General features: G+C 56.7%; 186 protein-coding genes and 4 tRNA genes (2 of these 190 only partly in view). 99 read left to right on the plus strand and 91 right to left on the minus strand.

All coding sequences use genetic code 11. The features are described 5' to 3' along the window. The 8 genes from VFX97_11985 to VFX97_12020 form a co-directional block, all read right to left on the minus strand. A protein-coding gene (locus VFX97_11985; GenBank protein ID HEX5703914.1) for a hypothetical protein crosses the window boundary here: on the minus strand, positions 1-313 show its 5' portion. 338 nt of this gene lie to the left of the window's left edge; 313 of the gene's 651 nt are visible here — the first part of the coding sequence; the start codon lies at positions 311-313; its stop codon lies off the left edge, out of view. A 670-nt stretch (positions 314-983) separates the two neighbouring features. Then, positions 984-2,222 carry a PQQ-binding-like beta-propeller repeat protein gene (locus VFX97_11990; protein ID HEX5703915.1) on the minus strand — a complete coding sequence of 413 codons (1,239 nt, stop codon included), beginning with the start codon at positions 2,220-2,222 and terminating at the stop codon, positions 984-986. A 548-nt stretch (positions 2,223-2,770) separates the two neighbouring features. Continuing rightward, entirely contained in the window at positions 2,771-3,061 is a 291-nt protein-coding gene (locus VFX97_11995; protein ID HEX5703916.1) for a hypothetical protein, read from the minus strand. Positions 3,062-3,401: 340 nt separating this feature from the next. Beyond that, positions 3,402-3,563, minus strand: a complete 162-nt coding sequence (locus tag VFX97_12000) for a hypothetical protein (GenBank protein ID HEX5703917.1) — start codon at positions 3,561-3,563, stop codon at positions 3,402-3,404. A 587-nt stretch (positions 3,564-4,150) separates the two neighbouring features. Beyond that, the gene (locus VFX97_12005; protein HEX5703918.1) at positions 4,151-6,685 is read right to left on the minus strand and encodes an ABC transporter ATP-binding protein; all 2,535 of its coding nucleotides are present in this window, start codon (positions 6,683-6,685) and stop codon (positions 4,151-4,153) included. A gap of 558 nt (positions 6,686-7,243) precedes the next feature. Then, positions 7,244-7,513: a hypothetical protein gene (locus VFX97_12010; protein HEX5703919.1), complete on the minus strand. Its 270-nt coding sequence runs from the start codon at positions 7,511-7,513 to the stop codon at positions 7,244-7,246. Positions 7,514-7,687: 174 nt separating this feature from the next. Next, the gene (locus VFX97_12015; GenBank protein ID HEX5703920.1) at positions 7,688-7,960 is read right to left on the minus strand and encodes a hypothetical protein; all 273 of its coding nucleotides are present in this window, start codon (positions 7,958-7,960) and stop codon (positions 7,688-7,690) included. Between the two features lie 424 nt (positions 7,961-8,384). Beyond that, positions 8,385-9,185: a redoxin domain-containing protein gene (locus VFX97_12020; protein ID HEX5703921.1), complete on the minus strand. Its 801-nt coding sequence runs from the start codon at positions 9,183-9,185 to the stop codon at positions 8,385-8,387. Between the two features lie 486 nt (positions 9,186-9,671). Here VFX97_12020 and VFX97_12025 point away from each other — a divergent pair, with 486 nt between their 5' ends. Both VFX97_12025 and VFX97_12030 read left to right on the plus strand, forming a co-directional pair. Continuing rightward, positions 9,672-10,469, plus strand: a complete 798-nt coding sequence (locus VFX97_12025) for a GAF domain-containing protein (GenBank protein ID HEX5703922.1) — start codon at positions 9,672-9,674, stop codon at positions 10,467-10,469. Between the two features lie 146 nt (positions 10,470-10,615). Beyond that, positions 10,616-11,440, plus strand: a complete 825-nt coding sequence (locus VFX97_12030; GenBank protein HEX5703923.1) for a S8 family serine peptidase — start codon at positions 10,616-10,618, stop codon at positions 11,438-11,440. Between the two features lie 74 nt (positions 11,441-11,514). On the opposite strand, the gene VFX97_12035 is transcribed toward VFX97_12030, so the two are convergent. From VFX97_12035 to VFX97_12050, 4 genes are all read right to left on the minus strand, one after another. Beyond that, complete coding sequence (locus tag VFX97_12035) at positions 11,515-11,994, minus strand: DinB family protein (protein ID HEX5703924.1); 480 nt, start codon at positions 11,992-11,994, stop codon at positions 11,515-11,517. A 147-nt stretch (positions 11,995-12,141) separates the two neighbouring features. Beyond that, positions 12,142-15,939: a PD-(D/E)XK nuclease family protein gene (locus VFX97_12040; protein HEX5703925.1), complete on the minus strand. Its 3,798-nt coding sequence runs from the start codon at positions 15,937-15,939 to the stop codon at positions 12,142-12,144. A 95-nt stretch (positions 15,940-16,034) separates the two neighbouring features. Further along, complete coding sequence (gene rmuC, locus VFX97_12045; protein HEX5703926.1) at positions 16,035-17,516, minus strand: DNA recombination protein RmuC; 1,482 nt, start codon at positions 17,514-17,516, stop codon at positions 16,035-16,037. Positions 17,517-17,755: 239 nt separating this feature from the next. Further along, complete coding sequence (locus tag VFX97_12050; protein ID HEX5703927.1) at positions 17,756-18,790, minus strand: ribonuclease H-like domain-containing protein; 1,035 nt, start codon at positions 18,788-18,790, stop codon at positions 17,756-17,758. Between the two features lie 54 nt (positions 18,791-18,844). Here VFX97_12050 and VFX97_12055 point away from each other — a divergent pair, with 54 nt between their 5' ends. The 6 genes from VFX97_12055 to VFX97_12080 all read left to right on the plus strand — a co-directional run bounded on the left by VFX97_12055 (position 18,845) and on the right by VFX97_12080 (position 28,591). Next, positions 18,845-19,228 (plus strand): VOC family protein, encoded by a 384-nt coding sequence (locus VFX97_12055; GenBank protein HEX5703928.1) that lies wholly within the window; start codon positions 18,845-18,847, stop codon positions 19,226-19,228. A 137-nt stretch (positions 19,229-19,365) separates the two neighbouring features. After that, positions 19,366-23,466: a PAS domain S-box protein gene (locus VFX97_12060; GenBank protein HEX5703929.1), complete on the plus strand. Its 4,101-nt coding sequence runs from the start codon at positions 19,366-19,368 to the stop codon at positions 23,464-23,466. Between the two features lie 18 nt (positions 23,467-23,484). Then, a complete protein-coding gene (locus tag VFX97_12065; GenBank protein HEX5703930.1) occupies positions 23,485-24,060 on the plus strand; it encodes a DNA-3-methyladenine glycosylase I in 576 nt (191 codons plus the stop codon). A gap of 1,240 nt (positions 24,061-25,300) precedes the next feature. Then, the gene (locus VFX97_12070) at positions 25,301-26,113 is read left to right on the plus strand and encodes a VOC family protein (protein HEX5703931.1); all 813 of its coding nucleotides are present in this window, start codon (positions 25,301-25,303) and stop codon (positions 26,111-26,113) included. Positions 26,114-26,269: 156 nt separating this feature from the next. Beyond that, positions 26,270-27,190, plus strand: coding sequence for an EamA family transporter (locus VFX97_12075; protein HEX5703932.1), 921 nt, complete (start codon positions 26,270-26,272; stop codon positions 27,188-27,190). Between the two features lie 21 nt (positions 27,191-27,211). Beyond that, positions 27,212-28,591, plus strand: a complete 1,380-nt coding sequence (locus VFX97_12080) for an NAD-dependent succinate-semialdehyde dehydrogenase (GenBank protein ID HEX5703933.1) — start codon at positions 27,212-27,214, stop codon at positions 28,589-28,591. A 196-nt stretch (positions 28,592-28,787) separates the two neighbouring features. On the opposite strand, the gene ada is transcribed toward VFX97_12080, so the two are convergent. The 3 genes from ada to VFX97_12095 form a co-directional block, all read right to left on the minus strand. Further along, positions 28,788-29,855, minus strand: a complete 1,068-nt coding sequence (ada, locus tag VFX97_12085) for a bifunctional DNA-binding transcriptional regulator/O6-methylguanine-DNA methyltransferase Ada (protein HEX5703934.1) — start codon at positions 29,853-29,855, stop codon at positions 28,788-28,790. Positions 29,856-30,192: 337 nt separating this feature from the next. Continuing rightward, on the minus strand, positions 30,193-31,164 hold the full coding sequence (locus tag VFX97_12090) for a universal stress protein (protein HEX5703935.1): 972 nt from the start codon (positions 31,162-31,164) through the stop codon (positions 30,193-30,195). Positions 31,165-31,291: 127 nt separating this feature from the next. Continuing rightward, positions 31,292-32,158 (minus strand): hypothetical protein, encoded by an 867-nt coding sequence (locus VFX97_12095; GenBank protein ID HEX5703936.1) that lies wholly within the window; start codon positions 32,156-32,158, stop codon positions 31,292-31,294. Positions 32,159-32,317: 159 nt separating this feature from the next. Between VFX97_12095 and VFX97_12100 the strand changes: the two genes are divergently transcribed. Next, on the plus strand, positions 32,318-34,063 hold the full coding sequence (locus VFX97_12100) for an amino acid permease (GenBank protein HEX5703937.1): 1,746 nt from the start codon (positions 32,318-32,320) through the stop codon (positions 34,061-34,063). A 193-nt stretch (positions 34,064-34,256) separates the two neighbouring features. Here VFX97_12100 and VFX97_12105 read toward each other — a convergent pair whose 3' ends face one another. Both VFX97_12105 and VFX97_12110 read right to left on the minus strand, forming a co-directional pair. Beyond that, a complete protein-coding gene (locus tag VFX97_12105) occupies positions 34,257-35,876 on the minus strand; it encodes an NAD(P)/FAD-dependent oxidoreductase (protein ID HEX5703938.1) in 1,620 nt (539 codons plus the stop codon). Positions 35,877-36,018: 142 nt separating this feature from the next. Then, the gene (locus tag VFX97_12110; GenBank protein ID HEX5703939.1) at positions 36,019-37,596 is read right to left on the minus strand and encodes an NAD(P)/FAD-dependent oxidoreductase; all 1,578 of its coding nucleotides are present in this window, start codon (positions 37,594-37,596) and stop codon (positions 36,019-36,021) included. 135 nt (positions 37,597-37,731) lie between these two features. Between VFX97_12110 and VFX97_12115 the strand changes: the two genes are divergently transcribed. Continuing rightward, entirely contained in the window at positions 37,732-38,238 is a 507-nt protein-coding gene (locus VFX97_12115) for a DinB family protein (GenBank protein ID HEX5703940.1), read from the plus strand. A 2-nt stretch (positions 38,239-38,240) separates the two neighbouring features. Further along, the gene (locus tag VFX97_12120; GenBank protein ID HEX5703941.1) at positions 38,241-38,606 is read left to right on the plus strand and encodes a VOC family protein; all 366 of its coding nucleotides are present in this window, start codon (positions 38,241-38,243) and stop codon (positions 38,604-38,606) included. A 16-nt stretch (positions 38,607-38,622) separates the two neighbouring features. Here the strand turns inward: VFX97_12120 and folP are convergent, their stop codons facing one another. Then, on the minus strand, positions 38,623-39,477 hold the full coding sequence (gene folP, locus VFX97_12125) for a dihydropteroate synthase (protein ID HEX5703942.1): 855 nt from the start codon (positions 39,475-39,477) through the stop codon (positions 38,623-38,625). A 172-nt stretch (positions 39,478-39,649) separates the two neighbouring features. Here folP and VFX97_12130 point away from each other — a divergent pair. Both VFX97_12130 and VFX97_12135 read left to right on the plus strand, forming a co-directional pair. Continuing rightward, positions 39,650-39,724 (plus strand) — tRNA-Asn (locus VFX97_12130). Between the two features lie 164 nt (positions 39,725-39,888). Further along, a complete protein-coding gene (locus tag VFX97_12135) occupies positions 39,889-40,560 on the plus strand; it encodes an N-acetylmuramoyl-L-alanine amidase (GenBank protein ID HEX5703943.1) in 672 nt (223 codons plus the stop codon). Positions 40,561-40,730: 170 nt separating this feature from the next. Here the strand turns inward: VFX97_12135 and VFX97_12140 are convergent, their stop codons facing one another. The 5 genes from VFX97_12140 to VFX97_12160 all read right to left on the minus strand — a co-directional run bounded on the left by VFX97_12140 (position 40,731) and on the right by VFX97_12160 (position 48,568). After that, a complete protein-coding gene (locus VFX97_12140) occupies positions 40,731-42,695 on the minus strand; it encodes a hypothetical protein (GenBank protein ID HEX5703944.1) in 1,965 nt (654 codons plus the stop codon). Between the two features lie 20 nt (positions 42,696-42,715). Continuing rightward, positions 42,716-43,132 (minus strand): GAF domain-containing protein, encoded by a 417-nt coding sequence (locus VFX97_12145; protein ID HEX5703945.1) that lies wholly within the window; start codon positions 43,130-43,132, stop codon positions 42,716-42,718. Between the two features lie 112 nt (positions 43,133-43,244). Next, complete coding sequence (locus VFX97_12150) at positions 43,245-43,916, minus strand: VTT domain-containing protein (protein HEX5703946.1); 672 nt, start codon at positions 43,914-43,916, stop codon at positions 43,245-43,247. 292 nt (positions 43,917-44,208) lie between these two features. Continuing rightward, positions 44,209-47,115, minus strand: coding sequence for a TonB-dependent receptor (locus VFX97_12155; protein ID HEX5703947.1), 2,907 nt, complete (start codon positions 47,113-47,115; stop codon positions 44,209-44,211). Between the two features lie 184 nt (positions 47,116-47,299). After that, positions 47,300-48,568: a hypothetical protein gene (locus tag VFX97_12160; GenBank protein ID HEX5703948.1), complete on the minus strand. Its 1,269-nt coding sequence runs from the start codon at positions 48,566-48,568 to the stop codon at positions 47,300-47,302. 522 nt (positions 48,569-49,090) lie between these two features. On the opposite strand from VFX97_12160, the gene VFX97_12165 reads away from it, so the two are divergent. From VFX97_12165 to VFX97_12230, 14 genes are all read left to right on the plus strand, one after another. Then, positions 49,091-52,567, plus strand: coding sequence for a TonB-dependent receptor (locus VFX97_12165; GenBank protein HEX5703949.1), 3,477 nt, complete (start codon positions 49,091-49,093; stop codon positions 52,565-52,567). 182 nt (positions 52,568-52,749) lie between these two features. Continuing rightward, positions 52,750-53,166, plus strand: coding sequence for a hypothetical protein (locus VFX97_12170; protein ID HEX5703950.1), 417 nt, complete (start codon positions 52,750-52,752; stop codon positions 53,164-53,166). A gap of 94 nt (positions 53,167-53,260) precedes the next feature. Then, positions 53,261-55,429: a multicopper oxidase domain-containing protein gene (locus tag VFX97_12175; GenBank protein HEX5703951.1), complete on the plus strand. Its 2,169-nt coding sequence runs from the start codon at positions 53,261-53,263 to the stop codon at positions 55,427-55,429. Between the two features lie 94 nt (positions 55,430-55,523). Next, positions 55,524-56,300: a hypothetical protein gene (locus tag VFX97_12180; GenBank protein HEX5703952.1), complete on the plus strand. Its 777-nt coding sequence runs from the start codon at positions 55,524-55,526 to the stop codon at positions 56,298-56,300. A 226-nt stretch (positions 56,301-56,526) separates the two neighbouring features. Beyond that, positions 56,527-56,706, plus strand: coding sequence for a hypothetical protein (locus tag VFX97_12185; GenBank protein ID HEX5703953.1), 180 nt, complete (start codon positions 56,527-56,529; stop codon positions 56,704-56,706). Between the two features lie 242 nt (positions 56,707-56,948). Further along, positions 56,949-58,139, plus strand: coding sequence for a YcaO-like family protein (locus VFX97_12190; GenBank protein HEX5703954.1), 1,191 nt, complete (start codon positions 56,949-56,951; stop codon positions 58,137-58,139). Positions 58,140-58,195: 56 nt separating this feature from the next. Next, a complete protein-coding gene (gene hypF, locus VFX97_12195; GenBank protein HEX5703955.1) occupies positions 58,196-60,595 on the plus strand; it encodes a carbamoyltransferase HypF in 2,400 nt (799 codons plus the stop codon). A gap of 10 nt (positions 60,596-60,605) precedes the next feature. Next, entirely contained in the window at positions 60,606-60,932 is a 327-nt protein-coding gene (gene hypC / locus VFX97_12200; GenBank protein HEX5703956.1) for a HypC/HybG/HupF family hydrogenase formation chaperone, read from the plus strand. A gap of 5 nt (positions 60,933-60,937) precedes the next feature. Continuing rightward, on the plus strand, positions 60,938-61,624 hold the full coding sequence (locus tag VFX97_12205) for an SIS domain-containing protein (protein ID HEX5703957.1): 687 nt from the start codon (positions 60,938-60,940) through the stop codon (positions 61,622-61,624). A 33-nt stretch (positions 61,625-61,657) separates the two neighbouring features. After that, a complete protein-coding gene (hypD, locus tag VFX97_12210) occupies positions 61,658-62,815 on the plus strand; it encodes a hydrogenase formation protein HypD (GenBank protein ID HEX5703958.1) in 1,158 nt (385 codons plus the stop codon). Beyond that, positions 62,812-63,894: a hydrogenase expression/formation protein HypE gene (gene hypE / locus VFX97_12215; GenBank protein ID HEX5703959.1), complete on the plus strand. Its 1,083-nt coding sequence runs from the start codon at positions 62,812-62,814 to the stop codon at positions 63,892-63,894. The genes hypD and hypE overlap by 4 nt, the downstream gene beginning before the upstream one ends. A 69-nt stretch (positions 63,895-63,963) precedes the next feature. Then, complete coding sequence (locus tag VFX97_12220; GenBank protein ID HEX5703960.1) at positions 63,964-64,572, plus strand: hypothetical protein; 609 nt, start codon at positions 63,964-63,966, stop codon at positions 64,570-64,572. Between the two features lie 223 nt (positions 64,573-64,795). Beyond that, positions 64,796-65,503 (plus strand): class I SAM-dependent methyltransferase, encoded by a 708-nt coding sequence (locus VFX97_12225; protein ID HEX5703961.1) that lies wholly within the window; start codon positions 64,796-64,798, stop codon positions 65,501-65,503. A gap of 5 nt (positions 65,504-65,508) precedes the next feature. Beyond that, positions 65,509-66,324, plus strand: coding sequence for a phytanoyl-CoA dioxygenase family protein (locus VFX97_12230; protein HEX5703962.1), 816 nt, complete (start codon positions 65,509-65,511; stop codon positions 66,322-66,324). 18 nt (positions 66,325-66,342) lie between these two features. Here the strand turns inward: VFX97_12230 and VFX97_12235 are convergent, their stop codons facing one another. The 4 genes from VFX97_12235 to VFX97_12250 form a co-directional block, all read right to left on the minus strand. Beyond that, a complete protein-coding gene (locus VFX97_12235) occupies positions 66,343-67,341 on the minus strand; it encodes a hypothetical protein (protein HEX5703963.1) in 999 nt (332 codons plus the stop codon). A gap of 37 nt (positions 67,342-67,378) precedes the next feature. Further along, positions 67,379-68,962, minus strand: a complete 1,584-nt coding sequence (locus VFX97_12240; protein ID HEX5703964.1) for a hypothetical protein — start codon at positions 68,960-68,962, stop codon at positions 67,379-67,381. Positions 68,963-69,092: 130 nt separating this feature from the next. Then, positions 69,093-69,797: a hypothetical protein gene (locus VFX97_12245; protein HEX5703965.1), complete on the minus strand. Its 705-nt coding sequence runs from the start codon at positions 69,795-69,797 to the stop codon at positions 69,093-69,095. A 153-nt stretch (positions 69,798-69,950) separates the two neighbouring features. Continuing rightward, a complete protein-coding gene (locus VFX97_12250; protein HEX5703966.1) occupies positions 69,951-70,832 on the minus strand; it encodes a glycosyltransferase family 2 protein in 882 nt (293 codons plus the stop codon). 411 nt (positions 70,833-71,243) lie between these two features. Here VFX97_12250 and VFX97_12255 point away from each other — a divergent pair, with 411 nt between their 5' ends. The 3 genes from VFX97_12255 to VFX97_12265 all read left to right on the plus strand — a co-directional run bounded on the left by VFX97_12255 (position 71,244) and on the right by VFX97_12265 (position 75,411). Continuing rightward, entirely contained in the window at positions 71,244-72,698 is a 1,455-nt protein-coding gene (locus VFX97_12255; GenBank protein HEX5703967.1) for a glycosyltransferase, read from the plus strand. Positions 72,699-72,716: 18 nt separating this feature from the next. Then, on the plus strand, positions 72,717-74,468 hold the full coding sequence (locus VFX97_12260) for a glycosyltransferase (GenBank protein HEX5703968.1): 1,752 nt from the start codon (positions 72,717-72,719) through the stop codon (positions 74,466-74,468). A 175-nt stretch (positions 74,469-74,643) separates the two neighbouring features. Then, entirely contained in the window at positions 74,644-75,411 is a 768-nt protein-coding gene (locus VFX97_12265) for a glycosyltransferase family A protein (protein HEX5703969.1), read from the plus strand. A gap of 110 nt (positions 75,412-75,521) precedes the next feature. On the opposite strand, the gene VFX97_12270 is transcribed toward VFX97_12265, so the two are convergent. The 5 genes from VFX97_12270 to VFX97_12290 all read right to left on the minus strand — a co-directional run bounded on the left by VFX97_12270 (position 75,522) and on the right by VFX97_12290 (position 82,379). After that, the gene (locus VFX97_12270; GenBank protein ID HEX5703970.1) at positions 75,522-76,421 is read right to left on the minus strand and encodes a Cof-type HAD-IIB family hydrolase; all 900 of its coding nucleotides are present in this window, start codon (positions 76,419-76,421) and stop codon (positions 75,522-75,524) included. 135 nt (positions 76,422-76,556) lie between these two features. Beyond that, on the minus strand, positions 76,557-77,426 hold the full coding sequence (locus VFX97_12275) for a ferric iron reductase (protein HEX5703971.1): 870 nt from the start codon (positions 77,424-77,426) through the stop codon (positions 76,557-76,559). A 606-nt stretch (positions 77,427-78,032) separates the two neighbouring features. Further along, complete coding sequence (locus VFX97_12280; protein HEX5703972.1) at positions 78,033-78,908, minus strand: phosphoribosyltransferase family protein; 876 nt, start codon at positions 78,906-78,908, stop codon at positions 78,033-78,035. Positions 78,909-79,336: 428 nt separating this feature from the next. Next, positions 79,337-81,373 (minus strand): hypothetical protein, encoded by a 2,037-nt coding sequence (locus VFX97_12285; protein HEX5703973.1) that lies wholly within the window; start codon positions 81,371-81,373, stop codon positions 79,337-79,339. Between the two features lie 187 nt (positions 81,374-81,560). Then, positions 81,561-82,379 (minus strand): M15 family metallopeptidase, encoded by an 819-nt coding sequence (locus tag VFX97_12290; GenBank protein ID HEX5703974.1) that lies wholly within the window; start codon positions 82,377-82,379, stop codon positions 81,561-81,563. A gap of 209 nt (positions 82,380-82,588) precedes the next feature. Between VFX97_12290 and VFX97_12295 the strand changes: the two genes are divergently transcribed. Continuing rightward, positions 82,589-83,077: a hypothetical protein gene (locus VFX97_12295; GenBank protein ID HEX5703975.1), complete on the plus strand. Its 489-nt coding sequence runs from the start codon at positions 82,589-82,591 to the stop codon at positions 83,075-83,077. Between the two features lie 212 nt (positions 83,078-83,289). Continuing rightward, complete coding sequence (locus tag VFX97_12300; GenBank protein ID HEX5703976.1) at positions 83,290-85,335, plus strand: prolyl oligopeptidase family serine peptidase; 2,046 nt, start codon at positions 83,290-83,292, stop codon at positions 85,333-85,335. A gap of 83 nt (positions 85,336-85,418) precedes the next feature. On the opposite strand, the gene VFX97_12305 is transcribed toward VFX97_12300, so the two are convergent. Continuing rightward, positions 85,419-86,915 carry a hypothetical protein gene (locus VFX97_12305; GenBank protein HEX5703977.1) on the minus strand — a complete coding sequence of 499 codons (1,497 nt, stop codon included), beginning with the start codon at positions 86,913-86,915 and terminating at the stop codon, positions 85,419-85,421. A 382-nt stretch (positions 86,916-87,297) separates the two neighbouring features. Here VFX97_12305 and VFX97_12310 point away from each other — a divergent pair, with 382 nt between their 5' ends. Together VFX97_12310 and VFX97_12315 are read left to right on the plus strand one after the other, a co-directional pair. Further along, complete coding sequence (locus VFX97_12310; protein HEX5703978.1) at positions 87,298-88,326, plus strand: sigma-70 family RNA polymerase sigma factor; 1,029 nt, start codon at positions 87,298-87,300, stop codon at positions 88,324-88,326. Between the two features lies 1 nt (position 88,327). Continuing rightward, the gene (locus VFX97_12315) at positions 88,328-88,744 is read left to right on the plus strand and encodes a zf-HC2 domain-containing protein (GenBank protein HEX5703979.1); all 417 of its coding nucleotides are present in this window, start codon (positions 88,328-88,330) and stop codon (positions 88,742-88,744) included. Here the strand turns inward: VFX97_12315 and VFX97_12320 are convergent. The 3 genes from VFX97_12320 to rpiB (VFX97_12330) form a co-directional block, all read right to left on the minus strand. Further along, the gene (locus VFX97_12320) at positions 88,741-89,613 is read right to left on the minus strand and encodes a POTRA domain-containing protein (GenBank protein HEX5703980.1); all 873 of its coding nucleotides are present in this window, start codon (positions 89,611-89,613) and stop codon (positions 88,741-88,743) included. The genes VFX97_12315 and VFX97_12320 overlap by 4 nt on opposite strands. Positions 89,614-89,654: 41 nt before the next feature. Beyond that, positions 89,655-90,965, minus strand: coding sequence for a serine hydroxymethyltransferase (glyA, locus tag VFX97_12325; protein ID HEX5703981.1), 1,311 nt, complete (start codon positions 90,963-90,965; stop codon positions 89,655-89,657). Positions 90,966-91,027: 62 nt separating this feature from the next. After that, complete coding sequence (gene rpiB, locus VFX97_12330) at positions 91,028-91,477, minus strand: ribose 5-phosphate isomerase B (GenBank protein HEX5703982.1); 450 nt, start codon at positions 91,475-91,477, stop codon at positions 91,028-91,030. 184 nt (positions 91,478-91,661) lie between these two features. On the opposite strand from rpiB (VFX97_12330), the gene VFX97_12335 reads away from it, so the two are divergent. The 3 genes from VFX97_12335 to VFX97_12345 all read left to right on the plus strand — a co-directional run bounded on the left by VFX97_12335 (position 91,662) and on the right by VFX97_12345 (position 95,602). Then, positions 91,662-93,410, plus strand: a complete 1,749-nt coding sequence (locus VFX97_12335; GenBank protein HEX5703983.1) for a proline--tRNA ligase — start codon at positions 91,662-91,664, stop codon at positions 93,408-93,410. Between the two features lie 163 nt (positions 93,411-93,573). Further along, positions 93,574-94,107 carry a hypothetical protein gene (locus VFX97_12340; GenBank protein HEX5703984.1) on the plus strand — a complete coding sequence of 178 codons (534 nt, stop codon included), beginning with the start codon at positions 93,574-93,576 and terminating at the stop codon, positions 94,105-94,107. Positions 94,108-94,129: 22 nt separating this feature from the next. Next, positions 94,130-95,602 (plus strand): trypsin-like peptidase domain-containing protein, encoded by a 1,473-nt coding sequence (locus VFX97_12345; GenBank protein HEX5703985.1) that lies wholly within the window; start codon positions 94,130-94,132, stop codon positions 95,600-95,602. 255 nt (positions 95,603-95,857) lie between these two features. Here VFX97_12345 and VFX97_12350 read toward each other — a convergent pair whose 3' ends face one another. From VFX97_12350 to VFX97_12395, 10 genes are all read right to left on the minus strand, one after another. Next, positions 95,858-96,241: a hypothetical protein gene (locus tag VFX97_12350; GenBank protein ID HEX5703986.1), complete on the minus strand. Its 384-nt coding sequence runs from the start codon at positions 96,239-96,241 to the stop codon at positions 95,858-95,860. Between the two features lie 184 nt (positions 96,242-96,425). Further along, positions 96,426-97,328 (minus strand): acetylglutamate kinase, encoded by a 903-nt coding sequence (gene argB, locus VFX97_12355; protein HEX5703987.1) that lies wholly within the window; start codon positions 97,326-97,328, stop codon positions 96,426-96,428. A 100-nt stretch (positions 97,329-97,428) separates the two neighbouring features. Beyond that, positions 97,429-98,433, minus strand: coding sequence for an N-acetylornithine carbamoyltransferase (locus VFX97_12360; protein HEX5703988.1), 1,005 nt, complete (start codon positions 98,431-98,433; stop codon positions 97,429-97,431). Between the two features lie 3 nt (positions 98,434-98,436). Then, on the minus strand, positions 98,437-98,814 hold the full coding sequence (locus tag VFX97_12365) for a hypothetical protein (GenBank protein ID HEX5703989.1): 378 nt from the start codon (positions 98,812-98,814) through the stop codon (positions 98,437-98,439). A gap of 47 nt (positions 98,815-98,861) precedes the next feature. Further along, a complete protein-coding gene (locus VFX97_12370) occupies positions 98,862-100,058 on the minus strand; it encodes an aminotransferase class III-fold pyridoxal phosphate-dependent enzyme (protein ID HEX5703990.1) in 1,197 nt (398 codons plus the stop codon). Beyond that, positions 100,055-100,420, minus strand: coding sequence for a hypothetical protein (locus tag VFX97_12375; protein HEX5703991.1), 366 nt, complete (start codon positions 100,418-100,420; stop codon positions 100,055-100,057). Before VFX97_12375 ends, VFX97_12370 begins: the two co-directional genes overlap by 4 nt. Further along, positions 100,417-101,445, minus strand: a complete 1,029-nt coding sequence (argC, locus tag VFX97_12380; protein HEX5703992.1) for an N-acetyl-gamma-glutamyl-phosphate reductase — start codon at positions 101,443-101,445, stop codon at positions 100,417-100,419. The genes VFX97_12375 and argC overlap by 4 nt, the downstream gene beginning before the upstream one ends. A gap of 117 nt (positions 101,446-101,562) precedes the next feature. Beyond that, a complete protein-coding gene (locus tag VFX97_12385) occupies positions 101,563-102,627 on the minus strand; it encodes a hypothetical protein (protein ID HEX5703993.1) in 1,065 nt (354 codons plus the stop codon). Then, positions 102,624-103,823, minus strand: a complete 1,200-nt coding sequence (locus VFX97_12390; GenBank protein HEX5703994.1) for an argininosuccinate synthase — start codon at positions 103,821-103,823, stop codon at positions 102,624-102,626. Before VFX97_12390 ends, VFX97_12385 begins: the two co-directional genes overlap by 4 nt. A gap of 48 nt (positions 103,824-103,871) precedes the next feature. Continuing rightward, positions 103,872-104,285: a hypothetical protein gene (locus tag VFX97_12395; GenBank protein HEX5703995.1), complete on the minus strand. Its 414-nt coding sequence runs from the start codon at positions 104,283-104,285 to the stop codon at positions 103,872-103,874. Between the two features lie 83 nt (positions 104,286-104,368). Here VFX97_12395 and argH point away from each other — a divergent pair, with 83 nt between their 5' ends. The 4 genes from argH to VFX97_12415 all read left to right on the plus strand — a co-directional run bounded on the left by argH (position 104,369) and on the right by VFX97_12415 (position 108,409). Then, positions 104,369-105,757 (plus strand): argininosuccinate lyase, encoded by a 1,389-nt coding sequence (gene argH / locus VFX97_12400; GenBank protein HEX5703996.1) that lies wholly within the window; start codon positions 104,369-104,371, stop codon positions 105,755-105,757. Between the two features lie 107 nt (positions 105,758-105,864). Next, positions 105,865-106,536 carry an MvaI/BcnI family restriction endonuclease gene (locus VFX97_12405; GenBank protein HEX5703997.1) on the plus strand — a complete coding sequence of 224 codons (672 nt, stop codon included), beginning with the start codon at positions 105,865-105,867 and terminating at the stop codon, positions 106,534-106,536. A gap of 87 nt (positions 106,537-106,623) precedes the next feature. Then, positions 106,624-107,970: a S8 family serine peptidase gene (locus VFX97_12410; GenBank protein HEX5703998.1), complete on the plus strand. Its 1,347-nt coding sequence runs from the start codon at positions 106,624-106,626 to the stop codon at positions 107,968-107,970. A 205-nt stretch (positions 107,971-108,175) separates the two neighbouring features. Next, positions 108,176-108,409, plus strand: a complete 234-nt coding sequence (locus VFX97_12415) for a hypothetical protein (protein ID HEX5703999.1) — start codon at positions 108,176-108,178, stop codon at positions 108,407-108,409. Here the strand turns inward: VFX97_12415 and VFX97_12420 are convergent. Beyond that, on the minus strand, positions 108,406-109,353 hold the full coding sequence (locus VFX97_12420; protein ID HEX5704000.1) for a D-2-hydroxyacid dehydrogenase: 948 nt from the start codon (positions 109,351-109,353) through the stop codon (positions 108,406-108,408). The two genes, VFX97_12415 and VFX97_12420, sit on opposite strands and share 4 nt — an antisense overlap. Positions 109,354-109,439: 86 nt before the next feature. Here VFX97_12420 and VFX97_12425 point away from each other — a divergent pair, with 86 nt between their 5' ends. Then, positions 109,440-109,898 (plus strand): GNAT family N-acetyltransferase, encoded by a 459-nt coding sequence (locus tag VFX97_12425; protein ID HEX5704001.1) that lies wholly within the window; start codon positions 109,440-109,442, stop codon positions 109,896-109,898. Positions 109,899-110,003: 105 nt separating this feature from the next. Next, a complete protein-coding gene (locus tag VFX97_12430; protein HEX5704002.1) occupies positions 110,004-110,198 on the plus strand; it encodes a hypothetical protein in 195 nt (64 codons plus the stop codon). A gap of 33 nt (positions 110,199-110,231) precedes the next feature. On the opposite strand, the gene VFX97_12435 is transcribed toward VFX97_12430, so the two are convergent. Beyond that, on the minus strand, positions 110,232-111,227 hold the full coding sequence (locus tag VFX97_12435) for a VWA domain-containing protein (GenBank protein HEX5704003.1): 996 nt from the start codon (positions 111,225-111,227) through the stop codon (positions 110,232-110,234). 37 nt (positions 111,228-111,264) lie between these two features. Then, positions 111,265-111,561: an FmdB family zinc ribbon protein gene (locus VFX97_12440; GenBank protein ID HEX5704004.1), complete on the minus strand. Its 297-nt coding sequence runs from the start codon at positions 111,559-111,561 to the stop codon at positions 111,265-111,267. Between the two features lie 98 nt (positions 111,562-111,659). Here VFX97_12440 and VFX97_12445 point away from each other — a divergent pair, with 98 nt between their 5' ends. From VFX97_12445 to VFX97_12460, 4 genes are read left to right on the plus strand one after another with little or no spacing between them, the layout of a single operon-like run. Beyond that, positions 111,660-113,861 (plus strand): sigma 54-interacting transcriptional regulator, encoded by a 2,202-nt coding sequence (locus VFX97_12445; protein ID HEX5704005.1) that lies wholly within the window; start codon positions 111,660-111,662, stop codon positions 113,859-113,861. 48 nt (positions 113,862-113,909) lie between these two features. Then, a complete protein-coding gene (locus tag VFX97_12450; protein HEX5704006.1) occupies positions 113,910-114,785 on the plus strand; it encodes a CPBP family intramembrane glutamic endopeptidase in 876 nt (291 codons plus the stop codon). Continuing rightward, on the plus strand, positions 114,785-116,149 hold the full coding sequence (locus VFX97_12455) for an FAD-dependent oxidoreductase (GenBank protein HEX5704007.1): 1,365 nt from the start codon (positions 114,785-114,787) through the stop codon (positions 116,147-116,149). The genes VFX97_12450 and VFX97_12455 overlap by 1 nt, the downstream gene beginning before the upstream one ends. Before the next feature lie 46 nt (positions 116,150-116,195). After that, on the plus strand, positions 116,196-116,576 hold the full coding sequence (locus VFX97_12460) for a GntR family transcriptional regulator (protein HEX5704008.1): 381 nt from the start codon (positions 116,196-116,198) through the stop codon (positions 116,574-116,576). Positions 116,577-116,585: 9 nt separating this feature from the next. Here the strand turns inward: VFX97_12460 and VFX97_12465 are convergent, their stop codons facing one another. The 7 genes from VFX97_12465 to VFX97_12495 form a co-directional block, all read right to left on the minus strand. Then, positions 116,586-117,647 (minus strand): FecR domain-containing protein, encoded by a 1,062-nt coding sequence (locus VFX97_12465; protein ID HEX5704009.1) that lies wholly within the window; start codon positions 117,645-117,647, stop codon positions 116,586-116,588. Between the two features lie 94 nt (positions 117,648-117,741). Beyond that, positions 117,742-119,436: a VWA domain-containing protein gene (locus tag VFX97_12470; protein ID HEX5704010.1), complete on the minus strand. Its 1,695-nt coding sequence runs from the start codon at positions 119,434-119,436 to the stop codon at positions 117,742-117,744. 26 nt (positions 119,437-119,462) lie between these two features. Further along, positions 119,463-120,662, minus strand: a complete 1,200-nt coding sequence (locus VFX97_12475; protein ID HEX5704011.1) for a PilT/PilU family type 4a pilus ATPase — start codon at positions 120,660-120,662, stop codon at positions 119,463-119,465. A gap of 18 nt (positions 120,663-120,680) precedes the next feature. Continuing rightward, positions 120,681-121,937, minus strand: coding sequence for a GAF domain-containing SpoIIE family protein phosphatase (locus VFX97_12480; GenBank protein ID HEX5704012.1), 1,257 nt, complete (start codon positions 121,935-121,937; stop codon positions 120,681-120,683). Positions 121,938-122,076: 139 nt separating this feature from the next. After that, entirely contained in the window at positions 122,077-122,703 is a 627-nt protein-coding gene (locus VFX97_12485; protein HEX5704013.1) for an ImmA/IrrE family metallo-endopeptidase, read from the minus strand. Between the two features lie 117 nt (positions 122,704-122,820). Beyond that, entirely contained in the window at positions 122,821-124,065 is a 1,245-nt protein-coding gene (gene ftsY, locus VFX97_12490; protein HEX5704014.1) for a signal recognition particle-docking protein FtsY, read from the minus strand. Positions 124,066-124,272: 207 nt separating this feature from the next. Then, entirely contained in the window at positions 124,273-126,099 is a 1,827-nt protein-coding gene (locus VFX97_12495; GenBank protein ID HEX5704015.1) for an HD domain-containing phosphohydrolase, read from the minus strand. Between the two features lie 314 nt (positions 126,100-126,413). Between VFX97_12495 and VFX97_12500 the strand changes: the two genes are divergently transcribed. The 9 genes from VFX97_12500 (at position 126,414) to VFX97_12540 (ending at position 138,161) form a co-directional block, all read left to right on the plus strand. After that, positions 126,414-126,992, plus strand: coding sequence for a sigma-70 family RNA polymerase sigma factor (locus VFX97_12500; GenBank protein HEX5704016.1), 579 nt, complete (start codon positions 126,414-126,416; stop codon positions 126,990-126,992). 46 nt (positions 126,993-127,038) lie between these two features. Beyond that, complete coding sequence (locus VFX97_12505; GenBank protein HEX5704017.1) at positions 127,039-127,743, plus strand: zf-HC2 domain-containing protein; 705 nt, start codon at positions 127,039-127,041, stop codon at positions 127,741-127,743. Between the two features lie 30 nt (positions 127,744-127,773). After that, on the plus strand, positions 127,774-128,358 hold the full coding sequence (locus tag VFX97_12510; GenBank protein ID HEX5704018.1) for a Spy/CpxP family protein refolding chaperone: 585 nt from the start codon (positions 127,774-127,776) through the stop codon (positions 128,356-128,358). Between the two features lie 463 nt (positions 128,359-128,821). Further along, positions 128,822-129,589 (plus strand): ABC transporter permease, encoded by a 768-nt coding sequence (locus VFX97_12515; GenBank protein HEX5704019.1) that lies wholly within the window; start codon positions 128,822-128,824, stop codon positions 129,587-129,589. Further along, positions 129,586-130,476, plus strand: a complete 891-nt coding sequence (locus tag VFX97_12520; GenBank protein ID HEX5704020.1) for an ATP-binding cassette domain-containing protein — start codon at positions 129,586-129,588, stop codon at positions 130,474-130,476. Before VFX97_12515 ends, VFX97_12520 begins: the two co-directional genes overlap by 4 nt. Positions 130,477-130,634: 158 nt before the next feature. Further along, a complete protein-coding gene (locus VFX97_12525) occupies positions 130,635-131,792 on the plus strand; it encodes an MlaD family protein (GenBank protein HEX5704021.1) in 1,158 nt (385 codons plus the stop codon). Between the two features lie 382 nt (positions 131,793-132,174). Beyond that, entirely contained in the window at positions 132,175-133,407 is a 1,233-nt protein-coding gene (locus VFX97_12530; protein HEX5704022.1) for an MFS transporter, read from the plus strand. Between the two features lie 18 nt (positions 133,408-133,425). Continuing rightward, the gene (locus tag VFX97_12535) at positions 133,426-134,706 is read left to right on the plus strand and encodes an ATP-grasp domain-containing protein (GenBank protein HEX5704023.1); all 1,281 of its coding nucleotides are present in this window, start codon (positions 133,426-133,428) and stop codon (positions 134,704-134,706) included. 320 nt (positions 134,707-135,026) lie between these two features. After that, positions 135,027-138,161 carry a prolyl oligopeptidase family serine peptidase gene (locus VFX97_12540; protein HEX5704024.1) on the plus strand — a complete coding sequence of 1,045 codons (3,135 nt, stop codon included), beginning with the start codon at positions 135,027-135,029 and terminating at the stop codon, positions 138,159-138,161. Positions 138,162-138,184: 23 nt separating this feature from the next. Here the strand turns inward: VFX97_12540 and VFX97_12545 are convergent, their stop codons facing one another. From VFX97_12545 to moaC, 9 genes are all read right to left on the minus strand, one after another. Then, entirely contained in the window at positions 138,185-140,047 is a 1,863-nt protein-coding gene (locus tag VFX97_12545) for a hypothetical protein (GenBank protein HEX5704025.1), read from the minus strand. A 227-nt stretch (positions 140,048-140,274) separates the two neighbouring features. Continuing rightward, positions 140,275-142,842, minus strand: coding sequence for a TonB family protein (locus VFX97_12550; protein HEX5704026.1), 2,568 nt, complete (start codon positions 142,840-142,842; stop codon positions 140,275-140,277). After that, on the minus strand, positions 142,839-143,216 hold the full coding sequence (locus VFX97_12555; protein HEX5704027.1) for a BlaI/MecI/CopY family transcriptional regulator: 378 nt from the start codon (positions 143,214-143,216) through the stop codon (positions 142,839-142,841). Before VFX97_12555 ends, VFX97_12550 begins: the two co-directional genes overlap by 4 nt. A 111-nt stretch (positions 143,217-143,327) precedes the next feature. Further along, positions 143,328-144,428 (minus strand): SAM-dependent methyltransferase, encoded by a 1,101-nt coding sequence (locus tag VFX97_12560; protein HEX5704028.1) that lies wholly within the window; start codon positions 144,426-144,428, stop codon positions 143,328-143,330. Then, entirely contained in the window at positions 144,425-144,943 is a 519-nt protein-coding gene (locus VFX97_12565; protein HEX5704029.1) for a hypothetical protein, read from the minus strand. Before VFX97_12565 ends, VFX97_12560 begins: the two co-directional genes overlap by 4 nt. Before the next feature lie 57 nt (positions 144,944-145,000). Continuing rightward, positions 145,001-145,444 (minus strand): hypothetical protein, encoded by a 444-nt coding sequence (locus tag VFX97_12570; protein ID HEX5704030.1) that lies wholly within the window; start codon positions 145,442-145,444, stop codon positions 145,001-145,003. Between the two features lie 46 nt (positions 145,445-145,490). Then, positions 145,491-145,844, minus strand: a complete 354-nt coding sequence (locus VFX97_12575) for a hypothetical protein (GenBank protein ID HEX5704031.1) — start codon at positions 145,842-145,844, stop codon at positions 145,491-145,493. A 92-nt stretch (positions 145,845-145,936) separates the two neighbouring features. Further along, positions 145,937-146,737 carry a M50 family metallopeptidase gene (locus VFX97_12580; protein HEX5704032.1) on the minus strand — a complete coding sequence of 267 codons (801 nt, stop codon included), beginning with the start codon at positions 146,735-146,737 and terminating at the stop codon, positions 145,937-145,939. 40 nt (positions 146,738-146,777) lie between these two features. Next, a complete protein-coding gene (gene moaC / locus VFX97_12585; GenBank protein ID HEX5704033.1) occupies positions 146,778-147,251 on the minus strand; it encodes a cyclic pyranopterin monophosphate synthase MoaC in 474 nt (157 codons plus the stop codon). 158 nt (positions 147,252-147,409) lie between these two features. On the opposite strand from moaC, the gene VFX97_12590 reads away from it, so the two are divergent. Beyond that, positions 147,410-147,925 (plus strand): hypothetical protein, encoded by a 516-nt coding sequence (locus tag VFX97_12590; protein HEX5704034.1) that lies wholly within the window; start codon positions 147,410-147,412, stop codon positions 147,923-147,925. On the opposite strand, the gene VFX97_12595 is transcribed toward VFX97_12590, so the two are convergent. Both VFX97_12595 and glp read right to left on the minus strand, forming a co-directional pair. After that, on the minus strand, positions 147,885-148,712 hold the full coding sequence (locus VFX97_12595; GenBank protein ID HEX5704035.1) for a fatty acid desaturase CarF family protein: 828 nt from the start codon (positions 148,710-148,712) through the stop codon (positions 147,885-147,887). The genes VFX97_12590 and VFX97_12595 overlap by 41 nt on opposite strands. An 87-nt stretch (positions 148,713-148,799) precedes the next feature. Next, the gene (gene glp / locus VFX97_12600) at positions 148,800-150,005 is read right to left on the minus strand and encodes a gephyrin-like molybdotransferase Glp (GenBank protein HEX5704036.1); all 1,206 of its coding nucleotides are present in this window, start codon (positions 150,003-150,005) and stop codon (positions 148,800-148,802) included. An 818-nt stretch (positions 150,006-150,823) separates the two neighbouring features. On the opposite strand from glp, the gene VFX97_12605 reads away from it, so the two are divergent. The 6 genes from VFX97_12605 to VFX97_12630 all read left to right on the plus strand — a co-directional run bounded on the left by VFX97_12605 (position 150,824) and on the right by VFX97_12630 (position 158,312). Further along, entirely contained in the window at positions 150,824-152,203 is a 1,380-nt protein-coding gene (locus tag VFX97_12605) for an oligosaccharide flippase family protein (protein ID HEX5704037.1), read from the plus strand. A 154-nt stretch (positions 152,204-152,357) separates the two neighbouring features. Beyond that, positions 152,358-153,308, plus strand: coding sequence for a glycosyltransferase (locus VFX97_12610; GenBank protein HEX5704038.1), 951 nt, complete (start codon positions 152,358-152,360; stop codon positions 153,306-153,308). Continuing rightward, positions 153,305-154,264 carry a glycosyltransferase gene (locus VFX97_12615; GenBank protein HEX5704039.1) on the plus strand — a complete coding sequence of 320 codons (960 nt, stop codon included), beginning with the start codon at positions 153,305-153,307 and terminating at the stop codon, positions 154,262-154,264. The genes VFX97_12610 and VFX97_12615 overlap by 4 nt, the downstream gene beginning before the upstream one ends. Then, the gene (locus VFX97_12620; GenBank protein HEX5704040.1) at positions 154,264-155,448 is read left to right on the plus strand and encodes a glycosyltransferase; all 1,185 of its coding nucleotides are present in this window, start codon (positions 154,264-154,266) and stop codon (positions 155,446-155,448) included. The genes VFX97_12615 and VFX97_12620 overlap by 1 nt, the downstream gene beginning before the upstream one ends. Before the next feature lie 64 nt (positions 155,449-155,512). Beyond that, positions 155,513-157,480: an acyltransferase family protein gene (locus tag VFX97_12625; GenBank protein HEX5704041.1), complete on the plus strand. Its 1,968-nt coding sequence runs from the start codon at positions 155,513-155,515 to the stop codon at positions 157,478-157,480. Positions 157,481-157,505: 25 nt separating this feature from the next. Further along, complete coding sequence (locus VFX97_12630; protein ID HEX5704042.1) at positions 157,506-158,312, plus strand: class I SAM-dependent methyltransferase; 807 nt, start codon at positions 157,506-157,508, stop codon at positions 158,310-158,312. Between the two features lie 175 nt (positions 158,313-158,487). Here VFX97_12630 and VFX97_12635 read toward each other — a convergent pair. Both VFX97_12635 and VFX97_12640 read right to left on the minus strand, forming a co-directional pair. Continuing rightward, positions 158,488-158,564, minus strand: a tRNA-Asp gene (locus VFX97_12635). Between the two features lie 90 nt (positions 158,565-158,654). Further along, positions 158,655-158,729, minus strand: a tRNA-Val gene (locus VFX97_12640). 178 nt (positions 158,730-158,907) lie between these two features. Here VFX97_12640 and VFX97_12645 point away from each other — a divergent pair. Continuing rightward, positions 158,908-160,134: a VWA domain-containing protein gene (locus VFX97_12645; protein HEX5704043.1), complete on the plus strand. Its 1,227-nt coding sequence runs from the start codon at positions 158,908-158,910 to the stop codon at positions 160,132-160,134. A 380-nt stretch (positions 160,135-160,514) separates the two neighbouring features. On the opposite strand, the gene VFX97_12650 is transcribed toward VFX97_12645, so the two are convergent. Further along, entirely contained in the window at positions 160,515-160,757 is a 243-nt protein-coding gene (locus tag VFX97_12650; GenBank protein HEX5704044.1) for a type II toxin-antitoxin system HicB family antitoxin, read from the minus strand. A gap of 35 nt (positions 160,758-160,792) precedes the next feature. Between VFX97_12650 and VFX97_12655 the strand changes: the two genes are divergently transcribed. Together VFX97_12655 and VFX97_12660 are read left to right on the plus strand one after the other, a co-directional pair. Next, complete coding sequence (locus tag VFX97_12655; GenBank protein ID HEX5704045.1) at positions 160,793-161,965, plus strand: phosphopentomutase; 1,173 nt, start codon at positions 160,793-160,795, stop codon at positions 161,963-161,965. Between the two features lie 56 nt (positions 161,966-162,021). Continuing rightward, positions 162,022-162,735, plus strand: coding sequence for a hypothetical protein (locus VFX97_12660; GenBank protein HEX5704046.1), 714 nt, complete (start codon positions 162,022-162,024; stop codon positions 162,733-162,735). 122 nt (positions 162,736-162,857) lie between these two features. On the opposite strand, the gene VFX97_12665 is transcribed toward VFX97_12660, so the two are convergent. Next, on the minus strand, positions 162,858-163,748 hold the full coding sequence (locus VFX97_12665; GenBank protein ID HEX5704047.1) for an MBL fold metallo-hydrolase: 891 nt from the start codon (positions 163,746-163,748) through the stop codon (positions 162,858-162,860). 130 nt (positions 163,749-163,878) lie between these two features. Next, positions 163,879-164,421 carry a hypoxanthine phosphoribosyltransferase gene (gene hpt / locus VFX97_12670; GenBank protein ID HEX5704048.1) on the minus strand — a complete coding sequence of 181 codons (543 nt, stop codon included), beginning with the start codon at positions 164,419-164,421 and terminating at the stop codon, positions 163,879-163,881. Positions 164,422-164,806: 385 nt separating this feature from the next. Between hpt and VFX97_12675 the strand changes: the two genes are divergently transcribed. The 6 genes from VFX97_12675 (at position 164,807) to VFX97_12700 (ending at position 173,728) form a co-directional block, all read left to right on the plus strand. Continuing rightward, entirely contained in the window at positions 164,807-165,676 is an 870-nt protein-coding gene (locus VFX97_12675; GenBank protein HEX5704049.1) for a 5'-nucleotidase C-terminal domain-containing protein, read from the plus strand. A gap of 45 nt (positions 165,677-165,721) precedes the next feature. Next, positions 165,722-166,702, plus strand: coding sequence for a metallophosphoesterase (locus tag VFX97_12680; GenBank protein ID HEX5704050.1), 981 nt, complete (start codon positions 165,722-165,724; stop codon positions 166,700-166,702). 195 nt (positions 166,703-166,897) lie between these two features. Further along, a complete protein-coding gene (rpiB, locus tag VFX97_12685) occupies positions 166,898-167,665 on the plus strand; it encodes a ribose 5-phosphate isomerase B (protein ID HEX5704051.1) in 768 nt (255 codons plus the stop codon). A gap of 130 nt (positions 167,666-167,795) precedes the next feature. Beyond that, entirely contained in the window at positions 167,796-171,560 is a 3,765-nt protein-coding gene (locus VFX97_12690; protein ID HEX5704052.1) for a P-loop NTPase fold protein, read from the plus strand. Positions 171,561-171,640: 80 nt separating this feature from the next. Continuing rightward, entirely contained in the window at positions 171,641-172,540 is a 900-nt protein-coding gene (gene deoC, locus VFX97_12695; GenBank protein HEX5704053.1) for a deoxyribose-phosphate aldolase, read from the plus strand. Positions 172,541-172,657: 117 nt separating this feature from the next. Continuing rightward, complete coding sequence (locus VFX97_12700; GenBank protein HEX5704054.1) at positions 172,658-173,728, plus strand: VWA domain-containing protein; 1,071 nt, start codon at positions 172,658-172,660, stop codon at positions 173,726-173,728. 22 nt (positions 173,729-173,750) lie between these two features. Here the strand turns inward: VFX97_12700 and VFX97_12705 are convergent, their stop codons facing one another. Further along, on the minus strand, positions 173,751-174,101 hold the full coding sequence (locus VFX97_12705; protein HEX5704055.1) for a hypothetical protein: 351 nt from the start codon (positions 174,099-174,101) through the stop codon (positions 173,751-173,753). A gap of 302 nt (positions 174,102-174,403) precedes the next feature. On the opposite strand from VFX97_12705, the gene VFX97_12710 reads away from it, so the two are divergent. Continuing rightward, positions 174,404-175,699, plus strand: a complete 1,296-nt coding sequence (locus tag VFX97_12710) for a glucose-1-phosphate adenylyltransferase (protein HEX5704056.1) — start codon at positions 174,404-174,406, stop codon at positions 175,697-175,699. A gap of 46 nt (positions 175,700-175,745) precedes the next feature. Here the strand turns inward: VFX97_12710 and VFX97_12715 are convergent, their stop codons facing one another. Together VFX97_12715 and VFX97_12720 are read right to left on the minus strand one after the other, a co-directional pair. Next, entirely contained in the window at positions 175,746-177,077 is a 1,332-nt protein-coding gene (locus VFX97_12715) for a VWA domain-containing protein (protein ID HEX5704057.1), read from the minus strand. Between the two features lie 228 nt (positions 177,078-177,305). Further along, entirely contained in the window at positions 177,306-179,957 is a 2,652-nt protein-coding gene (locus VFX97_12720; protein HEX5704058.1) for a M14 family metallopeptidase, read from the minus strand. Positions 179,958-180,029: 72 nt separating this feature from the next. Between VFX97_12720 and VFX97_12725 the strand changes: the two genes are divergently transcribed. Beyond that, positions 180,030-180,764, plus strand: a complete 735-nt coding sequence (locus tag VFX97_12725; GenBank protein HEX5704059.1) for a lysophospholipid acyltransferase family protein — start codon at positions 180,030-180,032, stop codon at positions 180,762-180,764. Between the two features lie 71 nt (positions 180,765-180,835). Here VFX97_12725 and VFX97_12730 read toward each other — a convergent pair whose 3' ends face one another. After that, positions 180,836-181,978, minus strand: coding sequence for a TonB family protein (locus VFX97_12730; protein HEX5704060.1), 1,143 nt, complete (start codon positions 181,976-181,978; stop codon positions 180,836-180,838). Positions 181,979-182,196: 218 nt separating this feature from the next. Here VFX97_12730 and uvrA point away from each other — a divergent pair, with 218 nt between their 5' ends. Next, positions 182,197-185,124 (plus strand): excinuclease ABC subunit UvrA, encoded by a 2,928-nt coding sequence (gene uvrA / locus VFX97_12735; GenBank protein ID HEX5704061.1) that lies wholly within the window; start codon positions 182,197-182,199, stop codon positions 185,122-185,124. A gap of 274 nt (positions 185,125-185,398) precedes the next feature. On the opposite strand, the gene VFX97_12740 is transcribed toward uvrA, so the two are convergent. The 4 genes from VFX97_12740 to VFX97_12755 all read right to left on the minus strand — a co-directional run bounded on the left by VFX97_12740 (position 185,399) and on the right by VFX97_12755 (position 190,690). Continuing rightward, on the minus strand, positions 185,399-185,746 hold the full coding sequence (locus tag VFX97_12740; protein HEX5704062.1) for an STAS domain-containing protein: 348 nt from the start codon (positions 185,744-185,746) through the stop codon (positions 185,399-185,401). A gap of 204 nt (positions 185,747-185,950) precedes the next feature. Continuing rightward, a complete protein-coding gene (locus tag VFX97_12745) occupies positions 185,951-187,915 on the minus strand; it encodes a bifunctional serine/threonine-protein kinase/formylglycine-generating enzyme family protein (protein HEX5704063.1) in 1,965 nt (654 codons plus the stop codon). A gap of 379 nt (positions 187,916-188,294) precedes the next feature. Continuing rightward, complete coding sequence (locus VFX97_12750; GenBank protein ID HEX5704064.1) at positions 188,295-190,196, minus strand: SUMF1/EgtB/PvdO family nonheme iron enzyme; 1,902 nt, start codon at positions 190,194-190,196, stop codon at positions 188,295-188,297. A 20-nt stretch (positions 190,197-190,216) separates the two neighbouring features. Further along, a complete protein-coding gene (locus VFX97_12755) occupies positions 190,217-190,690 on the minus strand; it encodes a hypothetical protein (protein HEX5704065.1) in 474 nt (157 codons plus the stop codon). A gap of 41 nt (positions 190,691-190,731) precedes the next feature. Here VFX97_12755 and VFX97_12760 point away from each other — a divergent pair, with 41 nt between their 5' ends. The 13 genes from VFX97_12760 (at position 190,732) to VFX97_12820 (ending at position 206,986) form a co-directional block, all read left to right on the plus strand. Further along, positions 190,732-191,241, plus strand: a complete 510-nt coding sequence (locus tag VFX97_12760; GenBank protein ID HEX5704066.1) for a GatB/YqeY domain-containing protein — start codon at positions 190,732-190,734, stop codon at positions 191,239-191,241. A gap of 527 nt (positions 191,242-191,768) precedes the next feature. Further along, positions 191,769-192,299, plus strand: coding sequence for a ribosome maturation factor RimP (gene rimP / locus VFX97_12765; GenBank protein ID HEX5704067.1), 531 nt, complete (start codon positions 191,769-191,771; stop codon positions 192,297-192,299). Positions 192,300-192,303: 4 nt separating this feature from the next. Beyond that, complete coding sequence (nusA, locus tag VFX97_12770; protein HEX5704068.1) at positions 192,304-194,055, plus strand: transcription termination factor NusA; 1,752 nt, start codon at positions 192,304-192,306, stop codon at positions 194,053-194,055. Positions 194,056-194,218: 163 nt separating this feature from the next. Further along, a complete protein-coding gene (gene infB / locus VFX97_12775) occupies positions 194,219-196,855 on the plus strand; it encodes a translation initiation factor IF-2 (GenBank protein HEX5704069.1) in 2,637 nt (878 codons plus the stop codon). A gap of 79 nt (positions 196,856-196,934) precedes the next feature. Beyond that, positions 196,935-197,291, plus strand: a complete 357-nt coding sequence (gene rbfA / locus VFX97_12780) for a 30S ribosome-binding factor RbfA (protein HEX5704070.1) — start codon at positions 196,935-196,937, stop codon at positions 197,289-197,291. Positions 197,292-197,350: 59 nt separating this feature from the next. Then, entirely contained in the window at positions 197,351-198,325 is a 975-nt protein-coding gene (locus tag VFX97_12785) for a bifunctional oligoribonuclease/PAP phosphatase NrnA (protein ID HEX5704071.1), read from the plus strand. A gap of 85 nt (positions 198,326-198,410) precedes the next feature. Next, complete coding sequence (gene cobO, locus VFX97_12790) at positions 198,411-198,989, plus strand: cob(I)yrinic acid a,c-diamide adenosyltransferase (protein ID HEX5704072.1); 579 nt, start codon at positions 198,411-198,413, stop codon at positions 198,987-198,989. Between the two features lie 88 nt (positions 198,990-199,077). Continuing rightward, positions 199,078-199,989: an acetyl-CoA carboxylase, carboxyltransferase subunit beta gene (accD, locus tag VFX97_12795; GenBank protein HEX5704073.1), complete on the plus strand. Its 912-nt coding sequence runs from the start codon at positions 199,078-199,080 to the stop codon at positions 199,987-199,989. 144 nt (positions 199,990-200,133) lie between these two features. Then, the gene (locus VFX97_12800) at positions 200,134-201,531 is read left to right on the plus strand and encodes a folylpolyglutamate synthase/dihydrofolate synthase family protein (protein ID HEX5704074.1); all 1,398 of its coding nucleotides are present in this window, start codon (positions 200,134-200,136) and stop codon (positions 201,529-201,531) included. Between the two features lie 54 nt (positions 201,532-201,585). Next, entirely contained in the window at positions 201,586-202,149 is a 564-nt protein-coding gene (locus VFX97_12805; protein HEX5704075.1) for an NUDIX hydrolase, read from the plus strand. A 536-nt stretch (positions 202,150-202,685) separates the two neighbouring features. Further along, positions 202,686-204,023, plus strand: a complete 1,338-nt coding sequence (locus VFX97_12810) for an amidohydrolase (protein HEX5704076.1) — start codon at positions 202,686-202,688, stop codon at positions 204,021-204,023. Positions 204,024-204,393: 370 nt separating this feature from the next. Next, positions 204,394-204,879: a YraN family protein gene (locus tag VFX97_12815; GenBank protein ID HEX5704077.1), complete on the plus strand. Its 486-nt coding sequence runs from the start codon at positions 204,394-204,396 to the stop codon at positions 204,877-204,879. A 193-nt stretch (positions 204,880-205,072) separates the two neighbouring features. Then, positions 205,073-206,986 (plus strand): serine/threonine-protein kinase, encoded by a 1,914-nt coding sequence (locus VFX97_12820; protein HEX5704078.1) that lies wholly within the window; start codon positions 205,073-205,075, stop codon positions 206,984-206,986. A gap of 17 nt (positions 206,987-207,003) precedes the next feature. Here VFX97_12820 and VFX97_12825 read toward each other — a convergent pair whose 3' ends face one another. From VFX97_12825 to VFX97_12840, 4 genes are all read right to left on the minus strand, one after another. Next, a complete protein-coding gene (locus tag VFX97_12825) occupies positions 207,004-207,525 on the minus strand; it encodes a hypothetical protein (protein ID HEX5704079.1) in 522 nt (173 codons plus the stop codon). Between the two features lie 137 nt (positions 207,526-207,662). Then, positions 207,663-210,119: a prolyl oligopeptidase family serine peptidase gene (locus VFX97_12830; protein HEX5704080.1), complete on the minus strand. Its 2,457-nt coding sequence runs from the start codon at positions 210,117-210,119 to the stop codon at positions 207,663-207,665. A 173-nt stretch (positions 210,120-210,292) separates the two neighbouring features. After that, positions 210,293-210,961, minus strand: coding sequence for a hypothetical protein (locus tag VFX97_12835; protein HEX5704081.1), 669 nt, complete (start codon positions 210,959-210,961; stop codon positions 210,293-210,295). A 92-nt stretch (positions 210,962-211,053) separates the two neighbouring features. After that, the gene (locus VFX97_12840; GenBank protein ID HEX5704082.1) at positions 211,054-212,037 is read right to left on the minus strand and encodes a KpsF/GutQ family sugar-phosphate isomerase; all 984 of its coding nucleotides are present in this window, start codon (positions 212,035-212,037) and stop codon (positions 211,054-211,056) included. Between the two features lie 358 nt (positions 212,038-212,395). On the opposite strand from VFX97_12840, the gene VFX97_12845 reads away from it, so the two are divergent. From VFX97_12845 to mscL, 4 genes are all read left to right on the plus strand, one after another. Next, positions 212,396-212,472, plus strand: a tRNA-Arg gene (locus VFX97_12845). A 29-nt stretch (positions 212,473-212,501) separates the two neighbouring features. Continuing rightward, positions 212,502-212,903, plus strand: a complete 402-nt coding sequence (locus VFX97_12850; protein HEX5704083.1) for a response regulator — start codon at positions 212,502-212,504, stop codon at positions 212,901-212,903. Between the two features lie 143 nt (positions 212,904-213,046). Continuing rightward, positions 213,047-213,613 carry a hypothetical protein gene (locus VFX97_12855; protein ID HEX5704084.1) on the plus strand — a complete coding sequence of 189 codons (567 nt, stop codon included), beginning with the start codon at positions 213,047-213,049 and terminating at the stop codon, positions 213,611-213,613. 99 nt (positions 213,614-213,712) lie between these two features. Beyond that, positions 213,713-214,144, plus strand: a complete 432-nt coding sequence (gene mscL / locus VFX97_12860) for a large conductance mechanosensitive channel protein MscL (GenBank protein HEX5704085.1) — start codon at positions 213,713-213,715, stop codon at positions 214,142-214,144. A gap of 70 nt (positions 214,145-214,214) precedes the next feature. Here mscL and VFX97_12865 read toward each other — a convergent pair whose 3' ends face one another. Next, complete coding sequence (locus VFX97_12865; GenBank protein HEX5704086.1) at positions 214,215-214,940, minus strand: hypothetical protein; 726 nt, start codon at positions 214,938-214,940, stop codon at positions 214,215-214,217. Between the two features lie 325 nt (positions 214,941-215,265). Here VFX97_12865 and VFX97_12870 point away from each other — a divergent pair, with 325 nt between their 5' ends. Next, a complete protein-coding gene (locus tag VFX97_12870; GenBank protein ID HEX5704087.1) occupies positions 215,266-215,652 on the plus strand; it encodes a hypothetical protein in 387 nt (128 codons plus the stop codon). 171 nt (positions 215,653-215,823) lie between these two features. Further along, positions 215,824-217,248: a pitrilysin family protein gene (locus tag VFX97_12875; protein ID HEX5704088.1), complete on the plus strand. Its 1,425-nt coding sequence runs from the start codon at positions 215,824-215,826 to the stop codon at positions 217,246-217,248. Between the two features lie 10 nt (positions 217,249-217,258). Here VFX97_12875 and VFX97_12880 read toward each other — a convergent pair whose 3' ends face one another. Next, positions 217,259-217,909, minus strand: coding sequence for a Maf family protein (locus VFX97_12880; protein ID HEX5704089.1), 651 nt, complete (start codon positions 217,907-217,909; stop codon positions 217,259-217,261). A gap of 66 nt (positions 217,910-217,975) precedes the next feature. Between VFX97_12880 and VFX97_12885 the strand changes: the two genes are divergently transcribed. Genes VFX97_12885 through gatA form a run of 3 tightly spaced genes read left to right on the plus strand, consistent with a single transcriptional unit; the run spans position 217,976 to position 220,281 of the window. Beyond that, on the plus strand, positions 217,976-218,443 hold the full coding sequence (locus tag VFX97_12885) for a DUF721 domain-containing protein (protein HEX5704090.1): 468 nt from the start codon (positions 217,976-217,978) through the stop codon (positions 218,441-218,443). A gap of 58 nt (positions 218,444-218,501) precedes the next feature. Then, positions 218,502-218,801, plus strand: a complete 300-nt coding sequence (gene gatC, locus VFX97_12890; protein ID HEX5704091.1) for an Asp-tRNA(Asn)/Glu-tRNA(Gln) amidotransferase subunit GatC — start codon at positions 218,502-218,504, stop codon at positions 218,799-218,801. Positions 218,802-218,829: 28 nt separating this feature from the next. Next, entirely contained in the window at positions 218,830-220,281 is a 1,452-nt protein-coding gene (gene gatA, locus VFX97_12895) for an Asp-tRNA(Asn)/Glu-tRNA(Gln) amidotransferase subunit GatA (protein HEX5704092.1), read from the plus strand. Between the two features lie 166 nt (positions 220,282-220,447). On the opposite strand, the gene VFX97_12900 is transcribed toward gatA, so the two are convergent. Beyond that, positions 220,448-221,152 (minus strand): hypothetical protein, encoded by a 705-nt coding sequence (locus VFX97_12900; GenBank protein HEX5704093.1) that lies wholly within the window; start codon positions 221,150-221,152, stop codon positions 220,448-220,450. Here VFX97_12900 and VFX97_12905 point away from each other — a divergent pair. Together VFX97_12905 and VFX97_12910 are read left to right on the plus strand one after the other, a co-directional pair. Then, on the plus strand, positions 221,147-221,971 hold the full coding sequence (locus tag VFX97_12905) for a POTRA domain-containing protein (protein HEX5704094.1): 825 nt from the start codon (positions 221,147-221,149) through the stop codon (positions 221,969-221,971). The genes VFX97_12900 and VFX97_12905 overlap by 6 nt on opposite strands. Beyond that, entirely contained in the window at positions 221,968-223,071 is a 1,104-nt protein-coding gene (locus VFX97_12910) for an alpha/beta fold hydrolase (GenBank protein HEX5704095.1), read from the plus strand. The genes VFX97_12905 and VFX97_12910 overlap by 4 nt, the downstream gene beginning before the upstream one ends. Before the next feature lie 10 nt (positions 223,072-223,081). Here the strand turns inward: VFX97_12910 and VFX97_12915 are convergent, their stop codons facing one another. The 4 genes from VFX97_12915 to VFX97_12930 all read right to left on the minus strand — a co-directional run. Further along, positions 223,082-223,795, minus strand: a complete 714-nt coding sequence (locus tag VFX97_12915) for a hypothetical protein (protein ID HEX5704096.1) — start codon at positions 223,793-223,795, stop codon at positions 223,082-223,084. A 160-nt stretch (positions 223,796-223,955) separates the two neighbouring features. Next, positions 223,956-227,858, minus strand: a complete 3,903-nt coding sequence (gene smc, locus VFX97_12920) for a chromosome segregation protein SMC (protein HEX5704097.1) — start codon at positions 227,856-227,858, stop codon at positions 223,956-223,958. A gap of 184 nt (positions 227,859-228,042) precedes the next feature. After that, positions 228,043-228,753 carry a thioredoxin domain-containing protein gene (locus VFX97_12925; protein HEX5704098.1) on the minus strand — a complete coding sequence of 237 codons (711 nt, stop codon included), beginning with the start codon at positions 228,751-228,753 and terminating at the stop codon, positions 228,043-228,045. 6 nt (positions 228,754-228,759) lie between these two features. Further along, positions 228,760-230,686, minus strand: the 3' portion of a protein-coding gene (locus tag VFX97_12930) for a molybdopterin cofactor-binding domain-containing protein (protein HEX5704099.1). Its footprint extends 575 nt past the window's final position; 1,927 of the gene's 2,502 nt are visible here — the last part of the coding sequence; the start codon falls outside the window, past its right edge; its stop codon occupies positions 228,760-228,762.

The raw sequence follows: 230,686 nt of genomic DNA on the forward strand, positions 1-230,686 counted from the left end.
TACCGTCGTTGTTATAGCCGCCATTGTTATAAGTACCGTTGTTGTACGTGCCGTTGTTATAGGTGCCGTTACGATGGTAGCGATCATTACGCTGGGCCTGTCGTTGGGCCCTACGCTGGGCAATAATCTGGGCTTCACGCTGCCGCAGAGCTTCCCGGCGCGCGCGAATCTGGTCAACGCGATCACGGCGCTGCCATTGACCGTTGCGATCCTGCGCCTGAGCCGTGGAGCTCATCATGATTCCGAATCCAAACATTAAAGAGAAAGCTAATACAGCTCTTCCCAATTTTCCGTTGTAGTTGATAGTTTTCATTCGCTAATTGTCTCCTCGATGAGTAGAGCTACAAGCGGTATGCCGCCGCAGTGGTAAAGCGGAAAGGGTGTTCTAAAGGGGTTACGCTGAGAGCGGGCCGGGCAAGGCGCTCATATCGTGCAGAGAAGGCGCAGATACAGCATCAGTGGGCGGTGAGCTGTGAGCGGTGGGCAGCGACAGAGTGATGCGTTATGAGTGATGAGTGATGAGAGGCTAGAGCGGGCAGAAATAATACTCCGCAGATTGCGCAGATTACTCAGAAAACTAAGCAGGTGGCGGACATCAGAGGTTAGCGATCAGATGTCAGAAGCAGACGTCATCACGCCGAAGGTGTGAAAGAAAGTAGCCAGGGGTCAGTCCGATGGAATCGGACGCCACCCCTGGATCACAGCAGAAGATCCACCGCGCCCTGAAGGGGCGCAAGAAAGAAGGCAGCGAGGCAGGGACAAATTGCGGCTTTGCCGCAGCACATGGCGGAAGGGCTAATGCCCTTCCGGCGTGCGGTCATCAAGATGTTCGAGGCTACACCTCGAGCGGCGGCGGAGCCGCAGATCAATGATAAGCAAGCTCCGGTTAGCCAGAGGCTCACCGCGATGTGCGGCGGCGAAGCCGCTTAGCAGTCAAGCTGTGGGCAGAGACGAAACAACGTTTCGTCTGCTCACCACCCAGCTCACGTACCCGCGGTCAGGAGCATCAGGCCGGTGGCGTCGCGCACTAAAACATCTTTGCCGAGGAGCACCGGGATAGCCCAGGTTTCGGCATCGGCGACGTCGTAACGCTTCTCCACAGTGAACTTGTCAGCAGCGCGTGGCGCGACGATTAAGTCCGCGCCGTTCGTCAGAAACACAACATGACGCGGCGTCAAAAGCACTGAGGCGTGATCGCCTTCACGGCCCTCGGTGGCCCAGCGGACCGCGCCCGTCTTTACATCGAGCGCGAAGAACTGTCCTTTCTTCTTCGACGACATGCCGTAAATCAAACCATCACCGTAAACCGGCGAGCTCATGTACATCGCGACGTCGGCATTCTTCCAAGCCTCAGTCGCTTGCCATTTTCCTCCGGTCTGACTCAGGGAAAACGCGTGCGTGCCCTGACGAATGGCCGACACGATCAAGTGCGTTCCGGTCCAGATGGGAGTCGCAATGTTCTCGTGCCATTCGTCGGGAAAAGGCACCGTCCAAAGTTCCGCTCCGGTCTTCGCATCAAGGCCGACGATGGAACCATTCGTCATCGTTACAATTTGTTGCTTGCCCGCGATCTCAATGATCACCGGCGACGCGTAGCCGGGTCCTGGGCCTTTCCATTCCCAAGCGGTCTTTCCATCCGCCGGATCCAGGGCGACGATTTGGCCGCCGTGAATGTCGCTGCCGATTTGGATGATCACGCGCCCGCCGGACGCGAGCGGGGATGCGGACGTGCCGCAAAACATTTTCGAGGTATCGATAGTTTTCGAATAGTCTTTCGTCCAGAGCAGCTTGCCGGTCGCGGTGTCCCAAGCGTTCAGGATGCCCGTCACGCCGAGCGTGAAGAGACGATTGCCGATTAAGAGTGGAGTCGCGTTTGGCCCTTTCGCCATCTTCACGGCGTACTGATTTTTCTTGAAGTCTGCCGCGTACGTTTGTTGCCAGAGAATTTTGCCGTCGGCGAGATTAATCGCGAAGACGACTTCCGACGGGTCGCGGCGCGCGTGCAGGAAAACTTTGCCCTGCGAAACCACGGGCGAGGAATAGCCTTCACCGATATCAACTCGCCACGCGCGACGCAGTGATGCCGGCCAGGACGCAGGCGTGTTCGCTGCGGACACGACACCGTCGCGGGCCGGTCCGCGCCATTGGGTCCAGTCCTGGGCGGAAGTTGTGTGCGCGATTACGACAACGAGAAAGGCGATGGGTAGAAAACGCTTGATCATGCGGTCATCGTAAATCGTTAATTCGTGAATGGTAAATGGAAGAACTGTGAGCGGTGCGCAGTGAGCGGTGAGCCGTGAGTAGAGAGGGGTGAGCGGGGAGCAGTGGGCGGTGGGTACTTTCATTCGCACCGGGCTTCACCCCGGTGATGAATGACCTGAATCACGAGAACCGTTTCAAGGTATTAACTTACTTGACCCATCAGGTTCCAACCTGAAGGGTTGGAAGAAAGTAGCCGGAGGTCGCTGCGCAGCGACCCCCGGAAACGTGCGTGCAGAATTCGCACCTGAAAGGGTGCCAGACGAGTTCTGTGACCCTTTCAGGGTCAGAAAATCATGGACACTCGATCCGGGGGTATCGCGCTGCGCGCTCAACCCCCGGCTACTCTCTCTCAGCCCTTCGGGCTGACCAATCGGTTCACATAATTCCCTCCTCCGCTTGCCACGGGCTAAAGCCGGTGTTAATGAGCTGTCTCTTCAGACTTAAAAAAACAGCCGGTAAGTCCCTGGGGATGGACTCGCCGGCTGATTGGTGAACCAAGTATGGTTCATTACGCAATGCGGACGCGACTGATCAGAGTCGTTTGAGTACGGCCGTTCGGCAGTGCGCGAACCAGATACGTCTCGCGGTACGTGCGGTATCCGTAACGCACGACACGCGATGTGCGATAAGTGCGCACGCGGCTGCGATTTCTCCGGTAACGCCAATTGCGCTCTTGCCACTGCGGCGCGGCCGAGGAAGTCTCGAATGTCGCGGAACGAGTTGCCGCCGACGTCTGCTCGCTAAATCCCATCACCCCAAAGGAGGCCAACGTTAATGCGATTGCCAATAGTTTCTTCATCTCTTTTACTCCTTGCTCTCTGGACTCCGGGTTCGCTACTGCCCCGAGAAGTCTGTTCTCACTCCGTGATCCAGCAAAATAAATGCCGCAAACCAGATCATTACGAATGCTAAAAAACCGCAGGAGACATGTCATTAAATTGAAACGACCAACGGCGATAGACCGTGGATGTCGAGAGATCGCAGTCTTGGAGCAGGCGAATCAAATAATTGATTACTGACGATATGGAATTTGGATTAACGAATTGGTCAGAGAGCCGGGGCGGCACCAGAGATCTGAGGTCAGAGATCAGAGGTCAGTCATCCTTGTCGGCTCTGCCGAAGCACATAGCGGAATCTAGTTAAGGCTTGGATTTCAAAAGCTGGCCGAGCTTCTCCGCTAGTTCAGGTTTTAGCTTCGCAAGTACCTGCTGTTGCTGCTCAGCTTGTTGCTTCTTTCCCAGGAGCGTCATGGCCACGCCCAGATTAAAGTGCGCTTCAGCATAGTCCGCTTTCAGACGCACAGCAAAGCACGCCGGGGAGTAGGCGACGGCTTGGGCGGCGCCGACGTTTGGGCCAGAGCGATACCCGACTCGGTCAGCGTTAGAGCAATGACACAAAGCCAACGCGACATGTTCATATGCTTTGTCTCAAAAAGTCTGAGAGTCTTACTCTCATTCACACCGGGCTTCAGCCCGGTGATGAAAGACTGTGACAATCATAGGAACCGGTTCAATGGGTACCAACTTACTTGACTCATCAGGTTCATAACCCGAAGGGTTGCTAGAGAGTAGCCGGGCGTCGGAGCAAAGCGTAGACCCCCGGAAACGTCGGCGCAAGATTCGCACCCTGAAAGGGTGCGAGACGATCTCTGTGACCCTTTCAGGGTCAAGAAATCATAGACCCTCGATCCCGGGGGTATCGCGCTGCGCGCTCAACCCCCGGCTACTGTCTTTCAGCGCTTCGGGCTGACCGAAATTTACAATCAGCGTTGAGAGATGAGTCCGGTATCTTATTACCGTTAAAACGGTTCGCTAGTTTCGTACTCTGCTCACACCGGGCTAAAGCCCGGTGTGAATGAGAGCATCGTCGAGAAACGACATAGCGGTTGCTACGCCGGGGCGAATCCTGGTGGTAGTTCGTCCGGCTCACCCGCGGCACCGGCTCCGCCGCCATCGCGCGTGCGCAGCAGATCAGGATTGATGTTCTTCAACTCGTACAGCGTCTTGTAAATGCCGTCCTGTTCCAGCAGCTCTGCGTGGGTACCGCTCTGAACGGCCTGGCCCTTGTCGATCACGATGATGCGATCGGCTACCAGTTGAACGAAATTCATGTCGTGTGAAATGACGATGCAGGTGCGCTTGTTATCGCCCTTCGCGTAGTTGTGAACAAACCGCGCCATCTCAATTCGATTAGTTTCGTTCAGGTTCTCGGTCGGCTCGTCCAGCAGGAGCACTTCCGGCTGCCGAATCAAACACCGCGCGAAAGCAATCAGGCGTTTCTGGCCGCCCGACGGCACTTGATCGCCGACGATGCAATCGTATCCACCGGGGATCTCACGAACGATCGTGTCGTGGATATTCGCCAGACGGCACGCCTGCTCAACTTCGGCATCGGTGGCGCCGACGCGTCCGAGCCTGACGTTCTCACGAATAGTGTCTTTCAGGAAAAACGGAAACTGCGAAAGCTTTGAAACCTGCTCGCGCAGCGAAGCCAGCGTGACCTCGGTGATGTCCTCTCCGCCAATCGTGATCTTGCCCGCGTCCTGTTCAAGAAAACGGAGCAGCAGGTTCATGATCGTGGACTTGCCGCAACCAATCGCCCCGACAAACGCGATGATTTCGCCTTCGCGAATCTCGAAGCTGACGCCATCCAGGATTTTCTTGAAGGGCGTATAGCCAAAGACCACGTTTTCGAATTTGATGTCGCCGTGAATATCGCCCAGCTTCCGCGCATTCGGTTTTTCCACCACGGTCGGCCTGGTGTCGAGCAATTCGTAAGTCGCGACGATGCCGGGCACCAGCGACTTGTACGTGCTGTAGGAAGTGATCACGCGTTGTACGGGCGCGAACATGTTGGGAATGAACAGCGTGAAAGTAACTAAGGCGCCCAGTCCTAATCCAAATCTCGGTCCGTATTGAATACCGACCAGCAGCACGAGCGCGGTACTGAGGGCCACATAGATCAGCGAGTTGCTGTTACTCAGGTGCATCCACATGAACAGCTTCGCCGTTTGATTCGCGGTTTCGTGCGCGAGCGTGGCGAATCGACCGCTGCGCTTCTCCTGCGCATTGAAGATCTGAATGTCGGCCATGCCGGTCAGCGACTCGTTCAACTCAGAGTTGAGGTCGCGCGACACTTCCATCATTTGGTTCGCGGAACTCTGCAACTTATTCATCGTGACGCGGAACAGCCAGAAGGCCAACGGTCCGAGCGCGAACGACACGAGGGTCATTTGCCAACTCATCCCGAACAAATAAAGCAGCGCCACAATCAGAACAAACACGTCGAGGATCGGCGTCAACAGGACCTGGGTGATTAGCTTCTGGACGTTCTGTGATTCGTTCAAGACGCGCTGCATCAAGCCCCCGGTCTTACCGCCAGTGAAAAAATCCAGCGATAGTGTCTGTAGATGGTCGTAAACCCGACCCTGGATCTCGGCGACGATTTTCTGTTCAAGGTTCGACGTCATCCACATCTGCACAAAGCGCAGCGCGGCCGACCCGATCGTGGCCACGGCCCAGATGATAAAGATCGTACTGAAGCTCAGCGGCGTGCCCAGCCACCCGCGGATTCCAGTCAATGGTGGAGCCGGCGGTTGCGCGACTGGCGGAGCTACGGAACTCGACGGCGCCGCAGAACCTTGCGGAGGCACGGGATTCGGCGGCGGCCCGGAACCTGGCGGCGGCAGTGGTTTGTAGAGTGAGCCTTCGAGCGCCCACACATTCGACATTTGTTTATCACGCGCCGCGTTCCCAAGAATCTCAAGTAATGGGCCGAACGAAGCGCTCACGACAAATGGAAGCAACGAGCCGATCAAAGTCAGGACGGTGGTGAGAATGATTGCGTTTTTGTGGTGCGTCAGCAGTTTCAGCGAGCGCTTGATGTAGGGACGCGCGTCCGGCTGCTTCGGCTTGGGCATCATGTTCTCGGGCACCGCGCCGCCCTGCGGCATCGATCCGCCTTCCGGCAGTGAGGCGCCAGCCGGCAAGGAAGCCGGTTTCATCATCCCGCCTTCCGCCGGAACTTCACCTGGCGGCGGCATCGGTCCCGGCGGTGGCATTGCGCCTGGAGGCATCGCACCACCTTCCGGCATTGGTCCTCCCGGGCGCATCGCACCACCTTTCGGCATTGGTCCTCCGGGAGGCATCGCGCCACCTTTCGGCATTGGTCCTCCCGGCGGCATGGGCGCGCCTTTCGGCATTGCAGCCCCGGGTGGTAACGAAGCGGCTTTCATCATTCCGCCTTCCGGAGGCATACCTTCCGGAGGCATGGGCGCGCCGGGCGGGATCGCGCCGGGCGGAAATGGTCCACCGGGAATTTGACCGGGAAAGGGCGCGTCGGAAAGTTCGTCGGGCGCGGGTGAAGCGCCTGCTGCGACAGGCTTCATGCCTGCGGGGAAATCAGGATCAGATTTTTCTGGCATCGTTGTATGACGTTCGCTTGAATGGATTAAGAAGTTCAGTTCCGCGCAAAGTTGCTTGGAATGAACGTGGCCGCGAAAACGGCGAGATTATACAGATACGTGTAATGACTGAGAAGCGGCTTTGCCCAAAAAGCCGGGGTGAGCGAACAGACTCGTCGAGCTGCGTAGCAGCGGTGTTAGATAAGCCCAAGGCGAGGCTTTGCGAGTCTTGGGAAACCATGCCCGTTATTAGATCAGTGGAGCCCGCGAAGCGGGCGACATCTCAGTCCCGAGTTCAGAGTTTTCGAGTCAGAACCAACGCGAGGGTCTCGTTGAGTGGTCCATTTTGAAGAGAAATCTTACTAGCGATCCATCGATAGCTAACTCAAGGCCGCCGCTCCGCGGCTCCACAGATTTTATTAACCATCGTAACCCAAGGCTCGCAAAGCCTCGCCTTGGGCTTAAAATACATCCGCCGCTTCGCAGCGGTGTTAGCCACAAAAACCAAACGGAAGTTCGCGACGACGGGCAACGCTTATCGACGCGAACTTCCGTGGGTTGATTGAATGTAACTGATGCTTACGGGCAGTGCTGCCAGCAGTACTGATAGCGATAATACAGAACGCCGCGCCACCAGAAGTAGCAAATGCAGATGTTGCCGTACGCCTGCACATCTTCTTTGCTCACGTCCATGCTGCCGGCGAGCTGAGTGCCGCCAGTGACATCCTTCTCCGCATCGTAGGGTTCGGATGTCGCTTCGACAGCTTCGTATTTGGAAAGATCGCCTTCCGGAATGTCGTAGACTTTCGGCTCTTCCCCTCCAGTCGGGACGGTGGTTACCAACGCCATAACGTTTTTTCTCCTTGGTTAGTGGTTGAGCGGCGAACGAATCGCCGAATTCTTCAGCGCGTTGCGATTTGCCACAACGGACTGAACCGCTGAATGAAACGGGAAGTCCGCAACTCGGATAAACGTAACGTCGGTGAGCGCGAACTTCCCTTTCGGTTTGAGTTTACTTCGTGGTTACGGACAGCTTTGCCAGCAGTACTGGTACCTGTAATACAGGACGCCGCGCCACCAGAAGTAGCAGATGCAGATGTCGCTATAGGCCTGCACATCTGCTTTATCGAGGTCCACGCCCGCGCCGAGTTCTTTACCACCGGCGATCTTGTCCTTCGCTTCGTCGTAGGTCGCCTTGGTGCCTTCTACGGCTTCATATTTTGCGAGATCGGCATCGGGAATGTCATAGACCTTAGCCTGTCCGCCCTTCTCGGGCATTGTACTTACGAGAGCCATAAACTTCTGTGTTCTCCTTTCAAGATGTGGGGACTTAACCCCTCTGTTGATTCAGTGTCGCTTTTCTTTGCCAAGCCACGTTTGCCCTGGCCGCGAAACGGAGAATCCCAAACGCTGACTTTCTTAGCAGATGCGCTTTCGGTTCTCGATCGCCTAAGACGGAGTGCCGGTACAGTTTTGCGGAAGTGGAAAACAATTCCCGCAAAGGCCGTTGGAACAGCCTGCCCACCGATATGCTTCCGGCCCAACCGCTGGAAAGCTGTCTTCCGGCAGCGACGTATGACACTTTATTAACTGAAGACTGCGGTTTGAGCGCGGGCATCCTACCAACAACGCGCACGATTTACAAACGGATTTCCTGTGATTCGGTCCGCAGGCCGCTGGCCTGCTGAGCACGCCGGAGGCGTGCGTACCTGTACCTCTGCTATGCAAGAGAATCGGCAAGCGCGCGTTTGAAATTTTCTTCGTCAGGAGAAAAAGCGAACGCGCGCACGATGCCGGCGCGATCGATTAATGCGAGCATCGGTAAAGCCGTCGCGCCGTAAGCCGACTGAACGCTTTCGTCTTCCGCAACGCCGACCGGAAATTCAAGACTGTGCTTTTCGGCGAATTCGCGAACCAGGGTCATCTCCTGCGCCTGCGCCTCGGGAGGTCCGCCGTAGGCCATGAAGAATCGCGTGAGCGCCAGCACGCGGAGGTTGTCCGCAGCATGCTGCGCGTGCAGCTCTTTGATGCGTGGAAACATTTGTTCGCAGGGTTTGCACCAGGTGGCCCAGAATTCGAGCACCACGACCTGACCCTTCAACGCTTCGAGCGTCAGCGGATCCGTGTTCAGCCACTCTTTCATGGCAAGTTCAGGAGCGGGCTGTCCCAGTAATCTGAGCCGCGTGTGCAGATCCTTAAGTTGCACAAGCCCGCGAAAAGCAGTTCGCTTCTCATCTTCTGTGCCGGTCGCTTTGATTCGTTGGAAAGCTTCTTTGGCAACTCCAAATCCTTCAGCGAGCCTCTCGATTGCGCCTTCGGAATTGCCGGCGCTGACTGAAAATTCAGCCATGGCCATCGTGAGACTTACGCGATCTTTGAACTGCTCGAATTCGGAACCCGCCGGAATGTCGGCGAGGCCGCGCTCAAGGCGTTGAATGGCCGCGGCGTTATCGCCGTCGCTTTGAAGTTGGGTCGCTTCTTCGATTGCTTGTGTCGCTTCGGGTCGAAGATGCGAAGGCATCGACGGATCAGGTGCTGGTGTCGCTGGTATAGCTGGTGTGGCTGGTGTCGCTGGATTCATTTGAATGTTCGATGATCAAGTTAAGAGAGCATCGCACATCCTACTGAGGCGATCGTTGACAGTCAAAAGCAGATGACGGTAGTGTCCAGATTTGGCTAATAACATACCTGACTGATCTATCAACAAAAGTGACTTCCAGTAGATTGTGGTCAGCCCGAAAGGGCTGAAAGAGAGTAGCCGGGGGTTGAGCGCGCAGCGCGATACCCCCGGATTGAGTGACAATGATTTCTGACCCTGAAAGGGTCACAGAACTCGTCCAGCACCCCTTCAGGGTGCGAATTCTATATCGACGCTCTCCGGGGGGTCTACGCTTCGCTGCGACCCCCGGCTACTCTCTCGCAACCCTTCGGGTGCAGCGACACGAATTGCAGAAAAACTTCTCCTCTGTATAATGCGGCCTTCGCTTTTCACAGGACGAATCTAACGATGCCAGACAATTCAATTCCCGAGACACCTGAAGACGCCAACGCGGCGAAGATTCGTGACTCGCTCGACAAAGTCGACTTGTCCAACTCGTTGTCGAAGCCTATTCGTCAGGCGATTGACGACTTGTTGAGAGTTGCGCAAGAGACAGTCGGTTCAGCCGACGCGTCGGTTTTGGTGCGCGACGGACGCGAGGGCGGGCTGAGATTTCTCGTCGCGGTCAGCGAGCTTGAAGAAGCGTTGTTGAAGATCAGAATTCCGCCGGGCAAAGGCATAGCCGGTCTCGTCTTTTCGAGCGGCCAACCGATGGCGGTCAACGACGTCAGCTCTGAAGGTTCATTCTGGTCAGGCGCCGACGAAGCGGTGGGATTCAAAACGGTGACGCTGCTCGCCACGCCCTTGCGCACGGGCAACGAAACGATTGGCGTGCTGGAATTTGTGAACCGGCCCGGCGAACCGCCGTATCCGCCCTTCACGCCGGAAGAGATGGATGACGCGGCACGCTTTGCCGACGCAATTGCGCGCCTCGTCGATTCGTATGAAATGGCGCTGCTGGTTGAAGCGATGTTCCTGCATTCAATCCAGACCGGTGATGACCAAATGGGCGGCAACGATCAAACTGAATGGCTCAAAGGCCTGGACGCCGCGCCTGAGCACCGCGACCTCCTGTTGCTGGGCGTCAGGTTGCGCGACGTAGTTTCGCAAGGCGACGCGGAACGCGAAATGGTGCGCGACATTCTGGAGACGATTGCGCGCTTCGCTGAGAAACGTTCGTCGGGTTCGGGGTATTTCAATTTTTAGACAATGTTCCGTTTAGCACCTGGACTAATCGAACGTTTAGCGGAGGGCTACCGCCCTCCGACTTGGCGGGCAGTAGCCCGCCTCTAAACGAGGACGAGGCGGACAAGTCCGCCATCTAAACGGTACCTGCAAGGAGAAGGCATCAAATGGCGCAGTCCGAATCTGCTGTCACAGTTGATAACGATCTGATTGACCTGTGGTCGCAGATTGAGCCAGAGGCCCTTTGGAAAGGCCGCACCGGTCGCGGTGTGCGCGTGGGCGTCGTCGACAGTGGGATCGACACCGAACATCCGGAACTTGCCGGCAAGATCAAAGCCTCTTATCAAGCGGTCAATGATGGCGGCCAAATCGTTTTCAAGGAATCAACCTCGGGCGATCAAGCCGGTCACGGCACCGCTTGCGCCGGCATCATCAGCAGCGTCGCGCCCGACGTTGAAATCACAAGTATCAAAGTTCTCGGTCCAACCGGCTCGGGCACTGGCGAAATGTTTCTGATGGGCGTGGACTTTGCCATCAAGCAGAAACTTCAAGTGGTAAATCTCTCGCTCGGCACCACCAAGCGCGACTTCTGGATGCCGATGCGTGAGTTGTTGGACAAGGCGTACCGCGAACGCGTGATGCTCGTGGCGGCCGCGAATAACCTTCCGCAACTCAGTTCGCCTTCTATTTTTTCATCATCGCTGGTGTCGGTGGTCAAACGCGCCGGTGGAGATCCGTTCAACTTCGGATTTCAGTACGGCGAAGTCATCGAGTTGGTGGCGCCGGGCGTGCAGGTCGAGACAACCTGGCCGGGCGGTGGACGACGACAAATGACGGGAAACAGTTTTGCTGCGCCTTACGTTACCGGGGTCATCGCGCTCTTGCTCGAGGCGCGGCCCGACCTAACGCCTTTCCAAATCAAAACAATTCTCTACGCGATTGCCCAAAAGAATCAGGCAAAGACGGCGGCCGCTGAGAGCAGTGGGCAGTGAGCGGTGGGCAGTGAGCAGTGTCCATACCACCTGCTGCCGCGAAGTGGGTTTCCGCGATTATTGGTTTTGAACGTTTATTTCGCGCTCAGAATTCGTCCCATCACCACCAGCGCGCCGAGGTGATATGAGTTGTGATCGGCGACGAGCAGCGCTTCGCGCAGAATTGTTTGACCGGTGCCGTGCGGAATCCTGGCAAGCAGATCCGTTGACGGATCAGCGACGAGATTCTCGATCTCTTTCAGGTCGTTCTGGAACTTCCTGATCGTTTCCTGCCAAAGCTCCGGCGTTCCTACCTCCTGCTTAGGCGGCCAATAACCTTCCGGCCACTTCGGCGAGACGTGTTTCGGATTACGACTGAACTCCAGGATGTCCCATTGCGCGATGCGAATGTGCTCGAGCACTTGGCAAGCCGTGTACGGCAAACCCTCAAACGCTTGGCCGCACAGTTCAGCGGGAAAGCTTGCGACGAAGTCTTCGAATGTGACGTGCGCGCCTTCACCACGAAGGACGTGGAGCACGTGATCGCGCAGCGATTGATCAGAAGTCTTTTCCAAAATCTGTGCGATGCCCCTCCCCGCTTGCGGGGAGGGGGTTAGGGGTGGGGTCAACGCGTCGCACCTCACCCCCCGGCCCCCTCTCCGCAGGCGGAGAAGGGGAGAAGTTTCCGCTTTGCCTAACAGGAATGCGACGTTAGCGGCGTATCAATTCCTCTTCCGGTTGATGCGATACGCATCGTAGCGGCAAATCGCCGAATGATCACAGAACTTACACGTCTTCTTGCCTTCAGATGGCCGAACGCGAAAGTCGCCGGCGCGCATGCCGTCGATGAACTGCCACACGCGTCTTGAAACTTCACTGCGAATACGCTGCCACTCAATATCGTCAACCATCGCAATTCGGCTGGTGACATTCGTACAGTCGCTCAACATTTTGCGGTACAACCCTTCATTCAACCGTTGTCCGCGCCCGCGCAAACGATAGTAACCACCACCCGCGAGCTCGAAACTCGGCAGAAACAACTGCTCCAGCGCCGCGAGGTAAATCGGGATCTGAAGTTGGCGCCCCGCGGACATGTCTCTGTGTTTCGCGCCCACCGACGACTTGTAGTCGTACGCGACCACGCTGCCGCACGATTCGCTCACATCGACGCGATCGATTTGTCCCTGAATCGACGCCGCTTCCGATGATCCGTCTCCTGGCCGCGGTATCTTCAAGTAGTCCGACTTCGAAGATGGATCGCTGGCTTGGGACGGTCGGCCAAAGGCTAACTCAAAATATGTGGGAAGCATTCCCCGGGCCTGCGTGCGCTCTTGCAGGCGCAGGTCATGCAGCAGGACCTGCTCGAGAATCAGCTTGCGAATCTCACAATCGATTTTCCAAATGCGTTCGTTGAGCGGCGGTACCAGCTGCTCGTGTTCCTTGAACACTTCATCGGCGACGGCGTTGATTTCGGCGCGCAAGACTTCGCGATCAAGCGAGGGGAGGTACTGCTTTCGATGCTTTTCGAAAAATCTGCGCAACACGTCGTGCAGCAGCTTGCCCGCATCGATTGCGGTTAGGTCGAGCGCTGCTTCGTTGCGCGGCTCGAGTCGCAACACGCGCGCCCCGAAGAACTTGAACGCGCAGTTGCCGTAAGCGCTCAACCCGCTGGCGCTGTAAACGTATTCAGGACCGAAATGATTCGCGAGCAATGCGCGCAAATCGCTATTGGTTATCTGCCCGTCGTATGGCCCAAACCCGTCTCCGCTGCGCTCTATCTCGATCGCGACGCGGCGCAGCAACGAATCGGACAGGTACATCTCACGTCGCGCACGAGCCGCCAGTTCCGTAGCCACGACCGGTGAGAACTCAGACTCGTGCGAGTCAGTTCGCGTGCGTTGCCCGTGTCCGGCCTTTTGCCGCACGAGCTTCGCCGCTAACTCGGCGCCGCTCGAAATCGATTGCACCTCGTGGCTGTCGATGTCACTGCGAATCTGCCTGCGCTCTAATTGTGCCGGCGCAATCGCGCGGCGTAATTCTTCGATGTAGTAAGACGGCACGGTCTCAATGCCGTCATCGGCCGCCAAAGGGCGCGTCAGGTACAGACGTTCAGTCGCGCGGCAGGCGCACTGATAGAAATAATGCTCTTCTTTCAAAAGCGTCTCAGTCGAAATGTCTTCGAGTACGAGACCATGCTTCTTGAGTCGTTCGCGTTCGTCATGCGGGTACAGCCAGTCACGCGACGCGCGCAAAGGAAAGCTGCCTTCATTCATGCCGGCGATGAACAGCGCGCGAAAGCGCAGGCCGCGAACATCCGTTGCTTCAAGCACGCGCAAGCCGTCACGATCACCAGCAGAGATGGCCAGCGTCTGAGATTTTAAACAGCGTTCGAGTTCATCAATGAATGCTGAGAGAGAGACCTGAGTCGGAAACCCGACTGTCAGGGAGGGCTTTGAGATCTCAGATCTCAAAGTTGAGATCTCATAAGGCACCCTCCCTAACGGTCGGATCTCCGCCACGATTGTGTTTGCGACGTCGAAACTGCGGACCGTAGCCGCGAGCGCGCGCCGCAAAGCTTCTATCCCGCGCACATTTAACATGACCTGCGGAACGTCCGCGGGGCTGTGCAGTCTTGTCAGCGGTCCCTGCACCTCAGGCGCAAACTCGAAAGCTTCCAGTAAAGACATCAACGCGCGTCGTAGCTCATCAGTCGTACCCTGCTCGGGAGTGAGCGCGATCGTGTCTCGCAGATGTTCAATCACGAGCATCGTCCAGGCGATTGCCGCCGGATGGATCGGCGACGGTCGCTTCGTTTTTTCCTTTGGCGCCGGTTCATCAGGAGCGGGCGCTTCGACTTCGAGCGTGACCGCGGCGTCCTCTCCGTTCGGGTCGGTTGCGCCGATAAACGAACGCGCAGCGTCCGGTGACGGCAGAACGCGAATCAACCGCGCGGCGCGATCCAGCCACGCGCGCACCCGTTGTTCGCTGCCGACATACGCGATTACATTTTCGATTACGTCCGGCGCCCAGCGCCCGATGCCCAGCGCAAAACGGCGGCTCGCATTGCGTTCATCTTGATCCGATGCGTCGAGCAACGTCGCGTAACGATCGTCGAAAACCGTCGTCAATTCCAGCAACTGCTCGTCTGAAAGGCGGAAGTAATCAGTTTTGAGTAGATGTGCGAGATCGCTCGCTTTCGGATTCGTGACGTGCTCGCGCTCCGGATCTTTCAGGATCTGAAGTAGCTTCGCCGTAGCGCGAATACAGGGAATGTCATTGGCCGCCACGCGTCTTTCCAGATTGCAGGGCACCGATTCTACGGCGAACACGCGCAAGATAATGTCCGCGTAAGCCGCGCGTTCGCGCACCACCACCGCCATATCGGAAAGCTTGTAATTCTCTTCACCGATCAAACGCTTCATTTCTTTGGCTATCGAGCGCAGCTCAGTTTCGCGATCGCTGCATTCGAACAGTTGGAGCGCCGGCATCTTGCCCGCACTTGCGCCCCGATCATCCTGCGCATTGAACAGCCGTGCGGGCAGGTCGGCACGCGACGGTTCAGCAGCAACTTCCTCAAAGTCGGCAATCGACTTCAGTTGTTCAATCGTCGATTGAAACGTCTGAAAGATCTGTGGGTTACGGTCGTCATAGTTGATATTGACGATCACGTTGGGAATCCGCTGGATGATTAGCCGCAGCATCTCGCCCTGTACCGGAGTGAAATCAAAGAAGCCGTCGAGCACCAGCAGATCGATGTTGTCGAGCCATTCAGACGTTTGATCTCCGCGCAGGATGTGTAAGGCGCTAAGTTGGTCAGCGTCCGCGTCCGTGTACCCGAAACTTTTGAGCGCCTCTTCGTATTTCGAGTAAATCAACGCGACATCTTGATCGAAATCGTTCTGACTCTTCGGGCTTTGGACCTTGGACGTTGGACTTTGGACTAAGTCGTCCGCAGCCCTCGAATCAACGATGCTCGCAAACTCTTCCGCAGTTTTTCCGGCACGTTGCAGTTCGCCGATCAGTGTCGCGATGGTGTTGACGCACCCACCACGGTTCGCCAGACGTTTGATCGCCGGCAGGCGGTCGGCCTCCGCCAGTTGCTTGATGATTTGGGAAATCAGGCTGTGACGCAGCGGCAGTTCTTCGCGATCGATCGGAACGAGCGAAGCGAGCCCGAGCGTGTCAGAACCGCGAGCAGTAGCGACCGGATCAGGAAAGCACTTCGCCGAATCAACGCCCTCAGTTGATCCGGTAGCTACCGCTCGCGGTTCTGACACGATTGCGCTCGACAGCACGCGTCTGACGAATCCACGAAACAGATAAAACGGAAACTCGTCCCAAACTCCATGAACGTTCTTTCCATCCAGGACTGTCTGTGTGGCGAGGTCCAGCAGCGGATGTGAGGCCGCGATGTAAAGCAGCCGATCAGTTTCGCCTTTCGCGACGTACTCAGCACAACGCGCGAGCAGTCGTTCGCGATTCGTCCCGAGGACCGGTCCTAACCAAATTTCTTTCGGCATGAGGTTACTGTCGTGGCACAGACTTTAGTCTGTGATTCCATCGTTGAATTCACAGACTAAAGTCTGTGCCACTTCGCAGATGAATTCTGGCTGAGTCATCCACCAGCGGTCTTTGAACTTCTCAACAGAGGCATCGTTTCGTCATCGTCAGGTTCGGGTTCGGGTTCACCCGCCACCAATTCAGGAAAGAGTCCACCTTCGTCCAGCGTCAGGACGCGTGTTGATTTATCGACTGAGTCGATGATCTCAACTTCTTCACCGGCAATAGCGCCGCGTTCTTTGAACTTGCGCGCCGTCACCATCACGCGCGCTTCGAGCGAACCCACGCCTTTGTTGTACGACTCAAGCGCGCGATCGAGATTGCGGCCGATGTCTGCGAAGTAGTTGACGAAGGTCCGCAGCCGGTCGTAAAGCTCCTTGCCGAGTTTTCCTACTTCGTCGGCATTGGCGGCCCTTTGCTCCTGTTGCCAACCGTATGAGATGGCCTTCAAAAGCGCGATCAATGTCGTGGGCGTGGCAATGATCACCCGCTGATTGATGCCATCTTCAATCAGCTTCGGATCCTGTTCGAGTGCCGCACTATAAAAATTCTCGCCGGGCAGGAAAAGCAAGACGAACTCCGGCGTCGGCTGGCAAGTTTCCCAATATGATTTCTTGCTAAGGTGGCCGATGTGCGTGCGCACCAGGCGTGCGTGCTCCTTTAGTCTTTCCACGCGAATGCCATCGTCGGTGGTTGAGATCGATTCATAGAACGCTTCGAACGGAACCTTTGCATCCACCACAATTGTCCTATTCCCTGGAAGCCGCACAATGACATCCGGTCGAATACGCCCGTCTTCCGTTATCACGTTTGCCTGTTCGTTAAAGTCGCAGTACTGGACCATGCCGGCAAGTTCGACGACGCGCCGCAGCTGGATCTCGCCCCAGCGCCCCCGAATGTGGGGAGTGCGCAACGCCTTCACTAAATTTCCGGTTTCCGCCTGCAGCTGCAACTGCGACGTGGCCAGGCCACGCACTTGTTCACGCAGCTCGGCGTAAGCTCCGGCGCGGGCTTTTTCGATCTCGCCAATCTTCCCGTCAACTTTATCGAGCGACTCTTTCAGGGGCTTAACCAGTTGGTCGATCGCCTGTTGCCGCTGATCCAAATCGCCTTTCGCGGTCGCTTGAAACTTTTCCAGCGTCGCGCGCGCCAGGTTGAGGAATTCCTGGTTGTTGTCTTTCAAAGCGTCACGCGAAAGCGCCTTGAATTTCTCAGCCAGTTCTTCGGTGACGCGCTTGAACGATTCGGTTCGCTCCTGAGCGGCGCGGCGCTCGCCTTCAAGCTGAGCCTGCAAACGAGAATTGTGTTCGCGCAGTCCGTCGCTTTCGCTCACCTCGCCGTCAAGAGCCCGCTGAAGCTTCAGCAACTCGTTGTCTTTTGAGAGCAGCCGCTCATGAAACGTGGCGAGTTGGGTCGCGCTTTCACTCTTTCCGTCTTCGAAGGCGCTGTTCGCCTTGGCGCGGAAGATTAGCCAGGTGACGACTGCACCAAGTGCCACACCGGCCAGCAGTATGAGAACGGGGATTACCTCAGTCATGGAAACTCAGTTTAGCAGAAGTGTTGCAAACGTGAAACAGCGTCGCGGCCGCGGGCAATTTGGAGTGCGGCGGCCTGACGCCGCTTTGGATCGCCGTGAGCTTCGTCCATGGAGGATCCAAGTTCCCCTCTCCGCTTGCGGGATGGGTTAGGGGTGGGGTTGGCGAGCGCGCTACCTCTCCCCCGCCTCCTCTCCGCTTGCGGAGAGTGGAGAGCGCCAGCAAGCCGGCGCTCTCCACATCATCCGCCCAAACACGCGACCAGGCGTTCGTAAACTTTTCGCGTTAAGCGCACGTCGTTCAAATTGTATTCACGAATCTCAGCGAGTTTACCGGCCTGATAGAGCTCGAAAACTTTACTTCCTTCGACTTCGCCGGTCTTGCTCGATTCAAATCCTAACGCCCAGGCAAGATCGTCGAGGCCGACACGACTTCGTCGATCACCGAGCCACCACGCGCGCATCGTGTCGTAAGCGCCGCGCACGTGGAACTCGCCGAGGTCGATGAAGGGCTTGACCGGGATATTGTTCGCGAAACATCGCTGAAAGATGAACGGCAGATCGAAACTTATGATGTTGTGTCCTACCACGAGGTCGCAGTCAGGATCAAAGTCAGACATCAGCAGCAGAAAGCCTTTCAAGGCTTCTGCTTCTTCCTGCAGGTTGCCATCGGCATCGATACCGAACGCGTGCTCACTTTGATTCGGCGTCAGCCCGGGAATCTCAATCCCCGGCACCGGCCCGATGTGAACGGCGATGGAGAGGATTCGCCCCGAGATTGCGTTCAGCGAACCGAGTTGATAGACACGCTCTTCTTCGGCCGCGATGTCTTCCAAATAGCGTTGCTGTTGTTCCAGGCGCATGTAGCCCAGCCGGAAATCGCGCTCGAGCTTGGGACCGACCCGGTCGCGAAATCCCGGCAGCGCCAGCGTCTCAATGTCCAGCGTGAAGGCGCGCGGCATCAACGGATCGCAGCCGACGTACTCGCGATACTGTTCAATTGTGATCGGCTTGTATTCAGAAACGACGAACTGCGTTCGCTCCTGAAATGATTCGAGTTTGCCGGTGACGCCCCACAAACCGGGACGGAGATCCTCGCGGCCTTCCAGCACTTCGCCCCAGATTTTCAGCAGCAGATTGCCGGTCGCATTGCGCGCGTTGGCATCGCGAAACGGTTTCCCTTGTTGCGTGCGACGCTCGCGCACAGAGGTCACCGCCACCATCAACCACACTTCTTCGGCGAATGGGAGTTCGGGGATGGGGATGTTGCCTTTCATTCTCTTGTTCGCTGCGCATTGTAATGTAATATCCGTCGCGTCGTCTCGAAAAGCATGCCAAAACTTTTCAACGCTGCTCCCACCTTCGCGGTCGCCGATGTCGGCGAGACGATTCGCTGGTATCAGGAACAGCTCGGCTTTACGACCTACCCCTTTCCCGAGACACCGCCATACGTCTTTGCGATCGTCAGCCGCGACACGGTGGAAATAATGTTTCAGCACGTGCCGGGCTACGAAAAGCCAGACCTCTACAGCCGGCGCCAAGGTGGCGTATGGGACGCGTACATCAGAATGGAAAGTGTGAAAGAATTTTACGAGTCAATAAAGGACAGAGTCGAAATAGTGTTGCCGTTGCGAAAGCAGCCCTACGGCGATTGGGAGTTCGAAGTTAAGGATCCGAACGGGTACATTCTGGTTTTCAGCGAGTTGATTGATTAGACGCCAACCCGGTCACCTCTCAGGCCAGGTCAAGACGCACGGTCGGCTCGCCCTTTCTGTGGTAAAGTTACACGACCCCAAACGGCTGTTCCCCCAAGAACGCGTCGCAAAGATCCTGACAATTTGGTGGTATTAATATGAGCTTAGCCCGACAATCTTTCGGCGAGTCCCAACCGGCTTCTCTCCTGCGTCGAGCTGTGCCCGACATCAAAAGCAATCCAGTGTTGTACGTGCTGTCGATTGTTTTGCTCGCAGCGGTCTATTTCGCGGCGGGCAAGTTCGGCCTGTCGTTGGCTTCCGTTCACACCAATGTTTCCCCTGTTTGGCCGCCGACCGGGATCGCCCTGGCGGCAGTCCTGATACTCGGCTACCGCGTCTGGCCGGGAATCTTCCTCGGCGCGCTGCTAACTAATCTCTTAACTCCCATCTCGATGGCGAGCGCTTTCGGAATTGCGATCGGAAACACGCTCGAAACCTTAATCGCGGCGCGTGTCCTAATGGCGGTGGGCTTCCGGCCTTCCATGGATCGAGCGCGCGACGTTTTCAAGTTCGTGGTTGTAGCCGCGCTCTGCACGACGATCAGCGCGACGCTCGGAAACATCAGCCTTTATTTAGGCGGTGCGTCAACCTCGGCGAATTTCTGGTCCCTCTGGCTGACCTGGTGGCTCGGAGATCTGACGGGCGCCGTGACAGTGACGCCTCTGATTCTCACCTGGAGTCTGGGTAAAGGTCATTGGCTACCAAAGCATAGATATCTCGAGGCGACACTTCTCATTTTGCTTCTCTCCGTCAGCGCCATTGTGACGTTCGGTGAAAAAGCGCCCACCCCGCTGCCGTATTATCCGCTCAGCCGTTTGATGATTCCCTTTCTGCTTTGGGCGGCGTTCAGACTCGGCCGAAGAGGCGTAACGGTTGCGGTCGCAGTCATCTCCGCATTCGCTATTTGGGGAACGGCGCACGGCTTAGGTCCATTCGTCAGCCCAAGCGATCCCAACCAATCGCTGATGATGTTGCAGCTTTTCATCGCTACCAATGCGGTGACCTTCCTGTTTCTTGTAACGGTCGTTGAAGAGAAGCGACTGGCAGAAACAAAGCGCGGTGAAGATCAAAGAAGGCTCGAAGCAAATCTCGCGGTCACACAGATCCTGGCCGAATCGCCGAAGGTAGGCATTGCGCTCGAACGGATTTTGCCGACCGTCGGCGAATCGTTGGGACTGGAGTTTGGTTGCGTTTGGATGCCCGCCACTAATGGCGAGGAGCTACGCAGCGTCGCCACCTGGCAGAAGACGCCGAAACCGCAATTTGACGCCATCTGTCGTGAACGCACATTCGAACCGGGCGTCGGTCTGCCGGGCCGCGTCTGGGTCAGTCGAGAACCGGCCTGGATTCGCGACGTCGCTCAAGACGAAAATTTTCCGCGCATGCCCATCGCGATCGAAGAGGGCCTGCATGGAGCGTTCGCCTTCCCCATCACGTTCAACGAGAAGTTTCTCGGCGTGATGGAGTTTTTCAGTGCGGAGATACGGCAGCCTGACGAACAACTACTCGCCATGTTTGGCGGTATCGGGAGTCAGATAGGCCAGTTCATCGAACGCAAGCGCGCTGAGGCAAGAGTCGAAGCCGCCAGCCTTTTGCCGCAGGAGAATCCTGCCCCAGTTATTCGTGTGACCACCGAAGGAGTTGTCGCCTTTGCGAATCCGGCCGCCGAAAGATTACTGCACGTGTGGGGCGTTGCCGTTGGCCGCGCGGCGCCGGAGCACATTACTAGCAAAGTACGGGAGGTCTTCAACCGCGGCACCCGCGAAGCGACTGAATATGAGGTCGGCGATCTCACCTATTCAATTGAAATGGCGCCGATCACTTCGGCTGACTATGTGAATCTGTATTTCACCGATATCACGGAGCGCAAACGCGTCGAGCAGTCGCTGGCCGAAAGCGAACAGCGCTATCGCTCGGTGATTGAAGCTTTACCGGCGGCCGTATATACCACCGACGCGGCGGGCCGCATCACCATGTTTAATCAGGCCGCCGTCGATTTCTCCGGACGCACACCAGTGGTGGGCAGTGATTCCTGGTGCGTCACGTGGAAACTCTATCACCCGGACGGCACGCCGATGCCGCACGCAGAATGCCCGATGGCGATCGCTCTGCACAGCGGCGAAGGGATTCGCGGGCACGAAGCTATCGCCGAACGTCCTGACGGAACGCGCGCGAACTTCATTCCCTACCCGACTCCTTTACGCGATGCCCAGGGCAATTTGGTGGGCGCCATCAATATGCTCGTTGACATTACTGACCGAAAGAAAACGGAAGAGACTTTACAGCGCAGCGAGCGAGAGCTTACCGAGTTCTTTGAGAACGCCACCGAAGCCATCCACTGGGTTGGTCCTGACGGCACAATCCTGCGGGCGAACAAAGCGGAGTTGCGCATGCTGGGTTATTCGGCGGACGAATATGTCGGCCGCAATATTGCTGAGTTCTATGTGGATCAAACCCTGATTCAGGACATTCTCGCGCGTCTGAGCAAAGGCGAAACGCTCGAAGAGTATCGTGCCCAACTGCGCTCAAAAGATGGAACGGTCCGTGATGTGGTGATCAATTCGAGTGCCTATTTTGAGAATGGCGAACTCATCCACACGCGCTGCTTCACCCGCGACATAACCCAACAACTGCAGGCTGAGAAGGCTTTACGCCACCTCGCGGCAATTGTGGAAACGACTGATGACGCCGTTATCTCGAAAGACCTGAACGGAATCATCACCAGTTGGAACCCGGCGGCGGAACGGCTCTACGGGTATAAGGCCTCAGAAATGATCGGCAAGCCGGTGGCTGTTTTGATTCCCCCTGAGTGGCCGGACGAGGAGCCGAAGATTCTGGCGCGTATCAGACGCGGTGAACGTATCGATCACTACGAAACGATTCGCGTGGCCAAAGACGGACGGCGCCTGGCCGTGTCACTAACGGTGTCTCCGATCCACGATGCGACCGGCAAGATAGTCGGCGCGTCAAAGATCGCGCGTGACATCACCGAACAGAAGCGCACCCAGGAAGAGATCGCGCGCTTGCTCGCGGCTGAACGCGCCGCCCGTCAGGATGCGGAAGTTGCGAGCCGCACGAAAGATGAATTTCTCGCCACGCTCTCGCATGAGTTGCGCACGCCGCTGACGGCGATGCTGGGCTGGCTCACGATTCTACGCGGACACAAGCTTGATAAGACGACCGCTGACCATGCCATCGAGACGATCGAACGGAATGCGAAAGCCCAGGCGCAGTTAATCGAGGATCTCGTCGATATCTCACGCATCGTCGGCGGCAAACTGAACCTGGAAGTTGTGCCGACCGAATTGATGCCGGTCCTTGACGCTGCCGTTGAAGTTGTGCGGCCGGCGGCCGACGCGAAAGAGATCACGATCGACGTTAACTACGACGCCACGGTGGGACCAGTGGCGGGGGACGCGTCGCGTTTGCAACAGATCATTTGGAACCTTCTTTCGAACGCGGTGAAGTTCACTCCGAAAGGCGGCAAGGTGTCGGTGGACTTCCGGCGTCAGAATGGATTTGCCGAAGTCGTTATCAGCGACACGGGCATTGGTATTTCGGAAGACTTTCTACCGCATGTCTTCGAACGTTTTCGCCAGGCAGAATCAACCGCCACGCGATCTCATCGCGGAATGGGATTGGGCCTCGCGATCGTGCGCCATCTGATTGAACTACATGGCGGCACAGTGACTGCGGCGAGCGACGGCGAGAACCGCGGATCCACCTTCACGATTCACTTACCCCTGGCGTCGGTCGAAAAACGGGGCGCGTCGCGTGCGGAATCACAAAAGACGAACGGGGACCAGGGTCACGAGCTGAAGGGCCTGCGCATTCTGCTGGTTGAAGACGAACCTGATGCGCGCGAGCTAATCGCGATGGTGTTGCAAAGCTCCGGCGCACAGGTTGAGGCCGTTGATACCGCTAAGGGGGCATTCGAAAGTCTGTCCGCAGCCCCTCCTGATGTTCTAGTTAGTGATATCGGTCTACCGCTTGAGAGCGGTTACGACCTGATTCGCAAGGTGCGCGCGATGTCTTCCGACACCAAGAAAGTTCCGGCGATTGCTTTGACCGCGTTCGCGGCCGAAAACGATCGCAAGCTGGCGCTTTCCGCCGGGTTTCAGGCTCATCTTGCGAAACCGGTCGAACCAGGCGACCTGCTGAAAGCGATCAAGGGCGTCATCAACGGTAAACACAAGTAGCACATTCATCGCAACCACTTGAATTCCCCTGTCACCCCAGCCCGCTGTCAGTGGGCAAAGACTCCGCTGTCCATCGAGTATCACGATCGTGAATGGGGCGTCCCTGTGCACGACGATCGGACCCTATTCGAGTTTCTTATTCTGGAAGGCGCGCAAGCCGGCCTGAGCTGGGAAACGATTTTGCGGAAGCGCGAGAATTATCGGCGCGCTTTCGACAATTTCGACGCGCGAAAGGTCGCGAAATACGACCAGCGCAAAGTTGAGAAACTGCTCTCCGACGAAGGTATCATTCGTAATCGCTTAAAGATCGCAGCGGCGATTCAAAACGGCAAAGCTTTTCTCGCAGTACAGAAGGAGTTCGGCAGTTTCGACGCGTATGTCTGGCGATTTGTGAACGGAAGGCCTTTGCGTCGCAAGCGCGGCGCTCCGGTGCCTGTCACGACCGCCGAATCCGAGATGTTGAGCCGCGATCTCTTAAAACGCGGCTTCAAATTCGTTGGCCCAACAATCTGCTACTCGTTTATGCAAGCGGTCGGAATGGTCAATGATCACGACGCGAATTGTTTTCGCTATCGGGAAGTAAGAAATTTGTAGGGCCGCGGAGCGGCGACCTTGAGTTAGGCTATCGGAGGGATCGCTAGCAAGATTTCTCTGCAGTACGAACCACTCAATGAGGCACTGCGGTGGCTCTGACTCGAAAAACTTTGAACGCGGGACTGATATGTCGCCCTGTTCGCGGGCTCCGCTGATCTATAACGGGCATGTTCCCAAGGCTCGCCAAGCCTCGCCTTGGGCTTAGCTAAGACCGCTGCTACGCAACTCGCCGAGTTTGTTCGCTCACAAAGTCTTTCTTGGAGCGGCAGTGGGCCCGATGAAAGAGCACTTAAAAGTTTTGCCAAAAAACTTCCCGTAAACTTTTCCCCCGGTGCTGTTTTATTTTTCCGCTAAAACTTCTCAATAAACTCTGAGTTTTCCACGCGTCAAGCGAAATAAATCAATCTTTGAAAAATAAAACACACGGAACTTTGACCAGAGAATTTGTTTTAGGTATAAACCATCCCGTCACGACGGTCACGGCCATCGAGACCGACGAAAGGACGGCGAACGGAGTCGCGAGACTCTGGGAGAGAGCAAAGGCAGAGCGGTTTGCAGTTGCTATGACGCCTTTCGTTGAGACCGAAAGGTCTGCTAGGGAGAGTCGAAAGATTTTCCTGAGCGCCCGGATAAAAACGGGTAGCAACCACTGGGAAGGACCCGCTAGTGGTGAGCTACGTCGCTCGGAGAAATCCGAGCCTCGTTGCCGGAACGTAACCGGCGGTGGAGGACAGCCACCAAAAAAGACTACCTAACGGCACCACGTTGATACCGACTTGTTCGGCTTTGATGTGAGATTTGCGGAAACAGATTTTGCGGCTCGCAAGGGACGCGAAGTTAACTGAAGCGAATCGCGTGCTGACCGGAAAGCGTCGACCGCCGATTGCTTACCGGTATATAAATGGCGGCTTGCGCCTGACGAGGACAGGCTGCCATCTTACGAATCGCTTCGGTGATTCATAAGACTTCGAGATTGCGCTGCTATGCATCTTCGGGTGAAAGCAGCGCGATTTCGTTTTTAGGGTATGCGCGGCTCAATCCTTCACTCAAACTTCACAACTTTTTACAATCCCTCAGCCGCGCTCAGGTAGAGTTTTTCCAACGCTGCTGGTACAGTCCTGCGCCACGACAAACGCCAATTGTTTAGAGGCGGGCTACTGCCCGCCACGTGAGAAACAGACGGCCGGTAGGCAGCCTCTAAACAAATCGCGACACCAGCAATTTCCAAGGAGAAAAAACCATGAGCGATACCGCAGCAGCACAAACACAAATGGAACACGCCCCCGGAACTTTCTGTTGGATCGAACTGGCAACTACCGACGGGCCGGGAGCTAAAAAGTTTTACACCGACCTGTTCGGCTGGGAAGGCAATGACAACCCTATGGGACCGGACATGGTCTATACCATCTACAAAATCAACGGCAAAGATGTCGCCGCGTCGTACCAAAAAGGCGGCGAAATGGAGCACGTCCCGACGCATTGGGCCTGTTACGTCGCTGTCACCAGCGCCGACGAAACCGCCGCGAAAGCTAAATCACTGGGAGCGGAAGTCGTGCAGGAACCTTTTGATGTAATGGAGCACGGGCGCATGGCGGTTATTGCCGACCCCACCGGCGCGCACTTCTGCATCTGGGAGCCGAAACAGCACAAAGGCGTCGGCATTAAGAACGAGAACAACACTCTGTGTTGGAACGAGCTGATGACGAAGGACGCCGAGAGAGCAAAGGATTTTTACACGAAGCTCTTCGGCTGGAAGTCCAAGACTGATGCCGACAAAGGAATGCCCTATACCGAATGGATTAACGGTGAAGAGCACATTGGCGGCATGATGCAAATCCAACCGGACATGGGCCCGATGCCGCCCAACTGGGGAGTCTATTTCGCGGTTGATGACTGCGATGCGATGGTGGAAAAAGCCACGTCGCTCGGCGCACGCACGTACATGCCACCGACAGACATTCCAAACGTCGGTCGCTTCGCCGTGCTTGCTGATCCCCAGGGCGCCGCGTTCAACATTATCAAGTTGGACATGCAACATCACCAGAACAAGTAAGGTTCGCGCAAATTTGGGGCAGTAGCCGACCGTCGATGAGGGCGTGATGAGATCTCAGAACTGAATTTGAGATCTCAGAGCGCCCTCCCGGACGGTCGGGCTACTGCCCCGCTTGCTGCCTTGCATCGCATCATCACGTCACGTACAACTCACTAAATGAAAGCCCGCATCGTTTGGCTGATCCTCTGCGGCATCTGGGGATCGACCTGGCTATTCATTAAGATCGGCCTGCGCGATCTGCCGCCATTCACTTTTGCCGGGCTGCGTTTCGTCCTCGCCTCAGCAATTCTCGGTTCGCTTATCCTGATTCGGCGCGCGCGCTGGCCACGCACCCGCACCGAATGGTACCTGATTGCCGTCAGCGGGCTCCTGCAATTCACCCTGAACTACGGTCTGGTTTTCTGGGGCGAGCAATACATCTCCTCAGGTCTGGCCGCCGTGCTGCAGTCAACGTTTCCGCTTTTTGGTTTGGTCATCGCGCATTTCTATCTTCCCAACGAACGAATGACTACTTTGAAAGTCGCCGGCGTGCTGCTCGGAGTCTTCGGCGTCGGCGTCATCTTTTCCGATCAACTGACGATTGCCGGTTCGATGGCGCTGCTGGGCAGCATCGCGCTCGTGCTGAGTGCTGTCTTCGGATCGTATTCGAATGTTTTGGTGAAAGCCTATGGAGGCAAAATCGATCCGCAGATTCTGGCCGCCTCGCAAATGGTCTTCGGTTTTGTGCCCTTGCTCATCGCCGGATTCTCGATGGAAGGGAATCCACTGCAGTTTCGTTGGACACTTTCTGCATTTCTCTCTCTGATGTACCTCGTCATCGTCGGATCAGTGATTGCATTCTGGCTTTATTACTGGCTGGTGCGAAACATGGACGTGACCAACACGATGCTGATCGCTTTGGTGACGCCGGTCGTCGCCGTCATTCTGGGAATGTTGGTCCTGCACGAGCAACTCAACTGGCGTCTGATCGCCGGCAGTGCGTGCATCATCCTCGGCTTGGGACTGATTGTATGGCGCCGGCAGCACCGGACTGTGGCGATTCCGGAAGCAGATGCCGGCGCGGTATCAGACTCCTGACGCAGTGGCTATAATCTTCGCATGCCGATCGCATCGATCAATCCTGCTACAGGCGAAGTTCTGCAGACCTTCGATTCGCTTAATCAACCACAAATTGAAGAGAAGTTAAGTCGCGCGGCGGAAACCTTCCGCGACTATCGCCGCACAACGTTTTCGGATCGGGGCGAGAAGATGCTGCGCGCCGCAGAGATACTCGAAAACGAAAAGCAGACGCTCGCGCGGACGATGACGCTCGAGATGGGCAAGCCCATTAACGCCGCAGTGCAGGAAGCCGAGAAATGCGCCTGGGTTTGTCGATACTACGCTGAGAATGCCGAACGCCATCTGGACGACGAAGTCATTCAAACGAATGCGACGAAAAGCTATGTTCGTTTTCAGCCGCTCGGCATCGTGTTGGCGATCATGCCCTGGAATTTCCCTTTCTGGCAGGTGTTTCGTTTCGCCGCGCCCGCTTTGATGGCCGGCAACATCGGCCTGCTGAAACATGCCTCGAATGTGCCGCAGTGCGCGCTGGCAATCGAAGACATTTTCCGCCGCGCAGGATTTCCGCCAGGCGCGTTTCAGACTTTGTTAGTCGGAACAGACGCCGTGCAAGAACTGCTGGAAGATCCGCGCGTCGCGGCGACGACGTTGACTGGCAGCGAATCCGCCGGCCGCAGCGTGGCGAGCATTGCCGGGAAGAACATCAAGAAGGCTGTGCTCGAACTTGGCGGAAGCGATCCTTTCATCGTCATGCCGTCGGCCAACTTCGACGAAGCGGTGAGCACCGCCGTCAAGGCACGGACGATTAACAACGGGCAATCGTGCATCGCGGCCAAGCGATTTATTGTGCACGCGGACATTTACGATCGATTCGAAAGTGAGTTCGTCGCGGCGATGAAAAGTCTGCGCGTCGGTGATCCATTGGATTCAGCGAGCGACATCGGGCCCCTCGCGACGGAACAAATCCTGGCCGATGTGGAAGATCAGGTGAAGGTGAGCGTCGCCGCGGGTGCGAAGATTTTGACTGGCGGGCGGCGAGTGAAATTCGAAGGGAATCTCGGGCGCGGACATTTCTACGAGCCCACGGTGCTGGCGGACATTCCGAAAGACTCACCGGCATTTCGCGACGAGATCTTTGGCCCGGTCGCTTCCCTGTTTCGGGTTAGCTCAATTGACGAAGCGATCGAACTGGCGAATGCCACGACCTTCGGTCTGGGCGCGGCCGCGTGGACAAACGACGATGACGAGCGCGCACGCTTCATCGCGGAGATTGATGCCGGCTCAGTCTTTATCAACGGCATGGTCGCTTCCGATCCGCGTCTACCGTTCGGCGGCGTAAAGAATTCCGGCTACGGCCGCGAGTTGGGTGAGTTCGGAATCCGGGAGTTTGTGAACATTAAGACGGTTTGGGTTAAGTAATGAGGCGAAGCGCCCGCCGGTACTGAAGCTTGGGAGTGTAATCCAGGGTTTTCGTGCCGTTAGGCACGAGATGTTTATAGAACCTCGCGTCATCAATGACAGCGGCTCGGCGAAATGATAAGTCATTTCGCCGAGCCGCTAGTACCAATTAATCTAGTCGGTTTCTATAAACATTCCGCCGCTACGCGGCGAGGACTTATGATTCCGGCGCGGCCTGACGCTCTTTCGCCAACAATTCTTTTTTCCGCTCTATCCCCCACCGGTACCCACCCAAACTCTTGTCCTCCCGGATGACTCGATGGCAAGGGATGACCAGCGCCAGACGATTGCTCGCACACGCGCTTGCCACCGCCCGCACCGCGTTCGGTTTACCAATCGCTTTGGCAATCTCCTGATATGAACGGGTTGAGCCGAACGGAATGCGCCGCAACTCTTCCCACACGCGTCTTTGAAATGCGGTCGCTTGCACGTCCATGGGCAACTCGATCAAACGAGATTCGCCGTTCAGCGAGTCCAGAACTTTTTGCAGCCAAAGATTCAGTGAAGGGCTGATCGAAGTGTCTTTCGAGTCGATCGCAGCATTCGGATACTCGGCGAACAGCGCGCGCATCAATTCCGCATCCGAATCGCCAATCGTCACGGCGCACACGCCGCGTTCAGTCGCTGCGACTAACAAACGGCCGAGTGGTGACTGAGAAATCGTGAAGACGATGCGCATTCCCTTTCCCCCGCGGCCATAAGTCGCCGGCGTCATTCCTAACTGCTCGGAAGATTTTTCATAGAGCGCCCGGCTGGATCCGTATCCGGCATCGTACATCGCGTCGGTCACCGACGCGCCCTTCTTAATCCCGGCTTTGAATCGTTCAAGCTTGCGCGACTCAGCGTACTGTCTCGGCGTAATTCCCATCACCTGCTTGAACGTGCGTTGTAAGTGATGAGCATTGACGCCGGTTGCTGCGCTCAAGCTTTGCAGCGTAGCGGTATCTTCCTCGTGCTCGTCAATCACGTGACACACCTGACGCGCGAGCTCAATTTGCGGATCGTTCGCGTTCGCGCGACGCGGATGGCAACGCTTGCACGCGCGAAAGCCGGCTTGCTCTGCGGCTTCAGGCACGCGAAAGAAACTCACCTGCTCGCGTTTCGGACGGCGCGCCGGACACGATGGCCGGCAGTAAATCCCCGTGGACCGCACGGCGAAAACGAAACTGCCGTCGCGCGAAGCGTCTCGCTCAAGGACTGCATTCCAAAGTTCGGGGTTTGTCATGACCACCGGCGTTGTTGATATCGGCTGCAACATCTTACTTCACCTCTCACGGATCTGATGAGCAGATGATACGCAGTCGGCGAATGCGGTTCTATCCGATGTTTGCGGTCAAACTTTGGAGTAGGTTCGCAACCCGAAGGGTTGCTAGAGAGTAGCCGGGGGTCGCAGCGAAGCGTAGACCCCCGGAAACGTCGGCGCCGTATTCGGCACCCTGAAAGGGTGCCAGACGAACTCTGTGACCCTTTCAGGGTCAAAAATCAAAGACACTCGATACCCGGGGGTATCGCTGCGCTCAACCCCCGGCTACTTTCTTTCAGCCCTTCGGGCTGACCTCACATTACATCTGCGGTTGCGGCACGACCTGGGGGTGAGAAAAGGCGGGAAGCGGCGTGACGACTTTGCCCGAAGGCACACACAGTACCGGGCAGGGTGAGTTCCTTACGACGCGTTCGATCTCGGAACCCAATGCCGGCGCGCCGCCGAAAAGCGACGCGTGCACTGTCATCCCGATGACGATCAAATCCGCATCGATCTCGGCGGCGATCCTCACAATCTCAGCGTACGGCCGGCCCTCGGCAATATGAGTCTTGACGCTGCCATTGCCCTCGCCCTCGAATGATTGCATGCGCTGCTGGACTTCCTGGCGCATGCGCGACAAGGCCGAGGTTCCGCCTTCGGGGAACATGACGGAAAGCTGCTCGAAGTAATCGCCGATGACGTAAACGGCGTGCAGTTCTGCGTGGTGCGTGCGGGCAATTTCACGCGCCATGCTCGTCGCCGGAATCGAGGAGGGGCGGAAGTTTGTCGCCAACAGAATTCTATTGAGACGAATGTCGGTTGAATTTCCGCAGTGCTCGACGAAATCATGTTGCGGTGGACGGATTGTCAGAACGGGACACGGCGCTTCGGCGATAATCTCTTCAGCGGTCGATCCGAACAGGGCGCGCGCCAGACCGCCCCGGCCATGCGTCACTACGGTTACCAAATCGATGTCGTAATCGCCGACGGCTTTGGCAATCTCGGAAGCCGGCTCGCCCTCCACGATGACTGGCTCGACTTCAATTCCGTCGAACAGTGGATCGGCAAGGAGCTGCTGGACTTCGCGGCGCAGTTGCAGCAGCCATTCACTTTCCTGCTCCTTGAGCACGCGCTCAGGCAGGGTCATCAGATTCGCCGGCACTTCGCCGCTTTGCACACTAAAAAGCATGACCCGGCCACCGGCCTCGCGCGCAAACGCCGCCGCATACTTTAACGCCGACCGCGCGTGCGCCGTGAAGTCAGTTGGGAAGAGGATATTTCGGAACGACATCTGTCAGTGGTCAGTTGTCCGTGGTCAGTTGTCAGTTGTCAGTGGCACACCGGTTCAACTGGTCTGTTACTGATCAGCCGCCTGATTAGCTAGCGAACAACTGACAACTGACTACTGACGTTTTTTTCTAGATGACTTTCGTTCCCGCAATCCGGTCGAGTTGCTCACTGAATCCGGATCGCGCCAGCGCTTCGTTGTGCTTTCGCGCCACGCGGGCCAGTTCAAGTGCGATTCGTTCGCGCGTGCGGCGCTCTCGCTCACCAGTCGCGATCTGATCGACCACGCGTCGCAAAGCTTCACTGACGCCGGCGACGTAGCCTTGCGGTTGCGAGTCACGGTTCACCGTCACGGAGGAATTTTCATAACGCAGTTGACCCGTCATCGGATCTAAAAAGGCGTAATCATCCGCCAATGAGATCCGCGTCTCGCGAAACAGCGAATCAAAGTCAGCCCCGAGGGAGGTTGCGGCCCGCTCGAGAGCGGCGATCAATTCACCGCTGACTCGTACAGTCTCGCTCCACTCACCGTCGCTTGCCTGACTGACCACGGTAACTGTGTCTGTAGCCATCACCGTTTCTTCTTCGTCTTTTGCGGCGCTCGAACGCATCGCTTCCGGAGTTGCTGCTTGGAGTTCCGTCACTGGCGCGATTTCATCGGCAGGTGGTGGAGACTCCACTGCTACAGTTTGCGGCGGAATGGATTCTGAAACGCCTTCGTAGACGTTGATCGACCCGGATGACTCGCGCACACGCAGCACCAGCCGATGCAGCGCCGCCTCTTCCACCACGTCCGTGCCGGCGTCGCGATCAATCTCGTGAACCATGGGCGTTTCGCTGCCATTCACGAACACGTCAGCCGAGTAATTCTCGAGCTCTACGTGCACGCGACCGATGAACGAGCGCTGCGACAAATACCGCAGCAACGCCCAAACATTCACAAAACTGGTGTCGAGATTCTCGTAAAGAACCCGCGCCGGCTTGGTTTCAGGAGTCATTTCGAATCACAACGTAATTCAGTCGAAGTCTAGCCTACCTGAGTTTCAAGTTCCAAGTTTCAGGTTTCAAGTTAGAGTCCAGCAGATCCAGCGACGTGCGGGCCTGGTAATTGAATAAAAAACTTGAAACCTTAAACTTGAAACTTTAAACTCCGCCGCATGTTACGCGGAATCTTTCGCACGAAAAATCTGGACGACATTTTGGCGGCCGCCGGCGGGCCACAGTTTTCCTTGAAACGGACGTTGGGTGCTTTCGACGTCACGTTGATCGGTATCGGAGCGATCATCGGCGCCGGAATCTTTGCGACGGTGGGAACCGCGGCGGCCGGCGAGAAAACTCTCGAAGGCCTGCTGGTAAGGCCCGGCGCCGGCGCGTCGTTGACGCTCTCGTTCGTCATTACGGCCCTCGTGTGCGGCTTCACCGCGTTGTGCTACGCCGAACTGGCGTCGATGGTGCCGATCTCGGGTTCGGCTTACACCTACTCGTACGCGACTCTGGGTGAAGTCGTCGCCTGGATTATCGGCTGGGACCTCATCATCGAGTACGCCATCGGTAACGTCGCGGTGGCAATTAGCTGGGCCGGTTACTTCAACGAGTTCCTCAGGACGATCGGTATCTCACTGCCTGAATGGCTGGTCAATAACTATCGCACCGCCACCCCCGAAGTCCTGGCGGCAGCGCCCAACTTATTGGGGTACCCAATCGTTTTTAACGCGCCGGCCTTCGGCATCGTCGCCCTGATCACGGTCGTGCTCGTGTGGGGAATCAAAGAGTCCGCCAACTTTAACGCCGGAATGGTCGCGATCAAGATCATCGTGTTGTTGTTCTTCATCACCTTGATGCTTTATTTCGTCTCGCCCTCGACGATGGTCGAGAACTGGAAGCCTTTCCAGCCGATGGGATGGACCGGAACGTTTACCGGCGCCGCCGTCGTTTTCTTTGCCTATATCGGATTTGACGCGGTTTCGACTGTAGCCGAAGAAACGAAGAACCCCGCGCGGGATTTGCCGATTGGGATCATCGCCAGCTTGATCATCTGCACCGTTCTATACGTTGCGGTCGCCGCGGTGTTCACCGGCGCAGTGCCTTTCGACGCTTTAAGCACGTGGTCCAAGGGTGACCTCGACAAATCACTGTCCGTCGCGCTGACTTCAGTGGCGCCGAACGCTCGTTGGCAGGCCGGTGTGATCGCGTTCGGCTCGGTCGTCGCCCACACGGCTGTTCTGCTCGTGTTTCAGTTGGGCCAGCCGCGCATTTTCTTTTCCATGGCGCGCGATGGCTTGCTGCCTTCCGTGTTCGCCTCAGTTCATCCGCGCTTCAAGACGCCGCACGTCACAACGATTCTTACCGGCGTGTTGGTCGGTGGCATCGCAGCGTTCGCGACCGTCGATGAGATGGTCAGCCTGACAAACATCGGGACACTCTTCGCTTTCATTCTGGTGTGCGTAGGCGTGATCGTTCTGCGTTACAAAGATCCGCATCGCCACCGGCCGTTCCGGGTTCCTTTGGGGCCCTGGTTTCTCCCGGGCCTCGGCGCGGTGACATGCGCGTTCCTGATCTATTACCTGCCCGGAGGATCGTATTGGCGGTTCATCGCGTGGCTGGCGCTGGGCTTCGCAATCTATCTTTCGTACGGCTACTCGCACAGCGAGATTGGCCAGAAGATCGGCCGCGCTCGGATCACGGCTTCGTGGCTGATGCTCATGGCGGTCGGATCTTTCCTGATTGCAACGGGGTTGATGATCGTCCCTCACGACGCCGGACCGGCCGAGTGGATTCGGTTAGTCGGCACCGGATTCGTGGACGGCACGCGCACGATTATCGGCTTCGTTTTCATGGGAGTCGGCTTGTTGTTCGGTGCGATTGGCGCCGTGATTGGAATGTCGAAAGGGAGCGCAGCGTAGGCAACTCATCGCTCCGTGAGGAGCGAAATGTTTATAGAACTCGGGCCACTCAAACTCAGGAGCCTCGCAAGAAGCGACACATCGCTTCTTGCGAGGCTGGATTGTTTCCGGGGTCGTGTGAACTATAAACATTTCGTCCCTAGCGGGACGAAGAACAGTGTGCTCTTAGCTCTTACCTCTTACCTCTTACCTCTTACCTCTTACCTGCTTTCAGGTCCTTTAAAATCTCTCGACTCGCATTGAATCCCGGCGCGCCCGTCACGCCACCGCCGGGATGCGTTCCCGAACCGCACAGGTAAAGTCCTGCAATTGGCGTTCGATATCGCGCGTACCCAATCAAGGGCCGGAACGTGAAGAGCTGATCCAAAGACATCTCGCCGTGGTGAATGTGTCCCCCGCTGAGTCCATACGTTCGTTCAAGATCGAGTGGCGTCAGGACTTGTCGTCCAACAACCAGCTCTTTGAGGTTCGGAGCGTACGCCGACAGCGCATCAACGATCACGTCACCCAGTTCTTCGCGGCGCGAATCCCAGTTATTCGGTACGCGCGCCTCTGGCGCGCCAGCAGGCAGGACGCCCGCGGACCGAAGCTCATAAGGCGCGAACTGCGCATGAATCGACATCACGTGCGCCCCGTTCGGAGCTAAGGACGAATCGGTAAGCGTCGGAATCGTAATATCCATGTACGGCTGCGTTGAGAACTCACCATACTTTGCCGCGTCGAATGCGCGCTCGAGATAGTCGATCTCCGGGCCGATATGAATCCGTCCCGAGAGATTCTCACCTGAAGCACTTAGGAATTTCGGCAGCGCCGTCAGCGCGAGATGTACTTTCGCGACTGTGCCCACCGCGCGGTAGTTCTGAATCTTGTTCCTAAAACCAGGTTCCAGCTCGCCAAGATCCATAAACTCAAGAAAGGTGATTCCCGGATCATGCGAGGATACGCAGATCCAAGCCGGCAATTCTTCGCCGCTCGAGAGCACAACTTTCGACACTCGGCCATCGGCGACTTCGATGCGCGCTACTTCTGCGTTCGTGCGAATCTCAGCGCCAGCTTCGGTAGCCGCTTTCGCGAGCGCCTTCGTCAGGGCGCCCATGCCACCTTTCACGAAAGCGGCCGGTGCGATTGCGCTGCCATCGTTCGCCGCCTGAAGCAAAACTTGTCCGCAAGTTCCTGCGGACCAGGGACCGGCGAAGGCCCCGAAAATTCCCCGCGCGGCGACGATCGCGCGCATTGATTCATTCTCAAACCATTCACCAGCCAGATCGGCAACGGCCATCGGTCCGTAACGAAGCAGCCGATACTCATCCTTCTTTCCGAGCCCGCGAACCGCCCAGCCGAGTTTTCCAAGATTCCACAACTCGCTCTTCGAAGGCGCGTCGATGTTCGGGGGGGTCAGAGTCAGCAAGGGCCTGAGCGCGCGACCGATACGCTCAAATGTCGCAACGAATTCCAAATACTTCGCCGCATCGCGCGGAGCCACCGATGCGAGCTCTTCGCTCGTACGCCCGGCGTCTTGGTAAATGCTGATCGCCGGCCCTTCCAGATTCAACGCGCAGATTTGTACGGCAGGTTTGATGAACTCGACGCCATGCTTTTGTAGTTGGAGGTCATTGACGATCTGCGGCAGAAGAGGCCCGGTGCTGCCGGCCAAAGTCGAACAGCGAAAGCCTGGATGAAACTCTTCAGTGACGCAGGCGCCGCCGATAACTTCGCGGCCTTCCAGCACTAAAGGTTTCAGTCCCGCCTTCGCGAGATAGTACGCGGTGACAAGCGCGTTGTGGCCGGAGCCGAGAATTAAAACAGGTTTCATGTTTCAAGTTCCAAGTCTCAAGTTGGCAATGTTGTCAGTACCACCTGCGTCAGCGGGTGGGTCCCCGATGCAATTTATCTCCGACGCATTGACCCATCCGCTCACGCAGATGGTTCTGACCTCATGACTTCGACACTTGAAACTAAAGATCCTTGAGAATCATCATCGCCGCATTCCGCCCGTTCGCGCCCATGATCCCGCCGCCGGGATGCGTGGCCGAGCCGCACATGTAAAGGTTCTTGATTGGCGAACGATACTGCGCCCAACCCGGAGCGGGTCTCAGGAAGAAAAGTTGCTCCAAAGTCAGCTCACCTTGAAAGATGTTTCCTTCCGACAATCCAAATTCGCGTTCAAGATCGAGCGGCGTTACGACCTGGCGGTGCAGAATGATGTCTTTAATGTTCGGCGCGTGCTCTGCGATGGTGTTGATGACGGTGTCGCCGAACTCTTCGCGCTTCTCGTCCCAGTTCCCTTCCTTCAAATTGTACGGCGCGTATTGAACGAAACATGACATCACGTGCTTTCCGGGCGGCGCCACCGAAGGATCAGTAAGCGAAGGAATTACCATGTCGATGTAGGGCCGTCGCGAGAAGCGGCCGTATTTCGCATCGTCGTAAGCGCGTTCCATGTATTCGACGCTCGGCGAAATTGAGACTGCACCGCGCAGATGCGGACCAGCGCCAGGCATCGCTTTGAAATCCGGCAAAGCATCGAGCGCAAGATTCACTTTGCCGGACGAACCGCGAAACTTATATCGCTTGATGTCATCCACAAAGTCCTCGGGCAGATGCTCTTCGCCAACCATCTTCATGAAGGTCAGCCGCGGATCGACGCTCGATGAAATAACGTCGGCGTAAACCTCGTCACCGTTTTCCAGCACGACGCCTTTCGCTTCGCCGTTTTTCAAGAGAATCTTCGCAATCGGAGTTTCGGTTCGAATCTCGGCGCCGGCTTCTCGCGCGGCCTCAGCAATCGCATTTGAAATCGCGCCGGTACCGCCGCGCGACAGTCCCCACGAGCGAAATGCACCATCAATTTCACCCATGTAGTGATGCAGAAGCACGTACGCGGTTCCCGGGGATCGCACGCCGAGAAACGTGCCGATGATGCCCGACGCGGACATAGTCGCTTTCAGCACGTCGGTCTCGAACCATTGATCGAGAAAATCGACGGCGCTCATCGTCATCAACTGCACCTGATTGTATTTATCGTCCGGCGAGAGTTTCTGAAAACGCCGCCCCATCGTCAGCAGATCCAGCAACCCTTTCGGATTCAGCGAAGCCGGATCGGGTGGTGTCATGTTCATGATCGGCTTGACGAAGTGCGCCATCTCGACCATTGCCTTGCCGTATTCGTCGTATGCTTCGGCGTCGAGCTTCGAATGCCGCGCGATCTCGCGCCGCGTCTTCCCATGATCGTTGACGCGCCACAGATAATCGCCGTTCGGCATCGGTGTGAACGTCCCGTCAAGCGGCAAAATCTCCAGCCCATGACGCGGCAGATCGAGTTCGCGGATAATTTCCGGTCGCAGCAGCGAAACGACGTACGAACAGACCGAGAATTTGAAGCCGGGAAAGACTTCTTCCGTGACCGCCGCGCCGCCAAGCACGTATCGCCGTTCGAGCACGAGCACACGCTTGCCCGCGCGCGCCAGATACGCCGCGTTCACGAGGCCGTTGTGGCCACCGCCAATTACGATGACGTCGTACTTGTTATTCATCTGCTCAGAGTTCAACCTTCAGGTTGCTTATTACGCAGCTAAAGCTTGAACTCTAAACCGACGCACGTGCTTGATGAGGATTGGCAAGCATACTTATAATCCCTCGCCCTGACAAAGTTGGACTGGAGGTTGTTCATGTCAATCAGCAAAACAATTCTGCCGGAGTTTGATCATGAGATGGCGAGCACACGCAAGAGTCTCGAGCGAGTGCCGGACGGCAAGTTCGACTGGAAGCCGCACGAGAAATCGATGACGCTCGGCGCGCTGGCTTCGCATGTGGCGAACATTGCCGGTTGGACCGCGTCAACCTTTGACGGAGACGAATTGGACGTCCAGCCGGAAGGCGCCGAACCATACAGTGAACCAGAAGCCAAGTCGACCAAAGAATTGTTGGAAATGTTCGACAAGAATATTGTTGCCGCGCGGGCAGCCTTGGAAGCCGCTACCGATGAGAGTTGGCAGGGAAAGTGGTCGCTGAAGATGACCGGCAAGACATTCTTTACCCTGCCGCGCACGGCGGTGATCCGCGGTTTCATCTTGAGTCACCTGATCCACCACCGCGCACAACTCGGCGTTTATCTGCGGCTCCTCGACATTCCGGTGCCGGCGATTTACGGACCGTCAGCGGATGAAGCTGGCTAAAGATGATCAAGACCCACGGGCTCACGCATATCAGCCTCGCCGTCAGGGACCCTGATCGTTCGCTGCAGTTCTATCGCAGCTTGTTCGGAGTTAAAGAATACTACCGGGACGAAAACAGTATTCAGGTGCTCGGGCCGGGTCCTCACGATGTGATTGCGTTCGAGCGCGACACCAGAGCCGCCGGGAAACGTGCCGGCATCGATCACTTTGGTTTTCGGCTTACAACTGCAAAGGACATCGACAAGGCAGTGCGTGAAGCCGAGCGCGCCGGCGGAAAGGTCCTCCGACGGGGAGAATTCGCGCCGGGATTTCCGTTTATCCATGTCGAAGACCCAGATGGGTACGAGATTGAGATTTGGTACGAGTGATCTGCGGCAACGCCGGCTACCTAACAGCACGAACCGCATCCAACACCCGCACCGCGTCAGCGGTGGCTTTCACATCGTGAACCCTCACAATGTGCCCACCGTTCATTACTGCGGCGACAACTGATGCGAGTGTTCCATAGAGCCGCTGGTCAGCAGGCGCATCGCCGAGCAACTTTCCAAGAAACGATTTTCGCGACGTGCCGATCATCAACGGAAGGTCGGGAAACGCCTGCGCCAGCTGATCCAGCTTCGCAATCAGTTCAACGTTCTGTCCGGCAGTCTTGCCAAAACCGATTCCGGGATCGATCGCGATGCTTTCGCGTGGAACGCCGCGCTGTTCAGCGATGATAACGCTTTGACGCAAGCCGCTGATGACTTCGGTGATGATGTCAGCGACCGGGGGCATCTGTTGCATGTCTTTCGGCGTGCCGCGTGAGTGCATCAGGACGAGGCCGGCTTTTGCTCTTGCTGCTTCGTCAGCAATCGCCGGATCGAAACGGAGGCCGGAGATGTCGTTAACGATCTCTGCGCCCGCTTCCAAAGCCGCGCGCGCCACCGCAGGCTTCGTTGTGTCAATTGAAATTGGAATGGAAGATGATGACGCGAGGCGCTCGATTACCGGAATCACGCGGCGCAATTCTTCATCTTCAGAAACGAACTCAGAACCCGGGCGTGTCGATTCACCGCCAACGTCAATGATGTCGGCGCCTTGGGCCAACATTTGTTCGGCTTGAGCAACAGCGCGTTCGAACGGAAAGAACTGTCCGCCGTCGCTGAAACTGTCAGGCGTGACGTTGAGCACGCCCATCACGAGCGTGCGTTCACCGTACGGCAATGATCGGCGGGCCAGTTTCCATTCGCGAACGGACACGTGACGAAAGTAGTCGGCAAACGTGGAACAGGCAAGCGGTATCGTTCAGCCGGACAATTTATGTAACGCCTTGCGTCGCAGGGTGTGATCTGACGTCGCCTTGCCTGAAGGGTGACCTTTTGTTATAAAACTGATTCGCGCACGGCTGATTTCGGGCCGTGCGCAACAGTATTCCGCAGTAGCTCAATGGCAGAGCATTCGGCTGTTAACCGAAGGGTTGTAGGTTCGAGTCCTACCTGCGGAGCCAGTTCCCTAAGGTCGCTGGATCAGATCCGGCGACCTTTTGTTTTGCCTAACCGTGTTAGTGATTGCGCACATCAAAAGCCTGGCGAAGCGTCGCACGTCTCGAAACGTTTTGCTCTCGTTCAACATTAAGGTCGGGGGAACATTTAAGAAAAGGAGAAGAAAACCATGTCTCTGGGAACAATAGTTCTCGATCCGGGCCACGGCGGAACCAAGACCGTCGGCGGCAGCAAACCAAACAATGCCACCAGCTTCAGTGGCGTGAAAGAGAAAAAGCTCACCCTCGACTTCTGCACGATCCTCCGAGATTCACTGCAAAAGTTGGCGGAACAGAAGAATGAGCAGATCAAGGTTGTCCTGACCCGCACCAAAGATGAGAATCTCGGCATTGGCCAGCGGTCGAAGTTTGCGGCGACTCACAAGGCGGACCTGTTTCTCGCCCTGCATTTCAATGGACTCGATGATCGATCAGTCCGCGGGGTAGAAACGTTCTTCAAAAAAAACGGGAATGTGAATCTAGCGGATGACAAAGACTTTGCGACCAAGGTGAATAACTCACTCTTCGCTTCACTGCAGTCGATCGACGCTCAGGCGAAAGATCGCGGCGTGAAACCCGACACCGCCTCTGGTCCAGGCAGCCTGCCTCTTTTGCGGGACGATCGGCTGGGAAATGTTAACACTCCCAAGAAGTGCCGGGCGTGTTACGTTGAGCTTGAATTCATAACCAACAAAAGAGTCGATGAGCTTCTGATTTCAGGTCCGAATGCGTCGCAGAACGTCGCTACCGTCATGGGTAACCTGGCCCGTACCCTGATCGATTACCTCGAGACGATTACTTAAGCGAAGCTTGGAATGGCAGACGCAGGGGTTGGTCATTATATGATTCCTGTTGAATCGTAGATCATCAAAGCCCTTGCCGTGCTGAGTTCTTCGAGGGCCGTGCTTTGCCCATTGCCGCGTCGGGCTTCACGGTGGGCTTAACTGTCACGGGGCGAGCGGTAAACCCTTTTCTACTGACAAGTCTTCGCCGTCCCGCCCTTGGTTTGCACCTTCCGACACCAAGCTTGCAAAAGCCTGACACGGCTGGCGGACATATCCCGACTCCGCGGCATGTAGTCAGCAGACATCCAAACAGAAGCATCCGTTGTCCGCAGAATGGCCTGCGCGTTCTTCGCCACATCCGCTTCAGAATTAAGCTTCACAAACGGAATCATAACCGGATAGAGCAAGTAGTAGGTGCGTAGGACCTTCTCGTAAAGAACGTCAAAGGTCAGTGAATCATTTCCCACTGGCTCGGGGGCTTCCGGATCGACATAGTATTGGCTAAAGTCCTCGCTGTTCGGCAAAATGCGGAGGCTGATGGACGGAGCATTCGTAACGTAGGGCGGATTCATGAAGGTGCCATAGCTCGGTGGCGGGAACGTACCGGGGTTGTCGTCATCAGTGATCGAGAACGTGAACAGGAAGTTCCCCGGTTGGCTGGTGTCGACGATGATGGGCCGCCCAGGCGTATGGTTTGTGGAGATCGCGACCGCATTGCCGGGGTCCTCCAAAGGAATTGAACGATACTGCCAGACCGTAATCCCCGGACTCTTGTGGGCCGGAATCTCCAGTCCGTGTCGAAGAAGCAAAACCGTAGCTGGCTCGCGAGTTCCCTGGTTCAGGAACTCCGAGCCGCTGCCAAACTGCTCCGCATAGATTGCCTGTTGGTTCGAGACAAAATAGTAATCTGTCTCGGCAAGGATCACCCCGAGCTTCGGATGGACCAGTTGAAAGCTCGCGTTCGCGTCCTGCAATACTTGCTGAGCGGCAGCGTTCGAGGAGATGTCAAAATCCAGGACCCAGCCCTGCTGGTCGCCGCGAAGTGTATTCGCATAATCGACCGCGCCGATCACTGCACTGTTGGCGCCGGCAGAGACAACCAGCGACACTTCCCCAAAATAGTACTTGTCGTTTAGAGGCACGAAGGACTTTTGATAATAGTCCGGGAACGTGCCGACAAAATCGGCTGACACACTGGTGTTGGCCACCCGCAGCACGGCCGGCGCCAACGCGAGCAAGCCGTTGGGACTATTATTCGTTGACCCCGGCGGCGTGGGAATCTGCGCAGTGTTTGAGACCATCAGCCTTCCCTTCGGCGTGGTAACAATATCCTCGTCAGCATGCAATGGCGCGATCGTGCCGACGATTTCCAGAGTTGCGGGGTTGGCTTGCTTCTGCTGATAAACGGCCTCGATTTGCGCAGGCGTACTGGCAGTCTCCATGGGCCGGAAGAGATAGTAGCGGAGGATAGCGCCGACCACATTCGGATCGTCGAATCCCGGAATGTCGATGATGGTTCCTGCCTGACTCTTCCGCATTACGTGATAGACGTAGCCGCCGGCGCCACCGTCGGCAGTGAGATTCGCGTTCCGGTAAAAATTCAACCACTGGCAGGCGCCTTTTGATGGGCTGCCCTTGATGAAGGTCGTGCCGCCTTTGCTCAGTGTGAGCCCATCGATAAAAAACTGTGTCGCAGGCGGCGAGCCTTCGGAATTGACGTCAGTGATATGTCCGTTTGAAATGGCGAGCTCGGCGCCCAGCAGATTAGTTAGCGGCACACTGCTATTTGCTTCCGAAGAGATTTCGCTGGGGCCGGTTTGTACTCCGATTACCTTCACCGCGATACTACTCATCTCCATCCCGCCGTAATAATTCCACTCAGCGGGAATAACTTGTGCGGTTTGACCTGGAGTGCCGACCACGTCGAAGGTTTGCTGCTGTTGCACCCAGGCGATGAAGTCATCGTCCGACTTTCCATAGGTTCTGGCCTGGACGTTCTTCGAATCAATCAGCGCGAGGGGCATGCCTGCGAAAGGCGGCCCCCACGAAGCGGGCAGCGTGTAATACGGGGCATAATCGTCATTGTTCGCGGTGCCCGGGTTCAACTGGATCGTTCCCTTAAAATTGATGCGCGGATAATCAAAAATACTCATTCTTCACCTTCCCGTTTTGTTTATCGCGGCACCGCCGCCGCCCGTTTCATCATGGCCTGCTCTTCATCAGCCCCGATCTCACCCTCTTTGTTCCACGCGACTCCGACTACTGCGCGCACTTCACCCAGATCATTCAGCACCGGCAGCGCGACCGCTGCCTGCGCGTTGACAGCTTTAGCGCCCGGTTTGATATTGCCTGTTTCATCAGTTTGCAGGTTGCAGGTTTGCACCGGTTGCTTCTTGACCTGGGCCATCCCCGCCATACCTTTGCCGTGCGGCACGTGCGCCACGATTGCGACTACCGGTGGCGGAATGTTGTGCGCGGCGGTGAGATAGAGATCTTCGTCTCGCTGCACATGAACCGTGCCCGCGATTCCGCCTTGTTCTGCGATGAACGATTCCAACCACGCTTGCTGAGCCTCGTTCTGTTCGTACATTGTTTGTCCCCCTTCACTTTCTTGGGTCAGGTCTCGATCACCTCGATCTTTTGCGTCGAGAGAGCGGGTGACAGCCACCCTTGAATTCGCCACTGGCGCGACCGATTCTTCCTCAAGAGTCGGAGCTGACCTGTGGCGATTCGTACTTTTTTCTCGCGTTGAAGTAAGGTTCGAGTAGGCGTCCCATTAGCCAGAACAGACCCGCCACCAACAGGACCAGGCCAAGCATCAATGACGTATTCTGAAAATTAGCGACTGCTGCTCCGGTCAACGCATAGACCAAAGCGGGAGGCAGCGAGCCCGCCAACGACGCGCAGGTAACGCTGCGCCAGCTCATCCCTGATGTACCCGCCGTGATTGCAACGGTCTCCGCGAGCATTGGGACCGGACGCGTAACGATTATGGCGAGCGCGCCCCAGCGGGCCAATAGATTGTCAGCGCGGGCGCGTTCGGCAGGCGTCACCAATCGTTCCAGGACTTTTCCGCCGGAGCGGCCAAGGGCAAAACCAAAAAGGGCCGCCCCCACACTGCCCAGCAACGAAAGGAGTGTTCCAACCACCACACCGAAGAAGGCGCCATGCGCCACCATCACGAGGCTCGATGGCACCGGCAGCAAAACGTCGACCATCAGCAAACCGACGCCCAAAGCTGCGGCTAAAACTCCTCCTTGCTTCATCCAGAGCGTCGGGTCCGACAGCAACGGAACGCCGAGCGCCTCGACGATGAAGAAGAGGATCATAAAGCAGCCGATTAGAGCCGCCATGAACAGGAGATAACGTTTCATCTTCAACGCTTAGTCATGAATGATGAGTGACTAATCATGGGTAATGAGTCATGAGTGATGCGTGATGAGTGATGAGTCAGGAAGTTCAGAGTTCAAGCTCTAGCTTGCTCTTAGTCAGAAAGAGCACCCGAAGGTTGTACTCTCTAAACTTCTTGACGTTGATGACTCAACACTCATTACTCATTACTCATCACTCATTACTCATTACTCATTACTCATCACTCATCACTCATCACTCATCACTCATCACTCATTACTCATCACTCATCACTCATCACTCATCACCCCGTATTCAATGCTTAAGTTCGACCGTCGTCCCAAACACTAGGCTTCTCCCGCGCGCGGGTGCGGTTTGAAAATGCTCGAAGTACAAACGGTTCGTGAGATTTTCCAGACCCAGGGTCAACACGACGCGGTGCTTCTCACCACGAATCGTGTAACCGCCGCGGAGCGTTTGCACCACAAATGAATTCAGACTGCGAAACGTGCCAAACTCAGTTGAGACCGCCGCCGACAGATCCAGGGGATCCGCTCGCTCAACTCGCCCCTGATAGCGCATTTCGTACTCACCAAACCAGCGCGCATTCGAACTATCAAAGCGAACGCCGTTGATCGTTCGCAAGGGCGTGATGCTGGACAACGGCGCGTCATTCGCTGACCCACGCAAAGGCACTGGCGTGTCGGACCGGTTGTAGAACTGCGCGAGCAACTTCAGCGTGTTTTGATCCGGTGTCAGATTCGAACCCTTGAGCCAACCAAGGCTGCCGTATGGTGTGATCACGCCGAGATGGCTCAATCGCAGACTCATTTCATACGTTGCCTCAATGCCCTGGATGCGGGCCCTCGCCGTGTTAGTCCGCTGGACATAGAGCACGCCGTGAAAAGGAAAGAACGGCGAAATCGCATTAATGCCCTGGGCCGGATCCGGCGGCACAAACAATGGCGGCGCGAAGGCGGATGCAATGAAGTCGTTGAGGGAATTCCTAAAATAACCAATTGAAGCGTTCCATTTAGCCCGATGTACCTTTACGCCGACGTCATATTCGCTGCCGCGCTCAGGACTCAATGCGGCGTTCGGGATGACCAGCACGCTGAAGGTAGGATCGCCAAAATCGCGTAACAAATAACGCTCGGTGATCCCAGGTTCACGATAACTGTTACCCCAGCGAAAATATGTATTGATGCCTTGTGGCAAGCGGACCACCGCAGCGGCGTTACCGGTGATCACAGTTCGCGAGGTTGTGATGCCTCTCACACCCTTAACCAGGTCGAGCACACTAGCAGCTCCCGCCATATTGATTGGACCAGGATTGGCACTCAACATCGAGAACGAAAGATCTAAGAGCCTCGATTCAACTCCGAGTGGAAATCCCCGTGTCACCTGCGCCGCCGTTCGCCAGTTATCAACCCGGAGCCCGCCAGTAAGTCGCAACCATTTGCGCGGCTCATGCTCGAGCAGGCCGAACCAACTCCAGTTTCGATAAACCGAGTTCGGATTGCTGGCCCGACCACTGACGACATTAAAGGGCGCGACAAAGTCAGTGCGGGAGAACTCATCGGCAGACGAATCACGCAGGTAGCCGACTCCAGTAGTCAGCAATGTTTCGGGAAAAGGCGCGAACGTCGCTTGTAGATCGAGGCCATACGTCGTCACTGAATTCTTGTTCTGGGAAAGGTTCACCGGTGTAAACGTCGAGCGATTGCCGGTGAGTTGCGGGAGGACGGTCTGAGGCGCGTTCGGGTCGGAGACCAGTGTCCAACTGCTTCCGAGCGCTATTTGCGAGGTGATCGTGTCATCTGGTACGACGTATTTCTGCCCGTAAAACGCTGCCGCAATCCGCGGCAACCAGCTTCTCAACTCGCGGCCTTCATACCGCAGCCCATACTTATCCAGACGCCGAAAGCTGTTAAATTGAGTTCGCGGATCGAATGGTGGCGCGATAAACGAGAAGCCCAGACTCTTGTGCTGGCTATTCAACTGCCGATAGCGAAGGCTGTGATTCAAGCCTGGGAAAAACCACAAATCAACCTGATCATTAAATCCATGCCCCTGACCGTTGGGAACCTGCGCGCGGGCCGGTGCGCTCCAGACCGCGTACGTCCGCGCCACATTATTGCCTACAGCATTTCCCATATCAGTGGCCAACCTGCCCAGTTGGACCACCTCATCGAGGGAGATAGGTTGATTGCCTCCCGCGTAGTTAGCTTCACGAAACATGGAGCCACTGAAACGGACTGCAAAGTTGGACCGGCTCCAATTGACCGTAACTGCCCCGCGCCGGAAAGCGCCGTTAGTCCGCGCGTCTCCATTGAAACGCAGCGCTAAGTGATTGTCGCGCGCCGGCGATGCAGTGATCAGGTTAATAACTCCTGCCATGGCGTCTGAACCGTAGAGACTCGATCCGGCGCCGCTAACAACTTCCGCCGAATCAAGCTGCGTCACATCCACGACGCTGGGCGATACCCCGGAAAGCGGATCGCTGCGCATGTTGTTCAATCGCTCGCCATCGAGAATGATTAGTAGCCGGTTTGAAGCCAAACCTCTCAGTCGCGGACGCTCCAACGCCACATTCGCATTTACCGGCGTGAGGTTTGGAGCGTTCTCGACGGCTCGCAGAGTTGATGCCGGCCGTCGCTCCTCAATTTGCGAGGCGCCGGCCACGGTGACGGTCTGAGCAGTCTCAGCAGCGAGTCGCGCGCTGCCCTTGCCGGCCGTAACTGTGACATCGATCTCAAGTGGACCTGGCGCCAGCAGGAAGTCCAGGCGAAACGAACCGCCCGGCCGCAAAGAAATGCTTTGGCCGGCTGCGGCAAAGCCTTCGCTCCTAACCGAAATCTGATAAGGACCGGGTGATAAGCCGGCGAGTTCGTACTTTCCGGAGGAGTCAGTCTTTGTCGTGAGTTGCCGCCCACTGGCAAGATTCAGCGCTATAACTTCTGCGTTAACGACTGCAGCACCGGTTTGATCCGTGACTGTTCCGGCGACCGATGCACCTGACGACTGTTCGACAGAGGCAGTGGCCGCAGATGCTTGCGCGCCCGCACCGAACATCACGCAGAGGAAGGCGACTTGGAGGCAAAAGCGCGCGGAGCGGGCGACAGCACCCACTTTGCGGTTGAGCACAGCGAAATCGTCGGTCAAAAACACATCCCTTCCGAGCCCGGTAAACGGGCGAAAGACTGAGCGACGTGCGAACATATTAAAGACAGGTTAGACATCGGCACGGGTCTGAGAACGAAAACCGCTGCCGTCACTTTTGTGAGTTAGATTTTCTTGTCCGTGATCTTCCAGGGCTCCTCTGCAACTACACCTCAGAGCAGGGTCCCCCAGCCGAGCATCTCGGCTGGGGGCGAGACTTCGTGCTTTGAGCCACTCCGGCGGGTTAACGCCTTTTCAACTTTTTGGTGACATCCGTTGCCACCGGCAGTTCGATCTGCCGCAACATGGCCAGAGTCTGTGGTTGCAGCGTACCTTCAAACTGTCCACATAATTCGTCGGAGTGGAAGTTCAACAGCGTCCCCGAAAATAGAAAATCCTGAAACGCTTTGAAGTAGGTCATCACTCTCGATGATCCCGGGGTGATTTGAATCGCTGAATTGATCTCGCCGTTATAGGTTTCCTTCCCGGTCCAGCCGCCCGACAGCGTTCCTTGCAGAGCCGGAATGCCATCCGGCGCTGAGCCGCCGAGATGCCCGATGCGCTTTGCGAGATTGCGTCCAACAGCAGTTCCGGTTCGATTCGCCGGTGGAAGGGCCTGATAGTCAGCGAGCAGCACCTGTTTTCGCTGGCTGGCGAATGTGCTTAAGGCAACGACTCCGTATTTGGTCTTTTCCGCCGCGCTCAGTTGGAAAAAGCCGTTGGCCTTGGGCCGATCATTCAGGTCGGCCGGTTTTCCTGAGAACTTCGACCCTATGTGAATTTCGAAATTCTCCATCGGCTCGAAGCCTGGACCGTAGTGCTCGAAAGGTTGAGGCCCGGCCGGGATCGGTTCATTGGACGCGAGATAGGTGTTGGGACCGAGATTGACGAGTTCTCCGATGATTGGATCGCCGACGGTGAACGATACAGGCGTGCTGGTGCCAACCTCACCTTCCACCGCCGTAACCTTAACACCGATGGGGGCCACGTGGGGTCGCGGTCCAACTGCATTTTGAAAACGCACCACTCGGCCCACTGCCATGCCGGGTGCTGTCGGAATATTATTGGCGGCGGGCACAAAGTCGGGTTCACCTTCAAGGGCCCAGGTCCAGCCGTTGCTTGTTCCGCGCTTCTCGTTAAAGAAATCTCCGTCCGTAGCGAAACGCGCCTGGAAGCGCCCACGGAAACGGATTCGCACCTTCTTGATGGACGTCAAGGTGCAACTCGCTTTGACGCTGCCGCCCACTTTAACTTGCAGCTTGATGTCGCCGGCGGTCTTGCTGGGCGTCTTCGCAGTTATCTTGACGCTGGTACCGGTTGGACCAATCGAGACGCTGGTGCTGGATAGCTTAACCGTGACGCCCGCCGGCGCAACCACAACCAGTGTTGCATTGACAGTCGCGAGGTCGGTGCTCTTGAGGGCGACTGCCATCGGAAATTCCTTTCCGCCTACGGGCGCGAGCAGGAATCCCTCGTTTTTCGAATTGCCATTAACTTTAATAGTGATTGCCATCGTGAGTTCTCCTTCTAGGCTAGAGGTAATTCAAAGTTAGAGACTGATTTGGCCTTGAGCATTACCGATGAAGGTAAGCCGAGGGTTTGCCGGCGTGAATGAGACGCCGCCAAACCGAAAGAACTGGGCAGCCCAGGTTTGAGTTTCAGTCAGCGCCTTGGTTTGAGCGCGGAAAGAGTATGCGAACGTTCAGTTTCGAGTCAATACCCAAAGGACGGTTTTTTGTCTTCTTTTGACTGAAGGATGAAATGCGCAAGCTCTTGGAAAGACTGGTTCAATGCCGAACAGCCGAAAAATCGCATAACAAGGGAGCAACGGTGCTACAATGCGCGCCGTTCGTTGGCTGGTCGTTTGGACGACGTCTCGCTTTACTGACGCCTGACTCTTAACGACTGAATTAAACCTGCTCTTGACTGAAACAACCGAAACCAGGTGGCGACTAACGAACCGGCTACCGGTCTTATTAAGATTGGTTGCTCATTAGTAATACGCCACACCTGACACCGACTGTCCGACAAGCAGATGGCGAAAGCTGGCATTGCACTGTTTTGGATTGCTCTTCTTTTGGGCCTACTCCCTTCGTCTGCGCTCGCCCAGGGACAAACCACCGGTCGCATCGCTGGGACAGTTAAAGACCAAAGAGGTGGGCTCATAGTTGGGGCCGGCGTAGAGGTGACGAGCGAAACCACCGCCGAAGTGCGCAAGGTTACGACCGACGATCAGGGAAACTACAACGTCCCACTCCTGGCGCCGGGCGCTTACCGCCTCACGGTGACATCGCCCGGATTCGCCCTGGCTGTATTTGAACCGGTTCAAGTCGTAATCACCGAAACGACTTCAGTCGATGTGGAATTGGCGCCGGCAGGGCCTGACACCCTTCCGGTACGCGTTGATCCTCTTATGCAGATAGACGGACCGCAGCTTGGCCGCGTCGTCAATTCACGGGCGGTATCAGAGCTGCCGCTGGCAACGCGCAACTTCACGCAGATTCTCGCTCTCTCGCCGGGCACATCTGTATCCCTCCCGGACAACACCGGACTGGGTCGCAATTCGCAGAACGTCTCGGTCAATGGCGCCCGCGTCACGCAGAATGATTTCGAGATTAACGGGATTGACGCGAATAACCTGGCCACAAATGCCGCGGCTTTGGTGGCTGTCCCCGCGCCAGAGAGTATTCAGGAATTCAAGGTCCAGACTTCGCTTTACGCTGCAACCTTCGGACGCGGTGGCGGGGGCAATGTTCAGGCATTAACCAAGAGTGGATCTAACAGGTTTCACGGAGCAGCCTACGAATATTTTCGCCATGATGCGCTTAATGCTAACAATCCATTTTTGAAAGCGGCCGGGGTTGCCCGCCCAACGCTGCAGCGTAACGTTTTTGGCGGATTGCTCGGCGGCCCCATCAAGGCGGACAGATTGTTTTTCTTCGGCTCGTACCAGGGCACCCGGGAAGATAGCGGCGCGTCACCAAATAGTCTTACCTCCAGCGTCTTGATCGCGCCGGGTCTCACTGACGATCGATCACAGCAAACCCTGCTCAACACGTTTCGGCCACGATTATCGCCAACCTCACCGCCCGCGACCTCAATCCATCCCTCAGCCCTCGCGCTTTTGAACACCAGGTTACCCGACGGGCAATTCCTCATTCCCACACCGCAGGCTGACGGCCATTATTCAGGCTCGGCCATTTCCACTTACCGTGAGGATCAGTTCAATGCCAACCTTGATTACCGCATCAATGAAAAAAGTCAGTTGGCCCTAAGGGTTTTCTTCTCGAACGCTCCGCAGTTCCTGGCGCTTCCGACTGGTGCGGCCAATGTTCCCGGATTCGGGGCGGATCAAGAACAGAATAACCGGCTGATCTCGGTTCAGAGCATTCACATTTTCAGCCCCCGAACCACCAACGAAGCGCGCATAGGCTACAGTTACATTCGGGGGGACATGACCGGGCAAAACCCGGTAAGAGACTCGGATCTGGGAATCAAGCGAGCTAATGCGAATGTCTATCCCGGACTTGGTTCTATTCGGATCGGCCCGACCGGAACGAACGCGGTGTCTATCGGTAATGCGGGCCAGAATGTCGATACCGGAAATGTTGCGACTGCAACCACGCTGGTGGATGTTCTCTCGATTGTGCGCGGCGCGCACAGCTTCCGGACGGGAGCGCAGATCATTTACTACCGGAATGATCTGGTCGCCAACAACAACCGGCGCGGCACGATAGTATTTCAAAGCTTCAACAACTTCCTGCTGGGCTCAGCCAATAACTCGGTATACGGAGATGGCATCGGCACGCGCAACCTACGCGCGGCAGATTTCAGTTTTTTCGTCCAGGACGATTGGAAGGTTTCGCCAAGGCTCACCCTCAATCTCGGTTTGCGTTACGAGTTGGATCTCCCGCCGTACGAAACGCATGGGGCAATGTCGACTTTCGATCCCGCGCTTTATCGACCCCGAATGGAGGTGGATGCGGCCGGGAACCCAATTGGACCTCCAACCGCTGGATTCGTGCAGGCCGGCAATGTGATTGCTCAATACGATTTGCCTGAGGCGCCGAACGTCGGCAAACGCGTCCTCGCCGGCAATGATCCAAACAACTTTGGCCCACGGTTTGGCTTTGCTTACGCGCCGGGCGATTCGGGACGATTGGTGGTCCGCGGCGGCTACGGGATTTTCTACTCGCGGCCCTCAACGGCTTACATCGGAATTGCGATTAATGCTCCGCCGATGTACACCGTTCGCAGGAGTCCCGCCGGGGCTGCTGTTCCACTAGCTGATCCCTTTTTTCCCTTACCGTCGCAAAATCAATTCCCCGCCTTCGTGAGAGGCGTCTCTCTCGCAGGTCAAATATTCGATCGCGATCTGCGGGCCGCTTATTTCCAGCATTACAATGCGAGTGTCCAGCACATCCTTCGGAAGGACCTGTTGCTCGAGGTGGCTTACGTCGGTACGCGCGGCGTCAATCTGATTCGCGACATCGCTATCAATCAGGCCCGACTCGCCAGCCCGCAACGGCCCATCATCAATGCCGTCACGGGTCAGGTGGTAACCACCAATACGCCCGCCGCCACGAACGTAGCGCTGCGAGCGCCATTTCAGGGCGTCGAGGTTGGAAGTTTTTTGCAGATTCAATCGACCGCACAATCTACTTACAACTCATTACAGATAAGCCTGACGAGGCGCTTCTCGAAAGGGTTGCAATTCCTCGCTTCATATACCTATGCGAAGTCAATAGATAATGCTTCCGGCGGCAGCGACAGTACGGGAGACGTCAGGGACACGGTCAACATTGCTGGTAACCAGCTTGATAACCGCGCGAACCGTGGCGTGTCAGACTTTGACCGTGGGCATCGCTTTGTCTTGAGTGGGCTTTGGGACCTGCCACGTCCGCCTTTTGCACGGTCGACCGCCGGACGGTTTCTATTCTCCAATTGGCAGTTGGCGACAATCGTTACGGCTATGTCTGGCCTGCCCATCGACATTATCGACGGCGGCGCCGGCTCGTTCTATGGGTTGAGTGGCGGGAATAATGCTTTTATGAGGCCGAGTTGGGCGCCAGGCGCAACGACGGCGACTGCCACCAGCAACATACCTCCCGGATATTTTTTCAATCCGCTCGCCTTTGTCCGCCCGGTTGTTTTAGCAGGTCGCGTAATACCAAGCTCAAACGGGACCGCAGTCGCAGGCGCGACCGGGACCGATTTCGGCAATGTCGGTCGCAATGTTCTGCGTGGGCCCGGCCAATATAATGTGGACCTCTCAGTAATCAGACGATTTCCATTTCACGATACGAAGAACCTTGAGTTCCGCGCTGAGGTGTTCAATCTCTTCAATCACGTCAACCTGGCTAATCCGATCAGCAACCTGTCCGCGGTACCGGCAACCTCAGTAGATTCGAACACAGGCAGGATCATCGGAAGTCCAGGCGATTTCGGTCGGATCGTGTCAACCAGCAATAATCCGCGGATGATTCAGTTCGCCGTAAAGCTAAATTTCTGACTTTCAGTGCAGTCCTGTGCACTGATTCTTAAACGCGGTTGTTCCGGCAAAATTTTTTCGATCTATTCTAAGCAAAAGTCTTGCAACTTTTGCGAGCTGTGATAGACTCCCGCCCGCTCTAATCAGGTCACTTTCGTTTTCTAGTAAGAAACCCTTCCATAGGACATAAAGGAGGACCTGCGATGTCCATCTTCAAGATCAAAATCAAACCCGGCACGCCGGCGGTCTTTGACCCCAATCCGTTGCAGGCAGAGCCCAATGACAGCGTCTTTTGGTTTAACGGGGACACGGTTGCCCATTGGCCGGCGCCCGCCCCGAAAAAACCGACAGACCCGATAAACAAGAAGGCCTGGCTTGATTACCAGATTCCGCCCAACGCATCGTCGACGCAAATCGCCTTGAACCCGCCAGCCCCGTACTGCTTGAACTACGTTTGCGCCCTCCACCCAAAAGAAAAGGGCCAAATCAAAGTAGGTAATACCAAGAAGAAAGGCGCGTTCGGTTGCAAGACCAAAAAAGGCGCGTTCGGGGGCAAGACCAAGAAAGGCGCGTTTGGTGGCAAGACCAAAAAAGGCGCGTTTGCTCGAAGAACGAGGTGAGGCGAATTTCCAGACTTGACCGTCGCTGTTAATCGCAGACGGTGGACGCCGCTGCGACTATCCGCGGCGCAACAACCTACCTGAGGAGATTATTATGTTTGAGGAGACGACCATCACGAATCAAGCGGGCGAGCATCGTTCCGAGTCATCCAACATTGAGCGGGACTCTCAAACGAGCCGGCGGACATTCCTCCAACAAGCCATGATGACGGCGTCGGGTGTAACGCTATATTCGCTCATGCCACCACTCGCCACGAAGGTAATGGCCCAGCCTTGCCCTGGGGGTCAGCTACTGCAACAAATAATGGAGATTAAGAGCTCCGGCAAGGTGCTTCAAGCTGTACTCAAGGTCCTCAATGAACAACGGACCACAATGTCTCCGGCGGGCTGTGCCGTTGATAGCGGACAGATGCGTTACATCGCTGGTTACGATCCGGCGACACCGGCCAATGTTTGGCCTAAGCAGAAGGGCGTCCCGAACCCCGCACCGACACTTCGGGCGCGTGTGGGAGACAGAGTTCAAATTACACTCCTAAATCATGTCAACGTCGACGAATTTAACCAAACCCAAGACGTTGCCAACGCTAGTAAACCCCTCGATGTCGCCGAGCGTGGCGAGAATGCTTGTGATACTACCAAGTCCGTCGGACCTAACAGCAGTGTCAACACTTACCCGGGTGACCCGAGCTTTGAAAAGCCGCCGAACTGCTTCCATGGGTCGAGTTCTACAAATTTACACTTTCATGGTAGCCACGTCAGTCCCAGTGGAACCGCCGACAACGTGCTGCTGACGATTCGGCCCTCGCCCCGAGGACGCGACGGCAAACCGACGGTGAACGAGCAGACGGTGAAGCCTATCTTCGATCAGATATTTAAGGCATGCGCGCAGCGCCAGCAACCGATGCAGTGGGGCGACTGGCCGCCAGCGTGGCAAACCTGGCAAAAAAGGCTTCTCATATCTTATGACCAGAGCGCGGTATGGCGTGGCCAGCGCGGATTGCCTCCGAACCAACAGTTGTGGCCGCAAAACATAAAAGCAATGGCAGACAAGACGTTGCCGCAGTATTACATAGGCGCATTCCCCAACTGTTTCAACATTCCCGAATGGAATGGTCAGCCGGACAGCATGGGCCAGGCGCCTGGAACGCACTGGTACCACGGTCACAAGCATGGATCGACCGCACTGAACTTGCTTAATGGAATGGCCGGCGCGCTGATAATTGAGGGCGATTACGACGATAAGCTGAACCCCTTCGTTAAGAAACAACAGGTTCTGGTGCTACAGCAGTACGGAACCGTACTCAATCTTCTGCGCAGCGCCCTCGCAGGGCAAAGTCCCGAGCTGGTTTTCGTCAACGGCCAGTACACTCCGGTCGTGCAGATGAACCCGAACGAAATGCAGCTCTGGCGCATTGTGAATGCTTGTCACCAGGCCGCCGTGCCGATTGACAAACCACCCAGCGGAATCAAGTGGGTGCAGACTGCTCAGGATGGTGTGCAGTTCCATCAGCAGAATTACGATCCATCGGATACCGACGCGTCGTTTCCTGTCCCCGCGAGATCAAAAGCGCCGTTCGGCAGCTTGGCGCCGGGCAACCGCATTGACTTACTGGTGCAGGCGCCCAAGACACCCGGCACTTACAAGGTGACTTTTGGTGGTGGCACACTTCTGCTGACCATCGCGGTCAGGCAGGATCCTGCGGTTCCACCAATCGCGAATCCAATGCCGTTCCCAACCAGGGCGCAGTTTCCGCAGATGCCTGGATTCCTTGCTGACATCAATCCCAGCGCCATCAAGGTCAAACGGGAACTACATTTCAAGTCCACTGCGGATCCGTCAGTTGCGCCAGATATGAAACGGGGCAAGAACCCGCCGTACCCGCCGCCGAAACACACGATCGACGGTAAGCAGTTCGACGAGCACGTGGTCGATCAAACCATGCTCCTTGGCGCGACCGAAGAGTGGACCCTGTATAACGACGGAGGCGCGGCCCATCCTTTCCATATCCACATCAATCCGTTTCAGGTGATCGAAATTAAGGATCCCGCAGTGAACAATGGGAATCCGGTGCATTTACCTCGACCCTGGGTCTGGTGGGATAATTTCGCGATCCCAACGGGTGGCTATGTGAAGATGTGGACCCGGTTCATGGATTTCACAGGCATGTACGTTCTGCATTGCCACATTCTGGGCCACGAAGACCGCGGCATGATGCAACTGGTGCAGGTTATTTCAAACCGAACCACCATGGAACACAGGTAAGTCATTTACCTGAAGAACCAAGCCAGGGGTTGTCCGGTAGCTGACAACCCTTTCGATCCGAACCAGGTGCTTTCTAAAGCAAGGCACGATGCTGATGTCAGCCAACGAAAACCGCTGGGTTGAATGGGCCGGCGAATCACCCTCGCCTCTGCTTAACGAGAGTTTGCGCGCCGGCCTCGTCGTTCTTTGGCGAGCCTACATTGGCGCCCAGTACACGGGGGCGAGCGCATGGGATTTTGCTCAACGAATCAGTCGGCTGCATGAAGCCGGAATGACCAGCAGCGATCTCCGGTGGTTGGTAGCCAAGGGGTTTGCCGAGCACGGTCAGGAAACGACTGGTGACCGCGACTCCCGTCGCTCATTCCGCGAGAGCAATGGATATTTTTTCAACGATCACAGCTGTCTGATTCTCACGGGCAGCGGCGCCGCCCTGGCGGAAGATGTTTTTCGTGGACGCGTGCGGTCGCCTCAGGAAACACCGTCCGCGCTTGCCGTCGTGGCGAGCGAAACTGCGGGCCTCGAAACGGCGTCACCGGCTGCTTACGAAATAGAGAGACCAGAGACGTTCGCCCGAAAACCTCGGTGGCATGCCATTCGGCGAGAATTATCTTTCGCCGGGCGCATCGTCAAGCGATTCCGCGTCCCGGCGCGGAATCAGGAAACGATTCTGAGCGTTTTCGAAGAAGAAGGGTGGGCTGAACACATTCACGATCCCCTACCGGTCAATCACCTTGTTGACGCGCCTACCAGGCTGCATGACGCAATCAATCGACTCAACAGGTGCCAGATTAATCCGCTCATTCGCTTCCACGGCGACGGAAAAGGAACCGGTGTTTTCTGGGAGCTTAACCAGAAGGAGAGCTTGGACTGAATCGCAAGCGCGACTTGCCGCGCGGTTCAGTGGACGCTGAGTAGTGGGCTTTGACAACATATGAATGGTCTGGTGCTTTCGCTCGTTTGTGGATAGCGACACCAGATCGACACCAGATCGACGCTTGTGTCTGTGCTTGTGCTGGAAGATAGTGGCGAAACTTCGCCAGCAGTTCTGTGTGACAACCTGAAGCCTTTCCACTTTGCTTGATTAGAAGGAGACGACTATGACGAAAAATACAGTTTCAATTGAGTTGGATCGGGAATTCCTGGCTCGCTTCGAGCGCCTGCTGGGTAATCATCCGTCAGCGACCGGAGTGCATTGCGGCGATGGCGACGGAGACGTAGACGGCTTCCGCGGAACAATCGCGACGGGAGTCCACTGCGGAGATGACGTCGACGGCTGACGGCCTCTAATCCACGCGACGGTCGCCTTGGGAGTTCGAACTCTGCCAATGGCGACTGGGTGAAAATTACCAGGGCGGCCTACGCGAGGGATAACAAGACCGCGGCTCGGCAGGCGTGTGTGTCCGGTTCACGGATCGGATGTAGATGCGTTCAAGATAGTCGGCGTCCTCAGGATTTTCAGCGGGCGATCGTCTTTCTTCTTGCGGGAAACGAACGCATGGTTTCAAGGGGTACTCGAAGCATGCGCAGTTTAGCGCCCGAGACGACCTTGCGGTATGCCAAACAGTGGGCCGCGACTGCCGGCATAACCGAGGTGACGGACATAACCGATTTGGATGTCCTGGGCGTGCCGGTTTATGCAAGTATGCGACCGCAAGCTCGCGGGGACACTTTCACTTTTGGGAAGGGGCTGTGCCGGATTGATGCCGAAGTCGGCGCCTACATGGAGGCCCTGGAGTTTTTTTTCGCCGAACCGGGGATAGGCAGTGTTTCAACACACTGGGGGTCCGCAAGAGAAGTTGCCGGCCAGGAGCGCGCAGACGATGCGATTCTTGATTTCGTTCCGCTCCTTCAGCGCGAGGTCGACCTCGATGGTCCGCTGTTACTAGCTGCGGCGCGAGACCTGGAGCGCGGCGACGAGTGCGCCATTCCTGCCGAACTCATCTTTTATCCGGCGTCTGATGTTGGGCAGTCCCTCTTTGGGTCATCGACCAACGGCCTGGCATCGGGCAACTCGGTGCTCGAGGCATGCATACAGGCTCTGCTGGAGTTGATCGAACGTGACATCTGGTCATTCGAATTCGTTCGCTGCGCGTCAAAGTTAGTCGAGGCGTCGAGTCTTCCAGGCGAAGTGCGCGACATCATCGACCGCGCTGAAAGAAACGGCCTCCAGTTTAAAGTTCGGAGTGTTCCTAACGAGTACGGGATGCCGTTCTTTGCCGCCTTCGTGTTCGACACGAACAATCCCAGCCGCAAGACGTTCAACGGCGGTTGGGCATGCGATCTTGAACGTGACAGGGCCGTAGTAAGGGCGGTGACCGAGGCTGCGCAAAGCCGGGTGGCTTTTATTCACGGCGGGCGGAAAGTATCCGCGTCTCGGGCGGCAAGCTTCTCACTCGATGCTCAAAGAGAAGCGAAGCTCGTGCAACAACACATGCTCGGCGTGAGCGATCCACGTCAGCAAACTTCGTTCAGTGACACTCCCGACCTCGCGGTTGAAGGCAGCATGGAACAGAGACTTGATGCGGTGATTGAGCGATTGCGGCGTGTCGTGCAGGAACCAATTTATCGGGTCGTGTTTACTCCCGCAGAAGCGCCGCTGCAAGTAATTCGTTTGGTAGTGCCTCTGTTGGAGAATCTCAAGGAGAGCCAAGTCCGAGTGGGCCGGCGCCTAAAGGCGACGATCGATTCCCTCGGGGCTCAAGCCGCGTGAATCGGCCAGTTTTTAGCCAGGAACGTCCACAAGCCGAGGAGGTAAGGTTACGCGCGATGGATATTCGGCAAACAGTCGAAATCCGTGTCCGAGGGACAGTGCAAGGCGTTGGCTTTCGGCCAACCGTCTGGCGCTTGGCGTGTGACGAGGGGCTGGTGGGCGAAGTTCTTAATGACGGCTTTGGAGTATTGATCCGAACCACCGGAAATTCGGGCGCCATCTCGCAGTTCCTTACCCGGTTGCACAGCGAGGCGCCCCCGCTGTCGCAGATCGAAGATGTCGAGACGCAGGTCTTGAACCTGCTGGACTTTGAGGACTTCCGCATTGCGGAAAGTGTAAGTGGCGAGAACTGCACGCGTGTCACTCCCGATGCCGCGATTTGCGCGGCCTGTCGCGCGGAGGTGTTAGATCCGAACGAACGCCGATACGGTTATCCTTTCGCGAACTGCACACACTGCGGGCCGCGCTTTTCGATCGTGAATGAGGTTCCCTACGACCGTGTTAACACGACGATGGCGGACTTCCCGATGTGCGCATCCTGTGCCCGCGAGTATCAACAGCCGGCCGACCGCCGCTTTCATGCACAACCGATCGCTTGCTCCACATGCGGGCCTCAGATCTGGCTGGAGCAGACGGAGACCGGCGCGAGCTCGACACATCTCAGGACGTCCGCGGCCCTGGACGCTGCTATCGAATTGCTAAAGAGAGGCGCGGTGGTAGCAATTCGTGGGTTGGGCGGATTTCATCTGGCTTGCGATGCCACTAATCCAGAAGCCGTCCAGCGCCTGCGCCAGCGAAAGCATCGATACGGCAAACCATTCGCGCTAATGGCCAGAGATGTTGAAACGATTCGCCGCTACTGCTACGTGACGGCAACCGAGGCCGATTTGTTACAGAGTCCCGAAGCCCCCATCGTGTTGCTTGCGGCGAACGGTAACGAAAAGTTGCCGGAGGGCATTGCGCCCGGACTGAATACTGTGGGCTTCATGCTGCCTTATACGCCCCTGCACTTATTGATAACACGGCAGATCGATCGGCCGCTTGTCATGACCAGCGGCAATCTTTCTGACGAACCACAGGTCACGACTCTCGATGTCGCGCGGACCGGCCTGCGCGGCATCGCCGACGGAATGTTGATGCACGATCGCGAGATTGCAAACCGCATCGATGATTCGGTGGTGCGCATCATGGCCGGCAAACCATCGCTGCTTCGTCGTGCCCGCGGTTACGCCCCAAGTGCAGTGCGTTTACCGCCCGGCTTCGAGGATGCTCCCGACTTGCTCGCTTATGGGGGCGAGTTAAAAGCTACATTCTGCGTCTTGAAAGACGGGGCTGCGATTCTTTCACAGCACCAGGGTGATCTGGAGGACATTTCGACGTTCGAGGATTACCAAAAGAACCTGCAACTCTATTCGCGGATTTACGATCATCAGCCCCGCTTGTTAGTCGCGGATATGCATCCGGAATATCTTTCCAACAAACTCGCCAAACAGCGCTCTGCAGCCGATGAACTGCCTCTTCTTGAAATTCAGCATCATCACGCACATATAGCTAGTTGCATGGTAGAAAACGGCGTCGCGTTGGACGCGCCGCCCGTGCTTGGTATTGCACTCGACGGGCTCGGCTTTGGCGATGACGGCACGATCTGGGGTGGGGAGTTTTTGCTGGCGGATTATCGGGGCTATCGACGGGTGGCGACGTTCAAACCAGTTGCCATGCTGGGCGGCGCCCAGGCCATCCGCGAACCCTGGCGCAACACGTACGCGCACCTGATCGCTGGTCCGGGCTGGACGCAGTTTGTCGAAAAGTTTTCCGAGCTCGAACTCTATCGTTACTTGATGACCAAGCCATTGCCGACAATCGATCGCATGCTGGAGACCGGACTAAACGTACCGTTGGCCAGTTCGTGCGGCAGACTTTTCGATGCGGTTGCGGCGGCCCTGGGACTATGCGCCGATCAAGCTCTCTTCGAAGGCCAGGGCGCCATGGAACTGGAAGCCTTAGCCGAGCAGTGGACGTCTTCGGCTTCCGAGCCGCCGTATAAGTTTGCGATCACCGCGCAAGCTACCAGCGGGTTGCTCTGTCTTGAATCGTCACCAATGTGGCAGGAACTGTTAGAGGATCTCAGCCGGCGGACTCCGCTCGCTCAAATGGCTGCGCGTTTTCACTACGGACTTGCGAAGGCGATTCGCGACCTGGTCGCTCGCATTCGTGCCACAAGCGAAGCCGGCGCCTCGCTGAATACAATCGCGCTTAGCGGCGGCTGCTTCCAGAATAAACTCTTGTTAGAAGAACTAGTGCGGTTACTAAACGCAGATGGGCTAAGTTGTCTCTTACACGCCAAAGTCCCCACCAACGACGGAGGGCTGGCGCTGGGACAGGCTGCTATCGCGGCGGCACGTCATATCGAGCGTTCTCATCCGGCGGACTTGCAGTCCGACTCGCAACTAATGTAAGGAGCAAGAAATGTGTCTTGGAATCCCTGGTCAAATAGTGAAGATCACCGACGTTGCGCGGCAAATGGCGCTCGTCGATGTTAGTGGCGTCCAACGAGAAATAAGCCTCGAGTGCGTAGTTGACGACTACCACCCACTCGAAAAGTGCGTCGGCCACTGGACATTGGTGCATGTTGGCTTCGGTATGAGCCTGATCAACGAAGAGGAGGCAGAGGCCACGTTGAAGGTTCTGAGGGAGCTCGGCGAGGTGCAGGCGGAACTTCTTGCCATGAAGGAATCGGCGTCGAGTCCGCCTTCAAACATTCCGGCAACTCAGTTGCCCGAACTTGTGGCCTAAACCTTATGAGTCTGGCGGAAGACCCAAATCTGAAGGGGCTCTACCCTTTCCTGCACGGCAGGAAGCAAGATCCATCGTTGATGAATTCTGCTTTGCTCGAGTCTGTCCGGCAAAAAGCAAACAATCATCACGACGTGATCGATGCCTTTTTCGCCAGGAATGGACAGGAAGTCGTCGCGGCTGCAGGAGCTATTGCCGATGTCTATCGCGGCAACGGCCGGCTCTTTACGATGGGCAATGGCGGCTCAAGCTGCGACGCGGCGCACGTGGCCGTCGAGTTTCTGCACCCGATCACCGCCGGCCGGGTCGCGCTGACGGCAATCGATCTGACCGCCGACCGGACGATGATGACCGCGGTGGCCAATGACGTCGGCTTCCAGCATGTCTTTGTGCGTCAGATGATTGCCCAGGCACGCGCCGGAGACGGCTTGATAGGCATCTCGACGAGCGGAAACTCAGACAATCTGGTGAAGGCTTTTGCGAAAGCAAAAGAGATGGGTGTAACAACCATCGGCTTGGCCGGAATGAGCGGTGGCGAAATGGCAAAGATTGGCTTGGACCACTGCCTGGTTGTCGAAACCGACAGCATTCATCGGGTACAGGAATGTCACGTAATTATCTACCACATTCTTTGGGACCTGGTTCACACACTGCTGGCGGACGATCGCGGTTCATTGGCCGTTATGGGATGACCGCTTAACGCAACTCACAAGAAAAGAGAACATATGAAATACGTCGATGAATTCCGAGATCCCGAGAAGGCGCAGTTCCTGCTGAAGGAAATCCGCGTCCTCGTGCCCCAAATCTTAAAGAGCCGAACTGGAACTGATCCGGTTTACATCATGGAGGTATGCGGAGGCCATACGCACGCCATCTTCCGATACGGCGTCGAGACAATGCTCCCTGATGGCATTGAGTTGATCCATGGTCCAGGTTGTCCGGTATGTGTTTTACCCATGGGACGCGTTGACGACTGCGTGGCTCTGGCCCACATGCCCGGAATGATCTTCACTACGTTTGGTGACGCGATGCGCGTGCCCGGCTCGAAAGAGAGCTTGTTGCAGGCCAAGGCCAATGGGGCCGACGTGCGGATGGTGTACTCGCCGCTTGATTCTCTGCGGATTGCAAAGGAAAACCCGGATCGGCAGGTCGTCTTCTTCGCATTAGGTTTTGAAACAACCATGCCCAGCACGGCACTCACTGTGCTGAGGGCGAAAAAAGAAGGCGTCAAGAATTTCTCGATGTTTTGTAATCACATTACGATCATCCCCACGATCAAGGCGATCCTCGACTCACCTGACCTGCAGTTGGACGGGTTCCTTGGTCCGGGCCATGTCAGCATGGTTATCGGCAATTCGTCATACCGCTTTATCGCCGAGCATTACAAAAAGCCGTTGGTAATTGCGGGTTTTGAACCGCTCGATATCCTGCACGGCCTTTGGATGGTGCTCAAACAGATTGCCGAGGGACGCACCGAGATCGAGAACCAGTACAACCGCGTGGTTCCGGACGGCGGGAACACAGTGGCTCTTGATGCGATCGGCAAAGTCTTCGAATTGAGGGAGTTCTTTGAATGGCGTGGTCTCGGTTCAATTGACCATTCAGGAGTTCGGATGACCGAGGAGTACGCGGACTTTGACGCGGAACGGAGATTCTCAGTCCCGGCCCTTAAGATTGCCGATCCAAAATCGTGCCAATGCGGCGAAGTACTCAAGGGTGTCATCAAGCCGTGGGACTGCAAAGTCTTCGGCAGAGAGTGTACTCCGGAGACACCGCTGGGCGCGCTTATGGTTTCGTCTGAAGGCGCCTGTGCCGCCTATTATCAGTACGGCGACATCGAGAAGATTCATGACACCAGGGCGATGGTCAAGGAGATGGCATGAGTAGCGTTGTAGAGATGGCTAAAAAGAACGGCAAGCCCAGGCACCGCGGCAAGGTGCGGGTTAGCACTATCACACTCGCCCACGGCGGCGGCGGCAAGGCGATGCACGACTTGATCGACGACGTCTTCCTCGAGGCGTTTGATAACGACGGCGAGTCGCCACTTGAAGATCAGGCGCGTCTCTCTCTATCCGACCTGACGGCGCTCGGCGATCGGCTGGCCTTTACCACCGATTCATACGTCGTCCAACCACTCGATTTTCCGGGTGGCAATATCGGCAAGCTGGCAATCTGCGGCACGGTTAACGACTTGGCGGTGGGTGGCGCGATACCACTCTACTTGTCTTGTTCGGTAATTATTGAGGAAGGCCTGCCGGTCGAAACCATGCGTGAAGTGGCCAGGACAATGGCGGCCACTGCGCGGGAGGCCGGCGTGACCGTGGTTACCGGCGATACCAAAGTTGTCGAACGCGGCGCCTGTGACAAGTTGTTTATTAACACTGCCGGTGTTGGTGTCATTCGCGCCGGCGTCAATCTCGGCGTCGACCAGGCTCAACCCGGTGACGTCATCCTGGTCAATGGAGTGTTGGGCGACCACGGTGCGGCGATCCTCAATGCCCGCGGAGACATGAGGTTGACGACGCCGATCGAAAGCGATTGTGCGAGTCTGCACGGTCTGATCGATGCCTTGTTAAAAGCCGTTCCTACGACGCGCTTCCTGCGGGATGCAACCCGCGGCGGAATTGCGACCGTCTTGAACGAAATCGCCGAGGCGTCGCAGGTTGGCATCGAGATCTACGAAGATCGCACGCCGATCCGGAGCGAGGTCAAAGGCTTCTGCGAAATTTTAGGTCTGGATCCGCTCTACCTTGCCAACGAGGGCAAGATCATCTGCGTCGTACCATCGGAAGATGCTGAGGCCGCACTCGCGGCAATGAAGTCTCATCCGCTGGGCACAGAAGCCGCGAATATCGGCGAGGTGAACGACCACCGGCCAGGCCGTGTGGTGATGCAGACCGTCTTTGGCGGACGCCGCATCGTCGACATGCTCGTCGGCGAACAGTTGCCGCGGATTTGTTAAAACGTCCCATCTGTCCCATCGGACGTATGGGACGTAAAGGACATATGGGTTACAAAGGGAGGAACGCTTATGTCAGAAAGCCCAGTTAAGGCGGCCGAGGGCGTCACGATTCGCATCAAGGATCAGGGCGAAGTTTTGCAGTTGGATTATGACGGCGCCATCTGTCAACACCCGGGATCGCTCTGGTGGGGTACTGCGGTTGGCTTCCGGGCTATGCAAGTCGCCGCGCAGGCTCTTTCGAAAGATGATCTGTGGGCGCGCGATAATCTCTACATTGTTAGCGGTCACCCCGGCCCTGGAGTGAAAGATACCATCGACTATGTGACGGGCGCCGCCACTCGCGATCGTTACCAGGTCGTCGTCGCCGAAGGCTGCGGAATGCAGTGCAACAGCAAAATGAAATACGAGTGGTGGGTGAGCGACGGTGAGAAGACCGCGAACATCAATCTGCGCCCGGATTTCGTACCGCGAGAGTTCTACGATCTCACCGACCGCCTGGAAACCAACGAAACAACCAAGGAAGACATTAAAGCCTTTCGCATCTTCAAGGTGAACCTGTCCACGCGTATCTGGAACGCCCCGTTAGAAGAGAGCTTCCGCGTCGAAGTCGTCGACGAGGCTCTGCAACCGGGTGAATTGCCAGAGGCAGCTAAAGCGAAAGACTATTTTGAGCTGTAATGACAATGCGCGAAACGCGGCGCGAGCGAGGCCGCGTTTCATGCTGCTCGGTTAATGAAGCGGTCGCCGCGACTTTGGGACTCGACGTATCGTTGAACATGATCTGCATGACTTCTCCTTGTAACCGGAACCGGTTCGTCATCAAGTTGAAAAGGACCTATTAGCAGACCTGGGCTTACGCATTCCGGGTAGCGCAGCCGCGTCGATTTGGCGTTGGTAATTGATGTCACGGAACCCACCGATGAAGCGTAGCCATTCATTTACCACGGACGCTGACTTTCTAGCCGCTGTGACTAAGGTCTATGACGACGGCTGGTTCGACTACGCTAAGGCCTGGAAAGGACGTGACGACCTGGAAGGTGAGGAATGGCGGCATTTCGCAGCGGCCGTCAAGCCGGGTGGGACAATTCTTGATGTGGGGTGTCATTCAGGACGGGACACGCGGCAGCTGCTCGATCGTGGGTATCGGGTCACCGGGATTGACGTGAGCGAGCAAGCCTTGCGGCTATACCGGGAACAGTGTCCGGAAGCACGGACGATAAAGATGAGCCTGCTGGATCTGCCAACTCTGGGAGAGCAGTTCGATGGCATTTGGTTTTCCTACGTCCTGGTACATATCCCATTCAAACTAGTGCCCGATGCCCTCGCCGCCCTGGATAGCGTACTGCATCCGGAAGGCGCAATGATGATGATGGTGACCGTGGTCGAGGAGTCGCAAGAGAGAATTCATGACAGCCATATGATGTTCGATGAGGACGGTGCGCCGCGCAAGGTTCCGGTTGCCCATTGGGCCCCCGATCCGCTGATCGCGCTTTTCCGATCCCGCTTCGAGATTAGCTGGATGAATCTTAGACCGTTTGTTGATGGGTGGGCTCAGCTTAGTCTTCTTCTCCGGCCGCGGCGTACGCCAGCCAACACTCAGGAGCATTGATCGCAGTGAAGCGTCACGAGGACAGCGTACCGGTGCGGTCTCTGACCCCCCTTGAATTGGAAAAATTCCGGCGCGAGGGCTTGCTCACTGACTTTCAACTCTATCCGGCTGAACGAGCGGGACCGCTCAGGGCCGCCCTGCAGGATGTGCTCTCGCTTCCATCGACGGCGCCCTGCCATCAAGGGTTCCCCCTGAAAGCTCAGCTCGAGTTTGACCGGCATCTCGACCGCCGGCTGATTTACGAACTGTGCACCCTTCCGCAAATCATTCGTCCCATTAAACAAATCCTCGGTGACGACGTGATGTTGTTCAAGTCACAGTTCTTCGCGAAGCCGCCGGGCGGTCTCGAGATCCCTTGGCATCAGGAGTCCTACTTTTGGGAAGTGCAGAGAGGGTGGATCACGATGTGGCTCGCGGTCGACGACGCAACGCCGGAGAACGGTGCGCTGCGCGTGATCAGCGGCAGTCACACGCACACGCGCGAGCATTTTCCCGTGCCGCCCGACAGCAATTATTGGAGCACCTTCAAGCTCGCGGCAATACCAGGCGAATCTGATCCTATCGTCGATTGTTCAATGCCCGCAGGACACTTCATGCTGTTTGACGACCTGCTTCATAATTCTCCTTGCAATCCCACCGCGCTTCCGCGTTTGAGCTTTACGGCTCGCTACGCTCGACCTGACTTCGACGTTCACGATATCGCGGACTATCCGAACCTGATGGTGAGCGGCCATCAAAAAGACTCTGCGTTGCGCTTCGTAGCTCCGCCAGATAGTGGACCCGGCCTCGCCGACGTTTGGCAGGAATGCATTTGTTTCTGATCTTTGTTGCTCGATCTTTCAGGCCAGCGGTGTACGAATCGAAACGGCAGGTTTGCGTTGCGGCGCGTCGGTGATCCCGGACCGCAGGAAGTTAGTCAAAAAGCCATCGTGTGGTCTCGTTCCGGCATAAGGGGTCAGGTTAAGGTCGATGATGTAATGATTGTCCTCGCCGTCATGCACGATGTCGATGCAGCCAAATTCAACCGGCGTGTTTTCGACAAAGGTGGCCACATCCCGCTTTAAGCTCGCACTGATCGATAAACCATCTGTTCCGGCTTTTAGATGATTGAGATCCGACACAAAGTTCGTGTCGCGCGGATCGTGCCTTAGTTTCTTGATGATGCCCGGAGCAAAAGCCTTGACGATGATAACTTGCTGGCCGGAAAAGTAAGCCCGATAGAACGAGTCCTCCTCATTGGCGACGTATTTTTCAACCACAATGGCAGGGTCCTGCCAGGCGCCTTCGTGAAGATTGCCGCGCTTCACCGTTTTGTAGCGGTAGGCTCCGACTTCAGCTGAGACCAGGTCCGTCAATCCGCCGGCGGCGATGCTTTCCGCTGGCAGCCACCTTTCCAATTCGCCGCCGTAGTTAAGGTTGGTCTTAACGAACAGAATTTCGTCAGCGGAACCGGATGGCGCTGCCTTTGGCGAAGGAAGCCCGATGGCTTCAAGGTGCGCGTGGAGCGTCGACTTCCGCACGTCCTGGACCAGTCCATTCACGACATAGACGCCTCGTTCGAGAAAGCGACTAGTTAGTGCGCGCGTTCCCAGCGGCAATCGACTGCGAACGGACAGGTTAATTTGGAAACAGACGGTGGTGACTGAATCGCAAATGCGATCGAATTCCGCGGCGGGAAACTCGTGAAAGGGATCGGTCTCGATCCGCACCGCCTCGGCGCCGAGGACATGCGTAATCAGGAAACCCTTCCACGCTTGCCACTCCAGGACCGCGACCGTACCGCCTGCTGACTTGCGGGGCGACGCAGGCCTGCCGGATGGCTTACGGGCGATAACCATCCGGCAAAATTATCACACAACGGAAGCTAGCGCGGACCTAGAACGCACCTTGGAGCCGGATCATCTGGCTGTCACCGACTTCGCCATCAATACAAATTCGGCAAATGAACAGTCCGGTGCCGACAGGGTTGCCGGCATCATCCTTGCCATCCCAGATGACGGTCTTCCGCCCGCTGGTTTGCGACTGCTCTTTGATCAGCGTTCTAACGTGAAACGCGAACTTGTTCCATAGCCCGATGAACACGTTCGGAGTATCACGGGGCAACGTGTAGCTGATTTCGATTTCCCCTTGCTCAGTTCGCTTCTGGGAAATCTCAAATCCCGGCAGCGAATTCATTGAGAGTCCCGCATCCTGTAGGTGTGCGGCTGGATTATTAATCTGACCACTGTGAGCCGGTTCGATGCGGTCCGGCTTTGTCGCAAACTCCGATAGCGCTCCGAAAGCAGTCTTCTTGCCAAATGCAGACTTCTTCCCGCTAACGCTGAGCTTGAATATCTGTTGCCCGCAGCAATAGCCAGTCGTTACCGGCTGTCCAATGAACCGGTATCGATTAATCCGGTATCTCGGGTCGCCGGCGCCGGGATTAACAGGGTTATAGTCTTGTCGGGTCCAGGTTTCTCCACCATCCTGAGTAAAGCTGTTGTAAAAACCATTAAAGTCGTCACCCCAACCGCCAACCCACCCCGTCTTCTCATCGATGAAGCCGATGCCTTCGATGTCATTGTTGATAGGCGGCATATCTTCCTGAGACGCTGCCACGTGTTTTCGGACCCAGGTTTCGCCGCCATCTGTCGTCTTTAGAATCGCGGCGTCGCGGAAATTCTCCAGTGCGATAAAACCAATTTTTTCGTTGAGAAATTGTATCTTCCATCCCCACTCGCCACATGGAAGACCTTTGGTTTTTGCAGCCGTGTTGGTCCAGGTCTTTCCCCCATCGCGGGTTCTGAGAACCACCGGGACGAGTTGGCCGTATCTGGAAAACCTTGGCGGGGGGTACGCCGGATTGTCGGTTGGACACTTGGCCACGTTCTTACCGCCAACTACGAATCCGTCCTTCTCATTAAAGAAATAAATGTCGATCAGGTTATCGGCATGTTTCTCCATGGGAATGAGTTTCCATGTAGCGCCGCCATCGGTTGTCTTAATAATCCCGGGACCCGGCAAACCAGGGTCATTGGTGCCCGAACCGTAAGCCACACGTTCATTAACTGCGTGGAAACCGCAAATCCCGGCGGGCGATCCCTTCGGAAGATTTAACAAAGGGTTCCAGGTCTCGCCGCCATCGTTGGTTTGATACAACAAGGTCTGTAGATACTGATCCGGCGTCGGCTTTGGATCCACATCCAAACCAGTGACTGAACCGAACCAGCCGACCTTCCGGCTCCCCCAACTCATACAACGCAGATAGGGAAGGCTGGGCAAGCCCGGATAGACAAAGTACTTTTGATGCCAGTATTGCCCGCCATCATCCGTCATGGCGACGTAACCGCTGCTATTGATCAGCCAGCCGACCTTTTCGTCAAAAAACCAAATATCGTCAGTTCTGGAGCTTGCTGCCGGGGAATTTTGTAAGAGCTGCCATTGGTAGTTGGGGACTGGTGCTAAAGCTGGCTTTGCCATGAGTGAACTCCTTTTGAGTTGAGATCTGTTTTCGAGGATCAATGAGCTGAATCAGAGGGAGTGCATTCTCTGCAATTCAGTCGATCACCACAAGCGGCGATCTGGTGGCGATCTGGTGGCGATACGGCGTTCAACTGAATCTGCCGCGAGGGTGGGTAACTGCGAAACGCTCTTCAGGATTCGGAGGCGCCTGTTGCCAGCCGCTGTTTACCTCGTCAAAGGGATATAGCGGAATTCCCAATTCAGTGGCGATCCACGGCACGATCCAGTCAAAACTGGCTAACCCACAGCGCTGGGCGCGGTGCGCCATGCGAAAGAAATAAGGTGAGTCATCGATAAATTTGGCGGGCTCTTTCAAGCGAGGATCTCTCAACATCTGCGATTGCAGGATTTGCTCTATGGCACCTCGAGTGAAGCCCATGCATCCGCCCTGAATGGATGGGCTCTCGTGCTCTAATTGCAGCGTTCCAAACAATCCGTTGCGAACCGGCAAATACTGGAAGCGCCGATGAATGACGGTGTCGGGATCGATCTTGAACAAGTATCGGGTTGGTTTTTCAAGGAATAGATCGAGCATGCGCTCGATGACGGCTCCACCATTCTCGATAGTGAATAATCGTGACTCTGCGCGAAAGTCGACTCCGTTACGCCGGGCCAGGATCGGAAAGCGAGGATCCGCATCCCCGTCTGAGCGTAAGATGACGCGGCTCGCCGGATAATGTCTGCGCAAGTCCTTCAGGCACTCTGCCGTCGCCTCGTAGTTTTGAAAAACCAGCGCGAAGAACGTGAGGTCGTCATCGCCGTAGCTAGTCAATACGTCAGCTGCCTTTGACATAGTGGGACCGTGAAAAGAATTCGAGTTGTAGCCGGCGTCTATTGGGAAATTCTGAACCGGACAGAGTGCTGGAATTCTCAGGCGAGACGTTCTCTGGCCACGCCTACTCAGCCTTCTCAAAAGCGGTGGTCGCGACGGTTCATAACTTCTTTCCTACTGTACGCCAACGCTGAATTTCGGGACAGGCAGGTCTGCTCTTTTATGCAAAAACACTATCTTTTCGCGCAAAAGCCTCTCTTTATCCTGGCTGAGGCCGTACGCCGTAAGGCGTTCGAATGCTTCGTTCAGCTGATGGGCCTGCCTAACGCAACTAGCGCGATCGATTTCGGAAGAAGTCATGATCTCGTACCAGCCCCTGGTCCTGGTCACGCGAGACTGTTGGGTCGAATGTTGCCGGTATTTCAGCAGCGGCCGGTTGATGAAATCGATTTCGCCGACGGCCGCAATGAGTAACACAATCCATCCATCGTGAACCAACGGACCATGGCTGGAAATCGGCAAGACCAGTTCCTTGAGGTTTGCGCGGAATGCCACCGTACAACCGCAAATCAGGTTCTCGCGCAGCTGAACATCAAGCGCCCGGCCGCTTTTCATCAACCTTTGCTTTCGACCGTTGAAATTAAGCCGGTCAAAAAGTGTCTCGTCAAAGATCCTGAGCGTTTCATCGAGGAGCTCGGCGTTCGAGAAGACCAGCGAGAGATGAGGCTTTGCCTCAAAAATTCGCTCAACTGATTCGAGCTTGTCGCTGTGCCAGACGTCATCCTGATCGCTAAGCAGGATCACATCGCCGCGGCAAAGACTTATGGCTTTTTCAAAGTTCTTAGCGGTACCCAGGTTTAATTCGTTGACTGAAAGGCGCACCGGAAAACCGGCGGTGGCCGCAAACTCCTCCACCAGCCTGAGCGTGTCGTCAGTCGACTGATCGTCCGAAATGACCAGCTCGTCCGGCGTCCGTGTCTGGGCAGCAATACTCTCGAGCTGCTCTTTTATATAAGCAGCGCCGTTATAAGTGCACAGGGCTATTGAGAGATTCATTGATCTTTATCGGCGGTGTACTCCAGACATTTCGCCGCAGCACCACGAGTGCGCCGGCCAGAAACGATTTCCGGTCCCGATTCGAAAGCGCCACGCCTGGCGGAGCCAAAGTGAATGATGGCGCCACCGGCGATTACATCCTTGGTCTTATAAGGGATTCTCTGCCAAGACCGTGTATCACTCAAGTTCATAGATGCATTTGAGTAGTAAGCTTGATTCTTCCGCCTCGTCAGACACAGCGATGCATTAGCGGTCTGGTAAACCAAAGTCGACGCGAGCCAAAGATAAGAGGGATCCTGAAAGCTGTCACTCATGGGTGGCAAACTCTCCCCCCCCGATGTAATTCTCCCAGCTAAGAATACTCCAACCAGCAACTACAGATTCAGCCTACTTTCCCGGGGGATGATTGACATGGATCATGCTAAACTTGGACAACTCGATTTCGGAAAAATCGCACGTGAAAAGTCCATCTCACGCCGGACATTGATTCTGCTTCAGGCTACTAGATCGGTTCTTTCGGGTATTCGGCGATCAGGCATCATTGAGGAGCGGATTGTGAAATCGTTGACCATGGTCTCCTGGGAGTTAGATCCGTTTTACACCCAGGGCGGCACCGCGTATGCAATTCGACGGCTGGCTGACCAGTTGACGCAGCTGGGGATTGTCACCAGGGTTCTCTTACCGGATTGTACGGACGCTCGCCCCGGTCAGAACATCACGCCTTTGCTGAAGCCGATGCTCTTGAAAATGCCGCCCGAACTCCTTCGTGCTCCCCGGGGTGTGCAATGCCGAGAGTTTGGTCGTGCTGCGCTGGTGGCTGAGGAGCAGATTAGAAACAACGGCGGATCAGACGCGCTCATTGCTCACAGCCTCGAAGGCGCAGGGTTCATCGTCCTGCGGAACGGGAAGCGTTCGCCCGAGCCGTCAGTCTTTTGGCTTCACAGTCTTTACGACCCGCCAATCTGTGACTTTTTGAAAGATCAACGCGCAGTGCTCCCGTCCCGATCCTTGCTCGCTTCTGCCGTGAAGATGGCCGATATCGTGGTCACGAGCCAGGGTATCTTAAAGGACGCGCAAGAGTTCGAATGGCCTGACCAACTCAAAGAGTTGCAGCAAGCACTCACGGTCGCGACGGCCGAAAATCGAGTGCTCACCGTCGAGTCCCTGGGGTGCCTTCCGGAGGTCGAGAAGAATTCGCAGAACAAAGTGATTCAGAGTTCAAATCTGGAGAAGCTGAAAAACGTTCCGTCACCCTATGTTCTTTTCCCGGCCCGGCCGTCGGTAGACAAAGGTCTTGGCATTTTCGCAGCGATTGCGGAGCGACTGCGCGAGCACAAAATCGCGTGTGTGGCGGTGCGGCGACCCGCGCAGGGAGTTAAGTCGGAAAGCCCGTCTCACAACGCGCCGATTTACTGGTTGCCATGGCTCACGCAGGATGAGTTGGCCGTCGCGATTCGCAACGCGTCATGCACGGTGCTGCCCAGTATTACGGAAGGTTTCGGTTTGGCTGCCGCAGAGTCGATCAGCCAGGGTGTCAGCACTCTTTATCAACAAGTTGGCGGTCACCATTGTTTGCAGTCACTTCCCCACGCACTGCCAGTCCCCCTGACGACCACCGAGCGGGCAAGCCTTTATGGCCTATGGTCAGAATTATTTGGCGCTGACGACTATTGGTCCGTTTGGACCAGGCATGAAGTTTCGTTGAGGCCACTGGTCGATAAATGGGTCGAAGCCATCCGATCGGCCGTGGCTCGTGCGGATGGTACCAGCGGAATAATTGAAAACGGCATTTTTCCTGAAACGCCGGTGGAGGAGCGGTGGGGAAATAAACTTCGTCGGCGGATTGAATTGGGCGCGAACGCTTAAGACTTTTCGGAGCGATCAATGGCACAACAGCTCCCGGAGCATTGGCCGCGAGACGGCCGTCCACGATTGATTCATCTCATGCCGTGGGACCTTACCGTGGGCGGCGCTCAACGCATGCTCGACCTGTGGTGTTCGCACGAAGCCCACCGCTGGGATACGCACATCCTCACGGTCGGCGCGCGCGGGCCGTTTGCATTCGCCGGAGCGACGGTCCATTCCGAGTTGGTGAGGCCGCAGATCCTAAGTCTGATTTCGGCCCTGCAGCCGGACTTGCTGGTGCATCACGAGCCGAATAATGAAAACGGGATCAGCTCACAGTGCCCGCAAGTTTGGATCTTCCATTGCACTAATTCTCTGCGAGAGGCGCCGCCAAAACATGTCACGCCGGCAGCGGTCTTTTCGAATTTTGACTCAAGCGAAATTCATTCGCACTGGCGACAGTTGTCACTCAAAGTGTTACCACTCCAAATCGATACTCGCGAGTTTCACCCCACCAAACGGACGCACGCCAACCTGGTCTGTGGGATAGTCGGACGTCTGCACGAGGACAAGGTTCCACGCTCTTTCATCGATGCCCTGCTCGCATGGCAACCGGGGCCGTGGCGGATCCGCTTCATCGGGCATGGGCTCGACACCGGCTATCAACGATTCGTGAAAGAGAAGCTTGCGAGACTCTCCTGGATCGATTTTGCGGGCGACGTAACGCCCGGCGAGATGCCATCGGCGCTGCGCCAGCTGGACGCAGTGATGATTCCTACTGACGCTGCCCAGGGTGAAACTGGCTCTTATGCCGCACTCGAAGCGATGGCGACGGGCTTGCCTTTGATCGCCCGAGATCTTCCCGGGCTTAGGTACAACTGTGGGGAGGTGCCCTTCTACGCGCGCGAGGATACCGAGTTGCTCGCCCGGCTGCGAGAGTTAGATGACGCAACTGTACGTTCCGAGGCAGGGCACAAGGGGCGCGAATCGGTTCTTAATGGACATGATGGTACTCCACATGCCGCTGCGCACAGTGGGAGTTTCTCGGCAGCTCTCCGCTGCGAAGTTTCGATCTTGATACCGGTTTTCGAAACGCCGGCGGCCTACCTGGCTGAATGTTGGGAGTCGATCCGGGCGCAAACTTTCCGCGAATGGGAACTGGTTCTGGTGGATGATGGATCGCGAGAACCCGAAACAATCGCTGAGATTGATCGCATCGCCAGTGATCCCAGAGTCGTCCTCCTGCGACTCGATGAGAATCAAGGCATCGCTCCGGCTCTTAATTTAGGACTGAGCCGATGCCGGGGAAAGTTGGTGGCCCGGATGGACGCCGATGACAAAATGTTGCCGACGCGGCTACAGCGGCAAATTGACTATTTGCGGACTCACTCGGACGTGACTGTGCTCGGGACTCAAATGCAAGCGATCGATTGGGGAACCAAACAGTTACTCGACCCAATCGAGCATCCGGAGCAGGTCACGGACGAGTACATCAAGCATCAACGGAGCACATCGGAAATCTGGTTTCTAAACCACCCCACCGCTATGTTTCGCCGTCATGAAGTGATGAATCTGGGCGGCTATCCAAGTTATCGCATTGCTCAGGATTTGGGACTATGGTTGAGGGTGGTTAATGCGGGCCTGAAAATTCACAATTTGCCAACCGTGGAGTTGCACTATCGGTTACACCCCAAACAAATCTCAACGGCCAGAGGCCTGGAGCGCGAGGAATACGCTCAGATCGTCGAAGAGTGTTGGAACCAACAGGTGGTACGAGAAGAATCTGCGTGAATCTGCCTGACCTCAAGGTCGGTCGTACGGAATTCGGCTATGCCGCCTGATGTGCGGAAGCGCTCCGCGCTTTCGTCGAGGCACCCACGAATGGGCTGCTCCCAATTACGTAGCCGAAAATCCGATTGTATTTGCGGCCATGAATAGCTGAGTACTCTTGCCGCAGAGAATCTGTATGAACGTCTATCTGTCGCTTACCACCATAAAGCAAAATGAAATCAGAGTCGTTGAAACGTTACAAAGCATCGCCGCTCAAACCGAATTGCCTGACAGTTGTTTTATCTTCCTTTCAGAAACTCCCTATCTATTGGATTCAGGCTTCACAAACGGAACGACTGATTCGCAGCTTTCAGAGTTCGTGAAATCGAATCCGCGGTTCGAACTACGCTGGTGTCCGAACACAGGACCCTTTCGTAAATTGCTACCACTGCTGGAGGAGAAGTTTGATGAGGATTGCCTGATTATCACGATTGATGACGACACGGTATATACCGAGACGCTGGTGGAAAAGCTGGTTGACGATTTCAACAGATACAAATGCTGTGCAAGCAATTGGGCGTTAACGCTTCACGACCCTGGTGATATTCGCGGGCTGAATTATGAGAACTTCGCTTATCCGGTTTCCAACTACCTATACAACTTTCATCTTGGCAAAGGGGGCGTTGCTTACCATCCTTCGTTTTTCAACAAGACCAGAAACATCATGTTCGATGATGATTTGATTAAGGCAACGTGTCCTACGAATGACGATGTCTGGTTCAACTTCATGAGAATTGCGAATGGAGTTAGTTGTCATTCCGACAACAGCTCATTTATGACGAAAGACAATACGACTACAGAGACCGCGCTCTGGTACAACATCAACGCAAGGAATCGAACTAACTCAAAATCTATGCGAGCGACAGTTGACTTGCTGATTGCTGAAGGGCTCTTGAGTCAATAAGAACGCAGTGTGGCACAGATTAGTCTGTGTATTCGTGAGCGTCATCACAGACTGAAGTCTGTGCTACAAATCATGAACGTGTCCGCGAAGAAAGCCGGCTGGTAGCCCGCCTAGGAACTGCGGCTAGCTTGGGTGGGTTGAAGTATCCACTTGTCGATGGCCCGGGCTGCCCCATCTTCTTCGAACGTTGTGGTTACCCAATCAGCAGCGGCCCTGACCTCCAATGGCGCGTGACCCATCGCGACTCCAATTCCGGCATATTGGAGCATTTCAATATCGGCGAAGTCGTCCCCAATGGCCATCACATTTTCCGGTCGAAGAGACATGATTTCTTGAGCGAGATAGCTCACCGCCAGTCGCTTGTTTACGGCCGGATGGAATATTTTAAGGAAGGCCATTGATTTATATTCCTTCACTCGAATTCGGCTGTGCGAATGGTTCATCAGGCCGGCGAGGCGTGCGATCACTTCGAACTCATCGCTCAATACGATCACTTCCGTGATCGCCCGATCCAGCAATTGCCGTAAATCACTCACGACAATTGGGGCAACCTTTGATCCTTGAAAAAACTTAATCGATGCCTCATTCAGATTCGAGATATACAAATCGTGCTGAACATAGAATTGGACGGATACGCGGTCGTTCAGGCTTGGTTGTTCCGTATAGTCCAGCACCTGAGCTACGGCGCGACGTTCCAGGGGCCAGTGACGGTGAACGACTTCAGTCTTAGGTTCCCGGATCAGAGCCCCCTCATTGCAGATTAAAGGCAATGTTGAACCGATGGAATTATGTGCGTGCAGGGAATTCTGATACAAACGGCCTGTGGCAATGGCCACCGCTACTCCGCGGCGTTTGGCTGAAGCGATGGCTTGGGCGACAGAGTCCCGGATGCGATTCGAATCGTCAATAATCGTGCCGTCAATGTCGAGCACGAGCAAGCGAATGTCGGTGGCCGTCTTCGAAGAAATCACCCGGACTGCCGATTCGTCGCTATCCTTGTTTTCTTTCATCTCCAACTTACAAGATTTGCAGATGCGAGCCTCTGCTGGACGGCTAATAAGCTGCGAAGCTCCCAAGATATAAGTGGCCCACAAGCTCCTGAAGATTGTCACCTGGAGCAAGGCTCCCGGTGACAAAGCATTCGTCTAAAGCTTACGGCGAGGTCTCAACGGTCCACTAGCTCGAAGTGCTTCCTCCAGATTTTTCCAACGCCAGGTAAGTATTGGTATCTTGCGCTCTCGATACCGCTCAAAATCTTTTTCGAAATTCCTGGTCGTGCGGATCCCACTTGCGGACAGGATCAGATTTTGAAGCTTGCCTGCTCTGGCGTTAAAGACGCCCGCAAAATCATCCGTGGGGATTTCAAAATAATCTTGCAGTGCGACGCGAACCGCGTACCCCATGGACTCTTGCAAGTACATACGAAGCCATTGGTGAAGTATGTCGCACTGTTTTCCCAGGTCCCCCAAATGAATGTGTTTGGGAAGCGCTTCAAGGCCTTTATTGGCGAGACGACGTAAGTCGTTATCCAGCCGGAATCCCCCCAGGTCGCGGTGCCAGAACCGCTTTGTGGGAATTCCATTCCGCAATTCCATGAGGATGTTCTGCTCGTGCATTTCCCCCACGACCCCTACGGTCATTCCAAGGAAGTAAGCCTGGTAAAGCAGCGGCGTAAAAATAAACGCGTCCACCCAAGCCGTAGGTTCGAGACCACTCGATTCGACCAACTCGACGATGCGCGGGCGTCTAACGTGCTGGGAAGCACAGAGGCTGAATACCGGTACGATTTCTTCGCCGGCGCCAAGTTTCCAGGGTGTCTCTCGCCCCAAAAGCCCGGCATTGGTTTGCTTATGGATCAGGCCCACCGGATCATCAAGTAAAAGAATTCCCTGCCTTTCCAAGTCCGCTTTGCGAATTCCGGTAAATAGCGAGGAGATACCTACGCTTCGCTTTATTTCATCAAGCCTAACGTTTCGATTCCCCCCGCCCACCCACCGGTTGAACGAGGCTTTCACTGCGAACGGCGGGGTTGTCGGCGACCGCGGATTCCAAACCAGGAGAGTGCGGTGCGAAGCCATTGGCGTTGCCAGGAATCTCGGGTTCTTCCACCTCGCGCCCTCCAGATCGCGCTTGAGGAAATACTGCACGCTCAATGGATGTACAAGATGGGAGTAAACATCGGAACTGGATCCCGAAAGATACCAGGGTAAAGGCTGCGATCGACTTTGAAACAAGCGGAACTGATCCCGCGGGGCTTCGAATTCCGGTAGCCAAAACACCGGTTGCCGTTCCGGCCAGAACTCGGGCGGGACTGAAGTAGGTTCGATCGAGTAATCGCGTTCACTTATCGCCCGATCATTGTGCGTTTGTTCCTGATGAATCCATTTCACCGGATCCGGGTAGGTCAGACTAAGTTTCCGCAGCGCAGCTCGACCGGCGGCGCGCGGACGCAAATAGTATTGAGGATTTGGATTGGGTCTGCTGCCGGTCATCTTCTTTGTGCGTGCTCGGTGGGTTTCGGTGTCTCTGTGGTGGCTGTTTTCTTAAAGATAAGTTCACCACAGAGACACGGAGTTCCACAGAGGCCCACAGTGATCCTAAAAGTGGGACACTATCCAACACTAAGTTCCGACGTGAAGGCCATCGGCGCTTTTCGATTCAACGGTTCCTTGTGTGGCGTACGACCTGACCAGTTCCGCCCGCTCCCGGAAGTCATCCAAATTTTGGAAACGATTCAATTCAACTAGTTTCAGCAAGCGTGCTCGGCGCTCCGCATTAAGCGCCCGCAGGATCTGGTCGAGTTCCGCGAGGCTCAAGTGCATCAGCCTGGTTAAGCATTTGCCGGTGAATTGAATTTGTTCGCGGGACACCATTCGCAAAAGATCCTCGAACGGGCTGGAATTAATTTGCCATTCTATTTTCGGATTCGTCCTGCCGATTTCCGGATCGATGACGATCAGGTAGAGCCACCTGACGCAGGCTACTCCGTCACGCTCAAAATACTGCTGCATTGCCTGTTGTTGTGCGCCAGTGACGCAGACGTCGTTGATGAACAGAACCGGGCGGCCGTGAAAATCAGGGTTGCGAACCAGCCGCTGACTTAAGCGTTCGCGTAGTGTCAGGCGGTCTGCAAAGTCCATTTTTGCATAGTCGATAGAGGCCGTTGCCTCGTTGTCGTACTGGATATCGATCAAGGAAAGTTCTTTTGCATTGTTCTTGTCCCGTTCGCGCAGGTACAAATCAAATAACTCCCGACACAACAAGTTGGCGGCCGCCTGTGTCTCGGCAGCGATCGCCGGTCCCGTCAATATCCAATTGGTGTGTTCCGACTCATTCGCAATTACCCGTTTCATCAGCGGAAGCATCAACTGGGCGTAATAGCGAACACTGCTGGTGACGCCGAGCTTGAAGGCGGGATACTGGCGAAAAATCTCCGCGTCCGCGTCAAGCGGCAACTCGCTAATGCGATATAAGAACGTGGTTTCTGAGTCACTCATTTTTTAGCGATTCCGGCGGGCGCGATTCACTTGTATGTTGGATCAGAAAGGATCACGGCAGCAACATTCTGCGCGTGTTTCGAAACTGCCTTCGCGGTGTAAATGTCCGAGTTGGTGTTTTGCCGGCAGGCGCAGGCGCCGGAAGAAAAACTCTGTGCCTTTGTGGTGAGTGTTTGTTTCGATATTTTCACCACAGCGGCACAGAGGACACACAGAGACACCGAGGAAGACGTAGACCAGGACTCGCTGAAGGGTAATACATTGTGAGGCGCATAAGAGCGACCAGCACCGGCCGCTCGCGGGCTGGAACCTGGTCCCACAGAATAAACTTGCGGTCCGAAATTGCTAGCTTGGTGCATTCGCGAGGACATACAGGGCGGCCAGCGCGGGCCGCCCTGTGTGTTGACCTTCGATCGGCGTGTCAAAGGCTATCGGCTGCGAGCGCTGTTCTTGATCAGCATTTTGCGGAATTTCGCCAAGCCTACCGCTGAAGGTACTGCTGCGCTGGTCGGGGCAGTACCTACTTCCGGCGCGAACACGGGGGCGTTCTTAAGGATGAAGCTGAAATCGTACCCGGCCACTTGTGCGTTACCGTGGCAACCCATGCAGCCCCCCATGTTGGCTGCTTTGCCGCTGTTCGGATTAGGCGTAGGACTGGAACCAGGGACGATAGCGGGCAAGTTGTAATACACATTCTTGAACGGCTGGCCGTAGAACGGCGAAGTGGAGTCGGAAACGTAATCAGTAATCAGGTTAAGGATGTTGTCGTTGTTGTTTGGATCGTGCTGGAATTGACCACTGAACACTTGCAGGTTGTAGTTCGTCTCGACCACTTCATTGGCTTGATAATAGGTGGAAGGGTCGGGTCCGTTGGGTGCTCCCGTGTACGTCGTCCCCGCCGGTTTGTCGTAAGGCTGATACTGCACATTGATGAGCTTGTAGTACTGCCAGACCGGGTTGCCGTTGTTGTTCTGCTGTCCGTAGGTCTTGATCGCTGCATGCACAGCCGTGTTCACGTCGATGATGCATTGAGGGATGTTGTGCTTGCGTTGGTTCACCGCGACGATCCCTTGCGTAGTGTTCGGCGTCGCTGTCGGCGTGGGCATCGGCGCCGGGGCCGAGTTGTTATAGAAGAGTCGCTGTCCCGCTGTCTGTACAGTTAAAGAAGAGGTCGCAGGCTGTAGCTGTTGAATAGTCTGCGAGGTCTCAGGCGTGGTTGAAGTGGCTGCTGTCGAGGTGATGTTGGGCTCGAGCGCAGCAGTGGGCGCCGGCGTGGCGGCCGAGGGCGTCGCACAAGGCCCAGTTACGAGTTTACCGTTTACATCCTCGATACAATTCCCATTGCTATCCAAAATATTGTCGGCCTGGCTGAAGGTAGCGTAGATGAAGTAAGGCGCCGACGGAGTCTTCTGGATGATGTGCAACGCCACTAAGCCCCACACCGGGTAACCCTGGCCTGGGTTGTTCTGCGCGTCTATGTAGCCGACCTGCTGCGCGCTGTTTGCGTTGTAGTAGCGAACCGTTGTCGTGTAGAAGCGACCGCTGCTGGCCTCCGCGGCGGTGAGTTGCCGCCAGGCGGCCTTTACTTCGATAGTGTTATTCGGGAAGGCGACATACTGTGAGCTGCCCGGCGACGGCTCCACGTACGATTGCGGGGACGCGAAAGCCTGGGCAATGTAAGCGGCGGTGGCAGGACCGGGCGCACTTCCATCCCACCATTTGTTGGCCGCGACATAAGTGTATTCCGCGCGGTTGGCCTTCGCGAGGAAGAGAATCTGCTGCCCGGGGAACGGCAGGTTGGCGGAGCTTAGTGTTCCTGCGTACATCGTGTCCAGGCCAATCTCGCTCTGCTCGTCCAGATTGATCCAGGGCGCAGGCGAGGGCGACCCCGTCGGCGTAGGCGTCGGCCCGTTCAAAGAAGCGAAGGAAGGGATCGCACCATTCGCGTAGATGTACTGGGGCGCGGCGTCATAGCCGTAATAGGTGCTTGCGGTACTTCCGGGGTAGCCGGGGGGCTGCCCGGTGCCGGGGAAGATTTCGGCCTTGTGCCGGAAGGTATGCCAGACCAGCGGGCCCGTCGAATTGCCGAAGGGAACCGTCGGGTCTGGTTGGTCGCGGGTGTTGGTTGCTCCGGTCTGGGCGACGGCGGGCCAGTTGAGCGCAATGAACTCTTGCCACGCGAAAACACCTGCATCCCGTAAAGTGGCCGTTGCGGCGCCTCCGCCGTTTATATTTACGTCAGTAGGCGGCAGCCACGGACTACTTGCCGGATCGATGGTAAATGAAACTGGGGCACAACCTCCCGGGGCCACGGCTAGCTCAGTACGGGGAGCTTCCGGAGCGGTGCTTCGGCATGCAGCCCCGATCACCAACATAAGACACCACAACACAAGTGAGAGGAGCACGAGAACTTTGTTGCGACTCAGGGTTTTAGCAGCCAGGAGGGAAGTTGGTTTTGTTTTCATCCGCGCATTTTTTCCCAGCCGCAGTAGGAACACAAGTGTCGATCTGGTGTCGATCCGGCGCGGTACTCGCGTCTGACAACTTGCGCTTCATCGAAGTTCTGCCACGCGTCCGCTCGGGTTTTTTTGAGAATCAGGTTGGCTCGGCGGTCAATCGTGATGATTTGTTTTGGCCACGTCGCGCGGCGGTTCATTCACCGGGGGGCGCGATAAAACCGTACCAGGCAGCCTCAGGAGGATTCTTTAGAAATGCGCGACTGGCTCTCACATAGCTTTGGTTTCCCCAGTCATAGTGCCAGAAGACCTTTGCCGTTTCGTTAAGCAGCCCTTCGCGAGTCATGGCCCAATGCAACAGCCGCCGGTTCTGTAGCCTGAGATCATCTTCGTCAATAAGTCCGGCTGCTAACTGTCGCTCAAAATAGTCACCGGCGCTCACGTCCTTATCAGTGTCCTCTTCAAAGTCCGCTCCCATCTCGAGCAGTTCTTTCGTCACGGAATCGCGCAGCGTCAGATCCACTGCGGCCCCGTTTGTGTGCGCCTGCCAGGTACGGGAATCGGTCTCGTCGAACGACGCGGGATCGACGACGAATTGCCGCGCATAGGCCCGGTGTTCCTGCTCGCTCCCGCCGGGATTCTGCCGTTTGGCTTTGGTGAAAAAGAAATTCCACAGGCCTTGCTGGCAGGCGACGGTGCGGTGCCCATCGAGCACGAACAACTCTGCCTCAAACGGCCGGAGTAGCTCGTTTACGCGAGCAAGTTTTTCCGCTACCGATTTTCGCAGCCAGATGTCTGGCCGGCTGCCCTCGATCGCACGGCCGAACGGCGGATTCTTGCCGTCCGTCTTTGCGTAGTAATTCTCAAACGCGACGCCAACCGAACCCAGATGAATTAGGGGCTCGCGACCACGCGGGTCAGTCTTATCAATGGGAATATCCAGATACGAACTGGAAAACATTTCGAGCGAGGTGATCGGGACTTGATGATCGACGCGTATCCTGCTTCGTGTCATGAGGCTCTCCGTCGTTGTCGCGGGATTGTAGGTCTCTCCTGACCGCCACGCAAACTCGGAACCGCGGCGGTGCCCTCTGAATTATTTGCCGGGGTGCGGTTGCCCTCGTTAATTGAAATGAGTATTACCATGGCGCTACAGATCGATTGGTGATATAAGAGCGCCTTGACGTCACTTTCTCACCTTTTAGAAATCTAAGGAGTAACTCAATGTCTGACAGTCACGAGCATTTAGTTGATTTAGACGCCTACTTGAAAGACCTTCATGTGGTCGGTGACGATGACCACAAGGCTGACGTGCTGTTGCTTACTTGTTTGGATTTCCGCTTTTTCGTAAAGATTTCCAACCTGATGAAAGACATAAAATACGATCATGTGGTGCTCGCCGGCGCCGCGTTGGGTGGCGTAGTGCAAGGTAAGGAGCACTGGCACCAGACGTTTTTGGATCATGTCGATCTCGCCGTAAAACTGCACGAAGTCCCGGCTATTCTGGTTATGCAGCACCGAGATTGCGGGGCGTTTGGACCGAAAGGATTCGGCTTGCTGCCGGAGAATCCAACGCGTAAAGAAGAAAGGCAAGCGCATCGCGAGCAGGCGGCCCTATTAGGAGAGAAGGTTCCGCGTTTCCTGGGTTATAAGGCGCTGCTTTTGGACGTGCCAAGGGGGGCAGACGTTGTCACTTGCGATCAGATGATCTGAGAGTCCGGCGCAAAAACCATCTTGATGTGTCCGAGCCGGTTTAAGATCATTCCGGAAGCGAGGACATTATCTATCACTCACCGCGTTGGAATTTGCTCGCGAGACTTACCCTGCCGCGATCCTGATTTGTGGGAACTCTGATTTCAATACATTAGCCGCCAGGTCAACCCCGACGCGCACTGGTTCGCGTTCAATCTAAAGCCACATGTTCAATGTTTGACCTAACTGAGGAGACTATAGCGCCGAGCGATCCTTACCGTTGGATGGAAGAAGATACGCCCGCCTTACGAACGTGGCTACTGGCGCAGCACGAATACGCCATGGCCCAACTTTCTTCCGTGCCGGCTCGCGAAGGTATCCTCCGGCGCCTGCACGAGTTGATGCGCGCCAGCGCCATGGGCTCCATCACCAAAGCGGGAGAACGATGCTTCTTTCGCCAGCGTTTCGAGGACCAGGAACTTTCGGCGCTCTATTGCCGGGACACACCGCAAAGTGAACCACGACTGCTGCTCGATCCGAATGAGCTGATTTCCGACCGTAGTATTACGCTGGCAGACACGCATCCATCTCCCGACGGCTCGCTAATCGCATATCGTCTTTCCACATCCGGAAGCTCCCGCATGTCGCTTCATGTAATGGACGTGACCAGTAAGGAAGTGCTGCCAGACGTGATTCCTGGTGACGTAAATCCAGTCGCGCACGCATGGCACACCAGGAACCGAGTTGCGTGGCTACCTGATAACAGCGGCTTTTACTATACGCGCTGCCCCGGCTCCACACCGGCCGAAGACGCGCGCTTCCACCATAAACTCTACTTTCATCGGCTTGGTGATGATTGGCGCGGGGACACTTTGGTGTTTGGTGAATCTCTTAAACGAGAGCAGGCGCCGTACCCCGTGATTTCATTCGATGGCCGCTATCTTGCGGTCGTGGTGCAGGACATGTCAGGTCTCTTACCGTGCTCTGAGCTGTACCTTCTTGATCGCGAGGATCAGCAACCGAAATTTGTTTCTATTGTTCGCGGTGTCCAGGCCTTTATCGGCGCCGTCGCGTTGCATCGAGACAGTCTCTACATTCAGACAAATCACGAGGCTCCGCTGGGAAAAGTCACGGCGATCAAACTCGCGAACATTGCCGCCGGAAAGCTCGATAGCACCACCGTAATCCCCGAGGGGTCATATCCGCTGCGGGCCTGGGCCACGGTTGGGAATTACCTTTTTGTCGAGACGGTCGAGGACGTGTCCTCACGACTGCGCGTGCATGAGCTGGGGGGAAAGCTGGTCAGGGAAATCGAACTGCCCGGCATCGGCAGTATTGATGCGTTAATTGCCGCGCCCGATTCGGACGAACTGCTAATTTCGTTTTCCTCGTTTCTGATGCCCAGAGTTGTATATCGCATCAACCTCGAAACTCTGACCTACACGTTCCATCATCAAGCCAAGGTGCCTTTTGAGGCGGACGGGTTTGAACTCGAGCAGGTTTGGTTTGAATCGCGCGACAAAACCCGGGTGCCGATGTTTCTGCTTCATAGAAAAGGGATCGAGCGCGACGGCAACAATGCTGCCGTAATCCATGGATATGGCGGCTTTGGAGTTAGCCTCTTGCCGGCGTTTACCCCACAGGTGATTCCCTTCCTTGAGCGCGGCGGAATTTATGCAATCGTCAATGCGCGAGGAGGCGGCGAGTTTGGCGAAGAGTGGCATCGCGCCGGCATGCGCGAAAATAAACAGAACGTCTTCGATGATTTCATCGCCGCCGGCGAGTGGTTGATTGCCGAAGGTTATACCCAAGCCTCAAGACTGGGCTGTTTCGGATGGAGTAATGGAGGTTTATCTGTCCACGCCGTTGCGGTGCAGCGGCCGGATCTCTGGAGGGCTGTGGTCACCGGCGCGCCGGTTACCGACATGGCCCGCTTTCATAAAGCGCACGGCGGCCAACATTGGATCGCCGACTATGGTTCTCCTGAAGACCCGGATGATCTGAACTTCCTGTTGCAATACAGTCCCTATCACACGCTGCCACAGCAGATCGAAGCCCCTGCGATACTTACTGTGGCCCCCGAAAATGACGACCGCGTCGCTCCCTGGCATAGTTACAAAATGCACGCCGCATGGCTGGCCGCAAGCGTGTCTGGGCGACCGATCCTCTTGCGCGGAGAACAGCAGGCGGGACATCGAGGTAGCCCCGCAGTTAGCAAAACGGTGGCGCGCTATGCCGATATCTGGGCGTTCTTTTTTTGGCAACTCGGCCTCGACTGAAGCCACGGATAGGGATTGGGAAGTACCGTGGCGATCGCCTCAAGGTACTTCCCAATGTCGGTCTGCTGGAACGGTGTGCGGTTCTACTGGGCGTTTTGTGGGATGGCCCAGGAGAAGTCCGTGCGTGTAAACCCGGCGAACCTTGGATCGATTGGCTTGCCTCCTTGGCCAAACGAAATCGGCTTCTTGTAATCGGGAGGGTAGGGCAGCGTCGTCGGGTTCGCACTGGGAGGTGGATTTTGATTAGTGATTGGAGGACCCGATACCGTAGCGGTGCCGTGGCAGCTCACGCAGTTGCTCTGCAACCCGTCAGGGATACCGGCGTTGGTGGCAGTTTCCAGGAATGGATTAAAACAGACGACCATCTTGGTTGAGGCGTTACCTTGCGTCTGGTTATATGCCGAACACGAAGCGTAGTTGCGCCAGGGGCCTTTAACATTCGCGGTCATGCCGTCCTTGCTGCCAGGAAATTTGTTCGGAGTATCCGGCCCGGGTTGCCAATAGAAGGTCTGCCAGGTCCAGTTAATGATTTCCTTGCTGTTCACGTGCATGCCGCCGAGCACTCCGTAGTCGCCTGCCGCCGCCGTGCCGCCACTGCCGCCAACACCTTTTTGAACAGCGTTCCACGAGGCGGCTTCGTCAGCGTTCATTTTGAAACTGTAAATCGTTGAGAGCGGCGCGTAGAGGTATTTGGTTTTGTCGCACGCGTAGGGCATCGCGACCGCCTGGGCGATTTGCTGCGGCGTCGCCAGTACCGGAGCCACATCGGGTCCGCCCGTGTTGGCGGGGTCCAACAGTACGCAGGTCGTCCAGGTATTAGGTGTCGGGGCGGTCGGCAACGTGCTGCCTGCCGGACCCTGCCACAGCGGCATCGGTGTAAGCCCGGTTGCCTTAACCAGGAATATGACGGGTTTGGTTTCAATGCCGGCAAAGCCGGGCGCGCTGGAAGTCGACGGCTGGTACGGGGCCTCCTCGACCTTTCGATCCACCGTTGCGGTGCCCGATGGCCAGGCATTATTCAATGCGATCAAACTTGACACCGACGTGTAGTTGTAAGGGCCTCCCGTGCCCGGACCCGCATGTTGCGCGTTAAGGTACTGGGCCATCGACGGGTTGAACTTATTGAAGGATACGACCTGTGTGTCGGGAGCAGGGGCCGACGAGCCCTTCAGTTGTGCGCTATGGGTAAATTGCGAAGGCACTCTGAACGGGCGCGAGGGCCGCGCGACGCCCTTGCCGCAAGTGCCGCCGAAGACGTCCGCGGTGCCGCACCAGGTTTCCCAGTACGGTAGTTTTGAACCGTCAGGATCAGTCTGGCCAGAGTCGGCCGTCATCCCTGCCCACATGTCCCAGGTATGTTGAGTGATCTTCGCAATCTCCCACTGATCGGCCCAGCCCTGGATCTGGGCACGGTCACCCGGGTAACCATAACCTGCCGGAATGTCCGCAGCCGTGATGCCGGCGGCGCGCGTTGCGGCTGGGGTCGGTGTGGATGTTTGAGTGGATGGAGACTGTTGGCAGGACGTAGCGACCAAGGCCAGGGCAAAGACCAAAACAGATGCGAACGAAGATAGTTTCATGGAACTCTCCTGGGTCGTTAGGACATCGTGATCCGTCGAGGCTCGCACTTCTATCACCCGAAAGGAGCATGGGTCTGTGCGCTAAGAGACATAACTTCATTTAACAAAACGAATCGAAACAAAAGACGTCGGTGATCCTGGGCTTACTTTTTCTCCCATCAATTCGAAAGGCGAGTATCCTTTCTATTAATTCGTTACGAGCGAAACGCACGGGCGACCGCGCACGAGGCTCCACCAATAAAACTACAGTTTAGGCAAAAACGCCTCGTTCGTTCCGTCCACCAACTGAACAAAGCTTGCAGTCGCCAGAGCGACGGGCTTGCTTTGCAACAGTTCTTTGCCAATATAATACGCTCATCTTGATTGAGTGCCCCTTCTCCGCGTGACCAATTCGTCTGCTGCACAAGTCCTGGCCGGCTGCGGCGATCAAATCGACGCGATTTATCAGGAGTGCGTTACCGCGAACCCCTCGTTTGGTGTCGCACCAGATGACTTCTCAGCAGCTCTCGCGGGCGCGGTGGAGAAATACGCGGACTGCCTGGGTCCTGGCGGCCGCACCTCAGTGCGCAAGGTTCGACAATTCATCAAGGAGCTTCAACACGCGGATCTCTATCTGGCTCTGGCGTGCGCCCGCGGCAACGAGAGCGCCTGGTGGGAATTCGATCGGCGCTATCGTTCGTTTGTCGAGCGGCTGGCACGGCACTTACTAAACACACGCGCCAACGCGGACGAGGTAATCGATCACATTTATGCGGAATTATTTGGAACGAAGATCGTCGATGGAAACAGGCAGTCGAAATTCAGAACGTACACGGGCCGCGGAACTTTGCAGGGATGGCTGCGCGCGGTCGTTTCGCATGCGGTGATCGATTTTTACCGGCGACGGCAGGACGAGGTCTCGTTGGACAACCTCGAAGAGATCGGCGAGGAACCGAGGATGCGCCATTCGCGCGCGTCGCATGCGCATCGGGCTGAGGAATCAATGTTGGCGAGTGTGGTACGCGAACGTTATCGGACGGCCACGGTGGCTGCGCTGGATCAGGCGCTGGCCACGCTCGACGATCACGAGAAACTCCTGCTGCTGTATTACCACGTAGATGGTTTGAAGCTGCGCGAAATCGCGGGGCTGGTACAGGAACCGATGTCGCCGATCCGCCGCTGGTTTCAGCGACGCGCGCGTTCCGGCCGCGTGCACGAATCGACGGTGATGCGTTGGTTAGAGAAAGCTTATGAGAAGGTCGCGGATCGTTTTGCGGAGGAACTCGCTCACAAGCACCAATTGAGCACCGAGGAGATCGAGATCTGCATGTCAATCGCGACCGAAGATCTGGGTCATGGTCTCAACTTAAAGGCAATGACATCGGGTGAAACGGGTTTTGGCAAAGTAAAAGCCGCCGAAGGAACTTCATAGAGTGACGGCCGAATTAAACAAAAAGGACCGCATGCGGGAGATCGTCGCGCAACGCTTGAAGTCTGTGGCGGTGTTCGAACTGTCGAACCTGCCGGCCGGCGCGCACTTTGATGAAGACTTGATTGCCGCATTCGTCGAAGGCCGTCTGACGGATACCGAATGCAAACCCGTCCTGTCACACCTGGCTGCGTGCGGTTTATGCCGCCGCACTTCGGCGCAGTTTGTTCAGCTCGAAAACCAAATAGATGATGAACCAGTGGAAGCGCCCGAGGAGACCGGCAGACTTGAAGCGCTGTTGTCGCGATTACGCTCGGCGGTTCCATCGGCAAACGATGAGGTTGTGTTTGCGTATAACTCTGAAGAGACGCGCGAGACCGAGGAATCTAATGAAATACCGAACACTCCTAACGGCGACTAATAACCGCGCAAGGTGACATCGCGTCTCGACAGCTTGATGACGACATCAACCAGCTTCTCTTTTTCATCAGTTCGATAATCAACATCTTTGTCTCTGTCGACGCGATTGAACCATCCCGTCTCATTGATTCGCCGGATACTCTCATCAAACGATTTCTGGCTATAGACATCGCCTTCGCGCACCAGCAGTAAATGCCGCACTGCGCTTTCCGGCAAATTGTCACCTTTAAAAGAGATATTCCTCAGCGTGAACTGTTGTCCCTCGTCAACGATGATCTTGAAGTCGACGACACCTTCCGCGTCGCCCGGCTGCGTCCGAAACGTGGGAGCAATTTCGGCGGTGTATTGAATGAAACCTTTGTCGCCATAGATGGCCCTCAGGTCTTCGAATAATGTCTTGGCGATCTTCTCTCCGCTGGGAATGTCGCCGCGCTTCATGCCGAGCATTTTGTGAATCTCGGCTTCGGGCACTTGATTGGCGCCCTCAATTTCCAGATTCCCAACCCGGTAAAGAATGCCCTCGTGAGATTCGATAGTGATAACCACCGCTTGTGCGTCTCGTTGAACTTTTGGTTCGCCAAACCTCGCCTGAAGAAACCCCTGCGATCTTTCGTAATTGGCCACATCACGCAGGCAATATTCAAACACGTCTGAGCGAAAGAGATTGGGGTCGTCCTTTTGGAAACCCGCGATGCATTGCTTGATTTTCGCTGTCAGCAACGATCCGTCGAACAGGCGATTGCCTTCAAATCGTATCTCGGCTATCTCAAGACGAGGGGCTGATGTGGTTGGCGATGTCGATTGCGCGCTAACTCTGGATGCGCCGATCAGAACTAACCCGAAGGCCAAAAGGAAGGTGGCGTTTTTCATCGAAAACTCCTATAGCGGGCAGAATATCGATAATCAGCTTGTTAGAGGGCTGACGCTCCGGAAACGGTTGGCTTCAATCTTTTCGCATACAGCGGAAACTTTGCGGTTAGTTCCGCCACGTCGCGGCGGACTTCATTGCGCACCTGTTCGGATTCCGGTTCGCGAACGATAGCCGCAATCATGCGTCCGATCTCGTGCATCTCCGGTTCTTTCATCCCGCGCGTGGTCACGGCCGGCGTGCCGATACGCAGTCCCGACGCCACGAAAGGCTTGTTCTGATCGAAAGGAATGGTGTTCTTGTTAACGGTGATGTGCGCGTCTTCAAGAGCTTTCTCAGCGACCTTACCGGTAATTCCCTTCCCGTCCATCCACACATCGACAAGCATCAGGTGATTGTCCGTGCCACCTGAGACGATGCGCAGTCCCTGCTCCTGCAATTCCGCCGCCAGCACTTTCGCGTTCGCGAGAATTTGCCGCTGATATTCTTTGAAGTCGTCGCGCAGAGCTTCACCGAAGGCGACGGCCTTCGCCGCGATGATGTGCACTAACGGTCCGCCCTGCACTCCGGGAAACAAACGGCGATCGATCTCTTTCGCGTGTTCGGCTTTGCAGAGAATCAATCCGCCGCGCGGCCCGCGCAGAGTTTTGTGCGTCGTGGTGGTCACATAATCGGCGTGGGGGACGGGTGATGGATGCAGACCGGCGACGACCGGGCCGGCGATGTGCGCAATATCCGCGAACATCCGCGCGCCGACGCTCTTAGCGATCTCGCCAATGCGTTTGAAATCGATAATACGCGGATACGCCGAAGCACCACAGACAAGCAACTTTGGCTTGTGTTCTTCGGCAAGTCGCTGCAATTCGTCGTAGTCAATAGTCTCGGTCTCGCGCGAAACGCCATAGTCGGCGACCTTGTAACTCAAGCCGGAGAAATTCAAAGGATGTCCGTGGGTGAGGTGTCCTCCATGCGACAGATTCATTCCCAAAATTTGATCACCGTACTGGATCGCCGCGAGATAGACAGACATGTTTGCCTGCGCGCCGCTGTGCGGTTGCACATTCGCGTGGTCGGCGCCGAACAATTCCTTGGCGCGATCGATCGCCGCTTGCTCGACAACGTCGGTGTACTCACAGCCTCCGTAGTAACGCTTGCCCGGATAGCCTTCGGCGTACTTATTCGTGAAGACAGAGCCGGCCGCTTCAAGCACTGCTTCACTGACAAAGTTTTCGCTGGCGATTAGTTCCAAGCCATCTGCCTGACGCGCGACTTCATTGTCGATTGCGTTAGCGATCAACGGATCGGTTTCGGCCAGCGGTAGATTAAGAAGATTGGTGTTATTGAATTGACTCATTGAGTCATTGATCCATTGAATCATTGCCAAACCAATGACCAATGAATCAGTGAATCAATGATTCAATGACCCAGTCCCTTTTCGATCTCGCGGATCTTGTCCACCCTTAGTGAGTGCCGGCCGCCGTCGAACTTCGCGGCAAACCACGCGCGAACGATCTTGTCGATTTCGTTGAAAGGCGTGCAGCGAGCGGCCAGCGACAACACGTTGGCATCGTTGTGTTCCCGCGCGAGGCGAGCTACTTCTTCATTCCAGGCGACGGCCGCGCGCACGCCCGGGACTTTGTTCGCCGCAATGGCCATCCCGGTCCCGGAACCACAAACCAGCAGGCCTTGATCGGCCTCACCGCGGGCGACCTTTTCTGCGACTTTGCGGGCGTAGTCGGGATAATCGACGGACTCAGGCGAAACGGTGCCAAGATCCTCAAATTGGATTCCCAGTTCAGTCAGCAGCGGCTTAAGCTGCTCCTTCTCCTGATAACCCGCGTGATCAGCTGCAATCGCGATCTTCATTGTGTTTATCTCAGTTGTTGAAGTTGATGCGATGGTACATCAGCGGTTTCGCGGTCGCAATCAGGCGTTAGAGTACCGACTTCAGTCGGCCTAATTGGCGCGACAAAAAAGCCCGACTAAAGTCGGTACTCTGAACGTCGTCCAAGTTGCGTTGAATGTTTCGCTAAGCGAGAATGCTTCATCTATGCGTTGGTCACAATATTTCATTCCTACTCTGCGTGAAGATCCGGCTGACGCCGAGGTCGTCTCGCACAAGCTTCTCTTGCGCGCCGGTATCATTCGGCAATTATCCGCCGGAATCTATTCGTATCTGCCGCTCGGGCAACGCGTCGTTCTGAAAGTGATGGAGATTCTGCGCGAAGAGATGAATCGCGTTGGCGGGCAGGAGTTCTATCTGCCGGCGCTGCATCCGGCGGAACTTTGGCAGGAATCGGGCCGTTGGAACGCGATTGGTGACGAGATGTTTCGGCTGAAGGATCGCAAGCATGCGGACATGTGCCTCGGCATGACGCATGAAGAAGTGTTCACCTCGATCGCGCGCCACGAAATCCGTTCGTACAAGCAACTGCCGCAAGTTTGGTATCAGATTCAAATCAAGTTTCGCGACGAAGCGCGGCCAAAGTCAGGTCTGATGCGCCTGCGCAGCTTCATCATGAAAGATGCGTACACGTTCGATGTTGATTGGGAAGGGCTCGACAAGTCATTCACAGACCAGCGCGAGGCCTACAAAAGAGTTTTCACGCGCTCTGGAATTCAGTTTTCAATCGTCGAAGCGTCATCAGGTTCAATGGGCGGCAGCGAATCGAACGAGTTCGTCGCGCGCACAGACGCCGGTGAGGATTTGATTGCCAGCTGCTCGAATTGTGATTACGCGGCGAATCTCGAGAAAGCGACATCGCGTTTGGCAACTGTCGCAGACGAACCAGGGCCGGCTGCTCCCGAAGAATTTCCGACGCCGGGCGTGCGCACGATCGAAGACTTGACAACATTTCCCGGTGGCGCGGCGGCGGAGCGGCAGATCAAGACGCTGGTGTACTTCGCGACTCTGAATGACGAACTGACGCCGGTGCTTGCGCTGGTGCGTGGCGATCATCAACTACACGAAGTGAAGTTGAACGATGCGCTTGGATCGACGGCTGCGCGACCGGCGCATCCGGAAGAGATTCGTGAACTGCTTGGCGCGAATGCCGGAAGCCTGGGCGGAGTTCGCGCCAAACAGTTTGCGCGCGGTGGAAACAAGACACTGATAATCATCGCCGACAACGGAATCAAGGGCCGGCGCAACATGACGACCGGCGCCAACAAAGACGAGCATCACCTGCGCGGCGTGGATATTGAGCGCGACATCGAAGTCGACAAGTGGGCCGACTTGCGCGCCGTAAATTCCGGTGAGCCTTGTCCTCGCTGCGAAACCGGCACGCTCGAAGTCTTCAAGGCCATGGAAATCGGCCACATCTTCAAGCTTGGAACAAAGTATTCCGAATCGATGGGCGCGACCGTGCTGACGGCTGATGGTAAGGAAGTTCCCATCGTTATGGGCAGTTACGGCATCGGTGTCGAGCGCATCATCACCGCAGCCATCGAACAAAACCATGACGCGGACGGGATCATCTGGCCGAAGTCACTTACTCCGTTCGACGCGATCGTCACCGTGACGAACATGAAAGACGAGAAACTGCGCGCCGCGGGCGACAAGCTTTATCAAGAGTTGTTCGAGGCCGGCTTGCAGGTTCTGCTAGACGATCGCGACGAGCGCGCGGGCGTGAAATTCAAAGACGCCGACCTAATCGGCATTCCCTATCGCATCACGATTGGCAAGAAGATCGCTGACGGAGCGGTGGAGTTGTTTGACCGTCGCGCGAAGCAGAGTGAAGACGTGAAGCTGGATGAGATCGTGTCACGAGTCCAAAAGCTCGCGTTGTCAGTGTCATAGTGTGGCGTGAGGGAACGCTCCGTAGGAGCGTAATGTTTATAGAACCGCACCACCCACAAGGTTATGAGATGACGCGAAGCGAGTTTCGCTTCGCGTCATCTTAGTTTTGATTTAAATAGCGGCCCTTATATAAATATTTCGTCCCTACGGGACGCTAACACCCATGAACGACGACGCAATTGAAGCAATCGTCGCTCTCATCATAATCATCGGCCTGATACTTGTCGTGGTGACCCCGGTGATCGCGATGTGGATCTACATCTTCTACCAAAACAGCAAGCGCAAAAAGATCGTTCAACGAATCCTTGCCGGCCGAGCCGATGTCATCGGTAATAAACGCTGGTTTCCCGCGCGTTACGCATCACAACAGAAGTTCGATTCCCTCTTGAAATTTTTCCCATGGGACGGGGCGGGCATCGTCATCGTGGTGCCGGGCAGTGTGCTGTTCCTCGGCGAGACCTTTGCGGGCGCTCCCTTAACCCTGCAATTTGCGCCCGGAAATTCGCGCATTAACTGGCTGGGAAAGTGTCCCTGGCCGAACGGTATGATCTCGTGGTTTCGCTTTGACACCGCCGATCAACAGCACTACTTCAGCTCAGAAACCGGCGTAATGATTTTCGGTTCGCACCAGACCACAAAAGCAATCTACGATGAAGCCAACCGCAACTTTGGCGCTCCCGCCGCGCAAAACCTCTGAGTGCGCGATATACTAAGCGCGAATGAAAGCAGTAACCCGCGTGCGTTTTTCCCTTATCGCCATTTTCGTCGTTATCGCCGGCTTGTGTTCGGCAAGTGAAATACGCGCGCAGGACCAACTGCCCGAATTGGTGCGCCGCATCAAGCCCTCCGCGGTAGCCATTGAGACATTCGACGCGCGCGGCGAAAAACTTTCTCGCGGCAGCGGATTCTTCATCGACTATGATCGCGTCGTTACCAATCGGCACCTGATCGACGGCGCTCACCGGGCCGAAGTTCATTTAACCTCCGGTAGCAATTTTCCCGTCCGCAGTGTCCTCGCCGTCGATGCTGAAGGAGACGTCGCGCTGTTGAGAGTCGATGCGCCGCGACAACTCGTGCGGCCGTTGCCGCTCGATCGGACTTCGCCTCAGGAAGGTGAAAGCATCGTTGTCATCGGCAATCCTTTTGGCCTGGAAGGCAGTGTGACAAACGGGATCGTTTCCGCGGTGCGCGACATCCCCGGCTTTGGCCGCATCATTCAAATCACGGCGCCGATTTCTCCGGGCTCAAGCGGCAGTCCGGTCGTCAACATGCATGGACAGGTGATTGGCGTCGCGACTCTGCAAGTCACTGGCGGCCAAAGCGTCAACTTCGCCATTCCTTCGGATCGCATAGCACAGCTGGATCGCTCAGCCAGCTCGCAACCTAACCAGAGTGTGTCGCTCGGTGAATTGGTGGCCGCGACCAGTCGCAACAAACGCGCGCGCGCCGTTGAGTTCTTCCGCAACGGTCTGACGTTTCTATCTAGAGACGATTGCCAGGGCGCGCTGCCCTATTTTCAGAAAGCGACTGAGGCCGACAGTGGCTACGCGGAAGCCTGGGCGCAAACCGGCTTCTGTCACGAGAAGTTACTTCGTCACGCTGAGGCCATCGAAGCGTCGAAAAAAGCCGTCAGCATTCGACCGACGGCTGAGTCTTATTTCAACATCGGTCTCGCTAATTTTTACCTGAAGCAATATCGTGAAGCGGAATCAGCGTATCGTCAGGCGATAAAGCTCGATCCGTACAATGCTGCGGATGCGTACTATGCGCTGGGACTCACGTATCGCGATGCAGGACAGTTCGATGATGAAGTGGGCGCTTACAAAAACGCCATTCGTCTGCGGCCGGATTACGCGAGCGCGTACGATCGCCTCGCCCAACGGTACTTGCAGATGAAGAAGTACACCGAGGCCATCGAAGCGTTCAAACAACTCTCTATGCTGAAGCCGGGTGATGCGAATGCGCAGAACAGCCTGGGGGAAGCCTACGCCGCCGCCGCGAAGAACGAAGAAGCCACCGAAACCTTTCGCCAGGCAATTCGTCTCAAGCCTGACTTTGGCAAGGCTTATTACAATTTAGGCAAGATTCTGTTGGCGAGCGGCGCGCGCGATGCGGCCATCGAGCAATATAACGTTCTGCAAGGTCTGGATGAGGACTGGGCCGAGAAACTCCGCAACTTAATCTATCCCTGACCCTAAAGCGATACGCACGCTTCCAGCTTGCAGCACGCGTGACGCATTGCGTATCCAAAAAAAATCGAGGCCGGATTGCGCTCTCCCCTTCACAACCCGGCCTCAACCCACGGTCATCTTGCGACAACCGAATTCAATTTGTTTTCAACCAGCCTGACTCTTCCTGGTTAAGCGAGGCCGGATTGCGCTCTCCCCTTCACAATCCGGCCTCAACCCACGGTTGTCTCGCGACAACCGAACTCAATCTTCAAGCCGTTAGCGGCGATAACCGCGATTACGAATCTTGTACGTGTACAGAGCCGAACCGCCCGCCCCCAGAAGCGCTCCGATGAGAGCACCCTTTTTGCCGCCGGTCATTGCGCCAATTGCGACGCCGGCGCCCGTCCCCGCGGCCACGGTCAGCTTGTCGCGGTGTCTGCTCCAGACACTTCGGTTCCGGTTGTTGTAATCGTAGTAACTGCGGTTGTCGTAGTAGCCGCTATTGTCGTAATAAGCGCGATTGCTGCGGTATGTCCGCGAGCTGTAGGTTCGTGAATCGCAGCTCTGGCTCTCAACCCGCCGTCTGCGTTGCGCGAATGTCGGCGCTGCCATGGTCGCCAGAATCGCTGTAGTGATAATGAATGCGAATAACTTCTTCATGAAACGCCCTCCGGCTGAAGCGAATGGCAATGGTTGTGCCATGACCGGCTGGCGACGTCCGAAGACGCAAACGGCTGAAATTTAAGGAAAAACTGTGATGTTCAGGCGAGTGAACGACGTGCGAGCGGGAGGACTTACGATATCGTTTCAGGCGCTACCGCAAATGGAATAGAAATGCGGCGGCCTAAGCGACGATCATCGTGCCGGTGCCTTCATTGGTGAAAACTTCGGCCAACAACGCATTACGATAGTTGCCGTTGATAATGTGAGCGCTGCGGACGCCCCGGCGCAGGACGTCGATAATGTTCTGGAGCTTAGGGACCATTCCGCCCGTCGCCGCGCCGTTCCTGATGAGTTCTTCTGCTTCATCGGCGGTCATCCGCGACAGCTTGGTTTTGGCCTCGCCCGCCGGGAGATAGATTCCATCGACGTCTGAGAGCAGAACCAGCTTCTCGGCATCAAGTTGAATGGCGATCTCGGAAGCAATCGTGTCGGCATTGATGTTGAAAACCTTGCCTTCAGCGTCTGCGCCGAGCGAAGAAATCACCGGCAGGTAGTCGTGGTCGAGGAGCACCTTCAGGAGCTTTGAATCGATTTCGAGAATGTCACCGACGTGGCCGAAATCAACGTGGGCGCTTTCACCTGTCGCGCGATCGACAATTTCTTTTGGTGGGCGTCGTTCGGCATGAACGATGTTTCCGTCTACACCGGAAAGCCCGACCGCGTGTGTGCCACGATGCCGTAACGCCGCCAGAATATTCGTATTAATTGTGCCGGCGAAGACCATCTTTGCCATCTCCAGCGTCTCGTCGTCGGTAACGCGACGGCCTTCGATTATCGTCTGCGCGACTCCCATCTTCTCCGCCAGCTGGCTAAGTTGCTTCCCGCCTCCATGAACAACGCAGATGCGAATTCCGACCTGATGGAGCAGTGCGAGCTCTTCCGCCAATGAGAGTAGCTGCTCGCGATCTTCGGTGACTTTGCCTGAGAACTTCACGACAAACGTCTTGCCTTTGAAGCGCTGAATGTACGGCAGTGCTTCGCGCAACAGATCGAGTCTTAATTGGCTGTCAACGAATTGGTTCATTTGTTCAGTGACTTATAGTAATGAAGTCAGTACCACCCGCGTGAGCGGGTGGGTCATTGAGCCTTTATCCCATGTGGTTACGCAGATGGTACTGACCTCATTACGGCTCAATCAATCTTTTCAATATTGCTTTCTGCACGTGCAAACGGTTCTCGGCTTCGTCAATTACCACGGACGCCGGCGAATCAATCACGCCATCCGTCACAATCACATTCCGCCGTACCGGCAAACAATGCATGAAGATGGCGTCGTTTGTGCGTGCCATCTTCGCTTCATCAACAATCCAAAGGCCGCGATACTGCTCGCGCTCGGCGACGTCTTGTTCAGGCGCGCCGTAGAACTTTTTGCTGCCCCAACTCTTTGCATAAACAACTTCGACATCTTCGAATGACGCGTCGATGTCGTTTGAAAGTGTGACCGTGCCGCCTGCTGATGCCGCCTGCTGTCTGATTTTCTCCATCAGTTCATCATCAAGGTCGTAGCCTGATGGGTGCGCGATCGTCAGATCGTGTCCCATTTGCGCGGCTGCCAAAGCAAAACTGTTCGGCACCGCCATCGGCAGAGGCTTCGGATGCCAGGCCCACGTTAGCAAAACCTTCTTGCGATCGGAGCCGAGCTTCTCGCGAATCGTCATCATGTCGGCCAAAGCCTGACACGGATGATGCATCGCGGATTCGAGATTGATAATCGGCACGTCAGAATACTTTGCGAACGCATTCAGAACCGGATCAGTCCTCTCTTCGTCCCAATTCTTAAGCGCGGCGAAAGTCCGCACGCCGATGGCGACGCAGTAGCGCCCGAGCACGCGCACAAACTCCGCCACGTGCTCAGTCTTGTCCGAATCCATCACCACGCCTTCGCGATGTTCCAGCGTCCAACTGGTGCCGCCCGGCTCAAGCACCACGGCGTTCCCGCCGAGTTCGTAAATCCCAACTTGCATCGACGCTCGCGTCCGCAGACTGGGATTGAAAAAGACGAGCGCCACCGAGCGACCGGCCAGGGCCTGGTTACGGTCCTCGCCCGTCTTAAATCGAACCGCCGATTCGATCAGCGCTTCAAGTTCCCCGGCCGGCCAGTCGCCGGTTTTTAAAAAATCGCGAGGCATCCGTCAGCGGCTCTCCTTCGCGCGCGGTCGCGCGGCAAATTTGATCAGGCCGTAGATACTGATGAGCAGCCAAAACGCCTCGACCAGAAACGCTGAGAGGTTAAAGCGGTAAAGCAGCGAAATCAGAACCAGCAAAGCTCCCACGCCGTTCATCAGCGAATAGCTGAGATCGCTGCTGCGAATTTTTTCGGCTTGCAGCAACAGGTAGCCCACGACCATCAGCGCGACGCCGATGTTTCCTGCCAGGTCGTACCACGCGTAATCCATATTCAAAGCGGCTTTGCCGCGCTGCAGTGCGGAAAGGCTAAGCCTTTCCGGAATCTGCCATTCTTCTTCTTCGCCGAGGCTCAGCCTCGGCGAAATGGTTAAAGCTAGCGTCACGGTAAGGCAGAGCCTTACCGCACTGTGCTGCGGCAAAGCCGCTAAAGTCACGTCGCGCTTAACACGCTTCCGAGTGCGTCAACAAACAGGTCAACTTCAGACTTCATCAAACACAACGGCGGCAAGAGCCGCAATACTTTCGGATCGCTCGATGTGCCCGTTATGATTCGTCGATCGAGCAGCGCTTCATGAACCGCCTTCGCGTTTTCTTTGAACTCAATACCGAGCAGGAATCCCAAGCCGCGAACCTTCACTACCTGCTTAGCATCGTTAAGCCGCTCGCGCAGATATGCTTCGACCTTGCGAACGTTGTCCAGCATTCGATCGTTTTCGATTGCTTCAAGCGTCGCGCTGACCGCCGCCATCGCTATCATCCCGCCACCGAAGGTTGTGCCCAGATCATTTTCTTTAATGTGCGAAGCGATTTTGTCGGTGACGAGGCACGCGCCCACCGGAATACCGCTGCCGAGCGCCTTGGCGAGCGTGATGATATCCGGCGTCACTCCGGCGCCCGCCTCGCTGCCGGCAAAAAACCATTGCCCTGTGCGACCCACGCCCGTCTGGACTTCGTCGTAAATAAGAACAATCCCACGCTCGTTGCACAGCTCACGCAACGCCTGGAAGAAAGACGCTTGGGCCATCCGCACGCCGGCCATCGACTGGATCGGTTCCAGCATGATTGCAGCGACAGAATCATCGGCGAGCGCTCGAACGGAACCGATGTCTCCGAATTCAGCTTCTAAATGGCCCGGCACGTTTGGCTTTCCCAACTCACGATACTTGCCGAGAAAAGTCGCACTGATCGCGTCAGCCGTCCGCCCATGAAATCCACCGCCGAAAGTAATAATGTTTTCGCGGCCTGTCGCCATGCGCGCCATGCGCATCGCATTCTCGTTCGCTTCAGTTCCGGAGTTACAGAAGAACGCTTTGGTAAGCGCGTCCGGAGCAATTGAAACCAGCTTCTCTGCCGCACGCGCGCGGCTTTCCGAATAAACGAGATTCGAATAGAAGAGCAGATCGTCGGCCTGTTGTTTAATTGCGCCCACGACATGCGGATGGCAATGACCCGTGCCCGCGACCGCGTGGCCGCCGTACAAATCGAGATAGCGCTCGCCGTTACTCGCGTAGATCCAACAGCCCTCGCCCCGCTCCGCGACGATCGGCATTTTCTTGTACGTCGCGACCTGATACTGCTCTTCAAGCGCCGGCACGTCCTTCAGATTGATGGTTTTCTCTGCCTTCATCCCACTCTCGCTCCGTTCGGCACCTGCTTTTCAGGAATCGCCAACGCGGGGACCAGTCCATCCGCATAGCCGATATCGAACAGCATTCCTTCGGACACTTCACCCAGCATTTTCTTTGGCGCAAGATTCACGACAAATAACGCCTGGCGTCCCTCAATCTCCCTGGGGTTGTCGCGCTCCTGCTTCATTCCGGCGAGTATCGAACGACGATGATCACCAAAGTCCACCGTCAGCTTTACAAGCTTGTCCGACCCTGCAACATCAATGACCGAGACAATCGTGCCCACGCGGACATCGATTCGTTCGAGATCGGCAAACGCGATCTGCGGCTTAATAGCAGCCGTCCTAAACTCGTCACTCATGGATTTGTTCCGATCAGCATCAATCCGGTCTCTTCATCCAACCCGAACATCAGGTTCATGTTTTGCACCGCCTGCCCCGCAGCGCCTTTCACCAGGTTGTCGAGAGCGCTGAACACGACAAGCTGTCGACCGCGTGTGGCAAAGCCAATGTCGCAAAAGTTCGTCGTCTTGACCCAATTGATGTCCGGCGAGCTGTCCACGAATCGAACGAAGAACGAGTCGCGATAGAAGTCTGCAAACAGATCACGCGCCTCGGTAATCGAGACTTCCTTTTTTAGTTCGCAGTAGATGGACGCGAAGATGCCGCGCGCCACCGGCAGCGAGTGCGTCATGAAAATGAGTTCGTCGTTCCAATCGCCGATTGATTTCAGCTCCTGCTCGATTTCCGGTACGTGTTGATGCGTAAACGGCTTGTAGGCGTAGAACGAAGTGCTCCGCTGCGGATGATGTGTGTTCCCCGCGGCTTTGGCGCCGGAACCAGACGAGCCTGTCTTCGCATCGACGATCACTCGAGACGTCAGGAGATTGTTCGCCACCAGCGGCGCCAATCCCAGCAATGTTGCCGTCGCGAAACAACCCGGGTTCGCTACGCGATTCGCGTTCCTGAGCGCTTCGCGATTTGTTTCCGTCAGGCCGTAAACGAACTCTGACTGCGCCGTCATTGCGCTCTGTTCGAAGCCGTAATGTTTGGCGAAGACTTCCGAGTCGCTGAGGCGGAAGTCACCCGACAAATCGATTACCTTCACAGGCGCAGGCAGCCCCGGCGCGATATTCATTGCCTGACCGTGCGGCAAAGCGAAGAACGCACAATCCAGATCCGGAAGTTCTTGCACATCAGCAGGTGCTTTTATGAATTTCAGATCTGTCAGGCCAAGCAGGTTTTTGTGCACCTCACCAACAGCTTTGCCCGCGTGCTCGTTCGCGGTGACGAACCGAATGTCGGCATGCGGATGCTGCAGCAGAATGCGCAGCAATTCCGAGCCGCCATAGCCTGAGCCACCAAAGATGCCGATCTTAAGTTTCATGTTCGTTATTTGGAGTGCGACGGCAGAGCGTAGCGGCGACGGCGCTTTGGATTCGGGCGCGCAACCACGCTTGTAAGCGTTTAGCCGAAGACTTTCGGCTCACTCAATCAATGCCATCTAAACCAAAGCGTCGCCGCTACGCTCTGCCGGCGCACTCCTAACTTTGTCTTTGACTACATCCCAAAGCTTCGCGCCATTTCGCCTCACATTCGCTGCCGGCACACCGAACTCGCGCTCGATGTAGTCTTCGCCCATTTGCGAATCGGTGACTGAGCCGGCCACGAGATCGACGTTCATGCCGCGCCGGCGCAACAACTCGATTCCACCCCACGCAGCCACATAATCAGACGCGCAGAAAACCAGCGCCGCAATCGCTGCGCGCAACTCGTCGTCTTCGAAAATCGACTCGACCGAGTAACCACCAAGTATTCCGTCACCGAGTTCGATCACAATCAAATCCGGCGCGCTTTCGTTCAGCCGCGAGATGATCGACTTCGCGACGGGCGCCAAATCGCCCGCGCCGACGGTTGACGGCAAACCACAATCGAGAAAGCTGGCGGTGGCAATCGCGCCATGGTCCTGCATGTTCAGCGTGTCGCGGAGACAGGCGACGCCGGAAAGTTTCGCGGCCGCGATGCGCAGCCCAGCACGCGTGCCCAACTGAATAATTTCCGTCGCCGCGTACGTCTTGCCGCTGTTCATGCACGCACCCGCGATGACAACAAGCGGCGCGGTCGGCCCCAGAGTGTCTCGCGCAGGCAGCGCCACATCAGCGATGTTTTGGATTGAGCCGCCACCGTTTACAGCAAGGCCAAGCACCTCAACTTTGATCGCGTCATTCAGACTCGAGTGATGGCCACTGCATTGCCCAATTACTCCGCCAAGATTCAGAAGGTGAAGTTCATGTCCGGCTTTCACCGTCTCAGGCACATCGCCGACGAAGCCTTTCAGCGCGCGGCGACGACCCAGCACGCCGGCGACGACATCGCCCGGATTAACTTTCGCCAACCTGCCGGTCGGCAGCTCGAGCATGTTGTACGTCGCGTTGTCAGTGAGCGCGCGCACGACGACTACGTCGCCGGCTCGTGCCGTGCCATTCGACGGAACGATGGTCACCGTGCGAGCCAAATTGAGCGGCGACGTCGCTGATCCGATCTTGTCTATTTCGATAGTTTGTTTCATCGCCCACCTCCCAGTCGCAAGCGCAGCGCATTCAGCTTGATGAATCCTTCCGCGTCGCGTTGGTTGTAAACCGTGTCCGCTTCAAAGGTCGCAATGCGCTCGTCGTAGAGCGAATGTGGCGAACGGCGACCGGCGACAATTACATTTCCGCGATACAGCTTCAGCCGCACGTCACCCGTTACAGCAACCTGGGTCTCGTCGATCATCTTGCGCATCAAGTCGAATTCGGGCGCAAACCAAAAGCCGTAATAAACATTTTCGGCGAACTTAACTCCGAGCGAATCCCGCAAGTGCATCACCTCACGATCCATCGTGATGGATTCCAAAGCGCGATGCGCGGTCTGCAAGATCGTCACGCCCGGCGTTTCATACACGCCGCGTGACTTCATGCCTACGAACCGATTCTCAACCAGATCGACGCGGCCTATTCCGTGCACGCCGCCCATTTCGTTCAGCTCTGAAAGCAGCGAAACCGGATCCAACTGTTCGCCATTCACGGAAACCGGCTCGCCTTTTTCAAATCCAATCTCAACATACTCGGCCTCATCTCTGGCGCGTTCGGGCGACACCGTCATCTGGAAGATGTTCTCGGGCGGTTCCGCCCAGGGGTCTTCGAGAATCCCTCCTTCGTAAGAAACATGCATCAGGTTCCTATCGGTCGAGTACGGTTTATCGATCGTCGCCGTCACCGGGATTCCATAGCTCTCGGCGTAAGCAATCAGATCTGTGCGGCCGCCGAACTCCCACTCGCGCCAGGGCGCAATGACTTTGATATCAGGCTGCAACGCGTAGTAAGTGAGTTCGAACCGCACCTGGTCATTTCCCTTGCCGGTCGCGCCGTGAGCCACCGCGTCGGCGTTTTCCTGACGGGCGATCTCAATCTGGCGCTTCGCGATTACGGGCCGAGCCAACGAAGTGCCCATCAAATACACGCCTTCATAAACGGCGTTCGCTTTGACGGATGTCCACACGTAATCGCGCACGAACTCTTCGCGCAGGTCCTCGATGTACAACTTCGAGGCACCGGTCGCCTTGGCCTTTTCTTCGAGCCCGTCCATCTCAGCGCCCTGACCAACATCGGCGCAGTAGCAGACGATCTCGCACTGATACTTCTCTTTCAGCCAGTGCAGCATGATCGACGTGTCGAGCCCACCCGAGTAGGCCAGAACGATCTTATTTATTGTTTTGCTAGTCATCTCTTCGTGATGTCAGTAGTCGTCAGTGGTCTGTGGTAACTGACTGACCTACCCAAACATCTCCCAAATCTTTTTCATCGCTGTGCGCTGTGATTTCTGATCGTGTGTCGCAATGAAGATTGTGTCTTCGCCGGCCAGCGTGCCGACAATCTCTTCAATCGCGGCGTCGTCAATCTCGACGGCGACCGAGGAAGCCCGCCCGGGCAAACACTTCGCAATCACCAGCACGTCACCGGCAATGTCCAAACTGACCAACCCGCGCGCCGCGTCGCCATTCGCCTGTGGCAGCGCGTAAAACCCGTGATGCTTGACGACGCCGAGTTCATCCAGATCGCGCGAGACGCTGGATTGCGTCGCCGGCACGCCCGAACGCTCGAGTTCCGCGCGAAGCGCCTCCTGCGTGCCAATGCGCTTCGCCCGAATAAGATTTAGAATGCGCTTCTGTCGTTCTCGCTTTATCATCGCGAAGGCCGCCGGTTCTTCAGACGCTTGCTAATGCACAATAGTTGCATTTTATTCGCATAGCTGCATAAACTACAGGAATTATGCACGATGGTCAATCGCAGAAACTGTGGGGAGGCCGCTTCACCGGGCAGGCGGATCGCGGGTTTGCCGAATTCAATCAGTCGTTTTCGTTCGACCGCCGGCTATTCGAAGCGGACGTGCGGGCCAGCATTGCGCATTGCGAAGGCCTGTTCAGCGCCGGCGTCCTGACGGCTGCTGAAGCCGAACAGATCAAATCCGCTCTCCACGGAATCGGCGAAGCGGGGAAAACGAATCCGAATTATTTCGAAGAGCTACCGTCGGAGGATGTGCATTCGTTTGTTGAAGCTCGGCTGGTGCAGATGATCGGCGACGCCGGCCGCAAGCTGCACACGGGCCGCAGCCGGAACGATCAAGTGGCAACTGATCTGCGTCTCTGGCTGCGCGACGAAATTGATGGACTGCACGATTCGCTGCGCGACACTGGGGTTGCTCTGCTTGATTTCGCGGAAGCCAATCAAAAGGTCGTGCTTCCCGGTTACACTCACCTGCAAAGGGCCCAACCAATTCTGTTGGCACACTGGTGTCTCGCTTACTTCGAAATGTTCGCGCGCGACCGCGATCGGCTTGCGGACGTTCGTGAACGAGTTAACGTGCTGCCACTCGGTTCCGCCGCCCTGGCGGGAACCTCTTATGCAATCGATCGCGAGGCCGTCACCCTCGCGCTTGGATTCGACTCAGTCTCACGGAACAGCCTGGATGCGGTCAGTGATCGCGACTTCGTCATTGAGTTCGTCAGCATGGCGTCGCTAACCATGATGCATCTCTCGCGCTTGGCCGAAGACATCATTCTCTACTCGACAACGGAATTTGGATTTTTCGAATTAGGCGACGCGGTAGCCACGGGTTCAAGCCTGATGCCTCAAAAGAAGAATCCCGATTCGATGGAACTGGTGCGCGGAAAAGCGGGACGGGTCTTTGGCCATCTCAACTCCTTGTTGACGACGATGAAAGGTTTGCCGCTCGCCTATAACAAAGACATGCAGGAAGACAAAGAGGCGCTGTTCGACACAGTTGATACGTTAAGCGCCTGCCTCGCGGTCACCGCGACCGTGCTGCGAAACATCCGTGTGAACCAGGTTCGCGCGCGCGAATCCGCAACCCGCGGCTACCTCAATGCGACTGAACTGGCGGATTATCTCGTGAGCAAAGGCCTGGCGTTTCGCGAAGCGCATGAAACTGTCGGACGAATGGTGATGCACGCGATGGCGCGCGGAGCAGAGTTGGATCAACTTACGATTGATGAAATGAAATCCTTTGCGCCTGCAATCGAAGATGACGTCTTCGAATCGCTTTCACTTGAAAGAACACTCGCATCCAAATCACAGATCGGCGGCACCTCGCCGGAGCGTGTCGCCGCGGAGCTTCAATCAGCCCGAGCCCGGTGCTGACTTTCTCCCCCCTCTCCGCATGCGGAGAGGGGGTCGGGGGTGAGGACGTGACGCGCGTTACCCCACCCTAACCCTCCCCGCAGGCGGGGAGGGAGACGTCTCACATCATGTTCTTCCTTACGACTGAAACACTCGATCGCAAAGAGGCCATCCGCCGGTTAAACCTTATCGTCGGCAAGGATCTGCGCGCGATGGCCGACGAATACCAGATTGCAGTCTGGAAGAACGGCCGGAAGAACAAAGGATGGGCAGGTCTGGTGCTCGAACGCTACCTCGGGCTGGCGCAAAACTCGCGGCAGGCGCCGGACTTCGGCAACTGGGATTTGAAGCTCGTGGCACTGCACTATGCGCGCGACGGCTCGCTCCGCGTCAAAGAATCGATGGCTATCACCATGCTCGAGCCGACCGAAATGCTCGGCAGCAAGTTCGAGGACAGCCACTTGTATGACAAGCTGCGGAGTTTGGTGGCAGTCGGACGAATCTACGAAAGTGCGGAAGAAAAACGTTCGATCCTGCACTCGGCGGCTGAGTTCGATCTCGATAATCCTAAGATTCGTGACCAGGTCGTGGCAGATTACGAAACGATTCGTGCGCAAATTCGGAGCGCTGGAATCGAATCCGTCACCGGAAACCTGGGTAAGCTGGTGCAGGCGCGGACGAAAGGCCCCGGCCACGGCAGCACTTCGCGCGCCTTCTACGCGCGGCCGGTTTTCGTCGCGCACATTCTGAATTTGCAAAAGCTGGCGCGGATGCCCAGAGTATTTGGGGACTCTGTTTGACTGGAGCGCAAGCGTCCCCGCTTGCAGCGTACGATCTCTCCGCGGCGTGCAAGCGAGACGCCTGCGCTCCAGTCTTAAACCTTACAAATGACTGAGACGGAATCATTACTTGAGGCGGAACTCGCGAAAACCTGTTCGCTCTGCGACCGGATGGCCCAGGGGCCCATTCTTTCAGTGAATGTCCTGCCTGAAAACATCCGCTCGATCCTGCAATCGAACGCAAAGAATGCCGAGACGATCTGCGCGCGCTGTATTGAACTGTTCACGCGAGCACAACGGCAGATCGAGTCGCATCAGACAGTGTTCGAACAAAACGCTTTCGTTTTGCCGACGCCGCTGCGCATGGATGCCGATGAACGCTTCACCGGCCGCGGCGTCACGATGGCGTTTCTGGACTCGGGTTTCTACGCGCATCAGGACCTGATCGAACCACGAAAACGAATCGTTGCTTACCACAGCCTTTTCGCCACAGATGGCGACGAAACGTCACTGCACACGGCCGATGTCGCCAGCTGGCACGGCATGATGACCTCGGTAGTCGCGGCCGGCAGCGGCGCGCTTTCGGACGGCGTTTACCGCGGCATCGCGTCAGAAGCCGACTTAGTCCTGGTGAAGATCGGTTTGACCGGAAGAATCTCAGAGGACCAAATTCGCCGGGGTCTCGAGTGGGTTTTGGAGCACCGCGAACAACACAACATCAGGGTCGTGAATATCTCCGCGGGCGGTGACTTTGATGAAAGTTACTTAACGAACGAGCTTTCGCAAACAGTCGAAGCATGCGCGCGTAAAGGTCTGACTATCGTTTGCGCGGTTGGCAACGCGGGCCACATTCCCGGTCATCCCGTTTTGCCACCCGCGAGTGCGCCATCGTGCATCGCGGTCGGTGGGCTCGACGATCAAAACTCAACGGATCGCGCGCGGCGCGGAATGTATCGCTCGTCCTACGGTCCAACAATTGATGGATTCCAAAAGCCCGAGGTCATCGCGCCGGGCATCTGGGTCGCGGCGCCGATCCTGCCGCACACGCCGACGGCTGAGGAAGCCGAGTTGTACGGGAAACTCGATGCGGCAACGGACGAAGACTTGCCGGACTTGATCGCCGCGAATCGTGGCGTCGACAAAGATCTCGATCAGGCCGCCAGCCTGCGCCTACCCTTGTTGCGCCAGCTAATCACCATCAAGCTGCGCGAAGGCAACGTCATCAATGAACATTACAAGTACGTCGATGGAACGTCGTTCGCCGCGCCCATCGTTTCGGCAATTATTGCGTGCATGTTGGAAGCGAATTCGAAGCTGACGCCGCAGCAAATCAAGCGAATACTCATTGGCACGGCCGAACGAGTGCCGGACGTCGAAGTCGATCGGCAGGGCTGGGGCGTGGTAAACGCGCGGCGCGCCGTTGAAGTGGCCACAGAGTTAGGGGGTAGAGGTTAGGGTTTCAGATGCTGGAGTGAGACAACTTCCCTCACACACACTTATTCAAGAATTGGGTTTTGCCTGCTGTATTACTGGAGTCTGACCGTATCTACACCAAAATCGCCACACCCTACACCTCACGCTCCTAGACATCGACTTCACCGCTGTGACAGAATTCGCTTAACGCAATCCGCGATACGCAAGAGGAGCAAATTAGAGTTTGATGTCCGAAAACGAATCCGCACCGGCTACCGCCGCGCCTCCATCATCAGAAGACGAGATCACTTATCAGGCCGTCGAGAAAGACGGCGTCGTCACGGCGATTTGGGAGATGAAGGGCCGCAAACACGTTCGCACGATCGATCCGCGTTCACGCCAGGGCCGGGAAATCCTGAACCTCTACACGACTGAAGAAGTAGATCACACTGCGAGCGAAGCAGCGAGCTCTTCGTCCTAAGTCAACACGTTCTGGGCCCGTCCCGCGACAAACGCTTCAAGGTTATCGATGACTTGATCGGCGAGGGTCTGCGTCGCTTCATGGCTCGCCCACGCCACGTGGGGAGTCACAATGAAGTTCGGCAGATTCAGATCCAGCAATGGGCTTCCGCTCCGCGGTGGCTCTTCCCGCAGCACATCGCTCGCCGCGCCGGCGATTAAGCCTTCTTGTAATGCCGCCACCAACGCTTCATCCTGAATCAGCGCGCCCCGCGCGGTGTTAATTAGTAGCGCACTTCGCTTCATCATTTCGAATTCCCGCCGGCCAAACATGTCGCGCGTTTCGTCCGTCAGCGGACAATGCAAGGTCACAATATCGCTCTGCACCAGTACTTCATCGAACGCGGTGCGGCCAACGCGAATTGATTTGGCGTTCTTATGTTCTGAAACCTGAACGGTCATGCCAACCGATTCAGCGAGCTGCGCCATCGATTTGCCGATCGAGCCATAACCGACGATGCCAATTGTGCTGCCTTTAATGTCGTGTAGTGGATGAGTGAGCAAACAGAATTGTTTGGATTGCTGCCATTTGCCGGCTTGAACGTCTTGCCGGTAAAGCAGCAGATTGCGGCGCAGCGCCAAAATCAGCATCAGCACATGCTCAGGTACTGAATTCACGGCATAGCCGCGCACATTGCAGACGGTAATTCCGCGGCGGCGGCAATAGTCCAGATCGACACAGTCCGAACCAGTCGCCGCAATTGCGATCAGCTTCACCTCAAGCGCGTGCGCCAGTTGCGGCTCGCCCAAAGAAAGTTTGTTGCTGATGATGATCGATGCGGCCCGGACGCGTCCGGAAACTTCTGGCGGGAGCGTATCCGCGTACTCGACCCACTCATGATCGAAGCCCGGGCGGCGAAAGTCCGCCTGAATGGTGTCGCGTTCGAGAAAGACGATGCGTTCCATTTGAATCGCAGAATACTACAAACGTACTGATGAGCCCTCCCTAACGGTCGGGCTACTGCCCCGCCGCATGTTAGACTGCGCGAGCCATGCGCATCGAGATTCGCCGCGCCCATCCGGAGGAAGCAGATACTCTCACTGAAATTGCGCATGCAGCCAAACGTCATTGGAAGTACCCTGAAAGCTGGATCCAACAGTGGCGGATGGACCTGACTATCTCGGGTGAATTCATCAGCAATCACGAGGTCTTCGCAGCCACCATCAATGGCGCAGTTGTTGGTTGTTGTGCCCTAGTGGTGACGGATGCGCTCGCAGAAATCGAGCACATGTGGATCAGGCCCGAGCAGATGGGCAGCGGTGTAGGTCGTGCTCTGTTCGAGCATGTAAGAGCGCGCGCCGTGGAACGTGGCGCGAACGTGCTTGAACTTTCAGCCGATCCTTACGCCGAAGGGTTTTACGCCCGCATGGGAGCGAAACGCATCGGTGAGATTCCAGCTGACATGGATGGGCAGTCACGAGTATTGCCAAGAATGAGAATCGAGTTTTAGGCGGTGCGTTGTACTTGGTGCTTTGAACTTGGACGTGACTGGTAAGGTTCGCGTGTTCCAACAAAGCACTAAGTACTAAGCGCAAAGTACAAAATTCTAATCGAGATGTGGGACACAAAGCGTCAAATCATCTGGCTGGTTGCCGGAATCTCGTTCGGCACGTTCATCATCTACATGGACGCGCATGACGAAGTTGGGCAATTCGAACCGTCGGTGTTCGTCTTTTGGGAGATTATTCTTTTGATAATTATCGTGACGTTGTTCTACTTCTATTCAAGGAAAAAGAAGGGCGGACAGTAGCCCGCCTCTAAAAGTCGAAGTTAAGAAAGAAGATCAATTCGCGGGCTGCATCGTCTTTGAGCGCGCGACAATTCCGGACTCGGCCACTACCAACAGCCGGCGCGGCTCGCTGGTAATCACGCTCTTGGGCAGGTACGACAGGACATAACGCTTCTTTCGCAGCTCGTCGGCGATGGCTTTAGCCGCTGAGCCTGGATCATCTATTGGGAAAATACTTCCGCCCGTTCCTTCGGCGAGATCGTCGATGACTTGCCGTGGTTTCGGTACGTCGCGACGAATCGCACCGCGCGTTCGATCGGGCGCCTGGACGCAATAGACGGCAATATCGAGCTGCTGTAGAGCCGCAAGCGCCTGATTGAACTTCGCTTTGCTGCCTTTATCCAATCCGTCGCTGATGACAACGATCGCCCGCTTCTGCGATGTCAGCGGTCGCAGGGCGTCCTCGATCACGGCGAGCATCGCGTCGAACAAATGGGGCTCACCCTTCTTGCGAAACGTCTTTAGCTCGCCCTGGATCTTCTTCGCGTCGTCCGTCCAATCGGAAACAATTTCGGCGTTGTCGTCATAGCCGACGATCAGCAGCTTGTCTCCGTCATAAATCTCGTAGGCAAACTCGAGCGCCGCCGCCTCCAGTTTCTCCACGTCAGCACGCAAGGTCAGCGAGTTGTCGACCAGCAGCACGATGCGCGCCGCGGAACGGTCAGGCACAAAGCTTTTTATGGACTGCTCGACACCATTATCGAACAACGAGATGTCGCGGGCCGTAATGGCAGTTGCTGACTCGTTTTCGCGGAAAGCAACGACATTCAGCGTCGATGAACCCTCGCCGGCCGGTTGTGAACGGCGGCCAGCCTGCGCCCAAAGGCTGCTCAACAAGCAGCCGAGAGCGATCAGGACGACCGCGGCCCGGAACCAAACGAACCGTTTCCCGGTACGCACGCCGCTGGCGTGCTGCTTTGTTGCAGTGTGAAAAGCACGCCAGAGGCGCGCGCACCGAATCACAGGCTGTATGAGATTACTGAAAGGCATTAGCTGGTAGATGAGGAATCAGGGCGTTGCGGTTTCCTCAGGCCTTGTCGGTTTTCTTTGCAGCCGGCTTGGGCTTCTCTTTATCGCCGCCTTTCGATTTTTCCGAAGAGGTGTCCGAAGACAGTTCCTTCTCGACCTTTTCGGCGACGCTTCCCTTGCGCGCGTAGTCAGTGACGTACCACCCTTCGCCTTTGAATTGGATGGCGGGCGACGAAATCAGTTTCTCCAGACGCCCCCCGCATTCGCGACAACGGGTCGGTGGTTTGGCGGGCGCGCGCACCAGCACCTCGGTCTGTTTGGCGCACTTCTTACAACGATATTCGTAGATTGGCATGCTTAGTTGTTTGATTATACGAGAGCGCCCCACGAGCGCAACTTGACCGTATGCGTGTCCCGAGGGCGAAGTTTTTGCAACTTGCAGCCTCGTTCGTTATGATCGGCAGACTTGGTACGAGGCCAGCGAGTTCGCTTGCCGACCCGTTGCCCGCGATGCAACCTGCGAAAGAGACACCACAACATCTTTCCCTCGAACGGAAGCTGAAGCTTCACGAGGCGCGCGAGTCTATCATTGGACGGCTGGCGGCCGATCTGCCTAAGTCGATCAACCTCGACACTTTTCTGAAGGTGATCGTGGCCGAGCTCGGCCAGATGATGGAGGTCGATCGGTGCGACATCATCAAGCTCAGCCCTGAGGGTGAACTGGTTGTGGGTCACGAGTGGCGCGCATCTGACTCAGTACCGTCCAGCATCAACGTTCACGTTCCGGTTGATGTCGCGACCTTGTCACAATACATCGACATTAAGAAACCGATTCGCATAAACGACACGTCGGCGTCCACTCTCGATCACAAAGTTCGCTTCTTCGCGAAGAGTCTCGGCACTCGATCGCTACTAATTGTGCCGGTGGTGCTTGACGAAGAAGTTCTCGGACTCATCGGTTTGCATCAGACGCGCGCGCCGCGCGTGTGGACGGACGAGGAGGTTGCGTTTCTCGTCTCGATCGCGACGCAGCTAGCCATAGGTTATCAGTACACGCGGATTTATACGGACAAGAAACGCGAGGCCGAGACGACCAAAGCTCTCTTGCAAATCGCGAATGTGCTGAACGCGCGATCGGACTTTCGCGAGGTTACTTCCGCGGTGATGCAAAGGACGTTGGCCCTGATCGGTGCGGATTACTGTGCGCTGGGCGTATTGGACTCGGATGAAAAGCGAATTAGGCTGGCGGCATTCGAGGCCGCGCCGCATGCCGTGACCGACAGTGTGCGGGGTTTGATCGAGACGCACGGCCAGTCGCTCGACATCACCTCATATCCCGCCATGGTCGACGTGCTGGCGCAAGGTAAAACGCTGAAGCTGGTTGAGACTGATTTGCCGCTGCCGGTACGCATGGGTTTCATTGCCACGCTCGGCGGCCGAGCGGCCCTGGTTTCACCCGTACGCGTGGGCAATCACACCTTTGGTTTGCTCGGTTTGGTGTGGAGCGAATCGCGCGATGGTTTCCGCGATCAGGAAATCGCGCTCGTCGAAGGCATCGCGGACCAAATCGGAACGGCCCTGGAACGCGATCAACTGACGGCCGAGGTTTTGCGACTGAAGCACGCGCTCCACGAGCGCTACGGCGAAGATCGCATTATTGGCCAGGCGCCGACGATTCGGCGCGCCATGGAGCTCGCACTGAATGTAGCGGACACGCAGACTTCGGTGATGATTCAGGGCGAGTCAGGCACGGGCAAAGAACTCCTGGCGAACCTGATTCACTTCAATTCGGGTCGCGAAGATAAGCCTTACATCAAACTGAACTGCGGCGCGATTCCTGAGACGCTGCTGGAATCCGAGCTCTTCGGGCACGAAAAAGGTTCGTTCACCGACGCGCGCTCGCGTCGCCGCGGCCGGTTCGAAGAAGCTAACGATGGCACGCTCTTTCTCGATGAAGTCGGTGAAATGAGTTTGGGCGCGCAGGTGCGCCTCCTGCGCGTGCTGCAGGACGGCGAGTTTACGCGCGTGGGCGGGAATGAGGTTTTGAAATCCGATGTGCGGATCATCGCGGCGTCCAATGTCGATCTGGAACAGGCAGTTGAAGCCGGCAAGTTCCGGCGCGATCTCTTTTATCGTTTATCGGTTTTTCCGATTCAGCTGCCGCCGCTCCGCGAACGACCGGAAGACATTCACCTGCTCGTGATTCACTTTCTCGAACATTACAAACAGCGCACCGGCCGTTTCGTTTCGGGGATCTCCAAAGACGCGCTCCGCGCCCTGATCAGCTACGAGTGGCCCGGTAATGTGCGCGAACTTGAGAACGCAATTGAGCGCGCGGTAATCATTGCCGCCGGACGGCAGATTGAGTTGGAAGACTTGCCGGCTGCGATTGCGAACGTAGCCGCGCAACGGCAGGCATCGTTGCGCGCGGAGCGTGCACACGCCGCGAGCGAAGGTCGTTCCGCTACGCTGGAGGTTGATCTTCCGTCATCGATGGACGAAATCGAACGACACGCGATTGAAGCGACGCTTGATTACACCTCGGGCGACAAAACCCGCGCGGCGAAGCTTCTGAACATCGGGCGCAAGACCATTTATCGGAAGCTCGATCAGTACAACGGCAAGAAGAGCGAGTCTCCCGGCGATCAGGAATAACGACGTGCGCGTGGCGCTGTCTCAGTTGATGCGCTAAACTGCTGCCGCGTGAACACACCCGAAGAGTCCGCACCTCAAGAACCGGCCGAGCCGGTTTCCGAAAGCCCACCCGAGGCGCTTCCAGAAGGAACGACACCCTCTCGCAAGCTGCGAGAGTTGTTTATTGCTATTTTCACTTGGCTGGTAAGTGTCGCGCTGCTCTTGCTCCCTCAGATCCTGGCACTCCCTTATTTGCTCTATTACTATCAAGGCAAACCGCTGACACGGGAATCATTGCTGGCGGACAAAACACTGGTTGTTTTGTTGGTAGCGGGGATTCTGCCTGCTCATCTAATCACGCTTGCTGTTACCTGGGCTGTGGCTACTCGCTTTGGAAAGATACCGGCGAAAGCCGCGCTGCAATGGCACTGGGCGAGCCCCATTTCGATCCTGAAGAGCATGGGCCTGGCTGTCGTATTGTTTGGCCTCGCCTGGGCAGTAACTCTTATTTTCGGCGGACAAGAAACCGACATCGAACGAATTTTGAAGAGTTCACGCACCGCGGCATTGATCGTTGCCTTTCTCGCCGTGGTGACAGCTCCGCTGGTTGAGGAGATCGTATACCGCGGCATTCTCTATCCTGCATGGCAACGTCTCACTGGATCTACAGCGGCGGTCATTATCGTAACGCTGAGTTTTGCGCTCCCTCATATTCCCCAATACTGGCCAAACATGGCAGTGATTGCTTCGATCACAACCCTAAGCCTGATACTAACGATCGTGCGAGCCCGGACTGGTAACCTGTTGCACTGTTACCTTATTCATCTCGTATTCAATGGCGTGCAAGCAATCCTCATAGTTCTTGAGACCCTGGTCCGGTCGCTTAAGACTCCCAATCCGGATGTAGTACCGACCTTCATTCAATCGCTCTTAAAGATCCTCTGATGGAGTGCGAGGTCATCGTTGTCGGCGCCGGCATAGGCGGCCTAACGACCGCCGCCTTGCTGGCCGCCAGAGGCGTGGACGTGTGCGTCTTTGAGCGGCAGCCCGAAGTGGGCGGATGCGTCGCGAATTTTGAACACCTTGGCTACACCTTCGAGCCGACCTGTGGACTTTATTCAGGATGGGAGCCTGGTGGCATCTGGGAGCGAATCTTTTCGCAACTGCCGGTGGCAGCGCCTGGCGTAACGAAGCTGTCGCCCAACTACGTCGTTCGCTTGCCCGACGGCCGCGACATTCAGGTTTCCTCGGATCACTCAGCGTTCGAAACCGAAATCGCAACCGCGTTCTCAGAGTGTGCTGACGCTGCCATTCGGTTTTTCCGCGAGGTCAGATCTGGAGCCGGTAACGAAGCTGTATTGACAGAATTACTCCACGGTACTTCAAGGGAGTTTCAATGGTTTATAGACGCGCAGCTACAAACGTTCACTCAGTCCACGAGCGATGGATGTTCTTTGTCGCGCGCGACTGTGGCGCTTCGATTAGCAACAGGCGATCTGTGGTCAATCGACGGCGCCGGTCAGACTCTCGCCAATCGACTTGCAGAGAGCCTGAAAGCGAGCGGCGGACCGCTGCGACTGAATTCACCGGTTCTGCGCTTGGCTTACGGGACAGACGGCAATCCGATCGGCGTTGATTTGTTAAGTGGCGAGCGTGTGATCGCGAAGCGCGCAATCATCAGCAACCTGACAGTTTGGGACACCTACGGAAAACTTGTGGGGCCGAGTCGCACACCGCGCGAAGTCGCGAGCGAACTGAAGAAACTCACCGCGTGGGGCGCATATCTGATATTTCTCGCCATCGACGAAGCTGCGATTGCACGGCTTCCCTCTCCGCGCACCTGGCTGATCTGCGACTCAGATGTTGAGGAGTATGATCCTGAAAACCAGCAACTCATGCTGAATCTGGCGATTGGGTTAACCGGGGGAGCACCCGCAGGAAAGCGCGCGCTCACTGCCATCGCATTCACCCAGGCCGACGAATGGTTCTCTTTTCACGAGGACCATTCCTGGCACGATGAAAAAGACCAGGCGTTGTTGGAATCGTGGTGGACGAAACTGCATCAGAGCCTGCCCCAACTCGGCGATGCAATTGAGGTAATTGAAACGAGCACTCCGCAAACAGTCTACGAAACCGCGCGGCGCAGATTGGGGATGATCGGGGCCCCGAGCGCTGACGACTTGCGGGCGACGCTCGTGCCGCCTTTCCCAAACCTCTTCCTGGTGGGAGACACCGCTTCGGCCGGTCTTGGACTTGAAGGCGTCGCCGATTTAGCCTTAACCCTCGCGAATCACCTCGCTCCAAGCTAGTCACTCCCGTCCCAGCTTGACGGATATTGTATAGTGTATAGCAACTATGTACATTACCATTGATGAAGCCGACCGCCGTCCAGTCTATCGGCAAATTGCTGAGGAAATTAAGATACTTATCGCGCGCGGGGAGTTGGAAGAGGGAGTGGCGTTGCCACCCGTTCGCCAAATCGCCAGCGATCTCGGCGTGAATTTGAATACGATCGCGGCGGCTTATCGGGAATTACAAAAAGAAGGGCTCGTCCGAGTGCGTCACGGTGCAGGCGCTTTCGTGGCCGCGCGCCAAGTCTCGCAACAAAGCGAGGCTGAACTGCGCAAGGCTTTGCGGGCAAGCCTGACGCATCTCGCACTGGCAGGCCTGCCTCGCTCAGAGATTATCGCGATTGTGAACGAGGAACTTCGGCAGTTCTTTGGCCGACAATCGTAATGTACGCATTTACGGGTCGAGCTTGCGAACGTTGCGCCCGCCGCCGTAAGGATCAAGATTTCGGGCAGGGTTGCTCGCCGGCGGCGGACTCACGCTCATCGGTGGTGGAGTTGATCCACCGGGATTGCCCCCACTCGTGCCCCCGGGATTGGAACCGCCGGGACTTGAATTGCCTGGATATTGGTTGTTGACCACGTTACGGTTGGAATATCCATAGCCACCACTGCAACACCCTCCGCGCCAATAGTAGTTGCTATAGCCATGACCGTACGGTGACGACCACCCGTAATAAAAAGGCATGAACGTGTAGCAGCCCGCCCGCGGACTGTATGTCCACAAACCAAAACGTTGCGGCCCCCAGAACCATGAATCCCAACCGCTGAAGCTTGAGAGAAAACCGTTGAAGCTTCGGTTCATGATCCTCATATTGGCCTGGGCCAGCAGCTGCGCTCGTTGCTTACTCCAGGCGTCGAAGTCGTCTTTGTCCTTGTCCAGTTTGGCAATAGCCACCAGGCCGTTCGTCAGCGTTACGACCTTTCCACCTTTGACGATGTCTGTCTTGTCGGGTCCAAAACTCGCGCGGCCTTTTCTTACAGCCATTGCGGCGGAATCCGGCCGCACATCAACGCGATAGACCCCACTACGAACGATGGTGAATTCGCTATGCTGTGTAACGACTTTAATCCCCAGATCCATGTCAGCGACGCCAGTGGCTTCAATAATCGCGCTGCCCTTCAATAAACGGAGACGCAGGTTCTCGAGCGAGATATCCTCAAATTCAAATTCACTGTTCTCGCCCAGCCTGAGGTACGAGCCAGGATTCAGCAGGATTTCTGCGTTACTCGAGGAGAGGGTCGTGACCGTCTCGCCGACGGCGAGATTATCAGTGCTGGTGAGCACCTGCGGCTGCTGCCCTTTTCGTGTGACTCTCACCCTCCCGACGACGGTGTTTACGCCGCCGGCTTTGGCCGAGATTCCGAATCGCTCACGGTTCTGCGCGGCAGCCAGCGAAGGCAGCATCGCGCAAAGCAGAGCAGCAGACATGATGACGATGTATTTTGGATTCCTCATTGACGAACTCCTCTGGGGAGAGGGCTTTGGGCCGTTGACTTAAGGTGCCGGAATTATAGCACCGCCACGCCCCCTGTCCAGTCAAATTAGAGCATCAGTTTGCGAAGTAACCGCGCTTACCGCGCGCGACCGCCCCCTGGCGGCTTACCGTCACCCGAATCGCGCGCCACGAACCGTCCCGAAGCTTGTTAGTGGGCCGATAAGAAAGCGTGTAAAGCGTTCCCAAATCCGCGACCACTCGATCATACGAGCCTGCGAGATCCTCCAACTTGAAGCATTCGTAGAACGCGCCGCCGCCTTCGTCAGCGATCTCCTTCATTTGGTCGTGGGCGAGGTCGAAGGTGGCTTGCTGAATGTCGCCGGGACTCAGCGGCTCGTAGCTTTGCGTCTCAGTCCAAATTGTGTAGATGACGCCGTCGAACTCACGCGCCTGCCGCAAAACTTCCTGATAAGTAAGCCGTGATCCTTCTCCGGTCACGTTTGGCATAACGCTGTCCAGGCCGTCGCTGATCACGACGATCGCGTTGCGCCGCGAGTCTTTCGCCTGCCGAAAAACCTCGTTCATGGCAAACGAGAGCGAATCGTAAAGTTTCGTACTGCCGTCGGGCCGCCTAATCTCTCTGATCCGCTGATGCAGTGCCACGCGATCAGTCGTCAGCGGCGAGACGACCGCCTGATCGCCGGCGAACGTGATCACGCCAATGCGATCAAAGGGACGCGCCGCGTCAACAAAGTGAGAAGCAGCCGATTTGATGAGCTCAACGACGTTCGCCGTCGAACCTGACAGATCGATGAGCAGAACCAGGTTGAAGGGCGCCGAAGAAGACTCAAAATGAAGAACCTCTTGCGTGACGTTGTCTTCGTACAAACGAAAATCACCCTTGCTCAGGTTGTTGACTCCGCGGTTCGTACCGCGGTCGACGACGCTCACGTTGACGCTGACCAACTCAGTATCCACGCGAATCACGTCGTCTTCTGAAACTTCTTCCGGAGTTCCTGAAGGGCGCGCCGGAATCCCTGCGCCTGGTTTCTGCTGACCCGCACCGACTAACTCCGGCCGATCCGCCGGCGGCGTGGGCTGTGGCGCGGACAACGTCTCGCGCCGTTCAGGTGCGATAGGTTGCGTACGCGCGGGCACGCCGGCAGCCTGAGTCTGCGCCCCAAGAACGATGTTACCGGCCTGCGAGAACAAGCGGACCGTGCCGCTTCCCTTACCTAAGCGCGCGCGCAACTGTGGCCTCTGTGACTGTGAAGCCGCGGCGCTCGGTACCGACGAAGAGACGTTGCCGGTTCGCGATTCGGCGACGAGGGTCGCGTTCGCCGAGTTCGGCACGTCAATGCGAATTTCGCCGGAAACAGTTTGGATTAACAACGCTGAAGGCAGCCCGCGCACTTCGACTGAACCGTTGCCGGTGAAGATCGCGGCGTGAGTCCGCGACGGAATTCGCAGCTCAAGATTGACGGGCGCTTTTGCCGGGCTTCGAGGCACTCGAACTGAAAGCAACCTGTCCGACGACTCGATGATGGCTGGTGAGCGAATCGGCTCGCCGCTATCCGTGACGGCAGCGATCGAAACGTATGGCTCGCTCCACACTTCAGCAATGACAACTCCGCGCAGATTTTCAACGCGGAGATTTGCGTTACTGGGCAGTTCGAAGCGCAGACTCTGACTTGATTGAAACGGAGTGACTGAAGCTGAGGCGGGGATAAAGCTGAGGACCAGCGCCGCTGCGAGCACAAGCGCGCAAACGACCAGTGGAGAGCGACGACGTCGTAAACTTCGGGACATCTGACTTGTCGCTACAGAACCGCCCCTTACGGTTCGATCATATCCAGCATCGATGGAACCGCAGGTTCGGCCTCTGGTTTTGCGCTCCCGCCCTCCCCGAGGTCACCCAGCCGCAGCAGCAGGTTGCCGTAATTCGATGCGTAAGCGAGTCCATCTTCCTTGCTTACCATGCCGTCGCGAATCATCTTTTCGATCTCGCCGTCAAAGGTCTGCATGCCTTCCATATCGCCCTGCTCCATCGCGTCCATCAGCGATTTTCCCTCGGACTCGCCGCGTTCGATGTATTCGCGGGTGCGTGACGTTGCTTTGAGAATCTCCATCACGGCGACCCGGCCGCTGCCGTCCGCCCGCGGCATAAGGCGCTGCGAGATGATGAAACGGAATGACTGGGCCAGGCGCGTGCGGATGATTTTTTCTTCGTTTTTTGGGAAAACGCCAATGATGCGTTCGACGGTTTTCGCAGCGTCGATGGTGTGCAAGGTCGAGAGCACCAGGTGGCCTGTCTCGGCGGCTTCCATAGCGACTTCCATCGTCTCGCGGTCACGCATCTCACCGACCAGGATTACTTTCGGCGCCTGCCGCAGAGCGGCGCGCAGCGCCAACGCGAAATTTGGCGTGTCGGAATGCAGCTCGCGCTGATGAATCGTAGAGTTCTTGTGCGCGTGCAGAAACTCAATTGGGTCCTCGATCGTGACGATGTGGTAGTACTTCGTCTCGTTGATGAGATCGATGACGGCGGCGAGCGTCGAGCTTTTACCGCTGCCGGTCGGCCCGGTCACGAGCACGATCCCGTTTTTTAGCTCGACGATGTCGCGCATCTGCGGCGGCAGATTGAAATCCGCAAAGTTCGGTGGCCGCGTGGGAATAACGCGCATCACGATCGCGTGGGTGCCGCGTTGCTTGAAGATGTTCACGCGAAAGCGGCACAGACTCGGCACGCTGAACGAAAGGTCAGCCGACCCAACCTTCTCCAAACTCTGGGCAGCTTCTTCGTGACCACCAATGATTATTTTGGCTATAGCCGCGGTCTGCGGTGGGGTTAGTTTGTCCAGACCGGGAATGTCCACCGGTTGAAGCTTGCCGACAAGTTCAATTTGTGGCGCGCGGCCGGGCGAGAAAATCAGATCGCTAACTTTGTCGGAAACGGCCAGCATCTTCTGAAGAATGCTGCCGAGGTTCAAAGACGCTTGCGGGGCCGTTGATTCTGTAGATTGATTGCTGCTCATCGTCTGGATCTCAATCTTTTACAGCGCCTTCACGATAAAGAACGTAACGTCATCATGTGAGCCGAGGCCATCGGTCCAGTCCATCAGGTCCTGGTGAAGAAAATTAATCAGTTCCCGCGCCGGCAAATTGCGCGCGCGCCGCACGGCATCAGCCAGCCGTTCGCGGCCGTATTCTTCCCCGTCAGAATTAAATGCTTCGGTGACGCCGTCAGTGTAAAGCACAAAGATCTGACCGGGCTGGATGGGCGCGAAGTATTCGTAGTAACGCGAGTCGCGAAACATTCCCAGCGGCACGCCACCGCGCTCTTCAAAATGCGCATCTCCGTTCGCGTCAATCAGGAACGGCGGATTGTGTCCGGCATTCGAGTACGCAAGCGTTCGATTGGTGGCGTCGAGAATTCCGTAGAACGCCGTGACAAACTGATTTCGCTCGATCGACTCCCACAGCAGGTAGTTAACTTTCGCCATCGAAATGTGCGGCGCGTAACCGATATGCGACGCCGCGCGCAGGCTGGCGCGCAGAAACGCCATCAACAACGCCGCGGGCACGCCTTTACCCGACACGTCGGCGATCACAATTCCAATCTGATCGTCGTAGCTCTGAACCCAATCGTAGTAGTCCCCGGAAACTTCTTCAGTCGGAAAGTTGTACGCGCTGATGTCGAACCCGGCGAGCTGCGGATCTGTCGCCGGCAGCAACTCGAGCTGGACCTGTCGCGCAATTTCCAGTTGCGTCTCGAGTCGCTGCTTCTCGATCAACTGTTCGTGCAGCATCACCTTCTCGATGATGATCGCCACCTGTGAGGCCAGCAGCATCAGCACTTCCAGATCGTGCTCATCGTAAGCATTAAGTTCATCGCTCTCGAGATCGAACACGCCGATTACTTCCTCGTTCGAGATGATCGGCGCCACCATTTCGGATCGGGTTCGCGCGCGCGCGTTAACATAGCGCGGCTCTTTGCGAACGTCCGGCGAAGTAAACGGCTTGCCGCTCAAAGCGACGTGTCCGATCAAGCCTTCACCCATCTTCAGGTGCAGTTCCTGCATGTCGGCGATGTCATAACCCCGCACTGCTTCGGTATGAAAGACGCACGTTTCATCGGGCCCGCCTTCCCACTGCGCGAACGGGCGCGAGCATTTCACGAGATAAATGCCGGCCGCGTCGTACGGAATCAGCGAGTCCAAAGTGTCCATCACCAGGTTCACAACCTCTTGCAGATCGAGCGAGCGGCTGATTTTTTTGGTGATGTCGAGCAGCATTCGCAACTTGTCCACGACGGACAATCCTGTTGCTGGAATTTGCGTGGTTGAGGCCATAAAGAAACTGTGGAGCGCTCAATGATTGGAGCGCACGCTTCTCGCTTGCCGGGTTTGCCTCCATGCAAGCGGGACGCTTGCGCTCCAGTCGTTTTGATTATACGTGCTGAGTCGTCGCGGCAGAAGCATCTTTATACGCGGCCCAAAGATGCGTGACTTTGATGCGGTATTCGGCGAGCGGCGTACTGACCCGAAAGCGCCGGGCGATTTCTTCGGCGGTGCGGCCGCTGAACACCAGGCGACGCAACGCCGCGTAGGGCACCAGCGCCGCAGCGCCGACCGCGTACGCCTCCTCTTCGTCCGATTTGTTGTAGTCGCGGGCGACTGGAGCGCGGGCGCCATCGCCCGCATCCTTACTGAACGCCAGCCGGTTCGCTCGGTGACCGAGAAACACATGCGAAATTTCTTCCATCAGCGTCGCGCGGTTCCTTTGAACACCGTGCGCGGGATTCAGGATTACGATGCGCCAGCCGTTCGGTAAAGGCCTGGAGCAAGCGCCACCCGACCAATCGTTCATCCCGTCCCCTAACAAGTGTTCGCGTGATTCCGCCGACAATTCTTTTATCTGGTCGAAATCAACGACGAGGAGCCGGGCGAACTCTGCGAGAGCAAACGGATCGAGAGCGTCGTCCGGCCGTACACCGGCGAAGTCCCGCAACGCGAGGGCGCGCAACTCGAACTGTTTTCTTTTTTCCGTCGGAGGGAGGGCAGCGAAAGCATTCATCGGCGTTAGTTTGGTTTCTTGTACGCGAAGAAGTCAGTACCGAGAGCGATAGCGACCGGGTGTCACGCTTACCCCGTCGCTACCGCTCCGGGTACTGACCTCTTGACCACGACGCTCTCAGTTGAAAAGACTGTTCACATACTGCTCGGAATCGAAGACGACGAGGTCGTCAACCTTCTCGCCGATGCCCGCGTAACGAATCGGCAAACCAAGTTCTTTAGCGATCGCGACGGCGATTCCGCCTTTGGCTGTACCATCCAGTTTCGTCAGAACGATCCCGGTAACACCCGCGATTTTCAAAAACTGACGCGCCTGCTCCAATCCGTTCTGTCCCGTAACGGCATCAACAACCAGGAGCGTTTCGTGCGGTGCACCTTCGACTTCCCGGCCCGCTACCCGTTTCATCTTCTCGAGTTCAGCCATCAAGTTTGATTTGTTATGCAGCCGGCCGGCCGTATCGACGATGAGCACGTCTGACCCGCGCGCCTTCGCTGCTTTCATCGAATCAAACAGAACGGCCGCGGGATCAGTCCCCTGCTTCTGCTGAATCAAAGGCACGCCGGTGCGTTCGGCCCAAATAGCCAGTTGATCAGACGCCGCCGCGCGAAACGTGTCCGCCGCGCAAATCAAAACATCGTTGCCTTCGGCTTTGATTCGCTGGGCGAGCTTGCCGATAGTCGTTGTCTTACCGACGCCATTAACGCCGACAATCATCATCACGTACGGCGAAATGTTTTCCGGCACGCTGGCTTCCGAAGCGACACCCTGCTTTTCAGCGCCCTGCAGGATCGTCAGCAACTCGGACTTGATTGCGTGCTTCAGCTTTTCGATATCATCAATTTCTTTTCGGCTGATGCCGCGACGAACAGTTTCGAGCACGTGCATCGTCGTCGGCACGCCGATGTCGGCGGCAATGAGAGCTTCTTCAAGCTGGTCGAGCAACTCAACATCGATTTTCTTGGCGCCGGCGAAAACCGTATCGATCCTTTGCGACAGCGACTCGCGCGTGGCCGATACCGCGCGCCGAAAACGCGCGGAGAACTCCTGCTCCAGCGCCGCTTCCTGCGCCTGCAGTTGCTCAATCGACAGATCTAGACCGAGGACCGAAGTCTGCCAACGGGTTGAAGGCTGTGATTTCACAGGCTCTGGGGGCGATGGCTTCCTGCTCGCTTCCGATTGAGCCGGTGTCGGCGCCAATTCAGGCGCTGTGTTGGGCTCAATAGCGACAGCCGGCATTGACGATGTTGCGGGTGGCGGCGCTGTGCCCGGCTCAGGCGCAGCAGGCGCGATCGGCTCAGGCGCGGCCGGCGTATTTAGCCCAAGCGACACAAACTCGTCTTTCTTTCTTCTCCAAAAAGGCATTCGTTTTTTTCTGCTAACTAAATTTTTCCGATTATACGTGCCAGAAACGCTCACGTCAGCCGAGCATGCACAAAACGCCTCGACGGGAGCGTCCCCGCTTGTCGTTTAGAGGCGGGCTACTGCACACCAACCATCGGAACTAAAAGGGCGGGCAGTGGCCCGCCTTCTAAACGCTGAGACGTAGTGTTCTTGTGTGCCGATCCCGGATTAGCTGACGGCGATAACGGAATCCGGAGTGGTCGCGAAAATCGATTGAGAGGTTGAGGTCGTGTAGTCGCTTTGATTTCGTTTCAGGCGGGTTACGCCGGGACGAATCTTTCCGGCTTCGCATGCCGCGATAAAGGCAGCGACAACGCGCGCATCGTAACGCGTGCCAACAAAGCTCTTCAGACGCGTCAGCGCAGCTTCAAGTTCCATCGCCGCTTGATAGGGGCGTTCCGTGGTCATCGCGTCGAACGTATCGGCCACCGAAACGATGCGCGCCTGCATCGGAATCTCTTCGCCTTTCAAACCCTGCGGGTAGCCCTGGCCGTTGATCATCTCGTGATGCATGTACATGCCCGGTAGGAATTCGCGCATGGCCGGGATCTGCGACATGATCTTATAGCCCTTCTGCGGGTGCGTCTTCATGATCTCGAATTCCTGATCGTCCAGCGCCGCGGGCTTTTTCAAAATGCGATCGTCGATGCCGATTTTTCCGACATCATGAAGCAGCGCGCTCACACGAATCTTTTCGACTTCTCCTTCGTCGAGACCAAGACCCTCGGCCGTGGCTACGGAAAAGCGCGAGACGCGCTCTGAGTGGCCGCGCGTGTAAGGGTCCTTGCCGTCGATGGCTGCCGCGAGCGCCTTGACCGTCCCCAGGAACAGCTCTTTGTTTTCCTCGGCCGAGCGTTGCAAATCAAGCACGAAACGCTCGAGCCGGTCCGTCATCTGATTGAATGACGATCCGAGGTCACCTAATTCCGTCCGACCCAGAACTTTGACCCGCTGGGAAAAGTCGCCGCCCGCGATTCGGGTTGCTCCCGCGGCCAGTTCACGAACGGGTCGTGTCAGCTTTTCTGCAAAATAGAATCCGCAAACGAGCGCGAGCATCGCCGCCAACAAACTCACGAAGAAAACCTGGTTGCGCATGTCCCGCACCGACGCCAGCGCCGCCGACTCATCCTGAATCGCGATGACTGCCAGCAAAGAATTCGGGTCCAGCTCAGCCGTCGCGTATGAACCCAGCATCGAAACCGACTTGCCATCACGCTCGAGCGCAAACGGCGAAAGCGCGGACTGCACTTGCGAGCCTGACTCAAGCCAATCCTGTACGACTTTAAGGTCCGTCATCGGTCGTTCGGCGAAAGCGATGGCGGCATCGGGGTGGGCCACCGCTTTTCCGTTTTGATCGACGACAAAGACGATCGGTAATCCGGCATCCAGCAATTCACGGCCGCTCTTCGACGACTGAACTGTCTTGAAGACTTCCTGAAACGAAACGACGGCGACGACGGCGGCGACTATTTGATCGCCATCCATCACCGGCGCCGCGATCGTCAAACCCATCTCCTGACCGGATCGAATTATCTGCGGACGGCCGACGATAACGCCACGACCGTTCATGCGCGCGAGAACTTCGCTCACGCGTTGATCGACTTCTTCTTTGCGAATGACATCAGGTTGAAACGCGCGATGAACTTCGCCTTTAACGGGACAGATTGCCAGCGCGATCAAATTCGGATCGTCCTGAAGCGTTCGCTGCAAACGGACCGCTGAGCCCGCGGCCGTTAATGCCTGAATTCCACCGGCAAACTCGAAACCTCTGGCCAGACCGCTGACGACGTCTCGATACCGCTGGCCGTACAACTCGATCTGTCGTGCTTTGCCCTGCACCAGTTGCGCCTGATATCGACCTTCAATTGCACGCAGCTCTTCGGCACTGCGGCGCGATACCATGGTCCCGGCAACGATTAACGGCAAGAGGCCGACCAGCAGCAGGACTGCCAGGACGACATAGAGCAAGCGAATTCGGCGTAAACGTTCGAGCACTGTTCGGGTATAGGACGTGGAAAACGGGCGAGGATGCGGACACAGGGCAAAAGGAAAGGCGCCAGGCGCCCATCCAAGTTAGAGATTAGAGGTTGGCCGACCGACCTGTCAATGGTTTGCCAATCTTTAACTGGTGAAATATTTCGATTTACCCTCCAATTCCGACGGTTCTGGAGCCATTTAACGGCTGGCTGACCTCGTCCGTGCGATACTTTCCCAACTGCCGCCGGGGGCGGGGCGTCTAAAACATTGAGCGCACGGCTGTTTGGTGCGCGCATTTGGACGACGGCTTCGCTCCGGGTGACGCGAACCGAATGGAAACGGTCACGACTGACGAACAGATGGTTGAACGTGCCTTGTCCGGGGACCCGGAGGCGTTCGGCGAGATTGTGCTCCGTTGGGAGCGCCGCATCTTTGCGCTGTCGTTCGGCATGCTGGGCCGTGAAGAGGACGCGCGCGACGCCACGCAGGAAACTTTTCTGGCGGCGTTCCGAAACCTTAGGGGCTTTCGCGGCGAAGCGAAAGTTTCATCGTGGCTTCATCGCATCGCGGTGAATCAGTGCATAACCCGGCAGCGGCGCGCGAAGGTTCGCAGCGAAACGGCACTGGAAGACGAAGCTGAGAAGAACGCCGCGGTCTTCGCTCTGCCGGCCGAAGTTTCACCGGCACGCGCGGCCGAACACGGCGAGATTAGCGTGGCGGTTCGCAAGGCAGTGATTGCTCTGCCACCGGACTTGCGTCAGGTAGTGGTGATGAAGGAATTTGAGGAGCTGACGTTTCAGGAAATCTCAGACGTGCTCGGTGTGCCGCTGAGCACGGTTAAGAGCCGCCTTTACACGGCGCTCAGACAGTTGCAGATGCGCCTGCAGAAGTTTGGACAGGCGAAGGCGTAGTTGTTCAGAAGCCGGAGTGTCCAGCTGAGGAAGTGTCATGCAGAACATGAACGAGCGACCAGTTTGTCATCGGGCCGAAGACCTGGTGACCTATTTGTACGGGGAAGCGACGGCCGAAGAGGCGCGCGACTTTTCCGCCCACATGCACCAGTGCGACGCGTGCCGCGCGGAGTTCACGGTTTTCCATCAGGTGCACGATTCGATCGTCACGTGGCGGAATGAAGCGATTGGCAGTGTCGTACAGGTCCCTCAGTTTACGAGCGCGGCAAGCGCTGTAGTCGCAACGGACGAGTTTGTCCAGCCTGAACGCAAGCTGCCGGCGCTGGCTGCGCTGCGCGAGTTCTTCTCAGTGTCGCCGCTGTGGTTGCGGGGAGCAACCGCGTTTGCCGGCCTGCTGCTATGCGCGCTGGTTTTGTTTGCGGTTTCGCGCATCTGGCAGCAACCAGTTATCACCGCGCGCGATGACGACAAGAAGTACACTGAAGCACAATTTCAAGAAGCAGTTCGGAAGCAAGTTGAACAGATCGCCAAATCAAGTGATGACAAGCGTGAACCGGTAAGCACGCCGGCGAATGATGAGGTGCAAACGCAACCGCAAGTTGCGACGCGGCGCCCGCGCCCGAGAACGCAGCCGTCTAACAAGCTGACGCGTGAAGAACGCGAACAATTGGCGGCGGACCTGGGATTGATTCCGCGTCGCGAGGAAGAAGCGGCTTTCGTGTTGCCCGAAGGAGAAGAACCGAACCAGTAAAAACGTTCGTAATCGAAGGACAGTATAACTATGAGAAAAGCGCCAATCGCTTTGCTGCTGACCATCGCGTCCGCCGGCCTATTATTAACCCTGGTTAGTTCAGCCCGCGCCCAGACGCCTGAGCCACAACCCACACCGACGAACGTCGTTCAGCAGCCACAGCGACAAATGAATCAGATTGAACAGATGCTCAGGCCGCTGAATATTACGCCTGACCAGGAAGAACAAATCCGGGCGATCTATGCCGAGCTGGCGGATGAGCGGCAGAGGGCCACGCGTAGACTTCGACTTGCCCACCGGGCGCTGTCAGAAGCTATCCAGTCGCCCACGCCGAACGAGGCTTTGATCGAACAGCGTTCAAAGGAAGTCGCGGACGCCCAAGCCACGACGATTCGCCTGCGCTCGCTGACTGAAGCACGCGTCCTGCAAGTTCTTACGCAGGAACAGCGCGTGAAACTGCGGCAGTTGCAGGCGCAGACGCAACGTCGCAATCAACAGAACCCGCGCGGCCTCGGTCGAGGGCAGAATGCTCTCAGGCCAAATCAGCCCAACCCGCCGCTCACGCCACGTCAGCGAAGATTAATGCGACAACAGCAACAGCCAAGACCTCAGTAGAACCTGACCCCACGCTATGAAGGCCGACCTGTTGTATTAGGGTCGGCCATTTTAGTTTTCCAGACGATTCAAAATGAACTTTGCGTGTCTTTGCGTCTTGGCGCCTTTGTGTGAACCGGCCACTCGTCACATAAGGTATTTCACGCAAAGGCGCAAAGTCGCAAAGTCGCAAAGCGATATAGGACGCTACCAACCAGCTAACATCCTTGACGCAAGCCGTTTCGTTTGCGCATTATAGGCGCTCTGTAAATCAGGGTGTGGGGTAAAGGATGTAGGGTGTAGAACAGTGCGGAAGAGACTCCGCAAGTAAGAACTGCGCGAAGCTATTAGGCCGCGTCCGGAATTCAGATCATCTGACGAATGGTTGCTACACCCAACACCCTATCCCCTACGCCCTAAACTGATGTCCTGCCTTTGCGGCTAACTTAAACTGATCTAACCGACCGGCGGTTCTGACTAACGCATGAACATCTTCACGCGCCTGCTGCTCGAACTACAGGAAATGGCGTTGCTGGTTGCGCGTGCCGTCGCCGGAGTTTTTCGCAAGCCTCGCTACTGGCCCGAAACGTTCGCGCAGATGGACAGCATCGGGGTCGGCTCGCTGACCATCATCATGCTGACCGGGTTTTTTACCGGCGGCGTGCTGACCCTGCAAACGTATCAGACACTCGCATCGTACGGAGCAGTCAGCCAGCTGGGCTATCTGGTCAGCGTGGCTCTGATTCGCGAATTGGGACCGACGCTGACCGCGTTAATGGTCACGGGCCGCGTTGTCTCCGCGATCTCAGCGGAGCTGGGCTCAATGGTGGTGTCGGAACAAATCGACGCCATGCGCGCGCTCGGAACTGATCCGATTCGCAAGCTAGTCACACCGCGAATTGTCGCCCTCGTCATCACGTTGCCGCTTTTGACTTTGATTGCCGACGCGGTGGGAATCATCGGCGCCTGGACGGTTTCCACGTGGCTCTACGGTCTGCCTTCTACGATGTTCACCAGTTCAGTGCGCAACGGCATCCAGACGGAAGACATCATCGGGGGCGTCGTAAAGCCACTGGTGTTTGCTTTCCTGATGGGCACGATTGCTTGTCACAAAGGTTTGAAAACTGAAGGCGGCACTGTGGGCGTCGGGCGTTCAACGACTACCGCGGTCGTGACGGCTTCGATTATAGTTATCATCGCTGACTTCTTTCTCGCGAAAGCACTCCAGCTCGTTTTGGGTACTCATCAATGATCACGGAATCCGCAATTCATCAATCAGGGATTAGTGACGACGCTGCGGATTCGACCTTTCGTGAGGTTGACGACTCGCAGCGCATAATCCCGGCCATCGAATTCCGTAATGTGACGATTGAATTCGATGAGCGCAAGGTGCTGGATAACCTGAGCTTCAAAGTGAACCGGGGCGAGACGAAGATCATTCTGGGCGGTTCAGGCTGTGGGAAATCGACCACGATTAAGCTCGTACTCGGGCTCTTAAAGCCAGACAGCGGCCAGGTATTAGTCGACGGTGAAGACATCACGCACTATTCGGAAGTTGACATGATGAGCGTGCGCAAGAAGATCGGGATGATCTTCCAGGAAGGCGCGCTGTTTGATTCGCTTTCGGTTTACGACAATGTTGCGTTTAAGCTGCACGAGCATCGCGTGCCTGAGGATGAAGTCGAAAGCGAAGTGCGCCGCATGCTCCAGTTCGTCAATCTCGAACAAGCTATCGACAAGATGCCCTCCGAACTGTCGGGCGGCATGCGCCGTCGCGTCGGCATCGCGCGGGCGCTGGTCGGCGATCCGAAAATTGTGATGTTCGACGAGCCGACGGCCGGTCTCGATCCGCCCACGGCGCGCACGATTTGCGAATTGGCGATGAAGTTGCGGGACCTGGAAGACGTCTCTTCGATTTTCGTTACGCACGAAATGAATAATCTCGGCTATCTGTGTTCCGAATACGCGGTTGTGAACGAAGCCGGCGAAGTCGTGTTCGAACGAGAGGGCGAAAAACTTTGCTTAATCAACAGCAAGGTGATCATGATGCGTGACGGAAAGATTATCTTCAGCGGCACCGACGAAAGCCTGCGGCGCTCTGACGACCCGTACATTCAAAAGTTTCTGCGCGGACACTGAAAGGCAAGGATGAAGGATGAAGGCGGAAGGATGAAAGCCTTCGTTCGACACCGGCCTAAGCATTACACCCGAAAGGATTGCGACGAAGTGATAGTTTGGCTTGATCGATGAGTTAGTTTTTCATCCTTCATCCTTCATCCTTCATCCTTGCTGTACTTATGCCACCACCAACCCGGAAAAAAGTCGGTCTAGCTGAGCTGCGCGTCGGCCTGCTCGTTTTGATTGCGCTCGCGGTTCTGATCGTTCTGATCCTGAACGCATCGGGAACGCTGAACCCGTTTGCCCGGAGCCTGCAACTCCGCGCGCGCTTCACGGACGCGAACGGACTGCGCGACGGATCTGAAGTGCGCCTCGCGGGCGTCCGCATCGGCAAAGTCGATCGCATCCGGCTGATGACCGCGTCGGAAGTTGGGCCCGGGCCAAATCCGCAGAAGATTGAAGTCTACATGACCATCAATGCGACCATTGATGGCGTGCCGGCCAACGATCGCATACGCAACGACTCCACGGCGCAACAGGCCTCGCCGAGCCTTTTGGGCAGCGAAATGATGGTGAATATCACGCCCGGAACGGCGCTTGGCGCCCCCGTGAAAGACGGCGATCTCTTACCGTCAACGTCGGGCAACACGATGAGTGACCTGGCAACCCGCGGAACCGAACTGGCAGACCGTCTCGGCAAACTTTCCGATGAACTCAACGAAGTGGTGAAGGACGTGCGCGCGGGCAAGGGCACCGTCGGCCGGCTCTTTAACGACGAGTCGCTCTACAACAACTTGAACGCAACGGTGCGCGACATCGAAGAACTGGCGCAGCAAATCAAGAGCGGCAAAGGTTCAGCCGGCAAGCTCATCTATGACGACGCCCTCTATAACAACGCGAACTCGATTGCGACAAATCTCAAGTTGATTTCCGACGACATTCGCGCCGGTCGCGGCTCGGCCGGAAAGTTTCTTACCAGTGACGAGCTTTACAACAAAGTCAATCGCCTCACCGATCGCGTAGACAGCTCAATGAGTAAGATCGATGCGATCGTGGCGGACGTAAATGCCGGCCGGGGCACGCTTGGCAAGCTGGTGAAGGACGAAGCGATCTATAACGACGCCCGGACGGCGATTGCTCGCTTCAACACGACGGCCGAACGAATTGACAATGTGGTTGCCGGAGCGCAACGCGGCGAAGGCACGCTGGGCAAATTGATTACCGACGAAGCGCTCTACAACAACGTCAACAACCTTTCCTCGGAAGGCGTGAAACTGCTCTACGACTTCCGGCAAAATCCGAAGAAGTATCTGACGATCAAATTCCAGTTGTTTTAGAAGCGCCTTGAGAATCTGGTTTTGCCGCGTGGAGATTCGACGCGGCTATTTCTGAGTCACTCATTTACTCCGCGGCGAAGGTTGTAGTTTAACCTTGCGAACGCTTCAACTCACGTCAAAAGGGATCTCACCCTCAGGATGTCTTTCCTCCTTTGTCTTCATCGTTACGATCGGTTTGTTCGCATCCGTGTTAGACGTTTGACACGGAAATTCTCAGGACATATTGTACTCACGATTTTCCCGATCGTTCCCAGTTAGCTGGCACTGGTCTCACACAACCTTGCATCTGCTTTAAGAAGTACCAGTGCGGTTTGGCTTCCAGAGTTCTGCCTGAGAACTCTCGAATCTATCGGCCCAGCAAATGTCTTCCCACATAAATCCTTTGCATGATCTAAAAGCCTTGCCCAGGGAAATCTGGGTGATAGCGATTGCTGCACTAATCAATCGTACCGGAACGATTGTCCTGTTTTTCCTCAGTTATTATCTTCTCCAGCCTCGTTTTGGATTCTCACTCGGCGAAGTTGGCTTCATCAGTTTTGCGTTCGGCTTTGGGGCTCTGCTTACTGCGCCTTTGTCGGGGTGGTTATCAGACAAAATCGGTGCGCTTCAAGTCATGAAGCTCTCGCTCGTCCTTTCGGGGACAATTCTTCTGATTTACCCTTTGGGTCAAAACTTTGTACTCATAGCTTCCCTTACCTTTTTATGTGCTCTCACGGCAGAGGCCTTCCGCCCCGCTAGCTACGCCATCCTGAATGTCGTGGTTGCAGGACCGGATGAAATGCAAACGTTAAAGAGAAGAAAGAGCGCCCAAGCGCTCTACCGTCTTGCGGTAAATCTGGGATTTGCCATCGGGCCGCTGATTGGAGGATTTCTCGCCACCAGAGGATTGTGGGAGGTTATTTTTCTCGTCGATGGTGCCAGTTCCATTCTGGCGTTTGTGTACCTGTCGGTGATGCTAAGGCCAGTTAAGTTCCAGCCCAGTTCGTCGGGTATTCACGCGACTGAAAGTGCAATAATTCAGAGTCCTACGACAAAGGCAATCGCAGATCGAAGATTTCGATACTTTCTTGCTGCGATGGCGCCGGCATTGCTGGTGTTCTTTCTGGAGATGGGCGCGCTTCCGCAATTCATGAAGCTACAACTTGGAATAGACGAATCGTTCTTTGGTTATTTGATCGCGCTCAATGCGTTTCTTGTCATTGTTCTCGAACTTCCCCTGAACTGGTTTACCCGAGCGTGGTCTTATCGCCGATCGCTAACCTGGGGAGCGCTGCTCGTCGCCCTTGGATTTGGATCTGTGGCATTTGCGAATAGTTTCCTTTTCATAGCTCTAACCGTGGTGATATGGACTTTCGGCGAAATGTTCCTGCTGCCGAACAGCTTTGCTTACGTCGGCAGCATAGCGCCAAAAAATCGCCAGGGTGAGTATGCAGGAATCCTGGCCATGGTGTTTAATTTGTGCCTATCACTCGCTCCCTGGCTTGGTCTGCTTGCCCTTAGCCACATTCCCAGACTCATGTGGGTCGCGGCCTTCGTTCTGGGTGGCCTTTCGGCGGTAATGATTTCGCGGATGGCTCCTACTGCGACCGAGAGCATTTCAAGTTCTTCGAACTGACACACACCCTCTTAAGCAATGGAAACGCGCGCCAATCTTTTTCAAGCTACTAATCATGCAACCAGATGGGTTGCCATTGTTGACGCCTACTCTTCAGGTAATCTGCTCGCACCTGAATTCAATTCCCGGGGATTCGAGTGCGTTCATATACAAAGCACACCGCAGCTACCTGCTCCGGCCCATGGTTCTTTTCATGCGAAAGATTTTAGATCGAACATAGTTCACCAGGGTCAGATCGAGGAAACTCTCGAACACTGCCAACAGTTCAACTTGCAATGCCTGATTGCCGGTTCGGAAACTGGCGTCGAGCTTGCCGATTTACTGAGTGAACGACTGGGCCTGCGTTCAAACGGAAGCAAACTCAGCGCTTGTCGGCGGAACAAGTTTCAGATGGTCGAGCAGGTTAGCAGAAACGGACTTAAAACGATTCCGTCGCTTAGAACCAGCGATTCCAAACTGGCGCTAAGTTGGATTGAAGAAGTAACGGGATGGCCGGTAGTAGTTAAGCCGCTGCGGAGCGCGGGTACAGACTCCGTGAGAGTTTGTTCATCGGCCTCGGAATTCCTAACGGTATTCGAGGCCAATCTGGGAAAACGTGACAAATTTGGCCAACGGATCGATGACCTGCTCATTCAAAAGACGATCCGCGGCGGAGAATATATTATCGATGCAGTCAGTTGCGATGGCCAACATCATGTCACGAACGTTTGGCTCATCGTCAAAGGCGTTCATAATAATGCCGATTTTGTTTGCGAGTACAATCAGTTGCTCGATCACGATGAAGCCGTCAAGAATGGAAGCGTTGAATATGCGTTGAACGTAATTACGGCCCTTGGAATCAGGCATGGACCAACCCACACGGAGATCTATCGGACGCCGGAAGGCCCCATCCTGATAGAGTGTGCCTCCAGATTACATGGCGGCGGATTCCCAATCTACAGCAAGGAATGCGTTGGTTATGGCCAAGTCGACTTGACGGCTGATGCCTATCTCGACGTGGAAGCCTTCCACAAAAAGGCCCAAGCTCCGTACCAGCGCGGCAAGCACCTGTTTATTGCAGAATTGATCTCCGATGTTGAGGGGCCACTTAAAGGGCTTTGCACGAAGCAAATCGAATCGCTTCCCTCGTTTTCTTCAATCAAGCTGTCCGTGACGCTTGGCGATCTTATCAACCAAACCGTTGACGCCTTTACTTCACCGGGTCACGTGGTTTTGACCCACGCCGATTTTGCGACTATTTGGCGTGACTATAATTATTTAAGATCCATCGAAAGGAAAGGCCTTCTCTATCAAGTGTAGCGAAGGGCCCGGGCAGTGCTTATTACACGAGTTTCGACTCGCGCGAAGCGGGGCGCACCGCAACTTGTCGGGACCAGTTACAGTTTCGCGTCCTGTTGGCGTTCGAGAGATGCTACTTCCTGAACAAGACGACTTAACTACTTGAGAGCCTGATTTTCGACGCGCACTCTATTGCGTCGCTCCAGATCGTGCCAATTGTTTTTGCCCCGGAGTGCGCGGGCAAGTTTCTTCAGTTTCCCTCTTGACTTCCGCGCGTCTCGTGAAGAGACTTAGGCGGCCGTTCCAACCGTCTACTTTCAAAAACTGCCCGAGGAGTCCTTATGAATAGTTTTAGACGAATCTCCAGATCGAGTGTGGCTCTGGCTTGTGCGCTGGTATTGCTCGCGACCTCTGTTGCTCAAGTACGCAGTCAGCAATCTGCACAAACTAAGCGTGCCCTTACACACCAGGATTACGACACCTGGCGCTCCATCGTCTCGCCGCAGATTTCGCGCGACGGAAAATTCGTGGCGTACGCGTACATGGCGCAGGACGCTGACAGCGATGTCGTCGTGCGCAATATCGCTAGCGGAAAAGAGTGGCGCGCGCCGCGCGGCTACCGGCCACCAGCTCCGCCGCCCGATGTTTCGATTCCCGGCTCCGCGGAACTGGTCGCCGAACAGGCGCGGCTCGTGCGGCCCTGGTTCACGGCTGACACTCGGTTCGTCGCGTTTGGCATCGAGCCGGCGAAAGCCGAACTCAACAAAGCAAAAAAAGAAAAGAAGCGACCTGAAGAAATGCCGAAGACCGCGCTCGGGCTCATGGATTTATCGAGCGGCGAAGTTGCGAAGATCGATCGCGTGAAGAGCTTTCAGGTGCCGGAAGATGGATCGGGTTTCATCGCCTACTTAAAGGAAGCGAAGCCGAGCGGAAACCCGGCCGCGAAGGACGGCGCAGATGCGGGCAAGACGGCCGTGCCGGGCCCGAAAGCAGATCCGTCTCCGCTAGCGGCAGAGCCCGCACCGACCAGTAGTCCCACCGCGCGCGAGACCGCAATTGCCGGCAAGCCGGCGCCGGGAAGCAGCCCGGCCGTGAGGGAGGGTGCAAATGCGGGCAGGATGCCCGCGCCCCCAACGGGAAAGAAAAAAGACTACGGCACCGATCTCGTCCTGCGAAACACAACGACGGGCGCTGAGCGAACGTTCAACGACGTCCTCGACTACACGTTAAGTAAAGACGCGAAGACGCTGGTCTTCACCGTGTCGGCCAAAAAAGAAGAGTCGAACGGCGTCTATGTCGTGTCCACCCAAAGCGAGGCAGCACCGGTCGCAGTCATTTCCGGCAAAGGGAAATATCAGAAGCTGACATGGGATGAAGAGCAGACAGAACTTGCGTTTGTCAGCGACCGCGACGACGCGGAAGCCAAACAGCCGAAGTTCAAGGTTTACCTATGGGACCGCGGCAGTGCGACGACGGTGCGAGAGGGCGCGAACAGCAACCACACGAGCCCTGCGGCGCCGATGCCGGCCGTCGAAGTTGTTTCCTCAGCCTCGCCCGGATTCCGAAAGGACTTTGTCGTCAGCGACAAAGCAAATCTCAGTTTCTCGCTCGATGGCAGTCGTTTGTTCCTTGGTGCTGCGCCTCCCCCCGAGCCGGAGAAGAATGCTGATGAAGAAGTCTCGGCCGACGAGAAAGTCATCGCTGATCTCTGGCACTGGAAAGACGACTACATCCAGCCGATTCAACGAGTGCGCGCTGAACAGGAGCGGCAACGATCTTATCGCGCCGTTTACCTGACAAAAGAAAAAAGATTCGTGCAGCTCGCCGATGAATCGATGGAAAACATCAACCCATCGATTGATGGCCGCTTTGCCGTGGGCAGCGACAACCGCGGCTATCGGATCGAGAGTGATCACAACCCGGGCTATTCAGACTTCTACGTCATCAATGCCTCTGACGGATCGCGGAAGCTAATTCGCCAGAAGCAACGCGGCGTGTCTCTGTCGCCCGGCGCGAAGTACGCGATTTTCTTCGACGGCAAAGACTGGAACTCTTATTCAGTCGCCGACGGTCGCGCGTTGAATTTGACGAAAAGCCTCGGCGTGAATTTTTTCAATGAAGATAACGATTCGCCCGATTTGCCGGGCTCGTACGGCGTGGCCGGTTGGACGAAAGACGATCGCGAGGTTCTGATTTATGACCGCTACGACGTATGGGTGGTTTCGGCTGACGGCAGCGGCGCGAAGAATCTTACCGACGGGGTCGGCCGCCGCGACAAACTTGCCTTCCGCTACGTCCGTCTCGATCCGAAAGAGCGCTCAATCGATCCCGCCAAGCCTCTGCTGTTGCGCGCTGATAATGAAGAGACTCGCGACGAAGGTTTCTATCGAGAACGCATCGGCGGCGGTCTGCCGGAAAAGCTTCTGATGGGCGCCAAGGGTTACAACAATCCGACCAAAGCGAAAGACGCCGATGTGTTGATGTTCACAGCGTCGCGCTTTGATGAGTTTCTCGACGTCTGGGTCAGCGACATTAACTTCAAGAACCCGCGCAAGGTCAGTAACGGTGATGCACAGCGCGCGGGTTTCAATTGGGGCACGGCGGAACTTGTGAGCTTCAAGAACACCGACGGCGTGCCTTTGAAGGGCATGCTCCTGAAGCCGGACAACTTTGATCCGAAGAAGAAGTACCCGATGCTCGTGTACATTTACGAGCGGCTCACGCCGGGCCTGCACGGCTTTCGCGCGCCGGGGCCGGGCACTTCGATCAATCCGTCGTATTACGTCAGCAACGGCTATCTCGTCTTCATGCCGGACATCGTTTATACGACCGGCTATCCCGGGCACAGCGCAATGAAGTGCGTGCTGCCCGCGATTCAGGAAGTGGTGGATCGCGGTTACGTTGACGAAAAAGCGATCGGAATTCAGGGACACAGTTGGGGTGGCTACCAAATCGCTTACATGGTCACGCAGACGAATCGCTTCCGTGCGGCTGCACCCGGCGCGATCGTGGCAAACATGACCAGCGCCTACAGCGGTATTCGCTGGGGTTCAGGTCTCCCGCGTCAGTTTCAGTACGAGCATTCGCAGTCGCGGATCGGCGGAAGCCTTTGGGAATATCCGATGCGCTTTCTCGAGAACTCGCCGGTCTTCCGCGCTGATCGCGTCCAGACGCCGCTGCTGATGATTCACAACGATGAAGACGACGCGGTGCCATGGTATCAGGGCATCGAGTTTTACCTCGCGCTGCGCCGCCTCGGTAAAGAGGTTTACATGTTCAACTACAACGGCGAGCGGCACGGCCTGCGGAAGCGCATCAATCAGAAAGACTACACGCGCCGCCTGCAGGAGTTCTTCGATCATAACCTGAAGGGCGCGCCCGAGCCTGAATGGATGAAGAAAGGAATTCCGTTCTTGCAGCGCGAGAAGGAGAAAGAAAAGTATCGCGTAACTACGGACGAGGAGCCGGGACACTGAATATTAGAGCACGCGGGATCATGTCATCGTCTCTGACTGGTCGATGGCCGTTCCGGTTTCTTTTCAAATACCGCGCGCGCGATTGAGATCATAACGATGGCGCGAGGTGCGTCGCCCGCGAAACTCCTCGCGGCGTCCAGGGCCTGGTAAAAATTCTCTTCGGCCAGCCTGGCGAAGAGGGTCGACAGATCCGTCGGCTTCGCCAGCTCTGTGCCCATCCGGATACTAAACTTCCCTTCGAGCAAGAGGGCCGTGTTCCCGTTCTCTCCGGTGAAGTCCTTGACCGCATTCGCCGACTTCACCATCTCACTCAGCAGTTGCCAGGCGCGGTCTTTGTCCCATTTCGAAAACTGCGTCAGCAACGCCAACAGGCAATACGCGCGTTCAGGCGTGCCGGCATCGATTCGTCGCGTTTCCGTCAAAGCTTCGTCCAGCAATTCCAGCGCGCGCGCCTGATTCTTCTCAGCGACGATCGCGGCCGCTTGAATTAGGAAATGAGCGCGCAGAGAACGGGGCAGATCCGCTTTGCTTAGCAAAGCCAGGGCCTCATCGGCCCGTTTCTTGGCGAGCAGGCTGCGAATAAAACTGTAATCAACAAACCGGCGCAAGCCGGCGCGCGTCTCGAGGTCCTCGATCTTGTCCACATATTCGCGGGCGCGCGGATCGCCCTCATCAGCCGCTCGCATGGCGGCGAATGCATAGACGCGATCGCGCGCATCGGCACTCTGCGCCCCTTTAAGCCGCTCGTTCAACTCGTCGTCGAGTCCTTCGCGCCGGCCGTTGTCGTTCATGCCGCGGTTAAGAGAAAGATTGCCGGCGTTCGTCGTTGCTTGTCCGGCTTCAGGTCCGAGAGCGGCAAGTTGCGCCGCAATGGCCGGCGCGAGATCTGGCGCGTACCGCTGAAACAGCGGCCAGATTCGCGTCGCAATAAAGTGAGTGCCAGCACGTCCCGCGGACGATTGCTCGATCTGTGCCAGGGGGCGAAGCAGAATGTTCGCCGCCACTTGAAAGTAACTCTTGCGCAAAGCTGGTGCGAGATCGGGCGGCGCCTTCGGCGGATAAGAATTGCTCGACGGGATACCGCCGCGTGAAACCACGAGATAGATTGAAGGCGTGAAGGCGTAGCTGGTAAGCAATGAAACTGTATTGGCGTCCGACGCCGGATCAGCCGCGGACAGCGACAGGAGCGCGGCAAAACGCTGGTCAGCAGCGGCCGCGTTCTTTTCACGTAGCGATACTAGAAACAGGATCGACCTCTCGGTGGCGCGAACCAGCGCCGGATCGGCAAACTGCAAAGCTCGATCGATCTCGTCCGCTTCCAGAAAACCGCCGGCGAGCATGAGCCGCTCCGCCATCTCGGCCGCGGACATCTCGGGGCGAGAGGCGGTCGAATTGTTCGCTTCGTCCTTCTCGTTTTTCGCGTTCAACCTTCGCAGGAACTCTTCACCCAACGCGTGGTCTCGCTTAGCGGCCAACTGCAAAATCTCACGGCGCAGGTTCGTGCGCGGACGCACGGGACGGCCTGGGGCCACTCTGTCCGGCGCTAAGTTAGTGGACATCGTGGCGCTAATCTCCACGGACTCTGCCACATCCCACGCTCTGCGAAATAAGCTGCGGGCGGCCTCTTTATCTTGATCCCAAAGCGCGTCGGCGGTGCGAGCCTGAACACGCGCGCGCAGAGGCTCATCGCGATAACTGCGCGCTTCAATCGCCAACGACTCCAGCATAGACAACGCAATCGAGCGGCGCTGGACTGTTTCCGGATCGAGTTCTTTCGTAGCTAGAGGCTGTTTGGTCTTCTGCGGGGCGGGGAGCGACGATGTTTGGGCTTGAGTGGAAGCGGCAATTAACAACAAGCAGAGCGCTGCAAGGCGAATGCGGTTCATTGCTATCTCCTGATTTATCTGCGACACAGGGGGGAGCCTGCTGCTATCGCGGGTACTCTAACCTTCGATCGAGGCAGGGTCAAAAAAGCTCGGACCTGCCGGACTTGAACTACCACGTTCAGCGCCCGATGCGTTGTTACCCTTGATCAAATGTAGAAAGCTTTCAGGTGCAAAAAGAAAGCGGCCAAGAGGCCGCCTTCTTTATTGTCAAATGTGCGAATTTAGGCTTACTGTACGCTGAAGCTATAAACGAGCTGGCCTGAAACGCTAACCGGCTGTCCTTGTAGAAAAGTTGGCGAAAATTTCGCCTGGCGCGCGGCCGTCGTCGCCGCTCCTTGCAACAAAGGATGTCCAGAGATTGGCCGCGCAGAAACCACGTTTCCCTGCTCATCGACAGCGATTTGAACCGTCACAGCGCCCCCGGCGCGCGCAGCCCGGGCGATATCCGGATATACAGGCAAGGGCAAACTAGTGGCCTTACCATTCAGTACGCCGCCTTCAATCATGGTACCGGTTCTTATGATCGGCTTTTTCTCGTCTTCAGTCTTGAGAATCGTTCCGTCTAAAGCGCTAATCCAAACGTACTTCGTCGCAGTTTTGTCGCCTTCACTAACGATAATCACGACGTGATAGAACACTGGTCCGTCTTTGTCACGACCCAGGCTACACGCCAGGACTTTGCCAGGATATTTGCTGGTGGCGACTTGAATCGCGCGATCCATCGTGATGACTGCGCCCTGGGCCAACTCGGCTTGCCGGCGAGCTCGATCTTCCTGCGTTCCCGTCTCTCGCTCTCTGCGCAGACGCAATTCGCGAAGGGCACTATCATTACCGGCGCCTGCGCCGCTGCCCTGCCCACTGGAATTACCCGCGCCTTCACCAGACCCCTGACTGAAAATATACGTGCCTGATCCCTGGCCCTTTCCATCGCCCTTACCCTCACCATAACCCATGACAAAGGTATGTTTGGATTCCAGGGAGAAATAAAACTCAACCAGAAGCGTCTCAGAAACCGGTTGACCATCCTTCAGCGCCGGCTCAAAACGCATCTGACCCGCAGCTTCAATAGCGGCCTGATCCATTGAAGGATGCAGCGACCTCCAAACCTTTATGTCCGTGGGATTGCCTTCGCGGTCTACGACCATTGTAAGCACGACTGAGCCTTTGATGTTCTTTTCACGAGCGTCCGCGGGATAGACCGGCTCGACGCGCCGAATGACTCTGGGCCGGCGTGTCTGTGGATTAGCGGCGTAGTATTGCTGTTCCAGCGACTTCTGAGCTTCCAGGTACTTCTTCGCATATTGCATCTCCGAAGATTCCTCGTACTTCGTCAGGAGCTCAGCAAATCTCTTGTGCGCCTCACGATATCGGTCTGCGTTTGCTCCTTCCTGTTGTTGATACTTTTGCAAGAGTCGCTGGTGCTCATCCAGGTTCTGCTGGACTTGGCGCAGTCTGGCTTTAGCTTCGTCCATCGCTTTCGGGTCCAACTGCTGGTTCTGCTGCATGAGCCTTTGGTGCTCTTCAAGATTCTTCTGGACTTCGCGCAATCTCTGTTCAATTTCCCTTCGCGCTGACGGATTAGCCACGCGCTCTTCTTCTTTTAGCTTTTGAACTTGCTCAAACATTTCCGCGCGCAATCGTGCCTGTTTCTCCTCTTCCTTCTGATCACGACTTTGCGCGTACCCTACGGCTTCCTGCTGGTTGATCTCGAAACTTAACGCGAATGGAGTCGCCGCGATGCAGGGAACGGCGAGGAGCAGCGATGCGATTAAGAGCAAAATATTTTTGCGCCGGCCAGTAAGTTTGCGTGATTTAAGTAGAGACATGATTCTTCCCTCCAGGTTATCGGATTCGACAATGCCGATCGTGGTATCGGCGGCCATGCGGGGAGTAAGCGGCGCAGTCCCAATCATCCGCACCAGGGAACGCGCATAAACATCGGGTCGCACCAGTTTTGAAGTTACCCGTTCGTCGCAGCAGAGTTCGCGGGTCTGCCGAATACGCCGGCGAATCAACCAGGCGGCCGGGTGAAACCACACCGGAAGATAAACGAACTCGTAAACAAGGTTCGTGAGATAGTCGCGGCGCTGAATATGAACCAACTCGTGTCCGACCGCTGAAATCAAAAGGTTCTCATCGATCTCAAGCAACAGTGATTGCGGCAGAATGATGACGGGACGAAAGACGCCAAGCGTGATGGGTACGGGAATCGAGCTTGAACACAGGACGCGGACTCGTCGCGTCGCGATCGCCCGCCCACAAGTCTCGATAATCGACTTTGCCGATTCAGGAAGTTCTATTTCGAACGCTCCGCGCACGATCTTGCGGGTCTGGCGCCAGGCCCGAGCGAGTCTCAGCAACGCATATAAAACCAACAGGGCATAAATTGCCACGACCGCTGCGGCGAGACGGAACTTAACCGGGATCGGCGACGACCAATTTCGTTCGGTGGTTGTCGGAGCAGTCGGGGCCACGGTCGCAGCCGGAGTTTTTTCTTCAGCCGCTTGGATCTCGTCGCCCGCAAGCGAAGATATTCGGGTAACAACCACCGGTACATGTTCGGTTGTGGGCGGCGTGGAGATTGAGACTCGCGGCGGCGCGGTAAAATTGGGTGTGCTGCTGAGCACTGGTAGCAACAGCATCAAGAACAAAGCAACCACCCAAACCGTGTGCCGGTAACGAGCCGCGGTGCCGGTCAGGATCCGGTCGCACAAAGATGCCATTGCGGCAATCAGAAGAATCTGCCACGAAGCATTCAGCAGAAAAGTTAACAGGAACTGCGAAAAGGTTCTCACTTCGATCCCTCTTCTTCCAGAAGCTTTTGCAGGCGCGCCAACTTCTTCGGGGTGAGGTGTTTTGTTTCCAGCAGACTCATGACCAGACTCTCAGCCGACCCGCCAAACAAGCGGTCGAGAATGTCGCTCATGTGCTCTCCCGTGACGTGACTCCGGCTGACGACAGGTTTGTAAAAATACGCGCGGTCCTTCATCGCACGCTGCACTTTGCTTTTGCGATGCAGAATATTCAGCACGGTCTGAACAGTTGTATACGCCAGTTCGCGCTTTAAATTCCGCTGGACAGTCTGGACGTTAGCGGGACCGTGCTCCCAAAGCACATGCATGATTTCCAGCTCGAGCGGAGTCAAATGTTCGGCTTTTCGTCGTGCCAATGTCGCCAGCCTCCTAAAACTTTAGGAGCTTATACGCCCACTCCATAACCCTTGTCAACTAATTTTTTAGGAGGTGCTTCGGGCGAAGGCTAACCGTGCCGGCTCACCCTGCTAATCACGGCGGGATTTTCGCTGCACAAGAACCTGGAAGGCCCCGGCCATGCCGTCAGACTTGAATAACTCCAGGGCGTCTCTGTTGAGCTTGAATTGTTTCGCCGGATCGGTGACGAGACTTGCGGCCCTCATGATTTCAGGCATCGGCGCCTCGCCCATGAGGAATTCGTTCAGGCGTTCAAATCGCAGTGTCTCGAGGCCGTGGCGCTGTCCTGCTTCCATGATCTGGGTCCAGTCGATAGTTGTCGTGAGATCGTGCTCTCCCGGATGCGAGAGGATGTCATCAACGAATTGGTGTTTTCGGAATGCGCGAAGCGTGCCGCTAAATCGATTTGGATCGGAAAGTAATTCAGGACGTTCGGCGCCATAATCGACCGTGATCAGTATGCCCTCATGGATCGACTTCGCGGCCAATGAAAGGAACTGTTCGGCCCGCAAATTCACTTCGTAAATTTGTCCCTCGGCGAGTTGGAGCTTAATCAGATCGCAGTATTCAGCTACCGGGCCACCCGGTTTGCATTCCACCCACGCGAACTTGTCCGTCGCGTCGCCAAATGCGACGCACAACTCTTTGATACCACGCCCGCGACCGATGACGCGATGAACCGGAAACGCGTCTAGCAACTCGTTAGAAAAGATCAGTGCGTGTGGCAAGGGCTCGCGAAATTCACTCAGCGCACAAAACTGCAGGCGGTCTTTGAATGGGGCTACTTTGCTGAGCGCTTGCGACTGTGCGTCAGCGCTGACTTCATCAATGATATATTGGGTGGCGCTAAAGACTTGCGGAAAGTTGATTTGCAGACTGCGTAAGACATCATGTGCGAAATCTCCCGTCCCGCCTCCAATCTCGACAATCGTCCAGGACGGCGGTGCGCCCAGATCGAAGTAAGACTTCATGAAGTAGTTCGCGAAGGCGGCGCCAAACAACGGACTCATCTCCGGCGCGGTCCGGTAGTCCCCTTGCCTGCCCTGGCGCACGCGGTCGCGGCGGCAGTAATAACCGTCGCGCTCATCGTAAAGCGCGGCCTGCATCCAGTCGTAAAAGCTGATCGGACCCTCGCGCCGGATGCGCTCTCGCAGACGTTCTTCGAGATTCAATGCTTTTCAGACTCGGTTTTTTCGAGGAGCTTGGTCGTGTGATCCGGGACGCTAGTGGGCGGCATGATCTCAGCCGTGTCCGGGCGCGCGCGCCACGGTTGCGTGTTCACGGCGGGCGGCGGTAAGGCCGACACACGCGCCTGCGGCGGAGGTGGCATAGCGGGCGGAAGATAAGACACGGCCGGCATGAAGGATTTTGGCTTCGCGCCTTCCTCAAAAATCCCCGCGAAGAGCATCCGCAGTGGGCCGCCGATGAAGCAAACGATCGCTGTAATTGCGGCACAAAAAGCGAAGATATCGGCGATTGGCCCGCCTGAGAATCCGGCCATCACCCCAAAAATCGGGACGAACAGGACGCCCAGCAACATCAGAATTACGCCCTGCTTGACGCCTTTGCGTCGCGGCGAAATTGTCGTGTCCCCGGGGTCAGTTGGATAGCGCGGCAGCATGCCGTTGTGTCCCAGCAGATGCATGACGCCTTCCATCGCGAATCCACATCGAGAGCAGAAGCGCATGGAATCGGTCGCCTGTTGTTGGCCGCACCTGGGACAAAACATAAGGAGAGTTGGGTCCTAATCCTTCCGCAATTTATAGATAATCTCGGCTCGCTCGTGATGATGCCTTGCGCGCCGCAAAGTGTCCAGTAGAAAAGGCAAAAGTTGAGTACTCCCGGCAGGCGTCATGATCTCTTTCGAAAGATCGTCGTCACTTTCAAAAGAAGCAAAGGCACTGCGGCGCGTAACCTCAACCTCATCCAGATATTCCCGCACCTTGGCCGGGTCACTCAACGTCTCAGGCAGCGTCCACTCAAACGGATCGTCCCAGAGATTTGCGGTCAGGCCGCCGAAGCCCTGCTCGACCACCGCGGCGCTCCGCAGGATCTGTTCACCGAACGAATCAGCAGAGCCGTTCGGCTTCGCGTAGAGCCGTGCGGGAGGAAGACGCGCGATCAAATCAAGCGATCGCGCGTGCAGATCCGCGAACTGCGCATCGAGCCTGTCGATTGATTCTCTCATCGAACCATTCCGTCACTGATTCAATGAAAAGTGAATCAATGATCGTTCATCGCGTCTTCACTTGCCGGTTTTCTTCTTTAAGACCGAGACCGTAGTTGCGACCGCCGAATTGTAATCCGGTGTACGCGCGGCCTGAAACGCCAACGCGACTGCCACGGGCGGGAACGCCGCGTGTGGTCATGACCCAGATACGGCCGGTGCCGTCATCAAGCTCATAAACACCGTTACCAAGCACACCGTAGCTGTCCATAACGGTTCCGATCAGACCGACTTCCTTGTTCTGGTATTTGCCGGGATCGGCATTGATTTGCGAAATCGTTGTCTTGCCGGGACAAGCTGTCAGCGCGAGCGCCGCGACGAGAATTGCGGAGAGAAAGAAGGCTTTACGAAGAACGTGCATTGCATCTCCTTTCAGTTTCAGACCACTTCGAGGAGAGCAGCGCGATGATATCACTGGGAGGCCGCGCGCGAAAAGACCTGTCGCGTGACGACTTAGATTTCTACGTTACTTTCGAACGGCAAGTCCTGCTGCTTGTCGAAGGCGCGGTCGCGTGCTGAGACGTAAAGCCGCAAAGCCAGCAACAGAATTCCGAACGCCACAGCGATCCACAACACGGCCCAGAACATCGCCGGCACGCCCGTAGCGTTCGCCATGTTCACTGCGTCATTGGGAACAACGGGTCCAAAGGGCGATGAAAGGAAGAAGACGGTCTTGAGATCGAGCAGAGCATTCAGAATGCATTGCACCGCGATCATGCTGACGATGAAGAGAGCGACGCGTTCTCCCGTCCACCGGCCCATCGCGTAAAGGCCGAACGAGATCACCACACCGGCGATAAACGTAAATGGGACGCCTGCCCAGGACGCGCCGGGGGCCGCAAATATCGGCGTAAGAAAGCCAAATACAAAAGTGAGGAAGAGGATGAGGAACGCGCAGGCAAAAAGAATCACGCGCGCTGCAGCCGCTTTACGAATTAGAACGAGCAGTACCGCCCCGAAGGCCATCGCACCGAGATAGCCCGCGCTTGAGACAAACATCTGCGAGAACGTGCCGCCCTGCGTCGAGTAGACTTCGCCGCTGCCGCTCATGGAAACGCTGAGGCTGTGCACCGAATTTCCTGTCAGCAGGGCCGCAATGGCATGTCCGCCTTCATGGATGAAGGTTACGAAGATGCGAAACGGATAAATTAGGATTTCCGCAAACGGAATGAACCAGAGCGCGACGGAAATAATCGCGGCGAGCATAAGCATCTTCGCCTGCGGTCGAGCATCATCAGCAAGTCGGTATTTCATCCCTTGAATGAACGCTAAATCGGGTTGGCTTGTTCCGTCCTCAGGTTTCGCGCCGATAATCGCCGGATTTGCCGCCCGTTTTCAGCTCTAACCGCACGTCCGTAATGGTCATCGATTTATCCAAAGCTTTGCACATGTCATAGACGGTGAGCGCGGCCACTGAAACCGCCGTGAGAGCTTCCATCTCAACGCCGGTCTGGGCATGCGTCGAGACTTCGGCTTCGAGATAAACCCCATCGTCTTTCGTCTCCGCGCGAACATCCATATGCGTCAAGGGCAGCGGATGACAAAGCGGAATCAGTTCCGCAGTTCTCTTCCCCGCCATCACGCCGGCGAGCCGGGCCGTCTCGAGCGGATCACCTTTAGGCGTTTGATGATTGCGAACGGCGGCAACGGTTTGCGCGGACATCCTTACTACCGCGGAGGCAACGGCGCGACGCGCGGTGTTTGGCTTCGCCGAGGTATCCACCATGCGTGCGCGGCCCTCGGCGTCGATGTGCGTGAGCTCGCTCATAGGTCAATTAAGATTCGTTGCGTTCGCGAGGATAACAGAATAGTCTCGACGCGAAAATGCGGCGTGCCAGCAGAATCCGAGCGAATTTTCTTGTTGTGCTTGCGGGCCTCTGGTTGTTGATTTGCACAGCGTCAGGGGCGGCGCAAACTCAGCAGAAAGTGCTCGTCTGGTCTGATCATCCTGCCGGGAGCCATCACGAGCGGACGCGCGCTCCACATCAAATCTTCAAACAGCTCGACGCGATTGAGATTCAAAGCATCAACTTAGGCGGGAAGCCTATTGTGATTGGGGAACCGTTTTCAGCAGATGAAGACTGGCTCCGAGATCTGACATTTCGCGTCAAGAATGTCTCTGACAAAGAGCTGATGTTAATTCAGATCACATTGATACTGCCGGAATTGGAAAAGCCGATCCAGGTTCCCTATGTCAGCGGTTGCCGCCACGATAAGAACCAGCCCTGCATTACACCCGGGGTTGAAGTGGAGTTAAGAATTCCGCCAATCAAGTTGTATGAATGGGTTAAGAGTGAGGTAGCAACTCAAACTGAACTCCGCAAAATCACGAAAGCGACAATCTATCACGTCATTCTCTCGCTTCCCGGCGATATCACATGGTCAAGCGGCTGCGTGAAGACTAAAGACCCAAAGAACACTTGCCCCGATCATATGCATTAACACTTGGGTGTAGCCTGACCTTACTAAGCATCCATTCCAGCCGCCGAAAGAAATGTATTTTTTCGAGCAGCGGATTCAACCAGCCGTTCGTGATGCAGTAATTCGAATCGAAGGGTTTGGTGTGATGAAGATGGTGATGTGCGGGACTCAGGAACACTCTTGAACGCTGTAGCCGCGAAATCACCCAGTTCGTTTTTTCAGCGTGGGCCCACTTATGGAGGACGTTTGTCGCGACCATCGCAATCGTGAAGAGATTGAACACGAATGAGAAAGCGGCCTTTGTAAAAGAAACGTCTTCGTCACTAAGCAGCAAATAAAGCACCCCCGCTTGAAACGGCGCCGCGACCGTGCACGAGTTGCCGATCGTCAACACGAGATTGTGAGTGCAGATGTCTCTCGCATACTGGTGGTGCTGCCGGAACGGCTTGATTAACCAGGGGCCAAACAGCGGCGTGTCGTCCGCGCCATACGTATCGGCGAACCAATGGACCAGACCTGAAACGAAGTCCGCCAGGATCCAAGCGACCGGTACGCCTACGACTAAAACAATGGCGATGCTCAGCCACCCGAGCTCCCTGGCCGCCAGGTACAAGCTGGCCGCGCACAGCAACGGAAACGCTAGTGTCATTGCGTGCTCAAGGATCGAGTGCAGCGGGCCCGACTTTTCTTCGAGGCCGCTGTAACCCTCACCGGCCGGCAGAACTTGGACCGAGCTCAATGGCTGAGATGGTTGAAGAGTCGATTCAACCGCGCGCGCCGTTTTCACCGTCAGGGGACGCTGATTCACGAAACCTCCAGATCCAGAAGAAAGCTTAAAGCCACCAGGGCGACTAAATCGCGTCGAATAATATCCGGAAATTGTCCTCGAAGGTAGTCAAACAGGCAGGCGAAGGCATTTCGCGCGGTCACCGGCTGCGAACGCGCCACCTGCCGGAACAATGATTAGGCCGTTTGCGCGAGCAAATGAGACAAAATCTGACGAGCCACCCCACTTCAGCGGTGCTGCCAGCAGGCTTCCGTCTTCGCCCGTCCGCATGACCGCAGGCAGGTAACTCTCGCGATCCGGAGCAGCCTTCACGTCTCGCTCCAGAACAGTTGTTACTTCCGGCAACCCTCGCTCGGTCGCGCCCTGCATAGCGCGAAGCGCAGTGCGCGCGAACAGATTGAAGGTGACCGCAACCGAGACTGGGTTTCCGGGTAAACCGAAAATTAGTTTGCCGCCTACCTTTCCGAAGACGGTTGGTTTGCCGGGTTTCAAAGCAACTCGCTCAAAGAAGATTTCCGCGCCGAGCTCTCTGAAAACAGTCTTCGTGAAATCATAAACCCCCATCGAAACGCCACCCGAAGTAATCAGCATGTCGCACCGTTCAAGGGCCGCAGCCATTTGCTTCTTCAAAAGCTCCGTGTCATCGCCGGCGAGCGGCACGCGTTCCACGTTTCCGCCTGCCAGTTTCGCGTACGCTTCAATTGTGTAGTTGTTCGAATCGCGAATTTGATCGCGCGCCGGTTTTTGATCGACGTTCACGAGCTCGCTGCCTGTAGCCATCACTGCGACGCGCGGCTGGCGCCCGACGTTTACTCTTGCATAACCAAACGACGCGAGCGTGGCAATCGCTTGCGGATTGATCTCTTCACCGGCTCGCAGCACAGTCGCGCCGGCTTTAATTTCCGCAGCGCGTCGAACAATTGACCGTCCGAACTGAACGGGCTCAAGAATCTCGACCGTACCTGCCCCGTTCATTTCGCGCGTGAGCTCAACCTGCTGCACGGAATCAGCTCCCTGCGGAACAGGTGCGCCGGTCATGATGCGCACGGCCTCTCCGCCTTTCATCTCGTGATGCCACCCGCCGCCGGCGGCTGACTCGCCGACAATGCGCAAACGCGCGGGCGTCGTCGCCACGTCGGCAGCGCGTACCGCGTAACCGTCCATCTGCGCCCGATCGAATGGTGGTAAGTCTGTGTCGGCGATAATGTCTTCTGCGAGAATTCGCCCGGCCGCCTCAGGAAGCTGGATCGTTTCACTGCTCAACGCCCCTGCTTTTGAAAGGATGAGCTGAACGGCTTCACTAACTGACATCATAGAGGTCGATTCTAGATTCTTGAGCAGGGGTTAATCAACGCGACTGACTTTGCCGGTCCTCGTTCGACCTTGGCGAACGCTTTTGGTTGATCACTCGATTCGCAATCTTTGCGAAGCCTGAAATTAATGCGCTCGGACTAGTGACGTTGACGGGTTTTGTCGCCAGGAATGGCGCGTTATCTTCGTTGTGGTCATAGCGAATGGCTGTGTTATCCTCGCGCGCACGCTGATGCGACCGCGGCGCCCAGGAATTCTCCTAGACGTATAAGTACTAAGCCGCCGCTCGCTGGAGTGTAGCCGCCCCCCTTACAAGCGAGTAAGGTTCGGCAGTCCCGCGTCCACTGAGAACCCACGGAGTTTGCCCGAATACGTAAGACGCACGTAGCCTGTCCCGAGGAACAGGCGGCAGCATCTTGCGCCTTCACACGACCCTGTTTAGAGCTCGGACGCGGTTCGCAGTGCTGGGTCGGGGTTGCTCAAAAGAATACTCACGGTTTGGGTAACACACTTGCCATCGCCAAAATCGCCGGCAGCCTCTCTGATTTTGGGCGGCGGCTTTGCGCCTCACCTGGGGGCCGCCGTCGTCTTGAACCTGCTCTGCTACCTAAGGATGATATCGCTTACGTTCGCCATCGGCCGCGAGGTAGCGGGCGGTCACGACGAGAAACTCCGGGGTCGTGGAGATCGATAGGGTCCGGACTTTGAGCGCGCGGGTAAACTTCCGATGGGCGGTTCCGTAGATGCTAGGTGAGACGTTATTAAGAACATTTTGGGGCTCAGGGGCCGCCGCCGTGACGAAGGGCCTGGCCAGAGCCGGAGTGAGAGCCGAGGACCACGTTCTCTGGCGACGCTTCAGCTCTAACCTTTCGGTCAGCCTCGTAGGCGCTGTTTTTTCCCTGGCGATAAAACTGGGTCAAACGCTGCTCCTGATGAGGGCGCTGCGGATCGACGATTACGGGCGCCTGCTCGTCGTCATCAACCTCTTCGCCTTCCTGAACTCTTTTATCGGGCTGCGCGTCAGCGACGTGATCTTCCGCTTTTTCCAGCCGCTGAAAGAGGCGCAAGAGTGGCGTGCCCTCCAGGGATTGCTTTTGCTTTGCCTGGCAATCAGCGTCGCCGCCGGCTTGCTGATTTTTGGCGGCGTCCTCGTCCTCTCGCCCTGGCTTTCCGAGCGCCTGTATGAGAGTCCGGAGCTCGCGCCACTTTTCTCCCTCTACGGTTGCACGATACTTTTCGTAACCTTAGCGGACGTCTCCGGGCCGCTTCTACGGCTGCACGGCCGCTTCACCGCTATCGTCGTGCCGCAGGTGCTGGGCAACCTGGTTACCCTGCTACTGATCGCAGTGCACACCGCGACGGCCTCTCCGTACAGCTTGAAGGCCATCGTCGGAGCATTCGCAGCCGGGGTGGTGATTCAGACTATGCCTCCGGTGATCCGGGCGCTACGACTCGTCAGCCCCTACCTCAGAGACATCCGCCCGACGCTCGCCGCGCGCGCCCTGACCCCGCACCGGACTGAGTTGACGAAATGCTTGTTCAATAGCAACCTCTCTGGTTACCTACAGATCGCGGCGTCTCCCGGCGACGTCTTCCTCCTGGGGATTTTCAGCTCACCCGCGCAGGTGGCCTTATACGGATTAGCTAAGCAACTTATCGCCCCAGTAGCACTGTTATTGACGAACGTGGGGTTCGCTCTCACCCCTGAAGTGGCCCTAATAATCGCCGGGCGCAAGCTCCGCCAACTGAAGCGCCTGATTAGAGGCTACTGCACGATGGCGATCATTGCGGGCGGCATCTTGCTGGCCTGTACGCTGTTTACGGGCCGCTTCCTGGTATTGCGGTTTTCCCGGCCAGAGTATGCCGCGGCCCTGCCAGTGTTCTACATCCTCGCGACCGCCGCATGGGTGCTCTTAATCCACGCGGTGGTGAGGCCGCTCGCCGTGAGTTTGGATTTACTGAAATGGGATAACCTGGCGCAGATGACGGCGGTCGTGGCTTTATTCGCCCTCTTGCTCTCTGGCCGATTGGACGCCATGACGCTGGCTTTTTTCCAGTTAGCCGTCGCGCTGCCAATGCGTATCCTATTTAACCTGCCAGTCTGGAGACGGATGCTCGCCCTGACTTCCGATGGAGCTGCTGGAGGAGGCGTAATCACGCGGCAATCGAGTGAGCTGCGGCCGGGTCGCATGGTCGAGTGAAGACACGCCGGCAAGTGTCCTCGGCACTAACTTTCAAGATCGATCACGGTAGCGTTGGACGACACAGTGAGACGTGTATAACATTCGAACCTGAGAATCATGTGCGTGAGGGAAGTAGGCTCGTGAATGAGAGGCGGTGGAGTAAACGCGGCGCATGGTGAGTTCAGCGCATGCCATCCGAGGCGCGAGCGCGCCACTCGTCTCCGTGCTCCTCCCCGTCTATAACCGTGAGGGCTCGGTCGGCCGCGCCATCAGAAGTGTGCTGGCCCAGACGTACGCCCCCTACGAAATTATTGTAATTGACGACGGATCAACCGATGGCACCCTGAACGTCGTGGAAGGTTTCGGGGCGCAGGTTACGGTCGTTTCACAAGCCCACGCCGGGGTCTATGCGGCGCGTAACGCCGGCCTCCGTCGCGCGCGGGGTGAGCTTGTAGCCTTCATCGACTCTGACGACGCGTGGCTCCCCGACAAGCTCGCGGCGCAAGTGCCGCTAATGAGCCGGCCCGCGGTCGGGCTGGTCTTCGGCGACGCCGTTCACGTCAGCGAGCCGCGCGATAACTCGCCGCGCACCGGACGGACTTCGTTCGGCGTAGCGGCGCCGCGCCGCGGGCGGGTAGCTGATCGCTTTTCATGGTGCAATTTCGTCCCGACGTGCACCGCGCTGGCGCGACGCCGCTGCCTGGAAGAAAGCGGCGGCTTCTCTGAGGCGAGCTCGGTTTCGGCCGACTACCTCGCGTGGTTCCGCATCGCCCTGCGCTACGAACTGGATTACGTCGAACGCGTCGTGGCCGAGTACACGGTCCACGACGATGGCATCAGCTACGCGCTCGGCAGGTCGGTCGCTGCGAGGATCGACCTCTTTTCGGAGGAGCTGGCGCGCACAGCGGACCCTGCGGCTCGCGCCGTGCTACGGCGACTGCTCTTCAATCTCTCTGTTCATCTCGCCCTCGCCGCATTGCGCGGGCGGGCGCGCGAGGTAAACAAGCCTTTGCGGCTCGCCTGGCGCACCGCCTCGGGCACGACGGGACTTGATGCGGCGCCGTGGTTGGCCGCTTTCGCGGCCGAGCAATTTCGCGTGCGGACGCGGCGGTTATTCTCATGACCAGGCCTTTAGTCAGCGTCGTCATCGAAACGGTCACCGCGCGGGAGGACGGGACTGCCGTCCCGCCAGCCGACTGCATCGGCGGCGCGCTCGACGGCCTGGGCCGTCAGACCTGGCCGCAGCAGTTGATCGAACCGATTGTCGTAATCGACGGCGACATGGCTGAGGCTGACGCAGCCGAGATTCGTCGCCGCTATCCGTCGGTGAAAGTGGTCTCCTCGGCAGAGAGTAACTACCTCGCAGCGAAGAACGCCGGTGCGGCGGCCGCCGCCGGCGACATCGTCGCGCTGCTCGACGCGGACTGCGTGCCCGAGGACGACTGGTTGGAGACGTTGCTGGCGCCATTCGAACGCGACGAAAGTGTGGCCGCTGTCGGCGGTCGCACCCGTTACGGGGGTGGGTCGTGGGCCGCGCGTACGTTTTCCGTCCCCGATTTCGCCTACGTCCTGGCGGGAGAGGATGGGGTCGCCGCCGGGTTCGTCATTAATAACGTGGCGTTCAGGCGCGAGGTGATTTTGGCGCACCCGTTTGAGGCGCGCATTCGCCGTGACGGTGGATGCTACCTGCTCTTTCATCAACTCCGCGCCCGGGGATTGCGTGTGCTGATCGAACCGCGCGCGATTGTCGAGCATGCCCCGGACGTGGGCGGTCTCGGCTTCGCGCGTAAACATTTCAAGCGCGGGTATGACGGCGTCGCTGTCTACCGCCTGGACGCCCAGGGCGTTCTGCGCGGCACGCGCCTCCTGCTCCGCCTTGGCCCCGCGGCGCTGGTGCCGATCACGGGCCGCCGTATCGTCGACGACTGGCTGCGCCTCGTCCGCCACCGCCGCCAGATCGGTATTCCGCGCCTGGCGGTGCCGTATTTTGGTGCAGTCGCCGTCGTCACGCGATCCGTCGAGTTGGCGGGGGGATTGGCGGCTTTTCTCTCACCCGAATTGGGGAACCCTAAGTCCTGATGCTCCGAGACGCCTCTATCGTCTGTCTCTCATCGATAGACTGGACATTCAACCGGCAGATCCCGCAAGAGGTCGCCCTCGCCCTGGCCGCAGGGGGCAGCCGCGTGCTCTTCGTGGAGAACACCGGCGTGCGTCGTGCGGTCTTGCGCGATGCGGCTCGCCTCTGGGCGCGTCTTCGACATTGGCTGCAAGCCCGCGGCGGCGCGTGGCACACGGCCGAAGGCGTAGATGTACTTTCGCCTCTGCTGCTGCCGTTCCCGTACTCGCCAAGCGCGACCTCCACGAATGTGCGTCTGCTCGTCCGCGCCATCCGCGCGTGGTTGGGCGACGGCGGCGGCCCGCTAATCGTAATCACCTTTTTGCCGACGCCGCTCACCCGCGCGGTGATCGCTGCACTCCGCCCGGCGCTCGTCGTCTATTACTGCCTCGACCGGCTCGAAGAGAGTTCGCCGGGTGCGCGCCGCGTGGCGCAGTCGGAGCGCCTGCTGTTCGCCGAGGCAGACCTGGTGCTGGTGACGTCGGGCCTCCTTTACAAATCAGCTGCCGGAGCGTCATCGCGCGTGGAGTTGCTGGCGAGTGGCGTCCACATAAAACAGTTCGAGAAGGCGCTGGATGCGCGCGCGGCGCCGCTTGCAGCGCTGGCTGGTATACCGCGCCCAGTTATCGGTTACGTTGGCAGCATTCGCAGCGCGACAGATCTGTCTTTGGTCGCACGCGCCGCAGAGTTGGCGCCCGATCTTCAGTTTGTGCTGGCGGGTCCGCGGTTCGTTGATGTTGCACAGCTCGCGGCGCGTCCGAACGTGCGGATACTCGACCGCATCCCTCACGAACATATCGCGCGCTACATGGTGCGCTTCGACGTGGGCATCCTGCCCTATTCGATTGACGAGTTCACAGCCGGCATCATGCCGGTGAAGCTCAAGGAGTATTTAGCTGCCGGCCTCCCCGTGGTGGCGACAGCGCTGCCTGAGGTAGTGCGCTTTGCGGACGAGCACCCCGGGCTCGTGAGATTCGCCGGCGACCCGGCCGGCTTCGTCGCCGCCTTGCGAGAGGCGCTCTCCGACAAGGCACCCGAGGCGCTCGCGCATCGCACGATGGTCGCGCGGCAGTTCGACTGGGGAGATCAAATGGCCCGGATGAAGCAGCTGATCGAGCAGGCGCTCGCAAGGACATGTTCGGGATAAAGCGACGGGTCCGGCACATCTTGCGGCGCCTGGGTTACGACATCCCCCATCCGCCACTTACTCTATGCCCCTCGTCAATAAATTCAGCTACCGTCCCGAGGTCGACGGCCTCCGTGCGATCGCCGTCGTAGCTGTCGTTCTCTATCACGCCGGGGGATTCTACTGTCACGGCGGCTATGTCGGTGTGGACGTTTTTTTTGTGATTTCGGGTTTCCTGATCACCTCTTTGATCTGGAGGGATCTCGAAACTGGTCGCTTCACGTTTGCCTACTTCTGGGAACGGCGGGCGCGGCGGATCGTTCCCGCGCTGGTCGTGGTTACGGCCGCGACTTTAGTGGCCGGGTGGTTCCTGCTGCTGCCGGGCGATTATAAGAACCTGGGTCAGGAAGCCGCAGCGCTGGCAGTGTTTGGCGCGAACGTTTACTACTGGCGTAACACCGGCTACTTCGAAGGCGGCGCGGACGAAAAGCCTCTGCTGCACACCTGGTCTCTGGGGGTGGAGGAACAGTTCTACCTGTTAGTTCCGTTCCTGCTCTGGGGAATATTTCGCGTTAAGGCTCTGCGTACTCGGGCGGGCGTCTTTTCAATCCTTTTGGCCGGGTTCACCGTCAGTTTCGCCTTAAGCATCTATGGCGTTATTAAGTCGCCAAGCGCCACATTCTACCTTCTTCCAACCCGCGCCTGGGAGCTGCTGCTGGGGGCACTTGTCGCCTTCGTTCCTCCCGCTTTCGCGCTGCCGAGTCGCCCGCGCCTCCGCGAGCTTTTAGCGCTTGCGGGCCTGGCTCTGATCCTCGTTCCGGTCTTCGCCTACACTCCGGAAACGCCTTTCCCCGGAGCCGCCGCGCTCTCTCCCTGTCTCGGTACGGCGCTAATAATCTGGGCGAACGAACGAACAGAGGGACGAATTCCGACGGCCGTCGGCGTGGCGCTATCAAGTCGCCCAATCGTTTTCCTCGGCTTAATCTCGTACTCGCTTTACCTGTGGCACTGGCCGTTGCTGGCCTTCAGTAAATATTGGACGCTGGCACCTCTTAGCGCTGACCTCGGCTTCGCGACGCGCGTCGGCATGCTGAGTTTAGGATTCTTGTTAGCCGTCCTCTCGTGGAAATATGTGGAGACACCTTTGCGCACGCGGAGATTGGGGACATCCAGGAAATCGGCATTCCTCTTCGCCGGAACAGGACTCATAGTTATTTTAAGCGGCGGGCTGATATGCCTAACGATGCAGGGATTTCCCAAACGCTTCTCTGAACTGGCGAACGAATTTGCTAACGCAAAATCCGACAGGGCCTTCCTCATTAATGTTACGCCCGACGACGCCCGTGCCGGCAACCTTGTCCCGATTGGTGTGGTGAATCCGGCGCTGCGCCCTTCGGTCTTAGCCTGGGGCGATAGCCATGCCATGTCTGCGATACCGGCACTGGACGCTTGCCTTAAGGATAAGGGGCTGGCCGGACGCGCCGCCACTCACTCCGTCACGGCACCGGTTCTTAACTGGTTTATGGTTTCGAAGTTCGGCCTGAGTAAGGATTCCATCGCTTTTAATGATGCCGTTCTCTCTTATGTTCGGAGCCAACAGGTCCCCCATGTGATTCTGATCGCCAACTGGACTGATTACGCTGGTGCGAGCGACGGCGGCTTTAACAGTGCGTTGTTGTTAACGATCCGGCAGCTCGTCGCCGCAGGTTCGCAGCCGTGGATCATGCTGTCTGTTCCCGAACACACATTCGACGTCCCGAAGGTGCTCTCGCGCTCAGTCATCTTCCGCACAGATCTCGCACCCTTCTCAACCAAACGGGCGGCGAGTGATGCGTTTGATAAGATCGACCGGACTACGATCAGCGACATAGAATCTGCAGGCGGTCGCATTCTTGATCCAAAGCCCAGGTTCCTCGATCCGGGTGGTCAGCGATACGTTTATCTGGCCGACGGAGTCGTTCTCTACCGTGATCATCATCACCTGACGACGAGAGGGGCGAAACTCATGCTGCTGCCACTTTTCTGCGATTCGTTGACATCGAAGCAGCGTTAAGCGTGAGTGAGGAAAGCTCAGACAGATGGCGCACAGGAAAAGTTATGTGAGCCGATTTTTCCAGCAGGTCCAGATCCACGGGCCAATCGCGGCGACGAAGCTATTCGCCCGGGTCGCGGTGTCGAGGGCAAAGGTGGTGCTGGCCAATAAGCTGCTGCCCGCGCGTGTGGCTTGCCCCTGCTGCGGTTGGCGGGGGCGAAGGTTTAACGATTACATCCAAGTCGGCCACCGGGTGAATAACGCGACGTGTCCGCAATGTGCCAGCCACTCGCGCCACCGTTCTTTATTCCTGTGGGCCTCACGGCAATTCAATCTAGCGGAGAAGAGTGGCCGAGCGCTCGTCTTCGCTCCCGAGAAGGCGACCGCGACGCTGTGGTCTGAGGCACCGTGCCTCAGTGTCTGGCGTGTTGATCTGGAAGCCGGTCGCGGCGTGGACTTGCTCGTCGAGATCCGGGCCCTACCCTTCGCCTCAGATTCGATCGATCTCATCTGGTGCCACCACGTGCTCGAGCATGTCGAGAATGATCTAGCGGCGATCCGCGAGCTCGGTCGCGTGCTACGCCCCGGGACGGGCGAGTTGATCGTCTCGGTGCCGATGGGGGCCGGGGCGGCGACGGAAGAATACGGGTTCCCTGACCCATCCCTGTCCGGCCACTGGCGGCTTTACGGTTTTGATTTCGTGGATCGCCTGGCCGAAGGGGGGCTGTCGGTAAGTCCCATTGACTCTAAAGTGTCGGCTGAGGAGCGCAGGCTTTATGCCATCGAACCAAAACCCTGCTACGTGTGCAGAAAAGCAGAAACCTCAGCCGCGGCTGCCAACGGCTGGGAATGATGTTTGACGAAGGGGCTGGTTTCGACGAGTCAGAGAGGAATGAAGCCAACGTCATCTAAACAAACTTGCCGGCTTCACCTTCGTCTTCCCTGGGCGGGTCGAGTCTTTGTAGGAACTTTGGCCACTGAACAGAAAAAGCGGTTGCCCTTCAAATGAAAAGCAACCGCTTTGAGAATGGCGGAGCCGACGGGACTCGAACCCGCGACCTCCGACGTGACAGGCCGGCGTTCTAACCAACTGAACTACGACTCCGCAGGGAAAGCAGATGTCAGAGGTCAGATATCGGAAGTCAGCTTTGTTTCTTTTCTGACCTCTGACTTCTGACCACTGACTTCTGCCTTTTGGTGGGCGCGGAGGGACTCGAACCCCCAACCTCTTCCTTGTAAGGGAAGCCGTCTACCATTGACATACGTGCCCGATTTCAAAAATCGACTCGAAATGACTGCGTCACGACGAAGTGCCATCGTAAGGAAAAGCAACGAAGAGGTCAAGACGTGTTCAGCCTGAACGATCGCGGTTACAGCGCTTTTCCCGCCACGTTTTTGCGGCTATAGTTGTTTCACCCCAGCACTACCTTTTTTTACCGGCTCAGGAAATGCGATTCGTCATCCCCAGCTTTATCGTCGGTTTGTCGCTGTCCCTCGTGTTTGCGGCGACCGCCGCTAACCAGGAGCCACAGCCAAACAAGCAGCAGCGACCGCGCACCGTCGGCCAGGGCAACTCCCAGAGTAACTCAAAAGGCGATTCCAACAGTTCGCAACCTCCCACGAACACCACCGCTGAGGAAGTTGACGAAGGCGATATCGTCCGCGTTGAGACCCAACTCGTTTCGGTGCCCGCTGTCGTGACGGATAGAAACGGACGCCCGCTCGCCGGATTGAAACTCGAAAACTTCGCGGTCCTGGAAGACGGCAAGGCGCAGGCGCTGACAAACTTCGCGACGACAGAAACGCCTTTCGAGATCGCCTTGCTGCTCGATACTTCGGGTTCGACGCGTGAAGACCTGGGATTGATTCGCGACGCCGCGAACGCTTTCATTGCCGCGCTGCGCCCCGGTGATCGCGTCGCGATCGTCGCCTTTAAGAATCGCCAGGACGATGGCATACCGATGGCAACGGTCGATTTGCGGTCGAGCCTGACGGACAATCGCGGGGATTTACGAGTCGCGATTGAAAGTCTGGGCACGAGTAACGGCACGCCGTTCTACGATTCGCTGGCAGAGATCAGCAAGCAGATTTTTCGGGAACAGCGTCAGGACGAAATTCGCGGCCGCCGCGCCGTCGTCGCGCTCACCGACGGGGTGGACTCAAGCAGCAACATCAACTTTGACGATGCACGGGCGACTCTGGCGCGGACTGGTGTTGCCGCGTATTTCATTCAGCTCAGCACTGAGGACTATGTCGAAGATCGTCTCCTGAAGGATTGTGAGGACGACGGCCGCCTGACGCTCTCGTCAAAGCAACTTGAACGCTTTCGCCGTCTTTTCGTGCCCACCGCGCAGAAAGAAGACTATCAGGATTTCTGCCGGCTGGGTCAGTTCGAGCGGATGGACATCAGCCGCCGGCTCTACAATCTCGCGCGTACAGAAATGAACGAGCTTGCGCGCGGGACGGGCGGCAGAAATTTTTCGGCGGCAACATTGCGGGACGCGCGCGCGGCGTTTGCGGAAGTGGCGAAAGAGATCGGCACCCAATACAGCCTCGGCTACTATCCTTCTAACAAGACTCGGGATGGTCAGTTTCGAAAAATTAGCGTTGAGATTCGCGGCGTGAAAGATGCGCAGGTGCGCGCGCGTGAAGGATATTACGCGCCGAAGCAGTGAGCAGTGTGCAGTGAGCAGTGAGCAGTGGGCAGTGAGCAGTGAGCAGTGAGCAGTGAGCAGTGAGCAGTGAAAACTACGGACTCTCAAAGTAGTTTCAAGAATTCTTCGTTAGTAAACCCAGCCTGTTTGATGATCGACTGAAGCGTTCCTCGCTTCATGTCCCGATTATGAAATGGAACAACAACTTGAAGTGTGGGCTTTTCTGGATGCTTTAGAACATAGTGGCTTCCACTAGTACGCCGGACGAAAAAGCCCGTACGCTCAAGGGCTCTGATCAATTGTCTTGGCTTTATTGCTGGAAGACTTCGCTTCATGAGGGGAACCTAACACAACCGTGTTCGGTGATTGCGGGAGGAGTGGCCGCGAAGGGAGTGGCTGCATCACGACGCGAGCGCTATTTCCACAGGCTCCGCAATGGGTGTCTTGTCAGAAGGGATCGGCAAGCCGTCCTCCCGCAGGGTTTCCAGATACAAACGCAACGCATCCTCCGCCATCCGTCGCGCTTCTTCCAACGTGTCGCCTTCCGTAACTAAACCTGGCAGGGCTGGGCATGTCACCACGTAACCACCTTCTTCGGCGGGCTCGAACAGCATGGTGAAGGTATAGGTTCCGTTTGCTTCCACGGGTCGGATTATATAACTTATCGTCCCTAATCTCGATGACCACTTTCAATCGAATAACACTTATCGTCCTCGACGGCGCCGGCATTGGCGCCATGCCGGACGCGCCGGAATGGGGCGACGCCGGCTCAGACACGTTCGGGCACATTTGCGAATCACGCCAGTTGAAACTGCCGAACCTGCAAGGTCTTGGGCTCGGCAACATTCGCCCGCTCAACGGCGTACCCGCAATCGAAAATCCGCGCGGTGGTTACGGGAAATGCGCACTGAAATCGAATGGCAAGGACACCACGACCGGGCATTGGGAAATGGCGGGAATCATTCTTGAGCGCGCCTTTCCCACTTATCCAAACGGTTTTCCGCAAACGTTGATTGATGAGTTCGTCGCGAAAACGAATGTGCCAGGAGTCCTCGGTAACTTTCCGGCGAGCGGCACTGAGATCATCAAAGAGCTCGGCGAAGATCATGTGCACACCGGTAAACCGATTGTTTACACCTCAGGCGATTCCGTTTTTCAGATCGCCGCGCATGAAGAAATCATTCCGCTCGATCGTCTTTACGAAATCTGTGAGACCGCGCGTGACATGCTGCGCGGCGAGCACGAAGTTGGACGGGTAATCGCGCGACCTTTTCTCGGCAAGCCCGGCGAGTTCTTTCGCACGGAGAACCGGCACGATTATGCTGTGCCGCCGCCGCGCGAGAATCTTCTGCCGCTGCTGAGCGAACACGGTCTGGACGTAGTCAGCATAGGCAAGATCGCCTCGATCTACGATTCAACGGGAGTAACACAGGATCTGACTGCCAAGAACAACGGCCAGTCGATGGATCAGACTATCGCCGCGTTGCGCGCCAACACGCGCGGCCTGATCTTTTCAAATTTCGTTGATTTCGACATGCTCTACGGCCATCGCCGCGACACCGAGGGCTATGCGCGGGCGCTCGAGACGTTCGATGAGCGCTGGCCGGAACTCGAAGCGGCCATGCGTGAAGACGATCTCGTAATTCTGACTTCTGATCACGGCAACGATCCCACCTATCCCGGGACCGATCATACTCGGGAATACGCGCCATTAGTCGTTTATGGAAATAAAGCGAAGCCGGGTATCGATCTGGGTACGCGCGATTCGCTGTCCGACATCGGCAGCACGATTGCTGAGAACTTCGGCCTGAGTCTCAAAGCCGGCAAGAGTTTTCTCTCTCAGATTTCGTAACTGAGAGTGGAAGTCTACCGCTCGCGTAAGCGAGTGGAACAAGGAGACAACAATCAATGAACCGCAAACCCCTCCTGCCGCTGCTCGTCCTGATCCTTGGTCTTTCAGGTCAACAAGCTCTGGCGCAGTCAACCATGATGAATGCTCCATCGTCCGACGTGGTGGCTGCGAAGAAGGTTTATCTCGAGATGGATTTCATTACGAACTATGCCTGGGCTCAAGGTGACGACCGGTTCGCGAACTACCTGCCGCGCGCGGTTGTTGGCGTCGGAGGAAACGTTGAAGTGGGCGTGAACTTTTCCTACACGCACACGCCGGTCGGCGGCGAACCGATCGAGCTCCAACCAAACGCGAAGTGGCAGTTCTATAACAACGAAGGAAAGGGCGTCGCGGCGGCGGCCGGCTGCATGTTCTTCATTCCGATCACCAACCGGGCGGGCTCGGACACGTTCGCCCAGTGTTACTCAGTCGCCAGCAAGCAGTTCTCAGGAAATTACGGACCGAAGTTTACCGGCGGCGGTTACCATTTGATTGGTGCTGGGCCCAACGAGGAAACGAAAACGGGAGTGATTGCCGGATACGAACAACCGCTGACGCAGAGATTAAGCTTTATCGTCGACTGGCAGAGTGGCAACAACCGGCTGGGTTACATCAGCCCGTCGCTGAATTTCAGTACCCCGCGCAACGGCAATCTTTCAGGTGGCTATGCGATTGCCAACCAGGGGCGCGGTCGAAACTGGCTGTTCTTCTTTTACGGGCAGCAGTTTTAGGCAAGGCATGTTTGAGGAGCGGGCATCGCTGCCCGCAAGCCTGCGAGCACGCTCAGAAATCCAGGAAGATAATTCGTGCTTTGCGCTCAGGCGGCCAAGGATGGCCGCGCTCCCAGGGCCGTTTATTTCTTGCTGTAACTGCGATGGATCGTTGAGATCCATCGATCAGTGGTGACGAACTGCCAGGACCAGGACTTCCACTCTTCCGGCAATCCTTCCGCCTTAATCTGATCCAGAGTTTTGCCGGCCTTCATCTTGTCACGCACGATTCCAGTGGTCTTCATCATCATGTCGTGAACCTTCTTCAGGTCTTCGGCTGTCGCGAGCGGCCCGTGGCCCGGGATGATCTTCGCGCCTGCCGGAAGTTTTCCCAGTACCTCGGCGATGTTCTTCATATAGCCCTCGACGTCACCGCCGCTGTCGATGTCCACGAACGGAAACATACCGTTGAAAAACAGGTCGCCCATGTGCACGACGTTAGAGTTGGTGAAGAAAATGACCGCGTCACCGTCGGTGTGGCCGCGCGGAAGATGCAGAGCGCGAATCTCTTCGCCGTTGAAATGGACCGAGACGCTGTGGTCGAACGTGATTATGGGCAATGCTTCTTTCGATGCGGGCTGGACCGTCCGTCCAGTAATAGTCATTCCTTCGGCCAGCCGTTTACGCACGTTTGTGTGCGCGATAATTGAACCTTCAGAGCTGAAGGCCGCGTTGCCGCCCGTGTGGTCACCGTGCCAGTGCGTGTTGAGGATGAACTTCAGTTTGCCTTCGCCGAGCGTCTTGAGCGCGGCTTTGATTTTGTCAGCGAGCGGCGCGTACTGATCGTCAACGATCAGAATCCCATCAGCGCCAACCGACACGCCAATGTTGCCGCCGGAGCCTTGCAACATATAGACGTTGCCATTGACCTTCGTCGATTTGATTTCGACTTTCGACCAGTCCGTTTGGGCGAAGGAAATTCGCGCCGATAGAGCAACGAACAAGCACGCAAGTAAGACTAGTGATCTTTTCACGAGAAGCTCCTTCAACATGGCAGGCAGTATTCTGATTGCACGCGCGTTAGAGTACCAACTTCAGTTGGGCTTTTTCAGTCACAACCCGACTAAAGTCGGTACTCTAACGCAGTCAAAGATGGCCGCGCTTTCAACCGTTTGGATTTTTCACCACCGCAATGTACGGCAGATTTCGATATCGTTCGGCGTAATCAAGACCGTAGCCGACCACAAACTCATCGGGAATTTGAAAACCAAGGTAATCAATCGGCACTTCTTTCTCGCGCCGTTCAAACTTATCCAGCAGGGCCGCCAGTTTCACCGACGCCGCGCCGCGGGATTTTAGGTTCGCCAGCAGGTAATTCAAGGTCAAACCGGTATCTACGATGTCTTCGACCACCAGAATGTGACGGCCCTCGATTGCGACGTCCAGATCTTTCAGAATGCGCACTTCGCCTGACGTGCGCATCGCCGAGCCGTAGCTGGAGATGGCCATGAACTCGACGCCCAGGGGAATGTCAGCCGCCCGCATCAGATCGCTCAAAAAAGTGCAGGCGCCTTTCAGCACACCAATCATCAGCGGATTCTTGCCCGCGTAATCGCGCGCGATGTCGGCGCCGATCGCGCGGATGCGGTCCTGAATCTGCTCGGTTGTGATGAGAACTTCGAGGTTAGGATTTGTGAATTCCGACATTAGTCGTGCCTGTGATGTCGCCAAGTTTCTGCCTCCTGCAAAGTAAAGATAGTTGATGTTGCGCCGCGATCCAACGCGCGCTGGCAGCTGGTGTTCCCACTCTGCGTGTCTTTGCGCCTTGGCCCTGTCAGAACCACCTGCGGTAGCGGGTGGTTGAACTTCCGACAAGCATCCGCAGAAGGTAAGGTCACCCGCGCTACCGCAGGCGGTTCCGACCCAGACGCAAAGTCGCAAAGGATCGCAAAGAAAACCCGGATCCTAATGCCCGTCCGCCGATTTGCCCGCGCAGGATCGAGCGAGATACTATTGCGCCGCGCTTTGCACGGTCAATTTTAGGCGGCGGATGAACCTGTTATATTTGCGTCGCCAGTCTGCATCGTAGCCAATGAACAAAAGCTTCTTCGAAATCAGACGCTGGTTCTTCCTTTGCTTTCTGATTGCCGCTGGCTTCATCTGCGCATCCGCCCAGGCGCCGGCACCCGCGCCAAAAGCCTCTCCACCACCAAAACCGAAAACCGACGTCAACCTCCGGGCTGAGAGTGTGCCCGTAGATTCATCTATTGCGGATGACCCGTCGGTCAATCAGATGCTCGTCGCGTACAGCCCGAAGGTCCGGGAACTCGATACCGTCATCGGCTCGTTAAAAGGCGAACTGCGCAAGGGTGGCATGGGTGCAGGTTCGATCGGCAACTTCGTTTCAGACGGCATGCGCTGGCAAACCGGAGTCAAACTCGGAACGCCGATTGACCTGGCCGTGATTAATGGCGGCGGCTTGCGGCGTAACGCTATCAGCGAAGGCGTCTTGCGCGCGCGCGACATCTTTGAATTGTTGCCTTTTGAAAATGCCCTGGTGACGGTCGACCTTACCGGCGAGCAGCTGGTGCGCCTGTTGAAATTGCTCGTCGCAAACCGTGAAGCCCAGTCCGGAGCGAAGATTGTGTATTACACGAAGCCGGACAAGACCAGTGAGATCGACACCATCAAAATGCGGGCGCCGGGTGGCGAGAAAGAGGTCGATCCGCAAGCGACTTATCGCGTTGTTACTATCGACTACATCGTGAATCGCGGCGGTGACATCTCGGCGCTGCTGCAGGCAGGAAAGAATCGCCAGCCGCTGGGCATCACCTTGCGCGACGCGATCATGGCTTATGTGAAGTCAGAGACGGCCGCCGGCCGCACAATTAGACCGAATCTCGATGGCCGCTTCTGGCTCGATCGTACCAAGTCGGCCGTAACCGAAGAGACAAGACCTTAGCTTTCAGACCACCTGCGTGCGCGTGGTTGGACGTCGAATTACAAAATGCCAACGAGAAGAGACTTCATTAAAACGGCGGCTGTCGCGGGCATCTCACTGCCGCTCGTGCGCTCGTCTTCAGCTGCGCACACAACCAACTCCCGCGCAGCTCTTTGGGCGCCGCTGCTTGAGCCGGCGCAGGGCGAGACGCTGATCACCGTGCTGCACACGAATGACACGCACTCGCAAATCGATCCGATTCACGACAACGACCGGACGTATCCGGGCAGGGGTGGCGTGGCGCGCCGGGCGACGCTCGTCAAACGCATTCGCAAGGAGAATCCGAACACGCTTTTGCTCGACGGCGGCGATGTCATGCAGGGCACGCCCTACTTCAACTATTACAAAGGCGAAGTGGAATACAAGGCCATGACCTTGATCGGCTACGACGCCGGCACGCTCGGCAATCACGAGTTCGACAATGGCGTCGAGCCGCTGGCGAAAGCTTTAGAGCACGCGAACTTTGACATCATCTCGACGAATTACGATGTGCGCGGCAGCGCTCTTGAGAAGAAGGTTAAGACGCACTCGGTGAAGGTACTCAGCGGCGTGCGCGTCGGCCTGTTTGGTATGGGGATTAGTCCGAAAGGTTTGATTACGGACGCCAACTTCAAACCGGTTCAGTATCTTGATCCAGTTCGCATGGCGCGCGGCGTGGTGAAGCTTCTGCGCGAGCAGGAAAAGTGCACGCTGGTTCTGGGCATGTCGCATCTTGGTTACTATCGGAACCCGACGGATCCTGACGACATTGGCGATACCCAAGTCGCCGCGCAAGTCGACGGCATCGATTTCATTGCCAGCGGCCACACGCACACGTTTATGGAAAAGCCGGTCGTGCAAAAGAGTCCGAACGGCGGCAACACAGTGATCTTTCAGGTCGGCCGCTCCGGCATCAACGTCGGGCGCGTCGACTTTACGGTGAAGGATGGAAAAGTGACCGCGCACGCCGGCCGGGTGTTGGATTTGCGAGACGAGTCCCTGGCGTGATTGATCTTCCTCCCTCTCCCTTTGGGAGAGGGCTGGGGTGAGGGAGCGAAGCTTAGCGCTGAACACAAACGGTTAACTCTTTTGTACGCGAGGCTGCGCCTCGCGAACAAACGGAAAAAGGGTTGAGAAGGCAGGTTATAAACCCTCACCCTAACCCTCTCCCAAAGGGAGAGGGACGAAGTTCTCTTTCCAAAAATGGCTGACGACGCAACCAGAGATCGAGTAAGGGCGCTGGTGCGCGACGTCCTGAACAAAGCAATGCCGGAAGCACCAACCGCCGGCAGACCGGCGAGCATTAACCCGCCCTCAAACAACCCGTCACAAAGTCCCGCTGTCACTCGCGACGAATCAGCCAAACTTGTCATTACGGAAGACGATGTACGTGGCCTTGAACGTGGCGCGGTTCTGCGCGTCTCGGAAAACGCGCGTCTGACGCCGCTCGCGGCCGACATCGTCAACGAACGCGGAATCGAACTGACGCGTCGCGTTTCACGGAGCGGTCTAAAACAGGTAAAAACCGTGGCAGTCGGGGCGGACCATGGCGGCTATCCGATGAAAGAAGAGCTGAAGAAGTTTCTCACCGAGATCGGTCACCGCGTGCACGACTTCGGCACCAATTCGGACAGCGCGGTTGACTATCCTGATTTCGCACACGCTGTCGCCCGCGCAGTGGCGGACGGCTCGGCGGAGGTCGGCATAGTGATCGACGGCGCCGGGGTTGGTTCAGCAATGACTGCCAACAAAGTTCCCGGCGTGCGCGCCGCCGCCTGTTATTCAGAGGAAGTCGCGCGCAACTCGCGCGAGCACAACGGCGCGAACGTGCTGACGCTCGGCAGCAAGACAATCACGAACGATCAGATGCGTGAGATCGTCCGCGCCTGGCTCTCCACAGATCTCACCGAAGACCGCCATCGCAAACGCGTCAACAAGATTGAAGCGATTGAGCGGCAGTATCAGCGGTAACCTCAGCATACTTGACAGACTGGACATGTGGCGGCAATCTCTCCTCCCATGCCGCCGTCAATCCCATTGGTGATAGACCAATCCACGCAGCGGTAACATCTGAGTTGTTTCGCTTCAAGTAGGAGCACCCATGGCACAAAGTCGGATTGGGGACGCCGTTTCCTTACCACCGCTCGTATTCATCAGCTGCGCGGCCGGCGACGAAGAATGGCGCTTGCGCCTGGAGAAGTTCTTAGAGCCGGCAGTCCAGGCTGGCCTGATCAGAATTTGGCACAGCGGCGAAGCGTCACGCGTTTTGTCCCGCGAAGCTGAGGAAGCGATAAATTCCGCCAAGGTAGCCGTGGTCCTCCTGTCCGACAATTACCTTGCGTCCCCGATCATGGACGCTGAAAGGCCGCTTCTTTATAACTTGGCGACCACCGGAAAACTTACAACAGTTCCAATCCTAGTGCGAGACTGCGAGTGGAAGAGGTTTGATTGGGCGAATCGATTTAAAATCCACTCAGCCGATGTACCGCTCGAAAAGCGCTCTTGGAAAGAACATGAGGAAATCCTAAACGATGTCGCCAGACAGATTTTCGACTTGGCGGAGGTAAGTAAAGGTTACGTCAAAACCAGTCTCGCTGGCGCCACCGTCGATCCGAGCGCCAGCGCGCGCCGCAAAGCAGGTGCGCCTGGCGCAACTGTGGGCCCCCGCACCGGTCCGCCTGCCGAATCCGTTGACCCGGGCGCTAGCGCGCGAAATATCGGAGGTGCGCCGTTCGGACCTATGGGCCCCCCCTCAAGCGTGGCCAACACCTCAGGTCCCCCACCTCGCGGACCCGGTGGCCCGGAAGTTGGGCCACCCGGAAACGAACCTCATTCAACGCGTCTCAGTGTGGCGGCGCTTTCCAAGTTCGGTCTTTCCGGCGCCGCGATCAAGCTTTTGGAAGCAGCGCAAGTCCTTGCGACATTCGGCAAAGAGGAGCCTCAAGTCACGACGTCGTGTCTCTTGTTTGCAATCACGGAGCTCGGCCGCGTCGACTGGAGTGCTTCTGGAGTCGGACACTTCTTGTGGCGACGATTACAGAGCGCAGATGAAGCAGGCTACTACCGAATATTTCGCGACAGGTTTCCGCGCGCTGTATACCAAGGTTCCTCCAACAGTATCAATTTCGATTCCGACGCACCCGCGCAATCGATCACGCCGAATGTCTTAAAAGTATTGGAGCAGGCGCAAGCGTTTACAATTCCATCAAGCCCGCCTTCGCCGGTGGACACCGTCCACATTCTCGGTGCTCTCCTCATCAACGAAGAAACCAATGCCTTCGGACGCTTGTCGCAAATCGTGGACGTGGCTCAACTTCGAACCGAGTTTCTGAAGTTCGTTGCAAGAACGTTTCCAGAAGAAGATTTAGAGGCGTGGCAAAACTCTCTCGGTCTTGAAGCACCAACCCCCGCGGCTGAAGCGGCTGAAGCCGACGAGCCGGTTGACGACTTCAGCGCCCCACTCGCCGGCTTTGCTGCTGATTTCTGGAGAGGCGAGGACTTGTTGGATATCACGCGAGACGTCAACGCGCTCGCCTCACTTGCTGCGGCCACCAGCATCGATCCACCGCTCTCGATCGGGCTGTTTGGCGACTGGGGATCCGGCAAGAGTCACTTCATGCGGCAGATGAGATCTCGCGTCGAAAAACTTTCGCAGAAAGCGCGCGAATCAGGAAAGCCACAATCGGAACTCGGCTATCACAAGCGAATCGTTCAGATCGAATTCAACGCCTGGCATTACATCGAAGGCAATCTCTGGGCAAGCCTGGTCGAGCACATCTTCAACAACCTCAAGTTCACGGAAGAGCAAAACGGCGAATCGCACGTCAAAGATGCCCGGCTCGCGATCATGCAGAAGTTAGAGCTGAACCAGGAACTGAAAAAGAAGATCGAAGAACAACAACAAGTACTGCAAGGCAAAGCGGACGCGGCAAAGAAAGAGTTTGAAAAAGCCAATATCAAACGGGATGACAAGTGGCAGGATCTGACGAAACTGCGCCAAGGCACGGAAGCCGCCGTGAACGAGTTGCCGTCCGTGACGCTCTCGACTCAACAGGCTGAGCTGCTGAAACAGATCGGATTACCTGACGGCGCCCTGCATGTGCCGGCCGAGATCCAGAAGAAATACCACGAGGCCAGGACTTTTTGGGGCGGTATGCAGGCGCAGTGGACTGTCTTTCGATCAGACCCGAAACGACTTAACAAGCTGATCCGAATACTGCTCGTGATCGCCATCACGGTGATGGTCGGATGGTTTTTCCGAAATGTGCTGAAGACGGCGTGGGGCTTTGCCGCCTCGGCCGTGACGTTTCTGACCGCAGCCTATGCAGCCGCCAAGCCTTACGTGGATAAATTCAACAAGAGCATGGCGGCGCTCAAGGAAAAGTACGAGCACGTGGAACAGGACCGCCAGAAAAAAATCATCGCTCTCGAAAGCGACGTCACTTCGCTAACCAACAAGATGGCCGCCGCCGAGAGCGAAGCGAAAGCCATCAATGCTGAGGTTGCCAAGCTCGAAATTGAACTCACCACTACCGATGCAGCCAAACTGTTGGCCAACTTTATCGAAGACCGCGCCGCGTGCAGCGACTATCGCCGCCATCTGGGGGTGCTGGCGCTAATCCGGCGCGACTTCGAAAAGCTTTCGGAACTGCTGAGCGAGCAGACCACCAGCAATGAATCTTCTGGGGCCCACGAGAACATTGTCAGCCGGATAATTCTTTACATTGACGATCTCGACAGATGCCCGCCCAAAAATGTCGTGCAGGTATTGCAGGCCATTCACCTCTTGCTGGCCTTCCCTCTGTTCGTGGTGATTGTGGGTGTCGATGCGCGCTGGGTCACTCGATCTCTTCAGGAAAGTTATGAATGGCTGGCCGCAGACGAAAATGGAGAAGCGCCTGAGCAAAAGAAGCAAGACGAGGGCGCCGATAACGTAGTAGTTACGCCGCACGACTATCTGGAGAAAATTTTTCAGATTCCGTTTTGGCTAAAGCCGATGGGCGATACTGAATGCAGAAATCTCTTAATCGGGCTTACCAAGAGCAGTCGCCCAGCGATCGCCGAAAACGGCGGAGGTGGTCAACCTGCCAGCGAGTCTCCGGCGACGAGCCCAAACGACAGCTCTTCCGTTACCAATCAGCCGGGCGTTCAGCAGGCTCCTGCTTCGCTGATACCCGGGCCGCCGCCGACGGCAGAGGCGCAAAGTCAGGTGATATCCACCGGCTCGGAAGTTCAATCGGTACCCGCCATCGACCCCGAACCCGCAAACCTCAATCAAAGCGTAGCTGCCGATCAATCAGCGGGCGAATCGAAGGCCGCGGAAAAGATTGATCTGGCTCCAAAGAGCCTGGAGCTGACTGACGTCGAAATAGAATACATGACGAAACTTTCGCCGCTGATCAAGCGATCTCCCCGGGCGGTCAAGCGATTCTTGAATTGTTACAGATTGATAAAGGTCAACCTGAAGCCAAATCGTCTCGAGGCGTTCATCGGTTCGAAGGAAGAGCCCGGACAATTTACCGCGGTGATGGTCCTGTTGGGTATGATTACCGGAGCGCCTACAATCTCGTTGCCGTTGATTGAAGAACTCGAAAAGTATTCATCCGGCATCAAGTCAATTGACCTCCATACGTTTCTGCAGCAGCTCGAAGAGAATCCGGAAATGGTCAAACACCCGGACTGGGCATTAGTCAGAAATTTTCTCGAGGAACATATCTTGCCGAATACCGAACCGACATTCGAAAGTTTGATCGATATAACGCCACAGGTTTCCCGCTATTCGTTCAGAGTCGCTAAATCACGGTCTACCCGGCAAAGACCGCTAATTACAAAGCGAACCAAAACTTCCGCGCAGGCTGCCGTCTAAGCCAGCGGCCCAGCGACCCCTTCGCAACCCGCGAGTGTCAGCGCGGCTGGCTCATGTTAAAATCCCTGCGGATCGATCACATGTCCTTTTCATCCAACGGCGATTTCGAGCAGCTAGTCGAGCAGATCACCGACGTCATCTACTCGCGTCTGAACGGTGATCACGCCGATCAGGCGAAGATGTGCGGCTGCACGTCTGAATGCTTTCATCGCTGTCCCGAGCGCATGCATCGCGTGGTCGATGCGGGCGCCGCGCGTATTGGCCTGGTGCTCGGCCAGACAGGTTCCGCGCGCGACTGGGCCAGCTTAATCGACCATACGCTTTTGAAACCTGATGCGACCGAAAGCGAAATTCGCCGTTTGTGCGAAGAAGCCGCGCAATACCGATTCGCATCGGTATGCGTGAATCCGACCTGGGTGCGCGCGTGCGCTTGTCATTTGCAAGGCTCTGGTGTGCCGGTATGCACGGTGATTGGATTTCCGCTGGGCGCAACGCTGGCGGACGTGAAGGGTTATGAAGCGAGGCGCGCGATCATGGATGGCGCGCGCGAAGTTGATATGGTCATCAACGTGGGCGCCTTAAAGAGTGGCGACGATTGTCTGGTCGAGCACGATATTCGATCCGTCGTTCAGGTCGCGCACGAACACGACGTCACCTGCAAAGTGATCATCGAAACGGCGCTGCTGACCGACGACGAGAAAGTGCGCGCGTGTCAGGCCGCCAAGAGCGCGGGGGCGGATTTCGTGAAAACATCCACCGGCTTTGCGAAAGGCGGCGCGACCGTGGCGGACATCGAATTGATGCGCCGAGTGGTGGGCTCTGAACTTGGCGTGAAGGCTTCAGGCGGCGTCAAGAGCATGGCCGACGCACGCGCGATGGTCGAAGCCGGCGCGACCCGCATCGGCGCCAGCGTCGGCGTGAAGATCGCGCAGGAAGCCGCCGGCGTGAAGACAAACGGACAGCCAGCGCCCGCGTATTAGCTCAACGCGAACTTACCTCAAGCAAGCCTCCCCGGAATTGCAAACAAATTGAAAAGGGCAAGTATCAAAATTAGGTCTTTGGTCTTGGGCCTTTGGTCTTTGGTTTTAGGCAGAGACTTGAAGCCCTGGTTAGAAGGCCGAAGACCAAAGACCAAAGACCAAAGACCTCAATTCGCAATTTTCATTTTTCACTTTTCAATTTTCACTGCTTTTCTTGTCTTTACCTTTGCTCTCTTCGCGCAACAGCAGCCAACCCAGGATCAGGATGATGTTCTCCGGGTCGAGACGGATCTCACCAATCTTCTCTTCACCGCCACCGACAAGAACAATCGGTACATCACCAACCTTCAGGAAACCGACGTCCGCGTTTTGGAGGACGGCGTGCCGCAGAAAGTCTTCACGTTTCAGCGCGAAACCGATCGGCCGCTGTCGATCGCGTTTCTGATAGACGTCAGCATCTCGCAAGAGCGCACGCTGCCGGACGAAAAGGCAGCCGCCCGCACGTTCATTGAAAACGTGATTCGATCTGAAAAGGACCGGGCGGCAATTATCCCTTTCGAAGGCTACGCTCATGTGGAACAGCCGCTGACGCGCGATGTGCTGTCGCTTTATCGCGTGCTGGAAAGCGTGGAAGTCGCCTTCCCTTCTTACATGGGTTCGGCGCCGCCGCTGAGTGGCATTACTTCAGGGCCGGGCACCATTGGGCCACCGTCCGAAGGCTCGACAGCGATCTGGGACTCAGTGCTTCTCACCTCGCGGCGCGTTCTGGCCGCGGATCAGGAACAGCGCCGCCGCGCAATCATTCTGTTGACCGACGGGCGCGACACGACCAGCCGCGTAACCCGGTCAAGCGCCGCCGATCACGCGATTGCCACCGAGACGGTCATCTACGCCATCGGCATCGGCGACAAGAAATACGACGGCGTTAACAAAACCGTATTGCGCGAAGTCGCCGAACGCACCGGCGGCCGCGCGTTCTTTCCGAAGAAGGAAGACGACCTGCGCGCCGCCTTCGCGGAAATCGGGGCCGAGCTTCGATCTCAATATCTCCTCGCGTACTCACCGACAAACAAGAATCGCGACGGCGCATTTCGCACGATGACAATCGAGATCGCGAATCCTGGTCTGGTGAAACAGGGTTTGAAACTGCGTTACCGGCCGGGATACTTTGCGAAGCGGGTTGGGTAATTCGTGCAGCCCTGCGAATCGTTCACAGTCCAATAGCTAAGCCGACAAAGAAAGTAAGCATGCAGATGCATTGGCCGACGAAAGAGCGTTTCGTCTTGTGCCAGAATCGGGCCACCGCAAACAGCATGGCGAGGGGAATGAAAAAAGAAGCCACACCCCAGCCTAAGCTCTGCTCGAAAATTCGTATGATCAACCAAATATGCGCAAGCACATATAGTCCCAGTGCCGGAAGCGCCAACCAAACTGCAATTTCCTTTGCCATCTCAGGCGAGAGCGGCTGAAAGGCTTGCTGCGCCAGAAAAATGACGGTAGTGACTGCGAGCATGGCGGTAAGCAACTTTATGCCGGTGGAAAACAGCGGCTCTACGTGCACCTCTTTGTCAATCGAGTACCTCGAGCGCGCAGCGTGATTGTCACCGATGAGAGCGCCGCACCTTCGGCATTCACTGCTCGTTGACCAGTTCACGAGGTGGCACTCAGAACACTTAATGCTATTCATGATTTGTTTCTCCAGGGCGGTGGGTAATCGAGGAACCGAAAGCGGGCGGCCGGAACGCGTGGCCTGCTACGACTATAAACGGACGCTGAACGACGAATCAACAACTTTCTCATTTAATACGGGGATGTTCCGAGTCTTGAACACGGGGGGCTTTCCCTATATCCTCGCCTCACTTTATGCCTTCAAAACGGAATCTTTTGGCGGTCATTCTGGGGGGTGGCGCCGGTAGTCGTCTGTTTCCGCTGACGCGAGACCGTTCGAAACCGGCGGTGCCGCTCGGTGGAAAATACCGGCTGGTCGATGTGCCGATTTCGAATTGCATCAACTCTGATGTGATTCGGATGTTCGTGCTGACCCAGTACAACTCCGCTTCGCTCAATCGCCACATTGCGACGACGTATCGGTTCTCGGCCTTCGCCGACGGCTTCGTTGAGATACTCGCGGCTGAACAGACGCCGGAACGGCCGGACTGGTTTCAGGGGACGGCCGACGCGGTGCGACAGGTGCTGCCGCACATCCGCGACTGGCAAATCGACACGCTGCTGATTCTTTCCGGGGATCACCTGTACCGGATGGACTATCGCAAGTTTCTCGCCCGGCATTTCGAAACGAACGCCGACATCACGATCTCAGTAATTCCCATTGTGCCCGACTCAGCCAGCGAATTTGGTTTACTAAAAACTGACCCGGAAGGCCGCATCATCGAATTCAGCGAGAAGCCGAAAGGTGAAGCTTTGGAAGCGATGCGCGTCGATACAACTTCGCTGGGCCTGTCGGCAGACGAAGCACGCGCCCGGCCTTATCTCGCGTCGATGGGCATCTACGTTTTCAAATACGACGTGATTGAGCAGGTGCTGGCCGAAGACTCTTCGCGTCTGGATTTCGGCAAAGAAATCATTCCTGCGAGCATTCAGCGGCACAACGTGCAGGGCTACCTGTTCAATGGCTACTGGGAAGACATCGGGACGATTGGCGCGTTCTACAAGGCGAATCTCGATATGACTTCGGCCATTCCACCTTTCAACCTGTTCGATGCCGAAGCGCCTTTGCTGACTCGCTCGCGGTATCTACCCCCCTCGAAGATCGACAACTGTGAGATCCGCGATTCGATCATCAGCGATGGCTGCATCGTCAACGGCGCGAAGATTAATCGCTCGATAATCGGTCTGCGCGCGCGGATCGGCGAAGGCGCGCATCTCGACGCGGCCTACGTGATGGGCGCCGACTACTATCAGACGATCGAAGACATGCTGGGGGATCGCGAGGCGCGCCGGCCGCGAATCGGCGTGGGAGAGAACACGATCATCCGTCGCGCAATCATCGACAAGAACGCCCGCATCGGCTCAAATGTGAAGCTGCTGAATGAGGCTGGAGTGGAAAACTTCGACGCGCCGGACGGCAGTTACTATATCCGCGATCGGATCATCATCGTGCCCAAGAATGCCTCGATTGAGGATGGCACAGTGGCATAAGACGGCCGTTGAGGACTTGCCCCCGCCACCCAACGGCTCCCCACAATTACTTCCGCAACACGGGCGGTCGAGCCTGCGGTTGATTCGTTTGCGCTGAATTTGCGTTCGGCTGGAACACGTAACTGTCACGCGTTCTCACCACCAACTCAGGCCGCGTCACGCGCACCCGAATGCCACGGCGCTCACCGGCCACCGGCTTATTCTTCGGATAATAGCCAAGGCTGTATTGCCGCCGCAGTTCTTCGGCGACTGAACGAAATGCGAAATCCAAATTCTGCATTTCGGCGTCGTACATCCGCGCGCCACTGACCCGCGCCAGATCGCGCAGGTACTGATCGCCGCGTTCGTATTCCGCACGCGAAGTCCCGGTACCGCCACCACCACCGCCGCCGCCGCCGCTGTTAATCGTTATGCCGCCGCTGACGATGATACTGATGAGGTCATCAAGAATTCCGCCCTTGCCCTTTTGGCTCCCACCACCACCGGGCCAGCCACCACCGCCGCCCGCCATGTCGGCGTACGTGTCGAACTTGACGGGATAGATCAGCGCGTCCAGTTCCTCTGAATCACGCACGGTGCTTTCGTAACTTGCGCGCTTGCTGGTCGTGTCCACGCCATCCGTGAACAGCACGATTGCTTTGCGACCTTCAATGCGATTGAAGTGCTCGTTGATGATCAGGTCCACCGCATCATACAGCCGCGTGCCTGAACCAGGTTGAGTCATATGAATCGCGTCGCGCAGCGCCACGCGATCATTCGTCGGTTGCGAAAGCACACGAATCCGGTCGCTGAAAGAGACGACCATGACGCGGTCATCCGGCCGGAGCTGATTAACAAAGGTCGTGGCCGCATCCTGAATTTCCATTATGCGACTCTTGGTTGATCCGCTGGTGTCGATGACCAGCGCGACGGTGAAAGGCTTATCAACCGAAGCGAAGTATGCAACCCGTTGCTCTACACCGTTCTCCCAAATATGAAAATCTTCCTGACGAAGGTTCGGAATGAACTTGCCGTTTCGATCCATCACGCTGACGGGAATGCTAACCAGAGTTGTATCGACCCGGAGGATGTCGCCTTCTCCGAACTCTTCCGGCTCGTTGCTCTTCGCGGGAGTCGCCGTTGGTTGTGCTTCGTTTGGATCTCGATTAGCCCCACGCAACACTGGCGGCGCCGGCGGGCGACCGACCTGATTGACCCGGTCACTTGGGTTACTCCCCGGACGCGGCCCAGTCGGTTGCGGCGCGGATGGCGTGGTGCGCGCGGGTGGTTGGGTAGAGGGGGCAGAACCGACCCGGCGCGGACGACCTTGTCCGAACACCGGCGGCATCAGTACGGCCAGGGTCAAGCACAACACTGCAAGAACGCGGATTTTATTCATAACAACAACTCCTGCCCGAGAGACGTTAAGTCGGAGGTTTTTGTTGCGGTTGGGCTTAGAGAGACCCGCTTCAGTACTTCCGGCTGCTTTGATGCGAACTACGGGCGCGCACGTTGGTCAGCGCTCCGCGTAATATGTCAGTTTCAGGAAGAGAAAAAGAGGAGAGATTCAGGCCTGACCCGGTCACAATAGCACCGTGATGGGCGGGCGGCAAGGCTCAGTCAAACATTAGTTTCCGCTGGAGTTGAGGGCGTTCCAGATGAACGGAAACGTGCCCCACGTTTGGCCCCGGTGCTGTGGCCTAAACGCGAAGAGGACGACGCGACCTTTACCCGTCCGGACTTCGGCGAGGGCAATCTTGTCTTTGATCTTGTCTTCACCCAGGAGCCAGCCTGAACGCAGAATATTCTCTTTCGCGTAGCGCGCGACGACTTCTACGCGGTCGCGGTCTGTCGCTTCAAACGCCGAACTGTTGACGAAGTACGCGTCGGTGTCTTCCAACATTGTGCGGGCAATCGAATACCTGATGTCCACGTTCAGGCGAAGAATCGAACCTGGACAGTAGAATTCTGATGACCTCAAGCCTTCAAGCACGTTTTTCAATGGAAGATTCCAACGGCGAATTAACTGTCCGCACGATCCGTCAAAGCAAATCAACGTGCCGCCGTCTTCGACGAAGCGCGCAAGATTCCTGTAGCCGGCGTCGCTGATGCCTCGCGCAGAGACGGCCTCGGCATCCATATCAGCGGTTGGACGCGGCTCTGAGGGCAGAACGATCGCGTCGAATTTGGCTCGTGGATTCTCAGTGTTGAAAGCGGTTTCGCTCAACGACTGAAACGGCACATTGAACGTGTCGAAGACGTAACGGGTCCAACCTTCGTCCATGTTTCCGGCGCGTGAGTTTTTATAGATGCCGATTCGAATTCCCGATTTGACGGGATTGGTAATCGGAGATTTTTCGCTGGTCCAAAGCGGCAACGCAAGGTCACGACGGACGTCGTTTTCAGATTTGATCAGGGTCAAGCGGAGTTCGCTGGGCGGTTCGCGGATTGCCAGCACCGCGCTCGCTCGCAAGCCCATCATCATCGGCAACGTCCAACCGGCAACGTCATATGGCCGCTCGGCTTCACCGGTTGGTGTGATTCGATCCGGATACACCTGCGGCTCAAACAATGCGAGCACGTTGCGCCGGTAGGGCTGATCGAGAAAGACCAAATAACTGCCGGCCGGCATTTCGTGAATCGTTTGATCTGAGACAACTGTTACGCCTAAGGGCGTCACCGTCGTCCGGCCGATCGTAACCGGCTCGAGTCGCTTGATCGCGTGCTCGCCGTGAAGTCCGTACAGCTCCTTCTCAAGCCGAAAAACTTCCACCCCCTGCTCGACCAGCGCGCCCACGAGCTTGGCTGTGTTTTCGTCTCGTCCCTGGCCGGGCCAAATGATGTACGCGAGAGGTTCGCCGGATGCTGGGCGCGCCAGATTCTCTTTTCCTAACTCATAAAAATTTCGGAGGTATCCGGCGCGATAGTTCGACGCCAGTGACAGAACCGAACGCGACGCGATCATCTCGATCTGCATGATGTCGCGTGGCCGCCACGTGCCGCCGGGCCAGGGATTCGGAAAATTGGTTGAGACTTCGAGGGCGCTGCGCATCCCGCGCGAGCTTGAGCGAGCCAGTTGTTCGCGGGTCACGTTTGACGGTGACATTAAGCGCGCGCTAGCCGCTTCAGTCAGAATGCCAATTGAGTTGTGATAGTAAGGTGCCGTACGAAATCCGCCGTGCCACCACGTGTCATAAAGCGCGTTCGTCAGAATTCCTTTGAAGCCCGCCCCGGTAACATCAGCCGCCATCTTGTGTCCGATCAGCCCGACCTGCCTGAGCAGCAGCGGCGAAATGTGTGGATTTGGCGGGTCGTAAAACGGCGGCACAAAGAAACGTGAGCCGTTCGAGCCCTGCTGATGCACGTCGTAGACAATCTGCGGAAACCATTCTTTCCACAGCAGTCGCGTCACGGCCTTCGTCTCTTTCAGATTGATCATGAACCAGTCGCGATTGTCGTCGTGTCCGGCGTAGTGGTGATAAAGCTCCGGCGGCACGGTTCCCTCCTGAGGCGTGCCGAGCGTTTTTCGATACCAGTTCGCAACGATGTCGATGCCGTCCGGATTTGGCGACGGGATCAGGATCAAGATCGTGTTTCGCAGAATCGAAAGAGTGTCCGCGTCGCCGGCGCTGGCCAGCTCGTAAGCAAGCTGCATCGACATCTGCGAGGCGACAATTTCAGTCGAATGAATCGAACCGGAAATAACGACGATCGTCTTGCCTTCGATAACCAGCTGGTCGCGTTCTGCCGGACCGGCGACCTTGCGCGGATCGGCAAGTTTAGCCTGAATTGTTTTGTACTTTTCCAGATTGCGGATATTCTCAGGCGCGCTGATGAAGGCGACGAACATTGTGCGACCCAGGGTCGATTTTCCGATGGTCTGTAGCTGAACGCGGTCGCTGGCGCGGTCGAGCCGCGCGAAGTAGTCGCTGATCTGTTTCCAGTCGGCGATGGTGCGGTCGTCGCCGGGATTGAAACCGAGAATGGAACGAGGCGAAGGTACTGCACTCGCCGGGCTCTTGCGCTGGGCCTGAATGTCGTTGGTTAGGATCGATGCGAGCGCAATCAGAACGGCCAGCGCCGCAGGCGCGAGATGTTTATAGAACCGTACGCCAACAATCTTCGTGCGATTGAGTCGAGACGCGCCGCGCCTCGACTCAATCGCGGAACTCAAAGAGGTCAGCGGTACTTCTAGAAACATTTCGCCGCTCGCGCGGCTTTCCGTCTCGTTGAATGCATTCATTGACTTGGGTTGATAGCCTTTATGGTAACGACGCATTCGCGTGTTTCCTCGGAAGAATCCATCTCGCAGAACGCGGCGAAGTCTAGCACAACCCGCGGTCCACGAATCATGGGCAGACTGCGATTCGCGTGGTCGTGGTTTGTCGCCGGCGCGCTACTACTCTTCGTCGCCCCGCCGGTGTTGATAATCAGTATTCCGCTAAAGCGACAGGATTGGATTTACTGGTGGGCCAACTGGGGCGCGCGCACGTGGCTGCGCTTGAGCAGCGTTAAGGTGCAAGTCGCCGGCCGCGACAACCTCGATCCGAATCAGACCTACGTCTTTGTCGCCAACCACCAGTCCTATCTCGACGCGGCGCCGCTGTTCGCCTGGACCGGACGGCGCATGGGAATGGTCGCGAAAAAGGAATTGCTCAACGCGCCGATCCTTGGTTACGGGATGGGCTTTGTTAACGTGGTGGCGATTGATCGATCGAACCGCGAGCGCGCAGTCGAGAGCCTGAAGGTAGCAACTGAACGTCTGCGCTCCGGAATTTCATTCGGTGTTTGTCCCGAGGGCACGCGCGCTAAACCCGGCGAGATGCTGCCGTTCAAGAAAGGCGCTTTTCACATGGCCGCGCAGGCCGGCGTACCTATCGCGCCAATCGCGCTAAAGAATGCGGACAACTTGATGGGCAAAGGAACGGGTGAAGCCTGGCCCGGCACCATCGAAATGGTTTTCCTGCCGCCGGTCGAAACGTCAGGGGTCAAAAGCGACAAAGATCTCGACACGCTCGTGCACCAGGTTCAGGACATGATCATGAAAGAGATGGGGATTGACAAGCTGTCGCAGCGAAGAGCTTAGTGTCAGAAGCGGACCGTCAGGGAGGTCCCGACGCGTCGCGATTGCTCACGCGCGGGCTTCTGAAACGGACCTCACTCTTCAACAAAATTGTAAGTCAGGATTCCGGTGATCTTCACTGCCGAACCGCCTATTAAAGTCGGATTGAAACGAGCCTGCCGCGCGGCTTCAATCGCCGCCAGCCAAAGTTGCTTTGGTCCGGACACGATGTCGGCCGACAGTACTTTGCCTGTCTCAGCCACAATCACCCGCACCTTGACCTGACCTGTAACTTTGGCCTTGCGCGCTTCGCCGGGATAAATCGGCTTTGGTAAATCGACCGCTTTGTCGTTGAGCTCGCCGGATTCGACGGGGCCGACGGGTCGCGCTCGATTGTCGGTTTTTTGGTTCTCCGGAGTCTCCGGCTTTACCTCTTCCAGTTCGGTAATCGTTACCTGACCGCGGCCAACCTTGTAGTCCGTATATTTAACCTGCATGCGAATGCGCATGCTTTGGCCGTCGTCGAAAATCAGATCGTCGTCGGCGTAGGCGTAGGTGGGAAACCAATATCTTCCGTCAATCTGTTCGCGAAAAGTCTCGACGACGGGAAACTTGTTAATCTTTGTCTCGGGAATCGCCTTCCCTTTTGATTTCACGATCTGCAGATCCTGATCGTCCACCCAAATACGACCGATGAAGAATCTCTCCTTCGTTTTCTTTGGATCAGGCGTCACCTTCGGCGCGACGTCAAACACGTAGAGATCGAGTTCGTCAATGCGCTCCTTACCAACATACTTAAGGTTGTACAAACCAATTCTCGCGCCCTCGAGCGCAAACGGGTTAACGCCGCCCAGGTCTTCTAAATCCTCATTCGTAACGCCGGGGAAGGTGGGCATCGGGAAAAAGTTAATCTTCTCGTAGCGGTTGCCCTGATCATCGAACGTGAAATCTGACACACGCCGGTACTCGCCAGACACCTGCCCGCCCATCCCGATCACCTGGACCAGCGCATCGCGCTTGAAAGCGTAACTGTTCAGGGCGCGCCGGAACTCACTTTCCTTCGCCGTGAACTTGGCGATGATGTTATCGATCTGGGCTTGCGTGAGCGAAGGCGAAATCGCGGCCGTTTCGGTCTTTGGCGCAGCCGAGGACTGCTGGGCACTCGCGAGTGGGGACGCCAAGAAAATCAGAAACGCGCCTAATGAAATTAACTTCCAGACGTTAAGGGTTCGGCTCATATCGAATTATTCCAGTTGATGAATGGGTCACAAAACGGCCAGATTATACCGCCGCAGTGTCTTACTTCCGCAATTCTCTCAGATGTCTAAGCATCTGGAGTTGTTGCCCACGGCCGCGTGTTTTGCGATTCGCGCTCGCCCACAATTCGGGCTAAGATGGGTGGTTTGCGGATGCGCTCAGATTCCCGACCGTGAGCCCCGCGTATGTTTTTCGAACCATGACCCACGAAGCCATTGAAGTTCGCGGCGCCCGCGTAAACAACCTTAAAAACATCTCGTTTTCGATCCCGATTAACCAGCTGACGGTAGTCACGGGCGTCAGCGGGTCAGGCAAATCCTCCCTGGCGTTCGACACGATTTACGCCGAGGGGCAACGCCGTTATGTGGAGTCGCTCTCGGCTTATGCGCGCCAGTTTCTCGAGCGGATGGACAAGCCGGACGTGGATGAAGTCCGCGGCATTGCGCCGGCCATCGCTATTCGGCAAAAGAACTCAACGCGGAATCCACGTTCGACGGTAGGGACGCAGACTGAGATTTACGACTACCTGCGACTTTTGTTCGCGCGTGTTGGGACGACAATTTGCCGCGTGTGCGGACGCGAAGTCCATCGCGACTCGCCCGAATCAGCAGCCGGCGAAACACTCGCGCAACTGACGGAAGGCTCACGGTTCCACGTTTTGTTTCCGGCGGACGCGGGATTGTCCGTTGAGCTGAACGGCAATGGCGCGAAACCTCCCACGGTAAAACGAGGAACGAACGGTTCGAAGCCAAAACTCACTCGTCAGATGGTCACAGCGCACGTGATGAGTCTGATGCAGCGCGGCTTCACGCGCCTGATGCATGAAGGTAAGCAGATCGACTTAGCGTCACCGGATGATTACAAACTCGATCACTTCGAGAATGTTTACGTGCTGGTGGATCGACTGGCGGCGCGCGAGGACGTTCGCCAGCGGCTGGTTGATTCGCTGGAGACTTGCTTTCGCGAGGGTCATGGCCAGGCAATGATTGAGTTGGCAGAAGGTACGCAGGCAGGTACGCACGCCTCCGGCGTGCTCTCTGATAAGCGTGCCGGAGGCACACGTACCGCTACCCGGCTTCGCTTCTCGGAAGGTTTCGAATGCAAATACGATCGTATCGCCTACCCGACTCCTGAGCCGCGGTTGTTCAGCTTTAACAATCCGTTTGGCGCGTGCCCTACGTGCCAGGGCTTTGGCAATACGATCGGCCTCGATCTCGATCTCGTGATTCCCAATCCCGGCCTCACGCTCGCCGAAGGCGCGATTGAGCCGTGGACGAAGCCTCAATACGAATGGTTTACGAAAGAGCTGCGTCACTTCTGTAAGTCGGAACGCATTCCGACGAACGTCGCGTTTAATCAACTAACTCGCCCACAACGGAACGCCATCATCAACGGCAAAGGCGACTGGGAAGGCGTGCGCGGATTTTTTGATTGGCTGGAAACGAAGAAATATAAGCTGCACGTGCGCGTCTTTCTTTCGAAGTATCGTGGTTATACGGTTTGCCCGGATTGTGAAGGCGGACGGCTGCGGCAGGAAGCGCGTGACGTGCGTGTCGGAGCACGGACTTTGCCCGAGGTTTGCACGCTTTCGATCAAAGATGCGTCGGCATTCTTTGAAGCACTCGAACTTCCAGATGAACAGTCGGCCGTATCCGATCGTGTTTTGTTTGAGATTCGCCGGCGGCTCAAGTTTCTGGTCGATGTCGGTTTGGATTACCTGACGCTGAATCGACTCGCTTCAACATTGTCGGGCGGCGAAGCGCAGCGAATCCAATTGGCGACGAATTTGGGCTCGTCTCTCGTCGGCGCGTTGTATGTACTCGACGAGCCGTCGATCGGTCTGCATCCGCGCGACAACGATCGTCTGATTCGGCTGCTTCACAATCTGCGCGATATCGGCAACACCGTGCTGGTGGTGGAGCACGACGAAGAGATGATGCGCTCAGCCGATCACCTGCTCGATATTGGTCCGGCGGCGGGAGAACTGGGCGGGCACTTGATCTACGAAGGGGATTTCGCCGGTCTGATGGAAAGTCCGCAGTCGCTGACGGCGCGTTATCTTCGCGGCGATGCGGAAATCAAAGAACCCAAACACCGGCGGCCGCTTAAAGTAAAGCAACTGAATGTTCGCGGCGCAAGCGAACACAATCTGAAGAACATCAAGGTCGACATTCCCCTCGACATGCTGGTGTGCATCACCGGCGTCAGCGGGTCGGGCAAATCGACCCTCGTGCACGATTGCATCTATGCCGGGCTGAAAAAGCAGCGCGGCGATTGGCAGGGCCACGTCGGCGCATTTCACAAGCTTGAGGGCGGGCAATACATCGAGGAAGTGATTCTCGTAGATCAATCTCCGATTGGCCGCACGCCGCGTTCGAATCCGGTCACTTACATTAAGGTCTATGACGCGATCCGCGAGACATTCGCGAACACCCGCGAGGCGCAAGCGCGCGGGCTTGAGCCGTCGCACTTCTCGTTCAACGTTCCCGGCGGCCGTTGCGAAGTTTGTCAGGGCGACGGCACTGTCACCGTCGAGATGCAGTTCCTCGCCGACGTTGAACTCGTCTGCGAAGAATGCAAAGGCACGCGCTTCAAGCAGCAGGTTCTCGATGTGCGCTATCGCGGCAAGAACATTCACGAAGTGCTGAATCTGACTGTCCGCGAAGCGATTGCTTTTTTCCGCGACGTCACGAAGATTACGAACCGCCTGCGTGTGCTTGATGAGGTAGGCCTGGGTTATTTGCGACTCGGTCAATCAGCGACCACTTTGTCCGGCGGTGAGGCTCAGCGCGTGAAACTCGCGGCGCATCTTTCGAAACGCGCCGGCGCGCGGGCGCTTTATATCTTTGATGAACCGACCACCGGTCTTCACTTCGACGACATCAACAAACTGTTGACAGCGTTTCGAGCGCTAATCGAAGCCGGCGGCTCGCTGCTCGTCATCGAACACAATCTCGACGTGATCAAGACGGCTGACTACATCATTGATTTGGGACCGGAAGGTGGCGAAGCGGGTGGTCACGTCGTGGCCACGGGAACGCCGGAACAGATCATGAAGGCGAAGGGTTCGCATACCGGTAGATATTTGAAGGCTCATCTCACGAAATCGAATGGTCATGGGAAGTAAGCAATGGTCACCGGCTCTGATGCGCTTCAGTGCGACGCGATTTAGTAATCAGCACTCAGGTCATCGCTCCGTCAGGAGCGAGATGTTTATAGAACCCCATTTCCCAAACAACGATTAAGCTCCGTCAGGAGCGACATAACATGTCGCTCCTGACGGAGCTTGGAATTCTCTAAGGACCTCCTGGCTATAAACATTTCGCCCCTGACGGGGCGATTAGTTCCGCGCCAGGAATCCGATTGGCCGTCCCCAGCGAGAGATGGACGCAGCCAGCCAACTACTCAAAGCTGGCGAGGGCCTCTTGCTCGCTCTTGAACGTTATCGACGAAATAAGAACTCCTCCAACCGTTGATGTTGATTCGGATCTCCAGGCCTGCTCCAATTGCGCTTGCACTTTGCTTGAGGGGCTACACAGTTTCAACTGGCTTCCGTCTTTATGAACTGACCCCAACGTGGAAACCATCTGTTCGGCCTCGCTCGCGTCAATCGAACTGACTTTCGCAAGATTCAAAAGAATCTTCTTGTCACCGTTCCTGACCTTTCGACTAATAGCGTTGCGCAACACAGCGCCGCCCTCTCGCGAACTAATCGTGCCAGCCAAATCGAGAATTACTATGTCTCGCACTCGCCGCTCCGAGATTCTCAAATCGGGAGGGCGTTGCGGGGGCGGGTTCCTCGGCGGTGGGTTTCGGATCGGCGGCGGGAGTTTTCGCATCGGCGGCAATTTGCCCGTGCCGCCCTGACCGAGAGCGAGCAGGCAGAAGGCGGTAGGCAGTAAGCAGCCCGCCAGGAGAATTCGCATTTGAAGCTTGCCGATTCGCATCACGAACTAATCCTCGTTAGTACTAGTCAAATCTTTCGCCAATCGAAATCCTGTCTGATCGTAGGTCGGCGCTTTCCGTGCCGGCCAACCCGCGCGATACGTAGTTGTCGCGTAATCCTTCGTCGATATGTAGCAGCCGCCGCGAATCACCTTTAGATCGCTGGCCGGGGCGACGCCCGGCAGTCCGCGACCCGGATAAGCTTTAAAGTCGGTGGCGGTCCACTCCCAGGCGTTGCCCACCATGTCATTAGTACCGAACTGTGATGCGCCTTTGTACGAACCAACCTCGACGACCGTTTGCTGCGCGCCGTGAGCGTTCGCCGCGCCGTCCTTCCAGTCGTTCCCCCAGGGGTACAGGAAGCCTTTGGTGCCGCGCGCCGCGAATTCCCATTCTTCTTCGGTCGGTAAACGCTTACCGGCCCATCGCGCATATTCGCTCGCGTCGGCCCATGACACGCCCATAACCGGTTTACGCGCATCACCCGCAGCGAATGAGCCGTTCTTCCAAATCGACGGAGCTTTATGGCCGGTCGCCTTCACAAATTTCAAGTACTCTTCGTTCGTCACTTCATTCACATCGATGTAGAACGGGTTAACGGTGACGGGGTGCGGAGGCCGTTCCGCGTCGTCGCCTGCATCGCGGCCCATCGTGAACGCACCGCTGGGAACATAGACCATTCCTTCGGGAGCCGGCATGCCCGTACGTCCCGAAATACTGTTTGTCGATTGGTTACCGGCGACTTGACTCGCAGTAATTGAATCTGATGTTTGCACTCCTCTGTTCTTCGTCAGCCAGAAGACCAGGCCGATAACGATAAGAACGGCCGCACTGGCCGCGACGATCCCGAACAGGCGTTTGCGGGTGCGCGTGTGCAGTGGACTTGTATCTCCGCCATCTCTTCCCGTGGTCATTTCATCGAGCGAACGGTCACGCACCGTCGTGGCGGCGGGCTTGCGTGCGCCGGCGTCGGGCGGAGCTAACGTGGCCGGAAGGTCGTCGCCCGCACTTATCGCGCCGCTTGCGACACGCGCTGCGGAGCTACTATGGAGCAACGCTGCAACCAATTGTTCTGAAGACTCGGCCGCGTCGGACGCTGACGGGGGCGCGTCCCGAGCCGTTTCAACTGACTCAGGTTGCGCGAAATCAGTGGCGCTCAAGAGCGCCCACATCGCTTCAGCACTCGCGGGTCGATGCTTACGATTAAGCGCCAACCCGTTTTGGACCACCGACGCGATGTGGACAGAAACCGCCGGATTGAGATCGCGAACCGGCTTCAGCGGATCTGCCTGTCCTTCTTCGAGCGCGTGGTAACGCGCCGGAGCATCAACCGGGGCCGTGCCTGTAAGCAGGTGATATAGAGTTGCCGCCGCCGAATAGATATCGCTGCGAGCATCGGTGCCGACGCCGTGAATCTGCTCGAGCGAAGCGTAAATCGGCGTATAGCCCCGCACGCTTTGACTGTTTCCCGCCGTGGCCATCTGGCCCACCGAGCCTTTCGCCAATCCAAAGTCGAGCAAAAAAATCTCGCCCTTTCTGGTGAGTTTCAGGTTCGCCGGTTTGATGTCGCGGTGCAGTATCGGCGGGCGTTGGTCATGGAGGTACGCCAACACGCTCAGCAACTCTTCCGCCCAGCGCAGAACCTGTGTCTCGGGGAATCCGCTCCCGCGCAACTCCAGTAACTCGGCGAGATCATGACCGGGAATGAACTCCATCACAAGAAAGTGGCTATCATCTTCCGTGAAGTAGTCCATCACCTTGGGCAGTGCGGGATGTCGCAGGTTCGCCAGCAACGCAGCCTCCCGCTCGAAGGCGGAACCAGCGTGGGTGTCCCGCGTCGTGTCCGTCTGTTTCAGCGCCACCAGACAGTTCACACGCTGATCAATCACCTCATAGACAGTGCCCATGCCGCCGTGCCCAAGTTCACGCACGATCCGGTAGCGGTTCTGAAGGATTGTGTTAGGAGTTAGCACGCCTAACTAAGCCTGACTGCCGTGTTGTCGACCCGCGAGGCACGGGCCGAATAGTTTGGGCGAAACTTTAGCTTACTCTGACAAAACGCACCAGAGTTTAACGTCACGACTAATCGCCTGCGAGGATGCCAGGTCTTCATGTAAAGACGGCCATTGCCGACGCCCTAATCATGCGCAGGGAGGTCTTTCTTCACGCCGCACTCAACGCTTGGTCGCCGTATTCGGGTCGAAAGAAAAGACACTCACCGTCCAGTAGTGTTGTTCAGGACTTCCCGTAAGCGCCGGGTTATTTATTCGGCCCAGGACTGCGAAGCTGCTGGCCCGTATGATCAAAGCTGAAGCCAATTAAGCGTTCATTCGAACGATTGGAGAACTTCAATCAACGACCCGCCTGTACGGCCACCGCCACAAGGCGCACACCGGTCTCCAGGTTGTAGTTCTGCGAACCCCAACTACGAGAGGCGCAGCGGATGTGTATCGGAGCAGAGTGATATGAACCGCCGCGCAAAACCCGGCGCAGCCCTTTTTCATCACCGGCCATCCAGGCGCTTCCATCCGTGGGAGCGCCGGAATAGTTGGGGAGATGCCAGTCCTCGCACCACTCCTGAGTATTGCCGGCCATATCGTAGAGTCCGAAAGCATTTGGCTGTTTGCCGCCCACGCGTTGATAGCTGGATCCGGAGTTTTTGGTGTACCACGCGATGTCGTCCACATTACTTGCGTAATATTCGCTCGTCGTTCCGGCGCGGCAAGCGTACTCCCACTCGGCTTCCGTCGGCATCCGATAAAGGTAGCCATCGTTCAGAGAATTAAGCCTGCTTATGACCTCCTGCGCCTCATGCCATGTTAGCCAAAAGATCGGCTTGTCTTCGTTGCCTTTGTAATTATCTGGCGAGCCCGGACTGTTGCCCGTAACAGCCAGCCACTGGGCCCAGGTCAGCTCATATTTGCTCATATAGAATCCCTGCCCGATAGAGACACGGTGCACAGGACGCTCATCCGGGCGACCGTTGTTCGACCCCATCATGAAACTTCCCGGTGGAATCCAAACCAGTTCAATGCCGAATTGATTTCTCACCGTGCTCACGGCAGATGGAGTTTGGACTGTCGGCTGGTCAGGCGAGGGTGACGTTACTACTACCGGTGCAGTGTTCGCGTTGGTCGTTTTAGTCGCGCTCTCTGTTTGGCCGTCGTCGTACACATTCCTGTCGCTCCATGGCACCCACCCCGTTTTGAGGACGACCGCAGCCATCGATGCGCCTACCAGCAGAAGGATCACTCCGAACGTTATCAAGAGAACCTTGGCGATTGATGGACCGGGCGGATTGGGAATAACCACGGGGTCTACGGGCTTGGGGTCAATTGGGGTCGGAACGACCGGGTTGGGGCGGCCGTCCTGATCATCGGTGAAAATCCGCGAATTCCAATAGTGAGGTTTGGGGTGAGGCGCAGGGATCGTCGAAATGGGCGGAACCGGCGGTCGCGCGGCGCCTGCTTTTCGTAATGCTTCACGCATTTCGCGCGCACTCGTGGGCCGCTTGTCCGGTTCAATGGCCATCGCCCGGTGAATGACGCTCGCCACTTGAGGTGAAACCACCGTGTTTATCTTTGGGATTGGTGGAAGAGGGTCAGTTTGCTTTATCAGAGCCGACCGAGTATGTGCATCGATCGGCACAACGCCCGTGATGAGATGATAGAGGGTCGCTCCCAGCGAATAGAGATCGCTGCGGGCATCAGTACCCTGCTTAAGAATCTGTTCGAGCGAAGCGAATTGGAGCGTATAGCCGTGAACACTTTTGTCTGACGTGAGGGTCGGCATTTGTCCGACCGCGCCTTTCGCCAATCCAAAATCCAGCAGGAATAATCCCCCCTCCTCCGTCAGTTTCAGATTTGAAGGTTTGATATCGCGATGAAAAAGCTGTTTACCGTGCAGGTATTGCAGCACGTCCAGCAGCTTGTCCGCCCACTGCAAGACTTCCGATTCCGAAAATGGTCTACCACGGATTTCAAGCAGCTTGGCAAGATCATCTCCGGGGATGTACTCCATCACGAGAAAGTAGCCATCGTTGTCGCTGAAGTAGTCGGTTACTTTCGGTAAGGCCGGATGGAGCAGGTTGGCGAGCAGTTCAGCCTCACGCGCGCTGGCGGCGCGTGTTGTCTTCAGCGCCACCAGACAGTTCACACGCTCGTCGATGGCTTCATAAACCGTGCCCATGCCGCCGTGGCCGAGTTCGCGGATTATGCGGTAGCGATTTTGGAGAATTGTGTTGGGGGAAAGCATGGCTCTCTCAAACCCGATAACTAATCGCCGTCTAGGATGTATACGGTTTTGATATAAGGACAGCCGTTGCGAACGCCGTAGGTGATCTTTGTCAGGTAAAGCGACCGGTGATTGATGCCACCCTCAGTATTATAGGAGCAGACCCCGCGGGCACACTTTTCCACCGGACGTGTATAGCGACCGGGCAGGCCGTCTATTTCCCTGCTCTTGAACCACTGTTCGGCGCGGGCGAAGGACGAGAACCTTCTTACTTCAAATCGCTGCGGGTCGTCATCGTCAGCCAATGAGTGCTCGATGCGAATGGTGAATCCGCCGACGTAGGGGCGTTCGGCATCGAGAGTGCCCATCGTCTTGTTCGAAAATGATTCCGCGAACGCTTCTACCAGGGGTTTGATCGGCTGCTTCCTGCACCTCGATTGGGCTGCAACAGAAACGGTTGAGGCAAATAAAGCGATGGTGAAAATGACGGCGGAAATTTTTGCGATTGGTTTCATTTGGATCCCCTCGCAACAGCGATAGTGTCAGAAGCCCTGACATGAGCGCGCATCTTAGCGAAATCACCGGAGATGCGCTAGAGTTTTCGCCACAAACTATGAGCCTGAAACAGCAGATCATTTCCGACATGACCGCCGCGATGAAGGCGCAGGATGCGGCACGCACTTCGACTTTGCGCATGGTCAAAGCCGCCATCATGAACCGCGAAAAAGAGGGCGGTGGTGAACTGACCGACGAAGACGTCCTGAAGCTCTTGCGGTCGCAGGTCAAGCAACGCCGTGACTCAGTCGAGCAGTACGAGAAGGCCAACCGGCCGGATTTGGCTGACAAAGAGCAGGCTGAGATCGCCATGATCGAAGGTTATCTGCCCCAGTCTGCTTCGCAGGAAGAAATCGACCAGGCGGTCGTGGCCGCGATCGCCGAAACCGGCGCATCGTCAATGAAAGACATGGGCGGGGTGATGAAGGCTACGATGGCGAAATTAGCCGGCAAGAATGCTGACGGGAAAATGGTCAGTGAGACGGTGAAGGCGAAGCTCGCGACTCTGTAAGCATCAAGCGAAAATCGCCCTCAATGGCAGAAAACATTTTCGCATTCCTCATTCTCTCTGGCCTTACCACCTACTGCTGGCTAATGGTCTTTAAACCACGACTTCGCCGGCGATTGGGCTTCCGACCGCCCACGCCCTTGGGTTGGTTTTGGGGTCGGGTATGGCCGCTCAAGAAACAGGATCGCGCGGACATAGACGCGATGTCGTTAGCGTCCAGCTTGGTGGGAGCTCTGCTGTTTTCGATGATAACGGTCGTTTTTCTGGTTGTGGCGCTGTGCCGCTATTTCGCTAACTGATCAGCCATCCCCGACGGAGTGCTGCGGGTTTGCCTCGCCTCCTTCCTTTCCGTATAATCCCTCTTTCTTATCGGGTCTGCGTCGTCGTTGTCCGGTGGGTTTTCGCCCACTTTTTCTTTTGGGCGAAATTCAGTCAGAACCACCTGCGGTAGCGCGTGGTTGATCGTGACAACGAAATCACTCGGTAACTGAGATCAACCACCCGCTACCGCAGGTGGTTCTGACAAGATAATGGATCAGGGGTCGGTTGCAGAGCGCGTTATCGAACTTGCTGAGCAGACCGCCATCGACCACGGCGTCGAACTGGTTCACGCGGAAGTCGCCGGCCCGGAAGGCCACCCGATAGTCCGAGTGTTCATTGATAAGCCGGGAGGTGTCACGCACGACGATTGCTCGGATGTGAGTCATCACCTGGGCACCGTGCTGGACGTTGAGGATTTCATCCACTCGGCCTACACCCTGGAAGTTTCCAGTCCCGGGATCGAGCGCGGGCTGTACAAGCCGGCGGATTACGAGCGGTTTGCGGGACATCTCGCGAAAATCAAAAGTCGCTCGCCGATTAAGAACCAGCGAAACTTTCGCGGAAGAATCGTCGGACTCGCCGACAGCGAAGTCATTTTTGAAGACAACACCAGCGGCCGGGTACGCATTCCGACCGGCAACATCGCGAAAGCGAACCTGGAAATCGACGTCGAAGAGGAATTTCGGAAAGCCCGCGAGCGTGAAGAAACTGACCGGCATTTGATCAAACAGAATAGTTAATTTAATGAGCACCACCATCGCGCAAAACATTGAAGCCCTTTGCCAGGAGCAAGGCATCGACCGCGAGTTAGTTATCGAAGCGGTGAAGGAAGCCGTGCGCGCCGCGGCCAAGAAACAATTCCGCGCCGGCGAAGAAATCCAGGTTGATTGGACGCCGGAGACGGGTCTTGAATTGTCGGCGTCGAAAGTCGTCGTCGAGAACGTCGAGAATCCAGCCGCGGAACTATCGATCGAAGAAGCGCGCGAGCTCGGTGGTGACGATGTCGAAGTCGGCGATGCTCTCTTGCTGCCGATGCCGATGGAAGACCTCGGCCGCATTGCGGCGCAAACCGCCAAACAAATCCTCTTTCAAAAGGTCCGCGACGCGGTCCGCACGAATGTTTACGACCAGTACATCGATCGCGTGGGCGAATTGGTGAACGGCTTCGTGAAGCGTTTCGAGCGCGGCAACATGATTGTCGATCTGGGAAACCTGGAAGCCATCCTGCCGCGTTCCCAGCAGTCGCGCGGCGAACAGTGGAACCAGGGCGAACGCATTCGCGTCGTCATCACCAATGTTTCGAAGGAATCCAAAGGCCCGCAGATCGAAGTTTCGCGTACTTCACCTGAACTGCTCGAGCGCCTGTTTGAAATGGAAGTGCCGGAGATTTACGACGGCACCGTCGTGATCAAGTCCTGCGTCCGCGAACCCGGCGAACGCGCCAAGATTGCCGTAGTTTCTAACGAACGTGACGTCGATCCGGTCGGCGCCTGCGTGGGCATGAAAGGCTCGCGCGTGCAGGCCATCATTCGCGAACTGCGCGGCGAGAAAATCGACATCATCGAATGGTCGGAAGAACCTTCCGTCTTCGCCGCCAACGCTCTGTCACCTGCCAAAGTTAATCAGGTCCGCATCACCGATATCGAAAATCGACAGATGGAAGTGATCGTGAACGAGGATCAGCTCAGCCTGGCCATCGGCAAGCGCGGTCAGAACGTGCGCCTGGCGACGAAACTGGTCGGCTGGAATATCGACATCCGCAGCGAGGAAGAGCTGAAGAAAGAAGTGCACGAAGCGATGGGGGCCATGATTGCCTCCGGCGCCCCAGTCCCGCTTTCGGCGATTGAAGGCGTGACGGCGCAGCAGGCCGACGCTCTGGCCGAACACGGCATTACGGATATTGACGGACTGGCGAATACTACGGTTGACGACCTGGTGGAATTTCTCGACGTCAGTCTCGACGAAGCTGAGAAGATGCTCGAAGCTGCGCGCGCTGTAGTTGCGCTACGCGAGCAGAAATTGGCTGAACAGGGCGAAGAAGGCGGCGAAGAGCAACATGCCGTTTCTGCGGAACTTGATGAAAGTGCGCCGGACGCGGAAGTCGAACCCAACGAAGAAATGATCGCTGCGGGTTACGACGAAGCAGTCGAAAAAGGCGTTCCCTATCAGGCCGAAGAAAACATTCGCGCCGAGCATTCTGCCGATCCGGTGGCGCTGACGGAAGCGGATCCGATGTCAGCAGATGAGTTGCTCTTGCAGGAAGCCGGACGCGATCTCAGGCCTGACGTCATTACCCCGTCTCCCGATATCACTTCGACGGCAGTCGCGGATTTGGAAGCGAACATCCGCGAAGAGCAGGCTGAACTGGCCCGAGAAGAAGCCGAAGACGCCGCAACCGCCGAGTTGCAGGTCAAAGCGGAAACTGATTCCCCTCTCGCGTCGTCATCAGACGAAAATGCCGCGAGCGAGAGTGACAAAAAGCAAGATCTCGAATGAGGTCTCAGATGTTTAATCTGAAAGCCATGTCAAATCATGCGGCCAATTAATCGCAGTTTGCGCAAGGGCGCAAGGCTGCTCGCCTCCGACGCTTGCTGGTAGCAAGCGTCTTCTGAAGTGCGCTTCAGAAGGTGGCGAACGGCCACTTTCAAAGAAGGAGCGCATGTCAGTAAGCACTTCAAAAACTCGACTTTACGATCTCGCCAAAGAGCTGAAGATCGATACCAAACGCCTGATCGAAGAGGTGCGGCGCGAAGGTGTCGATGTCAGTGTTCCCTCAAACTCTATTTCGAAAGAACTCGCCGAGAAGATCCGCGAGAAATACTTTCCGAAACAAGCGGCCACCGCCAAGCGCGCGATCAAAATTGTAAAGAAGGCCGCGCGTACCGTTGAGGAGACACCGCCGGTTGAAGAACCGCCGGCCGAGGCCCCGGTCGAGATCGAAGAGCCACCACCCGCAGAGGCTCCGCCCGAAGAGATCGAGGAACCGGTAAAGCCGCAAGTCGCGCGCGTGTTGCGCAAACTGGCTCCCGCCGTGCGCGCGGAAAAACCTGAAGCGATCGCGCCGCCGCCTGAGGCCGCGCCCGAAGTTCAACCGGAAGCCACCGCCCAAGCGGCCGAAGTTGCGCCACCTGAACCGCAACCGGCGCCGCCTGCGGGACGACAAGTACGCGTCCTGCGACCGACTGCGGCCGCGCTAAGCCAGGGCATTCGACATGGTGAACGAGCTCCCGCGCCGGCCCCGACCGCCGCACCGACTCCCCGCGAGCGGGTAGTTCGTCGCGTCGAGTACACCGGCACGCCGGGTGAGACAGCGACGCCACAGACTACTTACATTCCTCCACCGGATGCCGGTCGACGCCGTTCGCGCCGCGGTTCAGTGCGCGGTGGCAAGCGCATGGACGGCAAAGGAAGAACGGACCGCGATTTTATTGCGCCGGAAGTGCGCACGCTTGAAGAGCGAATCGCCGGCCGTCTGCAAATGCCTTCGGGGCCGGGCGAGCTAAAGCCCGTGCGTCTGGTCGAAGGATCGACCGTGAAAGAGTTCGCCGAAAAACTCGGCATTAAGCCGAAAGAAGTCGTGGGTTTGTTACTGCAGCGCGGTGTGTTCGCCACGATCAATCAGGCTTTAAATGACAACGTGGCGGAGGAGTTAGGCAAGCGCTTTGGTTACGAAGTCTCGTTTGTGCCGTTTGAAGAAATGGTCGCGGAGGAAGAGTTCGAAGAACTGATCGCGACCGACGCCGACGACGTGGAAGTTCCGCGCGCGCCGGTGGTCACGGTCATGGGCCACGTCGATCACGGAAAGACTTCCCTGCTCGACGCGATTCGCGCCGCGAACGTTGTCGCCGGTGAGGCGGGCGGTATTACCCAGCACATCGGCGCGTACAGCGTCGAAGTCCAGAGTCCTGACAACGCGGATGAGACGCGCCGCGTCGTGTTCCTCGATACGCCGGGCCACGAAGCATTCACCTTGATGCGCGCTCGCGGAGCGAAAGCGACCGACGTTGTGGTCCTCGTCGTCGCGGCTGACGACGGCGTGATGCCGCAGACGATCGAAGCAATCGAGCACTCGCGCGCCGCGGGCGTGCCGATCGTGGTCGCTATCAACAAGGTCGATAGGCCTGACGCCAATCCGGATCGCGTTCGCCAGGAATTGTCTCAACAAAGCCTGAACGCTGTTTCATGGGGCGGCGAGACCGAAATGGTCGAAGTTTCGGCGAAGAAACGCGAAAACCTGGAGACGCTGCTCGAAACGATTCTCTTGACCGCGGACATTCTGAACCTGCGTGCCAGCACGACGCGTTTGGCCTCCGGTGTGGTGCTTGAAGCTAAGCTCGATCGCGGACGTGGTTCGGTCGCCACCGTGCTAGTCCAGCAAGGCACACTGAAGTTGGGCGATCCCTTCATCATCGGACAAATCTTCGGCAAGGTGCGCGCGATGTTCAATGATCGTGGCGAAGCCATTGCGGAAGCAGGCCCGGCGACGCCGGTCGAAGTGCTCGGTCTGCAAGGCGTGCCCGAAGCCGGCGAGAGTTTCCAGGTTGTCGCGGATGTTTCGCGCGCGCAGCAAATTTCGCATCACCGCCAGTACGCCGAACGTCAGCGCACACTGATCAAATCGACGAAGCGCGGTATCGAAGCGCTGGGCGAAACTGAAGTTAAGGAACTGCTCGTCATCATCAAGGCTGACGTGCAGGGCTCGGTCGAAGTTTTGAAATCAACCCTCGAAAAGATGTCCACGGAGAGCGTGAAGGTAAAGGTGATTCGCTCGGGCGTGGGCGCGATTACCGAGTCCGACGTACTGCTGGCTTCAGCCACGCAGGCGGGCTCGTCTTCAAGCGCGGTTGTGATCATCGGCTTTAACGTGCGGCCGGAATCGCGCGCGAACGATCTGGCGAAACAGGAGAGCGTCGATATTCGCCTGCACTCGATCATCTACAAGGTTGAGGAAGAAATTAAGGCCGCGATGATCGGCATGCTCGATAAGATCGAAACTGAAAAGATTCTCGGCAAGGCCGCCGTGCGCGAAGTCTTCCGCGTGCCGAAAATCGGCGCGGTCGCCGGCTGCATGGTCATCGACGGCATCATCAGCCGCAAGGCTCGTGCGCGTTTGATTCGCGACAGCGTGGTGGCGTGGGAAGGCAACATCGGTTCACTGCGCCGCTTCAAGGAAGACGTGTCCGAAGTCCGCGAAGGCTTCGAATGCGGTATCGGTCTGGAGAACTTCAACGACATTAAAGTCAGCGACCAGATCGAAGCGTACGTGATCGAGAAGGTGGCAGCCACGGAATTGTAGGAAAGTTTCGGGTTTCGAGTTCCGGGTTTCGAGTTAATGAACTCGGAACTTGAAACTCGGAACTCGAAACTGCGAAGCCATGCATCGGCCAGAGCGCATTGCAGACACGCTGCGTGAAGAGATTGCGCAGATTGTGGGTTACGAACTCGAGGATCCGCGTTTGACGATGGTGACTGTGACTGACGTGCGCGTGGCGGACAACCTTCGCGATGCCAGCGTTTACGTCACCATCCACGGCGATGAGGAAGAGCACAAACAGGCGCTCAAAGCTTTGGAGCACGCTGCGCCTTACGTGCGTAAGCAACTAGGTTTTTCCCTGAACTTGCGGCATACTCCCGTGCTTCATTTCGTACGCGACACTGTGGAAGAGAAAGCGGAGCGCGTGGACGCGCTGTTGGTAGAAATTGGAAGGAAAGACTTGAAGGATGAAGGATGAAAGGTTGACGTGGTTCAGACGCTTCATCCTTAACCCTTCAAACTTCGCCCCTGCTGTTAATGTTAAGTCAGGTAGTTGAGTTAATCGAACATAAGCACCGGTTCGCAATTACGTCCCACGTTCGACCCGACGGTGACAGTCTCGGATCTTCCCTTGGACTTTATTGGCTGCTGCGCGCACTCGACAAAGACGTCGAGGTCATCATGCGCGATCCGGCGCCGCATGCTTACCAGAACCTTCCCGGCGCCGATTTGATTCGCGTCACGCCCGCCGTCGATCGCGAATACGACGGCGTGTTCGTCATTGAATGCTCAGACATCGACCGGCCCGGTCTGATCGATCTCGAAAAGCAGTTTGTCGTCAACATCGACCATCACACCAGCACGGTCCTGTTCGGCACGATCAATTGGATCGATTCAACCGCGTCGGCCGTCGGCGAGATGATTTACAACCTGTGCAAAGCTACCGGGGTGCGCCCGACGGTTGAAATCGCAGAAGGCGTCTACACGGCCCTGCTCACCGACACCGGATCGTTTCACTACTCGAACACGACTGAACGCACTTTCAAGATTGCCTCGGAACTCGTGCGCGCAGGCGTGCGACCGGCCAAAACTGCTGAGGCGATTTTCGGTAACTATCAATGGCCAAAGATCGAGCTGCTCAGCCAGGTCCTTTCCACGGCCCAGCGCGACGATACGGGTCGCGTCGCCTGGATGCGGCATACAGCGGAAATGCAGCAGCAAACGAAAGCTTCCGAAGAAGACGCTGACGGTTTCGTCAACTATCCGCTCTCCGTCGGGGACGTTCACGCCGTCGCTCTGTTCAAGGAATGCTCGCCCGGCGTCTATCGCACCAGCCTCCGCTCCAAGGGCGACGTCAACGTCGCGAAAGTGGCGGAATTCTTTGGTGGCGGCGGTCACCGCAACGCGGCCGGCTGCACTCTCAAAGGCAACTGGGAAGAGATCGAAAGACAGGTCGTGCAACTATTGCAGGATGCTGTGAGACGAGCGAACGGATCAAAAGCTCCTGACTAACGACATCAAGTCAGAACCACCTGCGGTAGCGGGTGGGTCACCAGGGCAGTAGCCCGACCGTGAGGGAGGGCGCGCAACCAACCAGATGCCCACCAAAGAAAAAAAATACAAATGGCGTCGCGCTGACTATCAGGAGCAGACGCGCGGGCTGCTGATGGTTAACACCGGGCACGGCAAAGGGAAGACAACGTGCGCGCTGGGCTTGATGATGCGCGCCGCTGGGCAAGGCCTGAACTGCTGCATGATTCAGTTCATGAAGTCGCGCAGCGATCGTTACGGCGAGCACGTTTCGGCAGAAAAACTCGGCATTGAAATCCACACGATGGGCGACGGCTTTACCTGGGACACGAAGAACCCCGAACAGGATCGCCAGACCGCGCGCGAGACCTGGAACCTCTGCGTTGAGAAGTTGAAGAGTGGCGACTACGATCTGCTTGTCTTTGATGAGCTGGTCTACGTTCTGAGCTACGACATGCTACCGGTCGCTGAGGTGCTGGAAGAAATTCGCGCCGCCCGCAAAACTCAACCGGCTCTGCACGTCGTCGTTACCGGCCGCGACGCGCCGCAGGAACTGATCGAAGCCGCTGACCTCGTCACCGAAATGACTGAGGTTAAGCACCCATTTCAAGCCGGCATTCGCGCGCAAAGGGGAATTGAGTTCTAACCTTGCTTTCTTTGTGCTAACCTTGCCAATCAAATCTCGACAATTGAGAAGAGCGTGCTGATTTCTGACTTCTGATCTCTGACTTTTTATGCCGTGGTTTCGTAAGAAAAAAGGCAAGATCGAGCCGGTTAGCGACTCTGAACGCGTCGTTCGTACTGAGAATGTCTTCGTGCGCTGCGACGAGTGCGGCGAACACCTCTACAAGAAGGATTTGGATGAGAACCTGCAGGTCTGTCATCACTGCAATTATCACTTTCGCATCGGCGCCTACGAGCGTTTGGAAAGCATTTTCGATGACGCCCATTGCGAAGAGCTCGACGCGGAGGTGATTTCCACCGACCCGCTCGGGTTTGTCGACAGCAAGCCTTACACCAAACGCCTCGAACAGGCGCGTCATGGAACGGGCCTTTCGGAAGCAGTCATCAACGCGCGTGGAAAAGTGGGCGGGCATCGTGTGTTCGCCGCCGCGATGGACATGAATTTCATTGGCGGCTCGATGGGTTCGGCCGTCGGTGAAAAAATCACGCGGTTGATTGAGCGCGCCATCGGGGAACGGGGCGCCGTAATTATTTTCGCGGCGTCGGGCGGCGCGCGCATGCAGGAAGGTGCGCTGTCGCTGATGCAGATGGCGAAGATTTCCGCAGCGCTCGCGGCGCTCGAAGAGCGTCACCTGCCGTTCATTTCCGTGCTCACCGATCCCACCACCGGGGGCGTAACGGCGAGCTTTGCGATGCTCGGCGACATCATCGTCGCTGAACCGAAAGCCCTAATTGGTTTCGCGGGCCCGCGCGTGATCGAGCAGACAATCCGGCAGAAGCTGCCGAAAGATTTTCAGCGATCGGAATTCCTTCTCGATCATGGAATGCTTGACGCCATTGTCGATCGACGCGAGATGCGCCCCTTCATTATCAAGTCGCTCGACTTCATGATGAATCCGGATCTGACGGACAAGACTCAAGTCGCAGGTCATAAGTTTCACGTTTCGGCGAATGCGCCCTGAAAGGCACGATCGTAGGGGCAATCCCGATGTATCGAGAGCCGCCCTGGATCACACGCGATAACAGACGCGCTCGAAAGGGGCGCAAGAAATTAAGGTTCGAATTCGCGGTTGTTTCTCGCACCCCTTCAGGGTGCTTTAACTTTTATGGCTACTGTTCCGGGGGTGACGCGCTCCGCGCTTACCCCCGGCTATTGTCTCTCATCCCTTCGGGATGACTTGTCCACTCACATGCTTTTTGATGAAGCCCAGGACTATCTCCTTTCTCTCGGTCACGAGACGCTCACAATAAAACTTGGTCTCGCAAATATTGAGCGGCTGCTGGCGGCGCTTGGTAACCCGCACAGGAGTTTTCCTTCAGTTCAAATCGCCGGCACGAACGGCAAAGGCTCAACGGCGGTGATGCTGGAATCGATCTGCCGCGAAGCAAGAATCAGCGTCGGTCTTTTCACTTCGCCGCACCTGATTTCAATGACTGAGCGGATTCGCGTGAACGGCGCCGACATTACGAAAGACGAATTTGCGCGGCTCACCGCGCAGGTTAAGCAAACCGCGGAAGAACTTGTGCAAGGCCGTGAGCTGGAGACCCTGCCGACCTTCTTTGAACACGTCACCGCCATCGCGCTCCTGGCTTTTCGTGAAGCCGAAGTTGAGTTGGCGATTCTCGAAACCGGCTTGGGAGGACGGCTGGATTCGACCACGGCCGCGGGCGCCCAAGTCGTCGCCATCACGCCGATCGCCATGGATCATGAGGAACACCTCGGTAGCACCCTGGCTGAAATTGCCGCCGAGAAAGCCGCGATTATTCGGCCGGGTGTGACTACCATCGTCGCGCCACAGCACGACGAAGCGCTGGAAGTAATAAAGGCACGATGTGCCGAAGCAGGGGTAACGGCCCGTTTTGCTTCAGCGCCGACCAACGTCACAGTCGCTGAAGGCTTAGTGCCGGGCCGCATGTGCGCGACGTTTGAAACACGAAACGATAGATACGAGAACGCCTGTCTCGGGCTGCCTGGTCGCCATCAAACGATTAATGCGGCGACGACCGTGGTAATCGCGGAAGGTTTAGGTGAGCGGGGCTTCGATCTTTCACGGCACTTGATCCTCAGCGGGCTGAGGAACGCCAAACATCCGGGGCGGCTTGAATTACTTGAGGGCAACCCGCCGGTTCTCTTCGATGGCGCGCACAATCCGGCTGCGGCGCGCGCCCTCCACGACTATCTCGACGAGTTCATGGCTCAGCCAATCACACTGATCTTTGGCGCGATGCGCGACAAGCCGCTGAGCGAGATCGCGGCGATTCTCTTCCCGGCGGCCCGTCAGGTGATTCTGACTGAGCTCGATAATCCGCGGGCGGCTACGCTCGAGAATCTGAAGGCCGCCGCGCCAGCCGGCCTCGATCAAACAAGTCTTCACGAGGCGAAATCGGTCGCTGAAGCGTTGCAGATTGCGCGACGGGTTACCGGCGCGGACGGTCTCATTCTCATCACCGGCTCGTTGTACCTGGTTGGTGCCGCGCAGGAATTCATTCGCAGTGATGATTAGAGGCGGGCTACCGCCCGCCCGTCGGGCAGTAGCCGACTCTAAACCTTTAAAGTTATGTCCGACACACCTGAATTCATCGATTCGAAAAAAGTTTTCGAGGGCCGCATCTTTGACGTGACCGTTGATACGGTTCGCGAAGGCGACCAGACGTATAAGCGCGAAGTTGTTCACCACGGCGGGAGCGCAGTGATTCTGCCCGTGTTCGAAGACGGCACAATCGCGCTCGTGAAGCAGTATCGTCATCCGGCGGTGAAGTACCTGCTCGAGTTGCCGGCCGGCACTTTGAACGATCGAGAACTACCCGAAGTGGGCGCGGCCCGTGAATTGGAAGAGGAACTGGGACTGGTCCCGGGCCGCATGGAAAAGCTCTGCGAGTTCTTTGTCTCGCCGGGATTTCTCAGCGAGAAGATGTGGCTGTATCTCGCGACGGATTTGCAGGAGACCGAGCAGCGCCTGGAAGACGATGAAGCGATTGAGGTCGTGCGGATGCCGATCGATCGGGCGCTGCAGATGATTACCGACAATGAAATCGAAGATGCGAAGACGATCATCGGGCTGCTGCTCGCGGCGCCACGGATCGGTCTTACTCCCTTTGCGCCGGACTATCCCGCGGTCTGAGACTTAGTTAGACCCGGTCGTTACCGGGCTGACAATATTCAACGAAGCTGCGAAGCTGCGGATGTATTTAAGCCCAAGGCGAGGCTTTGCGAGCCTTGGGTAGACGGTTAACAAAATTTGTAGGAGCCGCGGAGCAGCGACCTTTGAGTTAGGTTATCGCAAGGAGCGCAGCAGGATTTCTCTTCAGAATGGACCACGCAACCAGGCACTCCGCATTGGTTCTGACTCGAAACGCTAAACTCGGGACTGAGATGTCGCCCGCTTCGCGGGCTCCGCTGATCTATAACGGATATGGTTTCCCAAGGCTCGCAGAGCCTCGCCTTGGGCTTGGCTAAGACCGCTGCTACGCAGCTCGACGAGTTTCTTCGTTCACCCCCATCTTTTTGGGAAAAGACGCTCCCGGTACTGACTCTTTGAGCAGGTCGCTATCACTCCCCGTACTGACCTCATACTCCGGCACGTACTTTCAGATTGAATCCGACTTGTGAAACCCAGAATCGTTAAGGTATTTTGAGCCCGCATATTCTCGATTGATCATGAAGAAAATCCTCCTGCTGTTGCTCGTTGGTGGTTTGGGCGCATTGTCGATCAATGCCCAGCAGTCCCTCGATGCGCTCGTCGATCGCGAACTGCCGCAACTGGTGAGCACCTATAAAGCTCTGCACGCCGCGCCCGAGCTTTCCCATTACGAGACAAAGACTTCGGCGTTTATCGCGCAACAACTGCGCGCGCTGGGTTACGAAGTCACCGAGAACGTGGGCAAGTATGATCGGCCGGAATGGAAACCTTACGGCGTAGTGGCCGTGATGAAGAACGGCGCGGGGCCGACGGTGCTGGTGCGCAGCGATATGGACGCGCTTCCGGTCGAAGAAAAGACCGGCTTAGCTTACGCCAGCACAGTGAAGACCAAAAACGATGCAGGACAGGAAGTAAGCGTCATGCACGCCTGTGGTCACGACGTGCACATGACGACGCTGCTGGGTACCGCCAAGATGTTGGCCCAGTTGAAAGACCAATGGCGCGGTACGCTCGTGATGATTGGGCAGCCCGCGGAAGAAACTGTGGGTGGCGCGAAGGGGATGCTGGCGGACGGTTTGTATTCGCGGATCCCGCGACCTGACTTCACCCTCGCGTTTCACAGCAGCGCTGATTTGGAAGCAGGTAAGATCGGCTACGCGCCTGGCTACGCGATGGCGAATTCGACGTCCGTGGAAATTACGATTCGCGGGCTCGGCGGCCATGGCTCCAGACCGGAATCAACAAAAGACCCGATCGTCGTCGCCGCGCAAACAGTGCTCGCGTTGCAAACTATCATCAGTCGCGAGGTCTCACCGCTCGATCCGGCAGTGGTGACGGTTGGATCGATTCACGGCGGCGCCAAAGCGAACATCATTCCCGACGAAGTTAAGTTGTTACTGACGGTCCGTTCGTACAAGGAGGAAGTCCGGAAGCGAATTCTTTCGTCAATCGAACGCATCACCAAGAGCACTGCGACGGCCGCCGGAATCCCGGAAGATCGTGCGCCGATCGTGAAAATCAGCGAGACTGAGTACACACCGGCGACTTACAACGATCCGCAACTGGCCGAGCGTCTGGCGCGAGTCTTCGAGAAAGCTTTGGGCGCGGACAAGGTAACGAAGGTCGAGCCGGTGATGGCCGCCGAAGACTTTGGGCGGTTCAGTCTCGATCAGCAGATTCCCAGTTCGCTGTTCTGGCTTGGCACCGTTGATCCGGCTAAAGTCGAAGAGAGTCGCAGGACCGGAAAGCCACTGCCCTCGTTACACTCCAGCCTGTTCGCACCGGTTCCTGAGCCGACTTTGCGAGGCGGAGTGAAAGCAATGACGTCCGCTGTTTTAGAGTTGATGAAGAAGTAAACCGAAGGCCCGACCTGCCGGAGCCCTCAAGCGGGCAACCCGCTTGGAGTAGTCGATGGGTTGGGTGCGATAACCATCATAGGAGCACTGTTAATGGGAAAAGGTGATCAGCGATCAAAACGTGGAAAAATCCATCGTGGAACTTTCGGCAAACGGCGCCCGAAGCCAAAGACACGTAAACCCGGCGTAGCCGCAGATGGGGCGTCTCAAGGCCAGGCGGCGTCGTCAGCAAAAACAAAAGAACCGAAACTCGTGAAGAAACAGCCGAAAGAGTAGGGTACGCACGCCTCTGGCGTGCTTAAGCGCGCCGGAGGCGCGTACCCATTTACGTGCTTGCGCGCCCGAGGCGCGCGTACCCATCCCACTCCCCATGCGCTTCAATCTCTGGAAAGCCGAACCCGCTGCTTCGCAAACGCCGTCACCGGCTCATTTTGAACTCGGCCGGCGCGGTGAAGCGCTCGCCATTGAGCATCTTGAGCAAGCGGGCTATCGCATAGTCGCGGCAAACTTTTCTCTTCCCATTGGCCGAAACTTGCGCGACGTCGTGGTGAACGCGGAGATCGATGTGGTCGCATACGATGGGCCGACGCTCTGTTTCGTTGAAGTCAAAACGCGCGCATCCGACGATTTCGCACCGCCTCAGGTAAACGTCGATCAGCGCAAGCGGCGGCAAATCGCACGCGCGGCGCTGGCGTACCGGCGCATGTTGGGCCTGGTTAATGAACCCTACCGGTACGACGTCGTGACGTTGGTCGCAAGACCTGACGAGGCCCAGCCGCGTATCCAACTGCTCAAAGGCTTCTGGTCAGACGCGCAGTTGAAGAAACGAAAGTGGCAGGAGCAGTACTGGGATTGACCATTGGCGTGTAGGCCCCCGCGTTTTCCGTAGCCCAGGCGTTTACGCCTGGGGAACGCGGGAAACAAAACTGATAAGCCCATCATGGGCTTACCTTTTTTGACGTTTTGAAAGCCTCCTAAAAGGAGGCTATTGTTCTTTTCGTTTACAACTTACCCAGGCGTAAACGCCTGGGCTAAATAAAAGTCATCGCATGAACGATCTTCAGCGCTACGTCGGACAACTTCTCGACGACAAGTATCGCCTCGAGCGTCTGCTCGGTCAGGGCGGCATGGGCGCAGTGTTTTTGGCGACGCATCTGGGGACGGATCGCTATGTCGCGCTGAAACTGATCGCGCCGCAGTTCATGCGCAACCAGGAGTTTGTTGAGCGCTTCAAACGCGAAGCGCGCGCGGCCGGCCGCCTCAGACATCCGAACGTAGTCGATGTCACCGACTTTGGCTTCTCAGGCGACGGAGAGGATCGAGTCGCTTACCTGGTGATGGAATATCTCGACGGCTGCACCCTGAGCGACGTGCTGGCCGAAGAGAATCGCTTGCCGCTCTATTGGGTGGTGGACATTCTGGAGCAGGTTTGCGGCGCCGTTCAGGAAGCGCATCAGCAAGGCATCCTGCACCGCGATCTGAAGCCGGACAACATCTGGCTCGAGCCGAATCGCCTGGGCGGCTATCGAGTGAAGGTGCTCGATTTCGGAATCGCGAAGCTCGCCGAAAGTGGCAACCCATTACCTGCGCCTGCTGCACCGCCTGCTCAACTTCAACCGACGGAAGCAGCCGCACTCGAAGCAGCGACGATTATTTATCCTTCGGACGCCGCGGTAGACGATGGAGCAGCAACCCAGATCCTGCCGGATGCCGAGCAACAGACGCGCGTACTTGATTCGGCGCGTAACACGGCGGCTCGGCCCCAGAAGACAGTCGCGGCTATGGGCACCGCCGCATCGGGATTAACGCGAATTGGAGCAATCCTCGGCACACCACTCTACATGTCGCCCGAGCAATGTCGGGGCGAGCGTCTGGACGCGCGCTCAGACATCTACAGCATCGGAGTGATCGCATATCAAATGTTGACGGGCGCGCCGCCCTTCACCGGTGACACCTCCAGCGTCATTCGCGCGCACAATGATCTTCAGCCCACACCGGTTCGCGACCTGAATAAGAAGCTGCCGAAGCGCGTCTCGCGCATGGTGATGTCGGCGCTGGAAAAGGATCGCGAGCAGCGGCCGCCGACGGCAATTGCTTTTGCGAACGCGATGCGCGCGAATGCCGACGGATTGGGGGCGCTTTACCGGCGCGCGTTCTCGCTTTACAGCGAATACTTTCCGCAGTTCCTGAAGCTGTCGCTGCTGGCACACATCCCAACTATCATCATTATGGCCATGATGATCGCATTCCGGCTCGCCGAGCCGCAGCTCAGCAAGTGGGCGGCAGTTGGGATCGCAATTCCATTGGCGTTACTAACGGTGGCTGCGCAGTTTGTAACCGCCTCGATCATCTCGGGCGTAACCGCGATCATCGTGACTCAACTGGCGGTGGCGCCGATGAAGCCCGTGCGCTTGCGCACTGCTTTCCAGATCCTTCGGCGCCGCCTGAAACCGTTCGCTAACACCGGGATTCGGCTGGCGATTCGCATTATGATCGGCTGGATCCTGTTTGTGATCCCCGGCTTGGTAATGACCGCGCGTTACCTGCTCTGGGCGCCGGTGGTTTTAATGGAAGGACTGGAAAAGAAGGCCGCGCGACAACGCGCACGCGCGCTGGCTTCACGATCGTGGCGCACGATTATCCTCGCGATGTTGGTTCAGATTCTGGTGCCGGCAATTATCGGCGCGATTGTCGGTGCGATTACAGGGGCCTCGACCAAACGCGGCAGCGGCAAGGGGATCAAGATCCTGACCGACGCCGCAAACCTGATTAACATCTTCTTTCTACCGCTGCTCTCGATCGTGCCGGCGCTGTTGTACTTGAAGATGAGGCAGTTCGGGGGCGAGACTCTGAGCGACGTCATGGCCCAGCTTGAAGAGATGGAAGGCACGAAGAGCGGCTGGCAGCAACGGATGCGTTCGCGTCTGACGGTCACACCGCAAAGTCGCACGCCGCCGCCCTGAGTTTCGGTTCCGTACGCTTACGGCCCCTTCGTTTCAGCTGGAATGTATCGGTTGGGATTATTCGGGTCCAGTCTAACCATACGCCCGTTCCTCCAGTAAAGGCCATCGGCGAAACCGACAAATCCGATCGACAAGCGAACCTCGGCCGTAACTAGTTCGCCGCCGTATTGTGCGAGTCCTATGATCGCGCGATCCCACGAATCGCCGTCAACCTCAGCTTCGATTTCCTGACCAGGCGCTAACGCAGTGTGCTCAAGCCGAGTTGTCCCTGGCCCTTTTAGATCCACACCGAACATGCGTTGGGCCGCGGGAGGCTTTAGATAAATGTAAGCTTGAAAGCCGGTGAGCTGTTTTCCAGAGATGTTTCGTACGCGAAGACGTATGTCCTTTGGCCAATCTTCGGCGCCAGCGAAAGTAGCTTCATCATAGCCGTCATCTCCGCGCCGCCACTTCGACTTGATCCTCGACTTCACGGATTGATCGGCGATTTTAAGATCGATCAACTCCAAAGGCTCGTTGCCGTGTCTCTCAATCAGCAATGACTGCTCTGAGCGTTGCGGTGCCGCCTCTCCATGAGGAAAAGCGCTGAAACCCAGTGCGATAGTTAGCAAAGCGGGTAGCACTCTACCAAGTCCGAAAACAGAGCGTCGGATTCTCATTTGCGATACCGAGACGATCAGTTTGCGATCTGCTCTTTCCCTCGCGGCGGCGCATTCTTCACATACTTATCGAACCAATTGATTCGCTCGGCCAGCACGTGCAGCAGCGTCTCGCGGCCTGCGTAGCCGTGCGCTTCGAATGGCAGCGTCACGTAACGCACGGTTGCGCCCTGCCCTTTCAAAGCCAGGTAGAAACGTTCCGACTGGATTGGAAACGTGCCTGAGTTGTCGTCGGCTTCACCGTGCATCAAGAGAATCGGGTCCTTGATTTTGTGCGCGTGCCAGAACGGCGACATGCGCGCGTAAAGCTGCGGCACTTCCCAGAACGTGCGCCGCTCGCTCTGAAATCCAAACGGGGTCAACGAACGATTGTAAGCGCCGCTTTCCGCAAAGCCCGCCCGGAACAGACGCGAATGCGCAAGCAGATTCGCCGTCATGAACGCGCCATAGCTGTGACCGCCGACGCCGAAGCGTTCGCGATCGCCGACGCCCATATCGACGACTTTGTCGATCGCTGCTTCGGCGCTTGAGATAAGTTGCTCGACATACTTGTCGTTGGCGGTCTCGCCCGCGCCGATGACCGGCATTGTCGGATTGTCCAAAACCGCGTAACCCGACAACAGCAAGAACAGATGCGAGTAGCCGCTAACCAGCGTGAACCGATTTGCTGAACCGGTGATTTGGCTGGCGGCGTCAGCGTCGCCGAACTCGCGCGGATAGGCCCACAAGATTACCGGCAGACGTGTCCCCGGTTTGTAACCAGGCGGCAAAAACAAATTACCCGAAAGTTTTACGCCGTCTTTTCGTTGATAAGTGATGAACTGCCGCGTCACGCCGCGTAGCTGTGGCTGCGGATCTTTAAAGTCCGTGACCGGGAGCGTCGTGTTGCCCACGACGTGGTGAACAAAGTAGTTCGGCGGATCCTTCTGCGATTCATATCGCGTCAGGAAAGCTTTCGCGTCGTCATCCAACGGCGCCACGACCGTCTCGTAAGAGTTGCTATCGCTGCGGAACAGGCGCTCTTTCTCCAGCGTCTTCAGATTCAGCCGATCGAGGAACGGCCGGTCACCTTCGGGTGACGCTCCCTGACCAATCAAGTAGATTGAATCGCCCCTTTGAATAATCGGTCCGCCGGCGCCGCCGCCACCTCCTCCGCCGCCGCCTGCGGTTGATCCGGTGGTACGGGTGACGGGTGTTCCGGGATTCTCGTAAGCAGCATCCTGCCGGCGATCCCAAAGCTTGCGCGGCTGGGCCCCGTCTTCAAGAATCCAGGTTCGGATCCGACGTGTGGCTCGGTCAGATTCGCTCAGAAGCGTTATGCCCTTCTCGGTAAATGAGAGACCGGCCAAGCGCCACTCGGTCTTCGCCAGTTCGCTGTGCGGCGCACTAAACGGAGCTGAAAGCGACATCACTTTGTCGCGGATCGCCGCCTTGTTTCGCAGGTCGCCACCGTCCTGCGCTTCAACCCAAACGAGAGTTGCCGGCTTGTCCCCCCGCCACTGATGTCCGCGTGGTCCTGTTTGCACGCCGTTGATGGGAATGCCCTCGCGGTTCGGAATGTCCGCGAGCTTGCGCACGAATTCGCCGCGACGCGTCCACACCTCGACGTCTTCGGCAAAGCCACTCATCGGCAGCAGATGTGAAAATGGTCTCTTCAGTTTTGAGACGAGCAGGTACTCGCCACTGGGCGAAGGCGTGACGCTATCAAAGAGCGCCGGTCGTCCGATCAGCGTTTTGCGTGCGCTCTCGATGTTGTAGGCAGCGAGCTGACTGGTGAAATAGTATTCAAACAAATTGTCGTCGTGCGCCGTCTTCAGCAGATCTTCAAAGGTTGGCGCGGGCGCCGGCTTGCCCTGGTTCTCCTGGATGTTCGGGCCGCTGGGAACTGCCGGTTCCGCTGGCGCCACGCCTCGACCTCCCGCCACGATCTCGCAAATCATGTTGGTGCTATCGTGCAGCCAATCACACGGATCGCCGCTGGCAGCGTTCAGCCGATCGAGACCGCTGACACGTCGCGCTTTGCCGCTCGCGTTGGCAACCCACAGTTCGACGCTATTCGGCGTCGTGTTCAGAAACGACAGGTACTGGCCGTTCGGCGAGAAGCGCACGTTTGAAATGTTTGCCGACGCGGGCACCGTGACCTTTGTTTCAGCGCCGTCGGCAATCCGCTTCAGAGTGATCGCGTAAATCAAACCCGTGCGGTGCGGTCCATTCGTTTTCGGATTGATGCGCGCGCCGGCCAACCGCAGCATCGGCCGCGACAGTTCGGCAATGGTTGGATACGGCCGGCGATAAAGCAGCGCGAGCGTCTTTTTTGAAGGACTGAGAATCGCCTGCGGCAGAGGCGCGGCGTCGAATGCATCAATAACGTGCCGGGGCGGTAGTTGGTAACGCGGCGCGTTTGTTTGCGCAATTGCGAGGATCGCAGTCGCGACGATCAGCAGGGCGGCGAACACACAGTTTTGTTTTCGCACGATGGGCTCCTCCGAATTGTGTTTGAGACTCCGCGTGAGGCGCGGATTCTATCAGAATCCCAACCTGTCGGGATAGCAAGTCAGAACCACCTGCGGTAGCGGGTGGTTGAACGGTACTCGGATAGTCTTAACTGATTGAGATCAACGGCGCGCTACCGCAGGCCGTTCTGACCTCACCCCCGCACGAAGCGATACGTGATATGCAAAGCCAGTTCGTTGGACGTGATCTCAGGCCGCACGCCAATGGCTTCCAAACGCAAGGCGCCGCCGGCGGGCTTGATGTTCGTGTTGGTTGAGAGTTGCTCCAGCGTGAACAGTTCCACCGGATTGTAGCGACGGTCGATCGTGCTCTGCACCATGTTTCGCAGCGGATCGTTCAGCAATCCCGGGGTGTTGGCCAGATGAATGTCGCGCACTTGAAACCGTGCCAACACCGCGCGCCGATCGCGACTGAACTCCATGGTGGCTTCTGCATCGGCCCAGCCGGTGAATTGGACACAACCAAGAAGGCCCGAGTAATACGCTCCCGCAAACGCGAGCGGCCCCACGATGCGGCCATTCTCGAAACGCACGGCAGTGCGCACCCCATTAACTTCACGCTTCAAACGGATCTCGCTGGCACAGTTCGCCGATTGCGCGCCGCCGCTGGTAAGCGGCATCGACGGTTCTTGCAGGTTGTCGAACATCCCCACGAGGAACGAATTGAGAAACTGTTCGTTGACTGTGATCGTCGCCCTCGGCGCCCGGTCATTCGCTCGTGCACCGAGGCTGCCCTCTTGAGCACTCGCGGCGGTGAACGCCGTGAGAATAGACAGCAAAGCAATAAACAATCTGATTTTCATAATGAAACCCTTATTTGGGTACGCACGTCTCCGGCGTGCTGCGTTAATACATTGGACGGCACGCCGGAGGCGTGCGTACCCAATCTCCAAAATCACAACCCGCTGCGCACGATGTCATGCAGACGAATCAGCCCAACGCATTTCTTTTCGTCATCAACTACCGGCAGGACGCTGATTTGCGAAGACCGTTCTTCCATCAACCGCAAAGCGTCGTAGGCCAGCATTGCCGGAGTTGCCACGACCGGGTCGCGGGTCATCAATTCGTCGCAGGTAATATTTGCGAAGGCGAGGTCTTTGGCCGCGATTCTTTGCAGCGAACGGCGCAGATCTCCGTCGGTGATCACGCCCGCCAGCCTTCCGTCGCCATTAACCACGTTCACGGCGCCGAGTCCGAAATGCGAAATCGTAGACACAATGTCCATCCAGGCTGCGTCAGGCGCGATCATCGGATTCTCAGTTCCGCCGTGCATCAAATCCGCTACCCGCAAAGTCAGGCGTTTGCCCAACTGGCCGCCGGGATGGTTCGAAGCGAAATCATTTTCCGTCAAACCCTTTGCCCGCATCAGCGTCATCGCGAGCGCGTCTCCGATTGCCAGCGCGACCGTAGTGCTAGCGGTCGGCGCGAGATTTAACGGACACGCCTCCTGATCGACCGAAGCATCGATCACCACATCTGCGCGGTGCGCGATTGAGGAGTTCACATTGCCAAGAATCGCAATCAGCGGCACGTCGCGCTGCTTCAAATACGGCAGCAGTTCGAGCAGCTCAGAGGTCTCGCCACTGTTGCTCAACATTACGACTGCATCGTCGGCGGTAACGATCCCGAGCCCTCCGTGCCGGGCATCGGATGGATGCAGAAACAGCGCGGCGGTGCCGCTGCTGGTCATGGTGGCCGCGATCTTCTGCCCAATGATGCCGGACTTGCCGACGCCGAGCACGATCACTTTGCCGCGGCATTTCGCCAGCAAATCGATCGCCGGATCAATGTCGCCCGGTTGCAGGCGCGCTGCGGCCTTGGCAATCGCATCAGATTCCGCGCGCAGCAGTTCAATGACTTGTGAATGCGTCTCAGACATGCCGGATGTTGATATACGAGGTATGAAGCATTTTGCAAGGAAGGCGGGTATGGCGAGTTGGCTGGAGGGTGTTGTGACTGAAAATGTCTTGGGAAACCAAGATCTGTCGTCGCCTTCTCGCACGTAGCCGTTTTCAACGGCTTAAACCAGAAAGCGTTAAAACGCTTCGCGGAATAGTTGCTGCTCAACTCTGACGCCTCGCTGAAGCGAAGCGTGAATGAGATTGTAAGGTCTCGAGCCGCTAACCACGACCGTTTAGGAATCCGGGTCTATCACCTACACGCTACACGCTAAACCCTTTAGTCTAACTAACGCTGGAATTACGTCTCTTCGCTATGCTAAGTTTCTTATGCCCCGTGCCCGCGTAGCTCAGTGGATTAGAGCGCTCGCCTCCGGAGCGAGAGGTCGCAGGTTCGACCCCTGCCGCGGGTACCAAACTCTTGCCCATCCTCCCGGCTGTTGTCATGCAAGCTCAAACTGCCATTAACCGTACCCGTCCGCAGCAGACTATTCTGCTGGTCGAAGACTTTGACGATACGCGTCTGATGATGAAGCTCTGGCTGCAGAAGAAAGGTTACCGCGTAATCGAAGCCGAGAATGGCGAGCAAGCGGTCGAATTAGCGCAAAGCGAACAGCCTGATTTGATCATCATGGACATGATGATGCCGGGATTAGGCGGCCTTGACGCGACCCGGCAAATCCGCGAGTATCAGTCTCTCCGCCAGACGCCAATTGTCGCCGTGTCGGCTTACGGCGCTGATGAATATCGAGCCCGGGCTCTGGACGCCGGTTGCACCGATTACGTCCCGACGCCGTTCGATCCCACAGCGTTGAGCCAACTGATCGAGAGATTGCTCGCCACATGATCCACCGTTCGCGATTCGCTCTTCACCTCTTCGGTTCAATTCTTCTCTGTCTCGTCAGCGGTCTGAGTATCTCAGCTCAACCATGCTCCGTGCGAAGTGATCAGCTTGCGGATGCGCCCGAGCTCCGGGGATTTCGGCTCGGAATGACGTTCGATCAAGTCAAAGCGCGCGTGCCACAAGTGCAATTCGGCCGGCCCGATGAGATTGGTCTCACTAAGACCAGCATCAATCCGCTTTACGATCCGCAGTTCGACAAAGTGGCCTTCGCAGACATTCGCACCATCTCGTTCGATTTTCTGGACGGCAAGCTCACCACGCTTTGGATCGGGTACGAAAGCTCGTTCAAATGGCAGTCAGTCGATGAGTTCGTTAAGGGAATCAGCAAGTCACTGAACGTGCCGGGCAGGTGGTCGCCAAAACGTGGCGGGCAGCAACTGGGTTGCGACGGCCTCACACTTTACGTCTCATTAATTGCCGGCAGCCCCAGCATTCGACTGGCCGACGACGCTGCCGACGTGACGATTGCTGAGCGGCGCGAGGAAGTGGCTGCCGCCGCCGAGGCGCAAGTGGTTGCGGACAAAATCACCAAACTGTACTACCCTGCGGGCTGCGAAGCGGGCGAGAAAGTCTCGCCACCGGATCGCGTCGTCTTAAGGAACAAGGAAGAAGCCGAAAAGGCCGGCTACTCACTCGCGAAAAATTGTCAGTAGCTACGCTTGCGGCACAGACTTCAGTCTGTGATTTCACCACTGCAATTCTTGCGATTCGGATATCCACAGACTAAAGTCTGTGCCACAAAGGAGGCCCCAATGCTGAAAGAGTTCAAAGAATTCATCGCGCGAGGCAATGTGATCGATCTCGCGGTTGCCGTTATCATCGGCGTCGCGTTCGGCAGGATCGTCACGTCCCTGGTCGAGGGCATCATCATGCCGCCAATTGGTCTGCTGCTAGGCAAGATCGATTTCGCAAGCTTGTTCGTCGTGCTCGACAGCTCGAAAGGCGTTCCCGTTTCGCTGGCTGACGCAAAGACGAAGGGCGTTCCGGTGGTCGCTTACGGCCAGTTCATTAACGACATCATCAACTTTGTGATCATCGCGTTCGTGATTTTCCTTGTGGTGAAGTTCGTCAACAAGGTGCGCCGCAAGGACATTTCGACGAAGGATTGTCCGGCGTGCCTGACCTCGATCCCGCTGGCGGCCTCGCGCTGCGCTGCGTGCTGTTCGGATTTAAAAGCGGCCTAACGTCCGTCAACCTGCGGATTAAGTAAGCAGGCCCAGGGAGCCGCACTTCTCCGGGCCCATCGACCGCAGCCTACCAGAGCACTTCGATCTCGTACATTCTGGCTCCGCCGCTCGGGTCCTTGATCTCGACGACCGCTGTGAAGTCGTTTTCGCGCGACGGTTGTTGCAGGATCCGGACGGTACCGCGCCCATTGAGCTTGTTCACTCTGACCGTGGTGCGACGACGCGGCAGCTGCGACGTGAAGTTGTAGTTCGCGTCGTTGTACTCTGTGCCGCCGATCGTCCGAACGTCGACAAAGCCCCCGCGAATAACCAACTGCACGTTGTCATCGACGGTGCCGCGCCAGTGCAGACGCCCCGACGTACTCTCGCCTTCACCCTCATGAAATTCGCCGCCACTACCTCTGCCGTCCAACGTTCGCTGAATATCGTCGACCGTGCGCCGCACATCATTCCACCGGTTACGGCGCGCGAAGTCGCTGTCGGCGCGCGTCAGTAGACTTGCCAGGATTGCGGCCCCGTCTTTCAGTTCCGTCTCGCGGCGGCGGTCCGTCACCATGCGCCGAAAAATGCGCGCCGATCCGCTGAACTGCTCGGCCAGATAGAGAGCCTCAACATCGCTCCGGTTGCTGAAACTACGAGTGCGATAGTCGCCGTAGGTTCTCTCAGCCAAATCAATCGACTGCTCATCAAGCAGTTGGGCGAGGCTGGCGAGCCGGGAAGACTGCGCGGGCGTCGCCGCGAAGGACAACATCAGCAAACATGCCACGGCAAAGAGCCGCAGGAAATTTCTCATAACTCCTCCTTCAGGGCTGGGTTTCAGAAGAATCAGCATTTTACGATGCCTGGGGAGTTCAACAAACCATCTTTGCGCTGCTTTGCGTCTTTGCGTGAAACCGTTTCTTCAAAAGGGTTGTTGCACGCGAAGGCGCAAAGTCGCAAAGAAAAACCGCAAAGTCGGACACTCTCCTTCCTCGTTCCTTGACCCGCCATCGTGCGCTTTTTAGAATGAACTTTCCCTCTAACACCCGCGTACATGGATTATTAGCAGAAGGAGAACTTGTATGAGTACGTCTTATCAAGGACCATCAGATGGGTCAGAGCAAAGGAATGAATTAATCATGCACGAACCAGAACCAGAACCAATTGACGAGAAATCGAATGCCGGCAACTCGATGCGTGACATGGCCGCGCGAATTCCCGAGCAACTTTCGGCAATTGGCCGTGACATTAGCCGCACAATTGAGAAAGCCATTTCCGCCAAGGACGATTACATGTTGGCGGTGAAGGTCTCCGCGGATGCTTCCCACAAGTTGGGTCAGCTGGTGCAGGCAGGCGTTTTTGGTACACGCGCCGAGGCCGCTTCGTTTTTGATTGACCAGGGCATCAAGACGCAAACAGAATTGTTCGACCGCGTGGAAACGAAACTCGCGGAAATTGAACGTCTGCGTGCTGAGCTGCGCGGAATGGTCGCCGAAAAGAAAACGGACGAAGCGCCCGCCGCGTAACGTCCACAGTCTTACGTCTGAACCCCCGAGCGATAGCGAGGAGTCATGTTAGGTTTACGCATGACGCTTAGGCATCTCTCGGGGTTCTGACGTGCAGTCTTTGTTAATCCCCCACGCGACGCGGTACACTTCCCCCGTCATTCCACTTTCATTTTTGTTGAGCGGCTTCAAGTGCAGACTTCTTTTCTCGTTCCACATACATCCATCGAACAATTCACCCTGGACAACGGTCTGCGGGTCGTCCTCAACCAGGACAAATCCGTTCCGGTAGTTTCTGTCAGCGTTTATTACGACGTTGGCTCGCGCAATGAGCCCGAAGGGCGCACCGGGTTTGCTCACTTGTTTGAGCACATGATGTTTCAGGGTTCTGAGAATGTGCCGAAGGCTGCGCACTTTCAATTCATCTCAAACGCCGGTGGCACGATGAACGGCACGACCTCCAGCGAACGCACGAATTATTTCGAGACTTTGCCGGCCAGTGAGTTGCCCCTCGCGCTTTGGCTGGAAAGCGATCGCATGCGCTCCCTCAACGTGACGCAGGAGAATCTTGATAACCAGCGCGAAGCCGTAAAAGAAGAAAAGCGTCTGCGCTACGACAATCAGCCTTACGTGAACGGTTTTCTGCGTCTGTTTGAGATGAGTTTCAAGAACCCCGCGAACGCGCACTCGACGATTGGTTCGATGGAAGACCTCGATGCCGCGACCGTGGATGATGTGCGCGAGTTCTTTCGCGTTTACTACGCGCCAAATAATGCCGTGCTTTCAATCGCCGGCGACTTTGATATTGCCGAAGCGACGGAGCTGGTTCACAAATACTTCGCTACGATTCCGAGCCAGCCGGCGCCGCCGCCCGTTGATGTGAGCGAGCCGGTCGAAGTGGCTGAACGCCTCGACACATTCGTTGATAAGCTCGCTCCGGTGCCCGCGTTTGCGCTTGGCTGGAAGATTCCGCCGCGCCGCACCCCTGCTTTTTACGCGCTCTCGCTGGGCAGTCATCTACTGTTCGAAGGAGAAAGCGCGCGGCTTTATCAGAAACTGGTGAAGGGCGAAGAGTCAGTCGTTCAAATCCAGGGCGGCATCGACGAACGTCGTGGGCCGTCTGGTCTGTTCATCGTGGTGATTCCCAAACCGGATAGTGAAGGCGCCCAAATCCGCGACAGTATCTTCAATGAGATCAAAGACCTGGCGACGCGTGGACCGAGCGAAGAAGAGATGGAGAAGCTGCGCAATAATCTTTTCAACGGAGATGTGCGCAGTCGGCAATCTTCACAGTTCCGTTCACAACAAATCGCCGAATACACCCTCTACGACGGTGACCCGAACCTCTTCAATTCTGAGTTGCAAAGGTATCTCGACGTGACCGCGGACCAAATCCGAGACGCCGTCGCGAGTAACATCGATACCGATAATCGGGTGTTGCTCGAGATCGTGCCCGCGCCGATCGAGGCTGCGCCTGGCGAACCCCAACCTTCCGGCGAGCCGAAACAGCCCGCGGCGCCGCCGCCGCAAGTCCCACCTGCGCCGGCGAAAGAACCCGCGCCCACGGGTCCGATTGCCGCTTCCGACGAACAGTCAGTTCTCGTCGGGAAAAGTTAATCCTTCCCGGCTACCGGCGAATTAAGTCGTACAACAACCGCACCGGCAACCCCATCACGTTGAAGTAGTCGCCTCTAATCCCTTCGATGAAGCGCGCGCCTTTGCCTTGAATCGCGTACGCGCCGGCTTTGTCCATCGGCTCGCCGGTTTCAACATACCAGGCGATTTCGGTATTGCTCATCGGCGCAAATCGTACTTCAGTCATTTCGACGTCAACCTCGATCCCCGATTCTGAGATCAACGCGACACCAGTGAGCACTTGATGCCAGCGTCCTTGTAACAGGCGCAACATTCGCCGGGCGTCCTCTGAATCCACGGGCTTGGCGAGAATGTGTTCGTCAACCACGACCGTGGTGTCAGCTGCGACAATAGGTCGATGCGCATGAACGCCACCCGACGCTTCAGCCTTTGCAGCCGCAAGCCGCGCCACATACTCACGCGGGCTCTCGTCGTCGCGTAATGATTCGTCAACTTCGATCGCGCCGACTTCGAAAGGCCAGCCAATCATTTCCAGGATTTGAGCGCGTCGCGGACTTGAAGAAGCCAGTAACAGCTTGGGCAATTGGACCGGTGAAGGCGCTGTCGCTGATGAATCCCGGCCGGCCGGGATTAAATCAGAACCTTCGCGCACGTTCGTTTGGTTGTTTCGCGAATCTTCCATTACACTCCGAGACTTGGTTTTGGCTCGTCATTCTGAAAGTTTTTGGTCTGAAGTTCAAATTTCATCATGATTGATGCAGCGCTTCTATTGCCGAAGATACTCGCGGGTGCGGGGGAGAACGCGGCCTTGGCTGAGATGGTCGCGAAGATCGCCTGGCGGAGAGTTTCCGGTGAAGGCCTGCGCGATCATGCCGTTCCGTCTCGGCTTCAGGAGAAAACTCTGACTGTGGCCGTCGCGGATGCAGCCTGGCAAAAGCAACTTCAGCCGATGTCGGCTGAGCTGATTTTCCGCATCAACAAGTTATTGCGACAGAAGGTTGTGGAGAGGATTGAGTTTCGCATCGACCCGCGCGCGCTCGGCAGTCTTACCGTGCAACGTCGTTCCACGCCGCGAGTTGCCGGACCGTTGCCGCCCGTTATTGTTTCGTCAGTGGCAGGAATCGAGGATTCGGAACTTCGCGAAAGATTCATGCGCGCTGCGGAAAACTGCATCTCGCGGCGCGACAACCTGGGGACAGGGAAATCCGCAGTTTGAGATCTGAAATCTGAGATCTGAAATCTGAAATCTGAGATCTGAGATCTGAAATCTGACTATGCCTATTTCCGAATCTGACATCGAAAAGATCGCGCAGCTCGCCCATCTGGAGATCACTGACGGCGAGTGCCGCACGTTCGCGCCGCAAATCGCGGAGATAGTCGCTTACGTTGAGCAACTTAATGAAATCGACACGAGTGGAATCGCGCCCGCGCTCGGCGGTCTGACGCCGGAAGGCGAACGCACTGATTCATCGCGCCCTGACGAAGTGCAACCGTCGCTCGGGCAGAAACTCGCACTCGATCAGGCGCCCGATCCAGCGTCGGGACACTTTCGCGTTCCGAAAGTCCTGGGCTAAACAGCCGTGTCCGGGCCTTTAAGCAACCGTGAATAAAACCATATCCACACTTCGAGACGAGATTAGCAGCGGCAGCGTGACTGCCCGCACCGCTGTCGAGTCGGCCGTCTCGTCTGCCGAACGATTGAACGACGACCTCAACGCCTTTCTCGAAATCGATAGAGGTGGGGCGCTGAAACGCGCTGATGCGATTGACGAGAGGATTAAAGCAGGCGACGCACCGGCGCTCGCGGGAATCCCGGTCGCCATTAAGGACAACATCTGCGTGCGTGGCCTGCAAACGTCCTGCGGCTCGCGCATCCTCGGGCCGTACAAGCCGCCTTACAACGCCACTGCGATCGAGCGACTTGTCGAAGCAGGCTCGGTAATTATCGGCAAGACGAACTGTGACGAGTTCGCCATGGGATCTTCTAACGAAAATTCTGCGTTCGGCCCGGTGAAGAATCCCTGGGACACTTCGCGTGTGCCGGGCGGATCGTCCGGCGGCTCAGCAGCGGCCGTCGCGGCCGGAATCGTTCCGGTGGCCCTCGGCTCAGACACCGGCGGATCAGTTCGCCAGCCGGCTTCGCTTTGCGGAGTCATTGGCGTCAAGCCGACTTATGGTCGAGTATCGCGTTACGGTTTGGTGGCGTTTGGCTCTTCGCTAGATCAAATCGGAGTATTCGCGCGCAACGCGTCTGACGCAGCCGCAGTTTTGCAGATTATCGCCGGTCGCGATCCGCATGACGCGACTACTGCCGACGTGCCGGTCGCGGATTACATCGGCGAAACTGAAAAGAACATCGCCGGGATGCGCCTGGGAGTTTCGCGCACGTTGTTGGGCGAAGGCCTGGACGAAGAAGTGCGCGCGGCTATCGAAACAGCGATCGCCGCTTATCGCGATCTGGGCGCAGAGATCGTTGACGTCGAATTGCCCCACGCGAAATACGCGATTGCGGTTTACTACATCATCGCCACGGCTGAAGCTTCGTCGAACCTGGCGCGCTACGATGGCGTGCGCTACGGCTTTCGCGCCGAGGAAGCTCCCGCGTTGCGCGACATGTATCGGAAGACTCGCGAACAGGGTTTCGGCGAAGAAGTGAAGCGCCGGATCATGCTGGGAACTTACGTTCTTTCTGCCGGTTATTACGACGCTTACTATTTGAAAGCACAGAAGGTGCGCACGATGATCCAACAGGACTTCGCCACGGCTTTCGCCAAATGCGATGCGGTCCTGACGCCCACGGCCCCGACCCCGGCCTTTCGTTTTGGTGAGAAGGTCGATGATCCTCTGGCGATGTACCTGAACGATATTTACACGGTGACCGCTAATCTGGCGGGTATTCCGGGTATCAGCGTCCCGTGCGGTTTGTCGTCTGAAGGATTGCCAATCGGGCTGCAACTACTCGGGCCGTACTGGGGCGAAGGAACGCTGTTCCGGCTCGCGCACGCGTATCAGAAAGCACACCCACTAAACGCGCAACCAAAGATCCACGCGTAATTGATAGCGCGACGCTGTTCTTCGTCCCGTAGGGACGAGATGTTTATAGCACCGCGCTTCATCTTGAAATTGAGTGAGCTCCGTTAGGAGCGTAATAACGACATTTCGCTCCCAACGGAGCGAACCGCGACAGAACAGTTGCTTAAAGCTATAAACATTGTCGCTCCTACGGAGCTTTCTTGAGGAATCTCTTCCGAAACTCCTCGGACCGCCGTCGCAGCTCCAACCAATTCTCGAACAACGTCGGTGTTTGCAACCAAACCTTCAGCCACTCGGCTATTTCGGATTGCTCACCCCGAACCGTCTCGGCCACTTTACGATTCTTTCCCATCGCCTCTGCCCGTTGGCGCGCATCGGCGGCCAGGGTTCTCAACTCGTCAAGTCCTGTGTCGTCATCATCACGCTCAAACTCCAGCCTTAGCCTTTCCATTTTGCTGATGAGCACGCCGGCATCCTGGATATTTAGTCGTGCGCCGGACGTAAGCGCCTCCACTGCCGCGAACTTATCCATTCGGCTGTTTACCCGCGATTCGCGCCAGCGCACGTCAGACTCAATAATCTCCGGGTGCCGCAATTCGGCGCCTTCATCCGCCAAAAATCTCGCCACCGAAGCAGGACTAATCGCTGAATCTTCAGAGCTTTTAGCCAATTGTCGCTGAACGTTTTCCAGAAACTGGGCGTCAACCGCCGGCCGGCCGAGTTCCAGCCAGAGCTTCACAATAACTTCGCGCGCGGCTTGTGCGGCGAGGGACTGCGCGGGGTGTTTTTGATGCGTAACTTCCATGCCTGAGCCGGAAAGGCTAGAATTCGATGTATCGAAGCTTGCTCTAGCACCGCCGCCAGAGTCAATCACATGAACAATCCTATGCATCGTTCTATTCGCCATCGCCAAAGCCGACTGTTCCTCCTCGCGGGTGTGGCTTTGCTTTGCGCCTCTGCCGCAGTCAGCGCTCAAGAGGGAACGACTTTGCGCAAGATCGAGATTGTCGGCCTCCAACAACGGTCACTGGAGCAGGTCATCGCGACGAGCGGACTCAAAGTAGGCGAGAAGATCAATGCTTCAATGATGGACGCAGCCGCGGACAGGTTAATGCGCTCCGGTTGGTTTCAGACTGTGAATTATCGCGTGCGCAACGCCGACGGTGATACGACTGTCGTGTTCGAGGTGATGGAGAAGGTCGCGGCAATCAACGTCGCATCTGCCGAAACTCTCGGTCGCGTGGTTTGGATCGGCAATGCTGCGTTGACCAGTGAGGATTTATCTGTCGCTTTAGGTTTGCGCATCGGCGGCCCTTCCTCGCAAACAAAGATCGATGAAGGCCTCGGCCGCGTTCGACGCGCATACGCGCGCCGTGGGTACATTAACGCGCAGGTCACTGATGTAACGCGAACTGTTGATGCCCGTCGTGCGAATTACCAATTCACGATTCGCGAAGGGGAGCAATATCGGATGGGCTTCCTGTCGATAACTGGTCTGGGCCCAGCCGAAACGGGTCAGTTGAAAAGCAGGTGGACACTTGCCAACGGCGCAGTTTTCGATGACTCGTACTCGGATCGATTCAGAACGACAGTCCTACACCCATTTGTCGTGGTCCGCACGCAACGCACCGGCATTCGTTCGAGATTCGAAATCAGCACTAAGCCGGACTCTCAGAAACAAACAGTTGATGTCATCATCACGTTCAAATGATCTCCAACCTTACCGACGACCGCGATGAAACACACGCGCCGTCGCTCCTCGACCAGGTAACGGCCAAATTCCAGGAGAAACCGTTCGTTCCGGCCCGCTTTTTCACCCAGGGCGACATGCAAACGCTGGCAGCGTATTTCTGGCCCGGAAGATTTCGCCCGCGAGATGTCACCGAGGACGAAGAGCGTCTGTTTGAAGTCGAACCGGGCAGCCAGGTGCTGGCGCGTTGTCGGTGGCAACCCGATCGCACCCGCTATCCAACGGTGGTTTTGTGGCACGGGCTTGAAGGTTCATCCGCGTCCGCCTACATGCTGACGACAGCCGGCAAGATTTTCCAGCGCGGCTTCAACGTCGTGCGCATGAACATTCGTAACTGCGGCGGGACAGAGCACCTGACACCGACGCTTTACCACGGCGGCTTGACGCACGACTTGCGCGCAGTCCTCGCTGAATTGATTGATCGCGATCGTCTGTCGCGCATTGTGATCGGCGGGTTTTCGCTCGGCGGTAACCTGACTTTGAAACTCGCGGGCGAATTGGGCGACGAAGCTCCCGAACAACTCAAGGGTGTCGTCGCCATTTCACCGTCTGTCGATCTGCAAGCGAGTTCTGATCTTCTGAAGCAGCCTCGGAACTTCGTCTATCACCGGAATTTTCTTTACTACTTAAAGCGTCGCATTCTTCTGAAACAGCAGAGGTATCCCGAGCTTTACGATTCAGCCCCTTTGGCCAGCATCAGTTCGCTGGTGCAATTCGACGATCACTATGTGGCGCCCGCCTTCGGCTTTGCCGACGCGCGCGACTACTACGCAAAGGCCAGCGCACTTCCCTTCCTCACCCGTATTCGCGTCCCAACTTTGATTATCCATGCGCAGGACGATCCCTTCATTCCCTACACGCCGCTGGCGGAGTCTCTGAATCCGCAGCCGCAGAGCGACTCATCAAGTGTGGTGCTGACCACTGATAACGAGAACGTAATGCTGGTGGGGCCTGCGCGCGGCGGACATGTCGCGTTCGTCGGCGCCGACTCACTGGATGAGGATCGTTTCTGGGCCGAGAACCGGCTGGTCGATTTTTCAGAAATTGTGGCGGGGGACTGAATCGCCGAGGTCACTTATCAATCTTCTTCAGTAACCGCTCGGCGTGATTGCGGGCAATCAGCGGGACGTGCGCGTCAGTGCGAATCTCTTTCAAGAGCGGGACGAGCTGCTTCGGATCTGACAGCGCGTTACGGTTGTACATAGATTCGAGTTGCTTCAGCAGGCCGGGCGTATTGAGCGGCTGGTTCTCGCGGGCGACCGTCATGTCGAAGACGAAGATGACTTGATCGGCGACGCGCCGATATTCCTGAGCCAGGGCCCAGGCGCTCGCATTACCGCTCCAATTGAATTCCGCCGTCCGTGTCCGGTCGAGCGCGGTCATGCCAAGTTTATACGTGCCGAGATGTGCGAAATCCTTCGCCGACTGGTAATTCTCGTTTGAGTCGAGAAAGCGCAACTCACGCCAAAGCTTTTCTAACCGCTCCAATACCGGGGGCGTCAACTCAACGTTTTCGACGATCGGATCCTCTTCCCCTTTGCGCGCAAAGGTAACTTTGCCGCGCCCCGTCCCGTCATGCTCAACGACGATGTGGTTGATGGTGAATTCACGGTGCGAGAACTCCCAGGTGTAACGGACCGAAGCCGGTGCTTTGCTATCGGGGACGATGGTCGAAGTCGAATTGGATTGTGGTCGATCGTTCCGCTTGCTTTCGGTTTGGGGGTAACTCATTACCGCGAACGCCAGCAGCAACGGCAAGATGAGAACGCCGCGAAACAGACGCATCTCTCTGTGTCTCTGTGGAGTCTTTGTGTCTCGGTGGTGAATGCTATCCATAGATCCCTCACCCCAGAGACACGGAGAACCACAAAGACACTGAGAATTGACCATCATGAATGTCTGATTATGCTGGGAGAGAACTGGTCTTTACAACTCGCGGCAAACTCTACTCGAAGCGCACGGAAACAAGCTTGGAAACGCCGACTTCCTGCATCGTCACTCCGTAAAGCGCGCGCGCGGTTTCCATCGTGCGTTTGTTGTGCGTGATGACGATGAACTGCGTATTCGCGGACATGGAAACCACTTTGCCGGTGAAGCGGCCGATGTTCGCTTCGTCGAGCGGCGCATCAACTTCGTCCAATAGGCAGAACGGCGACGGCCGGTAATGGAAGATGCCGAGCACGAGCGCGAGGGCCGCCATCGCTTTCTCGCCGCCCGAAAGCAGCAGCACGTTCTGGAGCCGCTTGCCGGGCGGCTGCGCGATAATATCGATGCCCGACTCGAGTTCGTTATTCTCGTCGATCAGGCTCATCTCGCCGCGACCACCGCCAAACAATTCCTTAAACAGTTCGCTGAAGTTCTGATTGATTTGTTCGAACGCGGCGCGGAACCGTTCACGCGAGCGCCGCTTGATCTCGCGCAAGGCCTCTTCAGTCGAAGCAATTCCCTTTGTGATGTCATCACGCTGCGTCGTCAGGAAGGCGAGCCGCTCTTCGTTTTCAGAAAGCTCTTCGAGCGCCATCATGTTGACGGCGCCGAAACTCTCGAGCTTCTCGCGCAGCTCTTCGACTCGCGCGCGCGACGTCTCTAAAACAAATTCAGGATCCGGGACTAACTCGCGCGCAATCTCTTCGAGGCTTTGGTTCAGCTCATTCGCGCACGATTCGCGCACGAAGTTGACGCGCGCCAACGCTTCGGCGCGCTGCACTTCAATTGCCGCGCGGGCATCACGTGAGGCGGCAGCGCTACGATTCAGTTCCGCCAACTCAGCCGCCATCGCATCGGCGCGTGCGCGGGCCTCGGTCAAGCGCGCTGTCGCTTCGGCAATCAGCCCTTCCTCGCGCGCCTTCTCTTCGTCAATCGTCATCGCGAGCCGATCGATTTCAGCAATTGAGCTGTGCAGCTGTTCGATCCGCGAGCCTCCTTCCGTCAATTCCAGGTTGTGCCGCGCGATTCGCGTACTCACTTCTTCATGCTCAGTTTGCAGCCGGCGCAGATCAGACGATGTCGAGCGGCGACGTTCGGCGGCGGCGGCGGCTTCGGCGCGCTGATGGTTCAACGTAGTGCTGTCGGTTTCGACTACGGCGCGAATCTCAGCCAGGCGGTTCGTTGTTTCGGTGATTTTTTGGCTTGCCGCGAGTCGCGCCGCTTCGGCAGCCTCGGCATCGCTTAAGGCCTTCGCGAGACTCGCTTCCAAATCCTTTCGTTCCTGCTCAAGCCGCGCCTGATCATCGACAACCACACGCAGATGCCGGGCGGCGCGTTCGACGTCCTGGTGCAAGGTCCCTGAGGCCAGTTCAAGCGCCATCGCCCCGCGCTCTTCGCGCGCAATCGAAGCGTTCAGCAGAACCACTGACTCTTCCAGGCCGGTCATGCGCGAACGCGCTTCCTTGACCGACATCTCTGTGACTGCTCGTTCCGCTTCGAGCTCAACCACGCGGCCCTGCAATTCGCGCAGCTCGCGTTTGAAGGTCAAGAGTCCTGCGCCTTCTTCCAGGGCGCGGCCGTTACCGGCGTTGACGAACTGCCCGCCGGTCACCCAATCACCATCGACCGTCACGTACATGTCGCCCGTCGCCAGCGACAGCGCGGTCGCGTCATCCAGCGTCGGCACCACGCGCGCGTTCATCCGTTCCGGCAGCGTACGTTCAAGCAGGTTAAGTAGTTCGCGCGGCGCATTTAGAATGTCGCCGATGCGCGGCCCGTCAATTCCCATCGGCACATAGTCACGTTGCGGCGCACTGCCGGTCGAGCTGGTGGTCGGCGTGCCGGTGAAAGTAGCGACGGTGACTTCGTCACTACCGCCGTGCAACCCCGTCACGAGGAACTGCGCGCGGCCAATGTGATTGGTCTTCAGCCACGCCGCGGCACGAATTGCGTCATCGGGTGTCGGCACCAGAACTGATTGCAGGGATGAACCCAGCGCTCCTTCGACGGCGCGCTCCCATTGGGCTTCGACTTTAATTGAGTCCGCCAGCGTGCCGATCAAATGAAACTGTTCAGCTTCGTTCGCCGAAAACGCTTCCTGCACAGCTAATGAAAAATGAGCTCGACGTTCGTCGAGATCTTTAAAGCTTTCGAGGCGCGCTTGCGTGCGCGAATAATCGTCACGCACACGCGTCAACTCGGCATCAGTGTCGGACACGCGTTCATGCCCTTCGACGACGGCTTTGACGGCGCCCTGGCGTTCAGCCACGAGCCGCGCCAATTTCGCGCGCGCTTCAATGATCTGACCGCTGAGCTTCTCTGCTTCGGTTGTCGCCGTCTGGTGAGACGCGGTTGCCCGCTCGCCTTCACGCGCCAGGCCTTCCGCCTGCTGTGTTAGCTTTTCAATTGACGATTCGATCTGTCGTCCGAGTTCGTGCAGTCGTTCGCCGGCCACCGTGTGCTTCAAAAGTTCCGGCCGGGCGTTCTCGATTTCCTCTTCGGCACGAGCCACTTCGGCGAGTCTCGCGGCGTAAGTTTCTTCAGCAGTGCGCAGCAACGTCGAGGTCTGCTCGGTTTCAGCCGTCAGCGTTGCGTCCAGCGCCCCCAATCGCTCGAGCTCGGATTCGACCAGCGCCAGCCGTTCCGTCAGCGCGGCCACTTCGGCTTCGATTTCCGTCCGGCGCTTCGAAAGCGTTTCAATCTGTTCTTCCTGATAGACACGTTCGCGGATGCGTCGATCACGCTGCAACGCGCCTTCGGCGACCGCCGCGCGCACTTGCGCGAGTTCGTCTTCAAGGGTGCGCGCGTTTTGCGTGGCCGTGCGACTCGCTTCTTCACGCTCCGTTAAGGCGGCCGCCAGTTGCTGTTCTTCTTGTCCCGCCTGATCCAGCTCAGCCTGGGTTTGATCCAGCAGCGCCACGAGGCTTTCTTCTTCGCCGACGTAAACACGGCGTAGAAGTTCGCGCAGTTCTTCGCGCAGGATCCGATAGCGACGGGCCTTTGCGGCTTGCCGGCGCAAACTATTCACCTGCCGCTCAATTTCCGAAATGATGTCCGCCACGCGGCTGAGATTTGAGCGCGCGCTTTCCAGACGCGCTTCAGCAGCCCGTTGCCGCACGCGAAACTTGGTGATACCGGCCGCCTCTTCAATAATCGTGCGGCGATCCATCGGTTTGGCTGAGAGGATCTGGCCGATGCGGCCCTGTTCGATGATCGCGTAGTGACCGCCCGCCAGGCCTGTGCCTGAAAATAAATCCTGGATGTCGCGCAGCCGGCAAGGCCGATCGTTGAGCAGGTATTCGCTTTCCCCCGACCGGTAGAGACGCCGGGTTACGGAAACAGCTTCACCCGGAGCAAACTCCAAAGCGAGGTTTCGACGTTGGCGCCAGTGGCGGTGATGAGGCTTGGCTTTTGGTTTGGCTTCGGTCGGAGCTTCGACACTCTCCGCTTGAACTTCTGATCCCGTCGCTCCGGGTACTGACTGGTCGGTAATCAACGAATCGCTCGTTGGCCCGACTTGATCGTCTGACCCCGTCGCTATCGCTCCGGGTACTGACTCGGACACTTCCGGCGCGTCAAAAATCTCATCGTGCGAATCGATCTGCTCGAGCGTCGAATCGATGTCCTGGATATCGGGCTCGTCTTCGGTGGTTTCGTCACGTTGCAGGTGGAGCACGACTTCCGCCATGCCGCTCGGCTGCCGATTGCGCGAGCCCTGAAAGATGACATCTTTCATCTCGCCGCCACGCAGGTGTTTGACGCGCTGCTCGCCCAAAACCCAGGCGATCGCGTCGGCAACGTTGCTCTTGCCGCAGCCGTTCGGCCCGACAACCGCAGTTATGCCCTCGCCGGTAAAGCGAAGGTCAGTATGGTCCGCAAAGGACTTGAATCCTGTGATTTCGAGGCGCTGAAGCTTGAACATCGGTGTCCGTCATTTGATGCGGGGGGTGACGGGCATCAAAGGGTCACTTTCGGGTGGCACTATAGAGAGATGCCGCCCACATGTCAACAAGAACTTGAGCCACTTGGGTTTAAGTTACAGAGGTGCGCGAGGTTAGTTTCCCATGTTGGCGTCCGACCGGAGGACTCGCGAGAAAAAAACAATCTTACTGACCACTGGCCTTCCGCTGAAGCATGTAGTTTATGCCCTGCCTCAGGCCCTCGGGAGTAGTGGCTTCGTAGCGCAACATTTGGCCATCGATAAACACGGTCGGCGTACCGGAAACCCCCACGCCCGAACCTTTCTGCATGTCGGAAGCGATTCTCTGCTGGACCGCCGAACTGTCCATGTCGCGCGTGAATTGTTCTACATTCAGCCCGAGCTCACGCGCGTAGCCGATAAAGGTTGGGCGTGCATCGGAAAGGTCCTTCCATCCGTTCTGTGTTCCGTAGAGGCGGTCGTGCATCTGCTTAAACTTGCCCTGGTTCCCGGCAGCTTCGGCGGCTTGCGCAGCCATCATCGCGTTCTTGTGAATCTTCGTCAGCGGAAAGTGCCGGAACACGAAGCGCACCTGGTCACCGTACTCGTGTTCGATCTGTTTCAGCACCGGATGCAATATTCCGCATGGCGGACACTGATAGTCGCCGTACTCTTCCAGCACCACCGGCGAACTGACTTTGACGTTTGGCCGGGTGTAACCCGTGGCGTTTCCGGGCGAACTTTGCGAAGCCGCCTGAGAAGCAGCCGTGGGCTGAGGCTGAGCATTCGCAAACGTGTTCGCGTTACCAGCGCCCCGTTGCCGGGAAAAGATCACGAACGCGGCCACACCGGCAACTAGAACCAGGATGATGATGATGAACGGTAGACTCTTTTTCATATGGCTCTACGAATGCACCGCGACGCGCGGCATCTCGTGACCGTCTCCGCCTTCGCGAGGTGTTAAGACGCGCAAAGGCTCGGGCCACTCAACGTCCGGAACTGAGGTTGGGCCGAATCGCCCATCGCGGCCTCTTGATTTTTCGTGCAAGGCTTTCAAAACTTTTTCAGGTGTGAGCGGCACTTCATCGATTCGCACGCCGACGGCGTTGTAAACAGCGTTCGCGACCGCCGGAGGAACCGGCAACAGTGGTCCCTGTCCAACTTCCTTTGCGCCAAACGGGCCGTTGGGATCGGGATCTTCGATCAAGTACGTCTTAACGTCGCACATCTCCATCGTCGTCGGACTCTTGTACTCAAGCATCGACGGAATCTTGTGTACGACGTTTCGATTCGCCCGATAAGACATCTCTTCCATCAGGATTTCGCCCATTCCCATGTAAACGCTGCCTTCGACCTGGCCCATCACGAGGGCCGGATTGATCGATTTGCCGATGTCGTGCGCGATCCAGATGCGTTCGACAATCACGATGCCGGTTGCGGGATCGACGTCCACTTCGGCCACGGCCGCGGAATAGCTGTAAGCCGGCGAAGGCCCGACGCCCGCACCTTTGTATTTGCCGGGCGAACGCGGCGGCGAATAGGAACCAACCGTGCCAATGGTACCGAACTTGGATTCAGCGAGCACGACGGCTTCCGCGAACGAAACGCCCAGCTCCGGATTCTCGACATCGAACACCCGCCGTTCAGCGAACGAGATGTTTTCAATCGGCACACTCAACTTTTCGGCGACGGCCAGAGTCAGAAGTTCTCTGGCGCGCTCGGCTGCCTGGATGGCGGCGTTACCGGTCATCAACGTGACGCGGCTGGAATAGCTGCCCAGATCGACTGGCGTCAAATCGGTATCGGCCGTGACAACGCGAATATCAAACGGATCGATTCCGAGAATCTCAGCCACAATGTACGCCAGGATGGAATCAGAACCCTGTCCGATGTCGGTTGAGCCGCACATGACGCAGACACCGCCCTGGCGATCCAACCGAAGCTGCACACCAGATTGCGGCATGTTGTTCCAGTAGATCGGCAGACCCGCCCCGCAGAGGTAAGACGAGCAGGCGATGCCGATGCCTTTACCGTAAGGAAGCTTGCGGTGCGCAGCCCTCCCGGCTGCCTGGTTGTCGTCAGCAGGCGGGACGTCTGCGTACCGATCCCACGCAAACTTCTTCTTCCAGTCCGATCCTTCGACCACCTTGTCGATGCACGCACCCAGACCCATGCTTCCAATGCGCAGATAATTCGCGGTCAGTGAATTCGCAGGCGCGAGATGATTGCGACGAACCTCGACCGGGTCCAGATTCAGTTGCTCGGCTATCTTGTCGAGGTGCACTTCCAGACCATAACGCGGCTGTGGCGTTCCATGTCCTCGCTTTGGACCGCACGGTGGTTTGTTGGTGAACACCCGCGCGCCCTGAAACTTGTAGCGCGGCACCTCGTACGTCACGGTTTGCAGCGCGCCGGTGTAGAACGTACTGGCGACTCCGTAACTTCCATACGCGCCGCCGTCGAGAAACGTTTTGAAATGCATCGCGGTGATGGCGCCGTCTTTCTTCACGCCCGTCTTAACGTGCATTAACACCGGATGGCGGCCGCGATGACAATAGAAAACTTCTTCGCGCGTCAAAGTGCATTTAACCGGCCGGCCAGTGATCATGGCGAGTTTGCTGACGACGACTTCGTGATTGAAAGGATCGCTCTTGCCGCCAAAGCCTCCGCCATTCGGTGTCGCAATCACGCGAATGTGACTGGCGCGCAGCTCAAGCACTTTCGCGAGGGCGCGATGCACATAGTGCGGAGTCTGCGTCGAGCTCCACAGCGTCAGTTTCTGATCGGAATCAAAGTGAGCCACCGCCGCATGCTGCTCCATCGGCAGATGT

It is taken from the genome of Pyrinomonadaceae bacterium (assembly GCA_036277115.1).
Taxonomy (GTDB): Bacteria; Acidobacteriota; Blastocatellia; order Pyrinomonadales; family Pyrinomonadaceae; genus UBA11740.

What these genes read in the sequence shown, in the direction of transcription:
- VFX97_12225 (HEX5703961.1), top strand. Translation starts at nt 64,796, where the DNA reads ATGTCACGGAACCCACCGATGAAGCGTAGCCATTCATTTACCACGGAC.
- VFX97_12615 (HEX5704039.1), top strand. Translation starts at nt 153,305, where the DNA reads ATGACCAGGCCTTTAGTCAGCGTCGTCATCGAAACGGTCACCGCGCGG.
- VFX97_12095 (HEX5703936.1), bottom strand. Translation starts at nt 32,158, where the DNA reads ATGACTCCTGAAACCAAGCCGGCGCGGGTTCTTTACGAGAATCTCGAC.
- VFX97_12655 (HEX5704045.1), top strand. Translation starts at nt 160,793, where the DNA reads ATGACCACTTTCAATCGAATAACACTTATCGTCCTCGACGGCGCCGGC.
- VFX97_12460 (HEX5704008.1), top strand. Translation starts at nt 116,196, where the DNA reads ATGTACATTACCATTGATGAAGCCGACCGCCGTCCAGTCTATCGGCAA.
- VFX97_12080 (HEX5703933.1), top strand. Translation starts at nt 27,212, where the DNA reads ATGCCGATCGCATCGATCAATCCTGCTACAGGCGAAGTTCTGCAGACC.
- VFX97_12630 (HEX5704042.1), top strand. Translation starts at nt 157,506, where the DNA reads ATGGCGCACAGGAAAAGTTATGTGAGCCGATTTTTCCAGCAGGTCCAG.
- VFX97_12545 (HEX5704025.1), bottom strand. Translation starts at nt 140,047, where the DNA reads ATGAACCGCATTCGCCTTGCAGCGCTCTGCTTGTTGTTAATTGCCGCT.
- hpt (HEX5704048.1), bottom strand. Translation starts at nt 164,421, where the DNA reads ATGTCGGAATTCACAAATCCTAACCTCGAAGTTCTCATCACAACCGAG.
- VFX97_12430 (HEX5704002.1), top strand. Translation starts at nt 110,004, where the DNA reads ATGTGGGACACAAAGCGTCAAATCATCTGGCTGGTTGCCGGAATCTCG.
- VFX97_12810 (HEX5704076.1), top strand. Translation starts at nt 202,686, where the DNA reads ATGAAGAAAATCCTCCTGCTGTTGCTCGTTGGTGGTTTGGGCGCATTG.
- VFX97_12870 (HEX5704087.1), top strand. Translation starts at nt 215,266, where the DNA reads ATGCACGAACCAGAACCAGAACCAATTGACGAGAAATCGAATGCCGGC.
- VFX97_12535 (HEX5704023.1), top strand. Translation starts at nt 133,426, where the DNA reads ATGGAAACGCGCGCCAATCTTTTTCAAGCTACTAATCATGCAACCAGA.
- VFX97_12320 (HEX5703980.1), bottom strand. Translation starts at nt 89,613, where the DNA reads ATGAAAAACGCCACCTTCCTTTTGGCCTTCGGGTTAGTTCTGATCGGC.
- VFX97_12165 (HEX5703949.1), top strand. Translation starts at nt 49,091, where the DNA reads ATGGCGAAAGCTGGCATTGCACTGTTTTGGATTGCTCTTCTTTTGGGC.
- VFX97_12420 (HEX5704000.1), bottom strand. Translation starts at nt 109,353, where the DNA reads ATGGAACGCATCGTCTTTCTCGAACGCGACACCATTCAGGCGGACTTT.
- VFX97_12850 (HEX5704083.1), top strand. Translation starts at nt 212,502, where the DNA reads ATGCAAGCTCAAACTGCCATTAACCGTACCCGTCCGCAGCAGACTATT.
- VFX97_12485 (HEX5704013.1), bottom strand. Translation starts at nt 122,703, where the DNA reads ATGAATGCTTTCGCTGCCCTCCCTCCGACGGAAAAAAGAAAACAGTTC.
- VFX97_12120 (HEX5703941.1), top strand. Translation starts at nt 38,241, where the DNA reads ATGATCAAGACCCACGGGCTCACGCATATCAGCCTCGCCGTCAGGGAC.
- VFX97_12690 (HEX5704052.1), top strand. Translation starts at nt 167,796, where the DNA reads ATGGCACAAAGTCGGATTGGGGACGCCGTTTCCTTACCACCGCTCGTA.
- VFX97_12030 (HEX5703923.1), top strand. Translation starts at nt 10,616, where the DNA reads ATGGCGCAGTCCGAATCTGCTGTCACAGTTGATAACGATCTGATTGAC.
- VFX97_12465 (HEX5704009.1), bottom strand. Translation starts at nt 117,647, where the DNA reads ATGAGGAATCCAAAATACATCGTCATCATGTCTGCTGCTCTGCTTTGC.
- VFX97_12135 (HEX5703943.1), top strand. Translation starts at nt 39,889, where the DNA reads ATGTCTCTGGGAACAATAGTTCTCGATCCGGGCCACGGCGGAACCAAG.
- VFX97_12015 (HEX5703920.1), bottom strand. Translation starts at nt 7,960, where the DNA reads ATGGCTCTCGTAAGTACAATGCCCGAGAAGGGCGGACAGGCTAAGGTC.
- rpiB (HEX5703982.1), bottom strand. Translation starts at nt 91,477, where the DNA reads ATGAAGATCGCGATTGCAGCTGATCACGCGGGTTATCAGGAGAAGGAG.
- VFX97_12350 (HEX5703986.1), bottom strand. Translation starts at nt 96,241, where the DNA reads ATGAAGAAGTTATTCGCATTCATTATCACTACAGCGATTCTGGCGACC.
- VFX97_12445 (HEX5704005.1), top strand. Translation starts at nt 111,660, where the DNA reads ATGATCGGCAGACTTGGTACGAGGCCAGCGAGTTCGCTTGCCGACCCG.
- smc (HEX5704097.1), bottom strand. Translation starts at nt 227,858, where the DNA reads ATGTTCAAGCTTCAGCGCCTCGAAATCACAGGATTCAAGTCCTTTGCG.
- VFX97_12340 (HEX5703984.1), top strand. Translation starts at nt 93,574, where the DNA reads ATGAACGACGACGCAATTGAAGCAATCGTCGCTCTCATCATAATCATC.
- VFX97_12220 (HEX5703960.1), top strand. Translation starts at nt 63,964, where the DNA reads ATGTCAGAAAGCCCAGTTAAGGCGGCCGAGGGCGTCACGATTCGCATC.
- VFX97_12090 (HEX5703935.1), bottom strand. Translation starts at nt 31,164, where the DNA reads ATGTCGTTCCGAAATATCCTCTTCCCAACTGACTTCACGGCGCACGCG.
- VFX97_12370 (HEX5703990.1), bottom strand. Translation starts at nt 100,058, where the DNA reads ATGAAGGCAGAGAAAACCATCAATCTGAAGGACGTGCCGGCGCTTGAA.
- VFX97_12280 (HEX5703972.1), bottom strand. Translation starts at nt 78,908, where the DNA reads ATGAGTGACTCAGAAACCACGTTCTTATATCGCATTAGCGAGTTGCCG.
- VFX97_12290 (HEX5703974.1), bottom strand. Translation starts at nt 82,379, where the DNA reads ATGACACGAAGCAGGATACGCGTCGATCATCAAGTCCCGATCACCTCG.
- VFX97_12180 (HEX5703952.1), top strand. Translation starts at nt 55,524, where the DNA reads ATGTCAGCCAACGAAAACCGCTGGGTTGAATGGGCCGGCGAATCACCC.
- VFX97_12410 (HEX5703998.1), top strand. Translation starts at nt 106,624, where the DNA reads ATGACTGAGACGGAATCATTACTTGAGGCGGAACTCGCGAAAACCTGT.
- VFX97_12385 (HEX5703993.1), bottom strand. Translation starts at nt 102,627, where the DNA reads ATGAAACAAACTATCGAAATAGACAAGATCGGATCAGCGACGTCGCCG.
- VFX97_12525 (HEX5704021.1), top strand. Translation starts at nt 130,635, where the DNA reads ATGCCACCACCAACCCGGAAAAAAGTCGGTCTAGCTGAGCTGCGCGTC.
- VFX97_12520 (HEX5704020.1), top strand. Translation starts at nt 129,586, where the DNA reads ATGATCACGGAATCCGCAATTCATCAATCAGGGATTAGTGACGACGCT.
- VFX97_12245 (HEX5703965.1), bottom strand. Translation starts at nt 69,797, where the DNA reads ATGTCAAAGGCAGCTGACGTATTGACTAGCTACGGCGATGACGACCTC.
- VFX97_12060 (HEX5703929.1), top strand. Translation starts at nt 19,366, where the DNA reads ATGAGCTTAGCCCGACAATCTTTCGGCGAGTCCCAACCGGCTTCTCTC.
- VFX97_11995 (HEX5703916.1), bottom strand. Translation starts at nt 3,061, where the DNA reads ATGAAGAAACTATTGGCAATCGCATTAACGTTGGCCTCCTTTGGGGTG.
- VFX97_12335 (HEX5703983.1), top strand. Translation starts at nt 91,662, where the DNA reads ATGCGTTGGTCACAATATTTCATTCCTACTCTGCGTGAAGATCCGGCT.
- VFX97_12800 (HEX5704074.1), top strand. Translation starts at nt 200,134, where the DNA reads ATGGCTACTGTTCCGGGGGTGACGCGCTCCGCGCTTACCCCCGGCTAT.
- VFX97_12105 (HEX5703938.1), bottom strand. Translation starts at nt 35,876, where the DNA reads ATGAAACCTGTTTTAATTCTCGGCTCCGGCCACAACGCGCTTGTCACC.
- VFX97_12110 (HEX5703939.1), bottom strand. Translation starts at nt 37,596, where the DNA reads ATGAATAACAAGTACGACGTCATCGTAATTGGCGGTGGCCACAACGGC.
- VFX97_12755 (HEX5704065.1), bottom strand. Translation starts at nt 190,690, where the DNA reads ATGAAACCAATCGCAAAAATTTCCGCCGTCATTTTCACCATCGCTTTA.
- VFX97_12395 (HEX5703995.1), bottom strand. Translation starts at nt 104,285, where the DNA reads ATGATAAAGCGAGAACGACAGAAGCGCATTCTAAATCTTATTCGGGCG.
- VFX97_12915 (HEX5704096.1), bottom strand. Translation starts at nt 223,795, where the DNA reads ATGCGTCTGTTTCGCGGCGTTCTCATCTTGCCGTTGCTGCTGGCGTTC.
- VFX97_12160 (HEX5703948.1), bottom strand. Translation starts at nt 48,568, where the DNA reads ATGGCAATCACTATTAAAGTTAATGGCAATTCGAAAAACGAGGGATTC.
- gatC (HEX5704091.1), top strand. Translation starts at nt 218,502, where the DNA reads ATGCCTATTTCCGAATCTGACATCGAAAAGATCGCGCAGCTCGCCCAT.
- VFX97_12205 (HEX5703957.1), top strand. Translation starts at nt 60,938, where the DNA reads ATGAGTCTGGCGGAAGACCCAAATCTGAAGGGGCTCTACCCTTTCCTG.
- VFX97_12455 (HEX5704007.1), top strand. Translation starts at nt 114,785, where the DNA reads ATGGAGTGCGAGGTCATCGTTGTCGGCGCCGGCATAGGCGGCCTAACG.
- VFX97_12900 (HEX5704093.1), bottom strand. Translation starts at nt 221,152, where the DNA reads ATGCATAGGATTGTTCATGTGATTGACTCTGGCGGCGGTGCTAGAGCA.
- VFX97_12925 (HEX5704098.1), bottom strand. Translation starts at nt 228,753, where the DNA reads ATGAAAAAGAGTCTACCGTTCATCATCATCATCCTGGTTCTAGTTGCC.
- VFX97_12265 (HEX5703969.1), top strand. Translation starts at nt 74,644, where the DNA reads ATGAACGTCTATCTGTCGCTTACCACCATAAAGCAAAATGAAATCAGA.
- VFX97_12475 (HEX5704011.1), bottom strand. Translation starts at nt 120,662, where the DNA reads ATGAGCAGCAATCAATCTACAGAATCAACGGCCCCGCAAGCGTCTTTG.
- VFX97_12240 (HEX5703964.1), bottom strand. Translation starts at nt 68,962, where the DNA reads ATGGCAAAGCCAGCTTTAGCACCAGTCCCCAACTACCAATGGCAGCTC.
- VFX97_12515 (HEX5704019.1), top strand. Translation starts at nt 128,822, where the DNA reads ATGAACATCTTCACGCGCCTGCTGCTCGAACTACAGGAAATGGCGTTG.
- rpiB (HEX5704051.1), top strand. Translation starts at nt 166,898, where the DNA reads ATGGCTGACGACGCAACCAGAGATCGAGTAAGGGCGCTGGTGCGCGAC.
- VFX97_12565 (HEX5704029.1), bottom strand. Translation starts at nt 144,943, where the DNA reads ATGCGCTTCTGCTCTCGATGTGGATTCGCGATGGAAGGCGTCATGCAT.
- VFX97_12835 (HEX5704081.1), bottom strand. Translation starts at nt 210,961, where the DNA reads ATGAAAATCAGATTGTTTATTGCTTTGCTGTCTATTCTCACGGCGTTC.
- VFX97_12020 (HEX5703921.1), bottom strand. Translation starts at nt 9,185, where the DNA reads ATGCCTTCGCATCTTCGACCCGAAGCGACACAAGCAATCGAAGAAGCG.
- VFX97_12260 (HEX5703968.1), top strand. Translation starts at nt 72,717, where the DNA reads ATGGCACAACAGCTCCCGGAGCATTGGCCGCGAGACGGCCGTCCACGA.
- VFX97_12100 (HEX5703937.1), top strand. Translation starts at nt 32,318, where the DNA reads ATGTTACGCGGAATCTTTCGCACGAAAAATCTGGACGACATTTTGGCG.
- deoC (HEX5704053.1), top strand. Translation starts at nt 171,641, where the DNA reads ATGTCCTTTTCATCCAACGGCGATTTCGAGCAGCTAGTCGAGCAGATC.
- hypE (HEX5703959.1), top strand. Translation starts at nt 62,812, where the DNA reads ATGAGTAGCGTTGTAGAGATGGCTAAAAAGAACGGCAAGCCCAGGCAC.
- VFX97_12815 (HEX5704077.1), top strand. Translation starts at nt 204,394, where the DNA reads ATGCGCTTCAATCTCTGGAAAGCCGAACCCGCTGCTTCGCAAACGCCG.
- VFX97_12710 (HEX5704056.1), top strand. Translation starts at nt 174,404, where the DNA reads ATGCCTTCAAAACGGAATCTTTTGGCGGTCATTCTGGGGGGTGGCGCC.
- VFX97_12910 (HEX5704095.1), top strand. Translation starts at nt 221,968, where the DNA reads ATGATCTCCAACCTTACCGACGACCGCGATGAAACACACGCGCCGTCG.
- VFX97_12070 (HEX5703931.1), top strand. Translation starts at nt 25,301, where the DNA reads ATGAGCGATACCGCAGCAGCACAAACACAAATGGAACACGCCCCCGGA.
- VFX97_12175 (HEX5703951.1), top strand. Translation starts at nt 53,261, where the DNA reads ATGTTTGAGGAGACGACCATCACGAATCAAGCGGGCGAGCATCGTTCC.
- cobO (HEX5704072.1), top strand. Translation starts at nt 198,411, where the DNA reads ATGCCCACCAAAGAAAAAAAATACAAATGGCGTCGCGCTGACTATCAG.
- VFX97_12390 (HEX5703994.1), bottom strand. Translation starts at nt 103,823, where the DNA reads ATGACTAGCAAAACAATAAATAAGATCGTTCTGGCCTACTCGGGTGGG.
- argH (HEX5703996.1), top strand. Translation starts at nt 104,369, where the DNA reads ATGCACGATGGTCAATCGCAGAAACTGTGGGGAGGCCGCTTCACCGGG.
- VFX97_12005 (HEX5703918.1), bottom strand. Translation starts at nt 6,685, where the DNA reads ATGCCAGAAAAATCTGATCCTGATTTCCCCGCAGGCATGAAGCCTGTC.
- VFX97_12855 (HEX5704084.1), top strand. Translation starts at nt 213,047, where the DNA reads ATGACGTTCGATCAAGTCAAAGCGCGCGTGCCACAAGTGCAATTCGGC.
- VFX97_12715 (HEX5704057.1), bottom strand. Translation starts at nt 177,077, where the DNA reads ATGAATAAAATCCGCGTTCTTGCAGTGTTGTGCTTGACCCTGGCCGTA.
- VFX97_12285 (HEX5703973.1), bottom strand. Translation starts at nt 81,373, where the DNA reads ATGAAAACAAAACCAACTTCCCTCCTGGCTGCTAAAACCCTGAGTCGC.
- VFX97_12470 (HEX5704010.1), bottom strand. Translation starts at nt 119,436, where the DNA reads ATGTCCCGAAGTTTACGACGTCGTCGCTCTCCACTGGTCGTTTGCGCG.
- VFX97_12865 (HEX5704086.1), bottom strand. Translation starts at nt 214,940, where the DNA reads ATGAGAAATTTCCTGCGGCTCTTTGCCGTGGCATGTTTGCTGATGTTG.
- VFX97_12540 (HEX5704024.1), top strand. Translation starts at nt 135,027, where the DNA reads ATGAATAGTTTTAGACGAATCTCCAGATCGAGTGTGGCTCTGGCTTGT.
- argB (HEX5703987.1), bottom strand. Translation starts at nt 97,328, where the DNA reads ATGAACCAATTCGTTGACAGCCAATTAAGACTCGATCTGTTGCGCGAA.
- moaC (HEX5704033.1), bottom strand. Translation starts at nt 147,251, where the DNA reads ATGAGCGAGCTCACGCACATCGACGCCGAGGGCCGCGCACGCATGGTG.
- VFX97_12885 (HEX5704090.1), top strand. Translation starts at nt 217,976, where the DNA reads ATGATTGATGCAGCGCTTCTATTGCCGAAGATACTCGCGGGTGCGGGG.
- rmuC (HEX5703926.1), bottom strand. Translation starts at nt 17,516, where the DNA reads ATGACTGAGGTAATCCCCGTTCTCATACTGCTGGCCGGTGTGGCACTT.
- VFX97_12255 (HEX5703967.1), top strand. Translation starts at nt 71,244, where the DNA reads ATGGATCATGCTAAACTTGGACAACTCGATTTCGGAAAAATCGCACGT.
- VFX97_12170 (HEX5703950.1), top strand. Translation starts at nt 52,750, where the DNA reads ATGTCCATCTTCAAGATCAAAATCAAACCCGGCACGCCGGCGGTCTTT.
- ada (HEX5703934.1), bottom strand. Translation starts at nt 29,855, where the DNA reads ATGACAAACCCCGAACTTTGGAATGCAGTCCTTGAGCGAGACGCTTCG.
- VFX97_12145 (HEX5703945.1), bottom strand. Translation starts at nt 43,132, where the DNA reads ATGTACGAACAGAACGAGGCTCAGCAAGCGTGGTTGGAATCGTTCATC.
- hypC (HEX5703956.1), top strand. Translation starts at nt 60,606, where the DNA reads ATGTGTCTTGGAATCCCTGGTCAAATAGTGAAGATCACCGACGTTGCG.
- VFX97_12675 (HEX5704049.1), top strand. Translation starts at nt 164,807, where the DNA reads ATGAACAAAAGCTTCTTCGAAATCAGACGCTGGTTCTTCCTTTGCTTT.
- VFX97_12720 (HEX5704058.1), bottom strand. Translation starts at nt 179,957, where the DNA reads ATGCGTCGTTACCATAAAGGCTATCAACCCAAGTCAATGAATGCATTC.
- VFX97_12660 (HEX5704046.1), top strand. Translation starts at nt 162,022, where the DNA reads ATGAACCGCAAACCCCTCCTGCCGCTGCTCGTCCTGATCCTTGGTCTT.
- VFX97_12235 (HEX5703963.1), bottom strand. Translation starts at nt 67,341, where the DNA reads ATGGTTATCGCCCGTAAGCCATCCGGCAGGCCTGCGTCGCCCCGCAAG.
- VFX97_12760 (HEX5704066.1), top strand. Translation starts at nt 190,732, where the DNA reads ATGAGCGCGCATCTTAGCGAAATCACCGGAGATGCGCTAGAGTTTTCG.
- VFX97_12115 (HEX5703940.1), top strand. Translation starts at nt 37,732, where the DNA reads ATGTCAATCAGCAAAACAATTCTGCCGGAGTTTGATCATGAGATGGCG.
- VFX97_12270 (HEX5703970.1), bottom strand. Translation starts at nt 76,421, where the DNA reads ATGAAAGAAAACAAGGATAGCGACGAATCGGCAGTCCGGGTGATTTCT.
- VFX97_11990 (HEX5703915.1), bottom strand. Translation starts at nt 2,222, where the DNA reads ATGATCAAGCGTTTTCTACCCATCGCCTTTCTCGTTGTCGTAATCGCG.
- VFX97_12435 (HEX5704003.1), bottom strand. Translation starts at nt 111,227, where the DNA reads ATGCCTTTCAGTAATCTCATACAGCCTGTGATTCGGTGCGCGCGCCTC.
- VFX97_12440 (HEX5704004.1), bottom strand. Translation starts at nt 111,561, where the DNA reads ATGCCAATCTACGAATATCGTTGTAAGAAGTGCGCCAAACAGACCGAG.
- VFX97_12150 (HEX5703946.1), bottom strand. Translation starts at nt 43,916, where the DNA reads ATGAAACGTTATCTCCTGTTCATGGCGGCTCTAATCGGCTGCTTTATG.
- VFX97_12840 (HEX5704082.1), bottom strand. Translation starts at nt 212,037, where the DNA reads ATGTCTGAGACGCATTCACAAGTCATTGAACTGCTGCGCGCGGAATCT.
- VFX97_12250 (HEX5703966.1), bottom strand. Translation starts at nt 70,832, where the DNA reads ATGAATCTCTCAATAGCCCTGTGCACTTATAACGGCGCTGCTTATATA.
- VFX97_12050 (HEX5703927.1), bottom strand. Translation starts at nt 18,790, where the DNA reads ATGAAAGGCAACATCCCCATCCCCGAACTCCCATTCGCCGAAGAAGTG.
- VFX97_12625 (HEX5704041.1), top strand. Translation starts at nt 155,513, where the DNA reads ATGCCCCTCGTCAATAAATTCAGCTACCGTCCCGAGGTCGACGGCCTC.
- VFX97_12820 (HEX5704078.1), top strand. Translation starts at nt 205,073, where the DNA reads ATGAACGATCTTCAGCGCTACGTCGGACAACTTCTCGACGACAAGTAT.
- VFX97_12025 (HEX5703922.1), top strand. Translation starts at nt 9,672, where the DNA reads ATGCCAGACAATTCAATTCCCGAGACACCTGAAGACGCCAACGCGGCG.
- VFX97_12805 (HEX5704075.1), top strand. Translation starts at nt 201,586, where the DNA reads ATGTCCGACACACCTGAATTCATCGATTCGAAAAAAGTTTTCGAGGGC.
- VFX97_12155 (HEX5703947.1), bottom strand. Translation starts at nt 47,115, where the DNA reads ATGTTCGCACGTCGCTCAGTCTTTCGCCCGTTTACCGGGCTCGGAAGG.
- VFX97_12040 (HEX5703925.1), bottom strand. Translation starts at nt 15,939, where the DNA reads ATGCCGAAAGAAATTTGGTTAGGACCGGTCCTCGGGACGAATCGCGAA.
- VFX97_12375 (HEX5703991.1), bottom strand. Translation starts at nt 100,420, where the DNA reads ATGAGTGACGAGTTTAGGACGGCTGCTATTAAGCCGCAGATCGCGTTT.
- VFX97_12905 (HEX5704094.1), top strand. Translation starts at nt 221,147, where the DNA reads ATGCATCGTTCTATTCGCCATCGCCAAAGCCGACTGTTCCTCCTCGCG.
- VFX97_12680 (HEX5704050.1), top strand. Translation starts at nt 165,722, where the DNA reads ATGCCAACGAGAAGAGACTTCATTAAAACGGCGGCTGTCGCGGGCATC.
- argC (HEX5703992.1), bottom strand. Translation starts at nt 101,445, where the DNA reads ATGAAACTTAAGATCGGCATCTTTGGTGGCTCAGGCTATGGCGGCTCG.
- VFX97_12505 (HEX5704017.1), top strand. Translation starts at nt 127,039, where the DNA reads ATGAACGAGCGACCAGTTTGTCATCGGGCCGAAGACCTGGTGACCTAT.
- VFX97_12575 (HEX5704031.1), bottom strand. Translation starts at nt 145,844, where the DNA reads ATGCACGTTCTTCGTAAAGCCTTCTTTCTCTCCGCAATTCTCGTCGCG.
- VFX97_12345 (HEX5703985.1), top strand. Translation starts at nt 94,130, where the DNA reads ATGAAAGCAGTAACCCGCGTGCGTTTTTCCCTTATCGCCATTTTCGTC.
- uvrA (HEX5704061.1), top strand. Translation starts at nt 182,197, where the DNA reads ATGACCCACGAAGCCATTGAAGTTCGCGGCGCCCGCGTAAACAACCTT.
- hypD (HEX5703958.1), top strand. Translation starts at nt 61,658, where the DNA reads ATGAAATACGTCGATGAATTCCGAGATCCCGAGAAGGCGCAGTTCCTG.
- VFX97_12785 (HEX5704071.1), top strand. Translation starts at nt 197,351, where the DNA reads ATGTTAAGTCAGGTAGTTGAGTTAATCGAACATAAGCACCGGTTCGCA.
- glyA (HEX5703981.1), bottom strand. Translation starts at nt 90,965, where the DNA reads ATGAGTCAATTCAATAACACCAATCTTCTTAATCTACCGCTGGCCGAA.
- VFX97_12140 (HEX5703944.1), bottom strand. Translation starts at nt 42,695, where the DNA reads ATGAGTATTTTTGATTATCCGCGCATCAATTTTAAGGGAACGATCCAG.
- ftsY (HEX5704014.1), bottom strand. Translation starts at nt 124,065, where the DNA reads ATGCCTTTTTGGAGAAGAAAGAAAGACGAGTTTGTGTCGCTTGGGCTA.
- VFX97_12500 (HEX5704016.1), top strand. Translation starts at nt 126,414, where the DNA reads ATGGAAACGGTCACGACTGACGAACAGATGGTTGAACGTGCCTTGTCC.
- VFX97_12620 (HEX5704040.1), top strand. Translation starts at nt 154,264, where the DNA reads ATGCTCCGAGACGCCTCTATCGTCTGTCTCTCATCGATAGACTGGACA.
- mscL (HEX5704085.1), top strand. Translation starts at nt 213,713, where the DNA reads ATGCTGAAAGAGTTCAAAGAATTCATCGCGCGAGGCAATGTGATCGAT.
- VFX97_12360 (HEX5703988.1), bottom strand. Translation starts at nt 98,433, where the DNA reads ATGCCTCGCGATTTTTTAAAAACCGGCGACTGGCCGGCCGGGGAACTT.
- VFX97_12075 (HEX5703932.1), top strand. Translation starts at nt 26,270, where the DNA reads ATGAAAGCCCGCATCGTTTGGCTGATCCTCTGCGGCATCTGGGGATCG.
- glp (HEX5704036.1), bottom strand. Translation starts at nt 150,005, where the DNA reads ATGATGTCAGTTAGTGAAGCCGTTCAGCTCATCCTTTCAAAAGCAGGG.
- infB (HEX5704069.1), top strand. Translation starts at nt 194,219, where the DNA reads ATGTCAGTAAGCACTTCAAAAACTCGACTTTACGATCTCGCCAAAGAG.
- VFX97_12580 (HEX5704032.1), bottom strand. Translation starts at nt 146,737, where the DNA reads ATGAAATACCGACTTGCTGATGATGCTCGACCGCAGGCGAAGATGCTT.
- VFX97_12730 (HEX5704060.1), bottom strand. Translation starts at nt 181,978, where the DNA reads ATGAGCCGAACCCTTAACGTCTGGAAGTTAATTTCATTAGGCGCGTTT.
- VFX97_12425 (HEX5704001.1), top strand. Translation starts at nt 109,440, where the DNA reads ATGCGCATCGAGATTCGCCGCGCCCATCCGGAGGAAGCAGATACTCTC.
- VFX97_12305 (HEX5703977.1), bottom strand. Translation starts at nt 86,915, where the DNA reads ATGAAACTATCTTCGTTCGCATCTGTTTTGGTCTTTGCCCTGGCCTTG.
- accD (HEX5704073.1), top strand. Translation starts at nt 199,078, where the DNA reads ATGCCGTGGTTTCGTAAGAAAAAAGGCAAGATCGAGCCGGTTAGCGAC.
- VFX97_12190 (HEX5703954.1), top strand. Translation starts at nt 56,949, where the DNA reads ATGCGCAGTTTAGCGCCCGAGACGACCTTGCGGTATGCCAAACAGTGG.
- nusA (HEX5704068.1), top strand. Translation starts at nt 192,304, where the DNA reads ATGAGCACCACCATCGCGCAAAACATTGAAGCCCTTTGCCAGGAGCAA.
- VFX97_12570 (HEX5704030.1), bottom strand. Translation starts at nt 145,444, where the DNA reads ATGAGAGAATCAATCGACAGGCTCGATGCGCAGTTCGCGGATCTGCAC.
- VFX97_12415 (HEX5703999.1), top strand. Translation starts at nt 108,176, where the DNA reads ATGTCCGAAAACGAATCCGCACCGGCTACCGCCGCGCCTCCATCATCA.
- VFX97_12750 (HEX5704064.1), bottom strand. Translation starts at nt 190,196, where the DNA reads ATGCTTTCCCCCAACACAATTCTCCAAAATCGCTACCGCATAATCCGC.
- VFX97_12880 (HEX5704089.1), bottom strand. Translation starts at nt 217,909, where the DNA reads ATGGAAGATTCGCGAAACAACCAAACGAACGTGCGCGAAGGTTCTGAT.
- VFX97_12610 (HEX5704038.1), top strand. Translation starts at nt 152,358, where the DNA reads ATGGTGAGTTCAGCGCATGCCATCCGAGGCGCGAGCGCGCCACTCGTC.
- rimP (HEX5704067.1), top strand. Translation starts at nt 191,769, where the DNA reads ATGGATCAGGGGTCGGTTGCAGAGCGCGTTATCGAACTTGCTGAGCAG.
- VFX97_12645 (HEX5704043.1), top strand. Translation starts at nt 158,908, where the DNA reads ATGCGATTCGTCATCCCCAGCTTTATCGTCGGTTTGTCGCTGTCCCTC.
- VFX97_12010 (HEX5703919.1), bottom strand. Translation starts at nt 7,513, where the DNA reads ATGGCGTTGGTAACCACCGTCCCGACTGGAGGGGAAGAGCCGAAAGTC.
- VFX97_12055 (HEX5703928.1), top strand. Translation starts at nt 18,845, where the DNA reads ATGCCAAAACTTTTCAACGCTGCTCCCACCTTCGCGGTCGCCGATGTC.
- VFX97_12725 (HEX5704059.1), top strand. Translation starts at nt 180,030, where the DNA reads ATGGGCAGACTGCGATTCGCGTGGTCGTGGTTTGTCGCCGGCGCGCTA.
- VFX97_12510 (HEX5704018.1), top strand. Translation starts at nt 127,774, where the DNA reads ATGAGAAAAGCGCCAATCGCTTTGCTGCTGACCATCGCGTCCGCCGGC.
- rbfA (HEX5704070.1), top strand. Translation starts at nt 196,935, where the DNA reads ATGCATCGGCCAGAGCGCATTGCAGACACGCTGCGTGAAGAGATTGCG.
- VFX97_12300 (HEX5703976.1), top strand. Translation starts at nt 83,290, where the DNA reads ATGTTTGACCTAACTGAGGAGACTATAGCGCCGAGCGATCCTTACCGT.
- VFX97_12295 (HEX5703975.1), top strand. Translation starts at nt 82,589, where the DNA reads ATGTCTGACAGTCACGAGCATTTAGTTGATTTAGACGCCTACTTGAAA.
- VFX97_12185 (HEX5703953.1), top strand. Translation starts at nt 56,527, where the DNA reads ATGACGAAAAATACAGTTTCAATTGAGTTGGATCGGGAATTCCTGGCT.
- hypF (HEX5703955.1), top strand. Translation starts at nt 58,196, where the DNA reads ATGGATATTCGGCAAACAGTCGAAATCCGTGTCCGAGGGACAGTGCAA.
- VFX97_12405 (HEX5703997.1), top strand. Translation starts at nt 105,865, where the DNA reads ATGTTCTTCCTTACGACTGAAACACTCGATCGCAAAGAGGCCATCCGC.